General features: G+C 68.1%; 208 protein-coding genes, 8 tRNA genes, 3 rRNA genes, 1 pseudogene, 1 riboswitch and 1 other annotated feature (2 of these 222 running past the window's edge). Of the genes and pseudogenes, 98 read left to right on the forward strand and 122 right to left on the reverse strand.

Features of this window, described 5'->3' with window-relative positions:
- The 4 genes in view from J2853_RS36620 to J2853_RS36635 are tightly spaced (each overlapping or abutting the next) and all read left to right on the forward strand, a layout consistent with a single transcriptional unit that may run on beyond the window.
- Positions 1-1352: the 3' portion of a sensor histidine kinase gene (locus tag J2853_RS36620; RefSeq protein ID WP_307565450.1), read on the forward strand. 1027 nt of this gene lie to the left of the window's left edge; the window shows 1352 of its 2379 coding nt (coding positions 1028-2379); its start codon lies beyond the left edge, outside the window; the stop codon is at positions 1350-1352.
- Entirely contained in the window at positions 1333-1758 is a 426-nt protein-coding gene (locus tag J2853_RS36625) for a roadblock/LC7 domain-containing protein (RefSeq protein WP_307565452.1), read from the forward strand. Before J2853_RS36620 ends, J2853_RS36625 begins: the two co-directional genes overlap by 20 nt.
- Positions 1755-2105, forward strand: coding sequence for a DUF742 domain-containing protein (locus J2853_RS36630; RefSeq protein ID WP_307565454.1), 351 nt, complete (start codon positions 1755-1757; stop codon positions 2103-2105). Before J2853_RS36625 ends, J2853_RS36630 begins: the two co-directional genes overlap by 4 nt.
- Positions 2086-2688: a GTP-binding protein gene (locus J2853_RS36635; RefSeq protein ID WP_307565456.1), complete on the forward strand. Its 603-nt coding sequence runs from the start codon at positions 2086-2088 to the stop codon at positions 2686-2688. Before J2853_RS36630 ends, J2853_RS36635 begins: the two co-directional genes overlap by 20 nt.
- Here the strand turns inward: J2853_RS36635 and J2853_RS36640 are convergent.
- Entirely contained in the window at positions 2666-3370 is a 705-nt protein-coding gene (locus J2853_RS36640) for a TetR/AcrR family transcriptional regulator (RefSeq protein ID WP_307565458.1), read from the reverse strand. The genes J2853_RS36635 and J2853_RS36640 overlap by 23 nt on opposite strands.
- Positions 3371-3492: 122 nt before the next feature.
- Between J2853_RS36640 and J2853_RS36645 the strand changes: the two genes are divergently transcribed.
- From J2853_RS36645 to J2853_RS36655, 3 genes are all read left to right on the forward strand, one after another.
- Positions 3493-4542, forward strand: a complete 1050-nt coding sequence (locus tag J2853_RS36645; RefSeq protein WP_307565460.1) for a phosphotransferase family protein — start codon at positions 3493-3495, stop codon at positions 4540-4542.
- A 121-nt stretch (positions 4543-4663) separates the two neighbouring features.
- Positions 4664-5899 (forward strand): acyl-CoA dehydrogenase family protein, encoded by a 1236-nt coding sequence (locus tag J2853_RS36650; RefSeq protein WP_307565462.1) that lies wholly within the window; start codon positions 4664-4666, stop codon positions 5897-5899.
- The gene (locus J2853_RS36655) at positions 5896-6744 is read left to right on the forward strand and encodes an SDR family oxidoreductase (protein ID WP_307565464.1); all 849 of its coding nucleotides are present in this window, start codon (positions 5896-5898) and stop codon (positions 6742-6744) included. The genes J2853_RS36650 and J2853_RS36655 overlap by 4 nt, the downstream gene beginning before the upstream one ends.
- Positions 6745-6778: 34 nt before the next feature.
- Here J2853_RS36655 and J2853_RS36660 read toward each other — a convergent pair whose 3' ends face one another.
- Complete coding sequence (locus tag J2853_RS36660; protein WP_307565466.1) at positions 6779-7480, reverse strand: hypothetical protein; 702 nt, start codon at positions 7478-7480, stop codon at positions 6779-6781.
- Between the two features lie 396 nt (positions 7481-7876).
- Here J2853_RS36660 and J2853_RS36665 point away from each other — a divergent pair, with 396 nt between their 5' ends.
- Complete coding sequence (locus J2853_RS36665) at positions 7877-9001, forward strand: substrate-binding domain-containing protein (protein ID WP_307565468.1); 1125 nt, start codon at positions 7877-7879, stop codon at positions 8999-9001.
- Positions 9002-9112: 111 nt separating this feature from the next.
- Positions 9113-9799, forward strand: coding sequence for a nucleoside/nucleotide kinase family protein (locus J2853_RS36670; protein ID WP_307565469.1), 687 nt, complete (start codon positions 9113-9115; stop codon positions 9797-9799).
- 18 nt (positions 9800-9817) lie between these two features.
- On the opposite strand, the gene J2853_RS36675 is transcribed toward J2853_RS36670, so the two are convergent.
- On the reverse strand, positions 9818-10909 hold the full coding sequence (locus tag J2853_RS36675) for an alanine racemase (RefSeq protein ID WP_307565471.1): 1092 nt from the start codon (positions 10907-10909) through the stop codon (positions 9818-9820).
- Between the two features lie 282 nt (positions 10910-11191).
- Here J2853_RS36675 and J2853_RS36680 point away from each other — a divergent pair, with 282 nt between their 5' ends.
- The 5 genes from J2853_RS36680 (at position 11192) to J2853_RS36700 (ending at position 16787) form a co-directional block, all read left to right on the forward strand.
- Positions 11192-12103: a hypothetical protein gene (locus J2853_RS36680; protein ID WP_307565473.1), complete on the forward strand. Its 912-nt coding sequence runs from the start codon at positions 11192-11194 to the stop codon at positions 12101-12103.
- A gap of 591 nt (positions 12104-12694) precedes the next feature.
- Complete coding sequence (locus tag J2853_RS36685; protein WP_307565474.1) at positions 12695-13732, forward strand: ABC transporter substrate-binding protein; 1038 nt, start codon at positions 12695-12697, stop codon at positions 13730-13732.
- A 76-nt stretch (positions 13733-13808) separates the two neighbouring features.
- Entirely contained in the window at positions 13809-15509 is a 1701-nt protein-coding gene (locus J2853_RS36690; protein ID WP_307565475.1) for an ATP-binding cassette domain-containing protein, read from the forward strand.
- Positions 15502-16566 carry an ABC transporter permease gene (locus J2853_RS36695; RefSeq protein ID WP_307565477.1) on the forward strand — a complete coding sequence of 355 codons (1065 nt, stop codon included), beginning with the start codon at positions 15502-15504 and terminating at the stop codon, positions 16564-16566. Before J2853_RS36690 ends, J2853_RS36695 begins: the two co-directional genes overlap by 8 nt.
- On the forward strand, positions 16563-16787 hold the full coding sequence (locus tag J2853_RS36700) for a TetR-like C-terminal domain-containing protein (RefSeq protein ID WP_307565478.1): 225 nt from the start codon (positions 16563-16565) through the stop codon (positions 16785-16787). Before J2853_RS36695 ends, J2853_RS36700 begins: the two co-directional genes overlap by 4 nt.
- 117 nt (positions 16788-16904) lie before the next feature.
- On the opposite strand, the gene J2853_RS36705 is transcribed toward J2853_RS36700, so the two are convergent.
- Positions 16905-17831, reverse strand: a complete 927-nt coding sequence (locus J2853_RS36705; protein ID WP_307565479.1) for a nitroreductase/quinone reductase family protein — start codon at positions 17829-17831, stop codon at positions 16905-16907.
- Between the two features lie 482 nt (positions 17832-18313).
- Here J2853_RS36705 and J2853_RS36710 point away from each other — a divergent pair, with 482 nt between their 5' ends.
- The 5 genes from J2853_RS36710 to J2853_RS36730 all read left to right on the forward strand — a co-directional run bounded on the left by J2853_RS36710 (position 18314) and on the right by J2853_RS36730 (position 22354).
- Positions 18314-19228, forward strand: coding sequence for an ATP-binding cassette domain-containing protein (locus tag J2853_RS36710; protein ID WP_307565481.1), 915 nt, complete (start codon positions 18314-18316; stop codon positions 19226-19228).
- A 3-nt stretch (positions 19229-19231) separates the two neighbouring features.
- The gene (locus J2853_RS36715; RefSeq protein ID WP_307565484.1) at positions 19232-20041 is read left to right on the forward strand and encodes an ABC transporter permease; all 810 of its coding nucleotides are present in this window, start codon (positions 19232-19234) and stop codon (positions 20039-20041) included.
- A gap of 11 nt (positions 20042-20052) precedes the next feature.
- Positions 20053-21201: a sensor histidine kinase gene (locus tag J2853_RS36720; RefSeq protein ID WP_307565486.1), complete on the forward strand. Its 1149-nt coding sequence runs from the start codon at positions 20053-20055 to the stop codon at positions 21199-21201.
- The gene (locus J2853_RS36725) at positions 21192-21836 is read left to right on the forward strand and encodes a response regulator transcription factor (RefSeq protein ID WP_307565487.1); all 645 of its coding nucleotides are present in this window, start codon (positions 21192-21194) and stop codon (positions 21834-21836) included. Before J2853_RS36720 ends, J2853_RS36725 begins: the two co-directional genes overlap by 10 nt.
- A 149-nt stretch (positions 21837-21985) precedes the next feature.
- Positions 21986-22354: a spore-associated protein A gene (locus J2853_RS36730; RefSeq protein WP_307565489.1), complete on the forward strand. Its 369-nt coding sequence runs from the start codon at positions 21986-21988 to the stop codon at positions 22352-22354.
- A gap of 475 nt (positions 22355-22829) precedes the next feature.
- Here the strand turns inward: J2853_RS36730 and J2853_RS36735 are convergent, their stop codons facing one another.
- The gene (locus J2853_RS36735) at positions 22830-23282 is read right to left on the reverse strand and encodes an Lrp/AsnC family transcriptional regulator (RefSeq protein ID WP_307565491.1); all 453 of its coding nucleotides are present in this window, start codon (positions 23280-23282) and stop codon (positions 22830-22832) included.
- A gap of 111 nt (positions 23283-23393) precedes the next feature.
- On the opposite strand from J2853_RS36735, the gene J2853_RS36740 reads away from it, so the two are divergent.
- The gene (locus J2853_RS36740) at positions 23394-24011 is read left to right on the forward strand and encodes a LysE family translocator (RefSeq protein WP_307565493.1); all 618 of its coding nucleotides are present in this window, start codon (positions 23394-23396) and stop codon (positions 24009-24011) included.
- Positions 24012-24114: 103 nt separating this feature from the next.
- On the opposite strand, the gene J2853_RS36745 is transcribed toward J2853_RS36740, so the two are convergent.
- Genes J2853_RS36745 through J2853_RS36755 form a run of 3 tightly spaced genes read right to left on the reverse strand, consistent with a single transcriptional unit; the run spans position 24115 to position 29147 of the window.
- Positions 24115-27411, reverse strand: coding sequence for an ATP-binding protein (locus J2853_RS36745; RefSeq protein WP_307565495.1), 3297 nt, complete (start codon positions 27409-27411; stop codon positions 24115-24117).
- Complete coding sequence (locus J2853_RS36750) at positions 27408-28130, reverse strand: hypothetical protein (RefSeq protein ID WP_307565496.1); 723 nt, start codon at positions 28128-28130, stop codon at positions 27408-27410. The genes J2853_RS36745 and J2853_RS36750 overlap by 4 nt, the downstream gene beginning before the upstream one ends.
- A 3-nt stretch (positions 28131-28133) precedes the next feature.
- Positions 28134-29147: an endonuclease domain-containing protein gene (locus tag J2853_RS36755; RefSeq protein WP_307565497.1), complete on the reverse strand. Its 1014-nt coding sequence runs from the start codon at positions 29145-29147 to the stop codon at positions 28134-28136.
- Between the two features lie 387 nt (positions 29148-29534).
- On the opposite strand from J2853_RS36755, the gene J2853_RS36760 reads away from it, so the two are divergent.
- Positions 29535-30446 carry a helix-turn-helix domain-containing protein gene (locus tag J2853_RS36760; protein ID WP_307565499.1) on the forward strand — a complete coding sequence of 304 codons (912 nt, stop codon included), beginning with the start codon at positions 29535-29537 and terminating at the stop codon, positions 30444-30446.
- Between the two features lie 155 nt (positions 30447-30601).
- On the opposite strand, the gene J2853_RS36765 is transcribed toward J2853_RS36760, so the two are convergent.
- From J2853_RS36765 to J2853_RS36795, 7 genes are all read right to left on the reverse strand, one after another.
- Positions 30602-31033: a MarR family winged helix-turn-helix transcriptional regulator gene (locus J2853_RS36765; protein WP_307565501.1), complete on the reverse strand. Its 432-nt coding sequence runs from the start codon at positions 31031-31033 to the stop codon at positions 30602-30604.
- A complete protein-coding gene (locus J2853_RS36770; protein ID WP_307565503.1) occupies positions 31030-32751 on the reverse strand; it encodes an MFS transporter in 1722 nt (573 codons plus the stop codon). The genes J2853_RS36765 and J2853_RS36770 overlap by 4 nt, the downstream gene beginning before the upstream one ends.
- 254 nt (positions 32752-33005) lie before the next feature.
- Positions 33006-33524, reverse strand: a complete 519-nt coding sequence (locus tag J2853_RS36775; RefSeq protein WP_307565505.1) for a hypothetical protein — start codon at positions 33522-33524, stop codon at positions 33006-33008.
- Complete coding sequence (locus tag J2853_RS36780) at positions 33524-33763, reverse strand: helix-turn-helix transcriptional regulator (RefSeq protein WP_307565507.1); 240 nt, start codon at positions 33761-33763, stop codon at positions 33524-33526. The genes J2853_RS36775 and J2853_RS36780 overlap by 1 nt, the downstream gene beginning before the upstream one ends.
- A 12-nt stretch (positions 33764-33775) precedes the next feature.
- Complete coding sequence (locus J2853_RS36785; RefSeq protein ID WP_307565509.1) at positions 33776-34009, reverse strand: hypothetical protein; 234 nt, start codon at positions 34007-34009, stop codon at positions 33776-33778.
- A 405-nt stretch (positions 34010-34414) separates the two neighbouring features.
- Positions 34415-35242, reverse strand: coding sequence for a helix-turn-helix transcriptional regulator (locus J2853_RS36790; protein WP_307565511.1), 828 nt, complete (start codon positions 35240-35242; stop codon positions 34415-34417).
- Between the two features lie 81 nt (positions 35243-35323).
- Positions 35324-36268, reverse strand: coding sequence for an MBL fold metallo-hydrolase (locus J2853_RS36795; protein WP_307565513.1), 945 nt, complete (start codon positions 36266-36268; stop codon positions 35324-35326).
- Between the two features lie 233 nt (positions 36269-36501).
- Between J2853_RS36795 and J2853_RS36800 the strand changes: the two genes are divergently transcribed.
- Together J2853_RS36800 and J2853_RS36805 are read left to right on the forward strand one after the other, a co-directional pair.
- On the forward strand, positions 36502-36738 hold the full coding sequence (locus tag J2853_RS36800; RefSeq protein WP_307565514.1) for an I78 family peptidase inhibitor: 237 nt from the start codon (positions 36502-36504) through the stop codon (positions 36736-36738).
- Positions 36739-37397: 659 nt separating this feature from the next.
- On the forward strand, positions 37398-37637 hold the full coding sequence (locus J2853_RS36805; RefSeq protein ID WP_307565516.1) for a hypothetical protein: 240 nt from the start codon (positions 37398-37400) through the stop codon (positions 37635-37637).
- Between the two features lie 405 nt (positions 37638-38042).
- On the opposite strand, the gene J2853_RS36810 is transcribed toward J2853_RS36805, so the two are convergent.
- From J2853_RS36810 to J2853_RS36820, 3 genes are all read right to left on the reverse strand, one after another.
- A complete protein-coding gene (locus tag J2853_RS36810; protein WP_307565518.1) occupies positions 38043-38432 on the reverse strand; it encodes a hypothetical protein in 390 nt (129 codons plus the stop codon).
- A gap of 176 nt (positions 38433-38608) precedes the next feature.
- Complete coding sequence (locus tag J2853_RS36815; protein ID WP_307565520.1) at positions 38609-39175, reverse strand: DUF6461 domain-containing protein; 567 nt, start codon at positions 39173-39175, stop codon at positions 38609-38611.
- 50 nt (positions 39176-39225) lie between these two features.
- Positions 39226-39678: a hypothetical protein gene (locus tag J2853_RS36820; RefSeq protein WP_307565522.1), complete on the reverse strand. Its 453-nt coding sequence runs from the start codon at positions 39676-39678 to the stop codon at positions 39226-39228.
- A 450-nt stretch (positions 39679-40128) separates the two neighbouring features.
- Between J2853_RS36820 and J2853_RS36825 the strand changes: the two genes are divergently transcribed.
- A complete protein-coding gene (locus J2853_RS36825) occupies positions 40129-40335 on the forward strand; it encodes a hypothetical protein (protein WP_307565524.1) in 207 nt (68 codons plus the stop codon).
- 464 nt (positions 40336-40799) lie between these two features.
- On the opposite strand, the gene J2853_RS36830 is transcribed toward J2853_RS36825, so the two are convergent.
- A tRNA-Lys gene (locus J2853_RS36830) sits at positions 40800-40875 on the reverse strand.
- A gap of 155 nt (positions 40876-41030) precedes the next feature.
- Between J2853_RS36830 and J2853_RS36835 the strand changes: the two genes are divergently transcribed.
- A complete protein-coding gene (locus tag J2853_RS36835; RefSeq protein ID WP_307565526.1) occupies positions 41031-41630 on the forward strand; it encodes a 3'-5' exonuclease in 600 nt (199 codons plus the stop codon).
- Positions 41631-41643: 13 nt separating this feature from the next.
- Here the strand turns inward: J2853_RS36835 and J2853_RS36840 are convergent, their stop codons facing one another.
- Positions 41644-42801: an acyl-CoA dehydrogenase family protein gene (locus tag J2853_RS36840; RefSeq protein WP_307565527.1), complete on the reverse strand. Its 1158-nt coding sequence runs from the start codon at positions 42799-42801 to the stop codon at positions 41644-41646.
- A 118-nt stretch (positions 42802-42919) separates the two neighbouring features.
- Here J2853_RS36840 and J2853_RS36845 point away from each other — a divergent pair, with 118 nt between their 5' ends.
- On the forward strand, positions 42920-43360 hold the full coding sequence (locus tag J2853_RS36845; protein WP_307565529.1) for a PspC domain-containing protein: 441 nt from the start codon (positions 42920-42922) through the stop codon (positions 43358-43360).
- 1 nt (position 43361) lies between these two features.
- Here the strand turns inward: J2853_RS36845 and J2853_RS36850 are convergent, their stop codons facing one another.
- Together J2853_RS36850 and J2853_RS36855 are read right to left on the reverse strand one after the other, a co-directional pair.
- Positions 43362-44657, reverse strand: a complete 1296-nt coding sequence (locus J2853_RS36850; RefSeq protein ID WP_307565531.1) for an MFS transporter — start codon at positions 44655-44657, stop codon at positions 43362-43364.
- Between the two features lie 168 nt (positions 44658-44825).
- Positions 44826-45176 carry a metallopeptidase family protein gene (locus J2853_RS36855; protein WP_307568945.1) on the reverse strand — a complete coding sequence of 117 codons (351 nt, stop codon included), beginning with the start codon at positions 45174-45176 and terminating at the stop codon, positions 44826-44828.
- 34 nt (positions 45177-45210) lie between these two features.
- Between J2853_RS36855 and J2853_RS36860 the strand changes: the two genes are divergently transcribed.
- The 4 genes from J2853_RS36860 (at position 45211) to J2853_RS36875 (ending at position 47160) form a co-directional block, all read left to right on the forward strand.
- The gene (locus J2853_RS36860) at positions 45211-46710 is read left to right on the forward strand and encodes a metallophosphoesterase family protein (RefSeq protein WP_307565533.1); all 1500 of its coding nucleotides are present in this window, start codon (positions 45211-45213) and stop codon (positions 46708-46710) included.
- 92 nt (positions 46711-46802) lie between these two features.
- Positions 46803-46875, forward strand: a tRNA-Glu gene (locus J2853_RS36865).
- A gap of 109 nt (positions 46876-46984) precedes the next feature.
- Positions 46985-47059 (forward strand) — tRNA-Asp (locus J2853_RS36870).
- Positions 47060-47086: 27 nt separating this feature from the next.
- Positions 47087-47160: transfer RNA gene (locus tag J2853_RS36875), tRNA-Phe, on the forward strand.
- 594 nt (positions 47161-47754) lie between these two features.
- On the opposite strand, the gene J2853_RS36880 is transcribed toward J2853_RS36875, so the two are convergent.
- The 9 genes from J2853_RS36880 to J2853_RS36920 all read right to left on the reverse strand — a co-directional run bounded on the left by J2853_RS36880 (position 47755) and on the right by J2853_RS36920 (position 55014).
- On the reverse strand, positions 47755-49029 hold the full coding sequence (locus J2853_RS36880) for a tyrosine-type recombinase/integrase (protein ID WP_307565535.1): 1275 nt from the start codon (positions 49027-49029) through the stop codon (positions 47755-47757).
- A complete protein-coding gene (locus J2853_RS36885; RefSeq protein WP_030905170.1) occupies positions 49029-49208 on the reverse strand; it encodes an excisionase family DNA-binding protein in 180 nt (59 codons plus the stop codon). The genes J2853_RS36880 and J2853_RS36885 overlap by 1 nt, the downstream gene beginning before the upstream one ends.
- A complete protein-coding gene (locus J2853_RS36890) occupies positions 49201-50592 on the reverse strand; it encodes a replication initiator (protein ID WP_370879482.1) in 1392 nt (463 codons plus the stop codon). Before J2853_RS36890 ends, J2853_RS36885 begins: the two co-directional genes overlap by 8 nt.
- A gap of 96 nt (positions 50593-50688) precedes the next feature.
- The gene (locus J2853_RS36895; protein WP_307565537.1) at positions 50689-50820 is read right to left on the reverse strand and encodes a hypothetical protein; all 132 of its coding nucleotides are present in this window, start codon (positions 50818-50820) and stop codon (positions 50689-50691) included.
- A gap of 12 nt (positions 50821-50832) precedes the next feature.
- Complete coding sequence (locus J2853_RS36900; RefSeq protein ID WP_307565539.1) at positions 50833-51462, reverse strand: DUF2637 domain-containing protein; 630 nt, start codon at positions 51460-51462, stop codon at positions 50833-50835.
- A gap of 5 nt (positions 51463-51467) precedes the next feature.
- Positions 51468-52850, reverse strand: a complete 1383-nt coding sequence (locus J2853_RS36905; protein WP_307565541.1) for an FtsK/SpoIIIE domain-containing protein — start codon at positions 52848-52850, stop codon at positions 51468-51470.
- Positions 52843-53181 carry an SCO3933 family regulatory protein gene (locus J2853_RS36910; protein WP_307565543.1) on the reverse strand — a complete coding sequence of 113 codons (339 nt, stop codon included), beginning with the start codon at positions 53179-53181 and terminating at the stop codon, positions 52843-52845. Before J2853_RS36910 ends, J2853_RS36905 begins: the two co-directional genes overlap by 8 nt.
- A gap of 325 nt (positions 53182-53506) precedes the next feature.
- The gene (locus J2853_RS36915) at positions 53507-54709 is read right to left on the reverse strand and encodes a helix-turn-helix transcriptional regulator (protein WP_307565545.1); all 1203 of its coding nucleotides are present in this window, start codon (positions 54707-54709) and stop codon (positions 53507-53509) included.
- Positions 54706-55014 (reverse strand): putative quinol monooxygenase, encoded by a 309-nt coding sequence (locus J2853_RS36920; protein ID WP_307565546.1) that lies wholly within the window; start codon positions 55012-55014, stop codon positions 54706-54708. The genes J2853_RS36915 and J2853_RS36920 overlap by 4 nt, the downstream gene beginning before the upstream one ends.
- 156 nt (positions 55015-55170) lie before the next feature.
- Between J2853_RS36920 and J2853_RS36925 the strand changes: the two genes are divergently transcribed.
- The 5 genes from J2853_RS36925 to J2853_RS36945 all read left to right on the forward strand — a co-directional run bounded on the left by J2853_RS36925 (position 55171) and on the right by J2853_RS36945 (position 58253).
- Entirely contained in the window at positions 55171-55575 is a 405-nt protein-coding gene (locus J2853_RS36925) for an ATP-binding protein (protein WP_307565548.1), read from the forward strand.
- Complete coding sequence (locus J2853_RS36930) at positions 55572-55775, forward strand: hypothetical protein (protein ID WP_307565550.1); 204 nt, start codon at positions 55572-55574, stop codon at positions 55773-55775. Before J2853_RS36925 ends, J2853_RS36930 begins: the two co-directional genes overlap by 4 nt.
- 131 nt (positions 55776-55906) lie before the next feature.
- Complete coding sequence (locus J2853_RS36935; protein ID WP_307565553.1) at positions 55907-56044, forward strand: hypothetical protein; 138 nt, start codon at positions 55907-55909, stop codon at positions 56042-56044.
- Between the two features lie 321 nt (positions 56045-56365).
- On the forward strand, positions 56366-57784 hold the full coding sequence (locus J2853_RS36940) for an AAA family ATPase (protein ID WP_307565555.1): 1419 nt from the start codon (positions 56366-56368) through the stop codon (positions 57782-57784).
- Positions 57785-57908: 124 nt separating this feature from the next.
- Positions 57909-58253, forward strand: coding sequence for a hypothetical protein (locus tag J2853_RS36945; RefSeq protein WP_307565557.1), 345 nt, complete (start codon positions 57909-57911; stop codon positions 58251-58253).
- A 162-nt stretch (positions 58254-58415) separates the two neighbouring features.
- On the opposite strand, the gene J2853_RS36950 is transcribed toward J2853_RS36945, so the two are convergent.
- The 4 genes from J2853_RS36950 to J2853_RS36965 all read right to left on the reverse strand — a co-directional run bounded on the left by J2853_RS36950 (position 58416) and on the right by J2853_RS36965 (position 63028).
- A complete protein-coding gene (locus J2853_RS36950) occupies positions 58416-59621 on the reverse strand; it encodes a hypothetical protein (protein WP_307565559.1) in 1206 nt (401 codons plus the stop codon).
- A gap of 57 nt (positions 59622-59678) precedes the next feature.
- Entirely contained in the window at positions 59679-60449 is a 771-nt protein-coding gene (locus J2853_RS36955) for a transposase family protein (protein ID WP_307554833.1), read from the reverse strand.
- Positions 60450-60541: 92 nt separating this feature from the next.
- A complete protein-coding gene (locus tag J2853_RS36960) occupies positions 60542-61777 on the reverse strand; it encodes a hypothetical protein (protein WP_307565561.1) in 1236 nt (411 codons plus the stop codon).
- A gap of 28 nt (positions 61778-61805) precedes the next feature.
- Positions 61806-63028 (reverse strand): IS3 family transposase gene (locus tag J2853_RS36965; protein ID WP_442480521.1). Its coding sequence is split into 2 segments (ribosomal slippage): positions 61806-62716 and positions 62716-63028, totalling 1224 coding nucleotides; the frame shifts between segments, so codons are not numbered across the junction.
- Positions 62640-62753: a sequence feature (AL1L pseudoknot), on the reverse strand. Its footprint overlaps the gene before it by 114 nt.
- A gap of 587 nt (positions 63029-63615) precedes the next feature.
- Here J2853_RS36965 and J2853_RS36970 point away from each other — a divergent pair.
- Positions 63616-63672, forward strand: a tRNA-OTHER gene (locus J2853_RS36970).
- 108 nt (positions 63673-63780) lie between these two features.
- Here J2853_RS36970 and J2853_RS36975 read toward each other — a convergent pair.
- Positions 63781-64185, reverse strand: a complete 405-nt coding sequence (locus tag J2853_RS36975; RefSeq protein WP_307565563.1) for a type II toxin-antitoxin system VapC family toxin — start codon at positions 64183-64185, stop codon at positions 63781-63783.
- Complete coding sequence (locus J2853_RS36980; protein ID WP_307565564.1) at positions 64178-64459, reverse strand: type II toxin-antitoxin system Phd/YefM family antitoxin; 282 nt, start codon at positions 64457-64459, stop codon at positions 64178-64180. Before J2853_RS36980 ends, J2853_RS36975 begins: the two co-directional genes overlap by 8 nt.
- A gap of 159 nt (positions 64460-64618) precedes the next feature.
- Between J2853_RS36980 and J2853_RS36985 the strand changes: the two genes are divergently transcribed.
- A tRNA-Ser gene (locus J2853_RS36985) sits at positions 64619-64684 on the forward strand.
- A 355-nt stretch (positions 64685-65039) separates the two neighbouring features.
- Here J2853_RS36985 and J2853_RS36990 read toward each other — a convergent pair.
- A complete protein-coding gene (locus J2853_RS36990) occupies positions 65040-65450 on the reverse strand; it encodes a hypothetical protein (protein WP_307565567.1) in 411 nt (136 codons plus the stop codon).
- A gap of 97 nt (positions 65451-65547) precedes the next feature.
- On the opposite strand from J2853_RS36990, the gene J2853_RS36995 reads away from it, so the two are divergent.
- Together J2853_RS36995 and J2853_RS37000 are read left to right on the forward strand one after the other, a co-directional pair.
- Positions 65548-68235: an AAA family ATPase gene (locus J2853_RS36995; protein ID WP_307565569.1), complete on the forward strand. Its 2688-nt coding sequence runs from the start codon at positions 65548-65550 to the stop codon at positions 68233-68235.
- A gap of 358 nt (positions 68236-68593) precedes the next feature.
- Positions 68594-68651, forward strand: a tRNA-OTHER gene (locus J2853_RS37000).
- A 230-nt stretch (positions 68652-68881) separates the two neighbouring features.
- Here the strand turns inward: J2853_RS37000 and J2853_RS37005 are convergent.
- Positions 68882-69088, reverse strand: coding sequence for a hypothetical protein (locus tag J2853_RS37005; RefSeq protein ID WP_307565571.1), 207 nt, complete (start codon positions 69086-69088; stop codon positions 68882-68884).
- Positions 69089-69652: 564 nt separating this feature from the next.
- Between J2853_RS37005 and J2853_RS37010 the strand changes: the two genes are divergently transcribed.
- The 3 genes from J2853_RS37010 (at position 69653) to J2853_RS37020 (ending at position 70457) form a co-directional block, all read left to right on the forward strand.
- Entirely contained in the window at positions 69653-69913 is a 261-nt protein-coding gene (locus J2853_RS37010; RefSeq protein WP_089213941.1) for a type II toxin-antitoxin system Phd/YefM family antitoxin, read from the forward strand.
- Positions 69898-70305, forward strand: a complete 408-nt coding sequence (locus tag J2853_RS37015; protein ID WP_307565573.1) for a PIN domain-containing protein — start codon at positions 69898-69900, stop codon at positions 70303-70305. The genes J2853_RS37010 and J2853_RS37015 overlap by 16 nt, the downstream gene beginning before the upstream one ends.
- Before the next feature lie 86 nt (positions 70306-70391).
- Positions 70392-70457: transfer RNA gene (locus tag J2853_RS37020), tRNA-Phe, on the forward strand.
- Positions 70458-70712: 255 nt separating this feature from the next.
- On the opposite strand, the gene J2853_RS37025 is transcribed toward J2853_RS37020, so the two are convergent.
- Positions 70713-71549, reverse strand: coding sequence for an SDR family oxidoreductase (locus J2853_RS37025; RefSeq protein WP_307565575.1), 837 nt, complete (start codon positions 71547-71549; stop codon positions 70713-70715).
- Positions 71546-71833: an antibiotic biosynthesis monooxygenase gene (locus tag J2853_RS37030; protein ID WP_307565577.1), complete on the reverse strand. Its 288-nt coding sequence runs from the start codon at positions 71831-71833 to the stop codon at positions 71546-71548. The genes J2853_RS37025 and J2853_RS37030 overlap by 4 nt, the downstream gene beginning before the upstream one ends.
- 62 nt (positions 71834-71895) lie before the next feature.
- Between J2853_RS37030 and J2853_RS37035 the strand changes: the two genes are divergently transcribed.
- Positions 71896-72348 carry a MarR family winged helix-turn-helix transcriptional regulator gene (locus J2853_RS37035; RefSeq protein ID WP_307565579.1) on the forward strand — a complete coding sequence of 151 codons (453 nt, stop codon included), beginning with the start codon at positions 71896-71898 and terminating at the stop codon, positions 72346-72348.
- A 506-nt stretch (positions 72349-72854) separates the two neighbouring features.
- Positions 72855-73328: a hypothetical protein gene (locus J2853_RS37040; protein WP_307565580.1), complete on the forward strand. Its 474-nt coding sequence runs from the start codon at positions 72855-72857 to the stop codon at positions 73326-73328.
- 204 nt (positions 73329-73532) lie between these two features.
- Here the strand turns inward: J2853_RS37040 and J2853_RS37045 are convergent, their stop codons facing one another.
- The 5 genes from J2853_RS37045 to J2853_RS37065 form a co-directional block, all read right to left on the reverse strand.
- On the reverse strand, positions 73533-74399 hold the full coding sequence (locus J2853_RS37045; RefSeq protein WP_307565582.1) for a hypothetical protein: 867 nt from the start codon (positions 74397-74399) through the stop codon (positions 73533-73535).
- 391 nt (positions 74400-74790) lie between these two features.
- Positions 74791-75630, reverse strand: coding sequence for an MmyB family transcriptional regulator (locus tag J2853_RS37050; RefSeq protein ID WP_307565584.1), 840 nt, complete (start codon positions 75628-75630; stop codon positions 74791-74793).
- Between the two features lie 7 nt (positions 75631-75637).
- Positions 75638-76633, reverse strand: coding sequence for an aldo/keto reductase (locus J2853_RS37055; protein WP_307565586.1), 996 nt, complete (start codon positions 76631-76633; stop codon positions 75638-75640).
- A 179-nt stretch (positions 76634-76812) separates the two neighbouring features.
- On the reverse strand, positions 76813-77802 hold the full coding sequence (locus J2853_RS37060; protein ID WP_307565588.1) for an NADPH:quinone reductase: 990 nt from the start codon (positions 77800-77802) through the stop codon (positions 76813-76815).
- Entirely contained in the window at positions 77799-78269 is a 471-nt protein-coding gene (locus J2853_RS37065; protein WP_307565590.1) for a pyridoxamine 5'-phosphate oxidase family protein, read from the reverse strand. The genes J2853_RS37060 and J2853_RS37065 overlap by 4 nt, the downstream gene beginning before the upstream one ends.
- Before the next feature lie 511 nt (positions 78270-78780).
- On the opposite strand from J2853_RS37065, the gene J2853_RS37070 reads away from it, so the two are divergent.
- The 3 genes and pseudogenes from J2853_RS37070 to J2853_RS37080 all read left to right on the forward strand — a co-directional run bounded on the left by J2853_RS37070 (position 78781) and on the right by J2853_RS37080 (position 82182).
- Complete coding sequence (locus J2853_RS37070) at positions 78781-80865, forward strand: prolyl oligopeptidase family serine peptidase (protein WP_307565592.1); 2085 nt, start codon at positions 78781-78783, stop codon at positions 80863-80865.
- A 141-nt stretch (positions 80866-81006) separates the two neighbouring features.
- Positions 81007-81444 (forward strand): annotated as a pseudogene (locus J2853_RS37075) (histidine kinase dimerization/phosphoacceptor domain-containing protein); the annotation flags it as partial.
- Between the two features lie 117 nt (positions 81445-81561).
- Positions 81562-82182, forward strand: a complete 621-nt coding sequence (locus tag J2853_RS37080; protein WP_307568948.1) for a response regulator — start codon at positions 81562-81564, stop codon at positions 82180-82182.
- A gap of 138 nt (positions 82183-82320) precedes the next feature.
- Here the strand turns inward: J2853_RS37080 and J2853_RS37085 are convergent, their stop codons facing one another.
- Both J2853_RS37085 and J2853_RS37090 read right to left on the reverse strand, forming a co-directional pair.
- Entirely contained in the window at positions 82321-83757 is a 1437-nt protein-coding gene (locus tag J2853_RS37085) for a M28 family metallopeptidase (protein ID WP_307565594.1), read from the reverse strand.
- A gap of 146 nt (positions 83758-83903) precedes the next feature.
- A complete protein-coding gene (locus J2853_RS37090; protein WP_307565596.1) occupies positions 83904-84413 on the reverse strand; it encodes a zinc-binding dehydrogenase in 510 nt (169 codons plus the stop codon).
- Positions 84414-84664: 251 nt separating this feature from the next.
- Between J2853_RS37090 and J2853_RS37095 the strand changes: the two genes are divergently transcribed.
- A complete protein-coding gene (locus tag J2853_RS37095) occupies positions 84665-85138 on the forward strand; it encodes a hypothetical protein (RefSeq protein ID WP_307565598.1) in 474 nt (157 codons plus the stop codon).
- A gap of 83 nt (positions 85139-85221) precedes the next feature.
- Here the strand turns inward: J2853_RS37095 and J2853_RS37100 are convergent, their stop codons facing one another.
- From J2853_RS37100 to J2853_RS37120, 5 genes are all read right to left on the reverse strand, one after another.
- Positions 85222-86427: an RNA polymerase sigma factor gene (locus J2853_RS37100; RefSeq protein ID WP_307565599.1), complete on the reverse strand. Its 1206-nt coding sequence runs from the start codon at positions 86425-86427 to the stop codon at positions 85222-85224.
- Positions 86428-86459: 32 nt separating this feature from the next.
- Positions 86460-86801, reverse strand: a complete 342-nt coding sequence (locus tag J2853_RS37105; protein WP_307565601.1) for a YciI family protein — start codon at positions 86799-86801, stop codon at positions 86460-86462.
- Entirely contained in the window at positions 86798-87301 is a 504-nt protein-coding gene (locus J2853_RS37110) for an SRPBCC family protein (RefSeq protein ID WP_307565602.1), read from the reverse strand. The genes J2853_RS37105 and J2853_RS37110 overlap by 4 nt, the downstream gene beginning before the upstream one ends.
- A gap of 181 nt (positions 87302-87482) precedes the next feature.
- Entirely contained in the window at positions 87483-89657 is a 2175-nt protein-coding gene (locus J2853_RS37115; protein WP_307565603.1) for a transglycosylase domain-containing protein, read from the reverse strand.
- A complete protein-coding gene (locus J2853_RS37120) occupies positions 89657-89857 on the reverse strand; it encodes a hypothetical protein (RefSeq protein ID WP_307565605.1) in 201 nt (66 codons plus the stop codon). Before J2853_RS37120 ends, J2853_RS37115 begins: the two co-directional genes overlap by 1 nt.
- A gap of 111 nt (positions 89858-89968) precedes the next feature.
- Between J2853_RS37120 and J2853_RS37125 the strand changes: the two genes are divergently transcribed.
- Positions 89969-90877: a LysR family transcriptional regulator gene (locus J2853_RS37125; RefSeq protein ID WP_307565607.1), complete on the forward strand. Its 909-nt coding sequence runs from the start codon at positions 89969-89971 to the stop codon at positions 90875-90877.
- A complete protein-coding gene (locus J2853_RS37130) occupies positions 90862-91761 on the forward strand; it encodes a serine hydrolase (RefSeq protein ID WP_307565609.1) in 900 nt (299 codons plus the stop codon). Before J2853_RS37125 ends, J2853_RS37130 begins: the two co-directional genes overlap by 16 nt.
- Before the next feature lie 108 nt (positions 91762-91869).
- Here J2853_RS37130 and J2853_RS37135 read toward each other — a convergent pair whose 3' ends face one another.
- From J2853_RS37135 to J2853_RS37145, 3 genes are all read right to left on the reverse strand, one after another.
- Positions 91870-93249, reverse strand: coding sequence for a sensor histidine kinase (locus J2853_RS37135; RefSeq protein WP_307565611.1), 1380 nt, complete (start codon positions 93247-93249; stop codon positions 91870-91872).
- 470 nt (positions 93250-93719) lie between these two features.
- Complete coding sequence (locus J2853_RS37140) at positions 93720-95615, reverse strand: ricin-type beta-trefoil lectin domain protein (RefSeq protein ID WP_307565613.1); 1896 nt, start codon at positions 95613-95615, stop codon at positions 93720-93722.
- Positions 95616-95846: 231 nt separating this feature from the next.
- Positions 95847-96854, reverse strand: coding sequence for a LacI family DNA-binding transcriptional regulator (locus J2853_RS37145; RefSeq protein ID WP_307565614.1), 1008 nt, complete (start codon positions 96852-96854; stop codon positions 95847-95849).
- 319 nt (positions 96855-97173) lie between these two features.
- Here J2853_RS37145 and J2853_RS37150 point away from each other — a divergent pair, with 319 nt between their 5' ends.
- Positions 97174-97701, forward strand: a complete 528-nt coding sequence (locus J2853_RS37150) for an RNA polymerase sigma factor (protein WP_307565616.1) — start codon at positions 97174-97176, stop codon at positions 97699-97701.
- On the forward strand, positions 97698-98876 hold the full coding sequence (locus J2853_RS37155) for a CU044_5270 family protein (protein WP_307565618.1): 1179 nt from the start codon (positions 97698-97700) through the stop codon (positions 98874-98876). Before J2853_RS37150 ends, J2853_RS37155 begins: the two co-directional genes overlap by 4 nt.
- A gap of 87 nt (positions 98877-98963) precedes the next feature.
- Here the strand turns inward: J2853_RS37155 and J2853_RS37160 are convergent, their stop codons facing one another.
- Positions 98964-99413 (reverse strand): hypothetical protein, encoded by a 450-nt coding sequence (locus tag J2853_RS37160; protein ID WP_307565620.1) that lies wholly within the window; start codon positions 99411-99413, stop codon positions 98964-98966.
- Positions 99410-99889: a hypothetical protein gene (locus J2853_RS37165; RefSeq protein WP_307565622.1), complete on the reverse strand. Its 480-nt coding sequence runs from the start codon at positions 99887-99889 to the stop codon at positions 99410-99412. The genes J2853_RS37160 and J2853_RS37165 overlap by 4 nt, the downstream gene beginning before the upstream one ends.
- A 39-nt stretch (positions 99890-99928) precedes the next feature.
- Here J2853_RS37165 and J2853_RS37170 point away from each other — a divergent pair, with 39 nt between their 5' ends.
- The gene (locus J2853_RS37170) at positions 99929-100894 is read left to right on the forward strand and encodes a helix-turn-helix transcriptional regulator (protein WP_307565624.1); all 966 of its coding nucleotides are present in this window, start codon (positions 99929-99931) and stop codon (positions 100892-100894) included.
- A 359-nt stretch (positions 100895-101253) separates the two neighbouring features.
- Positions 101254-102099 carry a hypothetical protein gene (locus J2853_RS37175; protein ID WP_307565626.1) on the forward strand — a complete coding sequence of 282 codons (846 nt, stop codon included), beginning with the start codon at positions 101254-101256 and terminating at the stop codon, positions 102097-102099.
- Positions 102100-102248: 149 nt separating this feature from the next.
- Here J2853_RS37175 and J2853_RS37180 read toward each other — a convergent pair whose 3' ends face one another.
- From J2853_RS37180 to J2853_RS37215, 8 genes are all read right to left on the reverse strand, one after another.
- Positions 102249-102830 (reverse strand): OmpA family protein, encoded by a 582-nt coding sequence (locus J2853_RS37180; protein ID WP_307565627.1) that lies wholly within the window; start codon positions 102828-102830, stop codon positions 102249-102251.
- Positions 102814-103449, reverse strand: coding sequence for a hypothetical protein (locus J2853_RS37185; protein WP_307565630.1), 636 nt, complete (start codon positions 103447-103449; stop codon positions 102814-102816). Before J2853_RS37185 ends, J2853_RS37180 begins: the two co-directional genes overlap by 17 nt.
- 185 nt (positions 103450-103634) lie before the next feature.
- Entirely contained in the window at positions 103635-106445 is a 2811-nt protein-coding gene (locus tag J2853_RS37190) for an AfsR/SARP family transcriptional regulator (protein WP_307565632.1), read from the reverse strand.
- Positions 106446-106448: 3 nt separating this feature from the next.
- Positions 106449-108098: a serine/threonine-protein kinase gene (locus tag J2853_RS37195; protein WP_307565634.1), complete on the reverse strand. Its 1650-nt coding sequence runs from the start codon at positions 108096-108098 to the stop codon at positions 106449-106451.
- 224 nt (positions 108099-108322) lie between these two features.
- Complete coding sequence (locus J2853_RS37200; protein ID WP_307565635.1) at positions 108323-108802, reverse strand: MarR family winged helix-turn-helix transcriptional regulator; 480 nt, start codon at positions 108800-108802, stop codon at positions 108323-108325.
- Positions 108803-108972: 170 nt separating this feature from the next.
- Complete coding sequence (locus tag J2853_RS37205) at positions 108973-109833, reverse strand: YceI family protein (protein WP_307565636.1); 861 nt, start codon at positions 109831-109833, stop codon at positions 108973-108975.
- A 168-nt stretch (positions 109834-110001) separates the two neighbouring features.
- Positions 110002-112533, reverse strand: a complete 2532-nt coding sequence (locus tag J2853_RS37210; RefSeq protein WP_307565638.1) for an MFS transporter — start codon at positions 112531-112533, stop codon at positions 110002-110004.
- Between the two features lie 773 nt (positions 112534-113306).
- Positions 113307-114521: an amidohydrolase gene (locus tag J2853_RS37215; RefSeq protein WP_307565639.1), complete on the reverse strand. Its 1215-nt coding sequence runs from the start codon at positions 114519-114521 to the stop codon at positions 113307-113309.
- Positions 114522-114962: 441 nt separating this feature from the next.
- Between J2853_RS37215 and J2853_RS37220 the strand changes: the two genes are divergently transcribed.
- Complete coding sequence (locus J2853_RS37220; protein WP_307565641.1) at positions 114963-116282, forward strand: ThuA domain-containing protein; 1320 nt, start codon at positions 114963-114965, stop codon at positions 116280-116282.
- A 62-nt stretch (positions 116283-116344) separates the two neighbouring features.
- Here J2853_RS37220 and J2853_RS37225 read toward each other — a convergent pair whose 3' ends face one another.
- Entirely contained in the window at positions 116345-117493 is a 1149-nt protein-coding gene (locus J2853_RS37225) for a hypothetical protein (protein ID WP_307565643.1), read from the reverse strand.
- The gene (locus J2853_RS37230) at positions 117490-118005 is read right to left on the reverse strand and encodes a SigE family RNA polymerase sigma factor (protein ID WP_307565645.1); all 516 of its coding nucleotides are present in this window, start codon (positions 118003-118005) and stop codon (positions 117490-117492) included. Before J2853_RS37230 ends, J2853_RS37225 begins: the two co-directional genes overlap by 4 nt.
- A gap of 298 nt (positions 118006-118303) precedes the next feature.
- Between J2853_RS37230 and J2853_RS37235 the strand changes: the two genes are divergently transcribed.
- From J2853_RS37235 to J2853_RS37250, 4 genes are read left to right on the forward strand one after another with little or no spacing between them, the layout of a single operon-like run.
- On the forward strand, positions 118304-119206 hold the full coding sequence (locus J2853_RS37235; RefSeq protein ID WP_307565647.1) for an ABC transporter ATP-binding protein: 903 nt from the start codon (positions 118304-118306) through the stop codon (positions 119204-119206).
- 1 nt (position 119207) lies between these two features.
- Positions 119208-119948, forward strand: coding sequence for an ABC transporter permease (locus J2853_RS37240; protein ID WP_307565649.1), 741 nt, complete (start codon positions 119208-119210; stop codon positions 119946-119948).
- A gap of 32 nt (positions 119949-119980) precedes the next feature.
- The gene (locus J2853_RS37245) at positions 119981-121228 is read left to right on the forward strand and encodes a sensor histidine kinase (protein WP_307565651.1); all 1248 of its coding nucleotides are present in this window, start codon (positions 119981-119983) and stop codon (positions 121226-121228) included.
- Positions 121221-121853, forward strand: a complete 633-nt coding sequence (locus J2853_RS37250; RefSeq protein WP_307565652.1) for a response regulator — start codon at positions 121221-121223, stop codon at positions 121851-121853. Before J2853_RS37245 ends, J2853_RS37250 begins: the two co-directional genes overlap by 8 nt.
- 162 nt (positions 121854-122015) lie before the next feature.
- On the opposite strand, the gene J2853_RS37255 is transcribed toward J2853_RS37250, so the two are convergent.
- Together J2853_RS37255 and J2853_RS37260 are read right to left on the reverse strand one after the other, a co-directional pair.
- The gene (locus J2853_RS37255) at positions 122016-122927 is read right to left on the reverse strand and encodes a hypothetical protein (RefSeq protein WP_307565654.1); all 912 of its coding nucleotides are present in this window, start codon (positions 122925-122927) and stop codon (positions 122016-122018) included.
- Positions 122928-123080: 153 nt separating this feature from the next.
- Positions 123081-123914 carry an aldo/keto reductase gene (locus tag J2853_RS37260; protein ID WP_307565656.1) on the reverse strand — a complete coding sequence of 278 codons (834 nt, stop codon included), beginning with the start codon at positions 123912-123914 and terminating at the stop codon, positions 123081-123083.
- Positions 123915-124056: 142 nt separating this feature from the next.
- On the opposite strand from J2853_RS37260, the gene J2853_RS37265 reads away from it, so the two are divergent.
- Entirely contained in the window at positions 124057-125970 is a 1914-nt protein-coding gene (locus J2853_RS37265; protein ID WP_307565658.1) for a glycoside hydrolase family 15 protein, read from the forward strand.
- Positions 125971-126293: 323 nt separating this feature from the next.
- Here the strand turns inward: J2853_RS37265 and J2853_RS37270 are convergent, their stop codons facing one another.
- The 4 genes from J2853_RS37270 to J2853_RS37285 all read right to left on the reverse strand — a co-directional run bounded on the left by J2853_RS37270 (position 126294) and on the right by J2853_RS37285 (position 129020).
- Positions 126294-126533, reverse strand: a complete 240-nt coding sequence (locus J2853_RS37270; RefSeq protein ID WP_307565660.1) for a hypothetical protein — start codon at positions 126531-126533, stop codon at positions 126294-126296.
- A gap of 538 nt (positions 126534-127071) precedes the next feature.
- Complete coding sequence (locus J2853_RS37275) at positions 127072-127764, reverse strand: phosphatase PAP2 family protein (RefSeq protein ID WP_307565662.1); 693 nt, start codon at positions 127762-127764, stop codon at positions 127072-127074.
- A gap of 28 nt (positions 127765-127792) precedes the next feature.
- Entirely contained in the window at positions 127793-128569 is a 777-nt protein-coding gene (locus J2853_RS37280) for a phosphatase PAP2 family protein (protein ID WP_307565664.1), read from the reverse strand.
- 67 nt (positions 128570-128636) lie between these two features.
- Positions 128637-129020 (reverse strand): hypothetical protein, encoded by a 384-nt coding sequence (locus J2853_RS37285; RefSeq protein ID WP_307565666.1) that lies wholly within the window; start codon positions 129018-129020, stop codon positions 128637-128639.
- Between the two features lie 185 nt (positions 129021-129205).
- Here J2853_RS37285 and J2853_RS37290 point away from each other — a divergent pair, with 185 nt between their 5' ends.
- Genes J2853_RS37290 through J2853_RS37305 form a run of 4 tightly spaced genes read left to right on the forward strand, consistent with a single transcriptional unit; the run spans position 129206 to position 131849 of the window.
- A complete protein-coding gene (locus J2853_RS37290; RefSeq protein WP_307565668.1) occupies positions 129206-129676 on the forward strand; it encodes a GAF domain-containing protein in 471 nt (156 codons plus the stop codon).
- Positions 129677-129721: 45 nt separating this feature from the next.
- Positions 129722-130429: a GAF and ANTAR domain-containing protein gene (locus J2853_RS37295; RefSeq protein ID WP_307565670.1), complete on the forward strand. Its 708-nt coding sequence runs from the start codon at positions 129722-129724 to the stop codon at positions 130427-130429.
- Entirely contained in the window at positions 130426-130770 is a 345-nt protein-coding gene (locus J2853_RS37300) for an STAS domain-containing protein (protein WP_307565672.1), read from the forward strand. The genes J2853_RS37295 and J2853_RS37300 overlap by 4 nt, the downstream gene beginning before the upstream one ends.
- Before the next feature lie 11 nt (positions 130771-130781).
- Entirely contained in the window at positions 130782-131849 is a 1068-nt protein-coding gene (locus J2853_RS37305) for a quinone-dependent dihydroorotate dehydrogenase (protein WP_307565674.1), read from the forward strand.
- Positions 131850-131915: 66 nt separating this feature from the next.
- On the opposite strand, the gene J2853_RS37310 is transcribed toward J2853_RS37305, so the two are convergent.
- The 4 genes from J2853_RS37310 to J2853_RS37325 form a co-directional block, all read right to left on the reverse strand.
- Positions 131916-133553: a beta-N-acetylhexosaminidase gene (locus J2853_RS37310; RefSeq protein ID WP_307565676.1), complete on the reverse strand. Its 1638-nt coding sequence runs from the start codon at positions 133551-133553 to the stop codon at positions 131916-131918.
- Positions 133554-133587: 34 nt separating this feature from the next.
- Positions 133588-134469 (reverse strand): N-acetylmuramoyl-L-alanine amidase, encoded by an 882-nt coding sequence (locus J2853_RS37315; protein ID WP_307565677.1) that lies wholly within the window; start codon positions 134467-134469, stop codon positions 133588-133590.
- Between the two features lie 67 nt (positions 134470-134536).
- Positions 134537-134785, reverse strand: a complete 249-nt coding sequence (locus tag J2853_RS37320) for a hypothetical protein (RefSeq protein ID WP_089211145.1) — start codon at positions 134783-134785, stop codon at positions 134537-134539.
- A gap of 125 nt (positions 134786-134910) precedes the next feature.
- The gene (locus tag J2853_RS37325; protein ID WP_307565680.1) at positions 134911-135891 is read right to left on the reverse strand and encodes a LacI family DNA-binding transcriptional regulator; all 981 of its coding nucleotides are present in this window, start codon (positions 135889-135891) and stop codon (positions 134911-134913) included.
- 247 nt (positions 135892-136138) lie between these two features.
- On the opposite strand from J2853_RS37325, the gene J2853_RS37330 reads away from it, so the two are divergent.
- Positions 136139-136813: a TetR/AcrR family transcriptional regulator gene (locus tag J2853_RS37330; RefSeq protein WP_307565682.1), complete on the forward strand. Its 675-nt coding sequence runs from the start codon at positions 136139-136141 to the stop codon at positions 136811-136813.
- Positions 136814-137000: 187 nt separating this feature from the next.
- Here J2853_RS37330 and bldC read toward each other — a convergent pair whose 3' ends face one another.
- Positions 137001-137204, reverse strand: coding sequence for a developmental transcriptional regulator BldC (gene bldC, locus J2853_RS37335; RefSeq protein ID WP_013133571.1), 204 nt, complete (start codon positions 137202-137204; stop codon positions 137001-137003).
- A 319-nt stretch (positions 137205-137523) separates the two neighbouring features.
- Positions 137524-138381: a DUF8083 family protein gene (locus J2853_RS37340; RefSeq protein WP_307565683.1), complete on the reverse strand. Its 858-nt coding sequence runs from the start codon at positions 138379-138381 to the stop codon at positions 137524-137526.
- Between the two features lie 189 nt (positions 138382-138570).
- Between J2853_RS37340 and J2853_RS37345 the strand changes: the two genes are divergently transcribed.
- From J2853_RS37345 to J2853_RS37365, 5 genes are all read left to right on the forward strand, one after another.
- Entirely contained in the window at positions 138571-139674 is a 1104-nt protein-coding gene (locus J2853_RS37345; RefSeq protein WP_307565685.1) for a Leu/Phe/Val dehydrogenase, read from the forward strand.
- 150 nt (positions 139675-139824) lie between these two features.
- On the forward strand, positions 139825-140058 hold the full coding sequence (locus J2853_RS37350; protein ID WP_307565687.1) for a DUF3073 domain-containing protein: 234 nt from the start codon (positions 139825-139827) through the stop codon (positions 140056-140058).
- Positions 140059-140420: 362 nt separating this feature from the next.
- Positions 140421-140756, forward strand: coding sequence for a PadR family transcriptional regulator (locus tag J2853_RS37355; RefSeq protein ID WP_307565689.1), 336 nt, complete (start codon positions 140421-140423; stop codon positions 140754-140756).
- Positions 140753-141637 (forward strand): hypothetical protein, encoded by an 885-nt coding sequence (locus tag J2853_RS37360; protein ID WP_307565691.1) that lies wholly within the window; start codon positions 140753-140755, stop codon positions 141635-141637. The genes J2853_RS37355 and J2853_RS37360 overlap by 4 nt, the downstream gene beginning before the upstream one ends.
- Before the next feature lie 75 nt (positions 141638-141712).
- A complete protein-coding gene (locus tag J2853_RS37365; protein WP_307565693.1) occupies positions 141713-142573 on the forward strand; it encodes a hypothetical protein in 861 nt (286 codons plus the stop codon).
- Between the two features lie 208 nt (positions 142574-142781).
- Here J2853_RS37365 and purM read toward each other — a convergent pair whose 3' ends face one another.
- Both purM and purF read right to left on the reverse strand, forming a co-directional pair.
- Positions 142782-143807, reverse strand: coding sequence for a phosphoribosylformylglycinamidine cyclo-ligase (gene purM / locus J2853_RS37370; RefSeq protein ID WP_307565695.1), 1026 nt, complete (start codon positions 143805-143807; stop codon positions 142782-142784).
- Between the two features lie 127 nt (positions 143808-143934).
- A complete protein-coding gene (gene purF / locus J2853_RS37375) occupies positions 143935-145380 on the reverse strand; it encodes an amidophosphoribosyltransferase (RefSeq protein WP_307565696.1) in 1446 nt (481 codons plus the stop codon).
- Positions 145381-145540: 160 nt separating this feature from the next.
- On the opposite strand from purF, the gene J2853_RS37380 reads away from it, so the two are divergent.
- Positions 145541-147145: a DUF4190 domain-containing protein gene (locus tag J2853_RS37380; protein WP_307565698.1), complete on the forward strand. Its 1605-nt coding sequence runs from the start codon at positions 145541-145543 to the stop codon at positions 147143-147145.
- Positions 147146-147319: 174 nt separating this feature from the next.
- Here J2853_RS37380 and J2853_RS37385 read toward each other — a convergent pair whose 3' ends face one another.
- The gene (locus tag J2853_RS37385; protein WP_370879483.1) at positions 147320-147766 is read right to left on the reverse strand and encodes a sterol carrier family protein; all 447 of its coding nucleotides are present in this window, start codon (positions 147764-147766) and stop codon (positions 147320-147322) included.
- A gap of 138 nt (positions 147767-147904) precedes the next feature.
- On the opposite strand from J2853_RS37385, the gene J2853_RS37390 reads away from it, so the two are divergent.
- Positions 147905-149998 (forward strand): PhoX family protein, encoded by a 2094-nt coding sequence (locus J2853_RS37390; RefSeq protein ID WP_307565700.1) that lies wholly within the window; start codon positions 147905-147907, stop codon positions 149996-149998.
- Between the two features lie 78 nt (positions 149999-150076).
- On the opposite strand, the gene J2853_RS37395 is transcribed toward J2853_RS37390, so the two are convergent.
- Entirely contained in the window at positions 150077-151510 is a 1434-nt protein-coding gene (locus tag J2853_RS37395; protein ID WP_307565702.1) for a DHA2 family efflux MFS transporter permease subunit, read from the reverse strand.
- A gap of 82 nt (positions 151511-151592) precedes the next feature.
- On the opposite strand from J2853_RS37395, the gene J2853_RS37400 reads away from it, so the two are divergent.
- Positions 151593-152258, forward strand: coding sequence for a TetR family transcriptional regulator (locus tag J2853_RS37400; RefSeq protein WP_307568952.1), 666 nt, complete (start codon positions 151593-151595; stop codon positions 152256-152258).
- Positions 152259-152262: 4 nt separating this feature from the next.
- Here the strand turns inward: J2853_RS37400 and J2853_RS37405 are convergent, their stop codons facing one another.
- The 4 genes from J2853_RS37405 to J2853_RS37420 all read right to left on the reverse strand — a co-directional run bounded on the left by J2853_RS37405 (position 152263) and on the right by J2853_RS37420 (position 157301).
- Positions 152263-152772, reverse strand: coding sequence for a hypothetical protein (locus J2853_RS37405; RefSeq protein ID WP_307565704.1), 510 nt, complete (start codon positions 152770-152772; stop codon positions 152263-152265).
- Between the two features lie 128 nt (positions 152773-152900).
- The gene (locus J2853_RS37410; RefSeq protein ID WP_307565705.1) at positions 152901-154385 is read right to left on the reverse strand and encodes an MFS transporter; all 1485 of its coding nucleotides are present in this window, start codon (positions 154383-154385) and stop codon (positions 152901-152903) included.
- A 135-nt stretch (positions 154386-154520) separates the two neighbouring features.
- A complete protein-coding gene (locus J2853_RS37415) occupies positions 154521-155189 on the reverse strand; it encodes a Crp/Fnr family transcriptional regulator (RefSeq protein ID WP_307565707.1) in 669 nt (222 codons plus the stop codon).
- Positions 155190-155246: 57 nt separating this feature from the next.
- On the reverse strand, positions 155247-157301 hold the full coding sequence (locus tag J2853_RS37420) for an adenylate/guanylate cyclase domain-containing protein (protein ID WP_307565709.1): 2055 nt from the start codon (positions 157299-157301) through the stop codon (positions 155247-155249).
- Between the two features lie 175 nt (positions 157302-157476).
- Between J2853_RS37420 and lpdA the strand changes: the two genes are divergently transcribed.
- Together lpdA and J2853_RS37430 are read left to right on the forward strand one after the other, a co-directional pair.
- Complete coding sequence (gene lpdA / locus J2853_RS37425; protein ID WP_307565711.1) at positions 157477-158877, forward strand: dihydrolipoyl dehydrogenase; 1401 nt, start codon at positions 157477-157479, stop codon at positions 158875-158877.
- 558 nt (positions 158878-159435) lie between these two features.
- Complete coding sequence (locus J2853_RS37430) at positions 159436-160350, forward strand: collagen-like domain-containing protein (protein WP_307565713.1); 915 nt, start codon at positions 159436-159438, stop codon at positions 160348-160350.
- An 84-nt stretch (positions 160351-160434) separates the two neighbouring features.
- On the opposite strand, the gene J2853_RS37435 is transcribed toward J2853_RS37430, so the two are convergent.
- Complete coding sequence (locus J2853_RS37435; RefSeq protein ID WP_307565715.1) at positions 160435-161763, reverse strand: MFS transporter; 1329 nt, start codon at positions 161761-161763, stop codon at positions 160435-160437.
- Positions 161764-161812: 49 nt separating this feature from the next.
- Here J2853_RS37435 and J2853_RS37440 point away from each other — a divergent pair, with 49 nt between their 5' ends.
- Positions 161813-162436: a winged helix-turn-helix domain-containing protein gene (locus J2853_RS37440; RefSeq protein WP_307565717.1), complete on the forward strand. Its 624-nt coding sequence runs from the start codon at positions 161813-161815 to the stop codon at positions 162434-162436.
- Positions 162437-162542: 106 nt separating this feature from the next.
- Here J2853_RS37440 and purL read toward each other — a convergent pair whose 3' ends face one another.
- The 4 genes from purL to purS form a co-directional block, all read right to left on the reverse strand.
- The gene (gene purL, locus J2853_RS37445; protein WP_307565719.1) at positions 162543-164798 is read right to left on the reverse strand and encodes a phosphoribosylformylglycinamidine synthase subunit PurL; all 2256 of its coding nucleotides are present in this window, start codon (positions 164796-164798) and stop codon (positions 162543-162545) included.
- The gene (gene purQ / locus J2853_RS37450) at positions 164795-165478 is read right to left on the reverse strand and encodes a phosphoribosylformylglycinamidine synthase subunit PurQ (protein ID WP_307565722.1); all 684 of its coding nucleotides are present in this window, start codon (positions 165476-165478) and stop codon (positions 164795-164797) included. The genes purL and purQ overlap by 4 nt, the downstream gene beginning before the upstream one ends.
- Before the next feature lie 182 nt (positions 165479-165660).
- Positions 165661-166095 (reverse strand): ATP-binding protein, encoded by a 435-nt coding sequence (locus tag J2853_RS37455; protein WP_307568954.1) that lies wholly within the window; start codon positions 166093-166095, stop codon positions 165661-165663.
- 177 nt (positions 166096-166272) lie between these two features.
- Positions 166273-166518 (reverse strand): phosphoribosylformylglycinamidine synthase subunit PurS, encoded by a 246-nt coding sequence (gene purS, locus J2853_RS37460; protein ID WP_110704633.1) that lies wholly within the window; start codon positions 166516-166518, stop codon positions 166273-166275.
- A gap of 290 nt (positions 166519-166808) precedes the next feature.
- Between purS and pdhA the strand changes: the two genes are divergently transcribed.
- From pdhA to J2853_RS37485, 5 genes are all read left to right on the forward strand, one after another.
- Complete coding sequence (gene pdhA / locus J2853_RS37465) at positions 166809-167900, forward strand: pyruvate dehydrogenase (acetyl-transferring) E1 component subunit alpha (protein WP_307565725.1); 1092 nt, start codon at positions 166809-166811, stop codon at positions 167898-167900.
- Entirely contained in the window at positions 167897-168883 is a 987-nt protein-coding gene (locus J2853_RS37470) for an alpha-ketoacid dehydrogenase subunit beta (protein ID WP_307565727.1), read from the forward strand. Before pdhA ends, J2853_RS37470 begins: the two co-directional genes overlap by 4 nt.
- Before the next feature lie 13 nt (positions 168884-168896).
- A complete protein-coding gene (locus J2853_RS37475) occupies positions 168897-170354 on the forward strand; it encodes a dihydrolipoamide acetyltransferase family protein (RefSeq protein ID WP_307565728.1) in 1458 nt (485 codons plus the stop codon).
- An 850-nt stretch (positions 170355-171204) separates the two neighbouring features.
- Positions 171205-172950: an ABC transporter ATP-binding protein gene (locus J2853_RS37480; protein ID WP_307565729.1), complete on the forward strand. Its 1746-nt coding sequence runs from the start codon at positions 171205-171207 to the stop codon at positions 172948-172950.
- Between the two features lie 175 nt (positions 172951-173125).
- Positions 173126-173425, forward strand: coding sequence for a Dabb family protein (locus tag J2853_RS37485; RefSeq protein ID WP_307565730.1), 300 nt, complete (start codon positions 173126-173128; stop codon positions 173423-173425).
- Here the strand turns inward: J2853_RS37485 and J2853_RS37490 are convergent.
- The 7 genes from J2853_RS37490 to J2853_RS37520 all read right to left on the reverse strand — a co-directional run bounded on the left by J2853_RS37490 (position 173422) and on the right by J2853_RS37520 (position 180551).
- Complete coding sequence (locus tag J2853_RS37490; protein WP_307565732.1) at positions 173422-173703, reverse strand: hypothetical protein; 282 nt, start codon at positions 173701-173703, stop codon at positions 173422-173424. The genes J2853_RS37485 and J2853_RS37490 overlap by 4 nt on opposite strands.
- The gene (locus tag J2853_RS37495) at positions 173700-174968 is read right to left on the reverse strand and encodes an adenylosuccinate synthetase (protein WP_307565734.1); all 1269 of its coding nucleotides are present in this window, start codon (positions 174966-174968) and stop codon (positions 173700-173702) included. The genes J2853_RS37490 and J2853_RS37495 overlap by 4 nt, the downstream gene beginning before the upstream one ends.
- Before the next feature lie 49 nt (positions 174969-175017).
- Entirely contained in the window at positions 175018-175974 is a 957-nt protein-coding gene (locus J2853_RS37500) for a hypothetical protein (protein WP_307565735.1), read from the reverse strand.
- An 18-nt stretch (positions 175975-175992) separates the two neighbouring features.
- Positions 175993-176979, reverse strand: a complete 987-nt coding sequence (locus J2853_RS37505) for a lipopolysaccharide kinase InaA family protein (RefSeq protein WP_307565736.1) — start codon at positions 176977-176979, stop codon at positions 175993-175995.
- The gene (locus J2853_RS37510; RefSeq protein WP_307565738.1) at positions 176976-177710 is read right to left on the reverse strand and encodes an NUDIX hydrolase; all 735 of its coding nucleotides are present in this window, start codon (positions 177708-177710) and stop codon (positions 176976-176978) included. Before J2853_RS37510 ends, J2853_RS37505 begins: the two co-directional genes overlap by 4 nt.
- Positions 177711-177902: 192 nt before the next feature.
- Positions 177903-178319, reverse strand: a complete 417-nt coding sequence (locus tag J2853_RS37515; RefSeq protein WP_307565740.1) for a TIGR03668 family PPOX class F420-dependent oxidoreductase — start codon at positions 178317-178319, stop codon at positions 177903-177905.
- 327 nt (positions 178320-178646) lie between these two features.
- The gene (locus tag J2853_RS37520; RefSeq protein WP_307565742.1) at positions 178647-180551 is read right to left on the reverse strand and encodes an acyl-CoA dehydrogenase; all 1905 of its coding nucleotides are present in this window, start codon (positions 180549-180551) and stop codon (positions 178647-178649) included.
- A 277-nt stretch (positions 180552-180828) separates the two neighbouring features.
- On the opposite strand from J2853_RS37520, the gene J2853_RS37525 reads away from it, so the two are divergent.
- Entirely contained in the window at positions 180829-181614 is a 786-nt protein-coding gene (locus tag J2853_RS37525) for a class I SAM-dependent methyltransferase (RefSeq protein ID WP_307565743.1), read from the forward strand.
- Between the two features lie 23 nt (positions 181615-181637).
- Positions 181638-181701: riboswitch (guanidine-III (ykkC-III) riboswitch) on the forward strand.
- Positions 181702-181726: 25 nt separating this feature from the next.
- A complete protein-coding gene (locus J2853_RS37530; RefSeq protein WP_307565744.1) occupies positions 181727-182050 on the forward strand; it encodes a DMT family transporter in 324 nt (107 codons plus the stop codon).
- A gap of 124 nt (positions 182051-182174) precedes the next feature.
- Here the strand turns inward: J2853_RS37530 and J2853_RS37535 are convergent, their stop codons facing one another.
- On the reverse strand, positions 182175-182639 hold the full coding sequence (locus J2853_RS37535; protein WP_307565745.1) for a hypothetical protein: 465 nt from the start codon (positions 182637-182639) through the stop codon (positions 182175-182177).
- A 234-nt stretch (positions 182640-182873) separates the two neighbouring features.
- On the opposite strand from J2853_RS37535, the gene J2853_RS37540 reads away from it, so the two are divergent.
- A complete protein-coding gene (locus J2853_RS37540; RefSeq protein WP_307565746.1) occupies positions 182874-183167 on the forward strand; it encodes a GNAT family N-acetyltransferase in 294 nt (97 codons plus the stop codon).
- A 101-nt stretch (positions 183168-183268) separates the two neighbouring features.
- Here J2853_RS37540 and J2853_RS37545 read toward each other — a convergent pair whose 3' ends face one another.
- From J2853_RS37545 to J2853_RS37555, 3 genes are all read right to left on the reverse strand, one after another.
- On the reverse strand, positions 183269-185281 hold the full coding sequence (locus J2853_RS37545) for a molybdopterin-containing oxidoreductase family protein (protein WP_307565747.1): 2013 nt from the start codon (positions 185279-185281) through the stop codon (positions 183269-183271).
- Positions 185282-185388: 107 nt separating this feature from the next.
- Positions 185389-186987 (reverse strand): M28 family peptidase, encoded by a 1599-nt coding sequence (locus J2853_RS37550; RefSeq protein ID WP_307565748.1) that lies wholly within the window; start codon positions 186985-186987, stop codon positions 185389-185391.
- 613 nt (positions 186988-187600) lie between these two features.
- The gene (locus J2853_RS37555; RefSeq protein WP_307565749.1) at positions 187601-188038 is read right to left on the reverse strand and encodes an RpiB/LacA/LacB family sugar-phosphate isomerase; all 438 of its coding nucleotides are present in this window, start codon (positions 188036-188038) and stop codon (positions 187601-187603) included.
- Between the two features lie 96 nt (positions 188039-188134).
- Here J2853_RS37555 and J2853_RS37560 point away from each other — a divergent pair, with 96 nt between their 5' ends.
- Positions 188135-190570 (forward strand): lysylphosphatidylglycerol synthase transmembrane domain-containing protein, encoded by a 2436-nt coding sequence (locus J2853_RS37560; protein ID WP_307565752.1) that lies wholly within the window; start codon positions 188135-188137, stop codon positions 190568-190570.
- Positions 190571-190634: 64 nt separating this feature from the next.
- On the opposite strand, the gene mgrA is transcribed toward J2853_RS37560, so the two are convergent.
- Both mgrA and J2853_RS37570 read right to left on the reverse strand, forming a co-directional pair.
- A complete protein-coding gene (mgrA, locus tag J2853_RS37565) occupies positions 190635-191663 on the reverse strand; it encodes an L-glyceraldehyde 3-phosphate reductase (protein WP_307565754.1) in 1029 nt (342 codons plus the stop codon).
- Complete coding sequence (locus tag J2853_RS37570; protein ID WP_307565756.1) at positions 191660-193720, reverse strand: S9 family peptidase; 2061 nt, start codon at positions 193718-193720, stop codon at positions 191660-191662. Before J2853_RS37570 ends, mgrA begins: the two co-directional genes overlap by 4 nt.
- Positions 193721-194352: 632 nt before the next feature.
- Between J2853_RS37570 and J2853_RS37575 the strand changes: the two genes are divergently transcribed.
- From J2853_RS37575 to rrf, 3 genes are all read left to right on the forward strand, one after another.
- Positions 194353-195875: ribosomal RNA gene (locus J2853_RS37575) — 16S ribosomal RNA — on the forward strand.
- Positions 195876-196310: 435 nt separating this feature from the next.
- Positions 196311-199446 (forward strand): 23S ribosomal RNA (locus tag J2853_RS37580).
- Between the two features lie 205 nt (positions 199447-199651).
- Positions 199652-199768: ribosomal RNA gene (gene rrf / locus J2853_RS37585) — 5S ribosomal RNA — on the forward strand.
- Together the 16S, 23S and 5S rRNA genes form the textbook arrangement of a ribosomal RNA operon.
- A gap of 110 nt (positions 199769-199878) precedes the next feature.
- Here the strand turns inward: rrf and J2853_RS37590 are convergent.
- A complete protein-coding gene (locus J2853_RS37590; RefSeq protein ID WP_307565758.1) occupies positions 199879-200670 on the reverse strand; it encodes a PhzF family phenazine biosynthesis protein in 792 nt (263 codons plus the stop codon).
- A gap of 190 nt (positions 200671-200860) precedes the next feature.
- Here J2853_RS37590 and J2853_RS37595 point away from each other — a divergent pair, with 190 nt between their 5' ends.
- Complete coding sequence (locus J2853_RS37595) at positions 200861-201253, forward strand: cell division protein SepF (RefSeq protein ID WP_307565760.1); 393 nt, start codon at positions 200861-200863, stop codon at positions 201251-201253.
- 230 nt (positions 201254-201483) lie between these two features.
- On the opposite strand, the gene J2853_RS37600 is transcribed toward J2853_RS37595, so the two are convergent.
- The 4 genes from J2853_RS37600 to J2853_RS37615 form a co-directional block, all read right to left on the reverse strand.
- Positions 201484-202887, reverse strand: coding sequence for a hypothetical protein (locus J2853_RS37600; protein WP_307565762.1), 1404 nt, complete (start codon positions 202885-202887; stop codon positions 201484-201486).
- Positions 202888-203030: 143 nt separating this feature from the next.
- Positions 203031-204785, reverse strand: coding sequence for an arginine--tRNA ligase (gene argS, locus J2853_RS37605; protein ID WP_307565764.1), 1755 nt, complete (start codon positions 204783-204785; stop codon positions 203031-203033).
- 111 nt (positions 204786-204896) lie between these two features.
- Positions 204897-205931: a phosphate acyltransferase PlsX gene (gene plsX / locus J2853_RS37610; RefSeq protein WP_307565765.1), complete on the reverse strand. Its 1035-nt coding sequence runs from the start codon at positions 205929-205931 to the stop codon at positions 204897-204899.
- 72 nt (positions 205932-206003) lie between these two features.
- On the reverse strand, positions 206004-206741 hold the full coding sequence (locus J2853_RS37615) for a DUF1707 SHOCT-like domain-containing protein (protein WP_307565767.1): 738 nt from the start codon (positions 206739-206741) through the stop codon (positions 206004-206006).
- A 172-nt stretch (positions 206742-206913) separates the two neighbouring features.
- Here J2853_RS37615 and J2853_RS37620 point away from each other — a divergent pair, with 172 nt between their 5' ends.
- Entirely contained in the window at positions 206914-208233 is a 1320-nt protein-coding gene (locus J2853_RS37620) for a KamA family radical SAM protein (protein ID WP_307565768.1), read from the forward strand.
- Positions 208234-208242: 9 nt separating this feature from the next.
- Here J2853_RS37620 and J2853_RS37625 read toward each other — a convergent pair whose 3' ends face one another.
- Positions 208243-208461: a hypothetical protein gene (locus J2853_RS37625; RefSeq protein ID WP_307565770.1), complete on the reverse strand. Its 219-nt coding sequence runs from the start codon at positions 208459-208461 to the stop codon at positions 208243-208245.
- A 219-nt stretch (positions 208462-208680) separates the two neighbouring features.
- On the opposite strand from J2853_RS37625, the gene J2853_RS37630 reads away from it, so the two are divergent.
- Positions 208681-210093, forward strand: coding sequence for a hypothetical protein (locus J2853_RS37630; RefSeq protein ID WP_307565771.1), 1413 nt, complete (start codon positions 208681-208683; stop codon positions 210091-210093).
- A 103-nt stretch (positions 210094-210196) separates the two neighbouring features.
- On the opposite strand, the gene J2853_RS37635 is transcribed toward J2853_RS37630, so the two are convergent.
- The 4 genes from J2853_RS37635 to J2853_RS37650 all read right to left on the reverse strand — a co-directional run bounded on the left by J2853_RS37635 (position 210197) and on the right by J2853_RS37650 (position 212816).
- On the reverse strand, positions 210197-210376 hold the full coding sequence (locus J2853_RS37635) for a hypothetical protein (protein WP_307565773.1): 180 nt from the start codon (positions 210374-210376) through the stop codon (positions 210197-210199).
- 81 nt (positions 210377-210457) lie between these two features.
- Positions 210458-210979, reverse strand: coding sequence for a YbhB/YbcL family Raf kinase inhibitor-like protein (locus J2853_RS37640; protein ID WP_307565775.1), 522 nt, complete (start codon positions 210977-210979; stop codon positions 210458-210460).
- 54 nt (positions 210980-211033) lie between these two features.
- Positions 211034-211888 (reverse strand): ABC transporter ATP-binding protein, encoded by an 855-nt coding sequence (locus J2853_RS37645; RefSeq protein ID WP_307565776.1) that lies wholly within the window; start codon positions 211886-211888, stop codon positions 211034-211036.
- A complete protein-coding gene (locus tag J2853_RS37650) occupies positions 211881-212816 on the reverse strand; it encodes an ABC transporter permease (protein ID WP_307565778.1) in 936 nt (311 codons plus the stop codon). Before J2853_RS37650 ends, J2853_RS37645 begins: the two co-directional genes overlap by 8 nt.
- Positions 212817-213320: 504 nt before the next feature.
- Here J2853_RS37650 and J2853_RS37655 point away from each other — a divergent pair.
- The 5 genes from J2853_RS37655 to J2853_RS37675 all read left to right on the forward strand — a co-directional run bounded on the left by J2853_RS37655 (position 213321) and on the right by J2853_RS37675 (position 218987).
- Positions 213321-214955 carry a peptide ABC transporter substrate-binding protein gene (locus J2853_RS37655; protein WP_307565779.1) on the forward strand — a complete coding sequence of 545 codons (1635 nt, stop codon included), beginning with the start codon at positions 213321-213323 and terminating at the stop codon, positions 214953-214955.
- Between the two features lie 118 nt (positions 214956-215073).
- Complete coding sequence (locus tag J2853_RS37660) at positions 215074-216012, forward strand: ABC transporter permease (protein WP_307565780.1); 939 nt, start codon at positions 215074-215076, stop codon at positions 216010-216012.
- Entirely contained in the window at positions 216005-216943 is a 939-nt protein-coding gene (locus J2853_RS37665) for an ABC transporter permease (protein WP_307565782.1), read from the forward strand. The genes J2853_RS37660 and J2853_RS37665 overlap by 8 nt, the downstream gene beginning before the upstream one ends.
- A gap of 9 nt (positions 216944-216952) precedes the next feature.
- Positions 216953-217990, forward strand: a complete 1038-nt coding sequence (locus tag J2853_RS37670; protein ID WP_307565783.1) for an ABC transporter ATP-binding protein — start codon at positions 216953-216955, stop codon at positions 217988-217990.
- Entirely contained in the window at positions 217974-218987 is a 1014-nt protein-coding gene (locus J2853_RS37675; RefSeq protein WP_307565784.1) for an ABC transporter ATP-binding protein, read from the forward strand. The genes J2853_RS37670 and J2853_RS37675 overlap by 17 nt, the downstream gene beginning before the upstream one ends.
- Before the next feature lie 171 nt (positions 218988-219158).
- On the opposite strand, the gene J2853_RS37680 is transcribed toward J2853_RS37675, so the two are convergent.
- The 3 genes from J2853_RS37680 to J2853_RS37690 form a co-directional block, all read right to left on the reverse strand.
- On the reverse strand, positions 219159-219725 hold the full coding sequence (locus J2853_RS37680; RefSeq protein ID WP_307565786.1) for a hypothetical protein: 567 nt from the start codon (positions 219723-219725) through the stop codon (positions 219159-219161).
- A gap of 425 nt (positions 219726-220150) precedes the next feature.
- Positions 220151-221410: a type VII secretion-associated serine protease mycosin gene (gene mycP / locus J2853_RS37685; RefSeq protein WP_307565788.1), complete on the reverse strand. Its 1260-nt coding sequence runs from the start codon at positions 221408-221410 to the stop codon at positions 220151-220153.
- A gap of 101 nt (positions 221411-221511) precedes the next feature.
- Positions 221512-222318: an SAM hydrolase/SAM-dependent halogenase family protein gene (locus J2853_RS37690; protein ID WP_307565790.1), complete on the reverse strand. Its 807-nt coding sequence runs from the start codon at positions 222316-222318 to the stop codon at positions 221512-221514.
- A 117-nt stretch (positions 222319-222435) separates the two neighbouring features.
- On the opposite strand from J2853_RS37690, the gene J2853_RS37695 reads away from it, so the two are divergent.
- A complete protein-coding gene (locus J2853_RS37695) occupies positions 222436-222738 on the forward strand; it encodes a DUF3263 domain-containing protein (protein WP_307565792.1) in 303 nt (100 codons plus the stop codon).
- Between the two features lie 178 nt (positions 222739-222916).
- A complete protein-coding gene (otsB, locus tag J2853_RS37700) occupies positions 222917-223690 on the forward strand; it encodes a trehalose-phosphatase (protein ID WP_307565794.1) in 774 nt (257 codons plus the stop codon).
- Here otsB and J2853_RS37705 read toward each other — a convergent pair.
- From J2853_RS37705 to J2853_RS37715, 3 genes are all read right to left on the reverse strand, one after another.
- Positions 223687-224877, reverse strand: a complete 1191-nt coding sequence (locus J2853_RS37705) for an MFS transporter (RefSeq protein WP_307565796.1) — start codon at positions 224875-224877, stop codon at positions 223687-223689. The two genes, otsB and J2853_RS37705, sit on opposite strands and share 4 nt — an antisense overlap.
- A gap of 75 nt (positions 224878-224952) precedes the next feature.
- Complete coding sequence (locus J2853_RS37710; protein ID WP_307565798.1) at positions 224953-226377, reverse strand: alpha,alpha-trehalose-phosphate synthase (UDP-forming); 1425 nt, start codon at positions 226375-226377, stop codon at positions 224953-224955.
- Positions 226378-226415: 38 nt separating this feature from the next.
- A protein-coding gene (locus tag J2853_RS37715) for an IS982 family transposase (protein ID WP_307555729.1) crosses the window boundary here: on the reverse strand, positions 226416-226692 show its 3' end. It continues 617 nt past the right edge of the window; only the last 277 of its 894 coding nucleotides appear in the window; its start codon lies beyond the right edge, outside the window; its stop codon occupies positions 226416-226418.

Consider the following 226692-nt stretch of genomic DNA (forward strand, 5'->3'; position numbering starts at 1 on the left):
CCGTGGAACTGGCCGAGGAGCGGCTGCCGCGGCTGGTCGAGCGCCTCCGCAAGGGCGACGAGGTGGACCCCGTGGCCGAGGCCCCCGAGCTGGAGTCCTCGGAGACCGCGGAGGTGGACCGGGTCATGCACGCGCTCTCGGACGTACGGCGTACCGCCGTGGAGGCCGCGGTCGGCCAGGCCACGCTCCGCAAGGGCGTCGGCCAGGTCTTCCTCAACCTCGCCTGGCGTAACCAGGCCCTGCTCCATCGCCAGCTCACGCTGCTGGACGCGATGGAACGCCGGGCAGAGGAGCCGGAGACGCTGGAGGACCTGTTCAGGCTCGACCACCTGACCACCCGCATGCGGCGGCACGCGGAGAACCTGATCATCCTGTCCGACGCGGCCCCCAGCCGGCGCTGGCGGGACCCGGTGCCGATCTTCGACCTGGTGCGCAGTTCCGTGCTGGAGGTGGAGGACTACACCCGCGTCACGGTGCTCGCCATGCCGCACGCCCCGCTGCTCGTGGGCAGCGCGGCCACCGACGTGATCCACCTGATCGCCGAGCTGGTGGAGAACGCCACCGTCTTCTCCCCGCCGAACACCGTGGTGCACGTCCGCGGCATGCCGGCGGCCAACGGCTTCGCGGTGGAGGTCGAGGACCGGGGGCTGGGCCTGAGCCTCTCCGCCGTCGAGGAGATCAACGCCCGGCTCGCCGAGCCGCCGGAGTTCGACCTGGCCGACACCGACCGGCTGGGCCTGTTCGTCGTGGCCCGGCTCGCGGCCCGGCACGGGATCAAGGTCGTGCTGCGGCCCTCGCCCTACGACGGCGTCACGGCGATCGTGCTCCTGCCGTCCACCCTGCTCGCCGTACCCGAGTCCCCGCTCGTCGGCGCCCAGATCACCGGGGCCGACCCGTCTCTCCTGAGCGGCCAGGCGACCGGCGCGGCTCGCACCGGCCGGACCGTCCGGGCGCTGGGCGCGGCACCGGAGGCCCGGTCGCGACCGGCCCCCGCCCCACGGGCACAGCCCGTGACCCACGCGGGGGATCTCTCCCCGGGCCGGTTCCCGACCCAGCAGCAGAGTGAGTACGTCCCGCCGAAGGCGTCCTCCCAGGAGGCCCTCTCCGGCTCGGACCCCGACGACGACCTCGACGGGCTTCCGGTGCGGGTACGGCAGGCCAGCATCGTCCCCCAGTTACGCCGGCGATGTTCGCAGGAACAAGGCGACGTTTCCCCCCGATCCCCCGAAGAGATCTTTGACCGCATGTCGTCCATGCAACAGGGCTGGCAGCAGGGCCGTAGCCGTGCCGCGCAGGACCTGGACGCGTGGAATGGAAAGGAGGGCCACTCCGATGGCCGACCCCAGATCTGAACTGAGCTGGCTGCTGGACGATCTGACGCAACGGGTCCCCGGTGTACGGCACGCCATCGTGCTGTCCTCCGACGGCCTGGCCATGGGCGGTTCCCGCGAACTGACCAGGGAGGACGCCGAGCACCTGTCGGCCATCTCGGCGGGCAGCCACAGCCTCGCCCTGGGCGCGGGACGGCACTTCGGTCTCGGCGGCGTGCGGCAGACCATCATCGAGATGGAGGGCGGCTTCCTTTTTGTGACCGCGGCGGGGCAGGGCGCCCGGCTGGCCGTACTGGCCGCGGACGACGCCGAGCTGGGCATGGTCACCTACGAGATGGCGCTGATGGTCAAGCGCGTCGGAGAGCACCTGTCCGTGCAGCCGAGGGGGGCGGCCCCGGCACCGGCGTGGAATGGTCCGAGGCCGTGACGGGAGAGGATCCCGGGCCGCTGGTCAGGCTTTTCGGGCTGACCGGTGGCCGTGCGCGTCCGCTGGGCGAGTCCTTCGACCTGGTGGCCATCGTCACGACCGCGGCCGCCGCCTTCGATCCCGCGGGGCTGGTCCCGGAGCATCTCGCCGTGCTGTCGGCCTGCAGCAGGCCCACCCCGGTGGCGGACGTCGCGGCGTACCTGAAGCTACCGCTCAACGTCACCCGCGTGATTCTCGGTGACCTGCGGCGTGAGGGCCTCGTGACCATCGACCGGCCGCAGCCGGCGGCACAGACGATCGACGAACGCATCTACAGGGAAGTGCTGCATGGAATACGCGGGCTCTGAGCCCGGAGTGACCGCGGTCACTCCGGCGATGGCCATCAAGATCCTCGTCGCCGGTGGCTTTGGAGTCGGCAAGACGACCATGGTCGGTACGATCAGCGAGATCCGGCCGCTGCACACCGAGGAACTGCTGAGCGAACGAGGCGTCGGGGTGGACGACCTCTCGGGCGTGGAATCCAAGATCACCACGACCGTCGCACTGGACTTCGGCCGGATCACCATCCGCGAAGGACTGTGGCTCTACCTGTTCGGCACCCCCGGCCAGGACCGGTTCTGGTTCATGTGGGACGAGCTGGCCGTCGGCGCGCTCGGCGCCATCGTGGTCGCCGACACCCGCCGCCTGCAGGACTGCTTCCCCGCCGTGGACTACTTCGAGCAGCGCGGACTCCCGTTCGTGGTCGCGGTCAACTGCTTCGACGGGGCGCGGCGCCACGACCCGGTCAAGGTACGGAGGGCGCTGGGTCTGGAGGGGGTGGCGCCGATCGTGCTCTGCGACGTGCGGGAGCGCGAGTCGGTCAAGGAGGTGCTGACCATGCTGGTCACCTACGCGGTAGGGGGCGCGTTCAAGGACCCGCACCACGTCTGAGGGGAGCGCCGTCCGAGGGGGGGGAGCGGCTCCCGCGCTCCCCGAGGAGCCGGGCGGTCTCCTCGGACACCTCGGTGGCGAGAACCGCCGACACGACGTCGATCAGATGGCTGGTGAAGAGCCTGTCGTCCTTGCCGTCGGGCCCGGCGGCCCGGCGGGCCAGCTCGACGTAGGTCACCCGGATGGCCGTGAAACGCTGGTGAAGCCGGCGTACGGCCACCTCTTCGAGCATCGGGGCGACGAGCTCGCGCCACCTGTTGATGCTCTGGCCGGGGTCCGCCTGCCTGCTCTGGAGCGAGGGCGGGCCGACACGGTGAACGAGCTGCTCCATGATCCGCAGGTAGGCCCGGCCGCCGTCGGGGTCGGCCAGTTTCACGGCCATCGGCCGCACGAGCGCCGCCGCCAGGGTGCGGCGGGCTTCGCTCTCCGGAAGGTCGCCACGTGACTCGTACTCGTCGAGTAACTGGTGGCGGCGCATCTCGATCTCGGGATGGTGCTTGGCGAGCACCGCGCTCAGCAACCCCGCGCGATCCCCGAAGTGGTACTGCAGCGCCGTCGAGTTGCGCTGGCCGGCCGCGGTGTTGATCTCCCGCAGTGACACCCCGTCGATCCCGCGTTCGGCGAACAGCTGCTCGGCGGCGGCCACCAGTCGCCTGGACGTGGCTCCGGGGTTGGGGGGCATGCGCGCTCCTGGCTCACTGGTGGATGGACCGCTCAATAGGGTAATAATGCGTATGACTGAAATCATCAAGCAGTCGCATCAGAGGCGGCCGCCACATCGCACAGGATAGAAGGCTCGCACCTATGACGATCCCTGGACAGGACGGTGTCGATCGCGAGCTCGTCGACCTCGAACGACTGGCTCCGTGGATGGACGAGCAGGGCCTGCCGGCGGGTGACTTCGATCGGGTCGAGGTGCTGGCGGGCGGCACGCAGAACATCCTCGTGCGCATCGAACGCGGTGGCCGCGCCTACGTGCTGCGCCGGCCGCCGAGGCACCTGCGCAAGGCCAGCAACGAGGTGCTGCGCCGCGAGGCGCGCGTCCTCAGCGCGCTGGCCGGCTCGGACGTCCCCCATCCCGGGCTCATCGCCGCCTGCCCCGACGAGGACGTGCTCGGGGTCGTCTTCTACCTGATGGAGCCGGTCGACGGCTTCAACCCCTCCCAGGGGCTGCCGGGCACGTACGCGACGGACGAGGCCTGGCGGCGAGCGGTCGCCTTCGACGTCATCGACGGCATCGCCGCACTCGGCGCCGTCGACCACGAGGCGGCCGGACTCGGCGACTTCGGCCGGCCCGAGGGCTTCCTCGAACGCCAGGTCGGCCGGTGGATGCACGAGCTCGACACGTACGGCGAGCTCAAGGGCTACGGCGGGCCGCGGATCCCGGAACTCGACCGCGTCGCCGGATGGCTCGACGACAACCGGCCCCTCACGTGGACGCCGGGCGTCATGCACGGCGACTACCACCTGGCCAACGTGTTGTTCGACCACGACCGGCCGCGTCTCGCCGCCATCGTCGACTGGGAGATGTCCACCATCGGCGATCCGCTCGTCGATCTCGGATGGACGGTCGCCATGTGGCCCGGCGAGGGCGCCCCCATCGGTCCCGCCGCCGCGCTCAACGGCGTGCGGGGCTTCCCCTCACCCGCCGAGCTGATCGCGCGCTACGCCGAGCGATCCACCCGCGACCTGTCCGCGATCGATTGGTACACGGTCTTCGCCTGCTTCAAGTGCGGAATCATCCTGGAGGGCACCTATGCGCGGGCCTGCGCGGGCAAGGCGGACAAGGGCGTCGGGGAGGTTCTGCACGCGATCACCCTGGCCCTGTTCGCCAAGGCGGGCACCTACCTGTAGATCCCCGTGGTCCGTCGCCGGCACGCCGAGGCGGGCACCCACCCGTGGATCGATCGTCGTCAACGCGCCCAGGCGGGCATCCGCCCGTAGATCCCTGTAGACCGTCAGTAAGGGGAACCCCATGGCCATCGACTTCACCCTCGCCCCCGAGCACGAGGAGATCCGCCGACGCGTGCGGGCCTTCGTCCAGGAGACCATCATCCCGGCCGTCAAGGCCTTCGACGACGAGGAGAAGGCCACCTCGCGCGACGAGTACCTCCGTGTCATCTTCGAGCTGCGAGGCAAGGCGCAGGCCGAGGGGCTGTGGCTGCCGCACATGCCCAAGGAGTGGGGCGGCATGGGACTGGGCCACGTCGAGCTCGCCATGGTGCAGTCGGAGGCGGCCAAGACCAGGCTGGGGCCGTGGGTCCTCAACTGCTCGGCGCCCGACGAGGGCAACATGCACACGCTGCTGCACTGGGCGACGGACGAGCAGAAGGAGAAATACCTCAAGCCGCTGCTCAAGGGCACCAAGATGTCCTGCTTCGCGATGACCGAACCCGAGGTCGCCGGTTCGGACCCCACGCTCATCCGCACGCACGCCGTCAAGGACGGCGAGGAGTGGGTCATCAACGGCCACAAGTGGTTCATCTCCAACGCCCGCCGGTCGAGCTTCGCCATCCTCATCGCGAAGACCGAACTCGACGTGCCCGAGGGCTCGCGCGGCGGCAACACCGCGTTCCTCATCGACCTCCCGCAGGAAGGGTGGAACGACGTCCGCGAGGTCGAGACGATGCACGGCTCGACCGGGCACAGCGAGATCGTCATCACCGACCTGCGGGTGCACGAGAGCCAGATCCTCGGCGGGCGCGGCAACGGTCACAAGCTCGGCCAGTACCGGCTGGGCCCGGCCCGACTGGCGCACTGCATGCGCTGGATCTCGCAGGCCGAGACGGCGCTCGACATGATGGTCGACCGCGCCCTCAACCGCTACAGCCACGGGTCGCTGCTGGCCGACAAACAGGGCGTCCAGTGGCTCATCGCCGATTCGGCCATGGAGCTCTACCAGTGCAAGCTCATGGTCCTGCACGCCGCATCGAAGATCGACAAAGGCGAGGACTTCCGTACCGAGGTCTCGATGGCCAAGCACTTCGTGGCCAACAGCCTCAACCGGATCATCGACCGGGCGATCCAGGTGCACGGCGCGCTGGGATACTCGACCGACACCCCGCTGGCCAACATGTTCCAGCACGCCCGCTGGGCGCGTTTCGCGGACGGGGCGGATGAGATCCACCAGATGCGCATCGCCGAGCGTACGATCGCCGCTTACAGGAGCACGGGTTCGACCAACGCCGCCACCGGAGGGCTACCGCTGTGAGTACAGAGGAAACGGGTAACCGGTTCGCCGGAGACAGCGGCGGCCTGCTGGCGGGGAACACGCAGGCGAGGGACGCGACGGCGACGTTCAACACGGTCCGCAGCGACCGGCTTGAGGGCAAGGTCGCGCTCATCACCGGCGGCGGCAACGGCATCGGCGCGGCGGTGGCCCGGCGGCTGGCCGAGGGCGGGGCCAGGATCGTCCTCGCGGACATCGACGACGACGCGGGCCAGAGCCTCGCCGACGAGCTCGGCGCGACATACGTGCACTGCGACGTGACACGGCTGGAGGACAGCGAGGCCGCGGTGGCCACCGCGGTCGAGCGGTACGGACGGCTCGACCTCGCGTTCCTCAACGCCGGCATCGCCTCGGGCTGCGGGCTGCGCGAGGACTTCGACATCAAGCGCTACCGCCTGGCGATGGGCGTCAATCTCGACGGCGTCGTGTTCGGCATGCACGCGGCGATCCCCGCCCTGCGGGCGGGCGGCGGCGGCACGATCGTGGCGACGGCGAGCATGGCGGGGATCGTCGGCATCCCCGGCGATCCCATCTACGCCGCCAACAAGCACGCCGTCGTCGGGCTCGTCCGCTCGCTCGGCCAGGATCTCGAACCCTTCGGCGTCAAGGTGCAGGGCCTGTGCCCCTCGTTCGCCGACACGGCGATCCTGGGGGAGGGCAAGGCGCTGCTCGAACAGATCGGGTTCCCGATCCTCGACGTCTCGACCGTCGTCGACACGTTCGTCCGGTTGCTCGACAGCGAGGGCACGGGCGAGTGCTGGTTCGTGATCCCGGGACGTGAGAGCCAGCCCTTCGCCTTCCGCCGTGCGCCGGGGCCGCGTGCCTGAACGGCGCGCGGCCCGCCCGCGGAGCCGGTGAAGGTCACTTCAGAAGGCTGACCCCCCGGGAGATGACAACCACCGAGAGCACGAGCGCCGACACCGACTCCGCGGCCATGAGCATCTTCGCCCGAGCGGACAGCGGCATGGTGTCGGTGGGGCTGAACGCGGAGGAGTTCGTCACCGACACGTAGAGGTAGTCGACGAACCCGGGGGTCCAGCCCGACTTGGCCGACGAGCGGGCGGCCACCTCCTCGATGGCGTCGTGGTCCTCGTCCTGGGGAAAGCGGAAGTCGGCCATCGGCAGGCCCTGCTCCCGGGCCTGGGTGCGCTGTACGGGGCCGCCGCGGTCGAGCTCCCAGAAGGCCAGCCCGAAGATGATGATGTTGGTCAGCCACACCTGGCCGGCGGCGAGCAGCAGCTGCCGGCCTTCGCTGGCATGCCCGGAGACCAGCTCGATGATGACGAGGACCAGCGCCGCGCTGTTGGTCACCGCGATGATGAGAACGAGGGCGATGGACAGTCGCCTCAGTAACCGGTTCTCCTTGAGCATGCGCCGTGGATTGACCGCCACAAGGACCACGAGCAGCACCAGCTCCAGCACGGGCACGACGAACCGCGGCCCGACGATGAGCCGGCTGGGCAGTGCCGCGTACAACGCGATGGCGACCAGCACCGCACACGCGGCGGGGAGCCGGAGCTCGCCGGGGTGCCCCTGTTGCGCGGAGCGCGACCTCACGTTCACGGTGTCCCCCTCGTTCGCACATCACCGGGCGCCCGCACGGCATCGCCCGTGATCCCGAGCTCACCCGTGCGACCGCCCCGGTCGTGAGCCGTCTGCCCGACCCCGGGTCGTGAACCCGCCTGCCCGACCGTTCGTAACTGGCTGTCAGCGTACGTGCTTTCCCGCCGCCGCAGTCCGGAGCCCCCGCGTCCGCCCCGCCCGAAGGCGGAGATTCCCATCGCATCCGCCCCATGCTGGGAGAACGCCGCCGCGGCGTACCCGGCCGCCCGCGATGGGACCGCCCGCGGCTTCCGGCCACGGGTCAAGATTCTTTCGACGTAAGCAGCCGAAAGAAGGGTGGTCGGTCTCCGCCCGGGGGTCGTACGGTCGCCCCACCGACACCGAGAGGGGCACCTGATGCACGTGAACACCATGGGGCGTCGAGCGACGGCGGTCACCGCGGCGTTGGCCGCCGGGACGCTCGCGCTGGGCGGCTGCGGCTCCGACAAGCCCAGCGGGCCCGCCGGTTCAGGTGCCTCACATCCGGACGCCACGGCCGGTGTCGTTCCGAGCATCACCGCCGTGATCAGAGGACTGGAAGACCCGTTCCTCCAGACGATGAAGCAGGGCATCGGAGATCAGGCCCGCGCGGCCGGGGTGCCCGTCACGATCCGGGCGGACGGCTCCACCGGCGCCAAGGAGACCAAAGCGGCCAAGAGCGCCAAGGACGCCAAGGAGGCCGAGGACGTCAAGGACGCCGAGGGCAGGACGGACAGGTCCACCGCCCTCGCCGAGCAGCCCTCCTCCTGCTTCGTGATCAATCCGGCCTCCGGCACCAAGGTGATCCAGGACCTTGCCAAGATCTCCGCGATGGGCAAGACCATCGTCAACATCGACAGCCCGGTCGACCTCGTGCTGGCCGGGAGCGCCAACGTCAAGCTGGCCACCTACATCGGCACCGACAACGCCGAGGCGGGCAGGACGGCCGGCCGGCGGATGGCCGAGCTGCTGCCCTCCGGCGGCGACGTCGCGGTCATCAGCGGTGTCGCGGGGGACGTCACCAGCGACACCAGGATCGAGGGATTCCAGCAGGGGATCGGTGCCGGACTCAAGGTCGTCCAGACCGTCGGCGCGAACTGGGAGCGCCGGACGGCGCGCACCGCCGCGGCCGGAGTCATGCGGAAGCACCCGGACCTGGCGGGTTTCTTCGTCGTCAACGACGACATGGGACTGGGCGTGGCACAGGCCGTCGCCGACGCTCACAAGACGGGCCGGGTGAAGGTCATCAGCGTCGACGGCCTCGAGGACGCGCTCAAGGCGGTCAAGGCCGGCGCACTGGACGGAACCGTCGCCCAGTATCCGTACGTGATGGGCCTGATGGGCGTCGAGGCGTGCCAGGCCGACGCGAAGGGCAGGATGCTGCCGTTCGAGGTGCGGGCCCCGATCCGGCTGGTCACCAAGGAGAACGCCGGCAGGGCGCTGGCCTCACTGCCCAAGCCGTTCGACGCCTACGAGGACCCGTTCAAGAACCTGGCCAGGTGACCGTACGGGATCCTCGCCGCCCGGCCGTACGCACCTCCACCGCACCGGGGAGGCACGGCCGGCCGGGCGGCGTAGTGTGGGGTCCGTGCTGCGCAGAATCGTCCGGAAACCGTGATGACGACCCTCCAGGACCTGGCGGCGCGGGCCCGCTCCCTCGTACGAGACGGGCACCGGGCACTGCTCGGCATCGCGGGCGGTCCGGGGGCGGGGAAGACCACGCTCGCCGAAGACCTGGTCCGCCTGTTGCGGCAGACCCCTCCCGACGGCCTGCCGCGGCAGGAGTGGGTGGCGCATGTGCCGATGGACGGCTTCCACCTCGCCGACGTGGAGCTCGACCGGCTCGGACGGCGTGACCGCAAGGGCGCCCCGGACACCTTCGACGCCGCCGGCTACGCGGCGCTGCTCCGCCGCCTGCGCGAGGACGAGGACGATGTGATCTACGCGCCCGCGTTCGAACGCGACCTTGAGCAGCCGATCGCGGGGAGCGTCCCGGTCTCGCGGAACGCCCGGCTCATCGTCACCGAGGGAAACTACCTGCTGCTCGACCACGGCGACTGGGCCCGGGTACGGCCCTGGCTCGACGAGGTCTGGTACTGCGAGCTCGGTCCCGGCGAACGCGTGCGCCGCCTCGTCTCCCGCCACGAGCGGTTCGGCAAGGGCCACGACGAGGCCGTGGCCTGGGTGATGAGAATCGACCAGCCGAACGCGGACCTCATCGCCGAGACCCGCTCGCGCGCCGACCTCGTGATCCCCGAGTCGGTCCTCCTCTCGATCGGGAACCGGGAGACGGCCGGCTGACCCCGGGCCACGCCTTACTCAACGGTTCAGGTAGTGGAAGCTCGGCTTCGGGTGCATCAGGAAGTCATGGTGGGAGATGTTCCACGCGTAGGCGCCCGCCATGGTGAACTCCACCGTGTCACCGGGCTTCAGGCTGATGGGGACCCGGCGGGCCAGGACGTCCTTGGGTGTGCAGAGCTGGCCGACGATCGTGATCGGCTCGCCGGGCTCCGTCATGACGACCGGCTGGTCGTGGCCTTTGGTGGCGGGGGTGCGGAGGTGGTGGGTTCCGCCCGCCACGACCGCGAACAGCTCGCCGTGGACGCGCTTGACGTCGATGACGCGTGTCACGTACCGCCCGCAGTAGACGGTCAGCGAGCGTCCGGGTTCGACCCGGAGCGTCTCGCCGGGACGGCGCAGCCGCCTGAGGCCGTCACCGTAGGTCTTCCAGTCGAAGCGCGCCTCGGGATCGGCGTAGGAGACGGCCATGCCGCCCCCGAGGTTGATCTCGGTCACTCCCAGCGTCCGGGCGTAGTCCAGGACGGCCGCCGCCAGCTCCAGCATCCGGGGCGCGTCGAGCCCGCTGGCCAGATGGGCGTGGATCCCGCGCAGCCGTACGGCGTCCTGCTCCTCCAGCAGCGCGACGCATTCGGCGATCCCGGCGGGGTCCATCCCGAACGGCGTGGCGCCGCCGCCCATCGCCAGCGACGCCCCTTCGAGGGGGATGTCCAGGTTGACCCTGAGCAGCACGTCCGCGGAGCGGCCGGAGGCGAGCAGGCGGCGCAGCTCGCCGGTGCTTTCGACGTGCAGGCGGGTGACGTCACCGAACAGTTCGGCGTCCGTCTTGCCCGGGCCGCCCAGCGCGATCGGGGTGCGGGGGAAGTGCTCGCGCACGTGTGCGAGCTCCCCTCCGGAGGCGACCTCGAAACCGTCGACGTACGGGGAGAGGGTCCGCATCAGTTCCGGGTCGGGGTTGGCCTTCACCGCGTAGTACAGCTCGACGTCTCCCAGCGCGGCGCGGACGGCTCCCGCGTGGGCGTCGAGCCCGGCCAGGTCGTAGACGTAGGCGGGCAACCGCCCGGCGAGGGCCGCCTCCGAGGGCTGCGGCTGCGCCGCGACGGTGACTGTCAAGGTGTCTTCTCCAATGATGACGGTGCGGGATGTCAGGCGATCGGACGGTGAGCGGTCGTGACCTCGGCCCTTCGGCCATGTGCGGTCTGCCCGTGTGGAGAGCGTCCGATGCGTGTCGTCCGGGCCGGTCTTCCCCGACGATGCCGAGCGGCCGATACCTGTCACGGACCTCGTGCGGCTGACAGCACACGCCTCGGCCGTCGCGACCGTTGCCCGCTCACGTAGAGACACGTAGAGAATCGTGCGGGCAACCCTTCGAGCGGCCCAGGCGTATGAATGGTCATGACTTTGAATCCATGGAGCAATCTGATGGCGTTCGCGACCACGCCGACCCGGCGGCTGATCACTCTCGGCGTCGCCCTGGCCGTGGGCGCCACCGTCCTGGGCGCGCCGGCCGCCACCGCGGCCACTCCTTCGGAGGGTGCCTACTGGCACACCAGGGAGCTGACGACGTCCATCCACCCCTGGCGGTTCGGTACCGATTCGGCCCCCTACTCGCTGGTCCAGCAGGAGATCGTGGAAGGGTGGGACGTGCCCGACGGCAGGTCGTGGTTCGGATACCGGGAGCTGGGGTCGCTGCCGAAGAGCGCGGCGGACAAGAAGGCGTGGCAGCGCGACGGCTCCCCCTCCACGTGGGACGAATCGATCGACGGCAAGACCGTGAAACTGTCCACCAAGCCGTCCAAGGGCATCGTGACCCCTGGACGGAAGCAGCCGTTCCTGCTCATGGAGCAGCGGCTGACGTACGACGAGGTTCAGCGCCTGCCCGCCGACCCGAGCCGCCTGAAGGACTGGCTCACGAAGGCGGCCCAGGCCAGCCGGGAAGTCGACCTGGTCGGTTCGCTCACGTACACCCTGACTCAGCTCCTGTACGACCTTCCCGCTCCGAAGGAGGTCCGCGCCGCGGCCTATCAGGCCCTGCTGACGCTGCCGGGCGTGCGCGCCGACGGCAACGCGAAGGACAACCTGGGCAGATCCGGGGCCGCCGTGGTGATCGAAAGATCGAGCGGGACGGGGAAGGAGGCGCACTCGGTCAAGGAGCGACTGATCGTCGACACCGGCAGGATGGTGTTGCTGTCACACAACCAGACGGGCACGGTCGGCGGTAAGGCGTCCGCGCAGCTGTTCCACGACAAGACGCTGATCGAGGTCGGCTGGACCGACTCCCGGCCTGCCGTACCGGCTCTGCCCTGACGCGCGCCGCCGCCGGCGTCGACAGCCCGAGGACCGCTGTCGTCGTCGAGGGGTGGCAGCGCTCTACGAGGAGCCGTCGCACCTACAAGGGCTTTGTCCGGGGCCTGACCATGGCAACGGAGACCGTGGGTTCCCGCAGCGGCGCTCGCCCTCACCCGTTTCGAGCACACCCACCTGTCGGCGATTCGCTGAGATCACGTCAGTGACGACATCGGCCGCCATCCCCCATGGCCGGACCCGGTCGGTTGCGAAAGATCGCGATGTTCAGTCGATCCTTTCGCGGCCCTCCTCTCCGGCAGGGAGAGGGCGCCATCGCTCGGAGCGGGTGACACGGTTTCTGGAATCTCCCATGGGGGTGACGGCGTGAACGGTCATCGCAGGTAACGAGTTCTTTTCCTTTGCCGGTTTCCATTGCGAAACTTTCCGAGCTTTGCTGTAAATAAGCGACTTTTATCAGTCCTTGTTGAGTGAAGGTTTCCGTATGGGTCACCTCACCGCCGCAGGCGTTTGCCCGCGATCCGTGGTTTTCATCGCGGCAACCGCCTGAGACGCCTGTCGAGATCCTTGAAGAGGAATCTCCGGGAGGTCGTCATGGCTCGCTCACGTATCGCCTTCTCGCTCTCGCTCGTCGCGGCCATCGCGCTGGTGGCGCTGGTGCTCGGGGTGGTGGGAGGGCGCGCCACAGGTTCGGCCGGCCAGCCGGCGGGCGGAGGCTCGGGCGGGGTGGCGAGCGGCAAGAAGATCGATGTGATCATCAAGGCGAGCGACTCCTCGTTCTGGCAGACGATGATCGCGGGGGCGAAGCAGTCGGGCGGGGACTTCGGTCTCAAGGTGAGCACCTTCGGGCCCACGTCGGAGACCAACATCGACCAGCAGGTGCAGCTGGTCGAGAACTCCATCTCCCGGGGCGTCGACGGCATCGTCATCGCACCCAACTCCTCCAGCGCCCTCAACTCGGCGATCGACCGGGCGCGCAAGGCGGGGCTCAAGGTCATCACCGTGGACAGCCGCGTGACCACGCCCTCGGAGGGGTTCATCGGCACCGACAACGTCAAGGCCGGAACGCAGGCCGGCAAGCGCATGTGCGAGCTGCTCAAGGCGCAGAACAAGACGAGCGGCAGTGTCATGATCGAGTCTTCCGTGGCCGGTATCCAGTCGCTGGTCGACCGGGACGCCGGCTTCAAGCAGGGCCTCGCGAACAACTGCCCGCAGGTCAAGGTGACGCTGCAGCGCTACAACAACAACGACATCAACACCGCGGCGTCGCAGGTCAACGACGCGCTGACCGCCAACCCGGACCTGGCGGGGGTGTTCGCGGACAACAACACCTCGGGGGTCGGCGCGGCCCGGGCGATCCAGGACAACAAGGCGGCCGACACCGTTCCCGTCGTGGCGTTCGACTCCGACCCGCAGGAGAACGCGGCGCTCGCCGCGGGCACCATCGACGCGCTGGTGGTGCAGAACCCCTACTTCTTCGGTTACCAGGGTGTCCTGGCGGCCGGGATGGCCGCGTCCGGCCGTATCCCGCCGCGTGACATCGATCCCGGTGCGGTCGTGGCGGACAAGCAGAACCTCAACGCGCCCGACGTGAGGCAGTTGCTCAACCCGCCGACGATGAAGACGGAATGACGGCGAATGCGAGACGCGAGATTCGGCGAAGACGGAACGACGATGAATGCGGGATATGGGATGAGGTGAAGGTGAAATGACGAGCGAGCCCGTCGTCGAGTTGCGCGACGTCTCGAAGGCCTTCGGTCCTGTCCAGGCGCTCACCGACGTCTCGCTCAGCCTGATCCCGGGTCAGGTGCACTGCCTGGCCGGAGAGAACGGCGCGGGAAAGTCGACGTTGATCCGGGTGTTGACGGGCGCGCTGCGCCGTGACGACGGCACCTACGAGATCGACGGCGAGCCGGTCACCGCGCCGACCCCCGCCTCGGTGCGAGCGGCCGGTGTTCAGGCCGTCTACCAGGAGCTCAGTCTCCTTCCCCACCTGTCGGTCGCGGAGAACCTGTTCATGGGCCGCCTTCCGGCGCGAACCGGGATCATCACCAGGAGCCGGCTGCGCGACCGTACCAGGGAGGCCCTCGACGAGATCGGCCTGACGGACCTCAGTCCGGACGCGATCGTGGAACGGCTCCCGGCGGCCACACGCCAGCTCGTGGAGATCGCCAAGGTGCTCACCGCCGACTCCGTCAAGGCGATCGTGTTCGACGAGCCGACCACGGCGCTCACCGAGGCGGAGTCGGCGCGGCTCCTCGAACACATCCTGCGGCTGCGCGAGCGCGGGATAGCGATGCTGTACGTGACCCATCGGCTTGAGGAGATGTTCGAGATCGGCGACTGGGTGACCGTTCTGCGGGACGGAGGCCTGTCCGAGTCGGGGCCGATCAGTGACTACGACGAGGATCGCCTGATCACCGCCATGGTCGGACGCGAGATCAGCTCGCTCTATCCGGAGAGTCACCGGCATGCCGGAACGCCCGTGCTCCGGGTCCGGGGGCTGCGCCGGTCGGAGAACTCCCCGAGCATCGACTTCGACGTCGGAGCCGGAGAGATCCTCGGCATCGGAGGTCTGCTGGGGTCGGGGCGGAGCGAGTTGCTGCTGTCCGTCTTCGGCGCCGATCCGATCGCGGCCGGTGAGCTGGAGATCGAGGGCAGGCCGGTGAAACCACGCGGGCCGCGCGCGATGATGAACGCCGGAGTGGGGTTGCTCACCGAGGACCGCAAGGTGCTGGGGCTGCTGCCGGAGCTGTCGATCCGGGAGAACGTCACCATCGCCAGCCTGCGCAGAGGCTCCCGGCGTGGCCTCCTGCCCGGCCGCGAGCAGTCCGAGGAGGCGGATCGGCTGCTCGACAGCCTGCGGCTGCGGGCCGGCTCCTACGACCAGCCGGTGTCGACGCTGTCCGGCGGCAACCAGCAGAAAGTCCTGCTCGCCCGCTGGCTGCTGACCAAGCCGAAAATACTGATCTTCGACGAGCCGACGAAGGGCATCGACGTCGGGGCCAAGGGCGAGCTCTATACGGTCATCGGAGACCTGGCCGCGAAGGGGCTGGGGATCATCGTGGTCTCGTCGTACCTCCCGGAGCTGCTGGGCCTCTCCGATCGCATCCTTGTGCTGCGCGACGGGGAGGTCGCGGGCGAGCTTCCCGGAACCGCCTCGGAGGAAGATGTGCTCCGCCTGGCCAGCGGCGGCAGAGGTACGGAGATTCCAGCTCCTCGACGGGAGACGCCACTCGCCTCCGACGGGACGGAACCCGGGATTCCACCGGTCCCCGACGGAACGGAACCCGGGACGCCGCCCGCCTCCGACGGAACGGAACCCGGGACGCCGCCCGCCTTTGACGGGACGGAACCCGGGACGCCTCCGGCCCCGGACGACCCAGGAGAGGGGAACCGAGATGCCTAAGCTGATCTGGCGCGAACCGATCGCCACCACGACGATCACCAGTCGGCAGCCGGTCGGTGAAGGACCGCAGGCGCAGGCCGAGGCGAAGGCCAAGGCCCCGCGGCGGGTCATCACGCTGGGAGACATCGCGGGACGGGAGAGCGGCGGGCTCGTCGTGCTGCTCGTGGCGGTCGGCGCCCTCACGCTCGCCAGCGACGAGTTCCTCACCGGCAACAACCTGTCCAACCTCGCCCGGCAGGTCGCGATCTTCGGAATCATCGCGGTCGGTCAGCTCCTGGTCATCCTGACCGCCGGCATCGACCTGTCGGTCGGATCGGTGCTCGGCCTGTCCGGGGCGTCCACCGCGCAGTTCCTCGTCGCCGGCGTGCCCATCTGGCCGGCGCTCCTGCTCGGGGTGGGTATCGGCACCGCGCTCGGGATCGTCAACGGCCTGCTGGTGACCCAGGCCAAACTGCCGCCGTTCATCGCGACCCTGGGCATGCTCGGGATCGCCCGGGGAATCGTCCTGGTCAGCACGGACGCCCAGACCGTGCAGGGGCTGCCGGAGTCGTTCCAGACCATCGCCAACGGCACGATCCTCGGAATCCCCAACCTCCTCATCATCGCCGCCCTGGTCACGGCCGTGATGTGGTTCGTACTCACCCGGACGGTCTTCGGCCGCTACATCTACGCCGTCGGCTCGAACCCCGAGTCGGCCCGTCTGGCGGGTGTGCCCGTACGCCTGGTGATGATCTCGGTCTACGCGATCTCGGGCCTGCTGGCGGGTCTGGGCGGGGTGCTGCTCACGTCCAGGCTGGGTGCGGGCATTCCCACCGCGGGCACGGGCTTCGAGCTCAACGCGATCGCCGCCTGCGTGATCGGCGGCGCGAGCCTTTTCGGAGCGAAGGGCAGCGCGCTCGGTGCTGCCACCGGAGCGCTGATCATGGGTGTCCTCAACAACGGGGGGAACCTGCTCGCGATCAACGCCTTCTACCTGCAGATCGCCATCGGCGTGCTCATCCTCGTCGCGGTCGGATTCGACCAGCTGAACACCAGGCGCTCCGCCGCGGGCGGTTGACCGCCGCCCGGGACATCCACGCCGCCGCCGCCGACGACGCGGCCGGTCAGTCGCCCCGCGCCCGCCTGCGATCTCTGGCCGGAGCCGTCCTGGCGTGGTCTCGCATGCACGGCACGGTCAGTCTGGAGGTCATGGGTCGGTTCGCCGGCATGGGTCACGACCCCGGCACCCTGTTCGAGGCCGACATCGGCACCCTCGCCGACGCCTTCGGGCTCAAGTGACCGAAGACCGCGAAAAGGAACGGTGCCTCTCTGCCGCCGGCGGCGTGACACAGAGAGGCACCGTTCACCGGACGCCCCGACTTGCCGGCGATCCCGGGCCTGGAGCACCGCTCCGGATCAGGTGGCGGCGGGTTCGGGCACCGGTGGGGCCGGAGGGAACGGGACTTCGGCCAGGACGGGGATAAGGGATTCCTCCTCGTAGTCGAGGTGGGCCAGTAGTTCCTCCGACAGGCGGCCCAGTTCGGCGCGGAAACGCCCGGGGTCGGCGGTGGTGATGTCGGCCAGCAGGGCGAGAAGGTCGTCCTTGAGGCGCGCGACCGTCCGGTGTTCGTCGCGGAGCCGGTCGAGAGCGTCGCGCAGGTGGGGATGATAGTTCGCGAGGGCGGGGAAGATGTGCGCGTCCTCGCTGGTGTGGTGGAACGTCAGAAACTCGCAGAAGGCCAGGCAGTGCTGCCGGATCTGCATGCCGAGCCCCGGCGCCGGCGGTTCGCCGGGGCCCTGGTGGGCCGCCCGCGCGGCGAAGTGGGCGTCGGTCTCGGCGCGCACATGCCGCAACTGGGCACGCAGCCAGGTGTGAACCTGCAGGAGCTTGTCGGCGAGGTTGTTGATCTCGCCGGGGCCTTCTCCCGCCTCGGGCTCGGAACGCTCCAGCACCACGACCGGCAGGGTTCGGGTGGTCTGGGTCTGGTAGTCGGCGTATCCGGGCGCCGCGCGCACCACGTGCTCGAACAGCCTCTCGCGCCGCGTCCCCTCGGCGGGGACCGCGATCGCCTCGAACGACTCGGTGCCGATCTCCACTCGCACCAGGGGATGGGCGAGCAGGTTGTGGTACCAGGCGGGATGACGGGACGCGCCGCCGGCGGACCCGATGATCAGCAGTAGGTCGCCGTCGCGGACGTAGCCGAGGGGAGCGGTGTGCTCCCGTCCCGACTTCGCGCCGGTGGTGGTCAGCAGCAGGAGGTCGCCGCCCTGGAAGGGGCCGCCGACCTTTCCGCCGTTGGCTCGGAACTCCTCGATGATTGATTGGTTGAAGGACGTGGGCATACGGTTTCAGGTCTCCAGAAAAGTGTGTGGGTTCGCGGTCGAGAGTGAGATGAGCGGCGCGCACCGATCGCGCGCGAACCTCGCCGGGAGACGGATGTCGGGCACGCGGAAGCCGCGGACGGTCGCCGTGACACGGCGGACGTTCAAGGGCAGGGCGTACTGACGTCACATGGCGATGCCGGGCACCGCGGAAGGCGACGGACGACGCGCGAAGGTGATCAGGTCAGATGCAGGGTGCGGAGTGTGAACTCATGGCAGGCCCCTCAGTGAAGGTGCTCGCCCAACTGCCGACCGGCCCACTGCTCTTGGCCGGCGTCAAGCGACACGCGCACTATTACAACCACCCACCCGCGGCCTGTCAATCCACAAGATCATGTGTGTCCCGGATTACGGTTTCCCGCCATGGCATTCGGCGGTCCGCCCCCATGGCCCGCGACCTGGCGATTACCTAGCGTCGTCCTCGACGAGAAACGAGGACAACCATGATCAGTTTGCGAGGACTGAGCAAACGCCACGGTGACAGGTTCGCCGTCGACGACCTCTCCCTGGATCTCAGGCCGGGAACGGTCACGGGCTTCCTGGGCCCCAACGGGGCGGGGAAGTCGACCACGATGCGGATGATCCTCGGCCTGGACCGGCCCACGACGGGTACCGCGCTCGTCGACGGCCGTCCCTACGCCGCCTACCGGCACCCGTTGCGGAAGGTCGGCGCGCTGCTGGACGCCCGCGCGATCCATCCGGGCCGCAGCGCGCGGGCTCACCTGCTGGCCCTGGCCCGCAGCAACGGCATCACGCGGGGCCGGGTGGACGAGGTGCTGGAGAGTGTCGGGATGGAGACGGCCGCCGGGCGGCGGGCGGGCGCGCTGTCCCTGGGCATGAGCCAGCGACTCGGCATCGCCGCCGCGCTGCTGGGCGACCCCGAGGTGCTGATGTTCGACGAACCGGTCAACGGGCTCGACCCGGACGGCGTGCGCTGGGTCCGCGACCTGATGCGCTCCCTGGCCGACGAGGGCCGTACGATCTTCGTCTCCAGTCACCTGATGAGCGAGATGCAGCTCACCGCCGACCACCTGGTGGTGATCGGCCAGGGCCGCCTCATCGTCGACGCGCCGCTGGCGGAGGTGATCGCGGGCAGCTCGTTCAGCGCGGTCGTCGTCCGCAGCCCGCACGCCGGAGACCTGGCCGCCCTGCTCACCGCCGCCGGCCTGCGCGTGGAACGCACCGGGGAGAACGACCTCGTCGCCGGCGGCGGAACCATCGAGCGGGTCGGCGACCTGGCCTTCGACGCGGGCGTCCGGCTGCACGAGCTCAGCACGCGGGAGGCCTCGCTGGAGCAGGCGTACCAGGAACTGACCGCGGGCAGCGTGGAGTACGGCGCGCGAACGGCAGGGGTGTGACCGATGATCGATCTGACGACGACGGGCGGCCTGCGAGGCGCCGTCGCCTCGGAGTGGACCAAGCTGTGGTCGCTGCGCTCGACCTGGTGGTGCCTGGTGAGCGGGGCCGCGCTCCTGGGGCTCAGCGCGCTGACCCTGGCCGGCGGCACGGCGACCAACCTGCTCAACGACGGGGTGAAAGCGACGCTGCCGGCCGGTGAATCGGTGATCTCCGCCGCCGCCTTCGCGCAGTTCGCGTTCGTCACCGTGGCGATGCTGGCCATCACCGGCGAATACGCCTCCGGCGGCATCCGGACGACGCTGCAGGCCACACCGATCCGCGGCCACATGCTCGCGGCCAAGGCACTGGTGCTGGTCCCGGTGATGCTGGTGGCGGGGGTGCTGTCCGGCAGCGCGGCGGCGGTCGCCGTCTACCTGTTCCTGTCCGTTACCCCGTTCGGCGGTTACGGCGCCCTGCCGCCCGCCGAGACCGCGATCGACATGCTGAGCATCGGGGTCTTCCTCGTGCTGGTGTCGCTGATGACGCTCGGCGTGGGAGCCGCGATGCGCAGTGCGGCGGGTACGCTCACAACGGCGTTCATGCTGCTGATGGGACTGCCGCTGATGCTGGCCATGACCGGCTTCGGACCGCTGGTGAGCCTGTCGCTGCGGATGCCGATGTTCGCCGGGCTGGCGTTCATGGACAGCGCCGACAACCTGACCGGCGGGCCCATGCCGTACGGGCGGGTGGAGGGACTGCTGTGGTTGCTCGGCTGGACGACGGTGGCATTCGCCGCCGGTCACGCGGTCCTGCGACGCAGGGACGCCTCGTAGAATCCGCGTCTGTGTCTGGCAACCGGGTCGCTCGCGGGCTCGCCGGGATTCTCGCGGGCCTCCTGACGGGGATCGTCGAGCTCGTCTTCCTGCTCCTGGCCGGAGTCACCCCGGTGGCGCGGCCCGGGGTCGGGCGGGTCGCCGACCGGCTGGTCGCGCTGGAGCGCGCCCGGCTGGCGGCGTGGTTCGGCCACGACACCGGCGAGGCGGCCCCGGTGCGGAACCGCTACGGCTACCTCGCGCTGCGTGCGGTGGTCGGCGTGGTGGGCGGTTACGTCGCCGCCGCCGGCCTTTTCCTCGGGTTCCTGTTCCTGTTCGGCGGCACGTGGGCGCTGCTCACGAGGGAGTCCGACGCGGTGCGGCTGGTGCTGCCCGGCGTCCGGCTGGTGACCAGCGGCTGGGCGATCGGTCTCACCAGCGGGTTGCTGGTGGTGGCGCTGGCCGGACTGTGGTGTCTCGCGCTCGTCGCGGTCGAACGGCGCCTGGCCGACCACTTCCTCGGTCCGGGAAGGCAGGAGATGATGCGGCGGCGCATCGCCGAGCTGACCGCCACCCGCTCCGGCATCGTGCGCGCGGTCGACGACGAGCGGCGGCGGATCGAGCGCGACCTGCACGACGGCGTGCAGCAGCGAGGCGTGGCGCTGTCGATGCTGCTGGGACGTGCCGAGCACAGTGACGACCCCGCCAAGGCCGCCGCGCTGGTGAGCCAGGCATACACCGAGTCACGCCGGCTGCTCGACGAGCTGCGCAGCGTCGCCTGGCGGATCTACCCGACCGCGCTGGACGAACTCGGACTGCGGGCCGCGCTGGCCGGGGTGGCCGAGCGCGCGAGCGTGCCGGTCACCGTTCACTACGGCCTCGCCGAGAGCCCGGTGTCGGAGGTGGAGACCGCGCTCTACTTCGTCGCGCGTGAGGCGGTCACCAACGCCACCAAGCACGCGCGGGCGCGTGACATCCTGGTCGTCCTGACCCAGGACGACCGGACGGTGAGCATCGTGATCTCCGACGACGGACACGGCGGAGCCGACCCGGCGGGCAGTGGGCTGGCCGGGCTGGCGCGCCGGGTCCTGGCGCTCGACGGCCGCTTCGAGGTGGACAGCCCATCCGGCGGGCCGACCAGGATCACCGCGACACTCCCCAGGGCGGCGCCATGCGAGTGATCCTCGCCGATGACTCGGTCCTACTGCGCGAAGGACTGTCCCGCCTGCTTGAGGACGCCGGTCACCAGGTGGTGGCCGCGGTCGGCGACGCCTCCGCGCTGCTCGCCGCCGTGTCGCGGGACCAGCCTGACGTCGCGGTCGTGGACGTACGCATGCCGCCCACGCACACCGACGAGGGACTGCGGGCGGCGCTGGAGATCCGCGACCGCTGGCCCGGCGTCGGCGTGCTGGTGCTGTCGCAGTACGTCGAGAAACCGTACGCCGCCAAGCTGCTCGCAGGGGCCACCGAGAGCGTGGGTTACCTGCTCAAGGACCGGGTGACGGAGGTGGCGGAGTTCCTCGACTCGCTGGAGCGGATCCGCGAGGGCGGGACGGTCTTCGACCCGGAGGTGGTCCGCCAGCTGCTCGCCCGCACCACCCACGTGGACCCGCTGAGCAGGCTCACCGGACGCGAGGCGGAGGTGCTCAGGCATCTGGCGCAGGGTTTCGTCAACGCCGCCATCGCCGAACGCCTGCACGTGTCACTGAGCACGGTGGAGAAACACGTCAACGCCATCTTCGACAAGCTCGGACTCCTGAACACCCCCGGCTACAGCAGGAGGGTCCTGGCGATCCTCCGCTACCTCGACGAGTGATCGAGGGTTCCCGGGCCGACGGTATGTCCGATCCTGGGAGGAAGTTGCCAGTTTTGGCTTTCCGTAATTCATGCAATTGGCATCCGGTAGGGTCATCAAGGTCCAAAATGATCTAGGAGATGTGCATGAGGAATGTTTTGATCCGAAAGATGGCTAGTTTCGCCGGTGCCCTGACGCTCGGCGCGGGTCTCATGGTGGCCGCTGCGGCTCCGGCCTCGGCGGCCGGATGCTCCGGCAGCCGCCTGGGCAACTGGCCGATCACCGGCGGGTACATCGCGGTCTTCTACAACTCTTCCACCGGGATGAACTGCGCGATGACCTACACGAACAAGCCTGGCAAGAAGCAGTACATAAGGGTCGATATCTGGACGACGACCGCTAGCAAAAGGGACGCCGGCAACTACACGACCTACGCCGGTCCGGTGAGCGTCCCCGGCAAGGGCAAGTGCATCAACTTCCAAGGACAGGTCGGCGCGAACAGTCCCACCGAGGGCTTCGGTCCCGCCTACTGCAGCTGACCTTCCGGACGCACCCTCCATCCGTGACCCTGCCCGGTAGGCGTGATCGCCGCAAGCCGTGCCGGGTCGCCGCCCACGCTGGGTCCTGGAGGCGTCATCGAGAGTGGACACGTCCGCTCCGATGGTTTTTCTGACAACACCGCTGTTCGCTCGGCATCGTCGCCAACCTCAGCATGGCGATGTGTCGAGGGGCGTCGGTAAGGAAGCTGTGGACTGACCCGCTTGGGCGTTTTCGTATGTGCCTGCTGACAGCTTCCTTACCGACAACTCTTACGAGGAGTTTCTCGCTCACCACCGACTTCCTCGGTGGTGGGCGGGCCCTTGGGGTGATGGCTCTGGCGCATCGGGACCTGCACCTTCATGAACGGCATGCCCTCGACGGCCGCGTAGAAATGGCCCGAGCTCAGCTTTGAGATGTCTTCAACGGTGCTGCCTTTCGTCCGAGCAGGGCGGGACCATGTGCCTTGGTCTGACGTCAGGTGGGCAGGGGCCGGTCGTTCACGACGTGTTTCATGACGAGGGTGGAGTTCAGGCGTTGCACGCCGGGGAGTGCGGACAGGACGTCGTCTTCCAGCTCCTGGTAGGCGGTCAGGTCGGCGGTGACGACGCGCAGCAGGTAGTCGGGGTCGCCGAACAGCCGTTGCGCCTGCACCACCTCGGGTACTCGCGTGACCGCTGCCTCGAAGCTCAGCAGGGTATCGCGGTCCTCCTGGCGCATGGTGACAAAGAGGAGCGCCTGGAACGTCAGGCCGAGGGCGCTCGCGTCGACGACTGCCCGGTAGCCGCGGATCGTCCCGCCGCGCTCCAGCTCTCGCAGCCGGCGGTGGCACGGCGAGACACTCAGCCCCACCCGTGCGGCGAGCTCCGTGATCGTCAGACGGCTGTCTTCCTGGAGCACAGCAATAATCTTCCGATCAATCACATCCATGTAGAAGATCCTTCCATAGATGCGGTCTGAGCAGGGAAAAGTGGGAAACACCTTCGGGCACATCAAACGTATTCTTCCCATATTCACTGGCCAACCGGGAGGAATCCATTCATGGCCGTTGGCTCTGTGCTTGCTTTCTGGGCGGTCGCGTTCCTGCTCATCGTCGTCCCAGGCGCGGACTGGGTCTTCACCATCGGTGCCGGGCTGCGGGGTCGTTCGGTATACCCGGCGGTGAGCGGGCTGATCGTCGGCTACGCCGCGATCACCCTCATCGTCGTGGCCGGGGTCGGAGCGCTGGTCGCCGGATCTCCGGCAGTCCTGACCGGCCTCACCTTCGTCGGCGGCCTCTACCTGGTGTGGCACGGCGCGATGACCTTCGCCCACCCCGCCACACCCGACGCTCCGGCCGGCGGGCCGGCCGGCACCGACTGGAACACCTTCCTGCGGGGCATCGGCGTCAGCGGCCTCAATCCCAAAGGTCTGCTGATCTTCCTCGCCCTGCTCCCGCAGTTCACCGACCCGCACGGCGCCTGGCCCGTCGCCGGGCAGATCGGCGTCCTCGGCCTGGCCTTCATGGCCACCCGCGCCCTGTTCTACCTCTGCCTCGGTATTCTCACCCGCACCGTCCTGCACAGCCGACCCGCCGCGGCGCGCCTCGTCAGCCGCCTATCCGGAGCCGCCATGATCGGCATCGGCATCTGGCTGCTCACCGACCACCTTCTCGGCTGAGCGACGCTTCGGGCATCCCGTCTCCGCTGGAGCAGATCGAGCACGGAGCTCGGGATCTGCTCTGATCCATGGTGAAGCCCATGGATCAGACGTCGGTGTCGGCCTACAGGGAGTTCTTAGCCCTTTTGACGACTTCCTCTACGGTGAGCGGATCCTTGGGGTGGTGGCTCAGGCACATGGGGACCTGCACTTTCACGAACGGCATGCCCTCTACGGCCGTGTAGAACTGGCCCGACCTCAGCTTCGAGATGTCGGTGACGCGGCTGCCCTTGCCCCGAGCCATCTCCCTCGCCGCGTCGATCTGGGCCGGGCTGTTCAGCAGGCCGAAGAACTGGGTCGCGGCGTTTCCCGGAATCCGGTTGTGCAGTCCCTTAGGAGCCTGGGTCGCGAACACGAGGCCGAGCCCGTACTTACGCGCCTGGGACGCCAGTGCCAGCGTGCTCTTCGTGCACGCGGTCATGGCGCCCGACGGCGCGAACGTCTGCGCCTCGTCCATCACGAACAGCCCGCCCAGCGGCCGATCGCCCGCCGGGTGCTTCTTGATCCAGGCGAACAGCGCCATCTGGAGCTGGTTGACGAAGCTCTGCCGCTGATCGTCCGACTGCAACCCGGCGAGGTTGATCACTGAGACGCGTGCCGTCTTGTCCGGGGGCGGAGTCAGCAGGAGACCAGGGTCGACCGGTGCGCCGACACCGCCGAACATCGGGTCGTTGACCACGGCCGCGGCCAGGATCTGTCCCAGGTCGGCGGCGAGCCTCTCCGCGTTGGCGAGCCCGCTCACCCCCTCGGGCAGTGCCGACAGCATCTCGATGAGACCCGCGAGGCTGGTCGGACCGCCCCGGCGCGCGTAGTACTTGAGCGTCTCCCTCAGCACCGCCTGCCCCAGCTGGGCCTTGTGCGTGTTCGCCCCGAGCTTGGCCTTCGGCACGATGGACGCGACGGCGACCTCTATCGCCTCGTTGAACTCGTCGGCGTCGTCGAGGACGCTCGCGAAGTCGGGCAGGGGCTGGAAGCTGAGCGGGCGTCCCAGGGTGAGCCCCGGGGTCCAGACCACGACGTCGGTGTACGTCAGGTATTCGGCGGCCCGCGCCGCGTCGCCCGAGGCCCACTGCTCCGGCGCCTCCGGCCACGGGTCTCCCATCCGGGCGAGGTCGTTGTTGGGGTCGAGCACGATGGCGGAGACGCCCTGGAGCGCGCACCTCTCGATCAGGTTGCGGATGAGCACGGTCTTCCCCGACCCGGATCCGGCGAAGATCGCGGTGTGCTTCCTGAGCGCCTCCAGCTCGACGCCGACAGGCGCGTCACCGTTGACCGCCGTGCCGAGGGCGATGTACGGCACGCGGCGCGCGTCGGGTCTGGTGGCCGTCACGGTCGAAGGGGGCTTCACCGCGGGAGCGGCCTGGCCAGGACTTTCGTCGGGGGAGACGCGCGCCGGAAACACGACTCCGTCAAGACGCGCGCCGGGAGTGATGCGGCCGGACCTCTCGCGGGGAGTGGGCCGGTCGGGTTGCCCGCCGGAAGGGATGGGGCCGGGCTGCTCGGCGCGCGCGGGGTGGGCGGGTTGCTCGCCGGGAACGGTCCATACGTCGCCCAGTGCCTCGCCGAGCAGTTTGACGTCGCCGGTCGGTCTCCGTACGGCCAGCCACGCCCGCAGGTGCGGAGGATTCTCCCGGAGCAGATCCCGGAGCGCGGAAAGAATCTTGAGATCTTCGGGGTCGACGCCGAGGATCCTGCCGCCCGCATGCTCGAACGCCGCGACGGCCTCAAGGGTGCGAGGTCCTTTGGCCCAGTTCGCGTTCCGCAGTACGAACAACCGCCTCTTCGGGACATCGAGGTCCAGGCCGGCCGCCACCGAGGCCTTACGCAGGCGGTTCAGCGCGGAGATGGCGTTTTCCGAGGAGATCGCGCGAAAGCCCCAGTGCGCCTCGTCCTCGGTGCTCTCGTCCAGGCTGCGCCGCAGGCGCGCGTGCAGGGGAGGCTTCGAACTCGGCGGAGGATCCTGGTCGAACGCCTGCCCGGCCTCGCCCTGCTCGGTGATCCAGGCGGTGAGCCCCGCGGACAACAGCGGCGGCATCGCCGCGTCCTCGGTGGCGGGGGAGAGGGCCGCCACCACCTTCGCCGTGTTCCTCAGCTCCGCGAACCGGGCGTCAAGGGCGGAGAGATCCTCCTCGGACGCCACCGGCGGCGGAGTGGTGCCCCCCGGCTTCGCCGGGACCCGGCCACCGAGATGCTCCAGTTCCTTGATCTCACCGTTGAGCAGGCACGACTGGATGTGCTCGTCAATCTTGATCAGTAGCTGCCGTGGCGTGAAATCGGGGGCGAGGTCGAACGCGGACGGACTCACCGGCCACGTCGAGTAGGGCGGCTCGAAGCCGATCTCGCGGAACCGCGACTCGAACCGTTTCTCGATCAGGGCGCGACCGGTCTCGGCATCGGGGATCGTCTTGAGCTGGACGGCTTTCCGGAACCGGTCACGGACGGTGTCCGTCGCGAACCTCTCGATGAGAATCCAGGTCATCGGAAGGCAGGAGACGACCGTCAGCGTCCGGCGGGTGACCTCTCGCAGCGACATCAGGCCACCCGCGACCTGCTCGATCATGATCGTCTCGCGCGTGTCCGGAACAGCGTCACCGCCGGTGGACATCGAGGACTGCGCGACGAGCGTGTCGATCTGGTCGATCGCGATGATGGACGGTCCGGTGAGGGCAAGCAGGTGTGAGAGGTTCCTGACGATCTCCTGAGGTGTCTTCTGGACCTGTCGTATGCCCCACTGCGCACGCTCGCCCGGCTCCTCCTCCGGCGTGGAGGACAGGAAGGATTCTCCGATGTCCTGCGCTCTTAGATCATCGGACGCGAGCAGCACGAGGGCTCTGGCGGTGTCCTGGCTGTCCCGGCCGACCAGTTTGTTGAATCGGCGCAATGCGTCGATGAAGGTGTCGAGAGCCGTCTTTGACAGTACCGAGTTTCCGGTCACCGCACGCCGTACCATCCGCGGTACGTCGGCCAGCAACGAAAGGTGCTCCAGGAGGATCGAGAGTTGGCTCTTCCCGTCGACTCGCTCGCGAGACAGGCTGTCGAGCATGGACACCACGATGCTTTCCCAGAAGCCTTTGGCATCCAGGAGGCTCACCAGAAAGAAGTATCCGCTCTCTCTCTGGACTTTCTCGCGTACCCAGCCCAGCAGGTGCGTCTTCCCCGCGCCCCGCTGCCCCTGAACGATCACCCCGACCGGACTTACGTCGGGGCTTTCCCTGGCCTCGGCCAAGCCGCCGAGGAGAACGTGTGCGGTGTGCCGGTGCAGACCCTCCACGTGAAACTGCGGCGAACGCCACACGTCGTCGGGTACTTGGGTGTAGCTGAACTTGAGCGCGGCGAGTGCGCTCCGTTCGGGGCCCGTCATCGCACCTCGATCGAAAGAAAGTGCTTGGCCTGGTCGCCGATGGTCACCGCCGCGTCACGATCTTGCTGGGTGAGGGTCTTCTGATTCGACTCGGGAACGATGTTCACGCCCGGCATGCGGTTCATCAGTGTGAGCACGTCATCGACCTCTGCTCTCGTCGCATCACCCAGGAGCGGGCGGATCTTCGTGAGACTCACCCAGGTGCCGGGTTCACGGGCCAATTCGGTATAGGCGGCGCGGACGCGCGCCTCGATGTCCGGCGTCGACGTTGCGGCCGGCGCGGGAGAGGCCGCCACCGCGGCCGGCGTGGACACCTCGACCTCCGACTCTGCAGCCGGCACGGATGAGTCTCCGGCGTCCGAGTCGTTGCGCGGCTGGAAGATGTCGGCGAGCCTGTGGTCGGTCCGCTTCATGAATCCTTGAAGGCCGATCAGCAGGGCGCGGGCCATGGCTCCTGCCGAGCCTGGGAGCAATGGGACCGTTCCCGCGTGAAGTTCCTCGGCCATACGCGCCCATCCCAGGTCGGTCAGCACGTGCGCGTACGCGCGTCCGTCTTTCCAGCTGTCGACCAGCTTCAGCTCGTTCAGGTGCCGACGCGCCTTCCCGTCGAGCGTCAGGCCGTGGTGTTCCTTGAGTTCGGGGTTGGAAACCTCCTTGGCTTCCACCATCAACACCACAAGGGCGGAAATCTCAGGGATCGACAACTTTTTATCCGACATGATTTATCCTTTCGACATTTCAAGGCGGCGGTTCCGGAGGAACCGCTTTATCTGGTCGATCACTGCTGCCGCGTCAGTCATAACCTGGACATTGGTGAAGCGCAGAACGGCGTAACCGTCCAGTTGGAGCTGGACGTCCCGTTGCCGGTCCGCCGCGTATTTGAGGGGGGAGCCGTGGTCGGGCCCGTCGATCTCGACGACACACCGCTCCTCGCGCCACAGCAGGTCCAGCCGTACGGGGTTGGCGAGCGGGTGCGACCGGTAGGTCTGGTTCCACGCCCGGCCCGTCGCCCAGTCCCGCGAGGACAGCGCGGTCTCCAGGGCCTGTTCGGCACTGCTCGCCGGATGGGGGACCCCGGCGACGGCGGGGTAGGCGACGGTGCGCGCGGCCCTGGCGCCGGATGACCTCGGCGAGGTCGGCCCCGGAAGCTCACGGGCGAGGCTCACCACCGAGGGGGGAAGGCGGACCGTCACCGTCTCGACCCGGTCGACGGCGATCAGCGGGGCGCCTGTGAGCCAGATTCCGAGCTCGCCGCGGTGGGCGAGCCATTCGCATCCCGCGACGAGAACCTCCTCCGCGGCCGAGGAAAGACCCGCGGGCACGTGCACGATGATCGACGTGTGAGAACGATCGAAAGCGGCGGCGAGCACGCGGGCAAGGCCGACGGCGCGCACCTCGGGAGCGAACCTGGTGGATCGACGCGACCTCCTCGCGGGCGTCTGCCCGGCGCCGCGTGCGGGCGGTTCGATGTCGTGAGGCGTCTGTCCGGTGCCGTGCGCGGGCGGTTCGACGTCGTGCGAGAACGGGCCGGGGCGGTGAGGGGACGCCTCGGTATCGCGAAGGGACAGCTCGGCCAGATGGGCGAGGAAAGGGCCGAAGTGGCCGGTCACGGATGCCGTCCGCAGAGCGAGTGCGCGTACCGCGCTCCCTCCCGCGCCCCCGGGGCCGCCGATGTCCTCCGCGCCCGGCAGCCATGCCGGAAACAAACCGACGGCGGCCTTTTCGAGCTCGGACAATACCGAGGTCACCATTTCCGCCACTGATCGCGTGTCATCCGCGAAGTAGGTGACTATCGCGGGCGCGTCATCGGGGAGAGGATCCAGCGACAGCGCGATGGTATCCGCGTTCGTACCGTGAAGTCGCACGACGCGGCCTCTCGGTAGTTCTGCCCACGACCGCGCCACGTGGCTTCCTCTGGTTTCCTCATGTGTCAACTTTTCCGAGGCTATACGGCAGTGACAGAAGAATGCAGTGGTTTGCCAGAGAATACGAAATCCGTTCTACCGGCCGGTGGTGATCGCCTTCGTGGCGTTTTACGGACGTCAGCCGGCAGGCTCCGCCGTGGGCCCTCCGTTGAGCCTGCGGCTTGACTCTCCAGTGGCTCGAAGGTGCAGGTTTGTCCCGTGAGTGACAGCACGGAGCTTTACACGATCGGCCGGCTCGCCCGCCGTACCGGCCTGTCGGTGCACACGATCCGCTTCTGGTCCGACAGCGGCCTGGTGCCGCCCACGGAGCGTTCCGCCGGCGGGTACCGCCTGTACGACGCGACGGCCGTCGCCCGGTTCGACCTCGTCCGGACGCTGCGCGAGCTCGGCATCGGCCTGGAGACCGTCCAGGAGATCCTTGCGCGCCAGGTCACGGTGGCCGAGGTGGCACAGACGCACGCCCGGGCGCTGGACGCGGAGATCCGCACCCTGAAGCTACGCCGCGCCGTGCTCCGCACGATCGCCCAACGGGGCAGCACAACGGAGGAGACACTGATCATGCACAAATTAGCCCAGCTGTCGGCCCGGGAACGGCAGCAGATCATCGACGACTTCGTCGACGGCCTCTTCGCCGGGATCGACCTCGACGACGACGCCCTGGTCGTCGCCGGGTGGATGCGCGAGCTGCCCGCCGAACTGCCGGACGATCCGACGCCGGGCCAGGTCGACGCCTGGGTGGAGCTGGCCGAGCTGGTCGGCGACGGGAAGTTTCAACAGCGGCTGCGGCGGATCGTGCTCAGCGGCTCCTCCGGACCGCGGGTGGACGCCGGCTTCGACCTGCGGCGGCGGGTGCTGGAGCAGGCCGGACGGGCCCTGACCGGCAAGATCGCACCGGAGTCGGCCGAGGGCGGGCTCATCCTGAACGGCATCGTCGAGCCCCGCCTGTCGGCCGAAGAGCGCGCCGAGCTGCGCGAGCGGCTCCGGGTGCTCGCCGACGCCCAGGTGGAGCGCTACTGGCAGCTCCTGGCCACCCTCAACGGACGCGAGCCGTCCCCCTCGGTCATTCCCGCGTTCACCTGGGTGATCGCCGCCCTGCACGCCCACGGCTGACCGCGTCGTGTGCGCGCTCGCCCCGGCGGGCTGAGCCCCCGAACCGCCGCCTGCTCGCCTCGGCACCGGCAGGCGGCGGCTCCCCCGGGCGCGCCGGCCGGGCGGCGCGGGGACGTGCCCCAAGTGGGAGCCGTCCCCGCGCCGCGTCCCGCGTCTCAGTCCTCGACGACCATGGCCTCCAGGACGGGCAACGCGGCGGCGAGCGCCTCGCGCTGCTGCGGGCTGAGCCGGGCCAGCCGGGCGTCGAGCAGGGCCGTACGACGCGAGCGCACCTCGGCGAGCACGCGGATCCCGGCGGGCGACAGCGCCACCCGGCTGGAGCGCGCGTCCCTGGCGTCGATGGTGCGGACGAGCAGGCCCCGCTGGGTGAGCGCCGCGAGGACACGGCTCATGGTCGGTGGGGTGACGGCCTCACGCTGGGCCAGCTCGCCCAGACGCAGCGGGCCGTGACTCTCGATCGAGACCAGCGTGGACAGCTGCAACGGCGGCACGTCGTTGCTGGCGAGCCGGATGCGCCGGTGCAGCCGGCCGACGGTGAGACTCAGCCTGCCGGCGAGTTGCCTGTCATCGAACACGGGCGCGCTCATCGCTCCGCCATCTCCTCGTGGATGTACAGGTCACCGCGGAACAGCGAGACCACCGCCCCCGCGGCGGCCAGGACGGCGGCGAGGACGAAGACGACGATCAGGCCGTCGTGGAACGGCGCGGACAACAGGTTCGGGAAGAAGGCCTTGCTGGTCAGCGTCGTCACGGTCGCGGGGGGCAACTGGTGCAGCACACCGGCGGAGCCCAGCAGCGAGGAGAGGGGGTTGCTGCCGAGGAACGCGGCGAACATCAGGCCGACCGGCGGTACGGCGGCGACCGAGGCCACCGCGTGTGGCGGCACGCCCTGGGCGCTCAGGCCGCTGTCCAGGGCGCCGGGCAGCGAGTGGGACAGCCCGGCGACCAGGAGGGAGAAGAACACGCCGATGGACAGCACCATGCCGGAGTTCTGGAAGGTGGCCCGGATGCCGGAGGCCACCCCGCGCTGGTCGGAGGGCACCGAGTTCATCACCGCCGTGGTGTTCGGCGCGGAGAACAGCCCCGAGCCGATGCCGTTGAACAGCAGCAGGAAGGCGAAGATCGGGTAGCTGAACACGACCGGTATCTCCAGCATGCCGAGGAAGGTCACCGCCATGACGAACAGGCCGCCGGTGGCCAGGAGTTTCGCCCCGTACCGGTCGGACAGGTAGCCCGAGACCGGTCCGGCGAGGAGAAACCCGAGGGTGAGCGGAAGGAGGTAGATCCCCGCCCACAGAGGGGTGTCCTCGAAGTTGTAGCCGTGCAGGGGCAGCCATATGCCCTGCAGCCAGATGATGAGCATGAACTGCAGCCCGCCACGGGCTATCGCGTTGAGCAGCGCGGCCGCGTTTCCGGCCCAGAACGCCTGGATCCGGAAGAGCCCGAGGTGGAACATCGGGTGCCGCACCCGCGTCTCCAGGAAGCAGAACACGCCCAGCAGGACGGCGCCGCCGACCAGTCCCGCGATGACCATCGGATTGGACCAGCCCTCGACATGGCCGCCGTAGGGCTGGATGCCGTACGTGATCGCGGCCAGCATCGCGGTCAGCCCGACGGCGAAGGTCAGGTTGCCCCACCAGTCGATGCTCAGGTCGTGCCGGCGCGCCGCCGTCTCGCGCAGGTTCCGGTAGGCCCACCAGGTGCCCACCAGGCCGATCACCGCACTGAACCAGAAGATCGCCTCCCAGTGCCAGGCGGACAGCAGGCCACCCGCCATCAGCCCGATGAAGGTGCCGGCGAGCCCCGCGACCTGGTTGACGCCCAGCGCCATGCCTCGCTGGCGTGCCGGGAACGCGTCGGTGATGATCGCTGTGGAGTTCGCCATCAGCATGGCGCCGCCGACACCCTGCACCAGTCGCCAGCCGATCAGCCACAACGCGCCCGCCTGACCGCTGAACGGGGTCAGCGCGAGCGCCACCGAGGCGCCGGTGAACACGGCGAAGCCGGCACTGTAGATGCTCACCCTGCCGTACATGTCGCCCAGCCGGCCCAGGGTGACCACCAGCACAGCGGTGACCAGCATGTATCCCATGAGCATCCACAGCAGGTAGCTCACGTTCTCCGGGGCCAGCGGGTTGAGATGGATGCTGTCGAAGATGGCGGGCAGGGAGATGATCACGATGGAGGCGTTCACCGTGGCCATGAGCATGCCCAGCGTCGTGTTGGACAGCACCGACCACTTGTAGGGAAGGCGTCCGCCTGGCCGGGAAGGCGGTGTGGTGGGAACGGTGGTGGAAGTCTGCATGAGCCCCCCAGATCTCCAGATCTGGCTCGATAGTTAGTTGGCGTAAACTAAGTATATGCTCTGACCTGGTGTTATATCTCCATGGGGGCTCTGATTTCATGGAGGCCGTAGGGGTCTGAGCCCGTGAAAGCCGCAGGGGCCGTGAAAGCGGGAGTCCACCGGGACCGGTGTCGAGGGGGCGCCGCCTGCCCGTTCCGGGCACGTTCCGACGGCGCGGGGCGCGCCGGAACGTCTCCTTCACCGCCGCCGTGAGATCACTCGTCGTCCGGTGGCGCGTCCTCAAGACGCCAGCAGGCGATGAGGTGGGGCGTGATCTTGTGGGTCGTCCAGATCGCGACCATGAACATGAAGGCCGCGGTCGTGGGGACCCGCAGGATGTGGTCGCTGCCCGACAGAAGTCCCACCACTATGGTGGCCACCCCGAGCATCCAGGCGCTGCCGCGATGGGCGAGGGTGTAGATGTGCCGTCGTTCGGCCAGCTGGCGCTCGTCCAGATTCTTCTCGGCCAGGCCGACCACACCGTCGGACGCCGCGATGAGCACCGAGAACACCCCCGCGTAGGTCACCAGAGCGATGCCCGCGAGGCTCAGGGTGATCCACATCGCCGTGGTGCTGGGTGCCAGGAACCAGCACACGACCGCGCTGGCCCAGATCATCGCCAGCGCGGCGGCGCCCAGGGCGGCCGCGACCCGGCGGCCTTGGCGGGTGCCGTACCACCTGGGCCTCAAGGAGCGCCTGACATCCTCGACCTGCTTGCGGTTCAGCTCGTTCATCACTTCTCTACCTCGCTTCCAAGCCGGGGGAACGGCTTGAGGGAGAACACGACTTCCATCGGCACGTTGAAGTACTCGGCGATACGCAGGGCGAGAAAGAGGCCGGGGTTGTACTTGCCGCGTTCGAGGTACCCAACCGTCTGGTAGTGGAAGCCCAACGCGTCGGCCAGATCCTTGCGGGAGGCTCCCCGCTCCACCCTGAGCAGCAAAATGCGGTTGTACACCTCTTCGGAGGGCATGGCGGTGACCTCTCAGACCTCAGGAACCGTGCGGGGCCGGTTGCCGCTCGTCGAGCCGTGATTCAGCCGGTCGTGCGGCGGCGTGACTTCGCCCACGATCACGCCCGTGGCCGGGATGAGCGCGCTCCGCACGACGATCTGGCACATCAAGGTGGTCACCCGCTCCACGGGGGAGGCGAAGATCCCGCCCGAGACGGCGCGCGGCCGCGACGGCGGGTCGGTGCTGGGGGCCGGCGGAAACGTCATGAGACCGGTGCCGGCGACGAAATGATCATACTACTCATGCCGAGAAAGATAGTAGTTCTACTACATTTCATCAAGAGTCAGATATGAAAAGTCGCAGGGCTGCGCTGGGTGCCCCGTCGTGGAGAACCGCGCTCCTCGACAACGGGCGGGCGACCCTGCGGCGCGGGAGGGTGGTCGTCCCCACCCCCGGGGCTGGGCGTGGACGTCGAGTCGCGCGAAGGGCACGACTCGACAAGACGGGACCCGACCTCCGGACGAACCGGGGAGCCGGGGGAGATGTCAGAAGCCCACCGGGCGAAGGCGGTCAGAACCGCGACCACGAAGGGGTGAGGCGTGCGGGCTCCCGGTGAGCAGGCCGGTTCCACGGGCCGTCGCGCGTCATGACGGGCCAGGCAGGTGGGCCGGTCAGGTGTCCTGGTGGGCCGTGCTGCCCAGCAGGGTCAGCGCGGCATCGGAGGGACTGCCGGGCTCGGCCTGGAAGATGATGAGTTTCTGGCCGGGAGAGCTGTCGATGCTCAGCACCTCCATGGAGGTGAGCAGTCCACCGGCCCTGTGATGATGGAAGCGTACGGTCGTGCGGGTCCTGGCCTGCACGTCGTAGCGGTCCCACATCTGTCGGAACTCCTCGCTCTCGTCGGAGAGTTCCTCGATCAGTTCGAGCATGAACGGGTCGGTGCAGTCTCTTCCCGCCACGGCTCGCAGGTGGGCCACCTTGGAGCGGGTGTCCCATTCCCAGTCCGGGTAGAACTCGCGCGCCGCGGGATTGAGCAGGGCCAGCCGGAGCAGGTTGTCGTTGTGCTCCAGCCCCTCGTAGAGGACGGTGGCCAGCGGATTCTTGACCAGCACGTCCAACCGCTGGTTCACCACGTACGCCGGCGCGTGGTCCCAGCTCTGTATGAGCCGCACCACGTTCGGGTGGACCTCGTCGCTCCGGTCGCCCAGTCCGTGCCTGGAGGCCCGGGGGCGTGCGAGTTCGTACAGGTGTGCCGCGGCTTCGGGGCCGAGGTTCAGCGCCCGTACCAGGGCGGCGAGTACCTGATCGGACGGATGGCGTTCACGCCCCTGTTCCAGGCGGATGTAGTAGTCGTTGCTGACCCCGGCCAGCATCGCCACCTCCTCCCGGCGCAGTCCCGGCGTCCGGCGGGAGCCGGAGTCCAGCAGCCCTACCTGCTCCGGGAGGGTGGCTCCTCGACGAGCGCGCAAGAAGTCACCGAGGAGTTTGTCGCTGTCCATTTCACTACCGTATGTCGTTAATTAGCCAAAAAGGTGGCAATGTCACTCCCTGGTTTGATTCTCGTTCTTCTGCGATGATCCTCATCCGAGGTCTCCTGCCTCCGGGGCCAGGTTCGCCCAGGAGACGGCGAACGCGTCGGGCCCCGGGCCGGGCTGGACGGTGACCGCGCCGTGGCCGCCGAAATGGGCGGGGAAGACGGTGGCGCCGGTCCGGGCCGCCGCGGCCAGGACCCGGCGCCGGGAGGCGCGGGCCGTTTCGGCGTCGAGGTCGAAACAGCTCTTGTAGCCGGGATGCAGGATCTGCACGGGGCTGTGCATCAGGTCTCCGACGAACACGGCCCGGGCGTCACGCGACTCCAGCCAGACCACCGAGGATCCAGGGGTGTGACCGGGCGCCGATTCGAGACGCAGGGTGTCGTCGATGCGGTGCTCCCCCTCCCAGAGGACCAGCTGCCCGGCGCTTTCGATCGGCTCGATGCTGTCGGCGAAGACCAGCCGGAGGTTGTCGAGGCGTCGCCGTTCGTCGTCGGTGTGGGCCGGGAGCATCCGTGCGGTGCCGCCCGGACGGTAGTGGTCGTAGTCGGCGCGCGGAACGAGATAGGTGGCGTTGGGAAACGCCGGGACCCAGCCGCCCGCGTCGAGCCGGGTGTTCCAGCCGACATGGTCGTGGTGCAGGTGGGTGTTGATCACGATGTCAACCTGCTCCGGTCGTACACCGGCCGCACTGAGGCGATCGAGAAAACCGGTGCGCAGGTGAGCGAACTGCGGAACCTGCGGCCGGTCGCGGTCATCGCCGATGCCGGTGTCGACGAGGACGGTCCGGCCGGGGCCACGGATGACCCAGGTCTGGACGAAGATCTGGTAGGCGCCGGTTACGGGGTTCCAGAAGTCCGGGCTGAGCCAGGACCTGTTGGCGTCCCAGACCTCCGCCGGAGCGTCGGGCAGGATCTCGCTCACCGTACGGAGAGATCCCCGCCACTCGACGACGCGCCCGACTTCGAGGTCTCCAAAGGAGATCGTTTCCATCGCGGGCTCCTCAGACCTTTGCCTCGCCTCCTCGGGCGGGCCTTTGCCTTCCTTCGGGCCTCCTCGTCGTGCCCTTCGGTCACGGGTTGTCGTACCCCGTGCCCGGGTCGTCCATCGCGGGGAGTTCCCCCGTGCCTCCTCTCCGCTCACCCGAGCCGTTCTGTCGCGCCTTCCTCGCAGGGACGGTCGCGATTCGCCGCATACAGGTGGCCCACCAGGGAAATGATGCTGTCATGACCTTCTCGGAAGCCCCGCCCGAAACCGACGACGAGATCCGGCGGTACGTCGGGATGGAGGTGATGGCCGCCAGGGTGGAGGCCGAGAGAGCCGGCTGGACCGTGGTGCGCCTACTTGAGGAGGGCATGTTCCGCACGATGGAGTATCAGCCGAACCGGCTCAACCTCACCACCGACGGGGCGATAGACGGTTCCACCGGAACCGGCACCGTGATCGAGGCCGACAACGGCTGATGCGTGGCGGCGCCTTGGGCCAGGCAGGTTTTCTCGGCGGTACGGACGTCGCGGTCCGGCGGGTGCTCACCCTGTACGTCCTGCCGAGAGGCGGGGCGGCCGTTCGGGCCGCGGGCCCGTCCGCTGCCGGTGCGGAGAAGACGGCGGCCACCGCTCGGGCCGCCCGGTAACGCCTCACCCGCGTCGCGGAGCCCGCCGGCCGTCGTCACCGGGTCGACCACGGCCACGGATCTCACCGAAGCCGGATGACCCCCGTGCCCTCGGGTACGGCCGGCTCGGGGGCGTCAGAGGTGGACGGCAGGATCATGTCAACAATGACGCCGATTTCCTTGCCTGTCATTTCCGTCCTTGTGGCTCCGCGTTGAAATCTCCGGGGAAACGCCGTCCGGCCTTTCGTCGGCGGTACGAATCCGCGGCTCGAAGGCACATGGCGGCCAGCCGGGGTGCGATGCCGTGTTTTTCTGATGAATGCCGATAATTGCATTTATATAGTTATGCGCCAAAAATAATGCTTTGCCTCCAAGTGGGGGATTTCATCTGATGTCGCGATTAGTCTGGGTGATGTTCGGCGCCGCATCGGCGTATCCCGAGACTTGGAACCGACGCTCGTCACCCCCGATCAATCGGGGCTCGACCCTCATCTCAGGGAGTGATCTCTGATGCTCAAGCATTTGATCTTCGCCATCACTCTGGCGGTGTCCACACTCCTCGTCACCGGAGCCGTCACCGGCGCCGCGCAGGCCTCCACACCAGGCGTCTGCGCGTCGGCCCACCACGTCACCCAGGCGGCGCCCCCGGACAGCCAATGCGTGACCAGGGCTGACGGCTGCTACTACTGCTACAGCTACAGAACCGGAAGCTGGGAGCGGCAGCATTGCGGCGGCGCCTCCGGTGAGTAGCCACATCGGCGACCAACCTCGACGGACAACGGCGGCCCCGCGAGACGGTGTTTCGCGGGGCCGCCCCGCATTCCGGGATCGAACCGTACGACGTGACCGCACCCGACGAGGGGACGACTTCCCAGGGGTCCGGCTTCCCGAAATGCCGCCACTCACCTACCCCGATGAAGGGCCGGCCGCCGAAGCTGGGATTTTATATATCGGCTCTGTGGATATCACGAGGAAATTCGGTGTCCCGATCATTCTCCCGGTCGCAGACGGCCTTGATCCGGAGCCGATCTGCTGGACTTGAGCCGTGGCAGGCGAGACGATCAGGCTCCTCTTCGCCACCTGCCACTTCGCAGACTCGCGCCGTCGATCACCCCGGAGCCGAATCGAGGGCCGGGCCAAAAGCAGTGCCAATCGTCAGGCCAGTGCCAGGCATATTGCGAATGGCACGGGAATGAGCACGGCCGCGCCAAGCCATGCCGCTAGCCTTCGTCCACGCCGGAGCGGGAGGACCACGTCGATCACGACCACCAGTGCCAATGTGAATACGCCGGTCACCGCCAGGAGAAACATGATGGGACCCGCGTGGTCGAGGGTCGTGTAGTTGCAGTTGGTGAGACCAGGCTTGGTAAGGTCTTCCACGCTCTTGCAGTCCATCGGCATGTACTCGGTCAGCAGCCACCACACCAGATAGAGCGGCACGCTCGCGGGCACACCGAGTCCGAGGTTCGCCAAGACAGGCCCCCAGAGGCCACCTTTGGCTCGTTCCTTGCGCCGGGCATGTGCATCAGTCCCGTCCGCGGTCATCGCCACGCTCCTCTCGTGCTTCCGCTGGCCTTCGAGGAAGGTCGGTACCACCTACGAACCCCTGGCTCGCCCATGACGATCGTCCGGTGTAGCGACCTGGGCTCTTTCGATCCGCCGATCAAGGCCGGCCGAGACCATTCCGCGCATGTTCTGAATCTTCGTGAGGTGCGGTTTCCTCACCGATGAGGGTCGAGATGATCGGTCGATCCGATGAGAGCGGGACCGGCGTACCGAGCGCGGGACAGGTGGACACCGGTGGCTCGTTCGGCAAGGGCAAGAACGCTGGAGACGGGGTTGTCGACGAATTGCGGCTCCTCGTCGTTGACGGGCATGCCGAGGTCGCTGACGTCGGCCCGGAGCAGGTCAGGGTCACCGCCCTCCCGGAAACAATAGCTGTACAGGCCAAAGGTGGTGATCGGCTGACCGTCGACGTAGTAGGCGAAACCATCGTTGTTGAGGGTCGCGCATACCGCGGCCGCTGCCGTTCCTGCGGACAGCAGCCCAACCCTGTGGAAGACGATCCCCGCCCAGCCGTGTTCGATCAGGACGGTTCCACCGCGGGCGGCATAGGCCGCGACGCCGAATCCGGACTCGCACGGAGTGCCTGGGGTGACGTTGATCCGTCGCAGGGCCTCTTCGGGAGACACGCTCTGCACGAAGCCCGCGTAGAGCCAAGTGCTGTCATCACCGTCGGTGAACTCCCGGTAGAGCCATTCATAGGCCGCCGCCGTCGCACCGCTCATCCATGTTCCTTCCGCAAGGGCCGTATCGCGGTGATCATGACAGGAAGAAGTCACGGCGAAGGCGCTCGTTCGACGTGGGCTCGCCTTCGCCGAGAGATGATCAGTCCGACCACGCCGGCGGCGAAGAGGCAGATGCCCAGGTAGATGAGGGGATTGACGAACGCGGGCACCAGGTCGACTCGCCCGCTCTCACCCAGACATTCGGTGTTGTGCAACGGCCACATGCTCGACGGTGCCGGTGAGTAGCCGTAGCCCTCCAGTCCGCATCGGTCCTCGGGATCGGCGAAGTCGAAAAAACCGCCCGACCACAGCCCGGATCCGTATATCGCCATCGCAACGCACGCGCCCGTGACGCTGAGCTTTCCCCAAAGCGTCGTTGCCCGTGGCTTGCGGCCTCGCGCCACGCCGACGACAGTGTGCGCCACCAGCACGACGGCGACGCCCAACAGCACCGGCGAGAAGAGCATGAGAAAGAACAGGGCGAGGAAGAGCGCGTCAAGCATGATGCTCGAAACGATACCGATGTCAGGCCCGTTCCTTCCGCGACATAGGTCCGGGCACTGAGTACGGCGCCGCCCCGGAGCCTCGCCCTGTCTGTCTCCGGCTCAACGCCGGAGTGCACGATCCAACGGTGGCGGCACGAGGGGGACGTCCTCCTGCGGGCCGATCTCCAGTGTTCCCATCGTGCTGTCAGGGGGAACTGCGGTCGGCCACGCTGCCCGGTGGGCTGAGACCGAGGAGCAAACAGACCTGAGGTCGAAGTCCCCCGCGCGGCCAGATGGATAGCCGTACCTATCTAGGTTGTAATCCTAACTAGATGGCTTTACTCTTTAGATAGCGCCGCACGGACCGCTGCCTCTCGGCAGACAGGCATCTCGTGCGGGCCGGGGACAGGCTCTCCCGCAGCCAAGCCCTCGAACAACCGATATCCGCCACCCGCCAAGGAGAAGACCATGGCCGCCCCCACCTCCCGCTCCGCCGTCGCGCTCCTCCCCTCCCTGGTCGCCGCGGAGACCGTGGTGATCGCCAGCGACCTCGGCGACGCCGTCCGCTACGGCCTCGGTGGCCTGGTCCTCGTCGCACTGGTCGCGGTCATCTACCAGCTCGGCCGTACCCGTCGCGTCAAGGGCGCAGGCGGCGCCACTTCGCCGACCGTCTGACGCGTCCTCCTCGTCCTGGGCTCGGCAGCGGTAAAAGGGCGGTCCGGCCTGCGCGTCGATCCAGGTGCGGGGCGACCGGAGTTCACGCTCCAGGGGTGGCGGAACGGGCGGGGCACGGTGTGGACGTGCTCCTGCGGGTCTACGCGAAATGCGTCGACGGCCAAGACGAGGTGGCGAACAAGCGGATCTTGGAAGCGCTCACGCCGTGAGATCCCTGATAGGTGGACAGAAAGAACCCCGGGCAACCCTCGGGGTCCTTCGTCATGTCGGCTCCCACAGCGTCGGAATCGTTCCATGAGCTTCCGAAACACTGGGGCTGACCTGGGAAAACGGGAGTTGGCCCATTCCGCGTACGTTCCGGGAACACTGGCAGACGGCTGCGTTTGACTGCGTCCAGCTGTATGGGCCGAGAAAGATCGCCAGGAACAAAGGCCCAGGTCAGGGCCTTTGTTCCTGGCGAGAAGTGGTAGGGCGCCTGGGACTCGAACCCAGAACCTACGGATTAAAAGTCCGCAGCTCTAACCATTGAGCTAACGCCCCGCAGGTGACAGCGTACCGAGAATAGTGTCCACTAACGCCCGTCGCCAGGCTTGTCGGTGGTCATCTGTTTGCGGAACGGCAGGTAGGGGGTGCGAACGGCTCCTAGAGTGGCAGCCATGACGACATCGGGGCTTGAGTCGGCCCACAGTCCCAGCGTGTCCACGCGTCAAGGTTATGTCGTGGTCGACCTGGAGACCACCGGTTTCTCTCCGGCGAAGGGCGACCAGATCTGTGAGATCGCGCTGATCTCCATGAACCCCGACGGCACGGTCGCCGAGGAGTGGCATTCGCTGATCAACCCTCGCCGCAGCACGGGAGCCGTCCACGTCCACGGCATCACCAACGCCATGGTCGCCGGAGCGCCGGTGATCGAGGAGGTGCTGGACGAGATCTGGCGGCGGATCGCCGGCCGGGTCCTGGTGGCGCACAACGCCTCCTTCGATCTCCGCTTCCTCGGGGTTCTCCCCGGCAGCCACTGGGTGACCGAGACCCTGTGCACGCAGCGGCTCGCCCCTGACTTCCTGCCCGATGGGAAATGGACCCTCGCCGCCTGCTGCGAGCGTGCGGGGATCCCGTTCTCCAACGCCCATGCCGCGCTGGTCGACGCCCGGGCCGCGGCCGAGCTGCTCCGCTTCTACCTGGGAACGGGCGTCTCCTGGCAGGCGGAGCTGAGCAGGGCCGCGCACGCCTGCGACGACTGGCGCCCCTGCGGGCTGTCACAGCGCCCGGCCCGCGGGCGGCAGATCCGTCCGTAGGCGGGCGTGACCGTCAGCGATAGGCGGAGATGCCGGTCAGGGCCTCGCCGAGGACGAGAGTGTGGATCTCCTCGGTTCCCTCGTAGGTCAGGACGCTCTCCAGGTTGTTCATGTGCCGGATCACCGGATACTCCAGCGTGATGCCGTTGCCGCCCAGGATCGTGCGCGCCTGGCGGGCGATGTCCATGGCGGCGCGGACGTTGGCGAGCTTGCCGAAGCTGACCTGGCGGGGGGTGAGGGTGCCCGCGTCCTTCAGACGGCCCAGATGGAGCGCGGTGAGCTGGGACTGCCCCAGACCGACGTACATCCAGGCGAGCTTCTCCTGGGTCAACTGGAAGCCGCCGATGGGCCTGCCGAACTGGACGCGGGTCTTGGAGTATTCGAGGGCGGACTCCAGGCAGGCCCGCGCCGCGCCCACGACGCCCCACAGGATGCCGTAGCGGGCCTCGGACAGGCACGACAGCGGACCCTTCAGGCCACGGACCTCGGGCAGTACGGCTGACGCCGGAAGGCGGACGTCGTCGAAGTAGAGGGACGAGGTCACCGAGGCGCGGAGGGACATCTTCTTGTGGATCTCCGGCGCGGAGAAGCCCGGCGTGTCGGTGGGAACCACGAAACCGCGGATACCGTCGTCGGTCTGGGCCCAGACCACGGCGACGTCGGCGATGGAGCCGTTGGTGATCCACATCTTGGAGCCGTTGAGGATCCAGTCGCCCGAGGGGTCCTGCTTGGCCTGGGTGCGCATGTTGGCGGGATCGGAGCCGTGGTCGGGCTCGGTCAGGCCGAAGCAGCCGATCGCCTCGCCCGCGGCCATCCGGGGCAGCCACTCCTCCTTCTGCTCCGCGGAGCCGTACTTCCAGATCGGGAACATCGCGAGCGAGCCCTGCACGGACACGAACGATCGCAGGCCGGAGTCGCCCGCCTCCAGCTCCCGGCAGGCCACGCCGTACGAGACGGCGTCCAGGCCCGCGCAGCCGTACCCCTGCAGGTGCATGCCCAGCACGCCGAGCGAGCCGAGCACCGGGCCCAGTTCGCGGGCGGGGAAGACCCCCTCCTCGAACCAGTCGCCCACGTGCGGGAGCACCCGGTCCGAGACGAACTCCTTGACGGTGTCACGGATGAGGCGCTGCTCCTCGGAAAGAGCGTCGTCGATGCGCAGGAGGTCGTCCATGAGTGTTCCTTTCTTCGGCCACTGTCAGGGTATTGCCGAGGCTGGGGGAGGGAATGTCAGGGTCGTGCCAGGGGGAATCCCTATGTGATGGAGAGTTCTCGTCGGGCAGTCTGAAGACATGAACGAAAACGACTTCTCAGGCGTCAAGCAGCTCCGCAGGACCAGGGACGGACGGATCGTCGCAGGTGTGGCCTCCGGCCTCGGACGGTACATCGGAATCGACCCCAACATCATCCGCGCGGCCCTCGCCGTCGCCACCTTCTTCGGCGGTCTCGGAGTGGGGATCTACGCGATCGGCTGGTTGCTCCTGCCGGACGAGAACAAGGACAGATCGATCATCCAGGACCTGATCGACAAGAACAAGGACAACCCGGTCTGGCAGGACGCGAAGTCCAAGGCCGAGCAGGGCTGGGCCAAGGCCGAGGAGGGGTGGAACAAGGCCACCACCCAGAACCGGGCCCCGCAGCACCCGTCCTACCAGGACGCGGCTCCGCAGTATTCGGACCCCACCCCGTACCGCACGGCGCCGCACGGCGGCGACTCCAAGCCCCAGGTGTGACTCAGGAGTTCGCCTCCGCGCGAACCTTTTCGATGATCTCCCCGCGGGACTTCCTCCAGAGCATGGCCAGCGCGGCGGCTACCAGCAGTCCGGCCGCGCCGGCCAGTGCGACCACGAGTTCGGGGCCGAGGGGATTGGCCGCGGCCCCGCCGACAAGGATGCCGACGCCCTGAGCGGCCAGCAGGCCTGACTGCACCAGCCCGAAGGCCTGGCCCCGCTGTTCGGCGGGCACGCACTGCACGAACGCGGCATTGGCCGCGAGCTGATAGGCACCACCGACGCCGGATATGAACCACAGGATCAGAACGGCGATGAGCGGCGGCCGCATCGCGCACAGGATCAACGGCGCGCAGGTCAGCATCGCCATCCACCCCATCGCGCGCAGCCGCTTTGATGGGGGGACGTAACGACTGAACAGGAACGCGCCGACGACGGTCCCGGTCGGCATGGCGCCCATCAGCAGACCGGCGATGAGCGAGATCTCCTCCGGATCATCGGTCAGCCTGGCGGCGTAAGGGGTCGCGAGCCCCTCGGGAAGCACGTAGAAGCCGCACAACCAGGCGAAGAGCACCAGCGTCCGCAGCCGAGGGTCGCCGAAGACCAGCTTGGCGCCGGTGTATGTCATGGTCCACATCGAGGGACCGCCGGCGTCGCTCCGAAGGGGCGCCGGGCGCCGCCGCACACCGGAGACGAGGATGAGCGCGGAGGCCATGAACGTGGCCGCGTCGAGTGCCAGCGCGCGGTACGGGCCCATCCCCATGATCAAGGCGCCGCCGAGGGCGAAGCCCAGCATCTGCGCACCCTGGTTGGTCATGTTCTGAAGCGCCGAACCCGCGACGTAGCGGTCGCCTTCGAGCAGTTCGGGCAGGAGCGCCGCGCGGGCGGCCGAGAACGGCGCGCTGAGCAGCACCACGCAGAAGACCAGCACGCACAGCGTGAGGAACTGGGTGCCGGGAATCGCCATGAGCGCGACCATGACGGCGCGGAGCACATCGCAGATGATCATGATGCGTCGCCGGGGATAGCGGTCGGCGAGGCCCGCGAGCAGTGGCCCGCCGATGATCGGCGGCAGATAGGTCAGGGCGTAGACCGACGCCGTGGCCAGTGCCGAGTGCGTCCCTTCGAAGACGAGGACGGACAGCGCCACTCGTGAGAGTTGATCGCCGAGAAGTGAAAGCCCCTGGCCGATCCAGAGCGCGCGAAACTCCCTGATGGCGATGACCTCGCCGTAGGTCGCTTGGCGTTCCGCCGGACGGCGGTGCCGCCCGGGTAGCCGGCCGGATTTGATGGCCGCCATAGGACTCCGCTGAGCTCGCAGGCATATTGACTGAGGGTGTTCAGTGTGTAACCTACGGTGCCTGCTGGAAGGCCGACGCGCAACCGAAAGCGGTCAAGCGAATGCAAACTGTAGTCATAAGTGGAGATATTTCGGGCACTGCGGCGTTTGAGAGTTTTGCGAGCTTAGCTACCAGCCGAGTTGATGTAGACGGTCATCGTCGATGCCGAAATGGTGGGCTATCTCGTGGATTACCGTGATCTGCACTTCTCTCACGACGTCATCCTCGGTGTCGCAGATTGAGCAGATCGGGTTGCGGTAGATCTCGATTCGGTCGGGTAACACTCCTGCGTACCAGTCGCCACGCTCGGTGAGCGGAATGCCCGTGTAAAGGCCCAGTAGATCCGGCTCGGGTGGGTCGTCCACGACGACCATCACCACGTTGTCCATGACTTTTGTCAGCTCAGAGGGGATCGTGTCCAGTGCTTCGGCCACGAGCTCTTCGAACTTTTCTCTCGAGACCTCGATCACACCCGTCATTCTGCCCGGTGTTCCCGGGTAGAGGTGGAGGCGTATGAATCTCACAGGCTGGAATGAGGTCGCCCGTCGCTTCGCGAAGGGGCGGATCGTACGCGCGACGGCGGTCGTCGTCGTCGCCGTCGCCGGTGCCTGGATGGGCATCATGCTGGGCGGCGCCATACGGACCAACGTCGGCCCCGTGGAGCTTGGCATGACGGCGGAGCCCTCGTGGGCGGGGGAGACCGTCGTGGACGCTCACCCTTTCGGCACACTTCTGTTCGACACCCACAACGCCCCGGTCGACCTGCGCATCACCCTTGAGAACATCAATCCCGATCGGGCCAAGGCGATCCTGATGGACGCGAAGTTCTCCGACCGGCTTCCCGCGATGCTGGAGAAGGAGCTGGGAGACGGAGTCAGGACGCTGATCCTGCGCGCCGCTCTCTGCGGCCTGGCGGGAGGCCTGATCGCCACGCTGATCGTCTTTCGCCGGCCCAAGGAGGCCCTGGCGGGTCTGGTGGGCGCCGCCGTCCTGATCGCCGGTACGGGCGCGGCCGTCGTCCTGACGTTCCGCCCGGACTCGGTGGTGGAGCCGAAATACACCGGACTGCTGACCGGCGCGCCGTCTCTGGTCGGCGACGCCGAGTCGATCGTGACCAGATTCGAGTCCTACCGCCTCCAGCTCGCCAAACTGGTCAACAACGTCTCCCAGCTGTACGACACGGTCTCCGTCCTGCCGGTCTACGACGCCGACCCCACCTCGATCCGGGTGCTCCACGTCTCCGACATCCATCTCAGCCTCATCGCGTGGAATCTCATCCGCTCGATCACCACCCAGTTCAAGATCGACGTGATCGTGGACACCGGCGACCTGACCGACCACGGCACCGGCCCCGAGGACAAGTTCGTCGAGGAGATCGGCACCCTCGATGTGCCGTACGTCTTCGTCAGGGGCAACCACGACTCCAGGACGACCCAGAAGGCCGTGGCCACGCAGAAGGGCGCGATCGTCCTGGACGACTCGGTCAAGACCGTGGCGGGGCTGCGCATCTACGGGCTGGGCGACCCCCGGTTCACCCCTGACAAGTCCGTCGCCGTCGACTCCGACCTCGAGTCCCTGAGCGCCATGGGCCGTGCTCACGCCCTACGGCTGGCGCAGGGCCCCAAGCCGGTCGATCTGGTGGCGGTGCACGATCCGACGATCGCCAGGGCGTTCTCCGGCGCGGCTCCCATGGTCCTCACGGGCCACTCGCACGAACGATCCAGCGAACTGCTGCCCTCGGGAACCCGCCTGCTGGTCCAGGGATCCACCGGAGGCGCCGGCCTGCGAGCTCTGGAACACGACGAACCCACCCCTATCGCGGCCTCGGTTCTGTACTTCGACCGTAAGACGCATCGCCTGCGGGCCTGGGACGACATCACTCTGGGAGGACTCGGCGAGCAGTCAGTTCAGATCGAACGTCACGTTGAGGCCGACCCTGGCCGTACAATTTCTCCTGTGTCGACGATCGCCCCGTCTCCTGCGGGATCGATCAGCGCCACAACGACGCCTTAAGCCGGAAAGCCGCTTTGGCATCGGGGCAAAAGTCCCCTATGCTTCAGAGGTCTCCAGCGGAAGACGGCAACGGAACGGAATGAGAATTCCGAGCCCCCATCGTCTAGTGGCCTAGGACACCGCCCTTTCAAGGCGGCGACACGGGTTCGAATCCCGTTGGGGGCACCGGCCAAGCGAAAGCTTGTCAGGGAAACGGCAGGTCGAAGACCTCCGAAGAACTGGTAAGCTAAGCAAGGTCAAGAACGGCCAGGGGATAAGCTCCCGGGTCAAGCAAGGTCCTGTAGAGCAGTTTGGAGTGCTCGTCACCCTGTCAAGGTGAAGGTCGCGGGTTCAAGTCCCGTCAGGACCGCTTAGGTGGATGTTCATCCGCCATCGAGGTCAGGTAGCTCAGTCGGTACGAGCGTCCGCCTGAAAAGCGGAAGGTCGGCGGTTCGACCCCGCCCCTGACCACCTCGTCTAAGCAGCACAAACGCCCCGAGCGATCATCGTTCGGGGCTTTTTTGATCTCCAGTGACAGCAACGCTGACAGCAACGTCAGCTTGCAGCCCCGTCAGCTGAGCCGTCTCCGTTCAAGCGTCTCGCCAATTCAGCCAGCAGCTTGATGTTAGAGGTGGACAGAGAGCGGACGTGGGGATCGAGCTCTAGTGCGTGCGCAGACACGTTGAGGCCGTACCACTCCTCGATGACCATGAGGACAACATGCTCCTGGGATCGGCCAATAGCTTTGGCAACGTCCTCAAGTTCCTGGTGCCTGGGTGGGCGCACGTACTGTCCGTTGGCGACGGAACACCACCACGGCGCTGAGCGCACGTGATTCGACCTCTTAGACAACTCTTCGAACGTAACCCCACAAGCATTTAGAAAACGGACCCTGTCGCTAAATGGCTTAGGCATTATTTCCAGTCCTTAACAGTAGAGGAATTAACGATATATCGCGATAGGTCAACGATACGTCGAAACGAGTGGTGGCCGCAAGCCTGGGTGGCCCCAGGTAAGCAAAACGCCCCGGAACAGTAAGGTTCTGGGGCGTCGAGGCTTGCATGATCATTTAGCCAAGGCGTCTCCGAGCTTGCCGAGGGCGTTGCGCTTGTCGTCGAGGGAGACATGGGCATAAATCGTCATAGTGACTTCGATGTCGCTGTGGCCGACGATGTCTCGGACGACCTGGGGCGGGACGCCGAGGTTGAGCAGCAGGGTCACGCAGGTGTGTCGGAGGTCGTGAAAGCGCATGTCCCCGAGGCCGGCGGCCTTGCGGATCGCTCCCCAGCTTCGGCGAAGGTTGTCCGGCTCCATGGGCGTCCCGCGCCGGGACGGGAAGACGAGGCCGTGTTCCTCCCAGTCGTCCCAGCGGTCAGAGCGTTCGGCGAACTGCTGCTTGCGATGTGCTCGGAGCGCTTCGATACAGATGGATGGGAGCGGAACGGTTCGCTCGGAGTCGTTGGTCTTGGGGCGGACGAACTGGAGACGGCCCTCGACACGCTGAAGAGTCTGGATCACTTCGAGTTTCGCGCCGTCGAGGTCGATGTCCACCCAGCGGAGCCCGAGCAGCTCCCCGCGCCGCAGCCCGAGACAGAGCGCCAAGACATAGAGGGCCGACAACCGATGCTCGTGGGCGGCCTTAAGGACCAGGCGGGACTGAGGGACGGTCAAGCCGCGGTTGACCTTGTACTTGGGCACCGGGACCTTGACGAGCTTGGCCGCGTTGCGCGGGATGATCTCCTCTCGTACCGCGGACTCCAGGGCGTTGCGGAGTACGGCGTGCACGGACTGGACCATGCGAGTCGATAGCCGTGACTCGCAGCACTCGCTGTCCTTGAGCGCGCAGCAGACGGGAGTCTCCCGGGAGGCGTCCCAGCCGTGCTTGCAGCACTGGCACTCGCTACGGGTCCGGGTAATGAACAGCCGGACCTCCTGGGCGTTGAGTTTGCTCAGCCGCCGCTTTCCCAGGCCGGGGATCAGGTGCAGCCGGACGACGCCCTCGTAGCCTTGGTAGGTCTTGGGGCGCCGCTCCTCGCGGACGATGTACTTGAGCCAGTAGTTCAGGTAGTCGCCGACCGTCCAGTTCTCTGAGGAGACGGGAATGCCCTCGTCGGAGTTCTTGAGAAGCTCGGTCAGCTTCTTCCGCGCATCTTCCTGGGATCGGGCCGAGCCCTGCACGCGCTTGACGGCGCCGCCCGTGGTGGGCACGAAGGCGGCGTAGCCGTACCGGCCGTCCTTCCGGGGCCAGATGCTCCCCTCACCGTTGGAGCGCTTCCGCATGCGGCGCTTGCTCTGCCGCCTCGGCCCTTCCTCGGGCGTGCCGAGTGCTGTCCTGGTCATCACGCCGCCTCCATCAGGTTGTGGATGCACTCGGTCACCGCGTCGACCGGGATGAGACGGCGACGGCGGATCTTCAGGCTTCGGATCTCGTTCGAACGGATCAGGCAGTAGAGGGTCCACCGGCTCACCCGGAGGCGAGCGGCGGCCTCGTCGACGGTCAGGAGTTGCTCGTCATCCATGCGCGGCCTTCGGCGGGAATGCAGGGGGAAGCAGATCGGTGCCGCTTAAGGCAGCGGCGAGGAGCCGTTCACCGGCAGACAGGCCCTGTCCGGCGTAGTCCCAGCGGGAGGTGATGAGCACGGTGTCCTCCTCGAAGAGGGGGAGTCGGCCAGTGCTGACAGCCTCTCCGCGCATGTGGTCGGCCCGTTCGGCGCGGAGGTCGCCGAGGGTGGTGGAGTAGCGCCGTGACTTCGTGGAGAAGTGGCCGCGGAAGCCCAGCATGTGAGCCCATTGCACGAGCCGGAATTCGGTCAGCTCGTCGAGGACGCCCAGGCGCATGCACTCGGCGATGAGTCGTCGGGGGTGGTCGCGGATGGGCAGGGCGGTCAGGTCGTCGAGGAGGTTGATGCGCCGGTCCAGTGTGCCGACGCACTCGGCGGCCTTGGTCGCATACTTGGCGATGTAGGCGGCTACGGCCTGTTCGGAGAGGTCGCCGTTCATGGTGATCTGTCTGACATCGAGCTGAGCACCCCACCGAAAGACCCGCGTGGGCTCACCGGGAACCTTCGGCACGGTCACCGCGACCGCCGAGGCGGCATGCCGTACGGCGTCCGTCATCAGGTCGACCGTCGCCCAGGCCGGGGGACTCGTGACCGGTCCCTCCGAGCCGTCGAGGCGGATCACGGCGTGGAAGTGGACGACCCCGCGCCGCTGGTACTCGGCGACTTTGGCGAAGGAGATGACGGCCTGCTCGCGTAGCTCCCGCTGGGTCAGTCCGGCGTTCTTGGCGATGCGCCGGCGCAGGGCCTCGGTGAAGCGTCGCCACAGCTCCGGGGACATGGCGTTGAACAGCACCGAGCCCGCGTAGTCGTAACACTCCGGGCACAGCGGCTCACCGAGGCACGGTTCATCAGCCCTGTGCCGGGCGGTGCAGGACATGATTCGTCCGTGCGGGCACGTCTCGGCGTCGCGGCGGGCGTGACACGGCAGGACCTTGCCGTTCTTCTCCCGTCGTACGTGCACCGGCCCGAAGGACGGAGCGGTGAGCGTGACGAACAGGCACGGGTGTGCGCTCACCGAGGCCGGGACGCCCTTGCCTCCGATCAGGCCCGCGCGCACCAGCTGGTAGGTGTCGGCCCGGTAGGTCTCGGCACAGGAGGGGCAGCGGGTCGCGCGCCTGGTCTTGCAGGCCACCCGCAGTACGCCGTCCGGTTCCAGGTGGGTGCTGTAGCGGTGCAGGAGTGTGCCGGTCGCGCGGTCCCAGTGTTCGACCTTTCCGCGCAGGTGGATCGGCTGTCGGCAGCCGCCGGTCCGGCGGATCTGGGAGGCCCAGCGTTCGTAGTGGGGATCGCGGAGCCGGGAGATTATTCCGGCTACCGCGTGTGGATCGGTCAGGGTGGGCAAGATGGGTTCCGTCCTGTGCAGAGTGATCTGTGAGGGATGGCCCCCGGCGTGGCGCGGAACTTGGCGGTTGTGTGGCCACGCGGGGGGCGTTTACGGCTATGCGCCGTAGTTGTCGATCCCGACGCCATCGCAGTCGGGGCAGGTCTCGCCGTCACCGGTGACGCCGGTTCCGTTGCAGGTGCAGCAGCGGTAGCGGACCACCGGGAGCAGCTCGATCTCGGCGGGCATGGAGAACTCCCTTCACGCTGTGCGCAGGTGGCGCAGGAGGTCGGAGGCGAGTTGGCCGGACACGCCCAGGCGGGCGCGTAGCAGGTCGAGGGTGATGGGCTTGCCGTGCTTGGCGTGGTGCTCGTCGGCCACGCGGCGGGCGTAGTCGAGGAGAGCGGGAGACGGTTCGGCGCCGTCGCCCTGGTCGTCATCGGGGACGGGGAGGAGAACCGGGACCGCGGTGACCGACTCGGGTACGGCCGGGGAGGATTCGGGGCGGGGACCGGTCGCCCGGCGTTCCAGTATCGAGACGGCGATCAGGAACGCCGCGGCGGGAGTCCCGGCGGTCAGCCAGCCCCATACGGAGGGTTCGGCTTGATGGAGATTGGCGGCCAGGGACAGGACGATCCCGGCGACGAGGACGAAGGTCGGCCAGGTGAGCGGGCCGGTTCGCTTGCGGCCGGTCTCCTTGTCGCGCTGGCGCTCGCGGGCGGCCATGACGCAGGTCAGATCGACGCACACGGCCACCGCCCAGGCCATCCAGCCCGTCTGCCCGTGATCCACCGCTGTCTTGCGTACGTGGGAGAAAGAGCCGGCACCGGCGATGAGCGCCAGGACGATGACGGGACCGGAGTCCAGCAGCCAGGAGGCGAGGCGTCGCATGGTGGTCAGCCCTTCCGGAGTTCCGGGATGACGGGGTCGGGGGTGAGGAACTCGGCGAGGTCGGCATCGGTGACCTCGGCGCAGTGGGTACCGGCCGTGATCTCCGCCCAGGACGGAGTGAGACCGGCGTAGGTGTGAGTAGCGTCTTCGGCGGCCTGCTCGGAGACGTAGAAGGAGCGCGCCCGGTACCACTGGCCGTCCTGTCCGGCGACGATCGCGACGCCGGGAGTCTCGGAGGCGATGGCTCGAGCGGAGACCAGCGCCGCGGGATCGAGGTCGCCGAGAGTCATGGTCGCGGTTTCGGGATCGTTGACGCGGTGACAGATCCGCCCCGAGCACTGAGCACGCAGCGCAGTGACGCCGGGACCGAGATCGGAGCCGATGCGCTGGCCGCAGCAGAAGAGATAGATCCCGAACGCCCGCCCGAGCTGGGCGACCCGCAGCAGCGCCGTTGACGTCTTGGCGATCTCGTCTTTCTCGGACTTGTCGGCCATCAGATACAGCTCGGCCAGCTCGTCGACCAGGACCACGACGGGCACCGGCCGCCGATCGCTGGAGAGCTGCCAAATGTTGCGCGCTCCGGCCGTACGGCACGCGGCCATCCGGTCGGCCATCAGCGCGACGAGGTCATCCAGCAGCCCGACGCATTCGGCGCGGGAGGTGGCCAGCGCCGACAGGCGACGTTCGTAGGGGGTGAACTCAACCCCGCCCTTGAGGTCGAACCCGACGAGCGCGACCGGTTGCGGGGAGAGTCCGATGATCAGGGCGTTGGCCAGGTTCGACTTGCCGGATTGGGTGGCGCCCGCGTTGAGCCAGTGCGGGACCGTCCGGAAGTCGATGACCCAGGGGGAGCCGGTCTCCAACCGGCCGACGGTGACCTTGAGGAGTTCGGTCGAGACGGGGACCTGACTGATCCGGACCAGCGGATCTCGGATGGTCGCGGCGAGGGTGACGCGGCCTCGTTTCGTCGAGGAGACGCGTACGGCGTGCACGCGCCAGGAGTGCGCGAGCCGGTCGGCGACTTCGGCGTAGTCCTCGGGGATCTGCCCCTCCAGGAGGCGGATCGTGACGCGCCAGCCGTGACGGGTCGGCATGGGCAGCCACATCCACGGCTTGGTGTCGACCGCGACCCGCTGCAGGCGTCGCTTGACGCGGACGAGGCCGGTCGAGGAGATCAGGCCGGGCACGGTGGTGAACCAGAAGCGCTGCCGCTTCTTCGTGAGGCCGCAGCCCAGGGCGACCTTGCGCCAGGTGAAGCGGACCGTGATGGCGGTCAGCGGGTAGCCGAGGCACAGCCAGAAGGACCGGTAGTACCAGCGGCGCCAGGCCCAGAGCCCGGCCACCGAGGCGGCCAGGACTCCGAGCGCGAGGAGGAGACCGTCAGACACCGCGTGCCTCCGCGGTGGTTGCGGCCAGGAGTGCCGAGGCGCGGTAGGCGATGCCCCAGCGTCCCGACAGTTCCCACGCGTAGCCGACCAGGCCGACAGGCTTGACCTCGTTGCCGGGGAAGACCGAAGGCTCCCCGACGACGCCGATCTTGACCAGCTCGATCTTGCCGAAGGCGTCCTCAACGGAGAACAACACCTCGTAGACGGTCTGGCCGCTTGCCTTGTCGGTCTTCAACTCGCCGGTCTCCTTGTTCACGATGCGCGGGCACGGAGCCTTCACGCAGATGAACTGGAGCCGGGAGACGTCGACCGGGATGGGGATGTTGCGCATGCTGAAAACACCTCTCGTCTGCCTGCTGAGCAGGGCATGGGGACGAGGGAGATCGCACGCCGTCAGAACCGAACGCGATAGCATCGAAGCGCCAACTAGGGTGCTGACCGCATCCGGCCTGGGCGGGTCTCCCGCTCAGGCCACTTTCATGTGTGGCCTGTCTCCGCTCCCTGAGAGCGGTCTTTCGGTATTTGCCCTTGAAACGCAGAAGAGCGTTTGCGTTGGGCTGTCACCTCCTTTCCAGGAGAGCTTCAGCGTCAACACAAACGCTACCTCGCACCGCGAGTACCTGCTAGTACTTTTAGTATTAGTGCACGTACTTTTTCTACACTCCAACTCGGTCGGCGAGTTCCCGCAGCTCAGGCGAGGGCGGGTCCTGCATGGTCAGCAAATCGGACACAAGTTGGTAGGTGATTCGGTGGTTCCGTATCTGCTCCGGTGTGATGGCCTCGGCCTCCAGCAGTGCGGATACGGCCTCTTCGACCTGTCGACGTTGAGCGTGCGCGCGGGCAAGGTCTATCTGGAGCCGAGCGCGCCGCTCACTGGAAAGCGGCGAGGTGTCGACCGCCGTACCGACCCGGAGCGCATGACCGGCGTCTCCCAGCTCGACCGCCACCGCCACCTCGTGAAGCGCGACGTTGGCCGGACCGAACTCCGTGTTGTAGTCGTTGCGTCCTTCCTCCAGCCGCTCCGCGACCTCACGAGCCCGCGCCAGGTGCTGGTACGCGGTGTCCGCCTCGTTCAGCCGGGAAGCGGCCACGGCCCGCTGCAGAGTAAGTCCACCCCACAGCGACATCGCCTCGGGCTTGCCCTCGTCGACCATGAACCACAGAGCTTCGGCAGCTGTACGGGCCGTCTCCTCTGCCTGGTCGAAGTGGCGCGCGCCCAGGAAGACGAAGCCGAGCCGGAAGGCGCCGGCCGCCATCATCAGCGGGTTGCCCGCCCTTTCCGCGGCGACGATCGCGCGATCGGCGGCGATCCACGCGGCCTCGGGCTCACCGAGCTTGGCGAGCGCGGCCGAGCACGCCTGGTAGGTCACCGCGAGCAGTTCGAACAGCTCCGCCCGCCGCTCCTCGGGAGCCGATCGAGCGGCGGTCTCCAGTGCGGGTATCAGGCCCCGCAGCAGGTCGGCCAGCTCCACGTACCGGCTTTCGTGCGTCAGCTCCCATGCTCGATCGACCCGCGGCTGGATCTCCGACGTGGCCGGGACGGGTGCCGAATGCAGCATGGCCCGCAGGGAGTGAGCCCCCGACAGCACCAGGCGCAGACCGGCCGTTCCCGGGATCTCCTCGGCGGAGGCGGCGACCACCGGTGCCTCCGCAGCCAGCTCCGACAGCGGGATGTCGAGCGCTTCGGCGACCTTCTCCAGGACCGACATGCGATCGACCTTGCGCACCCCGCGCTCCACCTGCGAGATCCACGCCACCGACCGATCGACCAGCCGCGCCAGCTCCGGCTGTGACAGGCCGCGCCGCTTGCGTTCCTGGGCGATGCGCCGCCCCAGGGCTCTCTGATACTCGGTGCTCACCCCGCCGTTCCCTTACCGGTCTGGAGGGTCAGCCAGTCGACCTCGGTCGAGGCCAGCAGCTCTTCCCGGGCGGCGAGGAACCGCCGGGTGTGCTCCTGCTCCTCGTGGGTGTCGAAGGCCGCGCGGTCCCGGTAGAGCTCGTAGAAGATCCGCTGGAGCGGCTGGCCGTCGACCCGGTGCGATGCGTACACCAGCGTTCCCGGCTCACCGTCGCGGATCTTCTCGATGGTCTCGCCGACCAGCTGATCGAACGCCTCGGCGGATGCCTCGTCCTTACAGGTGAATCGGACCATCAGACCGAACATGGGTGTCCTCCTTCGTCGGAGCCTCTACGAGATCAGTACTTATTGTGCGGTGCAAGTACCCCAAGTGGCTTGCACTATAAATATCGTACTCGTACTTTAAGTATCAGTCACACCGTGAGTTGCCCCTGACCTGCTTGATCGCGAGGTGAGCCGACGATGATCCCACCCTCAGACAGCTGTGAAGGCGCTGGAAGATGGCACCGGACCTTTCCGGGGGAGAAGGAACAGGTGCGAGCGGCCCGCCGCTTCGTGAAGGCTCACCTCCCCGACCACCCGGAAGCCGAACTCATCGCCAGCGAACTGGCGACCAACGCCGTCGAGCACACGCGCACGGGGCAGCCGAGCGGACTCTTCACCGCGACCGTCAAGCGCCATCCCGACGGCACCGCCTACATAGAGATCGCCGACCAGGGCGGTCCCGCCGCGTTCGGCCTCCCCACCCCCAACCGCGAAGGCGGACGAGGGCTCTACCTCGTGACCGCCCTCACCAGCGCATGGGGAGTCAAGGGCGACGCCGCCGGCCGAACGGTCTGGGTCGAGCTACCCCCACCTGCTCCATGAGCAGCACGCCCCCAGCGTTACGCGCTCTCCGCGAGCGGTTCCCCGCCTGGGCGTTCCTCTACAACCCGTTCGCGTACCGGTGGTTCGCCCTTCAAGGCCGCACGATCACGCTCACCGCCGACACTGCCGCGGAACTCGCGACCCGCGTCGAGCGCTTCCAGTCACGCCGCCCTCTGACCAGACCTCAACCACGGCGATGACCCGTACCCCTCACGCGATCACACTGGCCTGCCCGATCGAGTGCCTCAAGCCTGTGCTGTCTGCCAGGGCTTACAACCCGCTCACGCAGGCATGCGGAACTTCATTCGACCGGCCCCATACGGTTGCAGACGTGATCACGCTGCTGCGCACACGCCAGCTCGACCAGATCTGGGGCTTGGGTCCACGGCGTATCGGCGAGATCGAGGTGGCCCTGGTGTTCGTCGGCTTGACTCGTGATCACGGCGGCCCGCTCAGCGACAACCTGTGAAACACCAGGTGAGGGCACCATGACGGTCGCTATGGGCTCAAGATCATCGGAGTTCGCCTACTCGGGATGAGAACTTTCTCTACGTCTTCAAGGCGCGTGCCGCCTACGGCGTCCCGCGCGCGTCGGGCGGTCGCTGGCCGCGCTGCGGCTCTTCGGCCGGTCGCGGCCCACGCCGCCCGCGCAGGATGGCCCCGACAGGAGCGACCCAAAACGGCACGCCACATGCTGCAGCATAAGACCTGGTGATGAGCTTGTCAGTCTAGGTAGTGTGGCAGCTCAGCAGCCCAAAATGCCACAGCCCAGCGGGACAAAAGGTGCAAATTGCAGATAATAATTAACAACATAGGCCCTATTCGGACCGCGACCATTGATATCGACCCTTTAATGGTCTTTGTTGGCCCGAATAATTCGGGGAAGTCTGTCGTGGCGACAGTCATGTACGCAGCACTTTCTCGCGTCCGCGTAGGGAGTATTGCACGCTTCTCAAATGCCTTTAGGGCTGCATTCAAAAACATTGAAGCAAATCTGGCAAACGAAGCCGAATCATTCCTTTATGAAGCATTTCTAGATAAACGTAAGCCGGAGCTTGACGCTTTTCCTGAATACTTGGTCGACATCTATCGGGAAAGCATTAATGCGGCGTTGCAGGATTATGCGATTACCCTTACTAAAGAACTGGAGCGTGCGACTGGAACACCTATTGGCGGCTTGAGGCGTGTACAGAAGCGCGTCACCAAGGCTTCTATCGACATTGTTAGTAGTCGCCCGGGGTGGAAAGTAAACGTAACCATCTCTGGAAAATCTCCCAAGGTTAGCTACGAGGCGCCATCTCTGGACGAAGTATGGTCGTTGATTAGCAATCAAGACTGGTCTCGCGTCCGTCGTCGCGGCGTACCGCGTAACGGTCGAAACCTATTGCGTGAACTAGGATTTGAGCTGAACCGCGCCTGCTTTCGCGAAGTTCCTCTGCATTCGAAATATTTGCCAGCGGCGCGCTCTGGCCTTATGCAATCCCATAAAGTCATTACAGGATCACTAGTGCGCGGATCCTCGCTGGCAGGCTTGCAGGAGATTCAAATCCCTACGCTCACTGGCGTTGTGACGGATTTCCTTGGAGAAGTCCTGGAGTTAGATCCATCTGTTCAGTCTTCCCAAGGATTTGAGGAGGGGGCAAAAGAGCTGGAAAGAGATGTCTTGCAGGGAGATATCCATCTAGTCGGGGATGCACTGGGGAATACTGAAGTTCTTTACGAAACACCTGCAGGTTTCTTTCCCGTTGGACGTACCTCTTCAATGGTCTCTGAGCTAGCACCGGTAGTTCTCTATCTTCGTCATGTCCTCCGGAAGGGCGATCTCCTGATATTTGAGGAGCCAGAGGCACATCTTCACCCTGCTACGCAAATCGTCTTGGCAAAAAATGTGGCGAAGCTTGTCAATCAAGGGCTGATTATCGCCTTGACGACTCATAGCGAATTCTTTCTCCAGCAGTTAAATAACGCCATTGTCGCATCTTCCATGGATGAACAACTAGCTATGGAGATGGGTATTGAGCCTGATGTGCGACTCAAAGCATCTAGGGTTAGTGCTTACCTATTCGAGCCTTCGACCACGGGGACAATTGTAACGCGGCCTCCAGTTGATCCGCTAGAAGGAATTCCTGAATCAAGTTTCGGTCTAATTGCTGAACAGCTGTACAACCAGAACGTGGATCTGGAAAGGCAGCTAGATGCCCCACTCTAGCTTAATTCCAGACCTCTCTAAAGCTCACGCTAGATGTTGTATTGTTACGCGCTGCAATGATGGAAATTGTAGTATTAAATTGCCGCGCTCTGCCGATACGTTGTCCTGTGTCTCTGGAACAAAGATGCAAGAAAATCATGATTTTGGCGATCGAAAGCTATGCGATTTCCTTCTTTGGCTAAATAAAGAAGATGCCTTCTTGGGATGCGCGATCGAATTGAAAGGGGGCAAATCGAACATCAGTCATGTCGCCGAGCAGCTTCAAAATGGTGCTCAAATAATGGATCGACTTACAGGCGATATCAACCTGTCTTTTCATCCCATTCTGGTTCATGCGGGAATTAAGACAATTGAGGTGCGTGAACTAGATAGAAAGAAGATAAGGTATCGCGGAAAGGATCATAGAATTGAGCTGATTCGATGCGGCATGGAATTGCTTTCGTGTAAGAGTTTAGCCTCATTTCGCTAATGGTGTGTTTAGGTGGCGATTATGTATAGGCTTTAACTGGCATTGCGCTGGGCGGATATGCTTGATCTTCGCTTTTTCCCCTTCTGTATACTGCCGGACTAGACGCCGCACAGCAGGCGGTTCTACCTTGTAGTTAAGGGTTCAGATCCATCCCTCGAACCTTCAAACTTCGGCGTCCATCCTGCCAAGACCCGCCACGAACTCGACCTGAGGTGAGCCGAGAGGACCCCACTCACTGAAACTGGCCACTGCATTCTCGACCAGGATGCGAGTGGCCTGTGTCCAGTCCTCAGCTGTGGTGGCAAACAACAATCGGTCGGCGCGCAGCCAAGCGGCCGCACGGCACTTCTTAAGGATCTCCCGCTTGCGCTCCTTACCAGTTAGCTCGCCGGGCGTCTTGCACTCCGCCACGGTCAGGACATCGTCGGTGTACACCACCAGGTCCACCTCAACTTGTGGTCGATTTCCCTGCAGGAACACGATCTCCTCCAGGTCGATGAACGCCCCACGCTGTTCCTTGCGCTGTTTCCGCAGGTACGCCGACAGTAGGGCAGATACCTCGCCGTGTTCGCTCAACACATGGCGGCCCACTGGGTGCAGGTCGTAGAACCACGTAGGTTCGTCTGCGGGAAGCTTCCACGCGTGCCGATCAAGGTCATTTAACGCGTCGCAGCGGGCACAACGCCAGCGCTGGCCGAGTTTGTCGACCGTCTGGAACTGCTTTTGCTCACAAGTCGTGCACCTGAGCACCATTCCCCGGCGCAGCACTCCAGCGCGGAGCGCGGCATCGGCATATTCACGGACGTCAGCCAATGCCAGATCAGCCGTTCGCGCGCAAATACCAGCGAATGTCAGCACACCTTCGGTCGATGAGAGCGAGACACCTTCCCCATCGGGGTACGCCACATTGCTTTTGGCACTGGTCGCCAGCATGGCGCGGAGAGCCGGCAGTAACGGACCACCGAAGAGGTCGACATATCGCCGACGCCCGCCGAGCATGCCTGCCAGTAGTGAGGTGCGCCGTCCGGCATCGCTGGGCAGCGCGGAGAGGTCGTGCTCGGCCGCTTTCGCTCGAACCCAGGCAGCGAGGCTGAGGTGCCGGAGTGCGACCCGTGCGAGGGTGTTCTCCGATCGGGTCCCTGCCAGGACGAAGTCATACCGTCGTGACCCATATGTCGCGCCATGGCGACTGCTGCGTGCCCATGTCGGCATGAACGGCAGTTGCTCGGCGAAGAGCTCCCGGCTGTCCAGTCCGCGTCGGCGCACGGCGTGGTTCGGTTGCCAATGAACGTCGACCTGCCATTCCAGATCCGCGTGCGCGGCTAGCTCGCTGTTGACGAGCACCGGTGCCGGCAACGGAGCGACCATGCGGCTCGTGCCGTCCTCCGCCACGGATATCGGCACAGTGATTTGACTGAGCCTTTTTCATCCTTGGGCGAGCCGGTGGTTCTGAAGAACAGCGATGGCCTTGCACAGGTGTCCCGCCTTGCTGGGGCTGCAGCGGAGCTTTCGCAGGATGCGCCAGCTCTTGAGCTGGGCGTTCGCGCGCTCGCCTGGACCGCGCAGGCGGGCGTGTGACCGATTGGCCCGCTTCTGCGATCCGGGCTTGTTCTTGCCCTTGTATGGAGTGAGGACCGGGCCTTCGGCTCCCTGGTAGGCCTTGTCTGCGAGCGTGATGATCCCGGCCCGTTCCAGCTGGCGCAGGATGCCCCAGATCCGGGCGGCGCTCAGATCATGGGTCTTGCCCGGCAGCGCCCCGGAGGTCCATAAGATCGTCCCGTCTGGTGAGGCGATGACCTGGACGTTCATCCCGTGTACCCGGTGCTTACCGGAGAAGTACGGCCGGTCGGCCTTGACCCGGTCGGTGCGGATGAGGGTGCCGTCCAGCACCAGGTAGTGCAGGCCGTCCTTGCTCGCTTTGCGCAGCGCTTGCCGGAGCTTCGGGGAGCGTGTCGACAGCAGTTTTACCGTCTCCTCCACGTAGCGCCATGCGGTCGTGGTCGACACTCCGAACCCGGCTCCGAGCTCGCTGAAGGTATCGCCCTTGCGTAGGTAGACCAGTGTGAGCAGGGCCTGCTGTCCGGGGTTCAGCCGCCGCCAGGTTGACCCGATCGCCTTGCGACGTCTGCGGATCAGGCCGGCTACGTAGTTCAGCGTTGAACGCGACAAATCGACGGCGGCGCGATAGAACAGCACCCGGAGCTCCTGGTTGTGACGGGCGTGGTTGTGGTGATCAACCCGTCTACCAGGAGCTTCTCTATGTCATCAGGCGAACGGCAGGCTCGCGATCAGGCTGTGACTTGCGGACCGCCATTAGAGGATGAAAAAGGTTCACTGTCCCACTGATCCTGCACGGCCAAGCCCACTGTCGCACCCTGTCGCCACGGCAGCTCCGGGCCCAGGATGACTAGGATGGCGGCATCTTCGTCCCTTGGGATTCTTGTTGGATACGCCGCCAAGAGGCGTTCACGCCATAGTTCAAGATCATTTTTTGATCGCGACATCGACGTGATCACGAGGCGATTGGCGCGTTGGACGAGGTTCCGCGCGATCCTTGTCACGCCGTACCCGATGGGCCACGGCATAGCGTCCTCGTCCATGCCTAGCATGGACGGCAGCCAGTAGGCGTTGCCGTAGGTCAGTTGCCAAAGGCGAGAGAGTGCGAAATCCTCCGCGCTGTCGCCCACCACCAAGAGCCCCGTGCGACGGAAATCGAGGCCGGTGACGATCTCGACCAAATGGGCCTTGGTGCGCTCATGTGCGGTCGGCGTTGTCCGTCTGTCCACCCCAAAAGCCGGGCCCGGATGCCACACCAGCTCATTGGGTGCCACGCCGTCCGGCTGGCCTAAGAGCCAGGACGTCAGCGTTTTTCGGACATCGTCATCAAGCTCGGGCTCCTCCGCGTCGCGCGACGGCGGAGCGGCAACCCCAGCATAGGAGGCCACCGCGGCACCGAGTACGCCACCCCAGTCTGTCGGGCAGGCGAGGACAGATGCCTGCCATGTACCCGGCATGTCGGGGACGCTTGCGAAATGACCATTCGACTCCTCGTGCAGTGACATCACGTGCTCATGCCATTCATCATCTGGGAACCGGGATCGATAGGATGAACATGCGGCGACGACCTGCTTCCGGGCCGCCTCATCCTCAAGGCTTGGCACCTCGTCAGCACCTACCACGGCGAGTAATTGCTCCCGATCGGCTCCTTCGAGAGGTTGGCCGTCCTCTCTGTCTACGGGGATAAAGCCGGGATGGAAGTGCTCGATATCCGCAACCGTTGGGTTGTACGTCACGACGAAGTCGGGGTCGTACGCCTCGCACGCCCGTAGAAGCATTGGGTTCACCTGCCCACCCTGGTGTGGGACAACCGCGAAGCCAGCACCGCCCCAGACCTTGTCCGCACGGTAGAGCGCGCGGCGCACCCAGTAGCTCCAATGCTTACCACCGTCGACCACGATGATGACTCGCGGCGGACGCGGGGTGATACTGACCGAGGTGTACGACAGGGTCTCGTTTGAAGTCACTTCTGGGCCGCCCCGGTGAAGTTGGAGGCTAGATCGCTTGGTTCTCGATCGCCAGGCCGCCGTCGGCGGTTGATCGGTGGAACGTCTCCTCGTACTCGGCCGGAGGAACGTTCCCGCAGTAAGAATGTAGCCTTTCAGAATTATACCAGGCAACCCATTCCATGGTGGAAATCGTCACATCCATGACGCCTTTCCAGCCGCCATGGAACTCGATTAGCTCCTTCTTGTAGAGACTGTTGAGCGACTCCGCAGCGGCATTGTCATACGAATCGCCTTTGCTGCCCACAGAACGAGCCGCACCGACCTGGTCGAGCCGTTCGGCGTAGCGGATAGAAGTATATTGAACGCCTCTATCGGAATGGTGAACAAGGTCATCGATGACGCCTCCACGCGCCCAGATCGCCATTTCCAGGGCGTCGAGTGCCAGATCGGTGCCCAGGTGGTCGGCGACCTGCCAGCCGACGATCCGACGGGAGTACAGGTCCTGGACGAACGCGGTGTACACCCAGCCGGAGGCGGTGGCGACATAGGTGATGTCCGCGACCCATCGCAGGTCCGGCCGGCCCGCGGTGAAGTTGCGTTCCAGCAGGTCACCGGGTCGATCGGCGCCGGGGACGGTGGTCCGGGGCCGTTTGCGCGACCAGGTCGCCCCGCACAGGCCCAGCTCGCGCATCAGCCGCTCGACCGTGCACCGGGCGACCGTGACGCCCTGGCGGTTGAGCTGGCCCCACACCTTCCGCGCCCCATATAGGCCACGTCCCGGGCCGTTCCACACTTTCAGGATCTCCTTTTTCACCTCTTCGTCCCGGACCGCACGAGCCGACGGATTCGACTCCCGTTTCTTCGCCGCCCAGTACGTGGACGGCGCGAACTCCAGCACGGCACAGATCGGCTCCACACCGAACCGTTCGCGATGGGTATCGATGAACTCGACTAGCGCGGCAGTCTGGGATCGAGTTCCCGGGCGAAATACGCCGAGGCGGCCTTCAGGATCTCGTTCGCCCGCCGCAACTCGCGATTCTCACGCTCGAGTTCGGTGATCCGCTGGGCGTCAGAAGTCGATGTCCCCGGGCGCTTCCCGCCATCGACCTCGGCCTGGCGCACCCAGGTCCGTAGCGCCTCGCGGTGCACCCCGAGCTGGTCTGCGACCCGGGCCAGCACGCCCGCCCCCTCACCGGCCGCACGCAGCTCGAAAACCATACGGACAGCGCGTTCCCGCAGCTCAGGGGCATACTTCCTCGGTGGTGCCATAACTCCTCACCCTTCCAGGTATCGGAGCCTCCAACTAACTCGGGGTGGCCCACTTCCGAACTAAACCACGGGTGCATTCAACCCATCAGCGCAGCAGCTTGATCTCGCGACGCAGCCGGGCCAACTCGTCCTTCTCGGCGTTGGTCAACCCGTCGGCGCGGCGACCGTCGTCCGGGTCGGCCTGGCGCACCCAGACACGGATCGACTGGGTAGAGGGGGAGAAACTCCTTGGCGAGCTTCTCCGGCGACCGTCCCGCGCGCACCAGCTCGACCATCTGCCGGCGAAACTCCGGCGGATAGTTGTTCGGCACAGTGAACTCCTTCTTCTGGGAACCAGGGTTCCTCAGGGATCAGGTGTCCACTAAACCGGGTCAACTCCAAGTTTTGCGGTGAGGCCGTGACGATCGCTGACTTCGGTAACCGCCATTGGGTGCTGGGGCGATCGACGCCAAGCCCCTCCTTCGTCGGAACTTGCCACCGGTGACCATGGCTGAGGTGACAGCAGCGCTGACAGCAACGTCCCCACACACGGACTCACTTCGACCACCGTCCACCACCCTCTGACCACGGTCTCCGCTACCCGGCCAGGGTGATTGGTCCGCCTGAAAAGCGGAAGGTCGGCGGTTCGACCCCGCCCCTGACCACCTCATCTGAACAGTGCAAACGCCCCGAAGCTTCATTGCTCCGGGGTGCTTTTCGTTGTGTTTGACGGCAGCGGGTGATTCCAGGTTTCTGGTGTGCCCTGCGGGCCATCACACGGGCACTACGGTCACGATGCTTTCGAGCCCCTTGAAGTCGGCGTCGTTGCGTGTGTAGAGCGGCAGGCCTCGGGTGGAGGCCACCGCTGCGATCATCAGATCCATCCTGCGAGGCCGGGGGTCACGCTCGGCGGCGATGGTGAGGGCCACCAGGGTTCCGTAGCGGGCGGCGGCGTCGCCGTCGAAGGGCAGGGGTTCGAAGTCGGCGACGGCTGCTCCCAGCTTTTCCATGCGTGCGGCTCTGATTCCGGCGTCCTTGGCCATGGCGACGCCCTGGTGGAGTTCTGCGAGAGTGATCGCGGTGATCTCGGGGATGGTCGGCAGCCGTGCCGGATCGATCAGATCCAGATCGATGTATGTACAGGTGTCGAGCACTCCCGATTTGTCATGGTCAGTCATGATTGCGCTCCCAGGGATCGTCGTGGCTGCCGATGCGGTCTTCCGTACCGAAGTACTCGTCGGCCTCCTGGCGCATGAGTTCGTGATTTACACGCGGTAGTCGGCGGTGGCGAGCGACCAGTTCTTCCGCGGTCAGGCGCCGCCGGCGGGTCAGAGGTCGCAGTTCGGCGACCTCGATGCCGTTGCGCGTGATGTGGTAGACCTCGCCCGTCTCCACCGCGTCCATGACGGCTGCGGAGTTGTTGCGAAACTCGCGCTGGGTAATCGTCTTCATACATTCAATGTAGCTCGTTGTGTCTCACAGTGCTACGTAAAGAAGAGCGATTTCTTCGTCGGCGGATCCGAGCTCGTCGACGGCAACTTTGACGGCAACGCCCACCACCGCGGCCGCACACGGGGCACCGTCGGCGTCCTTCTGCTTCCAGTTCCCAGTGGGTGGGCAAGGTGATTGCCACGCCTGAAAAGCGGAAGGTCGGCGGTTCGACCCCGCCCCTGACCACCTCAGCTGAGCAGCACAAACGCCCCGAGCCGATCACGGCCGGGGCGTTCTTCGTTGTACTTGACGGGAGAGACGCCCCAGAGGAACTGGGCTCCAGGGCATTGTTGATCGGTACGGTCTTCGTCAGAGCATGGCCGAGCTTGCCGAGGGCGCGGCGCTTGTCGTCGAGGGAAGCGTGAGCGTAGATCGTCACGGTGACCTCGATGTCGCTGTGTCCGAGGATCTCTGACGATGGACACCCTGATTCAGCGCATGGTGACGGCTCGGCCGCTCCTCGTGCGGTGGGCTGAGCGCGGCCGATGTGATTCGGTGCCCGCTCCTGCGCAGGGACGGGCACCGATGGATTGCAGCGAGTTCACGCGGTCTTACGAAGACCGGCGAACTGCAGGCCGGTGAAGCCGGCGACCGCTACCGCCTGTGCGATCACCAGCGCGGTGCCAAAGCCGGTCAGCGGGAACCAACCGGCGATGAGCAGCTCCGCGCTCGCGGCCACCCAAGCGATGTTGACAGCCATCACGACGCCTACGGCGACCTTGCTCACCGTAGGCCGCGAGGCGAGGAAGAACAGGGCGGCTGCCCAGGCGACCAGGAACGCACCGGCCGGGTAGAGGAAGGCGGCGGGGAGGCCGAACATCTCGCCGAAGAGCGCCGCGGCGACGACGTAGACGACTCCGTTGGCGCCCGAGCCCATCGCATCCAGCTTGAGGGCGAAGCGGAGCAGCTTGGCGTCGGCGGCGAGCTTGACGGTGCTGGCGACGGTGGCCATTTCGGAGTCCCTTCGTAGTACTGACGTGCCTGTGACCACGAAGCTACGCAGGGCTGAACCAACCCGAATCAGTCATCGTGACGGTAGGTTCCTGACCGTGTTGTACGGACGAGCCGGGGAACAAGCGGACATCGAACGGCTCCTCGCGGAGGCCAGGACCGGCCAGAGCGGGGCCCTGGTCATTCGAGGCCAGGCGGGGATCGGCAAGTCGGCGCTCCTGGACTATGCCGCCGGGCGAGCGGAGGGCATGCGAGTGCTGCGCGGCGTCGGTATCGAATCCGAGGCCGAGTTGCCCTTCGCCGCACTTCACCTGCTTTTGCGCACTGGGCTCGACCGGATCCACGCACTGCCCGACGCGCAGGCCACGGCGCTCAACGGCGCCCTGGGCTTGGGCGACATCGCTCCAGAAAACCGGCTCCTGGTCGGGCTGGCCGCACTGAGCCTTCTCTCCGAGCTCGCAGGGGACGGCGCGCTGCTCTGCCTCATTGACGACGCGCAGTGGTTCGATCAGGCGTCCGTCGACGCACTGGTGTTCGCCGCCCGCCGCCTCGAGGCTGAAGGCGTCGCTATGATCTTCGCTGCCCGCACGGGTTTCCCTGCCACTGGGCTGCCCGAGCTCCGGCTGGGCGGGCTGGACAGTGCAGCCGCCGCCGCCCTGCTCCCCGCCGACCTTCTACCGCAGGTGCGAGAGCGCCTCATCGAGGAGTCGGACGGCAACCCCTTGGCGCTCATCGAACTGCCCGCCGCGCTCTCCGCCGAACAGCGGGCGGGACGATTGTCACCGGTGGGTGCGATGCCCGTCGCCGATCGAGTCCAGGAGGCGTTCCAAACACAGATAGCAGCGCTTGCCGAGCCCGCGCGGATCGCGCTGCTGATCGCGGCGGCGGACGGCTCCGGTGAGCTTGAGACGGTGGTAGGTGCGGGTGCCTCCCTCCATGGCCTTGAGGCAGCCGAGCGGAGCCGGCTGATCGAGATCAGAGGGACGATCGTCGGTTTCCGCCATCCCCTGATCAGGGCGGCTGTCTATCAGAGTGCGCCGGTCACCCAGCGTCTTGCCGTACATCAAGCCCTTGCCGACGCCCTCACCGGCTCGGCTGCCACGGATGCGGCCGACCGGCGGGTGTGGCACCTGGCCGCCGCCGCGCTCGGTCCTGATGAGGACGTCGCACGGGAGCTGGAGGAAGCGGCGGAACGGGCACGTACCCGCAGCGGCCACGCCGCGATGGCGGCCGCTTACGAGCGGGCCGCCGAGCTCACCGCCGATCCGGTACGACGATCCGGACGGCTGGCCGCTGCCGCGCTGGCAGCGAGCGACGCCGGTCTGATGGGCCGTGCCGCTGCGCTCGCTGACAGCGCCACGCCCGAGGTGGACGACCCTGACGTGATGGCCGCACTGATCCAGGTGCGCGCCCATCGCGCGTTCGAGTTGGGCACACCGCTCGCGGCGGGCCGGATCATCATGGACGGCGCCTCTCGCGTGGTGGCCCACTCGCAGGAGTGGGCCACCTGGCTGCTGGTGGAGGCCATCCGCTGTGCCTGGTTCGCCGGTGATGCGCGGCTGGCCGAAGAGGCGGCCGCGAGCCTCTGCGCGCTCCCCGCGGTCGACTCGCCGCTGGTCAGCGGGGCGCTCGGACTGACCCGCCTGCTGAGCGGTGACATCGGCGGTGGGATCAAGCTCATGGGCGAGGCGGTCGACGTACATGCGCCCGCCGGGCTGGGGGTGCCTGGACTGACCTTCATCGCATCTCTGTGCTTCCCGCTGGGCCGTGCCATCCTCTACGAGGAGATCACCGGCCAGGCCGTGGCGGACTGCCGGAAGAGCGGGATGATCGGCTGGCTCACATTCGCGCTCCAGGATCATGGTCTCGCGCAGGGGTGGCTCTGCCGGTATGGCGAGGCCAGGGCGGTCCTGAACGCAGGGCTGCGGCTGGCGGCGGATCTGGGTTACGAGCACCGGATCAGCCACATCACATGCTCTCTTGCTTGGGTGCTCGCTCATCAAGGGGATGCGGAGGAGTGTCGCGCGAACGCTGAGGAAGGCGTCGCGAGAGCCGACACACAAGGATTGGTTCATGCGGCAGCCATCGGGCGGTGGGCACTCGGCCTGCTCGAACTCGGCCTGGGTCGCCCGGACGCCGCCCTCCAGCAGTTGGAGGCCATCCCGTCGACGGGCATTGCCGTCCTCTCTGCCGCCGACCAGGTCGAGGCAGCGATCCGCAGTGGCCGGCCGGAGCGGACGAAGGAGCCACTCGCCCGCTACCTGGCCTGGGCGCGGCACGTCCGTCAGCCGTCGTCGGACGCGATCGCCCTGCGCTGCCGCGCCCTCGTCGAGGAGGACGAGGCACACTTCGTGCATGCCGTACACCTCCATGAGGAAGACACTCAGCCGTATGAGCAGGCGAGGACGCAGCTCGCCTACGGCGAGTGGCTGCGACGGGCACGGCGGCGCGCAGATGCCCGCGCGCAGCTGCGCGGCGCACTGGAGATCTTCGATCGACTCGGTTCGGAGCTGTGGGCCGAGCGCGCCCGTGCAAAGCTGCGCGCGACCGGGGACGTGCCGGCGGCGCCGCGCAGGGCCGACGACCCGCTCAGCGTGCTCACCCCCCAGGAACGCCACGTCGTACGGCTGGCGGCCAATGGCGCCTCCAACCGCGACATCGCCGCCCAGCTTTTCCTCAGCCCGCGGACCGTGGGCTACCACCTCTACAAGGCGTTTCCCAAGCTGGGTATCACCTCCCGAGCCCAATTGGCAGCCATCGCCGGGTCTTCGTCGGTGCTCGACTGATGTCCGCTCAGAAGTTGAAACCGCGGCGCCTCGTACCGTTCGCGTGTGGTGGCGCGCTGTTCTCGCATGCGCATTCCGGGCCCGAGAGGCCGGCTCCGAGGCCTCCTCGATGAAGGCGGGTGTGATCCTCGATCACGATCATTACGTCTCCAGTGCGAGATGCCGCCACGACCGCGCACTCGGGTTCCACGGCACGGGTTGGGCGTCGTTCATCGCCGTGGCGCGCTCTTCGTTTCCCAGGCCTTCCTAGCGATCGCGACGGTGCCATTGACGGCAACGCTGACGGCGACGTCCACCACCAGAGGCACACGCGGGACACCTTCAAGCACCCTCTACTCCTGGGCCGTCGAGGGCCGGCAGGGCGATTGCCACGCCTGAAAAGCGGAAGGTCGGCGGTTCGATCCCGCCCCTGACCACCTCGTCTAAGCAGCAAAAACGCCCCGAGCCGATCACGGCCCGGGGCGTTTTGATCTCCAGTGACAGCAACGGTGCCGAGCGCGAGGTGGGATTGGCCCCGGGCTCTTGATGTCTCGGGTCTGAGATGTGCCGACTGCGTGGGTGGTTGCCGTCGTAGCGCTCATTCGAGGTGATGGTTTCGGGCGCCCGTTGAACGGGTTGCTCCACCGGGTAGGGAGCGGGCCGGTGGTCACCAATTGTCCCAGCCACGCCAGCCGTACCAGTTCCCGCCGAGGTGCCGGTAGCTGTCGTCCGAAGTCTCCTCGGGCTGACCTTTCGGTACCGCCCTGGCCGGTGCTCTGGCGGCCGGCATCGCCGCCGCCCCCGCCCAGGCCGCCACCGCCGGCACCGCGAGTGCGGCCAGCACCGCCTCGGTCGCCCAGGCCCAGTACACCAAGCACTGGTTCTCCGGCTCCTCCAGCTTCGGCTGGGGCGAATCGCGCGGCGACCGCTCCGACTACAAGGGCTACTGGTACTACTCCAATGGCCGCTACTGCTTCGACATCGAGGCCCGCGACCACGACCGCGACCGCCAGAACACCTACATCGACTTCAGCTGGCACGACAACAACGGCTGGCACAACCGCCGTTTCTCCACCGGCGGCCACAACGAGTGGAAGTTCAGCTACAGCCGCAACAGCGGGTTCGACGGCTTCCGCACCCGCATCGGCGAGGGCAACTCCCGCGACTTCGACTGGGGCAACTACTACCGCCACTCCTTCTAACCCCGATGGCGGTGCGCGGCGCGCCACGTCCCAAGAACGCCTCGGCAGAAGGATCGGCAATCCAGCTGATCCTTCTGCCGGCCGACACCGCTCGACCAGGCATGGCAGGGAAGCGGCGGGCCGTTCCTCTAACGGGGAGACACCACACGGTCCTTTCACCCCGTGCCGCCGGGGTGTCCGGCGACGGATAAGTGTGATCGAGTCATCACCTTCATGAAATCAGATAATCTGATTTCATGAAGGTGATGACTGCCACGGAGGCATCGCGGAGCTTCGCGGTCGTTCTGGACGAGGCTGAGCGAGGGGAGACGATCGTGGTTACTCGTGGGGGTAAGCGGATCGCGGTGATCGGTCCCGCGCCCACGGCACCGGGGCGTATGGTCAAAGCTTTCCTGGCCGGAGCCGCGGGGACGCTGGACGCCGATTTCGAGGCCGATGTCGCGGCGGCCCGGGAGGCGGTCGACGACGAGATGAGGAGCACGTGGCCCGACGCCTGATCCTGGACACCGGCGTGCTGATCGCCGCGGAGCGGGGCAGGGCCTCCGTGGACGCGGTGATCGGGGATGCCGATGATGTGGCGATCGCCGCGATCACTGTGGCTGAGCTGCTCGTTGGCGTGGAACTGGCGGATGTGGCACGTCGTCCCGGACGGCAGGCTTTCGTGGATGAGGTTCTGGCGTTGATTCCGGTTGAGGAGTACACCGTGGACGTCGCCAGGGTCCACGCTCGTCTTCTGGCGCAGGCGCGCCGGTTGGGGAAGACGTGGGGAGCGTACGATCTGATGATCGCCGCGACGGCCGCCGTCACCGCGAGAATCGTGGTCACGATGGATTCGTCCGCCGCATTCGATGACCTACCCGGGGTCCGGGCGCAGGTTGTTCCCCGCTGAACGCCGCCGGCAACGCTGACGGCAACGTCCACTGCCACAGCCACACGTCGGCCACCGCCGGCACCCCACCACTCCCAGCTCCCGGAGAATGAGCAGGGCGATTGCTCCGCCTGAAAAGCGGAAGGTCGGCGGTTCGATCCCGCCCCTGACCAGCTCGTCTAAGCAGCACAAACGCCCCGAGCCGATCACGGCCGGGGCGTTCTTCGTTGTGCTTGACGACAACGCCGACGACAGCGCCTTTCATCAGGGGAGCGAGGCATGGGCTGGCGGCTCTTACGGTCTCGGAAGGTGGGTGTGTCGGCTCAGGGCGCGGTACGCCAACTGATGGCCCTGGGGCTCATGGAGATACGTTTCACGGCGCGCCTCGTGCGCCGTCACCGGCGTTCGTCGGCCACCGTGGAGCGGCCTCATCCGCCGAGCCGATCGGCGTAGTCGCGGGCGAACCGGGCGAACGTCCTGCCCGGACGGCCCGTCACGGCGGTGTACGTGGGCGTGGTGTAGTCGCCCCAGCCCGCGTCGTAGGCCTTCAGGTACTCCTTGGTGACCGCCGCGTCCCACTCCTTCATCCCGGCCTTCAGCATCGCGGGGTAGGCGTCGTCCGGGCTCGCCGGCTGGTAGGTGATCGGCCTGCCGTACACCTCGGACAGCGTGTCCGTCATGTCCCGCAGTCTGATGCTCTCCGGTCCGGTGATCGTGTAGGTCTCCCCTTGATGGCGCCCGGGGTCACGGAGCACGACGGCGGCGAAGTCGGCGATGTCCCGCACGTCGATCATGCCGACCCGGCCCTCCCCGGGAGCACCGTAGAAGGTGTCGCCGTTGACCGAGCCGAGGGTGTTCTGCATGAAGTACGCCGGGCGGATGATGGTCCAGCCGAGGTCCGAGGCCGCGAGTTCGATGTCCGACAGGATGTGCAGCCGGCCGTTGCGGGTCGGTGCGTCGTGTCCCGCGCCGATGGCCGACATGCGGACGATGTGCCGCACGCCCGCCTTCCTGGCCGCCCAGAGTGCGTTGCTGCTGGCATGCGTGGAGTCCGGGCCCATGGCGTTCAGCAGCCACACCGTGTCCACGCCCTCGAACGCCTGGTCCAGCGTCTCCGGGTGGTGGAGGTCACCGACCGCCACCTCGACACCTGACGGCGCTTTGGCCCTGTCACGTACCAGTACCCGCAGGTCCGCCGTGCCCTCCAGCGAGCGCAGTACCTCGCCGGAGACGTTGCCGTTGGCACCGGTGATCAGGATGGTCATCGCAATGTCCCCTCTTCCGTGGAAACGAGTTCGTCGATCAGGGCGAAGAAGGCCCGGATTCCGGGCAGATTGCCGCCCTTGGTGCGGGAGGCCGCGAAGTCGGCCGGCGAGCGCCACTCCACGATGTCCAGCCATTCGCCGTCGGACAGCTGGATCAGCTTGGCGCCCAGGAAACCGTCCCGGTCGGTCTGGAAGTCCGCGATCATTCCGCCACGGGCGGCGATGAGGTCCGTCGCGTGCTCGGAAGAGACGCGGAACCTGGTGAGTTCTACTGTCGTCGTCACACCACGACAATATAGTAAGAATTAGTGACAATCAAAATTAGTGACTAAGAGAGAGGCGTGCGGTGCGTAGGAGCGAGTGCAAGCGGGAGATGCCCGACTTGGGGATCCTGTCCAGCCGGACGCTGTTCAGCCTGCAGAAGGAGTTGTTCTTCCGGCTGTCGGAGATGGGGGAGACACAGGTCCGGCCACGGCACGGGGCGGTGCTGGCCTACCTGGACGTGGAGGGCAGCCGGGCCTCCGACCTGGCCGCTCAGTCGGGCCAGCACAAGCAGGTGATCGGCACCCTGGTGGACGAGTTGGTGGCGATCGGGTACGTGGAGCGGCAGCCGGACCCCGCCGATCGCAGGGCCAAGCTCATCGTGCCCACCGAACTGGGCCGCGATCACCTGGTGAAGTCGGACGCCGTCCTCGCGGAGATGGAGGCCGAGCACGCGCGGGCGGTCGGCGAGGAGGCGTACGCGGAGTTCAAACGCGTCTTCAAGCTGGTCGCCGAGCGCCAGACCAGGACGAGGTGACCGTTGCCGACCCCCGGAGGGACATCACCGGGTGGCGGAAGGCCGTCCGCCCAGCCGGGTGTGCGCACCCTTTCGCGTCGCGACGACCCTCCCCGCCACCGAGGAGGTCGGCGTGCGCCCTACGCCGACAGTGATCACCGTCGCACGAAAGGCTGTGGTGATCTTCGGGGTGTGACCGGCCCTCTCCAGCGCACGGCATGTCTGGCAAGGCCGGCGTGCGGCCAGGACTGACCAGCCCGATCAATGAGCCGACGGCCTTGCGGGGATGACTGCCCGGGTCGTCGGAGGTTGTCCGGTTCTGCCACCGCGCCGTGTCGGGAGGGGAAAGTGGGGCTGTTTGTGTGTCGTAGTGCACGCTCGGCGCTGAGTGTGCGTTTGTACGCAGAACGGGATGTTGCGCCTGCCTAACGTGAGTGTTGTCCGGAACGAGCAGCACCAAAAAGCGCACCGGGCGCAGACTCCACACTCGCTCACCCCGAGCGTCCTCACCCGAAGGAAGTCCCCTCATGAGCAAGCTTCGCAGCGTCCTGGTCGGCACCGCCCTGGCCGGCGCGCTGGCCGCCGGTATCGCCGCGGCTCCCGCCCAGGCCGCCACCGCCGCCACCGCCTCCACGGCGAGCACCGCTTCGGTCTCTCAGACCCAGTACGGCAAGCACTGGTTCTCCGGCTCCTCCAGCTTCGGCCGGGGTGAGTCGCGCGGGGAGCGCTCGCAGTACCAGGGTTACTGGTACTACTCAGGCGGTCGCTACTACTTCGACATCGAGGCCCGTGATCACGACCGTGACCGGGAGAACACCTACGTCGACTTCTCCTACCACGACAACGGTGGCTGGCACACCCGTCGGTTCGCCACCGGCGGTCACGGCGAGTGGAAGTTCAACATCAGCGCCCGGGGCGGCTTCGACGGCTTCCGCACCCACATCGGCGAGGGCACCTCCCGCGACTTCGACTGGGGCACCTACTACCGCCACTCCTTCTGACCCCCAGGGTGACGGTGCGACGCGCTTCGCTTACGAGGGCGATCCGGCGCCACCGCGCCGGACACGGCCCGGAAACGACGGACCGTTCCTCCGGACCTGGCCACGTCGCACGGGATGATCTCCTCCGCATGCCGCATGCCGCATGCCGCATGCCGCATGCCGCATGCCGCGGTCTCCGGGGTACCGCGGAGTACGGCGCGCACGTCATGGCGAGGTCGGCGTGAAGGAAGAGACGACGAGCCAGGCGGCCGCGACCACGATCACGACCAGTACGGCGAGGTCCTTCGGCCGACCCGGGATCTTGTTCCGCAGTGAGCGGGCGACCCCGGTCACAAAGACCGGCTCCCGGCGTCTCCACGTGGTCGCCACGACGAGAACGGCCGCGAGGAGCAGGGGCCACCTGACCAGATCGACGGGATGTGTCTGGAAGTCGCTCTCGTATCGGCTGAACTGCATCACGGCATCGATCAGGGCGAAGACAACGAGGAGCGCCCCGGCTCCGGCGCCGGCCGAGCGCCCCCACCGCGCGGAGGCGCCCGTCGCCGCCGCTGCCAGTGCGACGATCACGACCGGCAGGCCGGCCACGTCGGCTCCGAAAACCCATGCCTCAAGGGTGTCCCAGGGCGACTCCAGAGTTCCGTAACGGAGGCCGGGGGCCGGGAAGTCATCGGTCACCGTCGGAAAGCGGCAGGTCGTCGCCGTCCACGCCGCGGCGGCGACGGCGAGCGCCCAGAGGATGCCCCCACCTTCCGTCCGTGACAGCGGTGACCGGGCCGTCAGGACCAGTGACACCGTGGCCACCGAGTAGCAGACGATCAACGGCCAGGGCAGCACGACGGCGAGCTCTCGCCCGGTGCACGGGTCGGTGCCGGGCAGGAGGATCGCCGTGAGCAGCGCCGGCGCGAGCACGGCGCCGATCGCCGAGACGGCCGTGAGCGTGGTCCGGCGTGGCGCACGCAGGACGAGGCCGGCCAGGACCACCGGCAACAGGAGCTGGGCCCAGAACGGCAGCTCCCATGACGGGCTCTCCACGAGATAGGGGTCGGACCCCGAGACGGCGCACAATCGCACGGAGCTCTCCACCCCGACCCCGAAAGCCGCCAGGATCACCGGTCCCGACGCGGCCAGAACCGCGCCGAAGCGGAGAACCGCCGTCGTTGAGGATCGTGTTTTCGGCTGCGGCACCTGAGCCATGGCACCCTTTCCGTCTCGCCCCCGAAAACAGATCAACTCAGACGAGGGTAGTGGACCACCGTCAGGCTCCCGGAAGAGCGACGACAGCGACCCTGACGGCAACGTCCCCGCGGACTCACTTCGGCTACCGGCCTCTGGCCGCGGTTTCCGCCGGCCGAGCGGGGTGACACGCGGGCATCCTTCCGCTCCGGGCTTTCAGCGGATGAGACCCACGGAGCGGCGCTGTGTCACGAGCTCGGATCGCGGCGGGAGGACCCGCCGAAGGCGGTCAGCCTTCGAACGTCTGCCGGCCGAGGACGTCCAGAAACTCGAAGTTCTCCGCGGTGGTCGAACCGGGCTGCGGCCGGAAGATCACCATGCGGTGCCCGGTGGTGGAGCTGAGCACGACATCGCACTGCACGTCCAGCTGCCCGGCATGGGGGTGGATCAGCGTCTTGCGCGTGGACCGCAGGGGGGTGACCTCCATGTCGTCCCAGTAGCGGCGGAACTCCTCGCTGGCCTCGGCCAGATCCGTGATGAGCCGGTCGCTGACGGTGTCCCGGCCACGGTGGGCCGCGGCGGCGCGCAGGTCCGCCGTGTAGCCGCGCCCGATCGCCTCGTGCTCGGCGGGAACGTTGAGGGCACGTGACGCCGGATCGGTGAACCAGAGCCAGGTCACGTTGCCCGCGCGGTCGTCGCCGTGTGCCCACGAGCCGATGAGCGCGTGGCTGAGCCGGTTCTGCGCGAGCATGGTGGTCAGGTCGTCGATGATGTGCGCGGGCACCGTGGTCAGCGCGTCCAGCAGGAACATCATCGCCGGGTCGACGTAGCCGCCGGTCGCGCCCGGCCGGGGCGGTGGGTAGCCCGCCAGGCGGTAGAGATGGTCGCGCTCGTCCACCGACAGCCGCAAGGCCCGCGCCAGGCTCGCCAGCAGCGCCTTGGAGGGTTTGGCGTTGCGGGACTGCTCCAGTCGCTCGTAGTAGTCCACCGACACGTCGGCCAGCAGCGCGACCTCGGAGCGGCGCAGGCCGGGCGTGCGCCGGCGGCCGCCGGGCACGAGCCCGACATCCGCCGGTCGCAGCGCCTCCCGGCGTGCTCGCAGGAAACCGCCCACGTCGTTGTGCTTCACGGTGACCTCACTCCTGGATCGCACTCATCGCGATCGGCGTGTAACGCTCGCCCGCCACCTCGCCGGCGGGAACCGCCTCGTCGAGCGCCGTGAGCGTCTCGGCGTCCAGCACGAGGTCCGCCGCGGAGGCGTTCTCCTCCAGGTAGACCCGGCGCTTGGTGCCGGGGATCGCGGTCACCCCCTGCGCCAGCACCCACGCCAGCGCCAACCGACCAGGCGTTACACCACGATTTTCGGCGATCGCCCGGACCTTGTCGACCAGGCGGAGGTTGTGCTCCAGGTTCTCACCCACGAAGCGGGGGGCCGTGCGGCGGAAGTCGTTCTCCGGCAGTCCTTCGACGGATCGCAGACCACCGGTGAGGAACCCGCGGCCCAGGGGCGCGTACGCCACGAAGCCGATGCCCAGCTCACGCACGGTGTCCAGCACCCCGTTGGATTCCGCGGTGCGCGTGAACAGCGAGTATTCCGTCTGGACCGCCGAGAGCGGGGCGGCGGAGTGGGCCGCGCGGATGCTCTCCGCCGACGCCTCGCTGATGCCCAGGTAGCGCAGCTTTCCCTCGGTGACCAGTTCCCCCAGGGCGCCGAAGGTCTCTTCCATCGGAACCGCCGGGTCAACCCGGTGGAGGTAGTACAGATCGATGTGATCCGTGCCCAGGCGACGGAGCGATCCCTCGACCGAACGGCGCAGGTAGTCGGGCCGGCCGTTCGGACCGCCGACGAGGTTCCCCGCCTCGTCAAGGGTGACGCCACCGCCCTTGGTGGCCACCACGACCTCGTCGCGGCGGGCCGACACCGCCCGGCCGAGCAGTTCCTCTCCGCTGAACGGGCCGTACATGTCCGCCGTGTCGAACATCGTCACACCCAGCTCGATCGCCCGGCGCACCGTGGCGACGGCCTCGGCGTCGTCCGGCGTGCCGTACATCGCGGTCATGCCCATCGTGCCGAGTCCCTCGACCGAGGTCACCAGACCCTGGCCGCCGACCGGGTGCGTGTTCATGCTCATGGTTCGATCGTCCGTTTCTCCTACCGGGCTCGCCCCGTCCGGCGGCCACAGCAGAAGCATGCGGCCGGGGTGGAGACTTTCCAGCGTCCTGCTCAGCCCCGTTCTCGCAGGACGACGCTACGGGCGCCGAGGCGGCTCCGGCCCCTTCGGGCGACGGGCGTCGTCGCGGTCGCCGGGGTTTACGGGAGGACGACGACGCGCCCGCGGGGGCGGTGAGGTTCGGCGCCTTCCTGGAGGCGGTGGGACCGGGCGGCCTCGGTGAGCGGCAGCCGTGTCCCGATCCGGGAGACCAGGGCGCCGCGGGCCAGGAGGTGATTGATCGCAGTGGCCGCCGCGGCGAGTTCGTCCACGGTGGCGTTGCTGATCACGAAGCCGCGGAGGCTGGCGTCGCGCGTGTAGAGCTGTCCGACCGGCAGCACGGGGGCGGCTCCGAGACCGGCCATGATGATCATCCGGCCGCCGCGGGCGAGCAGGGGGACGGTCCGCTCCAGGTGGTGCCGGCCGGTGTTGTCCCAGAACACGTCCACCCCGCCGGGAGCGAGCTCGGCGATCTCCGCGTACACGTCCGGGTCGTGGTGGTCGACGACCTCGTCGGCGCCGCACCGCCGGCACCAGTCGAAGTCGTCCGGGCGTGTGGCGGCGACGACCCGCGCCCCCGCGGCCACGGCGAGTTGAACGGTGGCCGTGCCGACCCCGCCGCCCGCGCCGGTCACGACGACCGTCTCCCCGATCCGCAGACCCGCCTCCCTGAAGAGGCCGATGTGCGCGGTGGCGGCGGTGTGCAGGGAGGCGACCGCGTTCTCCGGGTCGACGCCGCCGGGCAGGGGGTAGAGCCGGTCGGCGGGCACGGCGGCGTACTCGGAGAAGGACCCCTGGCGGCCGTCGTATCCCAGGCTGTCGCACCACACCGTGTCGCCGGGGGCGAACCCCGGCGCCGCCGTGACCACGGCCCCCACCAGGTCGCGGCCGATGACGAACGGGTACGGCAGGCGGGTCCGGTAGGCGCCGGAGCGGACGAAGGTGTCGACGTGGTTGACGGCGAGGGCCCGCACCTTCACCAGGACCGCAGGCGGGCCGGACTCGGGCACGGGGAACCGGCCGATCCGTATCTCGTCCGCCGGGCCGGGCCGCGTGATGTACGCCGCGGTCATGGTCTCCCGGTCGCTCATCGTTCCTCTTCCAGGTCGGCGAGGTAGGTGCGTGCCCACGCCCGCCTGAGATCCCCCTCGTCGGCGTCGCCGAAGGTGTAGGCCGGAGACAGGATCGGCAGGGCCCTCTCCACGTGCACCAGGATCGCGTGATGGGCGGGGTAGCCGGGACCGTTCAGGTCGAGCAGCCATGCGTGCAGCCATTCGTACACGGGGTCGCCGGGCTCGCGGAACTCCGCGGCGCCCTTGAACCGGTAGCCCCGCCTGCGGAGGACGTCAATCGAGTTGATCTCGATACGCGGATCGCGTCTGAGGTTGCCGACCGTGTTCGGGGACGCGATGTCCATGAAGGCGATGTGCTCGTCGTCGTATACCCGCATCGATCCCTTGGGCGAGAGATTGGGCGAGCCGTCGGGGCACACGGTGGCCACGAAGGACAGCCGCGCGGTCTCCACGATCAGGCGCATGTCGTCGTTGATCGTCTTCATCGTCTCTCCCTCGGTGGGAACCCCGTCGGCCCCGGGATTCGTCTCGAAAGGCTTCGCGTCGATTTTGCGCGAGATTGTTCTTCATATGGAATTCCATTGCGATTTCTTCTCTTGCGCGAACGTTTAGGCCGGAGAACGGCGATGTGGTCGGGCGGCTTTCCGGTTCGCGGATACCGGGAATCGGTGCTCGCCGCCGGGATCGGTGCTTGCGTTTATCGATCGCAGGCGAGGGGACATTTGTTGTCGTAATCGCTCATTCTGGGCGCACCGAAAGATCCGGGAGGCGTACATGAACGGATATCTACCGTATCGTGATTCCACTCCGGCTGCCCGTACTGGGGCCGTGCGCGGCTGGCAGGCGGACATTCTTCGCGGCGAGTCGTAACTGAGTGAGCCGAGGTGCTGCGGTTCGTTCTAAGCCGCAGTGCCTCGACCCGTGGCCGGTGGGGGCAATAAATCGGGGGCGTTTGTGGCGCAATTATTTTACCCTTTCGCCTGGCGCGGCGATGTGGTGGAAGATCTGTTCGGATTCCCGGTTTCCGACCCCTACCGGTGGTTGGAAGACAGCGATGACGCGCGCGTGCATGACTGGGCCGGGGCCCAGGATCGTCTCTTCCGCACGCATCGCGCCGGATGGCGTGAGAGGCAGGCGTGGGCGTCCCTGGTCGATCAGGTGTCGTCCTTCGGCGTGTCGGAGCCTCCGACGGTGCGTGGTTCGGTCATGTTCCTCGCCGAGCAGCTCCGTGAGGATGAGCAGCGGCGCCTGATCGTCGTCGACGTCGAAGGGAACAGGCGGGTGCTGGTCGATCCGGTGGAGATCGATCCGTCCGGCCGTACCGGGCTGTACGCCTGGTGGCCGTCGCGCGAGGGCGAGCGTGTGGCCGTCCAGCTGGAGGTCGCCGAGCAGCCCGGCAGCGACATCACGGTGCTGGACGTGCGTACCGGCGAGGCGGTGGACGGGCCGTTGCCGCGCGCCCGCAACACCTCGCTCGCCTGGCTGCCGGGAGGTGAGGCGTTCTACTACGTCAGCCGTGTTCCCGATGAGGAACCGGCCCCCGGTGACAAGCGTCTGCATCGGCGGGTGAGGTGGCATCGGATCGGTTCGCCCTGGCAGGCCGACGCGGTGGTGTTCGGCGGCGACGACGCCCCGGACCACTACTACGGCCTCACGGTCAGCGCCGACGGCCGTCAGCTGGCGATCACCGCGATGGTCGGGCCCGCCTCGCACAACGACGTGTACGTGGCCGAGCTCATCGATCCGGAGGCCCCGCACTTCGTCAAGATCGTGGACGGGCGCACCACGGGCGCCCGTGTCCTCCCCCGCTTCCTCCCGGACAACGATCTGCTGCTGGTCACCGACTACCAGGCTCCGTGCGGCCGCGTCTGCACGGCGCGGCGGTGCGACACCGACCCGGCCGCGTGGCGCACGCTGGTGGCCGAGGATCCCCGGGCGCCTCTGGACGAGTGTGTGGTCCTGGACGATCCGTCGCTTCCGCGGCCCCTCCTGCTGGTGGCACGCGACCGCCACGGCACCTCCACCCTGACCTCGCACGACCTGGCCGATGGCCGGCCGCTCGCCGAGCTGCCCCTCCCCGGCACGGGCGTCGTGTCGTCCCTGCGCACGAACATCCCGCACGGACGGCACGCGTGGTTCAGCTACTGCGACGCGACCACGCCTCCGACCATCTACCGCTACGACGCCGTCAGCGGGGAGACGGCACGGGAAACCGGCGCCACGACAGCCGGGCACACTCCGGAGATCCGCAGCCGCAGCGTTCGTTGCCGCGCCGGCGACGGCACCGAGATCACGCTGTTCCTGTTCACCCCGGCTGAGGAACATCAGGGCCCCCGCCCCACCCTCCTCTACGGCTACGGCAGCTTCGGCATGCCGATGCGCCCGTGGTTCTTCCCCATGGCGGCCGCATGGGTCGGCGCCGGCGGCACCTACGCGGTCGCCTGCGTACGCGGAGGCGGCGAAGACGGCCGGCACTGGCACGACGCCGGTCGTGGACCACACAAACAACGCGCGATCAGCGACTTCAACGACGCCGCGACCTGGCTCATCGACACCGGCCTGACCACCCGCGACCAACTGGCGATCTTCGGTCAGTCCGCCGGCGGGCTACTGGTCACCGCCGCCGCCACCCAGCGACCGGACCTGTACGCCGCGGTCATCGCCGAAGGCCCGCTGTGTGACATGGTGCGCTACGAACGCTTCGGCCTGGGATGCACGTGGACGGACGAATTCGGTACCGCCTCCCGGCCCGAACAACTCCAATGGCTGCTCGCCTACTCCCCGTACCACAACCTCACGCACGGAGCCTCCTATCCCGCGTTCCTTCTCACCGGCGCGGTGACCGATCTGCAGACCGGAGAGGCCCACGTCAACAAAATGTGCGCGGCCCTTCAACACGCCACCGGCGGTGACCGGCCGATCCTCATGCGCCGAGAGCCCGACACCGCCCACGCCGCCTCCCCCGCGAGCAAAAGCCGCGCCCTGACCGCGGATCTCCTGGCCTTCGCCGGAAAATACACCGGGCTGTCGCCGACAAAGACAACCCTGCCTTTTCGCGAGACCGTCACGGAATCACATTGAGAACGGCCCGGCCGGGCTGCGCGCGGCACGTACGAGAAATTCGCCGGGTCGCTCTGTCGCATCCTGCGGGTCCGGCCCGTCGCGGCGGCGGCCATCCTGGTCGCCCGGTTCGCGCATCTGCCCGGCGAGCCCAGCCCCGCCATGGCCCTGGGCCTGTCCGTGCTCGTCGGCTCCGCGATCAGAGCGCTCCCGGCCCTGCAAGCCGTCGCCGTCGCGGCCGGAGGGTTCGCGGTGGCCGCCGGCGGTCTGCTCTCCGCTCTCGCCGCCTCCTCCAACCCGGCCGTGGCCGTGCTGAACGGCCTGGGATGGCTCGCGGCCCTCGCGATCGGGCTGTGGCCGCGACTGCTCGCCGCCCGCCGCCGGGCCGTCGCCGACAGGATACGCCGCGACGAGCGCCTGATACTGGCCAGGGAACTGCACGACGTCGTCGCGCACCACATCACCAGCATCGTGCTCCAGGCTCAGGCCGCCCAACTCGTGGCCCGCAAACACCCCGAGAAGGTGGAAGGCTCCCTCATGGGCATCGAGACCACCGGCTCCGACGCGCTGGCCGCGACCCGCCGCGTCGTCGGCCTGCTGCGTGACGCCGATGACGCGGGCCCCGCCGCGCCCGGACCCGAACGGCTCAGCGAGCTGGTCGAACGCTTTGACGGCCACGGCCCCGCGGTGCGCCTGCGGTTGCCCGCCGACCAGGCGATGATCCGCACCAGCCTGCGGATCATCCTTGAGGACCAGCCCGACATCAGCGTGGTCGGCGAGGCCGCGGACGGCGTCGAGGCGATCGCGCTGGCCAGGAGGCTGCGCCCGGACGTGTGCCTGGTGGACATCCAGATGCCCCGGCTCGACGGCATCGAGGTCACCCGCGCCCTGGCCGGTCCCGGCGTCGTCAACCCGCTCCGGGTGATCGTGGTCACCACCTTCGACCTCGACGAGTACGTCTACGGAGCGCTGCGAGGCGGGGCGGTCGGCTTCGTCCTGAAAGACGCCGGCCCCGTCCTGCTCGTCGAGGCCGTCCGGGCCGCGATCCTTGGGGACGCCTTGATCTCGCCGTCGGTCACCCTGCGGCTGCTGCGCCGCCTCACGGCCGCCGGAGCACCGGCCACCCGCCGGCCCGCGCAGCCGTTGTCCGAACGCGAGACCGAGGTCGTCCGGGCCGTCGTCAGAGGCCGTACCAACCAGGAGATCGCCGATGAGTTGTTCATCTCGCTGAGCACGGTCAAGGGCCATGTTTCCGGCATCAAAGCCAAGCTGGGGGTGCGCAACCGGGTTGAGATCGCCGTCTGGGCCTGGGAGAACCGAATCGCGGGGATCGCATAGCGCCGGCGGGACGCCGCCCGGGTTCCTCGCGTCCCACGGTGCGACGTGAAGAGGGCGCCCTCCTCGCCGGCCTGGAAGAAGGGGCTTTTCCGGCTGAGGGGCAGGACGCTCACTGTGAAGCGCCCTGCCCCCACCGGGTCAGGAGGGCAAGGGGAAGCTCGCGGGGCTGCGATGCCCGGCTCTGTCGACGGCCCGCACGCCGAAGAAGACATTGTCCTTGGACAGGTCGATGCGCACTTCGGTGACGTCGCCGACCGGGATGACGTGGGTCCAGTCAGGGCTGGTGGTCTCACGCCAGACGACTTCGTAGCCGGCGAGGTCGGGTTCGGTGCCGCGAGTCCACACGAGGTCGGTGTCGTTGGTGAGCTGGTTGGTGCGGACCTTGACGTCCTTGGGAGTGCCGGGGGCCTGGGCGAGTGACCAGAGGGTCGCGGCGTTGACGCGGGCGACGCGGGCGATGTAGGCGAAGTCGCAGAATTCGGGGAGGTCGCCGAATTGTTTGCCGTTCTCGACGCGTACGTCCTGGTGCTGGTGGTCGAAGTTCTCGTTGGGCTCGGTGAAGCGAGCGGCGGGATAGCCCTGTTCGAGGAAACCGATGTGGTCACCGCCGCGGCGGTAACGGTCACGGCGGTAGATGATCCGGACGTTCATGCCGGTGGAGTCGTTGTCGGCGACGTTCGTGACGAAGCGGGCGAGCTGGCGGGCGGGCGAGTCGTTCTCGCCGCCGACCGAGCGGCGGGTGTTCGCCTGGGCGGGTGTCTCGGCGGTGGGCACGCCCTCGGCGAAGAGCCGTACGGTGCGGGGATCGCGGGTGCCGTCGTCGGCGGTGCTGCTGCCGACGATGTCGTTGGTGAACATCGCCTGCACGTCGGCGGCCGCGGCCTTGTACTGCCCGGCCATGTATCGCGCGCCGTACAGGTTCTGCTCCTCTCCCGCGACGGCGGCGAAGACGATGGTGGCCTTGGGCCGGCGGCCGGCCATGACCCGGGCGAGTTCCATGGCGACGGCCACGCCGGAGGCGTCGTCATTGGCGCCCGGCGCGTCCGCGGTGGCGTTCATGACGTCGGTGACCCGTGAGTCGTAGTGGCCCGACACCACGTATATCCGGTCAGGGGTGGCGGAGCCGCGCAGGGTGGCGACGACGTTGGTGATGAGGGTGGCGGTGGGGATCCCTGAGGCGGGCTGCTGGGTGTAGGACTGCAGCTCGACGGTCATGTTCCCGCCGGACGCCGCGGCGTACCGCTTCATCTCGGCGAAGATCCAGTCGCGGGCGGCGCCGATGCCGCGGTTCGGATCGTCCTGGGTGGAGAGGGTGTGCCTGGTGCCGAAGCTCACGAGCTTGCGGACGGTGGCCTCGATGCGTCGCTCGTCGATGGTTCGTAGCAGAGCGCGCAGGTCCGCGTCGGGATGCTGCTTGGTGGCGGGCCGGCCGGGACCGGTGGGGCGAGCCGAGTCCGCTGCCGCCGGAGGCCCGGAGAGGGTCACTCCCGCGGTCGCCGCCGCCGCGGCCGCGGAGATGGAGAGAAAGACACGACGGCTGGCATGACTGGGGGGTTGAGAATCTTTGTCATCCACATAGTGGGTTTATCCGGACTTGGAAACTTTGTCCATGACCAAATATGTCGCGCGTGAGCTTCTCCGGCCGGCCGTTCTCGTTCGAGGCCGTAGAGGTGGTGGTCGGCCGGCGGCGGCGGGCCGTGTTCTCGAGCGGGAGGGGTCGTTCAGAACGTGATGGTTACCTTGCCGCGGACATGGTGTGCGGAGAAGTCGATGAGCGCCTGACGGGAGTCGGCGAAGGCGTAGTTCCCGCCGATCTCCACCCGCAGCCGCCCGTCCGCGGCCTGGGCGGCGAGTTCGTCGAGCCGCCCCTGTGGCGCGACGGTTCCGGCGTAGGTGGCCGTGACCTCCCGGTCGAAAGCCGGCGGCCCTCCCATCGGGGAGATCAGCCGCCCACCGGGCCTGGCCGCGGCGGCCGACCCTTCGAGGCCGGGGCCGGCATTGGCCAGATCGATCACCACGTCCACGCCGCCCAGGACCCGCCGCAGCGTCTCTTCGGTGATGTCCGTGCTCGTGTAGTCGACGGTCTCGTCCGCGCCGAGGTCCTTGAGGAACTCCGCGTCGTCGGCACGCCCGGTGGCGACCACCCTCGCCCCCGCCTGCCTGGCGAGCTGGACCAGGAACGAGCCGATCCCTCCCGAGGCTCCCACCACGACCAGCGGCGAGATCGACACGCTGGGAAGGATCTACGATCGGCTGCTCGCCGGTCTGGACGCGCATGCCTCCACCTCGGATCCCCGCTGACCCGGCGGGGAAGGGTTGTTTGTGTGTCGTAGTGCACGCTCGGCTTTATGTGTGTACTCGTACGCAGAACGAAGGCTTTCGTCTTCCTAATGTGAGTGATGTCCGAAACGAGCGGCCAACAAAAAAGCTCACCGGGCGCAGGTTCTCCCCCGAACGCCCTCACTCCAAAGGAAGTCCCCTCATGCGTAAGCTCCGCAGCGTCCTGGTCGGTACCGCCCTGGCCGGCGCTCTGGCCGCCGGTATCGCCGCCGCCCCGGCCCAGGCCGCCACCGCCACCACCGCGAGCGCCGCGAGCACCGCCTTGGTGGTGCAGGCCCAGTACGCCAAGCACTGGTTCTCCGGCTCCTCCGGCTACGGCCGCGGCGAGTCACGCGGCGAGCGCTCCACCTACAAGGGCTCCTGGTACTACGCGAACGGCCGCTACTACTTCGACCTCGAGGCATGGGACCACGACCGCGACCGGCAGAACACCTACGTCGACTTCTCCTACCACGACAACCGCGGCTGGCACACCAAGCGGTTCGCCACCGGCGGCCACAGCCGGTGGACGTTCAGCTACAGCGCCCGCGGCGGCTTCGACGGCTTCCGCACCCACATCGGCGAGGGCACCTCCCGCGACTTCGACTGGGGCACCTACTACCGCCACTCCTTCTGAAACCCCATCAGGGCACCCCACCCCGATGACCCGAGGACGACCCGGCGAAGGCGATCCACCCGAGGCCTCCGCCGGCGACGCCGTCAGGTGAGCCGCAGCCGGTCGCGCAGGAAACGGCGCTCGGCGTCGGTGGGTGCGAGGTCGAGCGCCGCGCGGTAGCTGTCGGCCGCCTCCTGCGCGCGGCCGGTGCGTCGCAGCAGATCGGCGCGTGTGGCGTGCAACAGGTAGTAGCCGTTGAGCTGTCCGGTCTCGGCGATCGCGTCGACCAGTGGCAGCGCCGCCTCGGGACCGCTCGCCATGCCGATCGCCACGGCCCGGTTCAGATCCACGATCGGGCTCGGCGCGATGCGCGCGAGCTGCGTGTACAGCCCGACGATCTGCGGCCAGTCCGTCCGGGCCGCGACCGGCGCGGTGGCATGGCACGCCGCGATGGCCGCCTGAAGCTGGAACGGCCCGGCGCGGCGCCGGCGCAGTGCTCGTTCGCAGATCGCGGCGCCCTCCGTGATCTGCGCCTGATCCCACAGCGAGCGGTCCTGCTCGGCCAGGGTGACCACGTCGCCGGCCGCGTCCGTGCGCGCCGGCCGCCGGGCGTCGTGCAGCAGCATCAGCGCGAGCATGCCCTGCGCTTCGGGCTCGTCGGGCATCAGCGCCGTCACCACCCGCGCGAGACGGATGGCCTCCCGGCACAGCCGGGCCTTCCGCGGATCTCCGTATCCCTCGTTGAACAGCAGGTAGAGCACGTGGAGCACGGCGGGGAGGCGATCCGGCAGCAGGTGCGCGGGCGGCACCCGGAACGGAATGCCCGCGTGTGCGACCTTCTGTTTGGCCCGGAAGACGCGCTGGGCCATGGTGCGTTCCGGCACCAGGAACGCACGCGCGATCTCGGCGGTGCTCATGCCGGCCAGGCTCCGCAGGGTCAACGCCACCTGGGCGTCGAGATTCAGCGACGGATGGCAGCAGGTGAACATGAGCTCCAGGCGCTCGTCGGGGATCTCGCTGTCGTTCGGGTAGGGCGGCGGCTCCAGGTCCATCGCGGCCACCTTCCGCAGCTTCGCCGCCTCGGTCGACGCGCGACGGATCCGGTCTATCGCGCGGTTGCGTGCAGTGGTGGTCAGCCACGCGAGTGGCTGGTCCGGTACGCCTGATTCCGGCCACTTCTGGAGTGCCTGCGCGAACGCCTCCTGCGTGCACTCCTCGGCCAGGTCCCAGTCGCCGCCGGTGAACCGGATCATGGTGGCCACGATCCGGCTCCACCCGTCGGCGTAGATCCCGGCGATCCGGTCCTTCACCTGAGCCGTCCCAGCGTCGTCCGTCGTGGCCGCTAGTCCTCGTCGTCGGGCCAGAAGGGACGCAGCTCGATCATCCCGGCCCACGCCATCGGGTGCTTGGACGCGACGTCGATGGCCTCGTCGAGATCGGCGCAATCAAGGATGTCGAAGCCGGCGATCTGGTCCTTGGTCTCCGCGTACGGGCCGTCGGTCAGCAGCACCTCACGGTTGCGGACGCGGACCGTGGTCGCGTCGCTCGCCGGGCGGGTACGGTTGCCCATCAGCCGGATCCCCTTGCCGTCCATCTCCGTGACCCAGTCCTCCACATCCGGGGCCCCGTCGTCCTGGCCGGGCGTGTAGCTCGGGTCGGTGCACACCAGCATCAGATACTTCATCGGGTTGCTCCTATCACGGAATCGGCGGCGGCCATCGCGGTGATCGTGGTGGTCATGTTTCGGCACAGGGTGACCAGACGGCTGTCAAGCGCCTTCGGGTCGGCCTCGGCATCCGCGCGGGCGCCGCTGGCGCCGGGGCCGTGGGTGAACGAGTGGTGGACCAGGGTGCTCCCCGGCTCCCCGCCCTCGCGCAGCTCGTAGCGCCACGCCGAGCCGACCAGGCCGGCGCCGTCAAGGACGGTCCAGGCGAAGACACTCGGCCGCTCCGCTTCGGTGACCACGCAGGTCACCATACTTTCACGTCCGTTGGGAAACCGGTTCCGGCCGATGAACCGGGCACCCGGAGCCGGGCTTCGGGTGTCGTCGCACCAGTTCCCACCGATGGTCTCCGGGCTCCATTCGCCGATCCGGTCCACCGCGGTGACCAGCTCCCACATCCGCTCGCGTGGTATCGGGACGACCAGGGCAACCGCTACCTGTGCACCGGTGACCATGTCCATGAGCGTTCTCCTCTCGCGTTCGTCAGATGGATGACGAACGCGAGAGGCTCTCCACTACGGACTCATCTCAAGATTTTTTTGCGCGGCCGATCGGCGACAGCCGAGGCTCTCCTCAGACCCGTGAACGCCCGGATGACCGAGGCTCTCCCCGGGCCCGGGAACGCCCGGGGGCTGAGCCGTCTCACTCGTCCGATGCCGTCTCACTGTCCGATGCCGTCTCACTGTCCGGCGCCGGCTGCGGAGCGTCGTCTTCGCTTTCCGCGTCGTCGGGCACCGGCTGCCGCGGCCGGCAGCTCTGCCCGCAGCCGCCGAAGCGCGCCGAGTCGATCGGGGTGAAGGAGGTGGCCCGCACCCCCTTCAGTGCGGCGATCATGGTGTCCTTCCAGATCGGCCCGGGGATGGTGGCCCCGAACACGGCGCCGTAGTACTTGTCGCCGATGGTGACGCCGTTGAGCTTGTGCGCGATGGCGCCCCGGGGGTCGCCGATGCTCACCGCGCCGGCCAGATCGGGGGTGAACCCCGCGAACCACGCGCTCGCCTGGTCGTCGTTGGTTCCGGTCTTGCCGGCGGCGTCGCGGCCGATGCCACCCACCGCCTTCATCGTGCCGTTGGTGAACACCCCCGACAGGATGTGCGACGTGGCGTCCGCGACCTCGGGATCCAGCGCCTGGCGGCACTTCGGCCGGTAGCCGGTCGCCGTGCCGTTCTGGCCGACGACCTGGGTGATGGCCATGGGAGCGCAGTACTTCCCTCGTGCGCCGATGGCGGCGTAGGCGCTCGCGACCGTCACCGGGTCCATCTCGTTGATGCCGAGGGTGAAGGTCTCGTACTCCTCCAGCTTCCGGTTGTCGGCGCGCTTGATGCCCAGCGACCTGGCGGTCTGGACGGTGTCGCACAGGCCGACGCGGCGCTCCAGTTCCATGAAGAAGGTGTTGACCGACTCCCAGGTGCCGGTCTGCAGGGACTTGAAGCCGGGAGATCCCTCGTCGTTGGTGACGGTGTGCTCCGGTGCGCCCATGTTCTCGCCCTTGCAGTTCTTGAAGTCGGAGTAGTTCGAGGCACGGTAGCCGTTGCCGACGGTGAAGCCGTCGTCGATCCTCATGCCCTGTTTCAGGGCCGTGATCAGCGTGAAGGTCTTGAACGTCGAGCCCGCCTGGAAGCCGCCGATGCCGCCGTGGTCGGTGTCGGCCACGATGTTGTACGACATCTCATTCTTGCTCGCGGAGGTGCCGTACTCGCGGCTGGCCGCCATGGCCTTGATCATCCCGGTGCCCGGCTGGACCAGGGCCTCGGAGGCGACGGGGTTGTCGGAGGCGTGGACGTGCGCGGCGATGGCCTTCTCCGCCGCCGCCTGCATGCGGGGGTCCAGCGTCGTCTTGATCGTCAGGCCGCCGCGGTAGAGGAGCCGGGCGCGCTCCTCTTCGGTCTTGCCGAACACGGGATCGCGCAGGAACTCCTCGCGCACGTACACGCAGAAGTAGGGGTAGGGGCTGGCCGCGCAGTTGCCGGGCAGGGGAGTGCCCTTGTAGCCGAGCTTCTTGGACCTGGCCTCGGCGGCCTGCTGCGGGGTGATCGCGCCGAGATCCACCATCCGGTCGAGGACGACGTTTCGCCGTTCCAGCAGCCGTTGCCGGTTCTTCGCGCCGCCGTCCGGATCGGTCGCGGTGGGCAGCTGTACGGCTCCCGCCAGGGTGGCCGCCTGCCACAGGTTGAGCTGGGAGGCGTGCACGCCGAAGAACCGCCGGGCCGCGGCCTCGATGCCGTTGGCCCCGGCCCCGAAGTAGGCGATGTTGAGGTACTTCTCGAGAATCTGGTCCTTGGTGTACTTCTGCTCGACCCCCATCGCGTATCGCAGCTCGTTGAGCTTGCGCGCGTAGCTGGGCTCCAGGGCCTTTTCCTTCTCCTTCTGGGTGACGGCCGTGTTGAGCAGCACCTGCTTGACGTACTGCTGGGTGATGCTGGAACCGCCCTGGCTCACCCCTCCCGAGGAGAAGTTCTTGGCCAGGGCCCGCATCGTGCCTTCGAGGTCGATCGCGCCGTGCTCGTAGAACCGGTAGTCCTCGATCGAGACGATCGCCTTTCTCATCACCTCCGACACCTGGTCGAGCGGGACGATCTCGCGGTACACGTCCCAGAACTGCGCGATCGGGTGGCCCTTGGCGTCGAGGACGGTCGTCTTCTCGGCGAGCGGGGGCTCGGTGAGCTCTGCGGGTTTGAGGTCGAATTCGTCCGACGCGCCGACGATCGCCACCCCCGCGCCTCCGACGGCGGGCAGGGCGAGCCCGGCCGTCAGCACCCCCACCGCCACCGCGGCCCCGGCAAGGTACGCGATCTTCGACCAGCTGCCGCGTGCCATCAGAGCCTGCCGAGACCGAGACCGAGGCCGGGGGCGGAGGTGCGGGCCTCGTCCGGTGCCGCCCGCATCGCTGTCACCGGTGTCGTCGCCGTGGACGGAGCGGCGGACGCCTGGCCGGTCGTCGCGACCCCCGGAAGAGGGATGAGCGCGGGTGAGGCCGGAGCCGAGAGCGTGGGGCGTCGGATGAGCTGGATGGGCATGCGATGCCTTCCGGGCGTGGATTGGATGCGACGGGAAGTATCGCGCCGTCGCTTGATGCCGTCAAAGACGGAAATAGTCGCCTCCATGCTGAAATGGCATACGCTTGCGTCGTGGACGTCCTCGGAGCGTGGAGAGCGTTCCTCAACGTGAGCGAGCGGGGGAGCTTCACGGAGGGCGCGGCGGCCACGCGGGTGCCGCAGTCGGTCGCGAGCCGCCGGATCGCCGCCCTGGAGAGGCACCTCGGGGAGCGGTTGTTCGATCGGTCGTCGCGCGGGGCGATGCTCACCCAGTTCGGCCGTGACATGCTGCCCTCGGCGAAGCGTCTCGTGCGCCTGGCCGACGACATGGAGCACGAAGCGGAACGAGCCAAGCTCAATCCCCTTCGCCTCGCCGTTCCTGACATCTGCACGGTGCACGATCTGGCACGGCTCGACGCGGAGGCGCGCCGGAACGGCATCTACCTCGATCTTCATGCCGCCGCGCCGGCCGGACGGACGGAACTCGTCCGATCTCGCGAGGTCCGCGCCGCCCTCGCGGCGGTACCGCCGACCGACGCGGTCTGGTCCGTGGAGCTCGGGCTCGCCGGGGCCACGGACCTCCCCGCGGAAACCGTCTTCGTCGAGTTCCTCCGGGTCGGCCGAGCCGCGCAGTCGTCGAGGAGGAGCCGGATCTGGATCCAGCCCGAGGACGACGTCCCCCACATCCGCGACCGGATGTTCCGGATTCGAGACGCCGTCGGTCTCCAGCCCGCGCAGGTCACCGTCTCGGCCACGCTCACCGCCGCCACCGCGGAGGTCCTCGGCTCGGCGGACCTCCTCCTGTGCTCGCCCAAGCAGGCCGAGGAGTTGGGGCTGCACTGGCGCCCCGTCGGCGAGATCCACCTCGTCCGCGGCTTCGACGTCTCCGCCGCCGTCGGGGACGACGCGGAGCGCATCCGGACCCGGCTGTGGCAGGCGATCGCTCGCTGCCTGGGCGCGCGTGACCAGGAGGAAGGGACACCGTCATGGTCGAGAGCCTGATCCGTGAACTCCGGCGGACGCTCGACGACGCCGGGTTGAGCGGATCGTTCCTGGTCCGGGACCTGCATTCAGGCGACGAGGTCGGTATCGAGCCGGACCTGGAGTTCCCGATCGCCTCACTCGTCAAGGTCCCGCTCGCCGTCGCGACGCTGGAACGCATCCGGAAGGGTGAACTCGACGGCTCCACGCAGATCCTGGTGCGACCAGGCCGGATCACCACTCCGGGACCGACCGGGCTGAGCAGGTTCAGGCACCCCGCCCGGATCGCCGTCGACGACCTGCTCTACCTCAGCACCGCCGTGAGCGACGGCACGGCGTCGGACGCGCTGTTCGCCCTCACCTCGCCCGCCGAGGTCTCGGAGACGCTGCGCGGGCTGGGGCTCCACGGCATCGCGGTGCGCCACACCATGCAAGAGCTGGTCGAGACCCCGGCGGAACGTCTCGACCCGGACAACACCCATCTGGCCTACTTCCTCGCCATCGAAGCGGGGACGGCCGGGAGGGGACATCGCCTCCCGCAGCTCGACGTGACCCGCGCGAACGCGGGATCCGCGCGAGCGCTCATGAACCTCCTGCAGGCACTGTGGACCCCGTCCTCGATCGACCCGGGGGTCAGCGAGCGGGTGCGGACCCTCATGGCCGCCAACCTCCTGCGGCATCGGCTGGCGCCCGATTTCAGCTCCGACGCCTCGAAGTGGTCCTCCAAGACCGGGACTCTTCTCAACCTCCGCCACGAGATCGGCGTCGTCGAGCACGCCGACGGCCAGGTCTTCGGGGTCGCCGTCCTCACCGAGTCTCGGGTGCCGGCCATCAGCCAGCCCGGGGCCGAGGCGCTCATGGCGCAGGTCGCGCGTACGCTCCGCGATCGGCTACGACACGTGTGAACGCCCCGTGCCGTCTCGGAACTCACGGCACGGCGCCCGGACCCGCGGCGGCGAACGCAGGGATTCGCACCCCCGAGGTCGATCAGGAACGGAGTCGACCGGCGCCGTTCATGACCGCGCGGGCGGCCGATCGGCGTCCATCAGCGGCAGGCGAAGGACGAACCGGGCTCCTCGGGCCGAGTCCTCGATCCGCAGGCTTCCGCGGTGGACCTCGGCGGCCGTCCGGGAGATGGCAAGGCCGAGCCCGTTGCCCTTGGGGTCGCGGCGCCGTCCGTCGCTCAGGCGGACGAAGGGCTCGAAGACGCGTTCGCGGTCCTTCGGGGCGATGCCGTCACCGTCGTCGGTCACGGTCACCACCGCCTGGCCGTCCGAGCCCGCCGCGGTGACCTCGACGATCGTGGCGGCGTGTCGCTGCGCGTTGAACAGGAGGTTGCTCAGGATTCCGATCAACTGGATCCGGTTGCCGAGAACCTTCACCTCACCGTGGGTGCGGACGCGCACGGGAACGTCTCCGACCCGTGCGGAGGCTTCGTCCCTCACCAGCGCGCCGAGGTCGATCGGCTCGGGCGGGGCCGGGGTGACGGTTTGGACGCGGGCGAGCGACAGCAGGTCGTCGATGATCGCCCGAAGCCGTTCCGTGGTGGACAGCGACGTCCTGATGGTGTCTCGCGGATCCACGTCGTCCGGATACAGCAGCGCCTCCTCCAGCTGCGTCTGCAGGCCGGCGACCGGGTTTTTGAGCTCGTGGGAGGCGACCGAGGCGAAATGACGCTGGTACGTCGCCGACTCCTCCAGCCGGGCCAGGGTCTGGTTGGCGGTGTGGGCGAGCTGCGCGATCTCGTCACAACCGGGCGGCTGGGGCACCCGCAGACTCAGGTCGGTCACCGTGATCTCGGCCATCCTCGCGCGGATCGCCCTCACGGGGTCCAGCGCGCGGCCCACCGTCCACCAGGTCCCCCAGGTCGCCAGGGCGGCGATCAGCGCGACTCCGGCGGCGATGAAGAGCTCCAGGAGATGTTCGGCCAGAAGGGGCGGCTGGGCCGTTCCGGCGAGGACATAGTGGGGTTCGCCCTGCCAGAAGACGCGGGTCTCCAGGGGAGGGATCCGGAGGGCGGTGAGCACGACGCACCCGCTGCGGGGGGAACACTCGGTGCGGTGCTGGACCGGGTCGTAGAGAGGGGGCCGCAGGGTGCTCATGAACGGCCGGCTCGCCGCCTCCGGGCTGGCCGCCAGCACCCGGCCGTGGGAGTCGACGAGCTGGAGGAGGTCGATGCGGGCCTTGGGAGTCAGATGCGAGGTGCTGCCGGCCTGCCACCCGGTCACGTAGGTGGCGGCGCGCAGGGACTCCTGGAAGAGGCCATCCTCGATCTTGGTCCGGATCGCGAGGTCCAGGCCGACTCCGATCACCATGAGGACGATCAGGGACAGGATCCCGGCGACCAGAGTGAAGCGTGCCTGAATCGAGTGTGGACGCAGATGACGTAACAACGCCTGCCCTCCCAAGATGGTCCTTGCTTTCCGTCGCCCCGTCTCTTTGTCATATGTCCAGGTCAAAGGCATTAGAAAAAGATTATCCAGAGATTTGGCGAACGACAGACAAAGAGCTGATCGTCGGCATGAATATACGATTACATGCCCTTATTTATGCCAATGTTTGGAGTGCTCTTTACCCTGGGGAGGGCCCTGTTCCAGTAAAGGGTGACATCGGCGGGCCTCCTTCGCGCGTCGGCCGCCTCGGCGTTCCGCTCGTCCGGCGGGGAGGGGCCGTGGTGCGCGTCCGGCCTCAAGCGCCGTAGGAGACCAAGAGCGGGCGCCCCCGTAGGAGCCGCCCGCTCTTCCTCGTCCATCGCGACGCCCCTGTAGGAGCGCCCGCTCTTCCTCGTTCGTCGCGACGCCCCCGCCACCCGGTGCCCGTGTGCGGAGGGCCGGGACCTGGGCGGCGTACGGACTCGCTCAGGTCAGGACATCGTCCACTTCTGGTTCGCGCCGCCGGTGCAGTCCCACAGCTGGAGGCGGGTGCCGTCGGCGCCGGTGTTGCCCGTGACGTCCACGCACCTGTTGGTCGCGGGGTTCACCAGGTCCCTGGTCGCCGCGTTGTAGGTCCACTGCTGGTTGGCGCCGCCGAAACACGACCACAGCTGGAGCCGGCTGCCGTTGGCCGTGCCGTTGTCGACGACGTCCAGGCACTTGCCGAGCACGCGGAGCGTGCCGTCGCCGGGACGGGTCCACTGCTGGGCGGTGGTGCCGTTGCAGGTGTAGAGCTGAACGGCGGTGCCGTCGGCGTTGCTGCCGCCCGCGACGTCCATGCACTTGCCGGCCAGGCCGGTGACGGTGCCGCCCGTACCCCCGGGACCGCCGGGACCGCCGCTGCCGGGGGTCCCGGCCCAGGTGAAGGTGGCGGTGGTGCGGGCCGGCAGGGAGTAGACGAAGGACTGGTCGCCCCAGTTGACGCGGACGGACTGGGCCGAGGTGCCGCGGTTGTGCGCGATCAGGGCCTTGGAACCGTCGGGGTTGCGCCAGGCGACGTTCTGGATCGTGCCGTTGGCGGTGGAGTCGATCCGGTACGCCCCGGGCCTGACGAACTTCGTGAGGTGGCCGGTCGTGTAGTACTCGATGGTGTAGTCGACCTGGCCCGCGCGGGAGCCGCCCTCCTGGACGGTGATCAGGCCGGTGCAGGTGCCGCAGCCGCCGTTGTGCGGGCCCATGCCCTGGTTGAGCGCGAGGCTCCACTTGACGAGGCTGCCGCTCCAGTTGCGGGCGTAGTTGACGATGTCGGAGAGATCGTCGTTGTGCTGGTTGCCGACCCAGGTGCCGCCCGAGTGCTCGGTGCTGAACTGGCGTACGGCCGGATACTGGTTGTGGACCTGCGTGCCGATCGCGGGGTCGCCGCCGTAGCCGTGCCAGGCGATGCCGCCGAACAGCGGGTCGTTGCGCACGGCCGCGTCGTTCAGCACGCCGGCGCCCATGCCCGCGTAGTCGCCGTAGTTCCAGTCGTGGACGAGGACCTTGGTCGTGATGCCCGCGGCCCGGAAGGCCGGGTAGACGTGGTTCTTGGTGAACTCGGCCAGCCCGGACGAGTTCCAGCTCATGCCGGGGTAGTTCATCGCGGTCGGGTTGCCCGCCTGGCAGCAGTTGGGCTCGTTCTGCACCGAGATGTAGTTCACCGGGACGCCGGCGGCCTGGTAGCTCTGGATGTACTTGACCAGGTACTGGGCGTACATGGGGTAGTACTCGAACTTGAGCCAGCCCATCTGGTCCATCCGGCCGTTGTCCTTCATCCAGCCGGGGGCGCTCCACGGCACGCCCTTGACGCGCAGCTCCGGGTTGAGCGACCTGGCCTGCTGGGTGAGCAGGCGCACGTTGGTGTCGTACCCGTTGACTCCGAAGTCGTTGAGGTCGCAGCAGGTGTCGTCGAGGGAGACGTTGCCGGGCCGGGAGAGGTCGGAGGCGCCGATCGGGTTGCGCACGAACGACAGGCCGATGCCGTCGGTGGGGTGGAAGAGCTTGCGCATCACGGTGTCACGGGTGGCCGCGCTGATCGGACCGCCGCGCAGCAGGTAGGCGGTGGTGTCGGTGATCGAGGCTCCGCCGCCTTCGAACTGCTGGTAGGTGGTGCCCTCGTTGACGGTGATGGTGTGGTTCGCGCCGCCGCCGGCGGGACCGAAGGCGATGGGTGACTGCTGCTGAAGACCTCGCGTGACGGTCCGGCCGCCCGCGTCGGAGGTGGTGGTGAGCCAGATGTTCACGGGCTCACCCGCGGCGAGGGCGGGTGAGGCGCCGACGGGCCCCGCCACCAGCAGGGCGGTGACGCAGGCGACGGCCAGGGTCAGAGCCCGGCGAGGAGGTCGAAACACGGCAGGGGTCCTTTTCGGGGGGGACGATTGGGCCCGCGACGCCCCGGGCGGCTCGGATCGGATCGCGCGCGTCACCCTGGAAACCGTCGCTGTAACAAATGTAACAAGTAAGAAACTTACCTGTTGCAGCACAGGACAACACATAGTGAATTTGGTTGTCAAGGCCAGAGTTGACGCACTCTACGCGCGTCCCGAAGCGTGACCGCCGATGAAACAAATGAAACAAAGCGCTCAGCGGGGAGCGGGCCCGGTGGAGTCGCGAACGATCACGTCGGTCCCCAGGGAGACGTGCAGCGCCTCCAGCGTGTGCCGGCTGAGCAGTCGCATCAGCAGCGTGACCGCCATCCGGCCCATCTCCTGCAGAGGCTGGCGCACCGTGGTCAGCATCGGCAGGGTCGCCCGGCTGAGGTCGATGTCGTCGAAACCCGCGACCGACAGGTCGCCGGGGACGCTCAGGCCGCGCTCGGCCGCCGCCCACAGCGCGCCGACCGCCATCTTGTCGTTGAACGCGACCAGCGCCGTCGGCCGCTCCGGCAGATCGAGCAGTTCGCAGGCCGCGCGGTAGCCGTTCTCGGCGTTGGGCTCCAGCACGTTGCGGAGCAGCTCGGCCGACGGCAGGACCCCGACGTCGGCCAGCGACGCGGTGTATCCGGCCAGCCTGGCCTCGCTGGGCAGCCACTTCACGGGACCGCCGATGATGCCGACCCGGCGGTGACCGAGCTCGACCACGTGCGCCATCAGCTTGCGCGCGCCCGCGAAGTGCGCGGCCGACACCGCCACGATGTCCTTGGGCGGAGGCGTCCTGGGGTCGATCACCACGAAGGGGAACCGGCGGTCCCGGAGCCGTACGAGCTCCTCGCCCGGCTCCGGGGGGAGGATCAGGATCGCTCCCGCGATGTCGGAGCGGCCGGGCAGGCCGGAGAGCGCCGGGCGCCGGGCCGACTCGCCGGTGCTCAGGATCATCTGCCCGCCGTGCAGCTCGACGGTCTCACCGATCGAGGAGACGATGAGCCCGAAATAGTCGGTCAGCAGATAGGGGCAGCGCACGTAGACCGTGCCGCCGGCCATCGTCTCCTGCGCGGCGCGAGGCCGGGGCGCCTGGTCCCCGAGGCGGCCGACGACCTGTAACACCAGCTCCCGGGTGTGCGGGGCGACGTTGGACTGCCCGTTCAGGACCCGGGAGACGGTGGCGATCGACAGGCCCGTCTCCGCCGCGATGTCGCGCACGGTCGCGCGCATCCCGGGCCTAGCCAATCGTCGCCCCCTGGTAGCCGTGTCCCTGGTCGTCAGCATAACCACCGGCGGCGACGGGGAGCCCGGAGACGACGGGTCCGCGTTCGAACCGGTCCGCGCGGGCGTCCTTCAGGGGACGCGGCTCCCCGCCGAAGCCGGTGGTGACCGTACTCCGACGGTGGGCCGGCCGCAGTGACGTCCCAGCTCACGAGGGGTCCGGAATTGGTTGAGCTTTGCCCCGTTTTGAAGTTGTTTGTAACACTTGGGGGTCTCGGACCACTTCCTCGTGTCGGAACACAACACCCGGGACGAAGGGGGGCCGGCGGTGACGGATGATTCTCAGCGGTTCACCACCATGTATGACGAGTGCCGGCAGCGAGTATGGGCCTACGTGGTCAGCCAGGCGGGCCGGCAGGTGGCGGATGAGGTGGTGAGCGAGACATTCGCGATCGCCTGGCGGCGGTTCGACGATGTGCCGGAGCCCGCCCTGCCGTGGCTGCTCGGGGTCGCCCGCAACGTGCTGCGCGACAACATTCGCGCCGAGATCAGGCGCGAGTCGCTCGCCGGCGAGCTGCGTGCCTGGACCGAGGAGGATCACGCCGAGCGGGTGGCCGAGCGGCTGGCCGTTCTCAAGGCGATGACCTCCCTGACCCAGGACGAGCGCGAACTTCTGATCCTCGTGGCCTGGCAGGGACTCAGCCCGCGCGACGCGGCCCGCGTCGTCGGATGCTCTCCGGCGGCCTTCCGCGTGCGGCTGCACCGCGCCCGCAAGCGGCTGGTCCAGGCGATGAAGGCGGCACCGTCGGTCCGCTCCCGGTCCCGGGTGCGCAATCTCAGTGAGGAGTGGTCATGAACCCGATGGATCAGCTGCGGGCGGCGCGCCCGGCCCACCTCGACACCCCGGTGGACGAGAGCACCCGGGCCGCCGAGCTTTCCCACGCCATGGCGCAGGCCAGGCCGGCGCGGCGCCGGAAGATCTCCCGGCCGGTGTGGGGCCTGAGCCTGGCCGGCGCGGCGGCGGCCGTCACCGCCGCCGTCGCGGTGACCGTGACCGGTGGAACGGCGCCGACGCAGGGCACCGCGGCCGGCGGTACGACGCCGTCGCCGAGCGCCCCGTCCGCGACCCGGAGCGGGCAGCCGGTCGTCCGGCTCTCGGCCAAGCAGATTCTTCTCGTCGCGGCCGAGTCGTCGCTGAAGGCCCGGGAGGACGACAGCGGGGCGTACTGGTACGTCGAGGGGGTGAGCGGCAACGCCAGCCGGGTGGGCACCGCGGTGCGATACACGGTGCACAGCACGGGCAGCCATCGGCTCTGGGTGGCTCGCTCGCCCAAGGGTGAGAGCTGGTTCGTCGACCAGAACCTGGGGACCAAGCCCGCCCCGGGCGAGGAGGAGGCCTGGAAGAAGGACGGCTCGCCGGCGAAGTGGACGGTGGAGATGCCGGCCCCCAAGCAGAACGACAAGCAGGGGACCAAACGCCTGGTGATCGAGGCCAAGGCGGGCAAGCCGTTCGGTAACCCGATCAACCTGGGCGACAAGGTCTTCGACCTGGCCGGGCGGAACGTGTCGGTGGCCGAGCTCCAGGAACTGCCCACGACCGCGGCGGCGCTGAAGAGGCGTCTGCTGCAGGGTTACGCCGGTCACGGCACGGAGTCGAACGAGAAGCAGGACGCGAACACCTGGCTCTACCAGGTGACCTCCGGGCTGCTGAGCGAGATGCCGGTGAAGCCCGCCGTCCGGGCCGCGGCCTACCAGGTGCTCGCCGGGATGGACGGGGTGCGGTCGCTGGGCGAGGTCACCGACGCGCTGGGCCGTAAGGGCCAGGGCATCGCGCGGCCGGAGGCCTGGTCCGACGGCCGGTTCGAGCGGCAGCTCATCGTCGACCCGGAGACCGGGGTCCTGCTGACCGACCAGATCGTGGCCGTCCGGGCGACCGGGGCGTACGCCTGGGCGAAGCCCGGCACCGCCATCAACTGGACGTCGACCACCGAGGCCTCGTGGACCGACAAGGAGCCCGTCAAGCCGGAGTAGGCCCGGAGGAGGCCCGCCCCGCTGTTTCCCCCCGGCGGGGCGGACCCGGAGACGACCCCGTGTACCGGCCGCCCGTCCCGCGCCGGGTCAGCCGCGGGTGAGATCCATGATCCAGTTGTTCACCCAGGTCTCCCCGCCGTCCGTTGAGAACGCCTGTTCCCAGCGGGCGGACCCCTCGGTGATACCCGACCAGACGAAACGCACCCGGACCGCCTCGCCCGCATGGGTGTCGTCCCCGTAGAACTCACCACGGCCGTCGGTGAACCGGCCGACGACCGGCGGGAACAACCGGCCGGTGCGCTTGCTGGACCAGTACAGGGACCACTGCTCGCGCTCGTGGTCGTACAGCCGCAGGGTGAGCCCGGAGAAGCCCTTCGTCGGAAACTCGATCTCGTCGAAGTTCGCTCCGCCGTCGAAGTGCCGGGAGGCACGGCTGACGGCGGGAAACTCCTCCCACTCGCTCGTTTCGTCGAGGAAGTCCGTACGCCACCGGTTGGCGACGTTCCAGGTGCCGGTGAGGAAGTCGAAGTCGTTCACGAGCGGTCTCCCGTGGTGCCCTCGGGGAGCGAGTCGGCGAGGTAGGCGTCAAGGTCGGGGGAGCCGGGCGCGAGCATGTGCCGTACCCAGGCGTCGCGCTCGTGGAGGATGGGCGGCAGCTCCCAGACACAGCCGATCAGTGACCGGTCCAGCCGGACGAAGTTCGTCGGGTCGTCGTCCGGGCAGCCCAGCACCGGCTGGCCCGCCGCCGCCCCGCCGAAGCGCAGGACGTTGTCCCACACCCAGCTGTACGCGTTGAGGTAGGCCCCGTCGTCTCCGCCCCTGTGGAGGACGACGAAGGTGGCCGGCGGCGTGCCGTCCGGCTCGGGCAGGAGCTCGGGAAGGATCGCGTACGCGGCTTTCTCAACCTCGGGATCGATGCCGGCGGGGTCGGCGGTGACGTGGTAGCGCTTGATGTGTCGGCCGCTCATCTCGATCGGGGACGGCACCCGCAGCAGTTTCTCGGTGAAAGCCATGACTGGACCGTAGGGCCGCTCCACTGACATCTTGTGTCAGTGAAGTCCAGCCGGCTCCTGTCGATCCTGCTGCTGCTCCAGACCAGGGGCCGGATGACCGCCGCCCAGCTCGCAGGGGAGCTGGAGGTGTCGGTACGGACCGTCTACCGCGACATCGAGTCGCTGCACGGGGCGGGTGTGCCGCTCTACGGGGACGCCGGGCACTCGGGCGGTTACCGGTTGCTCGCCGGCTACCGCACCCGCCTCACCGGGCTGAACGCCGGCGAGGCGGAGGCGCTCTTCCTCTCCGGGATCCCGGGGCCCGCCGCCGAACTCGGGCTCGGCCCGGCCCTCGCGACCGCCCAGCTCAAGCTGCGCGCGGCGCTCCCGCCCGAACTGCGCACGCAGGCCGACCGGATGCGGTCCCGCTTCCACCTCGACGCGCCCGGCTGGTACGCGGAGGACGACGACATCCCGTATCTTCCGCGGGTCGCCGACGCGGTGTGGCACAGCCGGGTGCTCGACGTCCGCTACCGCCGCTGGAAGGAGCCGACCGACGTCGACCGGCGGCTGGAACCGTACGGCCTGGTGCTCAAGGCGGGTCGCTGGTACCTCGTCGCGGGGCCGGGGCCGCGTACGTACCGGGTCGACCAGATCCTGGAACTCGCCGTGCGGGACGAGGAGTTCCAGCCTCCCGAGGACTTCGACCTGGCCGGTTACTGGCAGCGCCATCAGGCGAACTTCCACGCCCACCTGTACCGGGGCGAGGCGGTCGTCCGCCTCTCGCCCCGGGCGGCGTCCCGTCTCACCGGAACGGTCGCCCGAGCCCTGACCGGCACCGGAACCGTCGAACCCGACGGCTGGATTCGCGCGGTGCTCCCCATCGAGTCGCTCGACCACGCCCACGGGGCGTTCCTCGCCATGGGCGCGGACGTCGAGGTCCTCGAACCACCGGAGCTGCGGGCGCGCCTCGCCGAGACCTCCCGCGCCCTGGCGGCCCGCTACGCCTCCGCCTGCCGGCCCTGAGGCACGGGTGCGAACCGTGACGACCACCGCGGGGCGGTCGTGTCGTCCGGGGCCGAGATGAGGGCGAGCGGTGAGCCCGCTTGGCGGAGATAAATCTTTTTGTCGTATTTAAATTCATGAAATACGGCGATGAGCTGCCAGAAGATCCGATGGCAGGATTCGACCGCCGATTTGGGTTGCATGGGTCTTCTGGAAGCGGGAAGTCTTCCCCGCGCCCCTCGACGGAGGATCACCGCCGGGCAGTGGTTCTCGGTCTCGACGGGGCAGGCGGAAACGCTTCTTCACTGTCCCCCGTTCGTTCCGGATCAAGCCCGATGGAGAACATGGTGACGCCAGCAAACTCTGATAAGCCAACCGAAGTGTTGTCGAGCGGACCACGCCGGCACGTCCCACGCTCACTTGCCCTCGCCGCCGCCACCGTCGTGCTGGTGGGCTCCGGCGGGGTGTCCTCTGCGTACGCGGCGTCGCCGGCGCCCACCCCGACGGGGCCGGAGACGCCGGTTCCCAGCGTGACGGTGACCGAGACGCCCACCGAGACGCCCACCGGGACTCCCGACCCGACCCTGACTCCCGACCCGACGCTCACCCCGACCCCGACTCCCACCGCCACCACGGCGCCCCGCGTCCCCCCGCTGGCGTTCCCCGGCACGATGCACGGCGAGTTCGTCCTGCCGGCGAGGGACGGCTGCGGCTTCACGGTGTTCGCCCAGACCGGTGAGGCGACCGTTCTGTCGCAGGACTCGATCACGGTGAGAAGCCAGGACGGCTTCGAGAAGGTCTACACGATCAACGACTCCACCCGGTCCGTCACGGGCCGGCGGGGCAACGAGGTCAGGCAGGGCGACTGGGTCTCGGTGACCGCCACGACCGTGGGCGAGACGGCGACGGTCGCCTATGTCTTCGACCTGTCGCGGCCCAACAAGAGCTTCTGGCGTGGCGACAGCTGGTGGTCCTCCAAGCAGTGGCGGTCGGGTAACAGGTGGCGCACTCCCACCCCCTGCCCCACACCGACCGTCCCGACGACGCCCCCGGAGACCCCTCCGCCCACGGACCTGCCGACGACGCCTCCGGACCTGCCGACGACTCCTCCGGAGACGCCGGTGCCCACGGAGACCCCCGTGCCCACGGAAACCCCCGTGCCCACGGTGACCCCGACTCCCACGGTGACCCCGACGACGCCCGTCGCGGGACCGACCCCGGAGTGACGGGCACCGTGCCCCTTCCGGTTCCGTCTCCCTGAGTCCATCCCTTCGAGCGCTTTCACGACGGCCGCGGCACGGCTTCTCCCGCCGCGGCCGTTCGCGTCGGGACGGCGAGCCCCACCGGAGACCGTCCCCACCGGACCGGGTGAAGGTCACCGCCTGGTGCTGAAGACGATCTCGACCCGCCGGTTCTTCGCCCGGTTCTCCTCGATCGGCCGCCCCTTGACGATGTTGGGCAGCTTGGGTCGTCGCTCGCCGTGGCCACGGGCCTGGAAGGTCACGTCCGGCAGCCCCTTCTGGAGGGCCTGCCGTACGGCCTGCGCCCGCTTGAGCGACAGCGCGTCGTTGTAGGCGCTGCCGCCCTGGTCGTCGGTGTGTCCCTCGACCCTGACCACTCCGCCCGCGGACTCGGCCCGGATCTTCGCGGTGACCCGCCGCAGTCGCTGCAGCGCCTGCGGCGTCAGCACGGCCTTGTCCAGCGCGAACAGCACGTCGCTGGTGAGTCCCACGACGACCTCGTCGCCCCTCTCGGACTCGCTCTCCGCGCCGTCCATGGACTCGGTCTCGGGGACGATGTCCTCAACGGGGAACACCAGGTCCTCGACGATGAAGGTCGAGCCGGCCGGCGGGGCGTCGGGCGGGACCGTGGGATCGGCCCAGGCGGCCGAGCCGGACCCGGCCGTCAGGGCTATCGCGAGCAGGACCGTCGCGATTCGCTCAGGAGATCGGGACATCGGTGAACACTCCCAGGTCGGGGAACTCGATGTTGACCTTCGTGACGTCGGCGGGCGGCGCGCCGTAGACCGCGTACAGCTCAAGCGAGCTGCCGCCCTTGATGGTCTCGTTGGACGGGCTGCACACGCACTCGGCGTCTTCGCCGGTGCCGTTGCGGGCGACGAGGTAGCGCTTGCCGTTGACCGGGTCGATGAGCTTGACACCCGAAACGGTGAAGTCCAGGGTCGCGCTGCTCAGGCGAGAGCCCACGTACCAGCTCTCGTTGCGCTCGTCGAGGTTGGCGATGGTCCAGGTCAGCGTGGCGATCTTGCCCTGCCGCCTGAGGCCGGTGATGTCGACGCGCAGGTTGCTTCCGCCGTGTGCGACCTTGCGGCTGGCGATCGCCCTGAGTTCCTCGGCGGGGGCGGTCTGCGGGTCCGCGGCCGGAGCCGTGGCCGTGGCCGGCGCGTCCTCCGCCGGAGCCGTGGCCGGCTCCTTCTCCGCCTGCTCCTCGGAGGCCGTGCGCTGCTGGGAGACGGCCTGCTTCTCCTCGCCGCCGCCGCCCAGCGGGCCTGGCAGCACCCCGCAGCCTGCCAGGACGGCCGTCGCCGCGACCATGACAAGGATCTTGATTCGCATGCTTGTCGTACCTCGTGTCCTCGGTTGGCGTTGAAGACGATCCCGGCGCGCCGGCACCCGGCGCCGTTCTCCTCGACAGGACCGCCGCGGCGTGATCCCTGCTCGCATCCCGTCGCACCCCTGTCTGTCGCGGACCGTGTCGAGCTCGACCGTAGGCGGGTCACCTTCAGGATCCGCATAGTGCGCTATACGCGCAGACCGCGGCGCCTTCGCGCCTCGCCGGCGAGGTCCTCGGCCCTGGCGAGGCCCTGCCTGTCACCGAGAACGCTGAACTCTCCCATAGCGCGCGTTACGGCATCAACCGCCTTGTCTATCTCGTCAAGGTCCAAAAAGGCCGCAGCCAGGGTCAGCAGCGCCTGCGCGGCACCCCTGCGGTCCGCATGCTCGCGGAACGTCCCGAGCGCCTGCTCCGCGGCCCCTCTGGCGGCGTCGGGCCGGCCCTCCGCCATGGCCACCCCGGCCAGGACCACCAGTCCCTCGGCCTCGGGCAGCCGATCTCCCAGCCGTCTGACCAGGCCGAGACCGTGTTCGGCTCGCCTGCGGGCCTCGGAAGGCCGCCGCTGGTCCAGGTGGAGCCCGGCGAGGTCGAGCGAGACGGCCGCCTCGCCGCGCGGATCGCCCAGCTCGCGGTAGGTCTCCAGGCTCCTGACCAGTAGGTCCTCGGCGCGCCGTACCCTGCCGAGGGCGCGCATCGCGTCAGCCCTGCCGCGCTGGTCGCCCGCCGCGGAGAACGCGGTCAGGCAGGCCACGAAACAGGCCTCCGCCTCCGGCGACCGTCCCTGGGCGAGGTGGACCAGGCCGAGGCGGTGCCGGATGCGGGCCACCTCGCTCGCCTCCGCCAGCGGAAGCGCCAGTCGAAGGGCTTCGGCCGCCTCCGTCAGGCGGCCCTCCACGCGGTGCAGATCGGCCAGGGACCGCAGCAGCAGCGCCTCGCCGTGGCGGTGGCCCGTGCGCCGCGCGGACCGCAGGCCGAGCTCCACGGTCTGGCGCCAGTCCTCGCGGTGCGCGCCGAGGTCGAGGAAAGGCGTCAGGTAGAAGGCCAGCCGCCAGGCCGCCTCGTCCAGGCCGCTCCGCTGGAAGTCGGCGACGGTCGCGACCAGGAACCCCCGCTCGGCGGCCAGCCAGCGGGCCGACTCCCTCAGCTGCGTGGTCTCCAGGGCGATGGCCTGCTCCGCCGTACGGGCCAAGGTCTGGCCCGAGCCCGGCTCGGAGGGCAGGAGCAGCGCCCTGGCCCGCCGGGTACGGTCGAGGATCTCGCGGGAGGCGGCGGCGAGGACCCGGGCGGGAGGCCCCTCCTCCGCGGTCAGGCGCTCGGCGGCGTAGAGCCTGGTCAGGTCGTGCCAGCCGTACCTCTCCTGACCGCTCGGGTCGAGCCCGTGCGCCTGCAGCAGGCCCGCCTCGGTCAGCGCCTCCAGCAGCGGATCGGCGGGTGCGCCCAGGACGGCGGAGGCCGCCCACGGGGCGAAGCCGGGTGTGGACAGCGCGCTGAGGCGGCGCAGCAGCAGACGTTCCCGATCCGAGAGCGCGCGGTAGCCGAGCGCCAGGCTGCTCCGCACGGTCAGATCTCCCGTGCTGAGCTCGTCGAGCCGGCCGCGCTCGTCCTCAAGGCGTCCCGCCAGGTGCTCCAGTGTCCAGCTCGGCCGCCGCGCCAGCCGGGACCCCGCGATCCTGAGCGCCAGCGGCAGCCCGCCGCACAGCACCGCGATCCGCATGGCCGCCCGCGGCTCGGCCCGCACGCGCCGCTCGCCCACCACCCTGGACAGCATCGCCACGGACTCGCCGGGATCGAACACGTCGAGCTCGAAGGCGCGCGCCGCCTCCAGACCCGCCAGCGGCGAGCGGCTGGTCACCAGGGTCATGCAACCGGGCCCGGTGGGCAGCAGCGAGCGGACCTGGGCCTCGTCCGCCGCGTCGTCCAGCACCACCAGCAGCCGTCGCCCGCTCACCATGCTGCGGTAGAGGCGGATCCGCTCGGCCAGGTCGGCGGGCACGGCTCCCTCCGGGCACCCGAGCGAGCGCAGCAGGTCCTCTAGCATCGCGCCCGGCGTCCTGGCTCTCAGCGAGGCGTAGAGCCGCCCGTCGGGAAAGTCGAGCGCGGTGGCCGCGTGGATCGCCACCGCGGACTTGCCCGACCCCGCCGGGCCGTGCAGCACCAGATGGACGGGCGCGGTCCCGGCCGGGGGCACGGACCGGCGGATCCAGTCCAGCACGCGCTCGCGCCCGGTGAAGTCGGCGACATCGGGCGGCGTCTCGTTCGGCACGGCCCGCGCGGGGGAGCCGCCCGCCAGCACACGCTCGTGCGCCTCCCGCAGCTCGGTGCCGGGTTCGAGCCCGAGCTCGTCGACCAGCAGCCGTCTCGCCTCCTGGTAGGCGCTCAGTGCCTCCGACCTGCGCCCCGCCTGGTCGAGCGCCAGCATGAGCTGCCCCCATGCCCGCTCCCGCAGGGGGTGCGCCGTCACGAGCGCGCGCATCTCACCCACGACCTCCGCGCCACGGCCGAGCGTCAGGTCCAGCGCGACGCATTCCTCGATCGCGGTCAGCCGCAGCTCCTCCAGCGGTACGGCATGCGCCCGCCGTAGCTCGCCCGAGTCGATGCCGTCCAGCGCGGGCCCCCGCCAGAGCGCCAGGGCGGCACGCAGGTCGTCGGCCGCTTCGGCGGTCCTGCCGGCGTCCCTGGTCCGCCTGCCCGCGGTCACCAGGCGCTCGAACCTGTGCGCGTCCACCAGGTCGGGATCGACGTCGAGGAGATAGCCGCCGGGTACGGTGCGGATCCCGTCCACCACCTTGCGCAGCGCGCTCACGTATACCCGCAGCACCGCATCGGCCGAGGTGGGCGGCCGGTCGCCCCACACCTCGGCGATGAGCCGGTCGACGGTCAGCGGCCGTCCCGGCCGCAGCAGCAGCGCGGTCAGCAACGCGCGGTGCTTGGCGGGGCCGGGCGTCAGGTCACGCTCGCCCTCAAGGACCCGCAACGGTCCCAGCACGCCGAACCGCACCGCTCAGTCCTCCGCCGCGCGGAGGTCGAACGAGCGGAACCTGACCTGGAGGGGATCGGCCGCGTCGGGCGCCGCGTAGACGCCGACGGCCCCTGGACCGTACGGGTCCCGCGTGTCGGCGGTCTCGCTCACCAGCGCGTCGTTGAGCCACATGCTCAGGGCGACCCGCTCGCCCCGCTGCCCGCACCGGGCGACGACGCGGTTGTCGGCCGCCCTCTTCACCTGCACGGGCCCGTACAGGACGGTGCTCCGCCCGCCGTGCCGCTTGGTGATCGAGGCCTTTCCCGAGCCGGTGAGCGAGAACTCGTAGCGGTCGCCGGCGCCCGCGTCGCCCCGGCACCACACGCCGAACTCACCCGATCCCCGCTCCAGCCGGAGCGTGGAGCTGATCACGATGCCCTGGGCGGGCTCGTCCGGGAAAGGAGCCGACTTCCACAGCCGCCAGCCGGGATTGGCGGTCAGCAGGTAGTCCTCACCGTCCTGCTCGGTCCTGCCGCCCTCGGACGCGCCGATGGCCCAGGACCGGGCGAAGTCCGCGTGGTAGGGCAGCTCCGGTGCGACGAGGCGGGCGTAGGCGGCCCATCCGCCCACCAGGATCACCACGAGCGCGGCGGCGCCCGCGATCCACGGCCACCGCCGCCGGGCCCTCGCGGGCCGCGCCCCGGCCACGGCCACGGCAGGCCATGCGGCCGTGGCCGGCCGCTCGGACGGGGCCGGCCACGCGGGTGCGGCCGGTGACTCGGGCGCGGCCGATTGTCCGGGCGAGGCCGGCGGCCCGGGCGCGTCCCGCTGTGTCCGGGGCACGGCCGGTGGCTCGGGCACACCGGTGACGTTCACGGCGGGCCGGACGACCTGGACGGTCGTCGTCGCCGGGGCCGGACGGCCGCCGACCAGTTCGTCCAGCAACCGCTGGGCGCTCGGCCGTCGCGCGGGATCCTTGGCCATGGCGGTCTCGACGACGGCGCGCATGCGCTCGTCGAGCCCGCCGAGGTTCGGTCCCTCGTTGACGATCCGGTAGAGCACCTCGGGCGGCGATCCGCCTCCGAACGGCAACCGTCCCGTGCCGGCGAACGCGATCACTCCACCCCACGCGTAGACGTCGGTCGCGGGCGTCACCGGCTCGCCGCGCACCTGCTCGGGCGCCATGAACGCGGGCGTGCCCAGGATCGACTGGCTGGCCAGGCTCTGGCTGTCGACGAGCTGTGCGATGCCGAAGTCGATCACACGCGGGCCGAGCGGCGACAGCAGCACGTTCGACGGCTTGAGGTCGCGGTGGATCACTCCGGCCCCGTGGATGGCGTGGAGCGCCGTGGCGATCCCGACCGCGAGCGCCTCCAGGTCGGCGCCGGTCAGCGGACCCTGCTCACGTACGGCCTGAGCCAGGTCGGGCCCCTTCACGTACTCCGTGACGAGATAGGCGACGTCATCCTCGATTCCGGCGTCGAGCACGGGAGCGGTGCAGAACCTGGCCACCCTGCGGGCCGCGGTGACCTCACGGTCGAAGCGCCGCCGGAAGGCCGGGTCGCGTGCCAGCTGCGGATGGATCACCTTCACTGCGGCCAGGCCGCCGGCCGGGGTGGTGGCGAGGTGGACGACGCCCATGCCGCCCCGGCCCAGCTCGCGCCTGAGCACATATCCGCCGATCACGTTCATTAAAGTCACCTTACGGTTGAACGTTCGATTCGGGGACAGATGCCTCGATCTCATCACCGCTCACCGCTCACTGCCCGCCGCTCACTGCCCGCCGCTCACCGGGCCGCCGGGTGTTCAAGGGGTTCGCCGGGAGGCCCTCCGAGGCCGGCGCGTTCGAGCCGCGGGCGGGGAGAGGCCCGGTCCGTCGTCCGTGCGGGAGGCCGACGAGACGGGGCGGGCGCCGTTCACGTCGATATCGACTCGGTGAGGTCGTTGAGGCGGGCCAGCATCTGGGCCAGCGACCGCACGTCCTTCTTCGGCCAGGTGGCGAGCAGGGCGTGGAAACGGTCCTGGCGCGCCGATCGCGCGCGGTCGAGCCGTTGCCGCCCCTCGTCGGTCAGGTTCAGGAGATGGGCGCGGCCGTCCAGGGGGTCGGGCTCCCGCTCGATCAGCCCCAGCTCCTCCAGCACCTTCAACTGACGGCTGACGGTCGCCTTGCCGACGCCGAAGTAGGCGGCCAGGTCGCTGGAACGCGCCGGTGCCACATCCCCGATGCGCACCAGGATTCCGTACGCGCCGGGCTCCAGCTCGGGGTGCACCGCGCGCCCCATCTGCGCGGACAGTGCACGAGAACGCCGGAAGAGGACGCCGAGCTGGTGCTCGACCGCGCAGTAGGCTTCGTGCTCGTCGGCAGGGGCCGCTGTCGGCTGTGTCTCGGTCAACATGCTCCTCTCCTTTCGGGTTCGGGTACCGGCGATCACCGGTCGGGTTCGGTTGTGGGTTCGGCCGGCGGCCGCCGGTCGGGTTCGGTCACCGGTGGCCGCCGGGCCACCCGGGCCGGGATCCGGCAGGGCCATGCGGCGGAGCCGGTCGATCCCCCACACAGGGGGAACGGTCAGGTCTGCGGCGGGAGTTCCCCCTGGACAGCCTGGATGTCCAGCTCGACCCTCAGGGTGGCGCCGATCAGTGAGATGCCCGCCTGCACCACCTGGTTGTAGTTCATCGCGAAATCCTCGCGGCGCAACTCGGTGACGGCACGGAACGCGGCACGCAGGCCACCCCAAGGGTCGGGGCTCGTGCCGAGATAGGTCAGGTCGAGATCGACCGACCGCGTGATGCCACTCATGGTCAGGACACCGTACAACGTCCACCGGTCCGGGCCCGCGGCCGACAGCCCGATGCTCCGGTAGGAGATCGTCGGATGCGACTCGACACCGAGGAAGTCCGACGAGCGCAGGTGGTCGTCGCGCGTGCCGTTGCCCGTGTCGATCGACGTCGCGTCGATCTCGGCCACGACGCCGGACGCCTCGGCGGTCGCGCCGACGTCGATCCGGCCGGAGAACGCGGAGAACCGTCCCTGCACGCTGGACAGCCCGAGGTGCTGCGCGACCGCGGACACCTTCGAGTGGGCGGGGTCGACGGTCCACACGCCGGGCGGCGGGAGCTCCACGCCGCCCTGCCGCGCGAGCACGAGAGTGCCCAGCTCGGCGGTGCCGGAGGCGGTCGCGATCGCCGTCGACGCGATGGGCGAGTACCCGGCCGCGGTGACGACGACGGTGTAGACGCCGGGAGCCAGCGGGGCGGTCAGCACCGCGCCCTCGGCGTCCGCCTCGGCCCGCAGGACCTGCCCGCCGTGCGTGTCGGTCACGGTGACGATCGCGTGCCGTACCGCCCAGCCGTCTTTCGTTCGCACCAGGGCATGCAGGCCGCGCCGCTCCGAGGGGGCGCTTTCGGGGGCCTGAGGGCTGGTGTACATGATGATCCTGCTTTCACTCGCTTACTGGGTGGCTGTGCACGGCGTACCGGACGCCTCGTAGCCGGGCACGGGTGCCGGGCCACCGGGTGTCCGGTTCGCGCTCCCGCCTGACGCCGGACCCCGCCGGGCCGATCCCTCTCGCGTGGGCGCGGCCCGGCGTATCCGACGTCATTCCGAATGACCGAGCCAGAGGTCTTGCCCGTCGTCACCCTGACCGGTCAGGCTGAGGGTGCTCGCCACGGGCGGGTACCCGGTGGCGATGACGGTGTACTGGCCGCCCGTGAGGTCGGCGAAGGCGTACTCCCCGTCCGTCCCGGTCGTCGCCGTGCCGACGACGTTGCCCGCCGCGTCGAGCAGCGTGACCCGGGCGTCGGCGAGCGGGCCGTCCCCGTTCTTGACCCGGATCGTGCCGCGGATCCGGGCGCCGGGCAGCAGTTCGACGTCCTGCGTGGTCTGGCCGGTTCCGACCTCGACCGGCACCGCCGCGGGACGGTGGGCGCCGGCGCTGACCGCGAGGGTGTAGGTGCCCGCGACGACCCCACTGAAGGCGAAGGCGCCGTTCACGCCGGTCACGCCGGTGGTGACCACCTCGCCGCGAACGTCCGTCACGATGACCATCGCCTGGGCGACCGGTGCGCCGTTCACGTCACGGACGGTGCCGGTGAGCTTGCCGGAGCCCGTGAGCATCAGGTCGAAATTCAGCGGCTTGTCGCCGACGACCAGGGTCGCGACCTGAGGGTCGTGCTCCCCGGCGGAGGCGATCAGGACGTAGGTGCCGCTGCCGGGAGTCCGCAGGCTGTACGCGCCGTCGGCCTGTGCGACCGCCCGGCCGATCTGGTGGCCTCCCACATCGATCAGGGTGAGGGTGGCGTGGCCCACCGGAGTTCCGTTGTCGTCGCGGATGAAGCCGCGGATCCCGCTGCCGCCGTTTCCGTTCTGCGGTTCCGCCGCGTACGCCATGCCCTGGGTCAGGTCCTGGGCCGTCATGCCGGGGGCCGCCAGACCTCGTGCCGCCAGGCCCGGGGTCTGCATGCCCTGGGGGGCCGGGGTCTGGGCGGCGGCGAAACCGTTGAAGCCGTTCTGATGGCCGGGGCCCGTGGGCACCGGCTCCCGCGGGTCGCGGCCGGCGTGGCCGGCGTGGCGGCCGGGGGTCGCACCGTTGGTCGCACCGTTGACGGAGGGCGCGCCGGCGTCAGCGGGGAGCGGCTCGCTGTTGGAGGTCCGCAGCGGGACCTCCCTGATGAAGAGCACGACGATCAGCGCGAGAAGCGCCAGGGGCGAGCCGTACAGGAACACGTCTCCGACACCGTGGCCGAACGCGTCCTGGACGACCCCGCGGATCGGAACGGGCAGCGCGGAGAGCTTCGGGATCGAGCCGTCGTTCGCGGTACCGCCCTGGATGCCCAGCGCGGCCATGCCGTCCGAGGTGTACTGGGCGACCCGGTTGGCCAGCAGGGCGCCGAGCGCCGCCACGCCGGCCGTGCCGCCGAGCGTGCGGAAGAACGTGACCACCGAGCTGGCGGTGCCCAGCTCCTGGACGCGCACCTGGTTCTGCACGGACAGGACGAGGTTCTGCATGGTCATGCCGACGCCTGAGCCGATGAGGAACATGTAGATCGCGATCTGCCAGTAGTCGGTGTCGGCGCGCAGCGTCGCACCGGTGAGGATGAACCCGGCGGTGAGGGCGACGTTGCCGATGATCAGGAAGATCTTCCAGCGGCCGGTACGGCTGATGATCTGCCCCACGATCGCCGACGACAGAGCCAGCCCGAGGATCATGGGCAGGGTCATGATCCCGGCCATCGTGGGCGTCTCGTTGCGGGCCAGCTGGAAGTACTGGCTGAGGAACGTCGTGACGCCGTACATCCCGACGCCGACGAGCAGGCTGGCCACCACGGCCAGGGTGATCGCCCTGTTGCGGAACAGGCGCAGCGGGACGATGGGTTCGGCGGCCCTCATCTCCACGAGGATGAAGAGCAGCGCCAGCACGATCGCGCCGCCGACCATCGCACCGGTCTGCCATGACAGCCAGTCGTACTTGGTTCCGGCGAAGGAGACCCAGATCAGGATCAGCGAGGTCGCGGCGGAGATCAGTACGGCGCCGCCCCAGTCGATCTTGACCTCGCGCTTGATCACCGGGATTCTGAGGGTCCGCTGCAGGACGATCAGCGCCAGGATGGCGAAGGGCACGCCGACGTAGAAGCACCAGCGCCAGCCGAGCCACGAGGTGTCCACGATGACGCCGCCGATCAGCGGCCCGGCGACGGTGGCGAGGGCGAAGACCGCGCCGAGGTAGCCGGAGTAGCGGCCCCGCTCACGCGGCGAGATCATCGCCGCCATGATGACCTGGACCAGGGCGGTGAGGCCGCCGGCGCCGAGGCCCTGGATGACCCGGGCCGCGATGAGCATGCCGGGGTTCTGGGAGAGACCGGCGATCGCCGAGCCGATCACGAAGATGATCAGGCCGAGCTGGACCAGGAGCTTCTTGCTCACCAGGTCGGCGAGCTTGCCCCAGATGGGGGTGGAGACGGTGGTCGCGAGCAGGGTCGAGGTGATGACCCACGTGTACGTGGTCTCACCCGCGTGCAGGTCGGTGATGATCGTGGGCAGCGCGTTCGACACGACGGTCGACGACAGGATCGCCACGAACAGGCCGAGAAGCAGTCCCGACAGCGCTTCCAGGATCTGCCGATGCGTCATCGGGGCGGCCGGATCAGATGCCGCTTCCCGCGCTTCGGCTGGTACTGCGGTTGTCATCAAAGTCCTTTCACTGTCTGAGCCGTGCGGGGGAGATGCGGGACGCGGGCACGGTGCGCGTCGAAGCTCATGGGGAGCCTGGTGAGAAGGGCCGGAAAACCGATGATCCGGCCGTCGAGGGTCTCGGCGAGGTGACGGCGGGCGTGGGGGAGTGACGCGCCTTTCACGTGTTCACCGTTCGGCGCGTCGTATATGCCGGGAAGGCTCGTCGCGGGGGCGGGGGGCGCCCGGCGGGGCCGCGTGTCTCCAGGCCCGTCGGCCCGTGGCCGATGGGCCGATGGGCCGATCGCGGCTCGACCGGCCGGTACGTGGCTCGCCGCACCCGTGCGGCGTCACGAGGACTCGGGGGCCGGCGAACGGCACATCCCGCGTGACCGTCCTGGTCGCCGCGCCCGTGGCGTTCGGCCGGGCGAGTCGTTCTCCCGTGGTCTTCTCCGATGACATGGCCGCCTCCATCTAGTTGCCTTAGGCAAGTATAATACTTGCCTAAGGCAACTTTATTTGGGATGTGTGGCGCTATGTCTGATCTTGAGCCGGGGCGGTCTGAGGCGCCGGTTGCCCGCAGGGGATGATTCGCGTGACGTTCGGGCGGGCGATCGGAGACGCCGGTCGACGCCGCACTCAACGATCTTCTGGGAACGTCCGTTCAAGGGCTCCGGGCCGGAGGCCCGAGGAGGGGAGCCGTCCTCGGGGCGGCTCCCCTCGCGTGATCTGGGTCAGACCTCGCGGTAGTAGGGGTCGACGACCTCGCCCTCGCCCTTGTCCGCCGAGAAGGTGTAGACCTCGCGGCCCTCGATGAACACCCGGAGCGCGCGGCTCATGATGTCGAGCGGGTCGCCCGACCAGATGACGACGTCGCCGTCCAGTCCCGGCTTCAGCGCTCCGACCCGGTCGTCCAGGCCCATGATCCTGGCAGGGTTCAGCGTGATCGAGCGCAGCGCGACCGTGGCGTCCAGACCCTCCTTGACCGCGAGCGTCGCCTGGTGCACGAGGAAGTGGATCGGCACGACCGGGTGGTCGGTGGTGATCGCCAGCTCGACGCCGGCGCGGGCCAGGATGCCGGGGTTGCGCAGCGACCGCTGGCGCAGCTCCACCTTCGACCTGCTGGTGAGCAGCGGGCCGATGATCACCGGAACGTTCCGCTCGGCGATGACGTCGGCGAGCAGGTGCCCCTCGGTGCCGTGGTTGATCACCAGGCGGTAGCCGAACTCGTCGGCCAGCCGCAGGGCGGTGGCGATGTCGTCGGCCCGGTGCGTGTGCTGGCACCAGGGAACCTCGCCGTCGAGCACCTGGACGAGGATCTCCAGCGTGTTGTCGCGGTCGAACGGCTTGCCCTCACTCTCGGCGTGCGCCCGCTTGGCCTTGTAGTCCTGCGCCTTGACGAACGCGTCGCGGATCACCGCGGCCACGCCCTGCCGGGTGGAGGGCAGCTTCTTCTGGTCGCCGTAGACCCGCTTGGGGTTCTCACCCAGCGCGCTCTTCACGCTCACCGGCTGACGGACCAGCATGTCGTCGACCGTACGGCCCCAGCACTTGACGGCGACCGTCTGCCCGCCGATGGGGTTGCCCGATCCGGGCTTGATGACGGCGGTGGTGACGCCGCCGGACAGGGCGTCCGCGAAGCCCACGTCCGCCGGGTTGATCGCGTCGAGGGCGCGCAGCCGGGCTCCGTTGGGGTCGGTCATCTCGTTGGTGTCCTGGCCGGCCCAGCCCTCGGCCTCCTCGTGGACACCGAGGTGGCCGTGCGCCTCGACGAAACCGGGCAGCACCCACGAGCCGCCCGCGTCGATCGTCGTGACGCCGGCGGGCACCGTGACCTCGGCGTCGGGGGCGACGGCCACGATCTTGCCGTCCTGGATCAGGACGGTGCCGCCGTTGATCGACTCGCCGTCGACAGGTACGACAAATCCATTGGTAATAGCAATGTTCATGGGTTGAAACTTATCGATACCCTCCCGTACCGGTACAAGGGGGCAGACACCCGAAAATGCGGTCTTCTGGATCGAAGAACGCGTCGGACCCCTGGCGCATGCGCTCGTAGTCCACGCGCGGCAGCCGGCGGCGCCGGGCGGCCAGTCCCTCCGCGGTCAGGTGCGCCCGCGGGACAGGGCCGTCGTTCGGCGGCCTCGATGCCGTTGCGCGTGATGTGGCAGACCTCCCCCGCCTCCACCGTGCCCATAACGGGCGACCTCTCCTCGATTTAGGTAAGAACCTTGACAATTAGATTTAACAGAACTTGAATTAAGCCCGACAAGAATTGCCCATGTGGCTTACCGAAATGCCGGCAGGCCTGGTTGTCGTCATGCCCGTGGGCAGGACGGATTCCGCTGTCATTCGGTGATGTCGTCCATCACGAGTAGAGGGCTACCTACATGATCAGGGACAATACGGCGGGCACGATGCGGACGTGGATGAGGCTGACCGCCATGTTCGCCGTCATGCTCGGCCTCACGGCCATCCCGATCCACGGCACCGCGCAGGCATCGGCCGCTCCGAGCTTCAAGGTGCTCGGTCTCTACAGCGGCACCTGGGACGCGGCCCACATCAACTTCGTGCAGGACGCCAACAAGTGGTTTCCCCAGGCCGCCGCGGAGAACAACTTCTCCTACACCTCGACCAATAACTGGAGCCAGCTGAATACGGCCAACCTCCAGCAGTATCAGGTGGTGCTGTTCCTGGACGACCTGCCCCAGACCGCCGCTCAGCGATCGGCGTTCGAGCAGTACGTGCGCAACGGCGGAGGGTGGATGGGATTCCACGTCTCCGCGTTCAACACCGACCCCCAGAGCTGGTCCTGGTACCACAACGAGTTCCTGGGCACCGGGGCGTTCAAGTCCAACACCTGGGGCCCCACCTCGGTCACCCTGCGCACGGAGGGTGGGACCCACCCCTCCACCGCGCGGCTTCCCGCCACCTTCACCTCCTCGATCAGCGAGTGGTACAGCTGGAACAACGATCTGAGGAACAACCCGAACATCAAGATCCTCGGGTCCGTCGACCCGTCGAGCTTCCCCGTCGGAACGGACCCCAACCAGTCCTGGCGTAGCGGCTACTACCCGATCATGTGGACCAACAAGAACTACAAGATGCTCTACGCGAACTTCGGCCACAACGACATGAACTACAGCAACAACACCGGACTGTCGTCCACCTTCTCCAGCGAGGTGCAGAACCGGTTTGTCATCGACGGCCTGAAGTGGCTGGGCGGTGTGACCGCCCCTCCCACCACTCCCCCCACCGATCCCTCGGACCCCATCTCGCCGACCGCCTGGTACACCCTCGTCAACAGCGGAAGCGGCAAGTGCGTGGACGTCCGCGCTGCGGCCGTGACCAGCGGCGCCGCGATCCAGCAGTACGCCTGCAACGGCACCCTCGCCCAGCGGTTCCAGGTCCAGCCGACCAGTGGCGGCTTCGCGCGGATCAACAACCGCAACAACGCCGCCCAGTCCATCGACGTGACCGACGTCTCCCTGGCCGACGGCGCTCCCCTCCAGCAGTGGACGTACGGCGGCGGCAACAACCAGCAGTGGCAGGCGGTCTCCGAAGGCGGCGGCGACTACCACTTCGTCAGCCGCCTCAGCGCCAAGTGCATCAGCGTGCCGAACGCCTCGACGGCCGACAGCGTCCAGCTGGTGCAGCGGACCTGCGACGGCACCTCCGCGCAGTCGTTCCGGCTCACCCGGCAGTCTTAGTCCCGAGCCTCCACAGGAAGGGGGACCATCGCCGGGGGCGGCGATGGTCCCTTCCGTTCGGCCTACCTGAGCATTTCCGGTAGGACGGCGAGGTCCTGAAACCCGATCTTCCTTAGCTCCCTGGCCTTGCCGGTGTGGACGTTCACCGCGTAGAGCTTCGGCGTGAGGCCTGGCTCGGATGATCCGGGTACGGTGCGCAGGGCCACCTCCGTGTCGCTCACCCAGGCGCCCAGGTCGCGGAGGCTCTGCTCCTCCGGGATGTCCTTGACCGGCACCGGCCTTCCGCCGCCGTCGACGGCGTCAAGCACGATGATCTTCCGAGAGAACGGGCCCGTGGTCCGCCCAGAGGCGGCGCCGAGCCTGACAAGGGTGCGCCCATCCGGGCCGAGGGCGCTGAACTGGTATACGGAATCCTTGATGGTGATCGGCTTGTTGCCCAGAACCCAGATTTGAGTGGTCTTGCCGCGCCGCTTCGTCAGCGTGACCGGACTGCCGCCGTCGCCGACGCTCAGGGGAAACCAGTCGGCGCCCAGCGTGGTCGTCCTGCCCGTCTCCATGTCGACCAGGACGCTGGACCACTTGGACCCGTTGTTCCAGCTCGTGTGGATCAGGTGCAGGCCGTCGGGGGACAGGCGCAGGACGTGATTGCCGTCGAGGTCGCCGTCGCCGATCTTGAACGGCGCCTTCCAGATCCGGCCGCTCGCGAGGTCGCGCACCTCGATGGCTCGCTGCTTCTCGCTGTAGTAGGCGATCCGCCGGCCGTCCTGCGTGATCGTCACGGGGCCGATCACGCGCTTGGAGTCCGCGAGCGCGAGGCCCATGGCCTCGGTGAGTTCGTAGGTCGCACCGGAGGAGGTGGACACCCACCACCGGCCGCCGACGCATGCCTTGGAAGTGTCGATCGAGAATCGGCACGGAGAGGAGTAGGCGCGGACCAGCGGGCCGACGCCCTTCTTCGGCAGCGCGGGAACGACCTCGGGGACAGCGGGAACGGCCTCGGGGACAGTCGTGAACACGACGGACCTTTCGGTGCGCGGGGCGCCGTTGACCAGGATGGTCGTGCCGCACGTCACCACGGCCACGGCGGTGGCGACCGCCAGTGCCATCGCGCCCGCGCGCCTGCGCCTCGCACCCCTGATGGCACGTTCGGCCAGATCGATCTGGGGGACCTCGTCGGCGATCCCGTGCAGTTCGTCACGGAGCAGGTTCATAGGTGCACCTCCGTCGGTACGTCGGCGAGCAGGTCGGCCAGGTCGGGAGCCAGGACACGCAGTCGCGAGAGCGCGTGATGGGTCTGGCTCTTGACCGTGCCCGGCGAGCAGCCCATGAGCTGGGCGGTCTCGTGCTGGGTACGGTCTTCGAAGAAGCGCAGGACGAGCACCGCGCGCTGGCGTGGGGTCAGCCTGCCGAGCGCCTGGCGCAGGGCCAGGCGGCGTACGGTCACCTCGTCATGCGAGCGGCCGTGTTCGGGCAGCGCGACGCTCGGTAACTCGACGTGTTTTCGCCTGCGCCACGAGAGGTACTGGTTGACCATTGCCTTGCGGGCGTATGCCTCGCTGTTGCCGTTTCTGGCGAGTTTGGGCCAGTGGGAGGCGACCCTGGTGAGGACCGTTTGCAGCAGATCCTCGGCAAGGTGGGTGTCTCCGGTGAGAAGGTACGCCGTCCGCATCAACGATTGCTGACGGGCGTGAACGAACTCCCGGAACCCCTCATAACGGTCCATGCAATAAACAACTCCGCTGAGGGGGCCGGCGTTGGAAGTGAATGCCGGAAAAGTTTGCGCGAACCCGCCGTGGCCTCGGGACGCCGATCGTGTCCGCTCATCGTCCCTCTTCGCCCGAGATTGACAGGAATTTTTCCTCCTTACTCCCACAGAAACCCGCTAAGTAGGTACAAAAGCGACATTTAGCGTTTAGTGCGACGGTCCGGGAGGTCGTAGGCGCGCATCAACCGATTGGATGAGTCGGTTTCGAGCGTGATGAACGATGTGCGGGGCCGCCGCCCGAGGAGATCCTCGGGGCATGGCAATCATCGAAGTCAACGGGCTGCGCAAGGCCTACGGAGGCAGGCCCGTCGTCGACGGGGTGTCCTTCGCCGTGGACGAAGGGGAGATCTTCGGGATCCTCGGCCCGAACGGCGCGGGCAAGACGACGACCGTCGAGTGCGTCGAGGGGCTGCGCGTGCCCGACGCCGGCACGGTCCGGGTGGCGGGTCTCGACCCGGTCGCCGACCACGAGCGGCTGACCCGGATTCTCGGCGCGCAACTGCAGGAGAGCGAACTGCAGGAGAAGCTCACCGTGCGCGAGGCGCTGGAGCTCTACAGCGCCTTCTACCCCAAGCCGGTCGACTGGCGGCCCCTCGCCGAGCGGCTCGGTCTCACCGACCGGCTCACCGCCCGCTTCGGCAAACTCTCCGGCGGCCAGAAGCAGCGTCTGTTCATCGCGCTGGCCCTCGTCGGCAATCCCAGGGTCGTCGTGCTCGACGAGCTCACCACGGGCCTGGACCCGCGCGCCCGCCGCGACACCTGGAAGCTGATCGAGGACGTACGGGCCTCGGGCGTGACCGTCCTGCTGGTCACCCACTTCATGGAGGAGGCGCAGCACCTGTGCGATCGCGTCGCCGTGGTCAACGCGGGCAGGATCGTCGCCCTGGACGCCCCGGCGGCCCTCATCAGCCGCGCCGCGCACTCGACCGTCATCTCGTTCACGCCCTCGCGGCCGCTCGACGACGGTGAGCTGGCCACGCTCCCCGCGGTCGCCTCCGTGGAGCGCAAGGACGGACGGCTGGTCATCAACGGAACGAACGAGACCGTCAACGCGGTGCTCTCACTGCTCGCGCGGCATGGGATCACCGCTCAGGAACTGCGCGTCGCCGACGCCACGTTGGACTCCGTTTTCCTCGACCTCACCGAACAGGAGGCCTGACATGTCCGCGTCCACCGCCGTGCTGAGGTCCGAGGCGCGGCTCTTCGCCCGCGAGCCCGCGGCGATCTTCTGGGTCGCCGCCTTCCCGACCGTCCTGCTGACGATCCTCGGCCTGATCCCGTCCTTCCGGGAGGCCGGCCCGGAGCTCGGCGGTCTCCGTACCGTCGACCTGTACGTCCCCGTCGTCGTGCTCCTGGCCGTGATCATGGCCGGGCTGCAGGTCCTGCCACCCGTTCTCACCGGCTACCGGGAGCGGGGCATCCTGCGCCGCATGTCGGCCACTCCGGTACGGCCCATGTCGCTGCTGACGGCGCAGATCGTGCTGAACGGCGCGGTCGCCCTGTGCTCGGCGGTCCTCGCGATGGCCGTGGGCCGCATCGCCTTCGGCGTGGCGCTTCCCGAACAGCTCCTCGGCTACGCGCTGGCGTTGATCCTCGCCACGCTCGGCGCGCTCGCGTTCGGAGCGACGATCACCGCGGTCTCACGCACCACGAAGGTCTCCAACGCCATCGGCATGGCGGTCTTCTTTCCGGCGATGTTCACCGCGGGTGTCTACGTGCCGGTCCAGGTCATGCCGGACCTCCTGCAGCGCATCGTCCAGTTCACCCCGTTCGGGGCCGCCTCGCAGGCGCTGAACCAGGCGGCGGCGGGCGACTGGCCCGATTGGTCCCATCTTGGTGTCACCGCACTGTGGACTGTGATTCTGGTCGCCGTCGCGGCACGCTGGTTCCGGTGGGAGTAGCGGGAGACATCGGGAAGAGGGAAGACCGGCACATGGCGAGTGACGAGAAGGTCGCGAACTGGGGAGACCGGTTCTTCCACTGGGGCCCGTACGCCCTGCTGGGCCTCGCCACGCTGATCTCGGCCATCTCCGGCGATCTGCTGATGACCCAGGACGAGAAGCACGCGGCCTGGATCCTCGTCCCGGCCGCACTCGCCCTGCAACTGTGGTGGAGCAGGATCGGTCCCGGCCTGCCCGAGTACGGCGCGGTGGGCCGGGTCTACTACATCGTGCGGCTCGTGCTCGGGTTCGTGCTCACCTGGCTGAACCCGTTCTTCGCGATCTACGCCGTGCTCGGCTACTTCGACGCCGACCGTCTGCTGTCGCGCCGGTATATGTACATCGGAATGTTCGCCACCGCCGTGACCATGGCGGGCTCGCAGTCCGGCGGGCTGCCGTTCGCCGACAGCACACAGGGGGCCGCCTTCGGCGTGCTCCTCGCGCTCAACATCTCGATCACCTTCGTCTTCGGCAACATCGGGGTCCAGGAGGCCGAGAACGCCAGGGCCAAGGCCGCCACCATCACGGAGCTGGAGCTGGCCAACGCCCGTCTCGAACAGGCGCTGACGGAGAACGCGGGGCTACAGGCCCAACTGCTCGTCCAGGCCCGCGAGGCGGGCGTCAACGACGAACGCAGGCGCCTGGCCGCCGAGATCCACGACACCCTCGCGCAGGGGCTGGCCGGCATCATCACCCAGCTCCAGGCCGCCACCGACAACACCGACCTCGCGGTCGCCCGCAACCACGTCGAGCGCGCCGCGGCCCTCGCCCGCCACGGCCTGGGGGAGGCCCGCCGCTCGGTCCAGGACCTCGGCCCCGGGGCGCTGGAGCACGACACGCTCCCCGACGCCCTGAAGAACCTCGTCGAGACGTGGTCGGTCTCGACGGGCGTGCGGGCCGAGTTCACCGTCACCGGCACCGTCGAGCCGCTGCACAACGAGATCGAGGCCACCGTGCTCCGCATCGCCCAGGAGACGCTCGCCAACGCGGACCGGCACGCCCGAGCCACACGGGTCGGCGTCACCCTCTCCTACATGGACGACGAGCTGAGCCTGGACGTCCGCGACGACGGCCGGGGCTTCGACCCGCACGCGCCGGGCGAGCGCGGGATCTCCCGGGGTTTCGGCCTCGGCGGCATGCGCGCCCGCGCCGAACGCGTCGCGGGGACCCTCGACATCGAATCCGGGCCGGGACGTGGCACGGCCGTCTCGGCTCGCGTACCGTTGGTGCGCCATGGCTGAGCGAGGCGTCACCCTGCTGATCGTCGACGACCATCCCGTCGTCCGCGACGGGCTGCGCGGCATGTTCGCCACGTCCCCCGACTTCGAGGTCCTGGGCGAGGCCGCGGACGGAGCCGAGGCGGTCGTGCTCGCCGAGCTCCTCGACCCCGACGTGGTCCTGATGGACCTGCGGATGCCGGGCGCGGGCGGGGTCGACGCGATCGCCGAGCTGACCCGCCGTGGCCTGCGCTGCAAGGTGCTCGTGCTCACCACGTACGACACCGACTCCGACACCCTCCCCGCGATCGAGGCGGGGGCCACCGGCTACCTGCTCAAGGACGCGCCGCGTGACGAGCTCTTCACGGCCGTGCGGGCGGCGGCCGAGGGCAGGACGGTGCTGTCGCCCGCCATCGCCTCACGCCTGGTCTCGCACGTGAGGACGCCGGGCAACGAACCGCTCAGCGCCCGGGAGCGTGAGGTGCTCGTGCTCGTCGCCAAGGGCACCTCGAACCGGGAGATCGCCACCGTACTGTTCATCAGCGAGGCGACCGTCAAAACCCACCTCACCCACCTCTACGGCAAGCTGGGCGTCAAGGACCGGGCCGCGGCCGTCGCGGTCGCCTACGACCGCGGCATCCTCGGCTGACCCTCACCGGCCGGCGGACCGCCGGCGCGCGCACTCGGCGGGGCGCTCCCGGAGTGGCGCGTCTCGGCGGGCCGTGACCACCGGGCGCGGGAGGTCGTCGATCAGGGTGAGGAGCGACCTCCGTCGTCCCGGCGTACGTCGGAACGGAATGCCCGGCGGGTTTCAGAACAGGATGTCCAGCAGGCCGCCCCTTCTGGGCTTCTCGGTGGGGGCCGGTTCGCTCGCGGAGGTCGGCTCCTGGGTCGGGGTGGGCTCTTCGGCCGGAGTGGAGCTCTCGGCCGGACGGGTCGGCGAGGGCGTGGGCCTGGCCTGGCGCTCCGGGGAGGTCTCCGTCTGGGGGTTCAGGTTCTGGGAGGTGTCCTCTTCCTGTGACTGCGAGGACCTGGGGCTCGGCCTCCTCGTGGGAACGCTGCTGCGGGTCGCCGTCGGACGGGCGTCCGGGGTGGCGGTCCGCCGGGCGTGGGGGACCGTCGTCGGCGTGACGGTCGTGGTCGGCTCGACGACCGGTTCCGGGTTCTCCCCGGGGTCGGTGATCGGCTGCTCCGAAGACGAGTCCGGCTGTTCCGCCGTCGTGCAGTGGGCGCCGGACGAGCATGAGGTGCCGGGAGCCGAGCCGGTGGAGGCGGACATCATCCATCCGCTCGCGACCCCGACGGTCACGATCACGCCGACGGCCGCCAGGAGCAGCTTGCTCCTGCGCCTGCCCTTGCGGCGCCGGTCGTCCTCGGGGTCGGGCTCCTCTCTCCACCCCGCCCCGAGGAAACCGCGCGCCTGGGTGGTCTCCCGGGAGGAGCGCCCGTCCACCGTGCCGAACTCCGCGGTGTCCCGGTACCCGTCGAGGTGAACGATCTTCCGGGACCCGTCGGGGCTGATGATCTCCCGGGACCCGTCAAGGTGGAGGATCACCCGGTCGCCGGGGTTCGTGAGGGGTTCCTGGGCGGGTTCCTGGCTCCATCCCTCCGACAGCATGTCGCCCTTGGGGCCGCCGGCCCCTCGCGGCGGCTCGGGCCCGAGCGGGCCCGTCTGCTCGCCGAGGCTCTCTTCGTATGGTTCCTGAATACCGTCGCGCCCCACGATGAACCTCTCTGACGTAAATCTGGTCGGGCATCTTACTAGCAGACTCGACAGTGATTTGTCCGAAAAGTTCACTCACTAATGAGGGTCGTACGGCTTTTCCGGCTCCAAAACGGGCGCGATCCGGCCGTCATCGGGTGGCGGGGGGATGGTTCACAGCATCTCCAGCGGTCGTGGTCCGGGCGGTGGCGGGAACATCGCGCCCAGCTCGCTGAGATCCTCCTCGGTGAGCCGGATGTCCAGGGCCGCCCGGTTCTGCCGTACGTGCTCCGGCGTCCCCGCCTTGGGGAGGGCGATGACATCGTCGTCGCGCAGCACCCAGGCGAGGGCCACCTGGACGGGGGTCGCCCGATGCCGGGCGGCCGCCGCGTCGAGCGTGGGGTGGCCGATCAGCCGGCCCTGCTCGATCGGCGAGTAGGCCATGACCGGAAAGCCGCGCTCGCGGCACCAGGGCAGCAGGTCGTACTCGATGCCGCGCCGGGCGAGGTTGTAGAGGACCTGGTCGGTCTGTACGGCGTTCCCGCAGGGGAGGGCCGCGAGCTCCTCCATGTCCGGGAGGTCGAAGTTGCTCACGCCCCAGCACCGGATGTCGCCCCGGGCCGTCAGCTTCTCGAAGGCCGCCAGCGTCTCCTCCAGCGGGGTGGGTCCTCGCCAGTGCAGCAGGTAGAGGTCGAGCCAGTCGGTCCCGAGGCGGCGCAGGCTGTTCTCGCAGGCGTTGATCGTGCCTTCGGTCGTGGCGTGGTGCGGCAGGACCTTGCTGACGAGGAAGACCTCGTCGCGGAGGCCGGCGATCGCCTCGCCGACGAGCCGCTCCGCGTCGCCGCCGCCGTACATCTCGGCGGTGTCGATCAACGTCATGCCGAGCTCCAGCCCCAGGCGCAGCGTCAGGATCTCCTCCTCCCGGAGCGAGGGATCCTCTGCCATGTGCCAGGTGCCCTGGCCGAGAGCCATGACTTCCTCCCCGAACGGAAGTTTGATCATGTGCATGACAGACCTCCTGAGGGTCGACTCCCTGCCAGGCTACGCCCTCCGTCGAGACCGATTTGTTATCTGGAGGGGCTCTCCGGGGGGCAGCCGATTCGATCAGCGCTGAGCGTGCCTGAATGGGACTGCGGGGTAGAAACGTCACATGACAGTCGATCCGTCGATGGGTGCCCTCTGCGGCTCCTCGCCCTTTCCTCCGATCGGGGACTACGGCTTCCTGTCCGACTGCGAAGCCAGCGCCCTGGTCGCGCCGAGCGGGAACGTCGAGTGGTTGTGCCTGCCCCGGATGGACTCGCCCAGCGTGTTCGCCGCGATCCTCGACCGGGACGCCGGAGGCTTCCGGGTCGGTCCCGCCGACACCAGGGTCCCGGCCGCGCGCCGCTACATACCGGGCACCATGGTGCTGGAGACGAGCTGGGGCACGCCGACCGGCTGGATCATCGTGCGCGACCTGCTGGTCATAGGCCCCTGGCACCACGAGGAGGAGCTCTCCAAGACCCACAGGAGGGCGCCGACCGACTACGACGCCTCCCACGTGCTGCTGCGCACGGTGCGCTGCGTCAGCGGGGAGGTGCAGGTCGCGCTGGACTGCGAGCCGATGTTCGACTACGGGCGCAAACCGGCCCGCTGGACCTACACGGAGCGGGGCTACCACCAGGGCCTCGCGGTGGCGGACGGGCAGGCGCTGGAGCTCATGCTCACCACCGACATGCGGCTGGGATTCGAAGGCGGGCGGGCGACGGCGCGCACCATGCTGCGAGAGGGGGACACCCGCTTCTGCGCGCTGTCCTGGACCACGCACGAGCCGCCCTACACCTTCAAGGACGCGTACGACCGGCTCGTGTGGACCGCCCACCACTGGCAGCACTGGCTTGCCAGAGGCAACTTCCCCGACCATCCCTGGCGCGGTTTCCTGGAACGCAGCGCCCTCACGCTCAAAGGGCTGACCTTCGCCCCGACGGGCGCGCTCGTCGCGGCGGCGACGACCTCACTGCCCGAGGTGCCGGGCGGAAGCCGCAACTGGGACTACCGCTACAGCTGGATCCGGGACTCGACCTTCACCCTCTGGGCCCTGTACACGCTCGGGTTCGACTGGGAGGCCGACGACTTCTTCTGGTTCATCGCCGACATCGCGGAGAGGGACGAGGAACTGCAGATCATGTACGGCGTCGACGGCGAGCGTGTCCTGGAGGAGCGCATCCTCGATCACCTCGACGGGTACGAGGGGGCCAAGCCCGTCCGGGTCGGCAACGACGCCTACCGCCACCGCCAGAACGACCTCTGGGGAGCGGTCCTCGACTCCTTCTACATCCACACACGATCCCGGGACCGTCTGGACGAGCGGATCTGGCCGGTGCTGAGGCGTCAGGTCGAGACGGCCCTCAAATACTGGCGGGAGCCCGACCGCGGGATATGGGAAGTGCGCGGCGAACCCCGGCACTTCACCTCGTCGAAGGTCATGTGCTGGGTGGCGGCCGACCGGGGCGCGCGACTCGCCAGGCTCCGCCAGGAACTGGATCTGGCCGCCCGATGGCAGGCGGCCGCCGACGAGATCCACGCCGACGTCTGCGCGAACGGCGTCAGCGAGCGCGGTGTCTTCAGGCAGCACTACGGCACCGACGCCCTCGACGCGTCGCTCCTGCTCATCCCGCTGGTGCGCTTCCTGCCGCCGACCGATCCCAGAATCCGCGCCACCGTCTTCGCCGTCGCCGACGAGCTGACCGTCGACGATCTGGTCCTGCGCTACAGGCCGAAGGACACCGACGACGGTGTGGCCGGAGAAGGGGAGGAGAGCACCTTCACGATCTGCTCGTTCTGGCTCGTCTCGGCGCTGACGGAACTGGGGGAGTACGCCCGCGCCCACAGGCTCTGCGAGAAGGTCCTCTCCTTCGCCAGCCCCCTCGGTCTCTACGCCGAGGAGATCGACCCTCTCAGCGGGCGCCACCTGGGAAACTTCCCCCAGGCTTTCACCCATCTCGCCCTCATCAACGCGGTCATCCACATCATCCGGGCCGAACGAGGTCTACTGATCACATCCGGGTGGCCGGAGAAGCCGTGACGGCGCGCGGGCGGACCGGCTCGCGCGAGGTGTTTCGCCGGCGCCCCTCATCCGGGGCCGCTCGCTAGGCTCCGGATTATGAACCATCGACTGATTGCCATAGTGGTGCTCATCGGCCTCATCGGAACGAGTGGTCTCGCTGTGGTCGTGGCGTGGGGAATGTCCGGCTGATCCGCCGGATCCACACCGGCGGACGGCCTATCCGCTGAGTCCACGCCGGCGGCGACATGACACGGGGTCGCCGGGCCGACGGCCGATGGGAGGCGGAGCTGTCGTGTGTGCCTCCGGCCGACGACAACCCCCGACCACCTACGGGGTTTCTCTCAGGCGCCCGTCAGCACGCTCTGGTTCACGGGCTGGCCCATGGGCTGCTGCTCGCCCTGCTGCGGCTGCCTGTGCGCGCTCTGCTCCACGGCCTGCGCCGCGGGCTGCTGCGCGGAGGGAGGACAGCTGCAGTATCCGTTGCTCAGGATCAGGCGCCCTCGCTGAGTGGTGTAGGTGCGAGAGTCGGTGGCGGGCAGAACGCCCGTGCAGGTATGGCACACAACAGACTGGTGATCCATGGGCCGGCTTCCTTCCTAGAGGGTAGCCGTCGAACGCTTCTGGGTCCGGCCGGCTGGCTGCTCTTCCCCCGAAAGAGAGAGGTGAATCTCCCGATCGAGACTTCTACCTTACTTCGTAGCATAGGGTGATCATTGGGCAACGCGAAGTGACAGATGTGAGGCTTGGTGATGCTGGTTCTTACCGTCTCATGCCGAGCGGGCCGACGATAGCCGTTGCCTCTCTCCCGCTCGTTCCGCGTCGTCGGGTCCTCCCGACGTCCTGGTCGGCGACCGGAACCCGTCCATCGTGCTCCAGTCGTACTCGTGCGCGGGGGTATTTCATTGTTTACGCGCCTTGGAATCTAGACCGCTCCAAGGGTACACATGATCGAAAACCGTGGTCCTCGCGCATGCGCGGATCCGGCCCACGACGGGGGACGAACGCCCCCGTGACGGGAGGAACGGTCGCCTCCGGTCACCGTTCGAAGGCAGCCGTGACGGGAGGAGCGGTCGCCTCCGGACGGTGATCGGAGGCGACCGCAGTGGAGGTCGCGGCGGTCTAGGTGGCGACCTTCTCCCTTTTCTCGCTCACCACGGGCCGGAACAGCAGCGCGTTGGCGGCCACGGCGATGCAGACCGCGCCGAGCAGGAGACCCCAGCTCACGTCGGTCAGGTGGTGCATGCCGCGATACATCCGGGAGTAGCCGATCCCCAGCGGGATCGCCAGGCCGACCACCCACCACAGCACGTTGAGGATCTTGTACCGGTGGGTGTGAACGGTCAGCACCAGGGCGACGCCGCAGTAGAAGGCGACCGCGGCGCTGGTGTGCCCGGAGGGGAAGCTGGAGGTGGGGGGCGCGGGGTCGAGGTGCTGGACCAGCGGGCGCTTCCGCTGGGCGAGGACGGTCGACAGCAGGAAGATGGCCGACTGGGAGAACACGGCCAGCACCAGGAAGATCGACTCGTTCCAGCGCTTGAACACCAGCCGGAAGGCGACGAGGAGCACCGCGGTGGCGATGATGATCGTCGGCATGTCCGACAGGGCGGTCAGCTTGTCCGTGACGTCGTTGAGGAACGACGTGCGACCGTTGACCAGCTGTTCGTTGACCCCCTCGTCGTTCGCGATGAGGGTGGTCGTCTGCAGGACCTTGGTGATGAGCAACCCGACGCCGATCGTCAGGGCCGTCATGATGGCCAGCGGCATCAGGATGAGGCGTGCGATGCCCTTGAAGTCGACCGACATTTTAGACATGGCGCGCGAGCTACCCTCAATATCGCGTTCAGAACGCCTCGGGTTCCACGCCTTCCTTGAGAGGCTCGACGGGCCTGCGGCCCTCGCCCCGGCGCCAGGCCTCGAACCCTATCGCGGCCCCCACGACGACCACGATGCCCAGGGCGATGCCCGCGATCACGTCGCTGACCCAGTGGACGCCGAGCGCCACCCGGCTGTAGGCGACGAACGCCATGATCGCCCCGCTGACGAGCCAGGCGACGATCCGGGCGGCCCAGCTTTTCAGGGAGGGCAGCAGGATGAGCATGAGGATGCACACGCCGAGCGCCGCGCCCATCGCGTGCCCGGACGGGAAGGAGGCGCCGGGCGCGGAGGCCACCGGGTCCGGCAGGTCGGGCCGGGCGCGGTCGACGGCCGCCTTGACCGCCAGATTGAGCAGGCCGCCGAAGGTGATGGTGGCGACCGCCCAGATCCCCAGGCGCGGCGCCCCCCGGTACCAGAGCCATATCCCGGTCAGCACCACCAGGACACGCCAGGTCCAGGGCCCGAACACCTCGGTTCCCACGCTCAGGAAGGACGTGTAGGCCGGATACGCCAGGGCGTGCGCGTGCAACTGGAGGGCGATGCTCTCGTCGAAGTCGGTCAACGGGGCGAACGAGGTCTTCACCAGGATGAGGAGGACGACGAACGGCACGGTGAAGAGCGCGACGGCCACCGCCGCCAGCGTCAGCCGTACCCCCAGCCGCCGGTCCGCGGCTTGATCACCCGCGGTCCGGCGACGTGAGGACCGATGGAAGGAGGAATGACCGTCGAGGAACCTGACCATCGTCTATGGCTACCCGATTACTCGCGGATATGCCGCCCTCCAACGGCGAACCTCCGGAGGCGACCCCTCAGGCGGCGCGGCGGGCGTCGCGCCGCGTGGTCCAGCGAAGGACGTCACAGTGGCGCTGCTGGGCCTCGGCGAGCGCGGCCTCGTCGGCGTAGGAGTCGAGCACGGCCCGCAGGTGGGGCATCTGCTCGGTGACGTCGGCCCACGCCTGGCCGGGGTCGCCCGCGCCGAGTTCGAGGAGCGCGTCCAGGTGCGCGGCGTAGGCCGTCCACCACTGGCGGCTCAGCTCTGCCAGGAATCCGCCGAGGCCGCCGAACTCCCGCTGGATCTCGTCCTCCCACCAGGGCGGCACGGTGACGTCGCCGGTCTCCGCAAGGTCCCGGAGCACGACATGCGCGACGGCGCGACGCCGGCGGACGATGGTGGGGCGTGACAAGCTGTTCATGCGCCCACTCTGTCGATCTTTGTTTGCCGAATGCTTAACGATGTATTGACGGCGATATGCGGCCTTAGCCGAACAGCCGACGCCGGCAGCAGGTTGGTCGAAGTCATCGCGCACACTAGTCTTTGAACCACAGTTCATTCCGCCTTGTGTCCGCGGAGCTGCCTCAGCATGGAGGAAGCCCGCTCATGACACAGGTTCTCGAATCATCCCGGCTCGTCGAGCGCACCCTTAACGCGCTGGCGGACGTTCTTGGTGCCGACGGTGCCGCACTCATGCTCGTGGACGACCGGAATCGCCTGCGCGCGGTCGCCGGTTCCGACGACGACGGCAGGCGCCTGGAACTCGTTCAGGAGCAGATCGGAGCCGGGCCGGCCATTGAGAGCCTGGTCCGGGGAACGGACATCGCGGTCAACGATCTCCACGCGGCCCGTCCCTTCGGTTTTCCCAGCCTGGCGCTCGGAGTCTCCGGCGTCCGCGCCGTGCTCTCGGTTCCGTTGCGAGTGGAAGAACAGCTGATCGGCACCCTGAATTTCTACGACCGCGTCAGCCATGAATGGCAGCCCGCGAAAATCCGGACAGGAGAAGGTCTCGGCCGGCTCATGGTGATGGTCCTGCAGAGCCTTGCCCATAATTCTCCTATTCCTGGGAAGTCGTAGTGCGCACGTCAAGTAACCAGGTCGACGCTGAAAGGCGCCTCACATATGACTCACATTGATCCGGAAGCGCTGGTCGCGAGCCTGAGAAGGCTTCGGACCTCCTCGTCCGCGACAGGAATAGTCCATCAGCTGGAGCGGGCTGTCGGTGTGGTGGACGCGCTGTTCGGATACTCCGGTGCGGGTCTGATGTTTGCGGAAGAGGGAAAGGATCTGCGCTACTTGGTCGCCACCGACGACCGGGGACGCAGCCTTGAAGGCGCCCAGCTTCATCTCGGGCAGGGGCCGTGCGTGTCCGCCTACGAGGAGAACACCGCGGTCACCTCGTCCGACGTTCGCGTGGATCCGCGCTGGCCGCAGCTCGCCGACCGGCTCCATCCCGAGGTGCGCGCGGTCGCCGGAGTGCCGGTGCGGCTCGGCGGTGATCCGGTGGGCACGCTGAACGTCTACCAGTCCACATTCTACGAGTGGGACGAGTCAGACGTTCAGGCCCTTTACGGCTACGCCGACGTGATCGAGCAGCTCCTCACGGCCGCGATGGCCGCCGAGGAGAAGAGCGCCCTGGCCGACCAGCTCCAGTACGCCCTCGACTACCGGGTGGTCATCGAGCGGGCCGTCGGCTACCTGATGGGCAAGCACGACCTCACCGCCACCCAGGCGTTCACCGGCCTGCGCAAACAGGCCAGGGACAGCCGTCGCCGGGTGGCGGACCTCGCGGCCGAGGTGCTGGGAGAAGGAGCGGGCGAACCGAGGTGATCCTGCTCACGTCGCCGGAGACCGCCGCGGACAGAACGGAGATCAGTGTTTACGGCGATCTCGACGTCATAACGGGCGTCGAGCTGCGACGTGTGCTCGGTGCCCTCACCGAGATGAGGGTGGAGCTCGACCTGGCCCACGTGACCTTCCTCGACTGCGCCGGCGTCAGGACCCTGATCTGGGCCCACGAGCACATGCGCGCCCGAGGCGGCTCGATGGTCATCGTCCGGCCGTCGGACCTGGTCCTGCGGCTGCTCCGGCTGCTGGAGTTCGATCGGTGCCTGGTCATCCATCGCTCCGGCGGTGCGATCGGCGCCGACCGCACCATGGCGGGGGACTAACCTGGTCGGTGATGTATCGACTCATGTTCAAGCTGGTCCTCAGCCGCCTCGACCCGGAGGGCGCGCACCATCTGACGGTCCGCGCGCTCCGCCTCCTGTCGGTGACACCCGGGGTCAAGCGGCTGGTCCACCGCCGCCTCGCACCGAGCGACCCCATCCTGCGCGTGCAGGCCTTCGGCGTGCACTTCCCCGGCCCGTTCGGGCTGGCGGCGGGCTTCGACAAGGACGCCGGCTTCGTGGCGGCCATGTCGGCGCTCGGTTTCGGCCACGTCGAGGTCGGTACGGTCACCGCGCACGCCCAGCCGGGCAACGCCAGGCCCAGGCTGTTCCGCCTGGTCGCGAATCGGGCGATCATCAACCGGATGGGCTTCAACAACGCGGGCGCGACCGCGGCGGCCCGGATGCTGAGCCGGCCCAGGGGGGTCCCGGCGATCGTCGGCGTCAACATCGGCAAGACCAAGGTCGTGCCCGAGTCCGAGGCCGTCGACGACTACGTGACCAGTGCCAAGGAGCTGGCTCCGCTCGCCGACTACCTGGTCGTCAACGTGAGCTCGCCGAACACCCCCGGTCTGCGCGATCTCCAGGCGGTGAGGCTGCTGGGACCGCTGCTCCGGGCGGTCAAGGAGGTCGCCGACGGCACCCCCAAACGCACCCCGCTGCTGGTCAAGATAGCTCCCGACCTGACGGACGAGGACGTGGACGCCGTCGCCGACCTGGCCCTCGAACTCGGGCTCGACGGCATCATCGCGACCAACACCACGATCAGCCGCGAGGGTGTGTCCAGCACCGAGACCGGCGGGCTGTCCGGCCGGCCGCTGAAGGCCCGCTCGATGGAGGTGCTGCGCAGGCTGCGCGCCCGGGTGGGCGACCGCCTGGTGCTCGTCTCCGTCGGTGGCGTCGAGAACGTGGACGACGTCTGGGAGCGCCTGCTCGCCGGGGCCACCCTGGTCCAGGGATACAGCGGATTGATCTACGAGGGCCCCCTGTGGGCCCATCGCATCAACCGCGCCCTGGCCCGCCGTCTCCGCCGCCACGGTGTCGCCGACCTCCGGGAGATCATCGGCCGCACCGCGCCCTGAGCCGTACCCCGAGAGGGTGACCCGGCGCGATGGGCGGCCTCTCCGGCACGAGTGCCGGAGAGGAGGTCAAACGCTGGGGCGGGTCGAGTCGGCGACGTGGGTCATCTCCTCCAGGTGCCTCATGACCTCGTCCACCCTGACCGCTCCCGGGCGGTGGCGGCGATGACCGGCTCCACCGAGCTGCCAGGGGTGCGGGCCGGCCGGCGGGCGATACTCGACCCCCAGCGCGTCCAGACGGCCCAGGTGCGTTTCGAGGCGGGCCTCGAACTCCGGCCCGGACGAGCCCGACCAGGCGACCTCGGCCAGCGCGCAGCCCCGCGGCCAGGCCCGGTAGTCCACGGTCCGGCCGTCGGGCAGGCGCTCGCTCCACAGCTGGAACTGCGCTCCGAGCACGTGCTCCCGCTGCGCGTCCGTCCACGAGTCCGGCGCCGGGTCGAAGGCCGCGACGTCCGCGACGGTGATCGCGTCGCCGATCGCCATCGGCTCCTCCTCGGTCGAGGACTCGGCGTAGTCGAAGTACAGCGGGAAGACCGGCGTCTGCACCACGTCGTGCCCCGCCTCGGCGGCGCGCCGGGCCACCCCGAGCCCGCGCCACGGCATCACGATCGTGTCGGCCCTGAGCATGCCGCTGACGAACGCCTCGTCCCACACGACCGCCCGGCTGCCCCGCTCGGCCAGCACGTCGGCCAGCCGGCGCAGGAACCAGGCGTGCAGGCCGCTCAGGCTCTCCAGCCCGAGCTCTTCGGCGAACGCGACGATCTCGGGGGAGGCGGCCCAGTGGTCGAGCACGCACTCGTCCCCGCCGATGTGGAAGTACGGCGTCTCGCCCAGCGCCTCCAGCATCTCGTCGATCACCGCGGTCAGGAAGTCGACCGTCCCCGGTAGCGGGGAGAGGATCGCGGGGGAGATGCCCCACCGCTCCAGAACCCGGAAGGGCTCGGGCTCCCGGCCGTCCGTGGCCCGCGCGTCGAGCGCGGGGTAGGCGGCGAGGATCGCCGAGGCGTGCCCCGGAACGTCGATCTCGGGCACGATCGTCACGGCCCGCGCACGGGCGTAGGCGCCGATCTCGGCGAGGTCGTCCAGCGTGTAGTACCCGCCGTGCGGCACCTCGTCGAAGGCCGGTTCCTCTCTGTAGTAGCTGGTGGTCGTGCGCGGCCGGTGCGAGGCCACCTCGTGCAGCCGGGGAGCGACCCGGCTCTCGACCCGCCACCCCTGGTCGTCCACCAGGTGCAGGTGGAGCCGGTTCAGCTTGTGCGCCGCCATGAGGTCGACCATCCGGAGCACCTCGCGCTTGGGCAGGAAGTGCCGGGCCACGTCCAGGTGGACCCCGCGCCAGGAGAACCTCGGCGCGTCCTCCACCCGGCAGTACGGAACCGTCCATCCCGCCCGGGCCACCGTACGGAACGCGCCGGGGGGAAGCAGTTGCCGCAGGGTCTGACCGGCGTAGAACGCCCCCGCCGGGTCCGCGGCCGTGATCCGCACGCCCCCGGCCGTCACCTCCAGGGTGTAGGCCTCCGCGCCCAGCGACGCGTCCGCCTCCACCGTGACGGCCCCGGACCCGGCGGGACGTAGATCGAGGACGGCGAGCGCGAGCCTCACCGCGTCCACCAGCTCGGCGGGACCGGAGACGGAGGCGCCGGGGGAGAGCTCGAAGGAGCCGTCGGCCGACTCGAAGACGACAGGACGCGGCAGGAGGTCGGTCATGCCTTAGATCATGTCAAATCCGCCTGGAGTCGCGCTATTTCAGATAGTTCTGCAGTCCGTTGGCCAGGGAGAGCGCGATCTTCTGCCGGAACGCGGGCCGCTGGAACTCGGCCGCCTCCTTCGCGTTCCGCATGTTGCCGCACTCGATGAAGATCTTGGGAACCGTGGAGAGGTTCAGGCCGCCGAGGTCGCTGCGGTAGTTCAGGGCCTTGCTGCCGATGTAGGTGGAGTACGGGATGCCGGTTCCGGACCTGAAGGCGTCGCGGACGTCGACGCCCAGCCGCTTGGACGCTCCGACCACCGGGTCGACCGGGCCCTTGATCTTCTTCGGCATGATCACGTGAAAGCCGTGATCGGCGGCGGGCGCTCCGTCGGCGTGGATCGAGATCGCCGCGTCGGCCTTGGCCTTGTTGCCGATCGCCGCCCGCTGGGTGATGCACGGGCCGACGCCCGTGTTGTCGGTCCGGGTCAGCTTCACCGTCGCGCCCCGGCTCTTGAGGATCTTGGCCAGGCGCTGGGAGACGTCCCAGGTGAAGGCCGCCTCGCTGTAGTCGTCGTTGGTGGAGGTTCCCGTGGTGTCGCAGGCCTTCCACTGGGTCAGCACGTTGACCTTCTTGTTGATCGCCGCGGTGTCGCGGTAGTTGCCCCCGTTGTGGCCCGGGTCGATGACCACGACCTTGCCGCTGAGAACCTTGGCCTGGACGTTCGTGCCGGCCGCGGGACTCGCCGCCGGAGGCGCGGAATCCGTCCCCGCCTCCTTCGCCGGTGAGGCGAAGTCCGCCGCGGTGTCCTTCGCGGGAGAGGCGAACCCGCCGTTCTGTACGGAGCCCGTGCTGGCGCCGTTGGCGGTCGCACCGCAGGCGGCGGCGCTCAGAGCGCACGCGACAAGGGCGGTCGCCAGTGCTTTGCTGGTCACGGCATTCTCCTTGAAGGGATCGTCAAGGACCCAACTTACGGGGCTTGGTGCCGTGACTAAGCCGTTATCACCAGACGTGTTCCCCGACTTCCTGTTTCTGTAGAAGTGAGGCGAGTTCCCTGGCGTCCTCGGCGTCCAGTCCGAGGACCACGCGCGGGCGTCCCCACGGGTGGTCGATCGAATGGGCCACGTAGCTCGCCACGGATTCGGCTCCGGCGTCCCCGCTCCGGCCCCGGGTGGACCGCCAGTGCGCCCATGCCCGCTCAAGCTCGGCAGCGGCGCGCTGGGCGCATGACACCAGTTCTGGATCACGCATTGTTACCCCCCTCGTCACAGCCCAGAGTCAACCCCAGTGCTTTGTCGCCACTTTGGTGCTTGACCCGACCTTGACGAGGGCTTGAAGTCTGCCTGGGCGCGGCTGTAACGCTCCAGGCAGACTTTTTACCCTTGAGCGGGCCCCGTGCTGTGCCGTACGACCAGTTGCGGGGAGACCTGGCGCAGGCGTGAGGCCTTACCGGGGTCGCCGATCCGATCGTTCAGCAGCGCCGCGGCCGACCGGCCCATGGCGCGGCGGGGTTGGTCGACGGTGGTCAGCGAGATCGGCTGGGTCCCGGCGCGATGGATGTTGTCGTACCCGATCACCGACAGGTCCTCGGGCACCCGCAGGCCCAGCTCGGCCGCCGCGGAGAGCACGCCCATCGCCACCAGGTCGTTGGCGGCGAAGATCGCGGTGGGACGGGGGGAACGGGTGAGCAGGCTGCGTGCGGCCAGCGCGCCGCCCTCCTCCGTGCAGTCGCCCTCCTCGACCATGATGTACGGCGCCAGCGAGTGCCTGCGCATCGCGACCAGGTAGCCCTCGCACCGGAACCGTCCGGAGGAGGAGTTGGCCCCCTCGATGTGGGCGATCCGGCGGTGGCCGAGTTCCACGAGGTGGTCGATGGCCAGGCGCGCGCCGAGCTGGTCGTCGTCCACGACGATGTCCACGCCGCCGAGGCTGATGTCACGCTCGCCCACCACGACCGTCGGCGTGTAGCCGGTGGCCTCGATGAGCGTCCCGCTGGTGGGTGCGATGCCGAGAAGGACGAGTCCGTCGACCCTGAGTTCCAGGAACGCCTCGACCGCCTCGTCCTCGAAGGAGGGATCCCATTGACTGTTGCCGATGAGCAACCGGAGTCCGTCGCCGTGCAGGCTCTCCTGCAGGCCGTCGAGGAACTCGGCGTAGAACGGGTTGTGCAGGTCGGCGACGAGCGCCCCGACCAGGTGGGTACGGCCTTCGACCAGGCTGCGCGCGACCGCGTTGGGCCGGTAGCCGAGGTCTCTCGCCGCTTGCAGTACGGCCTGCCTGCGATGTTCGCTGACGTGCGGCGAACCGCGCAGCACGAGCGAGACCAGTGATTTGGAGACACCGGCTCGCTCTGCCACGTTTCGTATCGTGGGCCGTGGGCGTGGTCCACAGCCGTCCGGCAGGACGGGTTCGGCGAACCCTCGGGCTCGGGTGGCGGTGACGGTGGTGTTGACCGGCGGTCCTGACATGGCTCTCCCCCGGGATGGTGGATGGGCACCTTGTCACTCAAAACGATCGAGTCTCAAATGGGGTACGGCTTGAGCGGAAGGTAACTGTGATCTTGACCCGCCGCCGCCGGCTGTCGCCTCCGATAGTCTTCGTCGCGTGGGTTCGACATCCGAAGCCGCCGAACAGGAGAAAAACGCGGCGAAAGGCATACGGCCGGCGCGGCGCAGACTCAGTGTCGACCGGCGCCGCGAGGAACTCATGGCGGCGGCCCTGGAGTTGTTCGGCAAACGTGATGCCGAAGGCGTGTCGATCGACGATGTGGCCGTGGCCGCCGGTGCGTCGCGCGCGCTGGTCTACCACTACTTCGGCGGCAAGCAGGAGCTCTATCTCGCCGCGCTGACGAGCGCGGCGGCCCAGTTGGAGGCGAGGCTCAGTCTCCACGGGGGCGGTCGCCCGCTGGAGGAGCTGGCCGACGGCCTCAAGCGCTACTTCGACTTCGTCGAGGAGCACGCGGCGGGGTTCGCCGCGCTGCTCAAGAGAGGGCCGGACAGCGGAGGCGAGATCGTCGACGCCGTCAGGCAGCGCCTGTTCCGCCTCGTCATGAGGCAGATGCGCCTGGAGGAGCCGGGGCCCGCGCTCCGCGTCACCCTGCGTTCGTGGACCGCCTCCGTGGAGTCGGCCGGCCTTGACTGGCTGGAACACGGCGACATCGGGCGGCCGGCGCTTGAGCGCATGCTGGTGGACCAGATGGTGGCGTTGCTCGAAGTGGCCGCGAAACACGACCCGCAGGCCAGGGAACTGCTGGAGAACCTGGTCCGCGAGGGGCCGTAGTCCTCGGTGAGGAGGCGTGAGCCTCCACACGTCTCCGATGGGGAAGGGGTCGGTGGGAAGTCCGTACGGAAACGCGTGCTGGGGCGGCGCCGGGCGGGCGACGCCGCTCCCCCCACAATCCGTATGACTACGCGCTCACAGAGTGAGCGCGCACTTGATTCCCCCTAAGTCAGTGACAGCCCCCGTTTTACTCAGAGCGTTGCTGCGGAATCCCCGCCAGCAGCGCGCGAACCTCAGTCTCCCGGTACCGGCGGTGTCCACCCAGAGTGCGGATGGACGTCAACTTGCCCGCTTTCGCCCACCGAGTAACGGTCTTGGGATCGACGCGGAACATGGTTGCGACCTCCGCCGGGGTGAGCAGCGGCTCTGCCTCGGGTGTACGAGCTGACATTTGTGCGGCCTCTCCTCCATGTGGACCGGCGACAGCGATCCTGCGACTTGACGCTTGTCACGGATGTCCCCCTATGGCCCCTTGCGTGCGGCTGTTCGGACCATATGCGGCATCACCCGATGTGACCATACAGCCACGTAGAGCGATTGGCGAGCCTTTGAGCGACTCATCTCTCTTGTGCACGTGTTGTTGTCACGCTCGGTGATTCTAGCGACACGTTTCGTGGTATCGCAGTGAAAACGGCAAACTACTCAGTTCGTAGGTGCATCCCCGGTCATCGACCGACCTACTTATGCAGGTGGCGAGGATGATTTGCGACTCAGTTTGCTGATTCGAGAAGTTGTATTGATCGCCAGCGGAGGATGACCCTCTGGTACATGGCGAACGCCAGTTCTTCCTCGCCGCTTTCCAGACCCGTCAGAGCCGCCGCGAGTTCGGCCACGGATTGGTCGGCCTGAAGCTTGTCGTCGTCCATGAGATTGACGATGCCGCCGTAGTCGAGTTCCACCAGCGAGTGCGGGTGGAACTCCTCCAGCCAGCGTGCCACGTCCTCGACCTCGGCGGTGACCGCGACCTCGCCGATCTGCCTGCGGATGATCTGCAGGGCGCGGGCGCTGCGGCGCCGGGCGTGGGCCATGGACGTGACGTAGATCAGGTTGCGGGTGGTGGTGGTGCCCTCGGACTTCGGGTCGCCGTCGAGGACCAGCCACCGCTCGTTCCCGTCGAAGGGGATGAACCACGAGGTCGGGATGTGCCACGTCGAGCCGCGGATGTTGGTGCGCAGGGCGGTCGAGTCGTTGTGGCGCTTGAACCTGTCGAAGTCGTCGGCGGTCCGCTCGGCGACGGAGATCGGCATGAATCGTTCCATCAGCCTGACCGGGGTCGCCCCGCGGAAGCGTGAGAAGGCCAGCCAGGACCTCAGCCTGCTCTGCCATGGGCAGACGTACAGAACCTCTTCCACGCGCCTGAGATAGGCGTTGGGGCTCTCCTGGGCGGGTGCGGGGGTCGGAGGTACCCCCAGGAGGCGGCGCACCGCCTCGCCGTGCTCGGCGTGGAGCGCGCTCGCGCGGCGCGGTCGGTCGGTCGCCTCGGCGTAGGCGGCCCACGAGACGCGCTCCGACGGGGTGAACGCGGCCAGCGGTTCGTAGACACGGAGGTACGCGGCATAGGGCAGCACGACCGCATCGTGTCATGAAGGGCCCGCCGCTGTCCGGTATCGATCCTGTGTCGACGCCGGCGGCCCCGCCGTCTCCCGGCCAGCGGGATAAGGCGCTCTCCCCGGTTGTCGTGCTTGAGCTTGTGGTTACGCTAAGAGTGATTTTCGCCGCGACGGGGCGGCGGAAACGGACGACCGGGAGTCACCACAGTGACCGACGTCTTCGGGCTGTCCCACAAGGACACCGGCCCGGTAAGCAGCCAGGCGAAGCACGAGCAGGTCGTGTTCTGCACCGACGAGCGCAGCGGCCTCCACGCGATAATCGCCATCTACAACACCGCCCTCGGCCCAAGCCTCGGCGGCACCAGGTTCTATCCCTACGAGAGCGAACAGGCCGCGCTGGCCGACGTGCTCAACCTCTCGCGGGCGATGGCCTACAAGAACGCGCTGGCCGGGCTCGACCTCGGTGGCGGCAAGGCCGTCATCATCGGCGATCCGGCGACGGACAAGAGCGAGGCGCTGCTACGCGCCTACGGCCGGTTCGTCCAGTCCCTGGGGGGCCGCTACTTCACCGCGTGTGACGTCGGCACCTACAGCGAGGACATGGACATCGTGGCCCGCGAGAGCTCCTACGTGACCGGCCGCACGCTGGCCAACGGCGGAGCCGGCGACTCCTCGGTCCTGACCGCCTACGGCGTGTTCCAGGGCATGCGCGCCGCCGCCGAGCACGTCTACGGCACGCCGACGCTCCGTGGCCGGCGCGTCGGCGTCGAGGGCGTGGGCAAGGTGGGTCACCGCCTGGTGGGGCGCCTCATCGAGGACGGCGCCGAGGTCGTGATCTGCGACGTGAGCGAGCAGGCCGTCGAGCAGGTCCGCCGGCTCCACCCGCAGGTGGAGGTCGTCGCCGGGCGGAAGGAGCTCACCGACGCCGACATCGACGTCTACGCGCCGTGCGCGCTCGGCGGGGCGCTGGACGACGACACGGTCGCCCGCCTGCGCGCCGCGATCGTCTGCGGCGGGGCCAACAACCAGCTCGCCCACCCCGGGGTCGAGAAGCAGCTCGCCGATCGCGGCATCCTCTACGCGCCCGACTACGTGGTCAACTCCGGCGGCGTCATCCAGGTCGCCGACGAGATCCAGGGGTTCAACATGGACCGGGCGAAGGCAAAGGCCACCCAGATCTACGACACGACTCTCAAGATCTTTTCTAGCGCGGCGAAGGATGGCGTCCCTCCGGCCGTCGCAGCCGATAGGCTAGCCGAGCGCAGAATGTCGGAAGTCGGGCGAATTAGGGGCATTTGGCTGGGCCACTAGCCCCTCACGCCCATACGGCGTACCGAGCCGGGCGTAAAACATGTACGGTTGTAGTCGAACGAGAGCTGACGCCTCAAGTCAGGTGGCGTCAGTGCGTGGTGCGTTAGCGACGAGGGGTCGGGCACGACCCCACACGAGGGGGTCGAGCCAATGGGGCGCGGCCGAGCAAAGGCCAAGCAGGTCAAGGTTGCTCGCCAGCTGAAGTACAACAGCGGTGGCACTGATCTTGAGCGTCTTCGCGACGAGCTAGGGGTCAGAGATGACTCCAACCACAATGACGACTCCAACGACGCCTACGATGAGCTGGCTGATCGGTACGCCGATTACGCCGATGACTTCGGCGCCGGAGATGACCGCGACGACGGGACATCCGGCCGCCGCTAGGCGAGCTTCACATTAAGTGTCAACAGAACACCCGGTGGCCGAGCAGCCGCCGGGTGTTCTGCTCACTGTGAGTCGGACAGGTGGCAGCGCTTCGGTAGTCCGAAGCGCTTTTTGGCGTATTCCAGGCCGTACCACGTCTTTTCTGGCGCGCCTTATTGCTTACGGGCGTACCAGATCTTTTCGGTCATGTATGGCGATCCTCGGTCGAACCGACTCGTATCAGATCATTCTCACGGGTGCGGTGGCACGTCTCATCGGGCGGCGGCGGCCGGTGTCCGCCCGCCGGCTTTCGAGGGTCGTCCCGATGTGACCCTGGTGCCGGGAGTTGGTCATACTCCGTAGAACGGAGTATGGTCTCCGTCATGCCAAGAGGATCATCAGAGGTCAGCGAGCCGATGTACTTCGTCCTGGCCACGCTTCTGGACGACGCGCTCCACGGGCACGCGATCATGAAAGGCGTCGCCGAACTCTCCCGGGGGCGCGTCAAGCCGTCCGTCGGCACTCTCTACGGGGTTCTCGACCGGCTGGCCGCCAACGGTGTGATCACCGTGGACCGGGAGGAGGTCGTGAACGGGCGCAGGCGGCGCTACTTCCGGATCACCGACTCGGGACGCGCGTTGGTCCGGGCGGAGGCCGAGCGCATGCACGAGGCCGCCTCGGTGGTCAGAGGCCGCCTCATCGGAGAGTCCTTCGTATGACGACGCTTGAGCGGCGCTACCGCCGGCTGCTTCTGGCCTACCCCCGCGGTTACCGGTCCGCCCACGGCGACGAGATCCTCGACCTCCTGCTCGACACCGCCGAACCCGGCAGCTCACTGCCGTCGCTCAAGGAGACGGCCGGGCTGTTCGCCGGCGGCCTGCGCGCCCGGGTGACCCAGGCGGCGCGGGGGCCCGCTTGGGTCGACGGGCTGCACCTGGGAGTCACGGCGCTGACCGTCGTCAACCTGGCGGTGCTCGTGCCCTACACGCGCTCCCTGCCGCTGTGGGTGGCTCTGTCGGCGCTCGCCGTGCTCGCCGTGCTGCGCGGTTGGCTGCGGCCGGCGCTCCCGCTCGTCCTGGTCACCGGGGTCAAGGCCGGAGCCCTGGCCACGGGCACGCCCCTGCTGGACCACACCCTCCTGCCGGTCTTCCCCGACTTCCTCGTCGACAGCGCCCTCTACTCCACCGGCGGCCTTCTCGGCGCGGTCGCCGGCCACGTGCTCGCCTTCGCCGGCCTGCTGGCCCTGGCCGCGTGCGGGCAGCCCGTCCGCACGCGGTCGTGGTGCTGGCTGTTGCCGATTCCACTGCTCGCGGCGGCGGATCCGGCCTGGCTGGGCTACACGGTCGGGGCTCCCCCGCCGCAGACCCGGATCATCGCGGAGTTCGTGCTGTTCGGCCTGGGCATCTGGGCCGGTCGCATGGCGGGTGACCTGCGCTGGGCGCTGGCCTCGACGATCTACCTGCTCGCGGTGTCGGTCTCGTTCGGCGAGAGCCTCGGTTACCTCTCCACGCAGGACGTGGCCTACTGGGGCCTGCTCGTTCTTCTGACCCTTTTCACGGCGGCCGTGCCGTACGGCCGGCGCAGGCACGCCCTGCGCTGACCTTTCCCCTCTTCAGGCGACGTCGACCGCGACGTGCGCTCTCCTCTGCCTGCCTTCCTTCTGGAGTGACGTCTCTTGTTCGCACGATCCGCCGTAGCCGTCTCGACCACCGCCCTCGCCCTGGCCGTACTCACCGGATGCGGTTCGGAATCCGCACCCGCGCCGGTCGCGGCGCCCACCCAGGACGATGTGACACAGCCCGCGTGGCGGATAGAGAGGATCAAGGCCGACTGCATGAAGCAGAAGGGTTTCACCTACGTCCCGTTCGTCGCACCGCCACAGAAGCAGAGCGAGTTGGAGCGGAAGGCGGTCGAAGGAGACTACAAGGCGATGAAGGAGTTTCGCACGAAGTACGGCTTCCAGATCTTCGCCGCCCACGTCTACCCCGACGACCCGGCGTCGGGCGCCCTCGTCCCGGAGGCGTTCGCCACCAACCCCAACGACCGCATTCTGGGATCGCTCAACAAGACCCAGTTCACCGCCTACCAGGATGCGGAGAACTCCTGCTTCGACAAGGGCACGCAGGAGGTGCTGCACAAGAAGGCGTCCAGCCGCTACGACCTCGCCACCCAGCTTTCCGAAATGACCGACCAGCTCACGTCCCGGGAAATCGCCGGTGACCCCAAGCTTGTGGAACTCGCGGCGCCCTTCGGCGACTGCCTCAAGGCGAAGGGGTACCCGGTGCCCTTCCTCACGCCGACCGCACTGGTGATCCGCGGGCAGGAGGCGTTCCGCGCGGAGGAACACAAGTTCGGCCGGGGTGAGAACGGCAGCAGGCCCGACCTCACCCCCGACCAGGCCCGGCCGTATCTGGCGAGGGAGATCAAGGCCGCGCTCGACGATCTGGAGTGCGGCAAGGACTTCTACGCGGCCTACACACCCAAGAAGCGGGAGCTCGACCTGCAAGTGCGGCGCGAGTTCGGCGGGGTCTTCTGATCACGAGACCCCATGCCGGCTACACGCCCAAGAAGTGGGAGCTCGACCTGCGGGTGCGGCGCGAGTTCGGCGGGGTCTTCCACCCATGCCGGTTCTGTGCTCCCAGCCCCGCGACTGGGCCGTGCCGTCAGAATCTCACGGTCGCCTCGGCGGTGAGGTGACTCCTGATCACTCTGACGACACGGTTCAGCGGATTTGACGACCCGGTCTAGCGGTAACGCGCCTCGCCGGTGCCGGGGACGATCTCGCCGAGCACCCAGGCCGGAAGGTTCCGCTCCCCGAGCAGGGCCAGGGCCGGCTCCACCGCGTCGGCGGGGACGATCGCGGCCATGCCCACCCCCAGGTTGAAGGTCCGGTCCATGTCGGCCTGGGCCACCTTGCCGTGCCCCGCGAGCACCTCGAAGACGGCGGGCGGGGTCCAGGACGAACGGTCCAGCCGCGCGTCCAGGGTCGCCGGGAGGGAGCGCGAGAGGTTGCCCTCCAGGCCGCCGCCGGTGATGTGGGCGTACGCGTGGACCTCGACGGCGCGGGCCAGCTCCAGGCAGTCCAGGGAGTAGATCCTGGTGGGTTCGAGCAGCTCCTCGCCGAGGGTCCGGCCCAGCTCGGGGAACTCGGCCTCCAGGGACAGCCCGGCGAGCTTGATGATGTGCCGGACCAGAGAGTAGCCGTTGGAGTGCACGCCGGAGGAGGCCAGGGCCAGGACCACGTCGCCCGCGCGGACCCGATCCTGTCCGAGCATCTTCTCGGCCTCCACCACGCCGGTGGCGGCGCCCGCGAGGTCGTATTCGTCCGGGCCCATGGCCCCGGGGTGCTCGGCCGTCTCGCCGCCGATGAGGGCGCAGCCCGCCATGCGGCAGCCCTCGGCGACGCCGCCCACGATGTCGGCGATCCGCTCGGGGACGACCTTGCCACAGGCGATGTAGTCGGTCATGAACAGCGGTTCGGCGCCGCAGACCACCAGGTCGTCCACGACCATGCCGACCAGGTCGATGCCGATCGTGTCGTGCTTGCCCAGCATCTGGGCCAGCATGACCTTGGTGCCGACGCCGTCGGTCGAGGTGGTGAGCAGCGGTCGTTTGTAGCTCAGCAGCGCCGAGGCGTCGAAGAGGCCGGCGAAGCCGCTGGCGTCGTCGACCACCTCGGGCCGGCGTGACCGCGCGACCTTCGACTTCATCAGCTCGACGGCGCGCTCGCCCGCGTCGATGTCCACGCCGGCAGCGGCGTAGCTGGTCATGCGAACTCCTTCGTCGGTCGTACGACCTCGGTGCCGTGCCCGTCGGTCCGCTCGCTCACGCGGTCTTCCCGCGTGGCGGCCAAAAGGCCGGATTCGTGAACGTCGCGGTGCCTGTGGCCCCGTCCGCTCAACGCTTGGCCTCCAGGACGTACTTTCCCACGTTGTCCTGATCGATGGGGATGGGGTACACGCCGTCGAAGCAGGCGCGGCAGAGCCGCTCGGCGGGGATCGTGGTGGCCTCGGTCAGGCCCTCCAGCGAGATGTATCCGAGCGAGTCGGCGCCGAGAGAGGCACGGATCTCCTCCACGGAGAGTGAACCGGCGATCAGTTCGGCCCTGGTGGCGAAGTCGATGCCGTAGAAGCACGGCCAGGAGACCGGGGGAGAGGAGATCCGGACGTGGACCTCCTTGGCGCCCGCCTCGCGCAGCATCTTGACGATCGCCCGCTGGGTGTTGCCGCGCACGATCGAGTCGTCCACGACGACCAGGCGCTTGCCCGCCACCACTTCCTTCAGCGGGTTGAGCTTGAGCCGGATGCCGAGCTGGCGGATCGTCTGGGACGGCTGGATGAAGGTCCGGCCGACGTAGGAGTTCTTGACCAGCCCCTGGCCGTACGGGATCCCGCTCTCCTCGGCGTAACCGACGGCGGCGGGGGTGCCCGACTCGGGCGTGGGGATGACCAGGTCCGCCTCGACCGGGTGCTCGCGGGCCAGCACGCGGCCGACCTCGACGCGGGTGGTCTGGACGCCGCGCCCGGCGATCGTCGTGTCGGGACGGGCCAGGTAGACGTACTCGAACAGGCATCCCTTGGGCTCGGCCAGTGCGAACCTGCGGGAGCGCACGCCGCGCTCGTCGATGGTGATCAACTCGCCGGGCTCGATCTCGCGGACGAACGTGGCACCCACGATGTCCAGCGCCGCGGTCTCGGAGGCGACCACCCAGCCGCGCTCCAGCCGGCCCAGGACCAGGGGGCGGACGCCCTGGGGGTCGCGAGCCGCGTAGAGGGTCTTCTCGTTCATGAAGACGAGCGAGTAGGCGCCCCTGACCTGCGGAAGAAGCTCGGCGGCGGCGTCGTCGATGGACTGGCTGCGGTCCTGGGCGAGCAGCGAGGTCAGCACCTCGGTGTCCGTGGTCGCCCTGATCGACCCGGGAGCCAGGCGCCGGGCCAGCTCCGGGGTGTTGATCAGATTGCCGTTGTGGGCGAGCGCGAGCCCGCCGTCCTCGGTCGAGCTCAGCGTGGGCTGGGCGTTCTCCCAGACGCTCGACCCGGTGGTCGAGTATCGGCAGTGGCCGATGGCCAGGTGACCGCGGAGGGTGCCGAGCACAGACTCGTCGAAGACCTGGGCCACCAGGCCCATGTCCTTGTAGACGAGGATACGACTGCCCTCGCTGACCGCTATGCCCGCGGATTCCTGCCCGCGATGCTGCAGCGCGTACAGCCCGTAGTAGGTGAGTTTGGAGACTTCCTCCCCAGGGGCCCAAACGCCGAAGACGCCACATGCGTCCTTCGGGGGTTGGTCGTGGGGATCAAGGTCATGGCTCAGATCGCCGTCGCCTTTCAGCACATGCTTCATTCTAGGTCGGACTCTTCCCTGCTCGCGCCCCGGGTCCGCTCTGGGGTATGGCGCGTCGTTACCGAATGGTCGTCAGCGTTTTGCCGTGTCGGGCTGTTTCGTCGGCGGTGGACAGGGGAGTGTGAGGTATCCGGCATGACTACGCGTCGGGAGAACAGACGTGACGACACCCATGGACCCGAGTCAGCCCGATCCCCGGCGGGCTCGGCGACCCGAGCACGAAGGGTCCGGCTCGGAGGCGCCGCCGGGCACCTCCGAAGAGTCCGAAGAGGAGGAGACGGGCGAGTCGGCGACTCCCGACCCCGCCCGGCCCGCCCCGCCCGGCCACGACGAACCACCCTCACGGGCCACGCCCTCCCCGGGCGAGCCGCCCGTGGAGCCGTCCGACGAGCCCCGCACCTGGTCGCAGGAGCCCTGGACCCCGGCCGGACCTTTGCCGGGGGAGCCTTCCGGGCAGCCCGGAGGATGGGAACCCGTCGAGCCTCTTGAGCCTCTCGACCCCAGCGCGGCCCCGAGGCGGCAGGGGTCTCCGGTGCCCGAGGATCCTTCGCTGCCGCGGCATCCGGACGTGCCCGCCGCGCCTGAGGTCCCCCTGCCGGACCAGGCCGACCCGGACGCCACCGGACAGTACGGACTGCGAGATTCCTCGCCGGCCGACCAGGCCGGCCAGTCCGCTCAGGCCGACCAGCCGCCCTATCCCGTGCCGGGCGCCACACCGGCGTATCCCGGCTGGGAGCGCGATCCGCAGACGCCCGCCGCGGAGGGATCGAACGGGCCGGAGGCGCCGCCGGCCGGTTCCCAGCCCTCGCGTTATGACCCGCCGACGGCCTCCGAGGACTTCTCGCGGGAGTCGTCGCGGTCCGGCGAGCCCGCCGGAGGCTTCCGGGCGGAGCCGCCGCCGACGCGGGACGGCCCGTACGGCACGTCCACGACGGGTTCACAGGGAACGCCTTCCGGGGAGGGCCCTTCCGGCGCCGCTTCCCACGGCGGCAGCCCCTACGGAGGGGGCGCTCACGCCGAGGGCGTTCACGGCGGCTACCCGGGAAGCGAGCCCTACGGCGGTGCTTCCCGCGGTGAGGGCGCGCGGCCCGGGGAACCTCGGGGGGAGGCATCCTACGGCGCCGCCTCCCAGGGTGAGGAGCCTCGGTGGGAGGCCCCTTACGGCACCGCCTCTCAGGGTGGGGAACCTCGGGGGGAGACGTCCTACGGCGCCGCCTCTCACGGTGAGGAGCCTCGGTGGGAGGCGCCCTACGGCGCCGCCTCCCAGGGTGAGGGCGCTCGGCCGGGAGGGCCGTACGGAGGTCCCTCCCAGCCGGCGCCCATGGGGGACCCGGCCTACCCCTCCTACCCGCCCCAGGGAGGCTCGCCGTATCAGATGCCGTCCTCGCCCGGGGGGCCCATGTATCCGGGCGGCATGCCGTACCCGGCGGGACCGGGTGGCCCGCCCATGCGAGGGCAGGGCGGAGGACTCGGCACGGCCTCGCTCGTGCTCGGAATCGTCAGCGTTCTGCTGCTCGTCGCCTGCGGCATCGGCCTTCTGACGGCGGTCGTCGGCCTGATCCTCGGCATCGTCGCGGTCGTCAAGCACTCCAACCGCGGCCGTGCCTGGGCGGGCATCATCCTGAGCGTCCTCACGATGATCATTGCCGCGGTGTTCGTGGGCTGGCTCTACAACAAGGTGGGCGACTGCGTGAACCTGCCCACGGAGCTCCAGCAACGCTGCATCGAGGACAGGTTCGGCGTCCAGATCACTACCCCGTCGTAACCGGTGAGGTGGGCGTCCGGGGCCTTCGGGTCCCGGGCGCCCCGCCCGGGGAGGCGATCACCCGTACCGGCGGGCGGTCGCCGCGCTGGCGGGCGGCCCCGGCGCGGGTGGAGACGGTTGAACGCCGGCGGACGGCCACGGCGGGGGCAGGCGGTCACCGCGATCGGCGGGCGCCTACCGCACCGGCAGGTGTTCCGACAGGTCGGCCCGTGACCCGCTCGCCGTGACCTTCCCGGCCGCCGTCGCCTCGGCCCAGGTCAGCCGTCCGGTGGCCAGCTCCAGCCAGGTGAGGGCGTCGGTCTCCACCACGTTCGGCGGGGTGCCCCGGGTGTGCCGGGGGCCCTCCACGCACTGCACCGCCGCGTAGGGCGGAACCCGTACCTCGACGGTCCGCCCGGGAGCCGCCGTCGCCAGCCGGTCCAGCAGATGCCGTACGGCGAAGCGTGCGATCTCCCGTTCCGGGCGCACCTGCCGTTCGTATGCCCGCAGCACCACGCTCACGCAGGCGTCCAGCAGGGCCGCGAGTCCTCCGGGCCCGTCGTAGGAGGGCTCGTCGAGAGCGATCAGCTGGGCGTCCAGGGCGGCGCGGACCTTGGCGGTGTCAGGCTTGTAAGGCGGCACGCCCTCCATCATGCCCGCCCGTCGGACCAGCGAATTCAGGCGAATGGTTCATTGTCCGGACAAGTGTCGTTCATCGTAGATTAGGCCGGTGCCCATAGGGTCCGGCGCGAAAGGATCACACACCCCCTGGAGGATCCTGTGGCCAACCCGTCACCGCGTCGACTGCTCCCTTTGCTCGGAAGTTCACACAAGGGCGGACGCAGCTCGCTCACCTGCCGGTTCCGCTGCGGTAACCAATGCGCCCACGAGGTGCCGAACACCAGCGACAACGCCTACTTCGGCGATGTGGTCGCCGACGTGATGTCCCGCCGTGGCGTGTTGCGCGCCGGAGCCCTGGGCGCGCTCGTGGCCGGGGTGGGGGCCACGACGGCCCTTCCGGCCGCGGCCGACCCCGATGCCGGGGCGAGGAACTCCGGATTCGGCGGTGGCCACGGTCACGGTCACGGCAAGGACGGCGACCTCCGGTTCGCCGCCGTTCCTCCGAACACCGACGACAGACTGACGGTTCCCTCGGGTTACGCGTCGGCGGTCGTGGTGCGCTGGGGTGACCCGGTCCTGCCCGGAGCCCCGGCGTTCGACTTCGAGCGCCAGACCGCCGCGGCCCAGGCCGCGCAGTTCGGCTACAACTGCGACTACGTGACGTTCTTCCCGATGGGTGAGCAGCGCGGCCTGCTCTGGGTGAACCACGAGTACACCGACGAGAATCTGATGTTCCGCGGCTACACCGACGGCAGCGCGGCGACCCCGGAGCAGATCAAGATCGCGATGGCCGCGCACGGCGGCTCGGTGGTCGAGGTCGAGCGGGCCGGCAGGTCCGGCCAGTGGAAGCTGATCACGCAGGGCCGGCGCCGCTACAACCGGCGCGTCACCGTGCACACCCCGATGAGGTTCACCGGCCCGGCGGCGGGCAGCGACCTGCTGAAGACCGCCGCCGACCCGGCGGGCGTCAAGCCGATCGGCATGCTGAACAACTGCGCCGGCGGTACCACCCCGTGGGGCACCGTGCTGAGCGGCGAGGAGAACTTCAACCAGTACTTCGTCAACGGCAACGGCGTGCCCGAGGCCCAGAAGCCCTTCCTGACCAGGTACGGCGTGAGCGCCACGACCGGGATCCCCAGCGGCAACCGCCGGTTCGACCGGGTCGAGGAGCGTTTCGACCTGGCCAAGCACCCCAACGAGATCAACCGGACCGGCTGGATCGTGGAGATCGACCCGTTCGATCCCGACTCCACCCCGATCAAGCGCACCGCGCTCGGCCGGTTGGCCCACGAGGGCGCCACCACCTCCCTGGCCGAGGACGGCCGGGTCGTGGCCTACATGGGCGACGACTCCCGGTTCGAGTACGTCTACAAGTTCGTCTCGAAGAATCGCTACATCCGCGGCTTCGACCGGCACAACCGGTCGCTGCTGGACGAGGGCACCCTGTACGTGGCCCGGTTCACGGGGGACAGCCCCGCGGCGGAGATCGACGGCAGCGGGAAGCTCCCCTCGGACAGGTCGTTCGACGGTTCCGGCACATGGATCCCCCTGGTCAGCGGCAACGTCTCGCACGTGCCGGGGATGACCGCCCAGGAAGTCCTCGTCTACACCCGTACGGCGGCCGACAAGGTCGGCGCGACCAAGATGGACCGGCCCGAGGACGTGGAGCGCAACCCCGTCACCGGCGGCGTCTACGTGGCGCTGACCAACAACACCAACCGGACCCCGGCCCAGGCGGACGAGGCCAACCCGCGCGCGGCCAACAAGCACGGCCACATCCTGGAGATCGTCGAGCGTCGCAACGACGCCGGCGCCACGACCTTCGCCTGGTCCCTGCCGCTGGTGTGCGGTGACCCGAGCGACCCCTCGACCTACTTCAGCGGATTCGACAAGGCCAAGGTCTCGCCGATCTCCTGCCCGGACAACGTCGCCTTCGACGCCGACGGCAACCTCTGGATCTCCACCGACGGCAACCAGCTCGGCGCCCACGACGGGCTGTTCGTCATGCCGGTCCGCGGCTCCGAGAAGGGGTACCTGCGCCAGTTCCTGAGCGTTCCGGTCGCCGCCGAGACCTGCGGCCCGCTGATCACCGACGATCAGCGCAGCGTCTTCGTGGCCGTCCAGCACCCGGGCGAGTCCACCGGCGCCACGCCCGAGGCCCCCACCAGCCACTGGCCCGACGGCGGCACCAGCCAGCCCCGCCCGTCCGTCGCGGTCGTCTGGCACAAGCAGGGCAAGAAGATCGGCTCCTGATCCCGCCGACGGCTCGCGCTTCCTGTCACAGGAGGCGCGAGCCGTCCCGCGGGTTCTCCCGCACCGGTACGGCGGGGCCTACGCCACCGTCACGGCGGGGCGCTCGGCGGTCGTCTCCGGGTCCGCCGGGCGCGGGGTTCGCAGGGCGAACAGGCTGACCGGCACGCCCACCAGCACGATGGCCGCCGCGATGACCAGTGTGGACTGGTAGGCCTCCAGGAAGGCCGTCAGCGGCTTGGCGCCGTCCGCGACGAGCGAGGTCTGCCGGGCGTTGAGAATCGCCCCGAGGATCGTGATCCCGAGCAGGCCGAAGATCTCGCGCGAGACGTTCAGCACGCCCGAGGCGACCCCGGTCCGGCCCGCGGGGAGCGTGCCCAGGATGGCCGTGGTGAGCGGCACCAGCAGCCCGCCGCCCAGTCCGTAGACCAGGAACCACGGCAGCAGGTCACCGAGCGACCCGCCCTCCCCGATGAACGAGATCCCGAACACCGCCACGGCCATCAGCAGCAGCCCGGCCGCCACGGTCGGCGCGGTTCCGGCGATCCGGCTGATCCTGGGAGCGAAGACGGCGGTCACGGCCATCACCAGCGCCATCGGCACGAAGGCGACTCCGGCCTCCAGAGGGGAGAAACCCAGCGCGTTCTGCAGGTACAGCGCGGTGAAGAAGTAGATTCCGAACACCCCGAAGGACCACAGCCCCATCGACAGGGTGCCCCCGCTGAACACCCGGGACCGGAACAGCGACAGGTCGATCATCGGCTCCCGGCTCCTGATCTCGGTCACCACGAACGCCAGCGCCGATGCCGCCGCGATCCCGAACGCGCCCAGAATCTCCGGCGAGGTCCATCCCGCCCCCGAGCCCTCGATCAGCCCGTAGGTCAGCGCGAACAGCGTCAGGCTCGATGTCACCAGGCCGGGAACGTCCAGGTTGCGCCGTACCCGATCCTGCGTGGGCACCCTGATCGCCCACAGCCCGAGCCCGAAGGTCACGATCCCGATCGGCACGTTGATCAGGTAGATCCAGCCCCAGTGCCAGCGCTCGCTGATCAATCCGCCGGTCAGCGGCCCGAGGGCGAGGGCGAGCGCGCCCACCGCGCTCCACAGGCCGACCGCCGTCGCGCGCTCCCTCGCGTCGGGGAAGGTCGAGGTGAGCAACGCGAGCGCGGTGGGTGTCAGGAACGCGGCCCCCACGCCCTGCACCGCCCGGGCGGCGATCAGCATGGTGCCGTCCGTGGCCATCCCGGCGGCGAACGACGCTACGGTGAACACGACAAGGCCGATCATGAAGACCCGCCGCCGCCCGAAGACGTCGGCCAGGCGCCCACCGGCCAGCATCAGCCCGGCGAAGACCAGGATGTAGCCGCTCACGATCCATTCGAGCCCCGAGATGCTCAGCCCGAGGTCTCGCTGGATGGTCGGCAGCGCCACGTTGACCACGTTGTTGTCGAGATAAGTCATGAAGGTGGCCAGCGCTACCGCGCCCAGCGCCCACCACCTGCGGTTGTCCGTCACTCCCACTCCTCTACGGCGTACTTGTACGACGTACATGTACATCGCATAGTGGAACCCGTACGACGTATAGTTGTCAAATGTGATGGGAAAACTGACGCGCGAGGTGGTCGTCGAGCAGGCGCTGGAGATCGGCGACGCCGAGGGGCTGCAGGCGGTGACCATCCGGCGGCTCGCCCAGGAGCTGGGGGTCACCCCGATGGCGCTGTACTGGCACTTCAAGAACAAGGAACTGCTGGCCATCGGCATGGCCGACCACCTGGTCGAAGGGTTCGTGATCGAGGAGGACTACGCCAGTCCCTGGCAGGATCAGCTTCGTGAGCTCGTCAGCGGTCTCGTCCGAGTGCTCCGGCGTCACCCCTGCGCGGCGGAGGTGCTGAGCGAGGTTGACCACATGGCGGTGCCCAGCTTCCTGCGGGTGTGGGACACCAGCCTCGGTCTGGCCAAGCACGCCGGCTTCTCCTACGAGGAGAGCTGCCTGATCTCCAAATACCTGCTCCAGGGAGCGATCGCCCTGGCCGCGGGTCCGATGAGCCACCACCGGCCCGGCCTGTCGGACCAGGAGAGGGCCGATCGCCTGCGCCTCAAGCGCGTCACCCTCCAGTCGCTGCCGCCGGACGTCTACCCGCACATCGTGGAGATGGCCGTCCCCCTCGCCGAGGGCGTCAGCGCCGAGCTGTACGACACCTTCGGCGTCGACCTCCTCGTGACGGGCATCGAGAGTCTGTCCGCCCGCCGTGGTGAGGGCTGAAAGGTCAGACCCTCCCCTGGAACCGGCGGCGCCGGAAGGACAGCCAGACCAGCGCGGTGCCGAACAGGACGGCCCCCAAACCCGTCAGGACCCGGATCGTCAGCTCCCGGCCGTCGACACCGGTGAACGGCAGGGCGGGGGCCTCGCCGGGGCCGGAGTCCACCGAGCAGGGGCCGCCGGGCCCGGAGTTCGACGAGCACGAACCGCCGGGACCGGAGTTCGACGATTCCGCCGAGTCCGAGCCACCGGACTGGACGTTCACGGAGTTCGAGTCGCCGGCCCCGGAATACCCGGGCGAAGTGGGCGTCGGGGTGGGCGTCGGGGTGGCGGGGAGCACTCGCACCGAAACGCTGGTGGACGACGAAGCGGACCTGCCCCGCTCTTGGGCGCGCTTGCCGTCGGAACTGTCGTCGGGCCCCGCCGAGACGGCCGCGAAGCCGGCGTCAGTGTGCGCCAGGGCGGCGGAGGCGGCCAGCACGGGTACGGCTGGCCAAAAGGCAAGAGTAATCAGCACTCGACGAGCACGCATTCCAGTTCCCCCCGCAAAGGGCGCCCGCTGTTCGTCGAGTGCCGATCAATGATTCTCCGCCTCGCCGCCAGTCATACCCGCTTCATGGGCGTTATCCCGGTGATTCCAATTTATTACTCACCATTACCCACCTTTCGGGCGGCATTTCTCGGGCGGGCCAGTATCGCGAACAAGGCACCGCAGAGAGCGACGGCGAACAGGACGGAGTAGGTCTTCTGGAAGCCTGTCATGAGCTGGTCCACGGCGACGGGCGACACACGAGACAACGTGCCCGCGTAGACCTGCCCGTGCAGTTCGGAGCTGACCGAACCGGTGAGGACGCTCAGGGTGAGGGCGACGCTGAGCACGGCCCCGACATTCATGATCATGAGGCGGAAGCCGTTCACCACGCCGAGGCTCCCGGCGGGCAGAGCGGTCATGACCTGCGTGGTGTTGCCCGTGAGGAAGGTGCCGCTGCCGCAGCCGCAGAGGAACAGGCCCGCCCCGATGATCCAGTACGGCGTGTCCGGATCGGTGTTCACCAGCAGCACGCCCAGCCCGGTCGCGCTCAGCAGGGAGCCTCCGACGGACAGCGCGTAGGGAGGGACCCGGCGCCCGAGGGCGCCCGTGATCGGGGAGGCGAGGGCCATGCCGATCGGGACCGGCAGCACGCCCAGAGCGGCGGTGACGGCGTCGACGCCCATGGCCGCCTGGAAGTAGAGGGCGACCAGCAGGATCAGCGCCGCGCGGGCCAGCGCGTTGCAGAAGGAGGCGAGGTTGGCGAAGGCCAGCATGCGTTCGCCGAACAGCCGCACGTCCAGCACGGGGTGGGGCGCCCGGCGCTCCACGACGACCAGGACCGGGATCAGGACCGCCGTGATGGAGGCGCCGACGATCACGACCGGGCTGGACAGGCCTCGCGATCCCGCCTCGGACAGCGCGATGAGGGCGGCGGAGAGGGCGGCGAACACGATGAGGTTGCCGAGCGCGTCCACCGGCCGGCGCGGCCCCCTGGGGACCCGGCGGAGGGTGAACGCGCCCCAGACGAGGGCGATCAGTCCGGCGGGCACGTTCACCCAGAAGATCCACTGCCAGCCCGCGGTCTCGGCGACGAGGCCGCCCAGGGTGGGACCCGCGAGCTGGGCGACCGAGAGCGTGCCGATGTAGACGCCCATGCCCTGGCTGAGACGGTCGGGCGGGAAGGCGTCAGTGATGATCACTGTCCCGTTCGCCAGGATCATCGCCGCTCCGACGGCCTGAACCGCCCGCATCGCGATCAGGAACCAGATGCCGGGGGACAGCCCGGCCAGCAGCGACCCCAGGGTGAACAGGACGAAGCCGGCCAGGTAGATCTCTCTGCGCCCGAGCAGGTCGGCCACCCGGCCGAAGAACACGAGCGTGGCGGTGTTGACGAGCAGGAACGCCAGCAGGACCCATCCCGCGGCGAACGCGTCCGCGTGGAAGTGCCTGACCACGGTGGGGAGTGCCACGTTGAGCGTGCTTCCGGAGATGCCGATCATCACCAGGCCGAGGCTGGTGACCGAGCAGACCCGCCACGCGTAGCGGAGTTTGGATATGTATTCGGGGGAACCGGGCAGGTCTTGGGGGATTGCGACCATGAGTCCCAGTCTGACGTACGCCGTACAGCGATCTTCGGGAAGATCGAATCAGGGGACGCGCACGTCCCCTGGGTCCACGGCACGCGCCTTCCCGCGGGCCGTTCCCATCACCCTGTCACGGCCGTCCGGCCGACGTCAGCGAGCTCGTTTGCGCAGGCCCTCCATGTCGTGGACGATCACGCGGCGGCGGCCGGTCTCGATCAGGCCGCGGTCCCGCAGCGAGCGCAGGGCCTTGCTGACCGCCTCGCGGGAGGCTCCGGTCCAGCCGGCCAGCTCGTCCTGGGAGAGCGGCAGCGCCACCCGGACCGCTCCGTTGGACATCTCCCCGTACCGCTCGGCGAGTTCCAGCAGCCGGGTCGCCACCCGGCCCGTGGTGTCGAACGCGCCGTACTCGATCCGCTTGCGGTCCGCGTCGCGCATCTTGCCGATCACCATCTGCATCAACATCACCGCGACCCTGCCGTGTTCGTGCAGGTAGCCGGAGAAGTCGCGGATCGTGACGCCCTCGACCGGCTCCAGCGCGGTGACCGTGGCCGATCTCGGCAGGCCGTCGATCGCCGCGAACTCACCGAGCAGCGCGCCGGGCCCGCGCACCGCGAGGACGACCTCGCTCCCTCCCTCGGTGTGCGAGGAGACCTTGACGCGGCCCGAGGTGAGGACGAGCACCCAGTCGGACTCCTCGCCCTCGGTGCATATCGTCGCTCCCCTGTCCCACTTCCGGGGCCGCCCGGCCGCGTACAGGGCAGTGGTTTCGGCTTCGGTGAGTCGAGTGACGAACTCGCCCGGTTCGGGTGTGGAACTCATGAGCACCTCCTGGCGGTGTCGGTTGTCTTCGTACGGCTCGCGGGTCGACAGGCGTTTCTACGGCAACGCGGACAGTACATAGGCGTTGACGGACTGTTCCTTGCCCTTGAGGCTGAGCCAGCCCAGCGAGTGGGTCGTGGCCCCCGGACCGATCTGGTCGAGGGTGCTCTGGCCGATGACGACGGTGCCGGGATCGGCGACGCCTTCCAGCCGGGCGGCCACGTTCACGCAGTCGCCCATCGCGTTGAACCCGCGCAGTTCGGGACTGCCGATGTTGCCGACCAGGGCGAGCCCGGTGTTGATCCCGATCCGGAACCGAGGATAGCCCGGCATCCCCCTGGCGATCTCCTCGGCCGCCTCCTGCATGGCCAGGGCCGCCTTCGCCGCGGACAGGGCGTGGTGGGGCTGCTCGGCCGGCGCGTTGAACAGCGCCAGCAGCGCGTCACCCACGAACTGCACGATCGTGCCGCCGTTGCCGAGCACGATGGGCACGGCCGCCGTGTGATACCGGTTCAGCATCTCGACGATCTCGCCGGGCGCCGCCTGCTCGGAGAAGCTCGTGAAGCCCTTGAGATCGGCGAAGAGCGCGGTCAGTTCGACCAGCTTGCCGCCGAGCGCCGCGGTCTGGGGGTCGGCCAGCAGGGAGTTCGCCACGTCCGGGGACATGTACTGCCGGAACAGGGTCGACAGCTCCTGGTAGAGCCGGGCGTTCTCCAGGGAGATGGACATCTGGCTGGCCAGTGTGGCGGCGAGCGCCTCGTCCTGCGGGGTCCTGCCCACCGGCACCTCCAGGGCGCCGGCGAGCACACCCTTGACGGTGAGCGGGTGGACGACCGTTCCCTCGCGCCGGAGCGGCCGGTTGTCCGGGAAGTCCTGCTTGGAGTATTCGTCGGAGCCGACGGTGAGCCGCCCGTCCGAGACCAGCTCGATGCGCACGTCCCCGTACGCCTGCCGTACCCGCTCAAGGCCCTGGGCCAGCATCTCGCCCTCGGGCAGGCCGACACGGGCCTGGTTGCCCGTGTCGACCAGCGCGGCGAGCCGTTCCGTCAGCTCACGCTCGTTGGCGAGCGCCTCGCCCGCCCGGTCGAGCACCGCGGCCTGCGCCTCGGTGAGCCCGAACTTGCCCGCCAGCCTGTTCGCGATCGGGACCTTGCTCTCCGCGCTGTTCCTGAGGTGGCCGACGAGCTCCTCCAGGGCCGCCTCGTAGTCGGCCCTGATCTTCTTGACCGTCGCCGACAGCGCCACCGAGTCGAACAGCCCCGCGCTCGATCCTTCTCGCCGGAACTGCATGTAGGCGCTGTAGGCGACGAAGACGAAGGCCAGGGTCAGCAGGATGTGCCAGAGCCACCACGACAGGTGCCAGCTGCGGTGGGTCATTCCGGCGACCATCGTCTCGGCGAGCAGCGCGTAGGCGGTGACCAGGCTGATCAGCATGGCCGCCGGGCGCTTGCGGTGGAGCTGGAACATCATGACGGCCGCCGCCACGTACAGCGCGACCCCGACCAGCTCGATCGCGCCGAGGCCGGCGCCCTGCGCGGGGGGCTTGCTGCTCAGAAAGGTCACACCCGGCACCAGCGAGGTGATTCCCCAGGCGATGAGGGCGAGGACGAGCCCGCCGCTCAGCCACCTCTGTGATCTCAGTACCGCCTGGGCCGCCCGCTCGCTCAGCGGCAGCGCCGAGGCGAAGGCGATCACCGAGGCGAAGAGCAGGCCGATCGGGTGGGCCAGGTCGAACCCGTAGTTCGGCCCTTCCAGAATGATCCTCGGCGTGGACAGGCCGTGCATCAGGAAGAATCCCGCGGTGCCCAGGAACACCAGCGAGACGAGGAACAGGCGGGCGTCGTTCCGCCGCGCCGACGCCTGGTTGATCATGGCGCCCAGGACCAGGTTGATCGCCGCCACCACGATGATCAGCCAGAAGTGGCCGAGGTTGTCCTGCCACATGACGTCCAGGGTCTCCGGATTGGCCAGCAGCAGCCAGAGCCCGATCATCGGCAACGCCAGGTGCAGCATCCAGACCACCGTGCGGACCGGCTGCGTCGCCGGTGGCAGATATGGTCCCTGTTTGGCACGATCCTCGACGGGCAGGCCCGTCAAATCGATGGTCGGCACGGTGGCCTCCGTGTCTTGGGGAACCCTTGGAAGGTTCCCGATCTGCCGGCCCACGCCCACGGGCGAGGTTCCCCCCGAACGATCTGATTATCCCGTATGTCGCTGGTCTGGGCATCGGGACCGATAGCCACCCCTTTGTGAACGGGGTGCTTTCGTGTTCACTAGTCTCCGATTCATGAGCATTCACTATGACGTCGTGATCCTCGGTGCGGGCTCCGGAGGATACGTGGCCGCGATCCGAACCGCCCAGCTGGGCCTCAGCGTCGCGGTCGTCGAGAAGCGTTACTGGGGTGGTGTCTGCCTCAACGTGGGATGCATTCCCTCCAAGGCACTGCTGCGCAACGCCGAACTCGCCCACATCTTCACGCACGAGGCCAAGACGTTCGGCATCCAGGTCGAGGGGAAGGTCACCTTCGACTACGGCGAGGCCTTCAGGCGCAGCCGTAAGGTCTCGGAGGGGCGCGTCAAGGGCGTGCACTACCTGATGAAGAAGAACGCCATCACCGAGTACGACGGTCACGGCACCTTCACCGACGCCAACACGATGGAGGTGGCCCGCACCGGCGGCGGCACGGAGACGCTCACGTTCGACCACTGCATCATCGCAGCGGGCGCGACCACGAGGCTGCTGCCGGGGACGACGGTGAGCGAGCGGGTGGTGACGTACGAGGAGCAGATCCTCAGCGAGAAGCTTCCCGAGAGCGTCGTCATCGCGGGTGCGGGCGCGATCGGGGTCGAGTTCGCCTACGTGATGCACAACTACGGCGTCAAGGTGACGATCGTGGAGTTCCTCGACCGCGTCGTCCCCCTGGAGGACGAGGCGGTCTCGGCGGAGCTCGCCCGGCGCTACAAGCGGCTCGGCATCGAGGTGCTGACCTCGACGCGCGTGGAGTCCATCGACGACTCCGGCGAGAAGGTGCGGGTGACCGTCTCGCGCGACGGAGGGCAGCAGGTCCTCGAAGCGGACAAGGTGCTGCAGGCGATCGGCTTCCAGCCTCGCGTCGAGGGGTACGGGCTCGACCGTACCGGGGTCGCCCTGACCGAGCGCGGCGCCATCGACATCGACAGCCGGGGCCGTACGAACGTGCCGCACATCTTCGCCGTCGGCGACGTGACGGCCAAGCTGATGCTCGCGCACGCCGCCGAGGCCATGGGGATCGTCGCGGCGGAGACCATCGCGGGCGCGGAGACGATGGAGCTCGACTACGTGATGATCCCGCGGGCGACGTACTGCCAGCCCCAGATCGCGAGCTTCGGTTTCACCGAGGCGCAGGCCCGCGAGCTGGGCTTCGACGTGAAGGTGGCCACGTTCCCGTTCACCGCCAACGCCAAGGCCCACGGCATGGGGGACGCCGCCGGATTCGTCAAGATCCTCAGCGACGGCGAGCACGGGGAGCTGATCGGGGCCCACCTGATCGGGCCCGAGGTCACCGAGCTGCTGCCCGAACTGACGCTGGCCCAGCGGTGGGACCTGACGGTCAACGAGGTGGCGCGGAACGTGCACGCTCACCCCACGCTTGGCGAAGCGGTCAAGGAGGCGATCCACGGGCTGGCGGGTCACATGATCAACATGTGAGCTCGGGCCGGTCGTCGTCCGCACGGTGCGGGCCGGTCGTTCTCCGGACCCCGGTGGCTCCTCCGGGCGTTCGGACGGACTCATCGGTTTTTCCGACTTTCGATGGGCCCGTCCTGGTCGATGACGGGGGTACGGCTCGTGCGAGCCGTACCCCCGCACCATGTCGTCCATCGGGACGGCATGCCGTCCCGGAACCCGGTGAAGGTTCGTGGTCACCGCACCGGTCGATTGAAGATGCCCGATATAACGGCATTAATGGCCAATTGCGAATTAGAAGGCATTTATCAGCCCGTATGCACCGGATAGATCGGTCGGCGGGCGGAGACCGGGAACCTCTTCGCTGACTCATGATTCGCCGTTTCGCGCCTGGTGGGCGAGATTTCCCTCGGCGGTCTGATCATTCCAGGTGCCGTCAGTCCGGACGGGCAGTCAAACTCTGAGTTTCCCTTCGAATCCAAAGCGTGACATTCCATGCGACAACCATTGGAACGATTGAAGCGTGTACTACCTGTATCTCCTCAATCACACCAGACTCTGGTGTCGCAGAAAGGAAGCCCAGTGGCTTTCAAGTTGCCGGGCGTGCGCCCGCTCGCCGTCGTGGCCGTCGGTGTGCTGGCCGGATCCCTGCTCACGATGGGCGGCAGCGCCGTCGCGTCGTCGTCGTCGGCAGGCGCCGAGATTCACGCGTGTGTGCACAAGAAGACGCGCTACGCACGGATCGTCAACGTCACGACCGTGTGCAAGCCGACCGAGATCCGGGTGAAGTGGGCCCAGAGCGCCGGCGGCAGTTCCCAGAGCTTCGCGACCGCCGGCCCGCAGGGCCCCCAGGGTCCCGCGGGCAGGACCGGTGCCACCGGACCCGCCGGACCTACCGGACCTACCGGCTCGCAGGGCAGGACGGGCTTCAGGGGCAAGAACGGCATCCAGGGTCCGGCCGGTCCCATCGGCCCGAAGGGTGTTGACGGTAAGGACGGCGTCCAGGGCCCCGTCGGCCCGAAGGGTGCGGACGGCGCCGACGGCAAGATCGGCCCCGAGGGTCCCGCCGGTCCGAAGGGTGCCAACGGCACCGACGGCAAGGACGGCAAGGACGGCGCTCCAGGCACCAAGGGCGCCAACGGCGAGCAGGGTCCTCGCGGACTGCAGGGCCCGAAGGGTGACACCGGCGCGCAGGGGCCGAAGGGCGAGCCCGGATCCGGCAAGGGCGGAACGCTGAGCGTGCGCACCGAGTCCGGTTCGCTCAGCAGCGGCGGCGGTACGGCGACCTGCGACTCCAACGAGGTCGCGACCGGCGGTGGCTTCTTCATCAGCGACGACGACTACGTCGCCTCGGCCTCCATGCCCAGCGGCAACGGCTGGAACGTGAAGATCAACAAGCTCCCCTCGGGCGACGACAACAACCGTAACGGCGTCAGCATCAGCGGTGGCGGCGGCTCCAAGGGCACCGTCTACGCGGTCTGCGCCAAGAAGAGCTGATCTCTCCCGGCCCACGCCACCCGCATGACCAGCCAGGCCCCTCCCGCTCGCCGGAAGGGGCCTGGATGCCTTCCACCGACCACATCATCTGAGCGGTGATTGATCTGTGGCGATCGGCCACGGGGCTTCCCGGAGATGCTTGCGGGACGCGGCGTATCCGCCCGCAATGGCGAGCATCGCGGCGAACACCAGCATCGTCGTAGAGACGCTCAGATATTGCAGCATGAGGCCGGCGCCGACCGCTCCGAGCGGTCCGCCCAGGCCGAAAAGCATGCTCGCGGCCGCGATGACCCTGCCCTGCCTGTCGTCCGGGACTCCGCGAAACACCAGCACGTCGATGAGGACGCCGAGGGCCGGCACGCCGAGCATCGCGAAGCCCAGCACCGCCATCACCCACCATGGCCCGAACGGCAGCACGAGTGCCGCGAACACCGGTACCTGCATGACCACAACACCGACCAGCAGTACACCAGGACGTAACCGACGGTGGAGCGGACCGACGAGAGCGGCGCCCGCCAAGCCGCCAAGCGCCAAGCCGGCCATCACCGTTCCGATGATCCACGAGGGGGTGTGCTGCCGTTGCAGGATGATCGTGGAGATCAGGACGAGCGGGGCGCCCGCGGTGTTGAGTGCGATGGCGGCCAGGGTGGCGGCGCGCAGCACGGGGTCGTCCCACAGCGCCTTGACCCCCGTCAGCATGCCGCCGGCCTCATTCTCCGGTGCCGGATCGGCCGTCGACGAGGTGATCCGCGCAGGGGTGCGGACGATGAGGACGCAGAACCAGGACACCGCGAAGCTCACGGAACAGAAGAGGAACGGCAGTATCTGCTTCAAGCCGTACAGCAGTCCGCCGAGAGGAGGGCCGGCGAGGCCTGCGGCACTGTTACGGACCTCCTCCTGGGTCAGGGCCGCGGTCAGCTGGCTGCTCGGCACTACGGCACGCACCACGAGCATGCGGGCCGGTCCCCCGAACGCCGAGCCGGCGCCCAGCACGGCGGCGGCCACCAGGAGGTGAACCATCGTCAGATGACCGGCCATCAGGGCCACCGCGACACTGCCGGCGGTGAGCGCGCGCCCCCCTTCGGCGAGGAGGAGAACGCGCCGGCAGTCCCAGCGATCGACCACCTCACCTGCGGGCAGCGCCAGCACCACCCCTGCCAGCAGCTGAACGAACGCGAACAGGCCGGCTTGGGCGGGTGATCCTGTCACCGCGAGGATCACGAGCGGGTAGGTGACCTCCGCAGCCTCGCCGCCCAGGAAACCGACCGTCGACCCGATCCACAACAACTGGAAGCGCCGGTTGCGCCGTAGCGGGGGAAGCGGCTCCCCTGCCACCGGGGCAGCCTCGGTACCTTCGGCGGACGACATCACGTTCAGCTCCTCATAAATGTTCTCGTAGGAGTAATCATTCACGCTGACGTTAATGGTGTCGCAGAGAAGAATCAATGGCAAGATGGTCGGCATGGTGCTTCCAACGGCAGCGGTCGGCGACCCTGCTCCGGTCCGCCTGGTCAACGACGTCGAGACGCTGCGGGTGCTGTCGGACCCGCTCCGGTTGGCCATCCTCCGGCTGTTGATGCGCGGTGCAAGCCACGCTCCGCCGATACTGTCCGTCAAGGAGATGGCCGCGGAGCTGGAGGAGCCGCCCACCAAGCTGTACCGGCACATCAAGCAGCTGGAGGCGTGCGGCCTCATCGTGGTTGCCGAAACCCGGCTGGTGTCGGGAATCGTCGAATATCGCTACCGAACAGGCCAGTTCGGTCTGCGCTGGGACAGCGCGCTGGTCGGCCAGGCCGCCGACCCGTCCGACCTGCTGGCCATCGACATGGCGAGCTGCGAGAGCTTCCTCCAGGACTATGCGGCAGCCGTGACCTCGGGCAAGGTCCGCATCGAGCAGCAGACGTCACCTGAAACGCCGTACCGCAACCCGGTCAGTGCGGTGGTCGAAGCTCGGCTGTCCCCCCAGCGGGCCACGCAGCTGCGCGACCGCCTCGCCGCCTTGGTCGATGAGTACTTCCACGGAAGCGACGACGAGGACGGCGTACCCGTCCACATGTCCCTCATCTTCTACAGCCCGGAGGAGTAGCCGCGAGGCGTCTGCGCCTGCTGCGCGGCAGACGCCGCGTTCGGCTTCTGATCGACGAAGGGGGTACGGCTCGTACGAGCCGTACCCCCTTCCGCGTGCGTGAGAATCAGCCGAAGATGCCCGGCAGGGTGGCCGTGTGGGTCTCCCGGAGCTCGGTGATCGGAACCTCCAGGACGTTCTCGATCGTCAGCGCGGTGCCGCCGGTGGTGCCCAGGCCGTAGCAGGGCACCTCGTGGGTGGCGCAGAGCTCCGCGAAGGCGTTGAACGACTCCGGCCTCACGGTCACCAGCGCGCGGGCCGACGACTCGCTGAACAGGTCCACGAACGCGTCGTCGCCCGTCAGGGAGACCGTGCAGCCGATGCTCTGGGCGAGGCAGGCCTCGGCCAGGGCGATCGCCAGACCGCCGTCGGACAGGTCGTGGGAGCCGGTCAGCAGACCCCGCGAAGCGGCCTCGGTCAGGACGAGCGACAGGTCGCGCTCGGACTCCAGCTTGGCCTGGGGAGGCAGACCGCCGAGGTGGCCGTGGGTCACGTGGGCCCACTCGGAGCCGCCGAACTCCTCGTCGGTGTCGCCGAGCAGGATGACCTTGTCACCGTCGCCGGTGAAGCCCGTCCGGACCCGCGTGGCCACGTCGTCGATCACGCCCAGCACGCCCACCACCGGGGTCGGGTGGATCGGGGTCGATCCGGTCTGGTTGTAGAACGACACGTTGCCGCCGGTCACCGGGACGCCGAGGATCTTGCAGGCGTCGGCCAGGCCGCGTACGGCCTCGGAGAACTGCCACATGACCTCGGGGTCCTCGGGGGAGCCGAAGTTGAGGCAGTTGGTCACGGCGAGCGGCGTGGAGCCGGTCACGGCCACGTTCCTGTACGCCTCGGAGAGCGCGAGCTGGGCCCCGGCGTAGGGGTCGAGGCGGGCGTAGCGGCCGTTGCCGTCGGTGGCCAGCGCGATGCCCCTGGTCGTCTCCTCGGCGCCCGGCATGACCTCGCTGATCCGCAGCACTCCGGCGTCGGCGGGCTGGGCCAGCACCGTGTTGCCCCGGACGTAACGGTCGTACTGGGAGGTCACCCACTCCTTGGACGCCAGGTTCGGCGAGCCGAGGAGCTGCAGCAGCGTCGCGCGCAGGTCCGCGGGGCGGTCGAGACGGCCGGGGTCGTCGCCGTTCAGCGCGACCTGGCCGGCCGGCTCGTGGAACGGGCGCTCGTAGACCGGGCCCTCGTCGACCGCGGTGCCCGGCGGGATGTCCACGATGGTCTCGCCGTGCCAGGTCATCACCAGGCGGCCCCCGTCGGTGACCTCCCCGATCACGGTCGAGGGGATGTCCCACTTCGCGCAGATCGCCATGAAGGCATCGATGTTGGCGGGGGTGACGATCGCCATCATGCGTTCCTGAGACTCGCTCATCAGGATCTCCTCGGGCCGCAGCGACGGATCGCGCAGCGGGACGAGGTCCAGCCTGACGTCCATGCCTCCGGTGCCCTTGGCCGCGAGCTCGGTCGTCGCGCAGGAGACGCCCGCGGCGCCGAGGTCCTGGATGCCGACGACGACGTCCGCCTGGTAGAGCTCCAGGCAGCACTCGATCAGGAGCTTCTCCATGAACGGGTCGCCCACCTGGACGCTGGGGCGCTTGGCCTGTGACTCGTCCTCGAAGGTGGCCGAGGCCAGCACGGACGCGCCGCCGATGCCGTCGGGGCCGGTCAGCGCGCCGAACAGGACGACCTTGTTGCCCGGCCCGGGGGCGACGGCCAGCTTGATCTGGTCCTTGCGGAGCAGGCCCACGCAGAGCGCGTTGACCAGGGGGTTGCCGATGTAGCAGGGGTCGAAGACGACCTCGCCGCCGATGTTGGGCAGGCCGAGGCAGTTGCCGTAGTGGCTGATGCCCTCGACCACACCGGGCAGCACCCGCCTGGTGTCGTGGGCGTCCGCCGCGCCGAAGCGCAGCGCGTCCATCACCGCGATCGGCCGTGCGCCCATCGACATGATGTCGCGGACGATGCCGCCGACGCCGGTCGCCGCGCCCTGGTGCGGCTCGACGTAGGAGGGGTGGTTGTGCGACTCGATCTTGAAGGTGGCGGCCCAGCCGTCGCCGACGTCCACGACGCCGGCGTTCTCACCCATGCCGACGAGCAGGGCCTCCGACTTCGGAGCCTTGGTGGCGAACTGGCGCAGGTGCACCTTGGAGGACTTGTAGGAGCAGTGCTCGCTCCACATGACGCTGTAGATGGCCAGTTCGGAGCCCGTGGGCCGGCGGCCGAGGATCTCGCGGACCCGCTCGTACTCGTCGGTCTTCATGCCCAGCGCGGCGTACGGCTGCTGCTCGTCGGGGGTGTCCTCGGCCCGCTTGACGGTGTCGAGACTCATGCGTTCACCAAGCTCTTCAGGATGGAGGAGAAGAATCCGCGGCCGTCGGTGCTCGGAGCGCCGGTGAGGTCCTCGACGGCGTGCTCGGGGTGCGGCATGAGCCCGACGATGTTTCCCGCCTCGTTGCGGATGCCCGCGATGTCGTTGAGGGAGCCGTTGGGGTTGCCGCCCGTGTAGCGGAAGACGACCTGGCCGCCCGCCTCAAGGGCGCTCAGGGTCGCCTCGTCGGCGACGTAGCGGCCCTCACCGTGCTTGATCGGCAGGACGATCTCCTGGCCCTCGGTGAAGTCCGAGGTCCAGGGGGTGGTGTCGCTCTCCACCCGGATGCCCTGGTCACGGCAGATGTAGTGCAGTCCGGCGTTGCGCATCAGCGCGCCGGGCAGCAGGTGGGCCTCGCAGAGGATCTGGAAGCCGTTGCAGGTGCCCAGAACCGGCAGGCCGGCCTTGGCGGCGGGAATCAGCTCTCCCATCAACGGTGCGAATCTGGAGATCGCCCCGCAGCGCAGGTAATCTCCGTAGGAGAACCCGCCTGGCAGGAAGACCGCGTCCACACCCTTGAGATCGGCGTCCGCGTGCCACAACGGGACGGCTTCGCCGCCCGCGTGACGTACGGCGCGGGCCGCGTCCTGATCGTCAAGAGTTCCGGGAAAAGTGACGACGCCCACGCGGGCAGCACTCATGGCAGCGTTCCCCTCCACAAACGAGCACCGCGCCGACGTCTCACACATCGGACGTTCGGTCTGCGGCGGTGCGTCCAGGCTATCCGCTCCCGGGGGAAGGTCACACGCGGACTCGTCCAGGCATACGGCTCACCGCGCCCGGGGTCGGCCCGGGACGCGGCGATTCGGACGGTTCAGACGGTTCAGACGGCGGTGAGCACGCGGTCGTCGAGGAACCGGGCGTCCTCGTCCCAGTCGAGATGCTTGCGCAGGTGCACGATGGTGCCCCTGCCGGGGGCGATGTCGAAGGAGATCTCGTCCACCACGGCCTGCATGATGAGGATGCCCCTGCCGTTCTCGACGTCCGTCGCCGGATAGTGCTCCGGCACCCGGATGATTCCCTGGCCCTTGTCGATGATGCGGACGTCGCAGCGGCCGTAGCCGATCGCGGTCTCCACCTCGTAGCGGTTGGCCGGTCCGCCGTGGCGTACGGCGTTGGCACATGCCTCGGTCACCGCGAGGAGGATGTCAGCGACGCAATCCTCGGTGACGCCGAGCGAACGCAGGGAATCACCCAGCGCTCTGCGAACCATCGGAATGCCGATGGCCTCCCTCGGTAGAGCCAGCGAGAACTCCATGTTCACCGGTTTCCCTCCCGGGCGAGATGTCACCCAGTGAAGGCTTCCCTACAGAATCGGGGCTAACCGCAAAATAACCTTAATGTTATTTAGGGGTGGTCAAGCCGTGGGATTCCGTGGCACCCGAAGCGCGATTTAACCGGATTCGAGGAAATCTGATGTGTGATATGTGACGGCCTACGCGTCGACGGTAACCGTGTAGTCCTCGATCACCGTGTTGGCGAGCAGGGTTTCCGCCATCTTTCGGACGTCCGCAAGTGCGGCCTCGTCGGCGGGGCCGTCGAGCTCCACCTCGAACCGCTTGCCCTGTCGTACCGCGGAGACACCGGAGAAGCCGAGCCGCGGCAGGGCCCGCGCGATGGCCTGCCCCTGCGCGTCAAGAATCTCGGGCTTCAGCATGACGTCGACGATGACGCGCGCCACGGTGTTCCTCCTGGTTGTAGCGGAGACGGTCCGGCGCCTCAAGAGTAACGGGCCCACCCGGCACTTCGGCGCGGGGGCCAGACTCCTATCGTGCGAGGGTGAAGAACGAGCACGCGGGGAACGGGGGATCTCATGGACGTCGAGATGGGTCTTGCGCATAGGTATGTGACCTCTGCCACGATGTCCACAGACGCGGACGAACCACCACCAAACGGGTCGAATGCGTCGCTGATCGGCCGGACAGAGGTGGCGAACCCATCCCGACGGCCCCGAGCACACAGGAGCGGCACGTGACAGCCGACGCCTCTCGTGGTGCGGAAGCACCCCCAGAGTTTGTTCAGTTGCTGACCCCCGAAGGAGAGCGGGTCGAGCATCCCGACTACGACATCGATCTGACGCCGGAGGAGATCCGCGGTCTTTACCGGGACCTCGTCCTGGTCCGCCGGATCGACCTGGAGGCCGTGGCCCTGCAACGCCAGGGTGAGCTGGGAATCTGGGCCTCCCTGCTCGGACAGGAGGCCGCGCAGATCGGCTCGGGCAGGGCGCTGACCGAAGCGGACATGGCCTTCCCGACCTACAGGGAGCACGGCGTGGCCTGGTGCCGGGGGGTGGACCCGGTGAACCTGCTCGGCCTGTTCCGCGGGGTCAACCACGGCGGCTGGGACCCCGCCGAGCACAACTTCCACCTGTACACGATCGTGATCGGCAGCCAGAACCTGCACGCGGTCGGTTACGCCATGGGCATCCAGCGCGACAGCGCCGAGGCCGCCACGATCGTCTACTTCGGTGACGGCGCCACCTCCCAGGGCGATGTGAACGAGTCGTTCATCTGGGCCTCGGTGTTCAACGCGCCGGTGGTGTTCTTCTGCCAGAACAACCAGTGGGCCATCTCCGAGCCGCTGGAGAAGCAGTCCCGCATCCCGCTGTACCGCAGGGCGAGCGGATTCGGATTCCCGGGTGTCCGGGTCGACGGCAACGACGTCTTCGCCTGCCTCGCCGTGACCCGCAAGGCTCTGGCCGACGCCAGGTCCGGACAGGGCCCGATGTTCATCGAGGCCTTCACCTACCGGATGGGCGCCCACACGACCTCCGACGACCCGACCCGCTACCGGGTGGCCGCCGAGCTGGAGGCGTGGAAGCTCAAGGACCCGATCGAGCGGGTCCGGTCCTACATGTTCAAGAACCAGATCGCCGACCAGGAGTTCTTCGACGCGATCGACGCCGAGGCCGACGAGCTGGGACGCGACGTGCGCAAACGCTGCCTGGCACTGCCGGACCCCGAACCGCTGGCCATCTTCGACCATGTCTACGCGGAGCCGCACAGGTTGATGGACGAAGAGCGCGCCCAGTTCGCCGCCTACCTGGAGGGGTTCGAGGGATGAGCACCCTGACGCTGGCCAAGGCACTCAACGAGGGCATGCGCAAGGCCATGGAGGACGACCCCAAGGTCCTCGTCATGGGCGAGGACGTGGGCAAGCTCGGCGGAGTCTTCCGGGTGACCGACGGGCTGCAGAAGGACTTCGGCGAGCAGCGGGTCATCGACACCCCGCTGGCGGAGTCGGGCATCATCGGGACGGCCATCGGTCTCGCGCTGCGCGGATATCGCCCGGTCTGCGAGATCCAGTTCGACGGATTCGTCTTCCCCGCGGCCGACCAGATCATCACGCAGCTGGCCAAGATGCCGCTGCGGTCGCTGGGCAAGCTCAAGCTGCCCGTCGTGGTCCGGATCCCCTGCGGCGGCGGCATCGGCGCCGTCGAGCACCACAGCGAGTCGCCCGAGGCCTATTTCACGCACACCGCGGGCCTGCGCGTCGTGGCCTGCTCCAACCCCTCCGACGCCTACGAGATGATCCAGCAGGCGATCCGGTGTGACGACCCCGTCATCTTCTTCGAGCCCAAGCGGCGCTACTGGGAGAAGGCGGAGGTGGACGTCTCCGCCTCGGCCGACTCCGCGTGGCTGCCCCTCGACCAGGGCAAGGTGGTGCGACCGGGTGCCGACGTCACCCTGCTCGCCTACGGCCCGATGGTGAAGACCTGCCTGGAGGCGGCGAAGGCGGCCGAGGACGACGGCCGGTCCCTGGAGGTCGTGGATCTGCGCTCACTCAACCCGCTGGACGTCGGGCTGGTCGTAGAGTCGGTACGGAAGACCGGACGATGCGTCGTGGTGCACGAGGCTCCGGTTTTCAACGGCTTCGGGGCCGAGCTCGCCGCCCGGATCACCGAGGAGTGCTTCTACAACCTGGAGGCGCCGGTGCTGCGCGTGGGCGGGCCGTCCACGCCGTATCCGCCCTCCAGGCTGGAGGACCACTACCTGCCCGACCTCGACCGGGTCCTGCACGCCGTCGACCGCGTGTTCGCGTTCTGAGAAGGGGGTGACGATGAAGGAGTTCAAACTCCCCGACGTGGGCGAGGGCCTGACCGAGGCCGAGATCGTCCGCTGGCATGTGAAACCCGGAGATCTGGTCAAGGTCAACCAGATCATCGTGGAGATCGAGACCGCCAAGGCCGTCGTCGAGCTGCCCTGCCCGTTCGAGGGCGTGGTGGCCGCGCTGATGGCCGACGAGGGCGAGACGGTGGACGTCGGCAGGCCGATCATCTCCGTGGACGACGGCACGGACACGGGCCCCGGCCCCGTCTCCGGATCTGTTTCCGGCACCGACTCCGAACGCGGAGCGGCCCTGAACGACGACATGGTGCCGGCGCTTCCCAAGGAGGAGCGTCAGCCGGTCCTGGTGGGATACGGCGTCAAGATGGGCACGGCCAAGCGCCGGCCCCGCAAGCAGTCCCCCACCGGTTCCGTCGAGCCGGCCGCCCGCCCCTCCGCCGAGCCGGTCACCCGTCCGGCCGCCGAGCCGGTCACCCGTCCGGCCGCCGAACCGGCCGCCGGGTCACAGCCCGGACTCCCTGCACGGGGCGGTGAGCCGGTCTCCGCCGCCGTGGAGACGGTCGCGTCCCCGGGCCGGGTCGCGGTCCTGGCCAAGCCTCCGGTACGAAAGCTGGCCAAGGACCTCGGGGTCGACCTGACCACGGTCATCGGGACCGGCCCGCAGGGCTCGATCACGCGGGAGGACGTCCACTCGGTCCACTCGGCGCCGAACACCGCCCCCGCCCCGGTGGCGGCGCGGGCCGTTCAGACGGGCGAGGAGCGGATTCCGGTCAAGGGGGTGCGAAAGGCGACCGCGCAGGCCATGGTGGCCTCCGCGTTCACCGCGCCGCACGTCACCGAGTTCCTTCAGGTGGACGTGACCGCGACCATGGAGGCCGTCCAGCGGCTCCGGCAACTGCCCGACTTCGCCGAGGTCAAGGTCTCGCCGCTGCTGCTGGTGGCGAAGGCGGTGCTCGTCGCCGCACGCCGGTATCCGATGATCAACGCGACCTGGGACGAGGCCGGCCAGGAGATCGTGGTCAAGCACTACGTGAACCTCGGCATCGCCGCCGCGACTCCTCGTGGCCTGCTGGTCCCCAACGTCAAGGACGCTCACGCCCTGTCCCTCCCGGACCTGGCCAGAGCCCTGGGCGCCCTCGCGGAAACCGCCAGGGCCGGCCGTACCCAGCCCGCGGACATGGCCGGAGGCACGATCACGATCACCAATGTGGGCGTGTTCGGGGTGGACGCCGGTACTCCGATCCTCAACCCCGGAGAGTCGGCCATTCTGGCTTTCGGTCAGGTCAGGGACATGCCGTGGGTGGTGGACGGGCAGATCGTGCCGCGCAAGGTCTGCACGCTCGCCCTTTCCTTCGATCACCGGATCGTGGACGGCGAACTCGGCTCGCTCTTCCTTCGCGACGTCGGCGCCATGCTTCAGGATCCGCTCCGCATGCTCGCCTGGAGCTGACACACGAGACGGCCCCGCTCACCGGAGCCGACGCGTGAGACCACGAGCCCGTCCCCGCGGCAGGGGGCGGGCTCGCGGCGTCTTCGCCTCCGAGCCCTCGCGGGCGTCTTCGCCCCGGAGTTTTCAGGGACGTTTCCGCGTCGGTGTTCCGGCCGTGCGCGAAGGCCGCCGGGCACCGGACGACCGGGTTCGCCGGGACCGTGCGGCCCAGGCCGGCCGAGGTTCCCGGCGGACCTCGATATGCCGTTCTCCGGCGTTGTTTTATTTACTGACCCGGTGCCGATTTCCGCGGCGGAAACCAAGAAGTCCCTCCAGGGCGCTTGGGTGCGATCGGCGTGCCGTATGCGGGGGAAGCTCTTCCATCAATTGTGAAAATACCCCCTTGGGTCTCCCCTGAATCTTTCTTTAAGCTTCAACTTCTTAGGTAAAATATTTGAAAGAATGCCGCGATGTAGTTTTGGGAGAGTTTACCTAGGTCAACATCGAGGGCTTATTGGAATGGGCGGTTAAAACATTCTCGATGCGCGCTGTATTAGCCTATTTGTCAGGGTATAAGTGCTATTGTCATGGTTGGCAAGGGCACAAAAGATCAGTTCGAGGGGGGAACGCAATGACTTTCACCAAGGTCTTCCCGACCCGTGACCCGTGGGGCTGGGGCTGGCGTCGCCGCGGCGGCTGTGGATGCCGTCGCCGCCGCTGGGGCGGATGGTGGTAACCAGTTCCAAATGAGAGCCGACGGGTCAAACCGTCGGCTCTCACTTCTTGAGAGGCCCGTCGTCTCTTGAGGGGCCCGTCGTCTTCGGCAGGTCGCGTCAACGAGGAAGAACCGAGCGAGGGGGAACTAAAACCAATGGTTCAGCCACCTCCGGTCGCGCCGGCGGTTTCCGTCCGGAAGACCTTCCGGCAGTTCTGGCCCTACACCGGCGGCGTTCGCAGATTTTTCGTGGTCGGTGTTCTCTTCGCGCTCGTGGCGGCCGTCTGCGAGGTCGCCTCGATTGCGTTGTTCGGATTCATTACCGACGAGGTGCTCAGCCGTCAGTCACTGGAAGCGTTCTGGGTTCCCGCACTCGCCTGGCTGGGGCTCGCGGTCGTCGCCGGGCTCGCCTCCTTCGTCGGCGCCTACGCCACCGCCGTGGGAGGGGAGCGCTTTCTGCTGGGGTTGCGGGACAACGTGTTCGCCCACCTCCAGACGCTCACCCCCGACTTCTTCGACAACCGCCGTCTGGGCGACCTGATGGCCCGGCTCACCGACGACATCGAGGCCATCGAGGAACTGGTCGGATCCGGCCTCGTCCGGCTCTTCATGACGGTCGCCAGCGTGGTCTTCTTCGCCGGGGCGGCCTTCTACATCCGATGGGACCTGGCGCTGGTGACGTTCGTGATGGTCCCGGCGTTCCTGCTGGTCTCCAAGTTCTTCGCGGCGAAGTTCAGGAGCGCCGCCGCGCGCGAGCGGCTCAGCAACGGCACGATGAACAGCGTCATCGAGGAGAGCCTGGCCAACCAGACCCTGGTCCAGGCCTACAACCGTCAGAAGGCCGAGGCCGAAAGGCTGCACGACGAGGGCGGCACCTGGTTGCAGGCCAACGTGGCCCAGGCCCGGCTGTCCGCACTGTACGGGCCGGTCGCCCAGGTCCTCCAGACCATCTGCCTGCTCGTCATCCTCGGAGTCGGCGCATGGGAGATCGTGGAGGGCCGTCTCACCATCGGCGGGCTGCTCGCCTTCGCCGCCTACGTCGCCTATCTCTACCCGGCGGTCCAGAACCTCGGGCAGATCGCGCTCACCGTCTCCGAGGCGGCGGCGGGCTCCGACCGCGTCGTGGAGATCCTGCGGATCCGGCCCACCGTCACCGACCGCGACGCGGCGGCTCAGCCGGAGACGCGAGGTCGCGGCCGGGTCGAGTTCGCCGACGTCGGCTTCACCTACCCCAACAGATCCAGGCCCACCCTGCGGAACCTGTCCTTCCGCGCCGATCCGGGCGAGCTCATCGTGTGCACCGGACCGAGCGGGGCGGGCAAGTCCACCCTCGCCAAACTCCTCCTCCGGTTCTACGACCCCGACACCGGGCACATCCTTCTCGACGGAGTGGACATCCGCGACATGTCACGCAAGACACTCCGCGAGAACATCACCATCCTCCAGCAGGAGAGCCTGCTCTTCTCCGGGACGGTGCGCGACAACATCGCCTACGGCCGCCCGGAGGCCGACATGGACGACATCGTCCAAGCCGCGATCATGGCCGACGTGCACGACTTCATCGGCACGCTGCCCCAGCAGTACGACACACCTCTCGGGCAACGCGGCCGGCTCGTCTCCGGCGGGCAGCGACAGCGAATCGCCTTCGCCCGGGCGATCCTGCGCGACTCTCCGGTGCTCGTCCTCGACGAGCCGATGACCGGACTCGACTCACCCACCGCGGCACGAATCATGGAACCCCTCAAACGGCTCATGTCCGGCCGTACGACCATCCTCATCACGCACGACCTTCGCCTCATCCCCGAAACGGCACGCACGATCGTGCTCGGCCCCGCCCAGGACCCCGAGCCGATAAGGATCGAGCCCGTCAAGCCCCACGGCACGCCCTCACACCGCGTCTGAGGGCGACCCGAATCGGGCGGGCCTCCGAGGGACGACCCGGGGGCCGCCCGAAGGAGACGATCCGGGGAAGACCGGCCGGAGGGGCGGTCCGGGCGGGACGATCTGAGGCGGTCCCGCCGTCGAGGCTTCCCGTGATTGGCCGTACTCTGGCCGGGCATCCGACGAAGGGAAGATCATGTTCAGGCATGTCGTGCTGTTCACCTGGACCGAAGAGGCCACCGACGAGCAGAAGGCCAGGGTCGTGGCCGAACTCGGCAAACTGCCCGGGGCGATCCCGGAAATCCGCGCCTACACCCTCGGCGCGGACGCGGGTGTGAACCCCGGCAACCACGAGTTCGCGGTCGTCGCGGACTTCGACGACGTCGAGGACTTCCTGGCCTATCGCGACCACCCCTTGCACCAGGCCGTGATCATCGAGTACATCAAGCCGATCCTGGCGTCCCGGGCGGCCGTGCAGTTCGCCTTCCAGGCCTAGACCTCAGGCGGGTTGTTCTCGCGGTGGATCAGGCGGTCGTCCGACACCTGTCCGCGCTTGGGCGCCATCACGATGCTCAACACGACCCCGACGGCACCGACGATCATGAAAATCAGGCCGATGACGTCGATGTGCACGTTCTCGCCGAGAACATCGGGTTCGATGGCGAACCGGAGGATGGCGCCGAGCGTGAGAAAGAAGATGCTGACCCCGACACCCACTGGATCCTCCGGTTGAGAATTGACGACCAGGTAAAGGGAGCGTGCGAGATTGGTCATACCCTCTCGTGCGTGATCACACCACCGGGATTCGGGCCGGTGCTCCGATTTCCAGGCCGGAGGCCGGGGCCCGCGCGGGTGAACAAGACCTTGTCCGCGGCGGCCGGTCCCGAGGAGCCCAGGCAGACCGGGATCCCCAGGGCCTCGGTCACGGCCGCGGGCCAGTCGTCGACGCCGTCGGCATAGCGGGGCCGGGCCGTCCGCAGCCGATCGGTCAGCCTGGCCTGCCGGTCGAGGTCGCCCGCCGTACCCACCGGAAGCTCGCCGAGGTCGTAGGAGACGCACATCCGCGACACCGGCGCGTCCAGGTGGGTGAGCGCGAGCGCGTCGGCCCCGCCGGCGACCGCGAGGGCGTAGCGGTGGGCCACCGCGTCGAAGTGACCCACGCGGAAAGGGCCCTGCCAGGGGCCGGTCCCGTTGTGGGCCTCGGTCACCTCGATCGCGGGGTCCTCGGTGACCAGCGGACCGGGCCCGTGCCGGGGGGTGTGGGTGCGCAGCACGCCGAGCCGTACGGCCCCCGCCCCGTCGAGCAGGGTCAGCGCGTTGGCGAAGGTCGTCGTGCTCCAGGTGGTGTAGGGGTGGAAGCCGTGCCACTCGTCGAGCAGCACGCCCTGCGCCCCCTCGAAGACCACCGGCCGCCTGCGCAGCAGCGCGGTCGTGAACGAGGAGTCCACGAGGATCACCCGTTCGGCGAACGCCCGGTAGGCCGCGACGCAGTCATCCACGGGCGGCCCCGTCACTTCCAGCGTCTCGCGGAGCGCGTGCAGCTTGCGGGCGAGCCGGGCGGGACTCTCGCAGTCACCGGCCGTCGGCGCGAGCTCGGGATGGGCCAGGGCGTAGGCCATGGTCTCGCCGACGCCCATCCCGCACGACCCGTGCCGGTCCGCGGCCCGCGCCAGCTCCCGGGCCCGCCCCGCCGCCACGTGGTACGGCGTGGCGAGCAACGCGTCCCTGTCCACGGTGAGCAGCCCGAACGGGTCCGGAACGCCCAGTTCGCACAGGTGGGCGGCCTCCGCGGTCAGCGCCAGCGGGTCCACGACCATGAACCGGGATAAATGAGTCGGAACGCCCCTGAGCGTTCCCGATCCGAACTGGGCGAACGTGTGATGCCGCCCGTCGGGCAGGACGACGTTGTGCGCCGCCTGCCCGCCCCCGTTGAACCTGACGACCGCCTGGACGGGCTCCCGGGCGCAGAGCCAGTCCACGACGGTTCCCTTGCCCGCGTCGCCGTACCCGAGGTCGACCACGATCACGTGCTCACGCATGACGCCTTCGCCTTCGCTGGAACCCGCGGCTTTCGGGCCGGGGAGGACGTCAAAGCCTGATCACGCCGCTCTTGCCGCCGAGGCCCAGGTCGTCGGCCACCACGAGGGTGCCCCGATCGAGCTTGGCGAGGGCCCTGCCCACCGCGGCCCCGGCGGACGAGCCGAGCTCGTCGAGATCGTCCAGCCCCTCCCGCAGGCCGATGGCATCCTCGCCGAGGCCGACGGTGAGCGCGATGATCTCGCAGACCGCGTCCAGGTCGTCCAGCTCCAGCACGTTCTGGCCGAGCAACGCGCGCCAGGCGGACAGCATCTGATCGTCGCCCGCGTAGCTCGCCCCGGCCGGGAGGATGTAGTAGACGTCGTACATCCTGGTCAGCTCGGCGATGATCTCCTTGGTCGGGATGTCCTGCCGGAGCCTGTCGCCGACGACCTTGCCGACCTCGCGGCGCTTGACCTTCGGGTACGGCATCTCGTCGCCGATGATGAAAAGGTAGCCCCGGCGCCCCCGCTTCTCGAAGCAGTCGATCGCGGTGTGCTTGGCCATGAAATACATGGCCAGCTCGTACGACTCGGTCCTCTGGCCGCCGCCCCCGCCCTCAAGCAGGATCTTCCCGAGGTGCTCGTCCATCCGGTTGTCGGATTCGAACTGGCCGACCTGCAGCGGGGCCCGGTCGCAGGTGGCGTCGCCGATCGCGCCGAAAAGGATCTGCGGGTCGGTGGCGTAGCCCTTGCGGAGCAACAGGCCGAGCAGGTCGGGCAGCTTGGTCTGGAGCGTGCGGGGCACTCCGCCCATGGAGCCGGTCACGTCGAAGAGGACGGCGACGGCCAGCGTGTTGGGGTGCTCGGCGGAGTCGCGGCTCTCGCGGATCGTCACGCCGAGCGGATCGAGATCGGGGTGAACGGTGCGGGCGCCGCCGTCGCTGTAGGCGAAGGCGCTGGTGCCCTTGGCCGCGCGGTAGCTCGCGGCGGCGGAGTAGACGTCGGTGGACCAGATTCCGCTTCCCATGAGGGATGTCTCCTGTGATCAGAGGTGAAGGGGCCGGTGCTTCCTGGGGCCGTACAGGTCGTCGAGCAGCTCGTCGAGCTCGCCGAGCAGCCGCCAGGCGTCGCCCGGCGGGCTCACCAGGCTTCCCCGGACGAAGTGGCGGACAGGGGTGGGGACGTGATCGCCCATGAGGGCGGCCACACAGCGGGTGGCGAGGTGGATGTCGGTGGCCTGGGTGGCGGGCTTCTTGGAGAGGACCTCGGCCGGATAGTCGTTGCGATGCCTGGCCACGAGGGCGGTGAGCGGGCTGCCTATGGGGACCGACTGGCCCCAGTCGACGAGCACCAGGCCGTGATCGACCGGGTGGACCAGCACGTGGTGCCCGAACACCGCGCCGTGCACGACCCCGGCCCTGTGGGCCAGCCCGATCGCCACGAGCAGCCGCCGCCAGATCCACGCCACGTCCTTCGGGTCGAGCACCGGCCGCCGGCGTGCGATCTCGGCGAGGCTCACGAACCCGTCCGGCACCCGGCTGATCACGTTCGCCTGCCGTTCGACCCCGTTCGAACGGTGCCGGAACGACTCCACCAGCCGGGGCACGTACGGCAGGAACAGCGGGTCGCCGTCCCGCTCGATCGTTTTGAGCGCGTCGGCCTCGCGTCGCATGAGGTCGTTGTCCGCGTGGCTGTGCGGAAGCTTGAGCAACGTGTCGTCGCCGCTGTCGTACAGCACGGCCGACGCGCCCCGCCGGAAGACGGCTCCGATCCGGTAGGTCCCCCGCCTGGTGGTGATCACCGTCTCGCCGCCCCGGGCGGTTCCCTTCTCGCCGTCCTGGCCCCGGACGTGTGCCGCCCACAGCTCGGCCAGCTTGGCGAAGGCCGCGGCGGCGTCCGGTCCCGGCGCGAGGTCGGGATGGAGCAGCCGGGCCAGCCGCCGGTATCTCCGGATCGGAGAGTCACCGCCGAACAGGTCGTCCGGCGTGCGTGCGGTGGCCACCAGGGTGATCGCCTCGGCGGTCGTGGTCATCTGACCTCCTCCTCTCGCGCGGGCCGTAGCAGTGCGGGGTGAAGAAGCCGGGCGTCACCGGCCCGGTAGAGCTTGGCGCGGGGCCCGCCCCTGGCGCCGCCGCTCTCGGTGGTCTCTCCGGTGCTCTCCACGAACCCGGGCACCGAGAGGATCTTGCGGTGGAAGTTGCCCGCGTGCAGCGGCACGCCCCAGACCGTCTCGTAGACGGCCCGCAGCTCGGAGATCGTGAACCTCTCGCCCGCGAACGCGGTGGCCAGCGGCGTGTACTCCAGCTTGTCGCGTGCGCGCTCCAGGCCGTTCCCGAGGATGCGCTCGTGGTCGAACGCGAGCTCCGGCAGCCGGTCGGCCCGATGCCAGGCGGCGTCCGCCGCGTCCGAGCCCGCCCGGGGATCGGGCAGGCCGGGTGCGAAGGCCAGGTAGGAGATCGACACGACCCGCATGCGCGGATCCCGTTCGGGGGCCCCGTAGCTGGCGAGCTGCTCGATGTGCACTCGCTCGGCGAGCCCCGTCTCCTCGGCCAGCTCCCGCGCCGCGGCCTCCGGCAGATCCTCCCCGGGCCGGATGAATCCGCCCGGCAACGCCCACCGCCCCGCGTAGGGCTGCTCGCCCCGCTGGACCAGCAGCACGTGCAGCTCACCTCCGCGAATGGTCAGCGCCACCACGTCGACCGTCACCGCGACCGCCGGATAGGCGCGCGGGTCGTAGCCGGCCAGGAACTCGGATTCATTCATCACATGTCCTTCTCATATTGAGACAATCTCAGTATGAGAATAACAGGAGGCAGATGTCAATGCCCCGATCCGGTCCGGCAGGGATCTTCAGGTGTGCGGGGCCGTCCGGACGGGGTGTCAAGGACCGGCTCGGGCGGGTGAGGCTGCTCCGGCGAGGATCGAGCGGTGTGTGAAGGGGCAGGTCAGGTGGGCCTACAGGCCCGTATAGGACCATCCCGTCCAGGATTCCACCGCGATGAGGATCACCGGCCCCTGGGGAGGCCGGGCGCGGTACTGCGCGTAGCGCTCGGCCAGGCGGGCGAGGGCTCGCCGCCGGGCCTCACCGTCTTCGACGATCCGGGCTCTCCCGTCGACGCGGACCCACCACAATTGTGACCAGTCGTCGTCGTAGTGATCCACCAGGAGGCACACCCGGTCATTGGCCGCGATGTTGCGCAGGCGACGGAGGTTCGGCGTGCGCTTCGGCTTGTGATCGATCGCGAAGGCGACCGTGTCGCCGTCCAGGTCGAAGGTGACGGGCACCAGATGGGGCGTGCCGAGTTCGTCGGCCGTGGCGAGCCGGGCGACCCGAGCCGCCCCGAACCTCGCACGCGCCTCGGCCTCGTCCATCAGCCCATTGAACCAAGAGGCTCCCGGGCGAGGTGCGCCCGATCGGTGGTTTGCCTCCTGCTTGTAATACGAACGTATTACGTCAGGGAATGGGTGGAGGCGGCACTCGCCGGACAGGACGCCGTGGTTCCCATCAGTGTGATCATGGCTGCGGTCACGGAGTACCAGCACCGGCGGGCGTCGTGACCGTTCCAGGATGAGTGCCGTCCGAAGGCGACGCGCACAGCCGTGCAGAGAAAGACCGGAAACGGGTGAGGGGCGGTTCTGCGAACAGAACCGCCCCTCACCCGTCAGCCTGCCGCGGGAGCGGGTGGCCGGGCGGGAAAATCAGAAGGCCTCTTCGGGCAGTTCCATCAGGTCCTGGTCGGTGGCGTCCAGCGTGCGGCGTTCGGCGGCGATGCGAGGCAGGACGGTCTGGGCGAAGAACGAGGCCGCGGCGACCTTGCCGGTGTAGAAGGCCTTGTCGCCCCGGCCGGTGCCCGAGTCCGGCACGCTCTGGCCCGTGCCCGAGTCCGGCACGCTCTGGCCCGTGCCCGAGTCCGGCACGACGGAGGCGGAGCCCAGGGCGGCCAGGGCCACCTCGGCCTGGCGCAGCAGCAGCCAGCCGATCACCACGTCGCCGAGGGCGAGCAGGAACCTGGTGGTGTTGAGGCCGACCTTGTAGACCTCCTTCGGGGCCTCCAGCGAGCTGATCGCCCAGCCCGCCATGGTGTCGGCCATGGCCTTGACCTCGTCGGCGGCCTCGGCGAGGAGCTTGCGCTCCTCCTTCAGGCGGCCGTTGCCCGCGTCGGAGGCGGCGAAGGACTTGACGTCGCCGTACAGCGAGCCGAGGGCGGCGCCCTGGTTGCGCAGGATCTTGCGGAAGAACAGGTCCAGGCCCTGGATCGCGGTGGTGCCCTCGTAGAGAGAGTCGATCTTGGCGTCTCTGATGTACTGCTCGATCGGGTATTCCTGGAGGTAACCCGAGCCGCCCAGGGTCTGCAGCGAGCGGGCCAGCAGCTCGTAGGAGCGCTCGGAGCCGACACCCTTGACCAGGGGGAGCAGCAGGTCGTTCATCGCCTCGGCGTGCTCGTCCCTGCGGCCCTCGTGCTCGGCGATCAGCACGTCGTCCTGGTAGGTGGCGGTGAGCAGGACCAGTGCCCGCATGCCCTCGACGTACGACTTCTGGAGCATCAGCTCACGACGGACGTCCGGGTGGTGGGTGATGGTCACCCGGGGGGCCGACTTGTCGGTCATCTGGGTGAGGTCGGCGCCCTGCACCCGCTCCTTGGCATAGGAGAGCGCGTTCAGATAGCCGGTGGAGAGCGTGGCGATCGCCTTGGTGCCCACCATCATCCGGGCGTGCTCGATGATCATGAACATCTGCTTGATGCCCTCGTGGACGTCGCCGATCAGCGTGCCCACGGCGGGGTGCTTGTCGCCGAAGGTGAGCTCGCAGGTCGTGGAGACCTTCAGGCCCATCTTCTTCTCGACGTTGGTGACGTAGACGCCGTTGCGGTCGCCGAGCTCGCCGGTCTCCAGGTCCACGTGGTACTTCGAGACCAGGAACATCGACAGGCCCTTGGTGCCGACGCCGTGCCCCTCGGGGCGGGCCAGCACCAGGTGGAAGATGTTGTCGCTCAGGTCGTGCTCGGCGCTGGTGATGAAGCGCTTGACGCCCTCGATGTGCCAGGTGCCGTCGTCCTGCCGTACGGCCTTCGCGCGACCCGCGCCCACGTCCGAGCCGGCGTCCGGCTCGGTGAGCACCATGGTGGCGCCCCACTGCTTCTCGATGGCCAGCTCGGCGTAACGCCTCTGGTCCTCGGTGCCGATCGTGTGCATCACGTGGGCGAAGGCCGGTCCGCTGGAGTACATCCAGATGGCCGGGTTCGAGCCGAGGATCATCTCCGCGAGAGCCCAGTTCACGCTGCTGGGCAGGCCGGGGCCGCCCATCTCGACGGGGAGGCCGATGTTGGTCCAGCCGGCGTCGCGGTAGGCGGCGAAGGACTTCTTGAAGCCCTCCGGCATCGTCACCGAGCTCGTGGCGGGGTCGAACACCGGCGGCTTGCGGTCGCCCTCCTCGAAGGAGTCGGCGAGCACGCCCGTGGACAGGCGGTCGACCTCTTCGAGGAGGCTCCGCACCACGTCCTCGTCCAGGTCGGGATAGCGGCCGGTGCCCAGGATCTCCCGGCGTCCAAGCAACTCGAAGAGATTGAACTCCAGGTCACGGACGTTGCTCTTGTAGTGGCCCATGGGGTCTGCTCCTTGAAACCGGGGGAACCGGGACTCTTTCCGTACTCACCAGTAACCTTACCCGCAATGCTACCCGCCAGTAACCCGTAGAAAACTGTTCAAGTGGGATGTTCGCCACACAATCCGAGGGGGCCCGACTGCCTGGACAGGAGTCACGGAGTGGCTACTCGGGGTGGCCGTGACCTGCGGTGAAGAGGGAAGGTCGTACCGGCGATCCCGGGTTCTCCGACGGCCTGTTCGCGGCCTCCGCCGGGGGGCGTCGCACTAGGCTCGCCACATGGACGAACAGTGGCGGGCCGACCTCGCGGGATGGGGGATTCCCGAGGAGATCGCGGCGACGGCTCCGGCCGACCCGTGGGGCCATTCGCCGGCGCGCTTCGCCGAACGGACCGATCGCGCCCTCGCCGACCCCGAGGGTCCGACCCTGGCGCGGGTCGCCGAGGCGCTTCCGCCGGGCGGAAGCGTGCTGGACGTGGGCGCGGGCACCGGGGCGGCCTCGCTGCCGCTGGCCACGAGCATGGGAGAGCTGATCGCGGTGGACCCCTCCGCCGCGATGCTGGCCGAGCTGACGTCCCGGGCCGACGAACTGGGCGTCCCCACCCGGATCATCACCGGCCGCTGGCCCGACGTCGCGGCCGAGACTCCGGCGGCGGACGTCGCGGTCTCCGCGCATGTCGTCTACAACGTGCCCGACCTATCCGATTTCCTCGCCGAACTGTCCGCCCACGCCCGCCGCCGGGTCGTCCTGGAGCTCACCGAGCGGCATCCGATGAGCTGGCTCACCCCCCTCTGGCAGCACTTTCACGGCATCACCCGCCCCACGCGTCCCACGGTCCACGATGTGATCGCCGCGGCGGAGGCGCTCGGACATGAGGTCCGCCACGAGCGACGCCTGGCGCCGCTGACCCGCTTCGCCCATCTGGAGGAGCTGGCCGAGAGCGCCTGCCGGAGGCTCTGCCTCGGCCAGGACCGGGCCGAGGAGGTGATCGCGGCGGTGATCGAGCTGGATCTGTGGCCGCTGCCCCGCGACCAGTGGTTCACGCTCTGGTGGGAATCAATGTGAGACGCGCTTCGTTCTGACAACAGAGCACCCATCAGGGATGGCTCCCGGACGAGACGCGCCGTACCCGGTCTGAAAAGACGACGCTCCTTATAGGTCCCTAGAAGGAGTCGTCATGGCCTGGGTCATCATCGTCATCGCCGGTCTGTTCGAGGTCGCGATGGCGTACTCGCTCAAGATGAGCAACGGGTTCTCCGTGCTGCTGCCGAGCGCCGGATTCCTGGTCTTCGCCTTCCTGAGCTTCGCCCTGCTCGCGATGGGCCTCGGAAGCCTGGAGATCGGTACGGCCTACGCCGTCTGGACCGGCATCGGCGCCGTCGGCACCGCCACGCTCGGAATGCTCGTCCTGGGCGACGACGTGTCGTTCCTCAAGATCGCCTCGATCCTGCTCATCGTCGCGGGCATCGTCGGGCTCAACCTCGCCGGCGGCGGGCACTGACGCGAAGCGCCGGGGTAGAGGGTTCGGACGGCCGGTGGGGCGCGGGGCCCCTACCGGAAGGATGCTCTGGGAAGCGTGCTGCGGGCGGTGAGCATCGGCGCGTCCGCGTGTGCCCCGGCGCCGTTCAGCGGCCGGGAGGCAGGGAGGACCGGCCTCGTCCCCTGAAGGCCAGAGCCGTGACCGCCGTGATCAGGTAGACCACGACCCCGCCCTGGAGCGCGTCCAGCGCCGCGCCGAACACGCCCTCGCCGTCGAGGATGAGCTGTACCGGATACATGAGTGCCGCGGCGCCGAGCGCGGGGTAGAGGGAGAACCTCCAGGGGCGGCGCCCGGCCCAGAGCCGGGCCTGCCGGGTCACCCGGTCCCCGGCGTCGGGCTTGCTGACCGAACCGATGGCTGCGATGAGCGCGAACAGGCCGATGCCGACCGTCATCGCCCAGGTCAGATCGGCGCTTCCCGTGAGCGCGCCCAAGCCGAAACTGGTGACCGCGACCGCGCCGCCGGTCACCGCGGCCGCCTTCCAGGGAGCTCCGCGCAGGGCCGCTCCGGCGAGGGACATCTCGTCATGTCGAGTCAGTTCGTCTTTCATGCCACCAGGTTGCCCTCTCCGGCCCCCCGCGCACATCGGGGAGCAACCCTGGTTGTTCCCAGGGTTGCCGCATCGGGGACCGGCACGGAACCGGCGACCCGCGGTCGTGACGACCTCGCCGAATCGGCAAGCGGTTCGGAGCCCCGGTCGCCGCGCTCGCGTCTCGGGATCCTCTTCGGTCGTGGCCGGTCCGCCGGGTCAAGGGCCCGTTTCCCGCTGGATAGGTTGGTCGGCATGTCAGTGGATTTCCGTATCGCCCGTGCCGAAGACGTCCCGCTCATCGTGGCCATGCTCGCCGACGACGCCATCGCCGCCGCCCGCCAGGGGGCCTTCGGCGACGAGCACCGGGCCGCCTTCGAGATCATCGACGCCGACCCCAACAACGAGCTGATCGTCGCGGAGCTGGACGGCGAGGTCGTGGGCACCATGCAGCTCACCTACATCCCCGGTATCTCCCGCCGCGGCGCGCTCCGGATGCAGATCGAGGCGGCTTCACCGCGTCCCACGAGGGATACAAGCTCGCGCTGAGCTGATCGTCACGCCCGGCTGCCGCGGGCGGGAGAACACGCCGGTCGGCTCCTGACCGGTGGATCAGGAGCCGGAGGCGCTCAGCACCGTCAGGTCCCTCATCAAGAAGGACAAGGACTGATCTCGACCAGGTTGTCGTGGTAGACGGCGCCCCGGCCCATGTCGGCGTCGCGTTCGTCCACGACCGCGTTCGCCGTCGAGCCTCCCGGGCTCAGCTTGCGCCAGTGTCCCTTGGTGGAGGCCACCACGCCGGGCTGCACCTTCTCGCTGACCTCCACCACGGCCTCGAACCCGCCGTTGTCGTTGAACACCCGGGCCCGCTGCCCGTCGCTCAGATCCCGTCGCGAGGCGTCCTCGGGATTGATCAGGACCCGGGGCCCCTTCGAGCGCCGCAGCAGCTCGGGGTTGTTGCCGAAGGTGGTGTTGAGGAACATGTGAGAGGCCGGGGTGATCAGCGCCAGCGGATAGGCCCCGCGCTCGGCCGAGGCCGTGTGCGAGGGGACGTAGGCGGGGTCCGAACCGAACTCCATCCTCCCCGAGGGCGTCGGGAAGCCGTCGGTGAAGGGCACGAACGGCTGCGGAACGTTGAGCCGGACCCACCCCTCCTTGCGCAGCCGGTCCACCGTGATGCCCGTCAGCGACGGGTGGCCGGAGGAGAGGAGCTGCTCGGCCAGCTCCAGGTCGGAGTCGTACAGGGACGGTTCGGTGAGACCCATGTGCCGGGCCAGGCGGCGGAACGTCTCCGCGGTGGACAGGCACTCGCCCGGCGGTTCGACGGCGGGCTCGTTCCACATCAGATACATGTGCCCGTAGCCCGCGTGCAGGTCGGTGTGCTCGATCTGCATGGTCGCGGGCAGCACGATGTCGGCGTAGTCCACGGTGTCGGTCGGGAACTGCTCCATCACGACCGTGAACAGGTCCTCGCGCAGCAGCTTCTCGCGGATGCGGTTCTGGTCGGAGGTGGAGCCCATCGGGTTGGCCGCGTACACCCACAGGCATTTCACCGACTCGTCCAGCCCCTCGGCCAGCCGGGTCATGGGAAGCGTGCGGACCGGTTCGGCCAGCAGGTCGTCGCGGGTGTCGATGTTCAGGTGGATGTGCCCGCTGGTGGAGTAGGCGATCCCGCCGCCGGGGTGGCGCCAGTCGCCGGTCACCCCGGGGATGGCGGCGATCGTGCGCATCGCGGTTCCGCCGCCCGCGTGCCGCTGGATGCCCATCGTGGTCCGGATGCCGGTGGGCCGGGTGTGCGCCAGCCGTACGCCCAGGGCTCGGATGTCCGCCTCGGGCAGCCCGGTGATCTCCGCCACGCGCTCCGGGGGATACCGCAGGATCTCCGCCCGGAGGTTCTCCCAGCCGTTCGTGTGGTTGTCCAGGTAGTCCCGGTCCTCCATCCCCTCGGAGAGGACGACGTTCATCAGCCCGAGCGCGAGGGCGGCGTCGGTGCCGGGCCGGATCGGCAGGTGCTCGTCGGCCTGCTCGGCGGTCCGGGTGCGGATCGGGTCGATCGCCACCACGTGCGCCCCGTCCGCGCGGGCGTCCTGGATGAACTTCCAGAGATGGTGGCCGCTGGTCAGCGTGTTCGTGCCCCAGAGCAGGATCAGCTTCGACAGGGCGAACGTCTCCGGGTCCATGCCGCCGGAAGTGCCGTAGGTCCGCGACAGTCCGGTGTTGCCCGCCGCCGCGCAGATGTTCAGGTGGTGCCTGGACGCCCCGAGAACGTTCCAGAACCGCCGGCCGGCCACGCCCTCGGATCCCTGGATGTAGCCGAGCGTCCCGGTGCCCATGTACGGCCAGATGGCCTCGCCGCCGTGCTCGTCGACGATCCCGCGCAGCCGTACGGAGATCTCCTCCAGGGCCTCGTCCCAGCTGATCCGCTCGAACCGGCCGGATCCCTTGGGCCCGATCCGCCGCATCGGATGGAGGATGCGGTCGGGCGCCTGCGTGTGTTCGAGGTAGCGGTTGACCTTCACGCAGAGCGCGCCCCGGGTGTAGGGGTGGTCGGGGTTGCCGCGCATCTTGACGGCCTTGCCGTCCTGAACGGTCACTACCCAGGAACAGGTGTCCGGGCAGTCCAGCGGACACGCCCCCAGTACTCGCAAATCGCCCAATGACATGCCCTCGACTGTAGCCGCGTGGGAAAAGGCGAAGGGAGAGGGTACGGCCTTCGTTCCCTCTCCCTCCCACACGGGCGCCCGACGGCGCCCGTCACGCCTCGCGGGCGCTACCGGGGAACGTCGGTGTGGTCGTTGTCGGGCCCGTGCTTGACCGCTGCGCCTCCCCGTTTGGAGACGACGGGGGCGGAGGTGACGGTGGTGTTTCCGCCGGGCAGGTGGGCGCTCCGGCCGTAGGCGAGCGCCGCCGCCGTGATCGCGGAGGCGTTCGCCTCCAGGGCTCTGTCGTTGAGGTTGGCGATGGTGTCGCACGCCTTGTGGTAGCACTCGTCGTAGGCGACGCCGGCCCGGCCGCCGAACGCGGCCGCCTCCGAGGGGGTCTTGATCCCCTCGGCGCCGGTGAACAGGCCCCCCGAGGGGATGCCCACGCCGATGAACGGGCCGTAGTCGGAGCGGCCGGTGAAGTCGGTGCCGAGGTACGGCAGGTCGGACCTCGCGAAGTGGTCCTCGAAGAACTTCTCGATCTTGTCCGAGCCCGGGGGGCCGGCCGAGGCGCCGACCGCGTCGGAGTTGTCGCCGTCGTAGATCCCGAGGAAGTGGTTCGGTGAGGCGATCATGTCGAAGTTCAGATACATCTTGATCTTGTCCTGCTCCGTGGGGGTGAGGGCGCCCACGTAGTGCTTGGAGCCGAGCAGGCCGAGTTCCTCCGCTCCCCAGAAGGCGAAGCGGAGCCTGTTCGTGGTCTGGGTGCCGCTCGTGGTCAGCGCCGTCTCCAGGACGCCCGCGGTGCCGGAGCCGTTGTCGTTGATGCCGGGACCGTCCACGACGCTGTCCAGGTGGGCGCCGATCATGACGACCTTGTTCGGGTCGCCCCACCGGCTCTCGGCCAGGACGTTGCGTGTCTTACGGTGCGGATCGCCCTCGGTGTTCGTGGTGAGCGTCACGGTCGTCCCGGCGGCGGACAGTTCCTCGCCGACGCCGAAGGTGGTGCCGACGACCGGGATGCGCGTGGTGGGAGCGCCGAGCGTGCCGCTCAGCAGGCCCACGCGGTCGTCGGGAATCCGGTCCGGCTGGCCCTCGTTGAAGAAGATCACGCCGGAGGCGCCGGCCGCCTGTGCGAGTTCGGCCTTGATCTGGAAGGAACAGGCGCCGCGCTGGATCAGGGCGATGTTCCCTCTGGTGAACCCCGCGAAGTCGCTCTCCTCGCAGCCGGAGGTGGAGCTCGACCTGGGGGTCGGCGGCAGGACCAGGTCCACCCCCTCCACGGGAGCCGTGACGTTCCCCGAGCCGGAGTAGGTCATGGTCCTGAAATCGACCTTGCGCGTGTAGGTCTTGGCCTCGGGCGACACCCGGTTGAACACGGGTTCCGTGATGTCGCGGAAGTACGGGAACTCGAAGTTCTGCTCGGTGACCTGGTACCCGGCGGAACGAAGCTTCTCGGCGACGTAGGCGGCGGAGGCGTCGTAGCCGGGGGTGCCCGAGGCGCGGGTGCCGCCGTTGGCGTCGGCGATCTTCTGGAGCTGCTCCATGTGCCGTTTGGTCGCCGTCGTGCCGGCCGGCGGGGGGGACGCGGTGAGGTCGGATGTTCTGGGCGCCGGGACGGACGTTCCGCGATCCGCTTCCGCACCGGAGGGGAAGGGAAGGGCGACGGGCAGGACCACGGCCGCAACCGCGGTGATCGCGGCCAGCAGCTCTCTACGGGCGCGCATACGGAACTCCTCTGGCGAGAATGGAGCGGAGGATCTCCCGCTCTCACGATGAGACGCGACGCGGCGAGAACGGTCGCGGTCGTTGGACGAAACCCTGTGGGCGGCGTAGGCGGTGACGAACGGGCGACAGCGCATGATGATCAGCTTTTCAGGCCGTCACCTTCTCGATCCAGCATCGCCGCAGCTCGGAGGGTCAATTCTCGATCTCGGACCAGTACGCTGTGTACGCCTGATCGCCCTGGCCGAGGCCGGTACCCGCGGCGAATCAGGCGTCCGGGATCTCCTCCTGCGGAGGCTCCGAGGGCACGACCGGGCGCCGTTCCCGCGCCTCCCTTTTTGTACGCGGCCGTTACCCGGGGGCGCCGGTGCGCTCCGGGTCAGGGCCGAGATCGCCGCCACCGCCGTCGGGCCTGACGGGCGGGAGACTTCCCATGCTCAGCGTTAGACGCGCCACGACGGGAACGGCCGCTGCTCACCGTGAGACGCGCCGCGGCGGGAACGACCGTGATCGTTGAACGAAACCCTGCGGGCGACGGCGAACGGACGGCGGCGCATAATGATCAGTTTTTCGGGCAGTTACCTCCTTGATCCAGTATCACCGCAGTTCGGAGGGTCAATTCTCGATCTCGGACAGGTACGCTATGTTCGCCTGATCGTTCTCATCGAGACTGGCACTCGCGGCGAACCAGGCGTCCAGGATCTCTTCCAATAGGGGCGCCGAGATCAACCGGAGGCTGATCGCCAGCACGTTGGCGTCGTTCCATTGCCGGGCACCCGCGGCGGTGGCCGCGTCCGGGCACAGCGCCGCCCGGATTCCCGCGATCTTGTTCGCCGCGATCGATGCCCCGGTCCCGGTCCAGCAGCACACGATCGCCTGGTCGGCGGCACCGGAGACGACGTCTTCGGCGGCACGGGAACAGCACCACGCCCAGTCGGCCCGTTCATCGGTCAGGGCACCGTGCGCTATCACCGTGTGACCTCTTTTTTCGATTTCAAAGATCAAGTTGGAAGCCACGCCGTCGAGGCTGTCGGAGGCGACCGAGATACGCATAATTCAATTGTGAACGTGAGAGAAGAAGATCAGTGACGCACTTGTAATGAAGGCCGGTGACGCACTTGCAATGCGGACCGGGCAGAATCGCTGGCGGTGACGGAAATCAAGCAATGGGATGAGGCGACGCCCATCGACGGCACGCGGCGGTCGACGGGCGATGATTCCGCCGTGCTCGTCGTCGAACCGTTGCTCCCGCAGCGAATCCGCCGCCCCTCCGACCTGTTGCGGTTCCTGGCCACGGTGCTGGTGCTGGTGGCCGTGGTGCTGCTCGCGCTCGTCGCGAAGAAGACCCTCAACGGCCTCGAAGGCGACGTCACGGACGGCACGAACCGGGCGCCGTTCCTCCTCAGCGGCCTGGTCGGCGTGCTGAGCGGGGCGGCCATGCTGGGCGTCCCCGCCGCCTTCGCGATCGAGAGGGTGCTCCACCGCGACGGCCTCCGGGTGGCCGAGGGGCTTTTCGCGGCCATCGCCGGGATGGTGCTCTCCTTCGCCCTCGGCGAGTGGATCCTCCACGCGGGCCCGGAGGATCTGCGGCTCCTGCTGACCGGCGGCCGGGGCGAGGTCGAACCGATCAACACCCTGCTCACCCCGGTCATCGCCTACGTCACCGCGGTACGAATATCCCGCCGTCCCACCTGGCGGGCGGCGCTGTGGAGCGCCGTCGCCCTCAACGCGATCGCCCTGTTCGCCGCGACGGCCGCCACCATCCTCGGCATCGTCGTCTCCATCCTGCTCGGCCTGGCCATCGGCTACGCGATCCTGTACGGCGTCGGCAGCCCCAACACCCGGCCTCCGGGCAGCGCGATCGTCGCGGCGATCCGCAAACTGGGCTTCACCCCGGTCAAGGCCCGCAGGCTGGACGACGATCACCAGAGCAGCCGCCGGTACGCCGTCGGCCTCAAGGACGGCAGCCGTCTCGACGTCACCGTGCTCGACCGCGACCGCCAGGTCGCCGGACTGCTCTACCGGCTCTGGCGGCGCATCCGGCTCAACACCGAGACCCGCCGCAGGGCCATCCGCTCGCTCCGCGCCGAGCTGGAGCGCGAAGCCCTCATGGCCTACGCCGCGCAGGCCGCCGGGGCCAGCACTCCCCGGCTCGTCGGCACCAGCGAGATCGGCACCGAGGCCGCGCTGCTCGCGTACGAGCACACCGCCACCCGCGCGCTCGAGGAGATCCCCGACGACGAGATCGACGACAACCTGCTCGCCCAGATCTGGGAGCAGGTCCTGCTCCTGCAGGTCCAGAGGCTCGCCCACCGGCGGCTGACCGGCGACAGCATCCACGTCGACAACGAGGGCCGGGTCGTCCTCATGGACGCCCGCAGCGGAGAGATCGCCGCCGGCGACCTGCTGCTCCGCCTCGACATCGCCCAGCTGCTCACCTATCTCAGCCTGCGCGTCGGCGCCGAGCGCGCGGTCGCCGCGGCCGCGCGCGTGGCCGGCCCGGGTGCGCTGGCGGGCGCGCTCCCGCTGCTCCAGCGGATCGCGCTCACCCGCGAGACCAGGGCCGCGCTGAACAAGAACAAGGAACTGCTCACCGCGATCCGCGAACGGATCGTCGAGCTCGAACCCAAGGCCGAGGTCGACGGCGAAGAGGCGGTCCGCCTGGAGCGCTTCCGCCCCCGGACCCTGATCACCATCATCGGCACCGCCTTCGCCGCGTACTTCCTGGTCTACTACCTGACCCAGATCAACCTGAACATGATCACGTCGGCCAAGTGGGGCTGGACCGGCGTGGCGCTGGTCGCCGCGATGATGAGCTACGTCGCCGCCGCGCTGATGCTGATGGGCTTCGTGCCGGAGAAACTCCCGCTCGGCCGGACCGTGCTCGTCCAGTTCGCCGGATCGTTCGTGAAGCTGGTCGCGCCCCCCGCGGTGAGCGGTGTCGCCATCAACACCCGTTACCTGCAAAAACGCGGCATCTCGCCGGGGCAGGCGGTGGCCAGCGTGGGCGCCTCCCAGCTCATCGGGCTGGCCTTCCACATCGCGCTACTCCTGCTGTTCGCCTACCTCACCGGCTCCAGCGCCGCCACGTCCTTCACCCCGTCGCGCACGATAGTGATCACGCTGCTCGTCGCCGCCGTGCTGATCCTGGTCGTCGTGGGCGTCCCCCGGCTGCGCCGCATGATCATAAAGCGTGCCCGCCCGCTTTTCTCCGGCGTCATCCCGCGTCTGCTGGACGTGCTCCAGTCGCCCCGAAAGATCATCGAAGGGTTCACCGGGACCCTGCTGCTGACGATCTTCTTTGTGGTCTGCCTCGACGCCTGCGTCCGCGCCTTCGGCGGATCCATCGACTTCGCCGCCGTCGCCATCGTCTTCCTCGCGGGCAACGCCATCGGCTCGGCCGCGCCCACCCCCGGCGGACTCGGCGCGGTCGAGGGGGCGCTCTCGGTCGGCCTGACCCTGTCGGGCCTTCCCGGAGAGGTCGCCACCTCGGCCGTGCTGCTGTTCCGGCTGCTCACCTTCTGGCTGCCGGTGCTCCCCGGCTGGGCCTCGTTCACCTACCTGCAGCGACACGATGCCCTGTGACGAGCCCCCTCACGGGGCCCTTCGCCGAACGGCCCGTAAAGAGGCCGGGGAGCGGGGCGGCGGGTTACGCCTGGCTGGACGGGGCCCAGAGGTTGATGCCCGCCTCGACCGCGTCCTTGTCGATCGCCTCCAGCTCGTAGGCGGCGAACGACAGGTTCTCCACCGCCGCGAGGCTGTTCTCCAGCTGCCCGACGCTGCTCGCGCCGATCAGCACCGAGGTGACGCGCTTGTCGCGCAGCGCCCACGCCAGCGCCATCTGCGCGAGCGACTGATCACGCTTCGCCGCGATCCCGTTGAGGGTGCGGACGTGCCGCATCGTCTCGTCGGTGAGCATCTCGGGCGTGAGGAAGCGGCCCAGCGAGGCTCGTGACCCCTCGGGGACGCCCTCGAGGTAGCGATCGGTCAGCATTCCCTGCGCCAGGGGGGAGAACGCGATACAGCCCACGCCCTCCTCCTCCAGGACGTCGAGCAGCCCGCCCTCGATCCACCGGTTGAGCATCGAGTACGAGGGCTGGTGGATCAGCAGGGGCGTGCCCATCTCCCTCAGGATCCGGGCGGCCTCGACCGTGTGTTCCGGGGAGTAGGACGAGATGCCCGCGTAGAGCGCCTTGCCCGACCGGACCGCGTGGTCCAGCGCGCCCATCGTCTCCTCCAGCGGAGTGTCCGGGTCGTACCGGTGGCTGTAGAAGATGTCGACGTAGTCGATCCCCATCCGCTCCAGCGACTGGTCCAGGCTCGACAGCAGGTACTTCCGCGACCCCCACTCTCCGTACGGGCCGGGCCACATGTCGTATCCGGCCTTCGTGGAGATGACCAGCTCGTCACGGTAGGGCGCGAAGTCCTCGCGGAAGTGCCGCCCGAAGTTGGTCTCCGCGGAGCCGGCCGGAGGGCCGTAGTTGTTGGCCAGGTCGAAGTGGGTCACTCCCAGGTCGAAGGCTCTCCTGAGGATGTCCCGCTGGACTTCGAAGGGCTTGTCGTCGCCGAAGTTGTGCCAGAGCCCCAGGGAGACCGCGGGCAGCTTGAGCCCGCTCCTGCCCACCCTGTTGTACGGCTGCCGCTCGTCATAGCGGTCGTCGGCTGCGAGATATGTCATTGGGCCACCTTGGCTGTGTCGAGAATCCAGGAGAGGGTGAAGGCCTCCTCGCGCCAGGAGTCGTACCTGCCGCTTCGGCCGCCGTGTCCGGCGTCCATCTCCGTCTTGAGAAGGAACGGCCCGCCGTTCGCGACGTCGCGGAGCTTCGCGATCCACTTGGCGGGTTCGTGGTAGAAGACGCGGGTGTCGTTGAGGCTGGTGATGGCCAGGATCGGCGGGTAGACCCGGTCGTCTACATTCTCGTATGGCGTGTATGACTTCATATATTCATACACGTCCGCATTGTGCAGGGGATCGCCCCACTCATCCCATTCGATCACAGTCAGCGGGAGCGACGGATCGAGGATCGTGTTCAGCGCGTCCACGAACGGAACCTGGGCCACCACGCCCGCGAAGACCTCCGGGGCGAGGTTGGCGACCGCTCCCATGAGCAGCCCGCCGGCCGAACCGCCCCTGGCGATGATCGCGCTCGACCAGCTCTCGTCCTTGAGGTGCCGGGCGACGGCGACGAAGTCGGTGAAGGTGTTCTTCTTCTTCTGGAACTTGCCGTCCTCGTACCAGCGGCGGCCCATCTCGCCGCCTCCCCTGATGTGCGCGATGGCGAAGACGAAACCCCGATCGAGCAGGCTGAGCCTCGCGATGGAGAACGACGGGTCGATCGACATCTCATAGCTGCCGTAGCCGTACAGCACGGTGGGAGCGGGCCGGTCCGTGCCCTTCCTGACCACGATCGAGATCGGGATGCGGGTCCCGTCCGAGGCGGTCGCCCACTCGCGGAACTGCTCGTAGTCGGCCGGGTCGTAGCCGCCGAGCACGACCTTCTGCTTGAGCAGGACCAGCTCGCGCGCCTGAAGGTCGTAGTCGAAGACCGAGGGCGGGGTGACCATGCTGGTGTAGCCCAGCCGGAGCCGCCCGGTGCCGAACTCCGGGTTGCCCGCGGGCGCGACATCGTAGATCGGCTCGGGGAAGGAGATCTCGTACGGCTCGGCGTCCCTGGGCAGGATGCGGATGCCGGTGAGGCCGTCCCGGCGGAAGTGGACCACGGTGTGATCCTGGAAGGCGTCGATGTCGAGCAGGCGGGTGTCCGTGCGGTGCTCGATCAGGGGCGTCCAGTTGCCGGGATCGTCGAGCGGCGCGGTGGCCAGCTCGAAGTTCTCCGCGTTCTGGTTGTGCAGGATCAGGAAGTGGTCGCCCGCGTGGTCGATGCCGTACTCGACGCCGGTCTCACGGGGCCGCACGACGCGGAACTCACCCGTGGGATCGTCCGCCTCAAGGATGCGGACCTCACTGGTGATCTTGCTCCCGGCGGAGAGCACCAGGTAGTGCTCACTGCGGCTGAGACCGACGCCGACCCAGAACCGCTCGTCGGTCTCCTCGTGGACGAGCAGGTCGTCTTCGGCCGAGGTGCCGACCGTGTGCCGGTGGACCTGGTTGGGCCGCCAGGCGTCGTCGACCGTCGTGTAGAAGAACGCGGTGCCGTCGGCGGACCAGGCTCCGCCGTAGAAGATCCCGGGGATCTCGTCGGGGAGGTCCTCACCGGTGGTGAGATCCTTCACCTTCAAGGTGAAGCGCTCGTCGCCGGTGAAGTTGACGGAGTAGGCGAGCAGGGCGCCGTCGGGGCTGACCGCGCTGGTGCCGATGGAGAAGAAATCGTTGTCTCCGGCGAGCTCGTTGCCGTCGAGCAGGATCTCCTCACCGGGAAGGGCCTCGCCGGCCTTCACCTCGGGAGGCGTCTCTCCCTGGGCCGCCACCCGGCACTGGATGCCGTACTGCTTGCCCTCCTCGGTCCGGGAGTAGTACCACCAGCCGCGTTTGCGGGTGGGAACCGACAGGTCGGTCTCCAGGGTGCGATCTTTGATCTCCTGGAAGAGCTTCTCCTGCAGGGGCTTGAGATGCGCGGTCGCCTGTTGCGTATAGGCGTTCTCCGCCTCTAGGTAGGCAACGGTCTCCGGATCGTCCTTGACCGTCAGCCACGCGTAGTCATCGACCACGGTGTCCCCGTGGTGCACGCGATCGCTGGGAACCTTCTTCGCCGTAGGCGGCGTCTGGCTGCTCACCCAGTCGAGTCTATGTTTCCCGCCGAGCCCGGTTCCTGGTCCCTCCGCCTCCTCTCCGTCTCCTCGCGTTCCCCCCGTGGCCTCGCGAGCTTCGCCGTTACGTCCCGAGCGGTCTTGGGGGACTGCTAATCTTTCGAAGTCGGCAAGGTCCGGCGCAAACCACTCAGATCACTCCGGTGACTTCCGTATGGCTGCGTCATGTTTGCCGATGACCCTTTCAAATCAGCGGTTCCAAAGATCGGTTCGCAGAGCCGCTCAAGGGCTGGTAAGTTTGAGGGGTTGCCCTGGAAACGGGGTCGCCGGAATTCCATGAAGACCAGCAAGATCGAGTCAATCGCTTCAAACAAGCGAGTTTGACACGAAAAAGCGGGTCTGAAAGAATAAAGGCACAACGAAAGAACACAATAAAACAAAACGAACGCCCCGGATGGTCGGGCCCTGCGGGTTCTGATTCACTCCGGTGTACGCGTCCGTTTCTTGAGAACTCAACAGTGTGTTAAAAGCCAGTGCATGATGCACAACCCCGTTCATCCCACCTTTTGCGGGTGGGGGACGGATTCCTTTGGTTGATACACGCGCCCCTCTTGTGTGAGGGGCGGGTGCTTTCAGCTGGGGTGAACTTTTTCAGACATTGTTTGGAGAGTTTGATCCTGGCTCAGGACGAACGCTGGCGGCGTGCTTAACACATGCAAGTCGAGCGGAAAGGCCCTTCGGGGTACTCGAGCGGCGAACGGGTGAGTAACACGTGAGTAACCTGCCCCTGACTCTGGGATAAGCCCGGGAAACTGGGTCTAATACCGGATACGACACCTCCTCGCATGGGGTGGGTGTGGAAAGTTTTTCGGTCAGGGATGGACTCGCGGCCTATCAGCTTGTTGGTGGGGTAACGGCCTACCAAGGCGACGACGGGTAGCCGGCCTGAGAGGGCGACCGGCCACACTGGGACTGAGACACGGCCCAGACTCCTACGGGAGGCAGCAGTGGGGAATATTGCGCAATGGGCGAAAGCCTGACGCAGCGACGCCGCGTGGGGGATGACGGCCTTCGGGTTGTAAACCTCTTTCAGCAGGGACGAAGTTGACGTGTACCTGCAGAAGAAGCGCCGGCTAACTACGTGCCAGCAGCCGCGGTAATACGTAGGGCGCAAGCGTTGTCCGGAATTATTGGGCGTAAAGAGCTCGTAGGTGGCTTGTCACGTCGGGTGTGAAAGCTTGGGGCTTAACTCCAGGTCTGCATTCGATACGGGCTGGCTAGAGGTAGGTAGGGGAGAACGGAATTCCTGGTGTAGCGGTGAAATGCGCAGATATCAGGAGGAACACCGGTGGCGAAGGCGGTTCTCTGGGCCTTACCTGACGCTGAGGAGCGAAAGCGTGGGGAGCGAACAGGATTAGATACCCTGGTAGTCCACGCTGTAAACGTTGGGCGCTAGGTGTGGGGACCTTCCACGGTTTCCGCGCCGTAGCTAACGCATTAAGCGCCCCGCCTGGGGAGTACGGCCGCAAGGCTAAAACTCAAAGGAATTGACGGGGGCCCGCACAAGCGGCGGAGCATGTTGCTTAATTCGACGCAACGCGAAGAACCTTACCAAGGCTTGACATTGCCCGGAAACACTCAGAGATGGGTGCCTCTTCGGATCGGGTGACAGGTGGTGCATGGCTGTCGTCAGCTCGTGTCGTGAGATGTTGGGTTAAGTCCCGCAACGAGCGCAACCCTTGTTCAATGTTGCCAGCAACACCCTTTGGGGTGGTTGGGGACTCATTGGAGACTGCCGGGGTCAACTCGGAGGAAGGTGGGGATGACGTCAAGTCATCATGCCCCTTATGTCTTGGGCTGCAAACATGCTACAATGGCCGGTACAGAGGGCTGCGATACCGCAAGGTGGAGCGAATCCCTAAAAGCCGGTCTCAGTTCGGATTGGGGTCTGCAACTCGACCCCATGAAGTCGGAGTCGCTAGTAATCGCAGATCAGCAACGCTGCGGTGAATACGTTCCCGGGCCTTGTACACACCGCCCGTCACGTCACGAAAGTCGGCAACACCCGAAGCCCGTGGCCCAACCAGCTTGCTGGGGGGAGCGGTCGAAGGTGGGGCTGGCGATTGGGACGAAGTCGTAACAAGGTAGCCGTACCGGAAGGTGCGGCTGGATCACCTCCTTTCTAAGGAGCACCGACCGTGCAGCGCAAGCTGCGGGGTCTACGTCACGGTCAGGGGCGAATGTTTCCTGCGTGACACGCTCATTAGTGGAGCACTGGCTACTCGGTTCGGCGGGATCGCTGACCGGCAAGTACCGCCCACGCTCTTCGGAGCATGGGAGTGGGAACGACGGTTTCAGGGGTTCGGCCGGGGTGAACACACTGTTGGGTCCTGAGGAAACGGGCCGCTTTCGGGTCACCGCCGTCGGGTGGTGGCCTGGGTAAGTGGCTGCTCGCCCCTGTTGTGGGGTTGGGCGCCGTTGGTTCCTCGTTTGCGGGACTGTTCTCCTGCCACATCGGCTCATCACCTCTTCGCGGGGGTGTGGGTGTCTGGTGGTGGGGTGGATACGGTCGCTGTTTGTTGTTTGAGATTTGCATAGTGGACGCGAGCATCTTTGTGGCCAAGTTTTTTAGGGCACACGGTGGATGCCTTGGCATCAGGAGCCGATGAAGGACGTGGGAGGCTGCGTTAAGCCCCGGGGAGTCGCCAACCAGACGTTGATCCGGGGATGTCCGAATGGGGAAACCTAGCACCAGTCATGTGGTGTTGCCTCCGCCTGAATGTATAGGGCGGTTGGTGGTAACGCGGGGAAGTGAAACATCTCAGTACCCGTAGGAAGAGAAAACAAATAGTGATTCCGTGAGTAGTGGTGAGCGAAAGCGGAACAGGCTAAACCGTTCGCGTGTGATAGCCGGCAGGCGTTGCGCGGGCGGGGTTGTGGGACCCTCTAGCAGGAACTGCCGTTTCTGCAAACAGTAAAAAATCCTTTCGATAGTCGAAGCCTCTGGGAAGGGGCGCCACAGACCGTGAGAGTCGGGTAGGCGAAATCGGTTGGACTGTTTGAGGGGATCCCAAGTAGCACGGGGCCCGAGAAATCCTGTGTGAATCTGCCAGGACCACCTGGTAAGCCTAAATACTCCCTGATGACCGATAGTGAACAAGTACCGTGAGGGAAAGGTGAAAAGCGCCCCGGTGAGGGGTCGTGAAATAGTACCTGAAACCGTGTGCCTACAAGCCGTAGGAGCGTAAACACTTTTCGGAGTGTTTGTGATGTGACTGCGTGCCTTTTGAAGAATGAGCCTGCGAGTTATGGTGTGTGGCGAGGTTAACCCGTGTGGGGGAGCCGTAGCGAAAGCGAGTCTGAATAGGGCGTTTGAGTCGCATGCTGTAGACCCGAAGCGGAGTGATCTAGGCATGGGCAGGTTGAAGCGCGGGTAAGACCGCGTGGAGGACCGAACCCACCAGGGTTGAAAACCTGGGGGATGACCTGTGTTTAGGGGTGAAAGGCCAATCAAACTCCGTGATAGCTGGTTCTCCCCGAAATGCATTTAGGTGCAGCGTTGCGTGTTTCTTGCCGGAGGTAGAGCACTGGATGGCTAATGGGCCCGACAAGGTTACTGACGTCAGCCAAACTCCGAATGCCGGTAAGTGAGAGCGCAGCAGTGAGACTGCGGGGGATAAGCTCCGTAGTCGAGAGGGAAACAGCCCAGACCACCGACTAAGGCCCCTAAGCGTGTGCTAAGTGGGAAAGGATGTGGAGTCGCAGTGACAACCAGGAGGTTGGCTTAGAAGCAGCCACCCTTGAAAGAGTGCGTAATAGCTCACTGGTCAAGTGATTCCGCGCCGACAATGTAGCGGGGCTCAAGTACACCGCCGAAGTCGTGGCATTCACACGTATGCTGAGCCTTTGTGGTTTAGGTGTGTGGATGGGTAGGGGAGCGTCGTGCGGCCGGCGAAGCGGCAGAGTGATCTAGTCGTGGAGGCCGTGCGAGTGAGAATGCAGGCATGAGTAGCGAATCAGAAGTGAGAAACTTCTGCGCCGGATGACCAAGGGTTCCTGGGCCAGGCTAATCCGCCCAGGGTAAGTCGGGACCTAAGGCGAGGCCGACAGGCGTAGTCGATGGACAACGGGTTGATATTCCCGTACCCGCTACGATGCGCCAATACTGAATCCAGTGATACTAAGGGTCCTTAAGTCCCTCGTTTGCATCCTTCGGGGTGTGTAGGGGTGAGGCTGAACGCCTGGCCTGAACTGGTAGTAGGTAAGCGATGGGGTGACGCAGGAAGGTAGCCCAGCCCAGGCGATGGTAGTCCTGGGGTAAGCATGTAGGGAGAGAGGTAGGCAAATCCGCCTCTCATGTAATCCTGAGATGTGATGCCGAGCCGATTGTGGCGAAGTGGGTGATCCTATGCTGCCGAGAAAAGCCTCTAGTGAGTGTCGTGGCGGCCCGTACCCCAAACCGACTCAGGTGGTCAGGTAGAGAATACCAAGGCGATCGGGTGAACTGTGGTTAAGGAACTCGGCAAATTGCCCCCGTAACTTCGGGAGAAGGGGGGCCTCCGCTGGTGATCAGACTTGCTTTGTGAGCTGGTGGGGGTCGCAGAGGCCAGGGGGAAGCGACTGTTTACTAAAAACACAGGTCCGTGCGAAGTCGTAAGACGATGTATACGGACTGACGCCTGCCCGGTGCTGGAACGTTAAGGGGACCGGTTAGCGCACTTCGGTGTGCGAGGCTGAGAACTTAAGCGCCAGTAAACGGCGGTGGTAACTATAACCATCCTAAGGTAGCGAAATTCCTTGTCGGGTAAGTTCCGACCTGCACGAATGGCGTAACGACTTCCCCGCTGTCTCAACCGCAGACCCGGCGAAATTGCACTACGAGTAAAGATGCTCGTTACGCGCAGCAGGACGGAAAGACCCCGGGACCTTCACTACAGCTTGACATTGGCGTTTGGAACGTCTTGTGTAGGATAGGTGGGAGACTTTGAAGCTATCACGCTAGTGGTGGTGGAGTCATTGGTGAAATACCACTCTGGTCGTTTTGAACGTCTAACTTCGGTCCGTGATCCGGATCAGGGACAGTGTCTGGTGGGTAGTTTAACTGGGGCGGTTGCCTCCTAAAGAGTAACGGAGGCGCCCAAAGGTTCCCTCAGCCTGGTTGGTAATCAGGTGTCGAGTGTAAGTGCACAAGGGAGCTTGACTGTGAGACCGACGGGTCGAGCAGGAGCGAAAGCTGGGACTAGTGATCCGGCGGTGGCATGTGGAAGCGCCGTCGCTCAACGGCTAAAAGGTACCCCGGGGATAACAGGCTGATCTTCCCCAAGAGTCCATATCGACGGGATGGTTTGGCACCTCGATGTCGGCTCGTCGCATCCTGGGGCTGGAGTAGGTCCCAAGGGTTGGGCTGTTCGCCCATTAAAGCGGTACGCGAGCTGGGTTTAGAACGTCGCGAGACAGTTCGGTCCCTATCCGCTGCGCGCGCAGGAGACTTGAAAGGAGCTGTCCCTAGTACGAGAGGACCGGGACGGACGAACCTCTGGTGTGCCAGTTGTTCCGCCAGGAGCATGGCTGGTTGGCTACGTTCGGAAGGGATAACCGCTGAAAGCATCTAAGCGGGAAGCTCGCCTTGAGATGAGGTCTCCCACCACGTGAGTGGGTAAGGCCCCCGGGAGACGACCGGGTTGATAGGCCGGAGGTGGAAGCATGGTAACGTGTGGAGCTGACCGGTACTAATAGGCCGAGGACTTGACCACAAAGCAATCGTGCTCTGAAGGTCAACCGATGGTGGTTGTCGCTGCGCTCTGTATCCTTCGCCGGGTCCGGAGCAGCGCGTGACCGCTGGGGTTGGTTGGTAGGAGGGCAGTGTTGCCCGCGTCCACTATGTGATTCTGAAACAGCAAACACCGCCCCCCACGGCAGAGTTGGTGGGGGTGTGTGGTGTTGATAGTTTCATAGTGTTACGGCGGTTATGGCGAAGGGGAAACACCCGGTTACATTCCGAACCCGGAAGTTAAGCTCTTCAGCGCCGATGGTACTGCACCGGGGACGGTGTGGGAGAGTAGGTCGCCGCCGGACAATCTTTGATAAGGAGGGTCACCCCATGCGGGGTGGCCCTTCTTTCATTTCCAGCCCCTTTCCATCGAGGGGCTTCTTACCGCGTGGTGAAAGCCTCTCGTATGGCCGGCTCAGGCGTGTAGTTCCCCTGAGAGTACGGTCACCGCGCGTCCGCTCAACGCGACCCGTTCGCCTCTCATGGTTGTCCGGACGACACCGCCTCGCTCGGAGAGCTGGGCACCGACCAGGGCATCGGAACCCAGTTTCCCTGACCAGTAAGGCGCCAGGGCACAGTGGGCGGAACCGGTCACCGGGTCTTCGGGGACACCGACCCGGGGCGCGAAGAAACGGGACACGTAATCGGCGTCGGATGACGGGGAGGCCGGAGCCGTCACGATGATTCCCCGTGCGTCCACGGCCTCCAGGGCGCGGAAGTTGGGAGAGACGGCACGTACGGCCTCCTCGGACTCGACTTCCACGAGGTAATCCCAAACATTTTTTCCGGTCCACAGAGGTTTAACGCCCAGCGCCTCCATCAGGCCGGGTGGCGGACTCACTTCTTTGAGTACTTTTACCGGGAAATCCATGGTGATTAAACCGGATTTATCCCTGGTCGTAGAGAGGATTCCGCTCTTCGTTGAGAATTCGAGGGTTTCCGGGGCTGTTTCTGTGGAATACAGCACATGCGCTGTGGCCAAGGTCGCATGCCCGCACAGGGCTACCTCGACCGACGGCGTGAACCATCGGAGCGAATACGGCTCGCCGTCCTCCCCTCCGAGCAGGAAGGCCGTCTCGGAGTGTCGCATCTCCGCTGCCAGGGACTGCATCCAGGCGTCGGGGGCCGGATTATCGAGTACGCAGACCCCGGCGGGGTTACCCTTGAAAAATTGGTCGGTAAACGAATCGACCGTATAGATACGCATGACGTGATGTTAGCGGTCTCGACAATAATCAGTCGAAACCAGGGTAGATGATCAGGTAAACCTGTGCGGTAGCCGTACAAAGTGGAAATAAGTACTGGGCGTGTCGCATGGCGAACTTCTGGTCGTCGGTTACCGTCCAAGGTGTAGGGACAAGCCGACTGCGGCGTGGTCCTGAGGAAAGGACGAGCCGATGGGGGCAGTGCGCAAGGTGGCGAGCTACCTTGGCCTGGGCGGGACAGAGCACTATGACGAGTCCTACGACTACGAGGATGAGGTCGAGGGCGAAGACGAGGACTGGCAGCCTGCCTCCGAGCGCGCGGCCAAGCGCTGGCGCGCGATCGCCGAGCCTTCGCGGATCGTGATGCTGACCCCGCGAAAGTACAATGACGCCCCGATCATCGGCCGGCACTTCCGTGAGGGTCAGACCGTCATCATGGACGTCAACGGCATGAGCACCGCCGAGGCCACAAGGATGGTCGACTTCGCCGCCGGGCTTGCCTACGGCTGCGAGGGCCGTATCGAGCGTATCGCTGAGAAGGTCTTCCTACTGGCTCCGGCCGAAGTGGAGATCACCACCGGCTGATCCGGAAAACGGCCGGAACGTGTCCCCCCTCACGTGCCGGCGTTCTCCTGGATCGGTGTGGTTTTCATCAGAGGGCGCTGCCCGGCTCGGTGCTGCTTCTGGCGTGGACGGCTGCACCGGTTCGGCGCGGCCGTCATCCGCGGCTGGTTCGGTTCGGGGTGACTTCTGTCATAGGCACTCTCTGCCCAGCCTGTCACCTGTTGTTGTCCTTTGGGCCCGGTCGCTTCCGGTCAGCCGGCGCGAGGGCCTCTGCGGAGCAGGCGGGTCAGCTCGGCCAGGTCAGAGGCCGCGGTCTGGGCGCGATCCTCGGCCTCGCGGGCGTACTCATGCAGTGCCCATACCGCGCCCTGTGCCATCTCCCGGAGTTCGGAGAGCTGGGCGACGACGTATTCGGCATCCGCCTGCTCGCGCTTGCGCCTGTGCCACAGCCGGTAGCCTCCCGCCGCGGCCAGGAGCGGTCCGAGCGCCGCGAGCGGCAGTATCGCCGGGATGGCGAGTGCGATCACCAGGGCCACCACACCGAGGGCGAGCAGCGCGTAGGCGAGCCAGGGGCGGCCGCGGACCGGAGTGCCGTCGACGATGATGCGATTCTCGGCGGTGGCCAGCGACTCGGCGTCCGGGCCTTCGGGACGGAGTGTCACGCGGTGCCCGAGGATGGGCATGACAACCGACTCCGGAGGATTGACCTGGGTGGCCTGTACGAGGCTTTTGGCTGCCGTGCGGACGATCGGCGCGGCCACGTGAAGAGCGATGGCGGTCAGGTCGAGGTGGGAGCTGGGCTGCAGGTCGCTGAGGAGGTGGCCTTCGAGGGAACTCATCGGTCCTTCGGGGCCATTGGAGCCGATCAAGTGGCGAAGCACGGTCAGTGGTTCGCCGTCGTTCCAGGGGATGGCCGATCCGTTCAGGGACGGTTCGGCCGAGGAGGCCGAGGAGGCCGAGGAGAAGGAGGGCTCGGCCAAGGGGGCGACGAGTTTTCCTCCGGTGCCTCCCCGGTTTCCCCCGGGGCTCTCCCGAGCCGAAGTGATCTCGGCACAGCGGTCACGCAGCCGGGTCAGCTGGGCGGAGGCCTGAACGGGTTCGGCAAGCTCGGGGATTTCGGCGAGCTCGGGGAAGTCGGCCAGGGACGGCGGCGCCACCGCCGACGGATCGTCCGGGATCAGGGCGCGCAGCCACCGCTCGGGTTCGGAGACGGGGGACGAGGACACCGCGTCGAGCTTGCGGAGCACGAAGATCTTGCCTGCGGGGCCGTACGCGCCCCTGGCGGCGGCGAGCCAGAGGGCGCGCTGGCCATGGGTCACCGGGCGGTCCAGGGAGAGCTCGCCGAAGGCGATGCCCAGCCAGGAGGCGTGGATCTGGTCACCCTGCCCGGCGACGGCGAGGGCGAGGCAGAGGAAGAGCGCGGTTCGCTGCTCGTCGCGCTGTGCGGCGCGGGCGAGGGGTTCGAGTGCCTCCTCGCCGTCCATGAGCAGTGTGAGAGCCTCGACGGCCGGCGCCAGCCAGTGTCCGGGCACATCGATGAGTTTTGCCGACATCCTGGCTGAGGTGGCACCGGCGGCCAGATTCGTCAGGAGCGCCTCGGCATAGCGGTGCAACTCCGTCCCCGCGTGGGGATACGCGGTCAGGTCTGTGCTCAAGGCAGAGAACTCTCCGAAGTTGTGACCGATGACCGCGCCAGCGTAGTGCGCCTCGGACATGCCCGCGGGGAGGCACGCCGAAAGCAACTTTGCCAGATGATCGCCTCAACCTGGCGAATCAAGACGATCATCTGGCGGATGGATCACATTCGCTCGGGCACCGGGACGCCGAGGAGGTCCAGGCCGGTCGTCAGCACGTTCAGGGTGAGCGCGCACAGGGCGAGCCGCGAGGCCCGCGTGGCCGGGTCGACGTCGTCCTTCAGGACCGGGCAGTTCTCGAAGAACGTGGTGAAGGCGCTCGCGGTGTCAAAGAGGTAGGCGGCGAGCTTATGGGGCATCGAGCCTTCCGCCATCTCCTCGACGGCCGAGCCGAACCCGAGAAGCTGCAGGGCCAGGGCGCGCTCGGCGGGGTGGCCGAGAACGATCGGACCGGTCGACTCGGACGGGTCGACCCCGCCTCTGCGGAAGATGGAGCGGATCCGGGCCTGGGCGTACTGCAGGTAGGGGCCGGTGTTCCCGGTCAGGGCGAGCATGCGGTCGAAGTCGAAGACGTACTCGCTGTCGTGGCTGACCGACAGGTCGGCGTACTTGACCGCGCCCATGCCGACGGCGTGCGCGATCTCCGTGCGCTCCGCCTCGCCGTACTCCCTGTCTTGGATCGCCGCGGCGGCCCTGGTCTCGGCCTCGTCGAGGAGCTCCAGGAGTTTGACGGACTCGCCGCTCCGGGTCTTGAACATCTTGCCGTCGCTGCCCAGCACGCTGCCGATCTGGACGTGCTCCGCCCTGACGTGGTCGGGCAGCCAACCGGCCATCCTGGCGGAGTCGAACAGCATCGACATGTGCATGGCCTGCGTCACCCCGATCACGTAGAGGATCCGGTCGGCCTTGAGGTCTTGGACCCGGTAGCGGATCGTCGCCATGTCCGTGGTGGCGTAGCCGTACCCGCCGTCACTCTTGCGGATCATGAACGGCAGGGGCTGGCCCTCGCGGCCGGTGTAGCCGGGCGGGAAGACGCAGAGCGCGCCCTCGCTGACGACGGCGATCCCGCGTTCCTGAAGATCGTCGCAGACCTGGGCGAGCATGGAGTTGTACATGCTCTCGCCGGCGATGTCGTCGTTGGTCAGCGTCACGCCGAGCTGGACGTAGACCTTGTTGAAGTAGCGGACCGTGGCGTCCATGAAGATGTGCCACAGACGCATGGTCTCCGGCTCTTCGCTCTGGAGGGTCACGACCCGCGTGCGGGCGCGCTTGTTGAACTCCGGATCGCTGTCGAACTTCGCCCGGGCGGCCTGGTAGTAGGCGTTGCCCTCGCCGGCCTCAAGCTGGGTGACGGCGGTCTCCTCGCCGATGTCCAGCAGGTGCTCGATGAGCATGCCGAACGGCGTGCCCCAGTCGCCCAGGTGGTTCTGCCGGACGACCTTGTTGCCCAGGTGCTCGTGGACCCGGGCGAGCGCGTCGCCGACGATGGTCGTGCGCAGGTGGCCGACGTGCATCTCCTTGGCCGCGTTGGGCGCGGAGTAGTCGATCACGACGGTCTGCGGCGAGGCGGACAGGGCGACGCCGTGGCGCGGGTCGGTCAGGATCTCGGACGCCTGGGCCGCGATCCAGTCGTCGGAGAGAGTGAGGTTGAGGAAGCCGGGGCCGCTGACCTCGACGGTGCCGGGGAAGGGCTCGCTCGGAGCGTTCTCGGCACCGCCGGTGAGGTGGGCGGCGATCTCCTGGGCGACCTCCCGCGGGGCTCGTCGCAGTCGCTTGCTCAGGCTCATCGCCACGTTCGCCTGGTAGTCGGCGAACTGGGAGGGACGGATCAGCGGATCTGCGTCGGCGTACTCCGTACCGAAGGCGGTGGCCAGCGCTTGCTGGACGCGCTCGGTGAGTACGAGCTGCGGGTCGGTCATGACCATAAGGGTATCGGGTACCCGATCGTGGCCCGGTTGTATTTCACGGGGCCGTACGATCTTGAAAACCGGTCGTCGGTGCGGCCGGGGCGGCGACGCCGAATGTGGCCGTCACCAGAGGCGATGCGACCGGTGAGAGGTGGCGAGGCGTTCGCCGATGCGGTTCACCACACCCTCGTGGGCCAGCCTGGCCGCGAGCACGCAGGCGGCGCTGACGCCCTTGGCGTGTGAGGCTCCGTGTGCGATGACCACGGTGCCGTTCAGCCCGAGCAGTACGGCGCCGCCGTGAACCTCGGGGTCCAGGCGCCGGTAGAGCTCCTTGATGCGTTTCTTCTGCAGCAGCCCGCCGATCCTGGCCGTGCGGCTCTCCTGGATCGTCTCGCGGAGCTCGCTGAAGGCGTAGCGGACGCTGCCCTCCATGGTCTTGAGCGCGACGTTGCCGGTGAAGCCGTCGGCGACGATGACGTCCACGGTCCCGGTGAGAAGATCGTGTCCCTCGATGTTGCCGGCGAAGACGAGCCCCGGGGCGCCCGACAGCAGCTCGTGGGCTCGTTTGACGAGCTTGTTGCCCTTCTCGGGCTCGCTGCCGATGGTCAGCAGGCCGATCTTGGGAGCCTCGATCCCCAGGGCGGTCTCCGCGTAGGCCGCGCCGAGGTGGGCGAACTGCACCAGCATCTCGGGCTTGACCTCGGCGTTCGCCCCCGCGTCCAGCAGGATTGTGGGGTTCGGGCGGGTCGGCAGGGCCACGGCGATGGCAGGTCTGAGCACCCCCGGCTGGCCGCGGAGCCGGAGTTTGCCGGTGGCCACGATTCCGGCGGTGGATCCGGCGGAGACCACGGCACAGGCGTCGCCCCGCCGTACGAGGTGGCAGGCGACGGCGATGCTGGAACGCGGACGGCGCAGGCTGGCGAGGGCGCCCTCGTTCATGGCCAGTGCCTCTTCGGCCCGGACGATCGGGATCTCGGCGGTCGCGTCGTGCCGGTGGAGCGCGTCGGCGAGAGGGCGGGGAGCACCGACGAGGACGATGGGAATCCCATGTTCTCTCACTGCTTGCACGGCTCCCGCGACGATCTCGTCCGGGGCGTGGTCACCGCCCATCGCGTCCAAGGCGATCGGTATGACGCCGGGAGCGTCGGTATCAGGCAAGCGGTCACCTCGCGCGGGATGGTTTGTCCGCATCGTAGGCGGGGTGAAGGACCGGTTGGGTATTCAGGTCGATCAGGGCTTGTCGGGGAGATTCCAGTCGGTTCTCTCCCTCGCGACGATGATCTTCCCGAAAGTGGCCCGGCCGACGACCTTGATCACCGGCCCACCTTCGCCGCCGATGCCGCCTGAGATGTGCCTCTTGGCGAACAGCCCGCTGACCTCGTCGATGACGTGGGCGTTCTCGGGAACCCTGACGATCAGTTTGCCGCAGAAGGAGGTGAGCTCAAGCGTGATCTCCCTACCGGGAAGCACCGCGTCGGACAGGTCGACGATCAGAGCGCCGAAGGTGGCGCTCAGCGCCGTGTGCCGTCCGGCGACCCAGCGCCCGCCCCGAACGACCTTGCTGAAGGCGGCGGTGACCTCCTGGCGGCCGGCGATGGCCGTGGACGCGGGGGCGGCGACGTCGAGCAGGTCGAGAGTGATCGGGACGAGCTCGTCCACGGTCACGGAGTTGTAGGTCGCCTCCAGGCGGTCGGCGTGCTCGACGGTGGTCAGCCGGCCGGTGGCGAGCGCTTCGCTCAACACGGCGGCCACTCGGTCACGGTCGGCGTCGGAGGCGCGCAGGGCGGGAGCGAGGCCGGTGCCGAAGGCGTGCGGGGCGGGAGCGAGGCCGGTATCGGAGGCACGCGGGGCGGGAGCGAGATCGGTGTCGGAGACACGCGAGGCGAGAGTGAGGCCGGTGCCGGAGGCGCGCGGGGCGGGAGGGAGGCCGTCCTCCGACGTGTGAGGAACGGGGTCGTGGGTCGTCATGAGGTCGAGTCTACGACGATTCGAGATATATCGCGATAAGTGTTTGCAGACGAACTTGCTTCGTAATGGAACCGTCAGTAGGGGTAATTACGTCCGGGTATTAAACGACTTCGACGCATGACTGTATGGATGGGTTTACGTCAAGAGCTACAAAAACGAAGGGCAAGGTTGAGTGATCTTGAACGAAGGCTCTACGCGTGGGTTCCGGGCCTACACCGCGAAACATCTCGACGACCTGCTGAGGCGAGGCGGCGTGGGGGACGAGGAGCGGCTCCGGATCAGAGCGGTGGCGACGGTTCTGCCCTTCCGCACCAACGCCTACGTGGTGGATCAGCTCATCGACTGGTCGGCCATCCCCGAGGACCCCATCTATCGTCTGGTCTTCCCGCAGGCGGACATGTTGCCCGAGGCCGATGTCACCAGATTGGCGGGCCTTCTGAACGCCGGTGCGCGGAACGCCGAGATCCAGGCGGCGGCGAACGAGGTCAGGAGGCGGCTCAACCCGCATCCGGCGGGCCAGCTGGAACTCAACGTTCCTCACATCGGCACGGAGCCGCTGCCCGGGATGCAGCACAAATATCCCGAGACGGTGCTCTTCTTCCCCAAGCAGGGGCAGACCTGTCATGCCTACTGCACCTACTGCTTTCGATGGGCGCAGTTCATCGGGGAGCCCGACCTGAAGTTCGCCTCCGACGATGTCGGGAGCCTTGTCGGCTATCTGAAGGACCACCCCGAGGTGACCAGCGTGCTGTTCACCGGCGGCGATCCGATGATCATGAGTGAGGCGGTGCTCCGCCGCTATCTGGAACCTCTCCTCGAAGTGGAACAGCTCGAGTCCATCCGCATCGGCACCAAGTCACTGGCCTACTGGCCGCAGCGGTTCGTCTCGGACCCGGACAGCGCCGACACGCTGAAGCTGTTCGCCTCCGTCGCGGACGCGGGCAAGACCTTGGCCTTCATGGCGCACTTCTCCCACCCCAGGGAGATGGAGTCTCCGATCGTGGAGGCCGCCGTGGCCGGAATCCTCTCCACCGGCGCGGTGATCAGGACTCAGGCGCCGCTGATCAGGTCGATCAACGACGACCCCGAGACCTGGTCGTCCATGTGGCGCAGGCAGCTCACCATGGGCATGGTGCCCTACTACATGTTCGTCGAGCGGGACACCGGGCCGCAGGACTACTTCGCGGTGCCCCTCGCGCGGGCATACGAGATCTTCAGGGACGCCTACGCGAGCGTCTCGGGGCTGTGCCGTACGGTGCGGGGCCCCTCCATGTCCGCCACCCCCGGCAAGGTCTGCGTGGACGGCGTCGCGGAGATCGCCGGGCAGAAGGTCTTCGTGCTCCACCTCATCCAGGCGCGCGATCCCGAGTTGGTCGGGCGCCCCTTTTTCGCGCGGTACGACCCGCAGGCCGTGTGGCTCACGGATCTGCAGCCGGCATTCGCGGACCGCTTCCCCTTCGAGCCCGCGACGGTTCAGCGGCTGTCCGCCTGATCCGACCGGTCAAGCGGGCGTCCTGCAAATGGAAAATCTGACACCGCCGTCCATGGCTTCTTTTTCCTTCTTCTTTTCCAGCTCGTTGTTCTCCGGGTCCCGAAGGCGCGCTTCAGTCTTCTGCGGTATTTGCGGCATAAGGATTGACGGGCCGTAATCCTTCGCGATGTTATTTCCAGATTTACCGGCTGCGCCGGGTGGGCCTCCGCGCCCGCCCGGCGCAGCCATGCTGGGGCTCCAGACCCTGCCCACGCGGGTAATCTGATCTTTGCTGACTGACTTTGGGCTCGCTCGCGCTGGTGATACAAATGCCGAAGCAGCTTCCGGCCGGTGTGTTTCGTGTAGCTCTCCCAACCGCACCCGCTGGTAATCCGGGGACTCAGGTCCGCTTTTTTCTGACCATTCACAAGAAATCAAGCGAGCCGATTACAAGCTGGAAAGGCAATCATGAAGCGAGTCATCAAGACGGCTATGGCCGTGGCAGTGTTCGGTCTCGCGGCGGGAGTCTGCGCACCCGCTCAGGCGCAGACCGCCGGAACCTCCGACCTCATCAACGGCCTCGGCGGCCCGGGCTCGACGGACGGCGTCCTGCAGCTCGGTTCCTTCGGCCTCGACGTGCTCAACGGCCAGAACGCGCCGTACACGCCGTACTACGGGTTCAGGCACGGCCAGGGCGTCAGCGGCGGCCAGCACCTGCCCTGGGTGCCCCCGTACGCCATGGGGAGGCTCACCTGCATCTCCGGGGACGACCCCGTTTACGGCGCCACGCTGAACGGTGCCAACACGATGGCCGGGATCGCCGCCGCCCCTGGCGGCGTCACAAACGGCCCTGGTGGCCCGGTCATCCCGACCCCGCAGCTTGTCGGGACCGCGCAGCCCTCCGTCGAGCAGGCCGGTGTGCTCGCCGGCGTGGCGCAGCAGGCCGCTCCGCCTGTGGACGCCTCCGCTCCGCAGATGGCCGCTCCGGCCATGCAGCAGGGAACCCCGCAGGCCGGCGCTCCCGTCGCCCAGATCCCGCAGGCCGCCGTTCTGGCCCCTCGGACCCCGCAGGCTGACCCGGCTCCGGTCGTCGAGACCGAGACCGAGGCCGCGCCGATCGCCGACGCCGCGCCGATGATCGAGGCCGACCCGGCACCGATCGAGGCCGACCCGGCACCGATCGAGGCCGACCCGGCACCGATCGAGGCCGACCCGGCACCGGTCGAGGCCGACGCCGCGCCGGCGCCGGTCGCCGACGCCGCACCGGTCGTCGAGGTCGTGGTGCCCGTCGTCGAGGCTGTCGAGCCGATGGTCGAGGCTGACGCCGCGCCCGTCGCCGACGCCGCGCCGATGGTCGACGCCGACGCTCAGCCGATGATCCAGGCTGACCCCGCGCCGGTCGCCGAGACCGACGCCGCGCCCGTCGCCGACCCGGCACCGATCGCCGACCCGGCACCGATCGAGGCCGACCCGGCACCGGTCGAGGCCGACGCCGCGCCGGCGCCGGTCGCCGACGCCGCACCCGTCGTCGAGGTCGTGGTGCCCGTCGTCGAGGCTGTCGAGCCGATGGTCGAGGCTGACGCCGCGCCCGTCGCCGACGCCGCGCCGATGGTCGACGCCGACGCTCAGCCGATGATCCAGGCTGACCCCGCGCCGGTCGCCGAGACCGACGCCGCGCCCGTCACGGACGCCGCGCCGATCGCCGACGCCGCGCCCGTCACGGACACCGCACCGGTCGTCGAGGTCGTGGTGCCGGTCGGCTCCGCCCCCAGCGATGAGCTCGCGGTGGCCAGTGACAGCGTCGAAGAGGAGACGGTCGCGAGCATCACCCCTGCGGCCGACGTGACCGCAGAGGGCACCGAGGCCGTCGCCGCCGGTTAGTCTCACAGCGGCGGATGGGCCGAACGGTCACCGCGGCGAGTGGGTTGAATGATCAGAGCAACAGAGAAACCGGCCGGTGCGCACCGGCCGGTTTCTCTGTTGCTCAGTGGCTTGCTCCCCGCACGGAGGTGCGGCGGGCGATCTGAGCCTGCAGCCTGGCCATCTGCCAATGCAACTCGATGAGCTGCTCAGTGAGCTGGAGTCGGGGGATCTCGGATGGGTCTTCTATGGCCAGGTAGTCGATCGCGGTCGACAGCTCTCGCATCGCGCGCCCCCACTCCATGACGGCTTCCTAGGATCGAAACAACGTTCGAATCATAGCGGAACGCCGATCCCGGTGTCAGTCCATTGCCTCCTGAGCCACTCAGGTTTCGTACACAGGTGCGATATACCCGCGGGCCAGGGTGTGGGCGGTGATGTTGAAGCCGATGACGGCGGGCGGCGTGTCCCTGTCGACGCCCAGTTTCTCCACGTCGAGGGCGTGCACCGCGAAGATGTAGCGGTGCGGGAACCCGGGCGGAGGGGCGGCGCCGCCGTACGCGTTGATGCTGTAGTCGTTGCGGCCGTGAACGCCCGGGCCGCCGTCGTCGACGCCCGCCCCGGACGGCAGTTCGGTCACGTCGGCGGGGATGTCGAACAGCAGCCAGTGCCAGAATCCGCTGCCGGTCGGGGCGTCGGGGTCGAAGCACGTCACCGCGTAGCTGAGGGTGCCCTCGGGGGCGCCGGACCAGCGCAGGTGCGGGGAGACGTTCTGCCCGTCCGAACCCCAGTCGTCGAACACGTGGTCCTTGGCCAGGACCTCACCGTCGCGGACGTCGTCACTTTCGACGGTCAGCGCCGGGACCTGGGGCAGGAAGTCATATGGAATCGGTGGCCGTGAGGACACGATTCACCTCCGATGAGAAGCGTCTTGTCGGTCGCTCCTCATCTTGCCCTGCCGTCAGACGGCGTTGTACGCCTCCAGGACCGTCTTCGGGTCACCATCCATCTTGATCTTTCCCTTGTGCAGCCAGAGGACCCGGTTGCAGGTCTCCTCGATCACGTCGAGGTTGTGCGCGACCAGGAAGACGGTGCCGGCCTCGTCGCGCATCTTCTTGATGCGGTCTTGGCTCTTGCGTTTGAAGTCGCGGTCGCCGGTGGCCAGGGCCTCGTCGATGAGCAGCACGTCGTGGGCCTTGGCCGAGGCGATGGCGAAGCGGAGCCTGGCGCCCATGCCGGAGGAGTATGTCGACATGGGGAACTGCACGAACTCGCCGATCCCGGAGAAGTCGACGATCTCGTCGTACTTCTCCTTCACCTGCGCGGGGTTCATGCCCATCGCGTAGCAGCCGAGCACGATGTTGCGCTCACCGGTGAGCTCGCGCATCAGCGCGGCGTTGACGCCGAGCAGGGAGGGCTGGCCGTCGGTGTAGACCGCGCCCGAGTGCGGGGGCAGGAGGCCGGCGATGGCGCGCAGCAGGGTGGACTTGCCGGAGCCGTTACGGCCGACGATGCCGATGGCGTCGCCGTGGCGGGCCACGAAGGAGACGCCGCGGACGGCGTGGATCTCCTTCATCTGAGGCCGGCCCTGGCGCTTGAGAAGGCGCATGAGGGCGGTGGCGGCGTTGCCCTTCTCCGCGTCGGTCGTCGCGCCGTACACCTTGTAGATGATGTGCAGGTCGTCCACGATGACCGTCGGAGTGCCCGCGCGGTCGTCGCCGGAGGGCTCCGGAGCGGGGTGCACCCTGACGTCCGTGCTGGGGACGCCGGAATCCTCGGCCTTCACGCGGGACAGCTCCTCGGTCAACTCAGCCACGTCCGTACTTCTCCTCGGCTCGCCAGAAGTACCAGAAGCCACCGGCCAATGCGAACACGGCCCAGAATACGCAGACCATCCAGATGTACGGTCGCGTGTCGTGCGTCCTCATCAACAGGTCCCGCATGAGCTCGATGTAGGCGGCGGCGGGGTTGAGGTACATGATGTCGGCGATCCACTGGCGCGCTCCGTCGGCGTCGACGAGCCTGTCCTGAATCGAATAGAACACGCCCGAGGCGTAGAGCCAGGTGCGCATGATGAAGGGCAACAGCTGGTTCAGGTCGCGGGCGGTGGCGCCGATGCGGGCCAGGACCAGGCTGGCGCCGATGTTGAACATCGTCTGCAGTATCAGGGCGACCGGGATCAGCAGCCAGAGCCAGGTGACCGCCTCGCCGGTGATCAGCACCAGTGCGAACAGCACGCCCATCGAGATCAGGAGCTGCTGGAACTCCTGGATCGTGTAGGCGAGCGGAAGCGCCGCGCGGGGGAAGTGCAGGGCGCGGATCAGCGACAGGTTGCTGGAGATCGCCTTGGCCCCGCTGCTCACCGAGCGCTGGGTGTAGGTGTAGACGAACATCCCGGTGATGAGGAAGGCCGGATAGTTTTTTATGCCCTTGTCCGCGCCGAGGATCAGACCGAACATCAGCCAGTAGATCCCCGCGTTGAACAGGGGAGTCAGGACCTGCCAGAGCTGGCCCATGGCTGAGTTGCTGTACTTCGAGACGTTACGCGAGGTGGCGTACGTCATGACGAAGTGCCGTCGTTCCCACAGTTGACGCAGGTAGACGGGCAGACTGGGGCGTGCGATGGCACGCCGAAGTCCGTAACGCTCGGCGAGCTTGGCCAGCGGCTCTTGCCCCTGCACAGGGGTGCCGTTTTTCGGGCCGCCCGCCTGGGCGTCCGCGACCGCGGATTCCGGCTGGCTCATGGCAAGGACTCTATTGGATGCGAGTGGATGAAGTGCCTACGGCGGGGTCCCGCCGCACACATTGGACGGGATCTCCAAGAAAGAGGTTCCGGGGCAATTGTGCGGTTCGCCTGCGAGCCATGGGCTCTCCTGCGACGCGGTCAACGGTAACCCAGGTAGGGGCCCTCTGTGGGCAATGGATGCGAGCACTCTTCGCACGGGGGTATTTTGACGTGACCGTTCACGTCCTTCGCGTCCCTCTATGCCCGTTTTATGCATACTTGAGAGCATGGTGCTGTCGTCTTGACAGATGTACGGTACCGACCTGGCTCATGCGTGACCGAATTGTTACATCACAGAGACAAATCGATGTGGAGCGGTACGGGATAGTCGCGTCCGACCGGTGTGGCGTCAGTGCGGAGGCCGGGATCGCGGAGAGCCGGAGGACCACAACGTCCTCACCCGCGTCGCCCGGGCCCCGGAAGTTCATGTCGACGCCCACCTGCAATGGGAGGAAATACCGTAATGCGTTTTACTAAGGGCGCCCGGATCGCCGCCGGCACCGCGCTGCTCGCCCTGGGACTGGCCGCGTGCGGCAGTGGTGCCTCCACGGGTGGGGGGACGGCCTCGGCCGATCTGCCCGTGCGCATGGAACTCGGCGAGCCCCAGAAACTCTTCTATCCCGGTGACACCTCCGAGTCCGAGGGCGCCGAGGTCCTGGCCGCGGTCTTCGCTCCGCTGGTGGATTACGACGAGAACAAGCAGGTCGTCAACGAGGCCGCCGAGTCGATCGAGACCACCGACAACAAGGTCTGGACGATCAAGCTCAAGCCGGGCTACACCTGGCAGGACGACGGCTCCGCCGTGACCGCGCAGAACTACGTCGACGCGTGGAACTACGCCGCCAACCAGGACAACGCCCAGAGCTCCAACGGCTTCTTCAACCGCATCGAGGGCTGGGCCGACCTCAACCCCGGCGAGGGCCAGACCGTCTCCACCAAGGAGATGAAGGGCCTGAAGGTCGTCGACGACAACACCTTCCAGGTCACCCTCACCCAGCCGTTCTCGCAGTTCAAGACGATGCTGGGCTACACGGCGTTCTATCCGCTGCCCTCCTCGGCCTTCGGCGACGACGGCAAGATCACCGAAACGTACGCCAAGCAGCCGATCGGGCAGGGGCTCTTCAAGTTCGACAAGCCCTACAACAAGGGCACCGATCAGACGATCGACCTGACCCTGTACGGCAAGTTCCCGGGGAAGAAGCCGAACTTCGACAAGCTCCAGTTCAAGATGTACACGAGCCCGGAGACCGCGTTCAACGACCTGGCCGCGGGCAACGTCGACGTCGACGACTCGCTGCCCCCGTCGGCGATCTCCCGGGCCAAGTCGGAGTTCGGTGAGCGCTACATCGACCAGGCCGACGCGACCATCGCCTACATCGGCTTCCCCCTGCAGTACAACAAGACCTACGCGAACATCAAGGTCCGCGAGGCCATCTCCCTGGCCATCGACCGGAAGACGATCGCCGAGACGGTCTTCTCCGGCACCCGCGCCCCGGCCGACGACTTCATCAACCCGCTGCTCGACGGCTACCGCCAGGGCGCCTGCGCGGTCTGCACCTACGACCCCGCCAGGGCCAAGACGGAGTACACCGAGGCCAATGGTCCGAAGACGCTGGAGCTGGGCTACAACGCCGACGGTCCGCACAAGGAGTGGATCGAGGCCGTCGCCAACAACCTCCGCGCCAACCTCGGCGTCCAGGTCTCGGTGAAGCCGTTCGAGAAGTTCGCCTCGATCCTCGACGAACTGGACCAGAAGACCTACGGCGGCATGTTCCGCATGGGCTGGGCGATCGACTACCCGTCCGCGGAGAACTACCTGACCCCGGTCTTCTCCACCGTCGCGATCAAGACCGGCTCCAACTACGCCGGCTGGTCCAACAAGGAGTTCGACGACCTCCTCGCCAAGGGCGACAGCGCCCCGACGCAGGCGGAGGGCCTGAAGTTCTACCAGCAGGCCGACGACATCCTCATCAAGGAGCTGCCGTACATCCCGGTGTACTACTACCGGATCAACGCCGCGTTCTCCCAGAACGTCAAGGGCGTCAAGATCAACCTGCTCAACCAGGTCGAGTGGTCCGAAGTCGAGAAGACCGTCTGACGGATGGCAGCGGGCCGGGCGCACCGCCCGGCCCCACTGGCCGCCCGAGGCGCTCTCACGGCGCCACACCGATCGGTTCCGGGGAGGGGTGCCCGGGCGGCATGTACGGGAGGCTTGAATGGGCCGTTACATCATCAGGCGTCTGATCCAGGCGATACCTGTCCTGCTGGGCGCCACCCTGCTCATCTACGCCATCGTCTTCGCGCTGCCCGGTGACCCCATCGCGGCGCTGGCGGGCGACAAACGGCTGGACCCCAACATCGTCAAGGTCCTGCGCGAGCAGTACCACCTGAACGACCCGTTCCTGGTGCAGTACTGGCACTACCTCACGGGCCTGTTCAGGGGTGACTTCGGCGCGACCTTCGCGGGTGTGCCGGTCACGGACATCATGGCCGGCAAGTTCCAGGTGACCATCAACCTGGCGGGGACCGCCCTGGTGATGGAGGCGGTCATCGGGGTCGGCCTCGGCCTCTACGCGGCGCTGCGCCACGGCAAGGCCCAGGACTCGCTGATCCTCGCCGCCACGCTGGTGCTGATCTCCGTCCCCACACTGGTCACCGGCTTCATGCTCCAGCTGCTCCTGGGAGTGAAGCTCAAGCAGGCGGGAATCGACCTCTTCCCCGTCGCGGGCGTGGCGGAAGGCCTGCGCAGCTATCTGCTGCCCGGCTTCGTGCTCGCGGGGGCGTCGATCGCCTACCTCACCCGGCTCACCCGGACCAGCCTCGTGGAGACTCTGCGCGCCGACTACATCCGCACCGCGGTGGCCAAGGGCCTGCCCCGGAGGCGGGTCGTCGGGCGGCACGCGCTGCGCAACGCGCTGATCCCACTGATCACCTTCCTCGGCGCCGACCTCGGCACGTTGATGGGCGGTGCGGTGATCACTGAGGCGATCTTCAACCTGCCGGGTATCGGCCAGCAGTTGTTCACCTCGGTCTACCTGCGAGAACAACCCGTGGTCGTCGGAATCGTGACCGTGCTGGTGCTGATCTACATCCTGGCCAACCTGGTCGTTGACCTGCTCTACGCCGTGCTCGATCCAAGGATCCGCTATGAGTGACACCCTTGCCCCGGACGTCAGGCGGGGCGCCAAACACGGTAAGCGGGGCGGGAAGAACCCGGCGCCCAAACCCGACAGGGTCGCGAGCCTGTGGACCGACGCCTGGTACGACCTGCGCCGCCGTCCGCTCTTCATCGGCTCGGCCGCTCTTATCGCTGTCTTCCTCGTCATGTCGGTGTTCCCTCGGCTCTTCACCTCGGTGGACCCGTTCGACGCCGCGACCTGCCAGCTGGCCCAGGCCCGGCAGGGCCTGAGCGGCGCCCACTGGTTCGGCACCGACAACCTCGGCTGTGACGTCTACGCCCGCACCATCTACGGCGCCCGCAACTCGATCGTGGTCGGCGTGAGCACCACCGTTCTCACCGCGCTCGTGGGCGGCCTGCTCGGCCTCCTCGCCGGGTTCAAGGGCGGCGCGCTGGACACCTTGTTCTCCCGGATCACCGAGATCTTCTTCGCGATCCCCTCGATTCTCGGCGCCCTGCTCATCCTGGCGGTCTTCCGTACGGGCAACGTGTGGACCGTCATGCTCGCGCTGGCCGTGCTGACCTGGCCGATGACGTTCCGCATCATGCGGGCCTCGGTGATCACCGTCAAGGGCCAGGACTACGTGGTCGCGGCCAGGGCGCTCGGCGCCTCCTCGTCCCGGATCATGTTCCGGCACCTATTGCCGAACGCGATCGCCCCTGTGATCGTGGTTGCCATGATCAATCTGGGCAGCTTCATCGCCGCCGAGGCGGGCCTGTCGTTCCTCGGCGTAGGACTGCGCTCACCCGACATCTCGTGGGGTCTTATGATCGCCGATGCCCGGGAGCGCTTCCTGGAGGCTCCGGGGCCGTTGCTCTTCCCGGCGCTCTTCCTGAGCCTGACCGTGCTGGCCTTCATCATGCTGGGCGACGCGGTGCGCGACGCCCTCGACCCGAAGCTGCGGTAAGGGGGACCAGTGAAGAAGACGTCAACGCCGGCGTTGCCGGACAGGGGAGTCCTGGGCAGCGAGCCGTTGCTCGCCGTCGACGACCTGCATGTGGAGTTCGCCACCAGGCAGGGAGCCGTCAAGGCGGTCAACGGGGTCAGCTACGCCCTGAACCCCGGAGAGACGCTCGCCGTGCTCGGAGAGTCGGGCTCGGGAAAGTCGGTGACCGCCCAGGCGATCATGGGCATTCTCGACATGCCTCCGGCCCGCATCCCCCGGGGTGAGATCCGGTTCAAGGGCACCGACCTGCTCAAGCTGTCGGAGGACGCCCGCTCCCAGGTCCGCGGCCAGCGGATCGCGATGATCTTCCAGGACGCGCTCTCCGCGCTGAACCCGGTGTTCACCGTGGGTTCCCAGATCGGTGAGATGTTCCGGGTTCACCGGGGCACCTCCAGGGGCGACGCCCAGAAGAAGGCGATCGAGCTGATGGACCGGGTCCGCATCCCCGGGGCCAAGCAGCGGGTGAACGACTACCCGCACCAGTTCTCCGGCGGCATGCGCCAGCGCATCATGATCGCGATGTCGATCGCGCTCGATCCCGAGGTGCTGATCGCGGACGAGCCGACCACCGCGCTCGACGTGACGGTGCAAGCTCAGATCATGGAGCTCCTCGCCGAGCTGCGGCGCGAGAGCAACATGGGCCTGATCCTGATCACCCACGACCTCGGCGTGGTGGCCGACGTGGCCGACAAGATCGCGGTCATGTACGGCGGGCGGATCGTGGAGAACGCCCTCGTGCACGACATCTACCGGGCTCCCGCCCACCCCTACGCCAAGGGCCTGCTCGACTCGATCCCCAGGGTCGACCAGAAGGGCCAGGAGCTGTACGCGATCAAGGGAATGCCGCCGAACCTGCTCGACATGCCCTCGGGGTGTTCCTTCCACCCCCGGTGCCCGTACCGTCAGGACAACTGCGTCACCGAGGCGCCGCCGCTCTACGAGATCGGTCCGACACGCAACAGCGCCTGTCACTACTGGAGGGAGGTCCTCGATGGCAGCCACGGGTGAGCCGATTCTTGAGGTTCGCGACCTGGTCAAGCACTTCCCCCTGACCCAGGGCATCCTGCTGAGGAAGCAGATCGGTGCGATCAAGGCGGTGGACGGGGTCTCCTTCGACCTGCGCCGCGGCGAGACGCTCGGCATCGTGGGCGAGTCCGGCTGCGGCAAGTCCACGCTGGCCAAGCTCCTGATGGCGCTGGAGCGGCCGACCTCGGGCTCCGTGAAGATCAACGGCATGGAGATCGCCAACGCCAGGGGCGGCGACCTCAAGCGGGTCCGCCGCAACATCCAGATGGTCATGCAGGATCCGTACACCTCGCTGAACCCCCGGATGACCGTGGGCGACATCGTCGGCGAGCCGTACGAGATCCACGAGGAGGTCGCGCCCAAGGGCGACCGCCGCCGTAAGGTGCAGGAGTTGCTGGAGGTCGTGGGTCTCAACCCCGACCACATCAACCGCTACCCGCATCAGTTCTCCGGCGGACAGCGGCAGCGCATCGGCATCGCCCGCGGGCTGGCGCTCCAGCCGGAGATCATCGTCTGTGACGAGCCGGTGTCCGCGCTCGACGTGTCGATCCAGGCCCAGGTCATCAACCTGCTGGAGCGGCTGCAGAACGAACTCGGCCTCGCCTACATCTTCATCGCCCACGACCTGTCGGTGGTCCGCCACATCTCCGACCGGGTCGGCGTGATGTATCTGGGGAAGGTGGTCGAGCTCGGCAAGGACACGGAGATCTACGACCGTCCCGCGCACCCCTACACCCAGGCGCTGCTGTCGGCGGTGCCGGTGCCCGACCCCGAGGGTCGTGAGGGCCGCGAGCGGATCATTCTCCAGGGCGACCCGCCGTCCCCGGCCAACCCGCCGTCGGGATGCCGGTTCCGGACCCGTTGCTGGAAGGCGCAGGACATCTGCGCGGAGGAGGAGCCGCTGCTGCAGATCCGGCCCGGCACCGCGCACGCGAGCGCCTGCCACTTCGCGGAGACCCACGACGTGGTGCACGCATAGGAGCCGGAAAGCACCGGCGTGCCGGAAACGTGAGAGGACCGGGACGGGTAAGAGGTCCGAAAACGTGAGAAGGCCGGAAAACGCACGAGGGCAACGCCTCCACACGTGAGATGTGGAGGCGTTGCCCTCACCGGTTACCGCTACCTGTTACCGGTTGGACGGGCGTCGTCCTCAGCGGTTTGCGGAGCTGAGGATGCCGAGGCCAACGTTGTTGAGAGCGTTGACGCCGATGAGGCCGCTGTTGGACGCGACACCGTGGCCGAACCCGCTGCCGGCGCTGACGTTGCTGTTGTTGATGATGCCGCGGCCGCCGAAGCCGCCGTGGCCGTGGCCGAAGCCGCCGTGGCCGAAGCCACCGCCGAAGCCGCCGCCGTAGAAGCCGCCGCCGAAGCCGCCGCCGTAGATGCCACCGCCGTAGATGCCGCCGCCGAAGCCGGCGCCGTAGATGCCGCCACCGTAGATGCCGCCACCGCAGGGGCCGGCCACCACGGCCGGCGGCAGGCAGCCGCCGCCGTAGATGCCGCCGCCGTAGACGCCGCCACCGCCGGAGACCACGGTCGTGGGAATGATGGTGTTGCCGTACGTGACGGTGCTCGTCGGAACGAAGGCCGGAGCCCCCTGGACGATGCCGCCACCACAGCAGTTGGAGGACTTGGAGGTGGATGCGGATGCGGCCGCAGCAGGTGCGAGAACGGCGATGCCGACGCATGCCGAAGTGATGAGAAGACGACGAATCATTTTTGTGTTCCCCCCGAAAGGAAACCGCGGCAGTCTCTGGAGCGAAAACTCTCCGGCTGCACGCGGCTACTCAACGTAACAGGAGCGAGACTATCCATCGACACTTCTTCAATCAGTGCGAGGATGGTCATGAAGCGGCAATGATCGAAGGGCTAGAGCCTGGCGAACCTTGGCCAATCGTCAGCCCGATGCCGTGTCCGATTCATCTGGCGACCCTCTGTCGTGTCCCGTAATGATCAGGCCGGCTCGCTGACCTGGGCCATGGTCCGGGACAGTACGGGCTTGGCCCGGGGCGGAACGACTTTGCCAAGGAGGGGAACCGCCGTCCACGGTGAATGGCCGTCGATCACGTTTATCGCCACGGGCGAATCCGACACAAGTGCTTGATCGGAAATGTCCTCTGTTTAGGGTGATCGACGCAGAACCTATTGATAAGTAGGAAATTTTCGCGCGCGACGGCGAAGTCTGACCAGCGAGCGTCCGGCCATGGCGAGGACGAGCAGGATCAGTATGGAGCAGACGATCCTGCGCGAGACATCGGTGCCACGGACCGGCGTATCCCGGGAAAGGACGGGGGAGGCCGGCGACGCCGAAGACACCGAAGACACCGCGGGCGGAACCGCGGCACGCAACGGCCGCCGCTGGGCCCTGGCGGCCTGTTCCAGCGCACGGGCGGCGTTGACCACACCGTGGCCGTAGTCGGGATCGTGCCCGCCCTCGGGGGCGTGGGTGGTGCCACGTTCGACGGCCCTGCGGACCTGAGCGGGAGTCAGCCGGGGGAACTCCGATCTGATCAGTGCCACGACTCCGGCGACGATGGCCGCGGCCGAGCTGGTGCCGTCTCCGATCACGTAGGAACCGTCGACGGCGGCACTGACGATCTGAACTCCCGGTGCGACCAGCGACAGGTATTCCTGGCGATTGGAGAACGAGGCCACCCTCATCCCCCTGTCCACCGCGCCCACCGCGATCACGCCCGGATAGGCGGCGGGGAAGTTCCTGCGGTTCGGACCTTCGCCGTCGTTGCCCGCCGAGGCCACCAGCACCGAGCCCCGGTCGAGTGCGTAGCGCACGGCCTTCTCCTCGGTCGCCGCTCCCTCCCACGACCCGCTGCCGCCGCCCAGCGACATGCTGATCACTTCGGCGCCGTGGTCGGCCGCGTAGCGAATGCCCTTGGCCAGTGCGTCCTCGTTCCAGGTGCGGCCCCGGCGGCGCTGGGGGTCGTCGTTGTCCAGCGTGACCCTGACGGACAGGATCGTCGCGGCGGGAGCGATCCCGCTCACGCCCCAGGCGTGGTTCTTGCCGTGTCCGCGCCCGGCGATGATGCTCGCCATGGCCGTGCCGTGGCGTCCCCACCGGGGCGCCTCCCCCCGCGTGCCCGTCAGGTCGGTGCCGCCGGTCACCGCCCCGGCCAGATCGGGGTGGCCGGCGTCGACCCCGGTGTCCAGCACGGCGACCACCACGTTCTCTCCCCGGGTCCGCTGCCAGGCCTCCGCCACCCCCAGCGGAACCAGGGGCCACTGCTTGGACCGTACGGTGGCGCCGATGTCGTCGGCCTGGACGGGTGCGGCCACGACCATGATGGCCAGCGGGGCTACGAGAGCCTGAACAGCCAGGACGGTTCGAACCGTTCTGGACGCATGCGTGTAGAGCACGATGACCTCGTCGGAGGGGGATCGGGACACGTCACGGGGATTGTGACACGCGCCTTACCCCCCAAACCGACGCTTCAGTAAACAGGCCTATACGTAGGGTGATTTCCCTTAGGTCACTTTAATTACACATGTCATGGCACAAGAGATAGTCGTACGTGGGCTCCCGGCGGGAGGCCGAGCCGCTGGGAGGCGTCGCCGGCGTTGACCGCCAGGGCGACCAGCCCGGCCGAGTCGATGAAGGTGACCAGCTCTCCCGGGGGCACCGCGGCGAACGTCTCCTTGAACGGCACGGCCACCCGCCGCCTGCCCAGCCAGACCACCAGCGTGTCTCCCGGGCGCACGCCCAGCGTGGCCAGATCGCCCGCGTTGATCGACAGCTGGGCGTTGCCGTGGTGGTCCACCGACAGCACCTCGCCCTCGGCCGTGCCCTCCTGCACCAGCGAGGTCGGCGCGGGCAGCGAGACCAGCCGGTTCAGCGGGATCTCCGGCCCGAGCTCGGCGAGGTCGCGCCCGATGGCCAGGTGCGCCGCCACGGGCGCGAAGAGATCGCGTCCGTGGAAGGTGGGCGAGACCGGTTTCAGGAAGAAGGCCTCGTTGGTCAGCTCGTGGGCGACCCTCGCGCCGCCGCTGGCGTGGATCGCCCACGACAGCAGGCCGTTGTCCGGGCCCAGGAAGACGTGGTCGCCCGCCTCGACCGCCACGGCTCTGCGCGAGCCGCCGCCCCCGGGGTCCACCACGGCGATGTGCACGCCCGGCGGAAGGTAGGCGATCGTCTGGGCCAGGATCGCGGCGCCGCGCCGTACGTCCCCGGAGGGGACCAGGTGGCACACGTCGATGATCCGCGACTCCGGAGAGATTCCGACGATGACGCCGTGGCACGCGGCGACGTAGCCGTCTTCGAGGCCGTAATCAGTGAGAAGGCTGATGACAGAGGTCACACTTGGTGACTGTACGTCGCTGGATCCGTCATGAACAGGAGGAAATTTCGGACTATCCTGACTTCGGGCCGCGTGCTCGCGGTGTGGTCACCGTGGGTCCGACCGAGGAGGAAAGCAATGGACACCGCACCGATCCCCGGTGACAGTGCTGCCCCTGAACCGATCCCGCGCGCTCTCACGGACAGGGAGCGGGAACTGCTCGCCTTCGAACGCCAGTGGTGGCGCTACGCGGGCGCGAAGGAGCAGGCGATCCGTGAGGCCTTCGACGTCTCCGCCACCCGTTACTACCAGCTGCTCGGCGAGCTCATCGACTTACCCCAGGCGCTCGCCCACGATCCGATGCTGGTCAAGCGCCTGCGCCGGCTCCGTGAGACGCGCCGGCGCGACCGCGCCGCCCGGCGGCTGGGCCTGAATCCCTGATCTCCGGCCGCGGTCGGCCCGGTGGTCCGGGCTTGCGTCCGTGATCTCTAGATATGTCCGTTGATCGGGCTTATGTCCTTGATCTCTGGGTACGGCTGGTCCGGCAGGCGGTTCATCTGCGAGGAGCGAGCCCGGTGAGCGAATCAGGACGGCGGAGCCGACGAGAGGTCGAGCGATCGTGACCCCGGACACGACCGAGGGACTGAGAGCGATCGTCGCCGATCCCGCGGGGGCGGTGATCGGACTCGACTTCGACGGCACCCTGTCACCGATCGTGCCCGACCCCGCGGCGGCCAGGATCCATCCGGACGGTCCCGGGGTGCTGGCCAGGCTCGGTGACCTGGTCGGCGCCGTGGTGATCGTGACGGGGCGTCCGGCCGCCGTCGCCGTCGAGTACGGTTCCCTGGCGGAGGTGCCGGGGCTGGTCGTGCTCGGCCACTACGGCCTCGAACGCTGGGAGGCGGGCAGGCTCTCCGCGCCGCCCGTCCATCCGGGTCTGGCCAGGGTCCGGGACGCGCTCGTCCCACTGGTCGCGGGGTTCGACGGCGCCAGGATCGAGGACAAGGAGCGGGCGGTGGCCGTGCACACGCGGCAGAGCGCCGACCCGCAGCTCGCCCTCGACGCTCTGCGCGAGCCGGTCGCCACGCTGGCGGCCGAGGCGGGGCTGGCGGTCGAGCCGGGCAAGTTCGTGCTGGAGCTGCGTCCGCCGGGGATGGACAAGGGAGTGGCGCTGAGCGCCTTCCTGAGGGAGCGACAGGCGCGGTCGGTGCTGTTCGCGGGTGACGATCTGGGAGACCTGGCGGCGTTCGCGGCCGTGCGTGCTTCCGGGCTGCCGGGGGTGACGGTGTTCAGCGGGTCGTCCGAGATCGTGGTGGAGGCCGACATCGTCGTGAACGGCCCCGACGGGGTGATGGGACTTCTCCGCTCGATCGCTGATTCGATCGGGGCCTAGCCCCCAGCGGGAGCATGGGCCCCGGCATGCCGCCCGGAGCCGGCCAGGATCCCGCCGACGGCCAGCCCGATCAGGGCGGGAACCATGAGGAACGCCTGGTGGGTGCCGAACGCGTCGCCCAGCGCGCCCAGCAGGAACGGTCCCACGCCCACCGCGACGCTGGAGAAGACGGAGGCCGTGGCCGTGGCCTGATCCGCTCGCCCGTCCGAGGCGGCCAGCACCCGGGAGAGCGCCAGCGGGAAGTGCAGCGAGGCCCCGAGTCCGGAGACGGCCAGGCCGGCGTAGGAGAGCACGGGCTCCTCGCTCAGCCAGAAGACCGCCCACCCGGCCGCGGTGAGCGCGAGCGCGCAGACGAACAGGGTCGTGGGCGCCATCCACAGGGCCAGCCGCGCACCGGCGAACCGCCCGGCCGCGAGGCCGGCGGTGAACGCGGTCAGCCCGATCGCCGCCATCGCCGCCGACAGCCCGGTCCGGTCGGCGACCAGTTTCGCCGCCCACAGGTTGAAGCAGAACTCCAGGGCGACACAGCAGAACAGCACCGCCGCCGCGACGTAGAACCGCCGGCTGAACCGCGCCTTGGCCGCCGGGCCGGTGGGGACGCCGGTGCTCTCGCGCTCGGGGATCCAGACGCGGCCCATGGCCAGCGCGAGCAGCGCGGTCAGGATCGGGGTCATCAGCAGCGCGGCCCGCCAGCCGAGCGCGCTCTGCGCGGCGAAGCTGATGACGAACGACGCCCCGATGCCGACGGTCACCCCGACGGCGTTCGCCTCGCTGATCGCCGCCGCGCCGGCCGGGCCGTGGTGGTCGTCGAGCGCGGCCATGCCCGCGTAGAGGGTGATCGAGCCCATCCCGCTGGCGATGCCGTATCCGAGAAGGGTGACCGGCAGCGCGTCGCCGAGCATCACCAGCATCACTCCGACGTTCACCCCGGCGAGTCCCGTCCAGGTGACGGCCCGGCGGCCGATCCTCCGGGTCAGCCAGGGGAGGGCGAGTCCGGTGAGGATGCCGCCGACGGCCATCGAGGTGCCGTGCAATCCGGCGACCGTCTGCGACACGCCCTGGTCGATGCGGAGCAGCGGGAGAGCGGCGCTGAGGCCGTACAGGTAGGTGGCGAAGATGCCGAGCTGGAGGTAGATCAGCCAGGTCGCGCGATCACGAGTCAGCCTGACGAGCGCGATGGCGGCCACTGGTTCCCCCGAGTATGAAAATGAAATACCGGCAAAAGCTATCTCATGGCATGCGAAAGCGCCTGTCTGGGTGGATTACTTGAGAGCGGCGAGCTGGTCCGCGAACCAGAGGTGCGGAGGGAGCGCGGTGGCCGCGGCGGCCAGGAGGGTGCCCCGCCTGACGCGTTCGCCCTCGGACATGAGCAGGCCCTCGAAGAGGGCGGAGGCCGTGGCCGAGACGTCGTAGGGGTTGACCGTCAGCGCGTGCTCGCCCAGCTCGGCGGCGGCTCCCGCCTCCCGGGACAGGATCAGCGCGCTGCGAGGCGACAGGATGGGCCCCTCCTTGGCCACCAGGTTCATGCCGTCGCGGATCGGGTTGACCAGCAGCACGTCGGCCAGCCGGTAGGCGGCCAGCGAGCGCGGGTAGTCGTCGTTCACGTTGAGGATCAGCGGGTCCCAGTCCTCGGTGCCGTATTCGTCCTCGATCTCCTTGGCACTGCGCTGCACCGCCGCGGTGTATTCGCGGTATTCGGGCAGGTCGTGCCGGGACGGGTAGGCGAAGGCGAGGTGGACGACCCGGCCGTGCCACTCCGGGTGGGTCGCGAGGAACTCCCGGTAGGCGGCCAGGCCCCTGACGATGTTCTTGGACAGCTCCGTCCTGTCGATCCGCACGATCAGCATGCGGTCGCCGACCTGGTCGCGGAGGGCGGCCATGTGCGATTCGACGTCGGGTTCCGACGCCCGTGTCCAGAGCGCCTCGCCGTCCACGCCCAGGCTGTGCACGCCGATGCGGGTGGTCCTGCCGGCATGGGTGACCGTACGGCTCCGGCGGTCCACCTGGGCGCCGAGCACCGTCTCGCAGCAGTCGATGAAGGCCCCGGCCCAGCGCGCGGTCAGGAAGCCCGCGTGGTCCGCGCCCAGGATGCCCTCCAGCAGCTCGGTCCCGACGTCGTCGGGGAGCAGGGTGAAGTACTCCGGCGGCGCCCAGGGAGTGTGCGAGAAGTGGGCCACCCGCAGGTCGGGACGCTCGCCCCTGAGCATGGCCGGGACCAGGCTCAGGTGGTAGTCCTGCACCATCACCCTCGCCCCGTGCGCGGCCTCCTCGGCCAGGGCCATCGCGAACGCCTCGTTGTAGGTCCGGTACGACTCCCACTCCCGGCGGAACCTGGCGTCGAAGTGCGGCATGTTGGGGGTGTCGTAGAGAAGATGGTGGACGAACCAGAGGGTCGAGTTGGCGACCGCGTTGTAGGCCCGGTGAAAGGTCGCCGGCGGGATGTCGAGCATCCGCAGCGCTCCGGTGTCGTAACCGGCCTGGTCCAGCCGGCCGCCGGGCGCCAGCCGTACGGCACCGCGGTCGCCGTCGGAGAGCGCGGCGCAGACCCAGAGGACGTTGAGATCTTTGGCGACCTCCGACAGGCCGGAGACGAGGCCGCCGCCGCCCCTGCGCATGGACAGCGAGCCGTCCTCGGCGAGGGTAAAAGAGACGGGGCCGCGGTTCGAAGCGACCAGGATCGCGTTCATTCAGGTCCTCTTCACCTAGACGAGTAAGTCCGATGTGATCAGTGGTCGTAGGCGATCAGCGAGCGGGTGACCGGGGCTCCGGTCTTGTTGTTGTGCCAGATTGCCGCGGCCATCGCCAGGATGCGCTGGGCGACGCGGACGGCGACGCCCTCGAAGGTCCGTCCGCCGTGTTGTTCCAGGTCGAGTTGGCCTTTGAGAGTGTCGTTGACCGACTCGATGAGCTGGCGGACCTTCTTGAGCATTGGCTCGCCGTGCCGCTGTTTCTCCCGCTTGCGGGAGGGACGCAGCAGGTCGATGCCGTGGGCGGCGAGTTCC

The organism is Streptosporangium lutulentum (assembly GCF_030811455.1).
Taxonomy (GTDB): domain Bacteria; phylum Actinomycetota; class Actinomycetes; order Streptosporangiales; family Streptosporangiaceae; genus Streptosporangium; species Streptosporangium lutulentum.

Coding starts and splice junctions, on each gene's coding strand:
- J2853_RS36625 (WP_307565452.1), top strand. CDS start 1,333: ATGGCCGACCCCAGATCTGAACTGAGCTGGCTGCTGGACGATCTGACG.
- J2853_RS36635 (WP_307565456.1), top strand. CDS start 2,086: ATGGAATACGCGGGCTCTGAGCCCGGAGTGACCGCGGTCACTCCGGCG.
- J2853_RS36640 (WP_307565458.1), bottom strand. CDS start 3,370: ATGCCCCCCAACCCCGGAGCCACGTCCAGGCGACTGGTGGCCGCCGCC.
- J2853_RS36645 (WP_307565460.1), top strand. CDS start 3,493: ATGACGATCCCTGGACAGGACGGTGTCGATCGCGAGCTCGTCGACCTC.
- J2853_RS36650 (WP_307565462.1), top strand. CDS start 4,664: ATGGCCATCGACTTCACCCTCGCCCCCGAGCACGAGGAGATCCGCCGA.
- J2853_RS36665 (WP_307565468.1), top strand. CDS start 7,877: ATGCACGTGAACACCATGGGGCGTCGAGCGACGGCGGTCACCGCGGCG.
- J2853_RS36680 (WP_307565473.1), top strand. CDS start 11,192: ATGACTTTGAATCCATGGAGCAATCTGATGGCGTTCGCGACCACGCCG.
- J2853_RS36685 (WP_307565474.1), top strand. CDS start 12,695: ATGGCTCGCTCACGTATCGCCTTCTCGCTCTCGCTCGTCGCGGCCATC.
- J2853_RS36690 (WP_307565475.1), top strand. CDS start 13,809: ATGACGAGCGAGCCCGTCGTCGAGTTGCGCGACGTCTCGAAGGCCTTC.
- J2853_RS36695 (WP_307565477.1), top strand. CDS start 15,502: ATGCCTAAGCTGATCTGGCGCGAACCGATCGCCACCACGACGATCACC.
- J2853_RS36705 (WP_307565479.1), bottom strand. CDS start 17,831: ATGCCCACGTCCTTCAACCAATCAATCATCGAGGAGTTCCGAGCCAAC.
- J2853_RS36710 (WP_307565481.1), top strand. CDS start 18,314: ATGATCAGTTTGCGAGGACTGAGCAAACGCCACGGTGACAGGTTCGCC.
- J2853_RS36715 (WP_307565484.1), top strand. CDS start 19,232: ATGATCGATCTGACGACGACGGGCGGCCTGCGAGGCGCCGTCGCCTCG.
- J2853_RS36725 (WP_307565487.1), top strand. CDS start 21,192: ATGCGAGTGATCCTCGCCGATGACTCGGTCCTACTGCGCGAAGGACTG.
- J2853_RS36730 (WP_307565489.1), top strand. CDS start 21,986: ATGGCTAGTTTCGCCGGTGCCCTGACGCTCGGCGCGGGTCTCATGGTG.
- J2853_RS36735 (WP_307565491.1), bottom strand. CDS start 23,282: ATGGATGTGATTGATCGGAAGATTATTGCTGTGCTCCAGGAAGACAGC.
- J2853_RS36740 (WP_307565493.1), top strand. CDS start 23,394: ATGGCCGTTGGCTCTGTGCTTGCTTTCTGGGCGGTCGCGTTCCTGCTC.
- J2853_RS36745 (WP_307565495.1), bottom strand. CDS start 27,411: ATGACGGGCCCCGAACGGAGCGCACTCGCCGCGCTCAAGTTCAGCTAC.
- J2853_RS36750 (WP_307565496.1), bottom strand. CDS start 28,130: ATGTCGGATAAAAAGTTGTCGATCCCTGAGATTTCCGCCCTTGTGGTG.
- J2853_RS36765 (WP_307565501.1), bottom strand. CDS start 31,033: ATGAGCGCGCCCGTGTTCGATGACAGGCAACTCGCCGGCAGGCTGAGT.
- J2853_RS36770 (WP_307565503.1), bottom strand. CDS start 32,751: ATGCAGACTTCCACCACCGTTCCCACCACACCGCCTTCCCGGCCAGGC.
- J2853_RS36775 (WP_307565505.1), bottom strand. CDS start 33,524: ATGAACGAGCTGAACCGCAAGCAGGTCGAGGATGTCAGGCGCTCCTTG.
- J2853_RS36780 (WP_307565507.1), bottom strand. CDS start 33,763: ATGCCCTCCGAAGAGGTGTACAACCGCATTTTGCTGCTCAGGGTGGAG.
- J2853_RS36785 (WP_307565509.1), bottom strand. CDS start 34,009: ATGACGTTTCCGCCGGCCCCCAGCACCGACCCGCCGTCGCGGCCGCGC.
- J2853_RS36790 (WP_307565511.1), bottom strand. CDS start 35,242: ATGGACAGCGACAAACTCCTCGGTGACTTCTTGCGCGCTCGTCGAGGA.
- J2853_RS36795 (WP_307565513.1), bottom strand. CDS start 36,268: ATGGAAACGATCTCCTTTGGAGACCTCGAAGTCGGGCGCGTCGTCGAG.
- J2853_RS36800 (WP_307565514.1), top strand. CDS start 36,502: ATGACCTTCTCGGAAGCCCCGCCCGAAACCGACGACGAGATCCGGCGG.
- J2853_RS36805 (WP_307565516.1), top strand. CDS start 37,398: ATGCTCAAGCATTTGATCTTCGCCATCACTCTGGCGGTGTCCACACTC.
- J2853_RS36810 (WP_307565518.1), bottom strand. CDS start 38,432: ATGACCGCGGACGGGACTGATGCACATGCCCGGCGCAAGGAACGAGCC.
- J2853_RS36815 (WP_307565520.1), bottom strand. CDS start 39,175: ATGAGCGGTGCGACGGCGGCGGCCTATGAATGGCTCTACCGGGAGTTC.
- J2853_RS36820 (WP_307565522.1), bottom strand. CDS start 39,678: ATGCTTGACGCGCTCTTCCTCGCCCTGTTCTTTCTCATGCTCTTCTCG.
- J2853_RS36825 (WP_307565524.1), top strand. CDS start 40,129: ATGGCCGCCCCCACCTCCCGCTCCGCCGTCGCGCTCCTCCCCTCCCTG.
- J2853_RS36840 (WP_307565527.1), bottom strand. CDS start 42,801: ATGGACGACCTCCTGCGCATCGACGACGCTCTTTCCGAGGAGCAGCGC.
- J2853_RS36845 (WP_307565529.1), top strand. CDS start 42,920: ATGAACGAAAACGACTTCTCAGGCGTCAAGCAGCTCCGCAGGACCAGG.
- J2853_RS36850 (WP_307565531.1), bottom strand. CDS start 44,657: ATGGCGGCCATCAAATCCGGCCGGCTACCCGGGCGGCACCGCCGTCCG.
- J2853_RS36855 (WP_307568945.1), bottom strand. CDS start 45,176: ATGACGGGTGTGATCGAGGTCTCGAGAGAAAAGTTCGAAGAGCTCGTG.
- J2853_RS36860 (WP_307565533.1), top strand. CDS start 45,211: ATGAATCTCACAGGCTGGAATGAGGTCGCCCGTCGCTTCGCGAAGGGG.
- J2853_RS36880 (WP_307565535.1), bottom strand. CDS start 49,029: ATGACCAGGACAGCACTCGGCACGCCCGAGGAAGGGCCGAGGCGGCAG.
- J2853_RS36885 (WP_030905170.1), bottom strand. CDS start 49,208: ATGGATGACGAGCAACTCCTGACCGTCGACGAGGCCGCCGCTCGCCTC.
- J2853_RS36895 (WP_307565537.1), bottom strand. CDS start 50,820: ATGCCCGCCGAGATCGAGCTGCTCCCGGTGGTCCGCTACCGCTGCTGC.
- J2853_RS36900 (WP_307565539.1), bottom strand. CDS start 51,462: ATGCGACGCCTCGCCTCCTGGCTGCTGGACTCCGGTCCCGTCATCGTC.
- J2853_RS36910 (WP_307565543.1), bottom strand. CDS start 53,181: ATGCGCAACATCCCCATCCCGGTCGACGTCTCCCGGCTCCAGTTCATC.
- J2853_RS36920 (WP_307565546.1), bottom strand. CDS start 55,014: ATGTTCGGTCTGATGGTCCGATTCACCTGTAAGGACGAGGCATCCGCC.
- J2853_RS36925 (WP_307565548.1), top strand. CDS start 55,171: ATGATCCCACCCTCAGACAGCTGTGAAGGCGCTGGAAGATGGCACCGG.
- J2853_RS36930 (WP_307565550.1), top strand. CDS start 55,572: ATGAGCAGCACGCCCCCAGCGTTACGCGCTCTCCGCGAGCGGTTCCCC.
- J2853_RS36945 (WP_307565557.1), top strand. CDS start 57,909: ATGCAAGAAAATCATGATTTTGGCGATCGAAAGCTATGCGATTTCCTT.
- J2853_RS36950 (WP_307565559.1), bottom strand. CDS start 59,621: ATGGTCGCTCCGTTGCCGGCACCGGTGCTCGTCAACAGCGAGCTAGCC.
- J2853_RS36975 (WP_307565563.1), bottom strand. CDS start 64,185: ATGACTGACCATGACAAATCGGGAGTGCTCGACACCTGTACATACATC.
- J2853_RS36980 (WP_307565564.1), bottom strand. CDS start 64,459: ATGAAGACGATTACCCAGCGCGAGTTTCGCAACAACTCCGCAGCCGTC.
- J2853_RS36990 (WP_307565567.1), bottom strand. CDS start 65,450: ATGGCCACCGTCGCCAGCACCGTCAAGCTCGCCGCCGACGCCAAGCTG.
- J2853_RS37010 (WP_089213941.1), top strand. CDS start 69,653: ATGAAGGTGATGACTGCCACGGAGGCATCGCGGAGCTTCGCGGTCGTT.
- J2853_RS37025 (WP_307565575.1), bottom strand. CDS start 71,549: ATGACCATCCTGATCACCGGTGCCAACGGCAACGTCTCCGGCGAGGTA.
- J2853_RS37040 (WP_307565580.1), top strand. CDS start 72,855: ATGAGCAAGCTTCGCAGCGTCCTGGTCGGCACCGCCCTGGCCGGCGCG.
- J2853_RS37055 (WP_307565586.1), bottom strand. CDS start 76,633: ATGAGCATGAACACGCACCCGGTCGGCGGCCAGGGTCTGGTGACCTCG.
- J2853_RS37060 (WP_307565588.1), bottom strand. CDS start 77,802: ATGAGCGACCGGGAGACCATGACCGCGGCGTACATCACGCGGCCCGGC.
- J2853_RS37065 (WP_307565590.1), bottom strand. CDS start 78,269: ATGAAGACGATCAACGACGACATGCGCCTGATCGTGGAGACCGCGCGG.
- J2853_RS37080 (WP_307568948.1), top strand. CDS start 81,562: ATGATCCGCACCAGCCTGCGGATCATCCTTGAGGACCAGCCCGACATC.
- J2853_RS37095 (WP_307565598.1), top strand. CDS start 84,665: ATGCGTAAGCTCCGCAGCGTCCTGGTCGGTACCGCCCTGGCCGGCGCT.
- J2853_RS37105 (WP_307565601.1), bottom strand. CDS start 86,801: ATGAAGTATCTGATGCTGGTGTGCACCGACCCGAGCTACACGCCCGGC.
- J2853_RS37110 (WP_307565602.1), bottom strand. CDS start 87,301: ATGGACATGGTCACCGGTGCACAGGTAGCGGTTGCCCTGGTCGTCCCG.
- J2853_RS37115 (WP_307565603.1), bottom strand. CDS start 89,657: ATGGCACGCGGCAGCTGGTCGAAGATCGCGTACCTTGCCGGGGCCGCG.
- J2853_RS37120 (WP_307565605.1), bottom strand. CDS start 89,857: ATGCCCATCCAGCTCATCCGACGCCCCACGCTCTCGGCTCCGGCCTCA.
- J2853_RS37130 (WP_307565609.1), top strand. CDS start 90,862: ATGGTCGAGAGCCTGATCCGTGAACTCCGGCGGACGCTCGACGACGCC.
- J2853_RS37145 (WP_307565614.1), bottom strand. CDS start 96,854: ATGCGCGCGACCGTGCGCGACATCGCGGCGGAGACGGGCCTGTCGATC.
- J2853_RS37155 (WP_307565618.1), top strand. CDS start 97,698: ATGAACCCGATGGATCAGCTGCGGGCGGCGCGCCCGGCCCACCTCGAC.
- J2853_RS37165 (WP_307565622.1), bottom strand. CDS start 99,889: ATGGCTTTCACCGAGAAACTGCTGCGGGTGCCGTCCCCGATCGAGATG.
- J2853_RS37180 (WP_307565627.1), bottom strand. CDS start 102,830: ATGTCCCGATCTCCTGAGCGAATCGCGACGGTCCTGCTCGCGATAGCC.
- J2853_RS37185 (WP_307565630.1), bottom strand. CDS start 103,449: ATGCGAATCAAGATCCTTGTCATGGTCGCGGCGACGGCCGTCCTGGCA.
- J2853_RS37195 (WP_307565634.1), bottom strand. CDS start 108,098: ATGAACGTGATCGGCGGATATGTGCTCAGGCGCGAGCTGGGCCGGGGC.
- J2853_RS37200 (WP_307565635.1), bottom strand. CDS start 108,802: ATGTTGACCGAGACACAGCCGACAGCGGCCCCTGCCGACGAGCACGAA.
- J2853_RS37205 (WP_307565636.1), bottom strand. CDS start 109,833: ATGTACACCAGCCCTCAGGCCCCCGAAAGCGCCCCCTCGGAGCGGCGC.
- J2853_RS37210 (WP_307565638.1), bottom strand. CDS start 112,533: ATGACGCATCGGCAGATCCTGGAAGCGCTGTCGGGACTGCTTCTCGGC.
- J2853_RS37215 (WP_307565639.1), bottom strand. CDS start 114,521: ATGAACATTGCTATTACCAATGGATTTGTCGTACCTGTCGACGGCGAG.
- J2853_RS37220 (WP_307565641.1), top strand. CDS start 114,963: ATGATCAGGGACAATACGGCGGGCACGATGCGGACGTGGATGAGGCTG.
- J2853_RS37225 (WP_307565643.1), bottom strand. CDS start 117,493: ATGAACCTGCTCCGTGACGAACTGCACGGGATCGCCGACGAGGTCCCC.
- J2853_RS37230 (WP_307565645.1), bottom strand. CDS start 118,005: ATGGACCGTTATGAGGGGTTCCGGGAGTTCGTTCACGCCCGTCAGCAA.
- J2853_RS37235 (WP_307565647.1), top strand. CDS start 118,304: ATGGCAATCATCGAAGTCAACGGGCTGCGCAAGGCCTACGGAGGCAGG.
- J2853_RS37240 (WP_307565649.1), top strand. CDS start 119,208: ATGTCCGCGTCCACCGCCGTGCTGAGGTCCGAGGCGCGGCTCTTCGCC.
- J2853_RS37245 (WP_307565651.1), top strand. CDS start 119,981: ATGGCGAGTGACGAGAAGGTCGCGAACTGGGGAGACCGGTTCTTCCAC.
- J2853_RS37250 (WP_307565652.1), top strand. CDS start 121,221: ATGGCTGAGCGAGGCGTCACCCTGCTGATCGTCGACGACCATCCCGTC.
- J2853_RS37260 (WP_307565656.1), bottom strand. CDS start 123,914: ATGCACATGATCAAACTTCCGTTCGGGGAGGAAGTCATGGCTCTCGGC.
- J2853_RS37265 (WP_307565658.1), top strand. CDS start 124,057: ATGACAGTCGATCCGTCGATGGGTGCCCTCTGCGGCTCCTCGCCCTTT.
- J2853_RS37270 (WP_307565660.1), bottom strand. CDS start 126,533: ATGGATCACCAGTCTGTTGTGTGCCATACCTGCACGGGCGTTCTGCCC.
- J2853_RS37275 (WP_307565662.1), bottom strand. CDS start 127,764: ATGTCTAAAATGTCGGTCGACTTCAAGGGCATCGCACGCCTCATCCTG.
- J2853_RS37280 (WP_307565664.1), bottom strand. CDS start 128,569: ATGGTCAGGTTCCTCGACGGTCATTCCTCCTTCCATCGGTCCTCACGT.
- J2853_RS37285 (WP_307565666.1), bottom strand. CDS start 129,020: ATGAACAGCTTGTCACGCCCCACCATCGTCCGCCGGCGTCGCGCCGTC.
- J2853_RS37290 (WP_307565668.1), top strand. CDS start 129,206: ATGACACAGGTTCTCGAATCATCCCGGCTCGTCGAGCGCACCCTTAAC.
- J2853_RS37295 (WP_307565670.1), top strand. CDS start 129,722: ATGACTCACATTGATCCGGAAGCGCTGGTCGCGAGCCTGAGAAGGCTT.
- J2853_RS37305 (WP_307565674.1), top strand. CDS start 130,782: ATGTATCGACTCATGTTCAAGCTGGTCCTCAGCCGCCTCGACCCGGAG.
- J2853_RS37310 (WP_307565676.1), bottom strand. CDS start 133,553: ATGACCGACCTCCTGCCGCGTCCTGTCGTCTTCGAGTCGGCCGACGGC.
- J2853_RS37320 (WP_089211145.1), bottom strand. CDS start 134,785: ATGCGTGATCCAGAACTGGTGTCATGCGCCCAGCGCGCCGCTGCCGAG.
- bldC (WP_013133571.1), bottom strand. CDS start 137,204: ATGTCAGCTCGTACACCCGAGGCAGAGCCGCTGCTCACCCCGGCGGAG.
- J2853_RS37350 (WP_307565687.1), top strand. CDS start 139,825: ATGGGGCGCGGCCGAGCAAAGGCCAAGCAGGTCAAGGTTGCTCGCCAG.
- J2853_RS37355 (WP_307565689.1), top strand. CDS start 140,421: ATGCCAAGAGGATCATCAGAGGTCAGCGAGCCGATGTACTTCGTCCTG.
- J2853_RS37360 (WP_307565691.1), top strand. CDS start 140,753: ATGACGACGCTTGAGCGGCGCTACCGCCGGCTGCTTCTGGCCTACCCC.
- purM (WP_307565695.1), bottom strand. CDS start 143,807: ATGACCAGCTACGCCGCTGCCGGCGTGGACATCGACGCGGGCGAGCGC.
- purF (WP_307565696.1), bottom strand. CDS start 145,380: ATGAAGCATGTGCTGAAAGGCGACGGCGATCTGAGCCATGACCTTGAT.
- J2853_RS37400 (WP_307568952.1), top strand. CDS start 151,593: ATGGGAAAACTGACGCGCGAGGTGGTCGTCGAGCAGGCGCTGGAGATC.
- J2853_RS37410 (WP_307565705.1), bottom strand. CDS start 154,385: ATGGTCGCAATCCCCCAAGACCTGCCCGGTTCCCCCGAATACATATCC.
- J2853_RS37415 (WP_307565707.1), bottom strand. CDS start 155,189: ATGAGTTCCACACCCGAACCGGGCGAGTTCGTCACTCGACTCACCGAA.
- lpdA (WP_307565711.1), top strand. CDS start 157,477: ATGAGCATTCACTATGACGTCGTGATCCTCGGTGCGGGCTCCGGAGGA.
- J2853_RS37440 (WP_307565717.1), top strand. CDS start 161,813: ATGGTGCTTCCAACGGCAGCGGTCGGCGACCCTGCTCCGGTCCGCCTG.
- purL (WP_307565719.1), bottom strand. CDS start 164,798: ATGAGTCTCGACACCGTCAAGCGGGCCGAGGACACCCCCGACGAGCAG.
- purQ (WP_307565722.1), bottom strand. CDS start 165,478: ATGAGTGCTGCCCGCGTGGGCGTCGTCACTTTTCCCGGAACTCTTGAC.
- J2853_RS37455 (WP_307568954.1), bottom strand. CDS start 166,095: ATGGAGTTCTCGCTGGCTCTACCGAGGGAGGCCATCGGCATTCCGATG.
- J2853_RS37470 (WP_307565727.1), top strand. CDS start 167,897: ATGAGCACCCTGACGCTGGCCAAGGCACTCAACGAGGGCATGCGCAAG.
- J2853_RS37475 (WP_307565728.1), top strand. CDS start 168,897: ATGAAGGAGTTCAAACTCCCCGACGTGGGCGAGGGCCTGACCGAGGCC.
- J2853_RS37480 (WP_307565729.1), top strand. CDS start 171,205: ATGGTTCAGCCACCTCCGGTCGCGCCGGCGGTTTCCGTCCGGAAGACC.
- J2853_RS37485 (WP_307565730.1), top strand. CDS start 173,126: ATGTTCAGGCATGTCGTGCTGTTCACCTGGACCGAAGAGGCCACCGAC.
- J2853_RS37490 (WP_307565732.1), bottom strand. CDS start 173,703: ATGACCAATCTCGCACGCTCCCTTTACCTGGTCGTCAATTCTCAACCG.
- J2853_RS37495 (WP_307565734.1), bottom strand. CDS start 174,968: ATGCGTGAGCACGTGATCGTGGTCGACCTCGGGTACGGCGACGCGGGC.
- J2853_RS37500 (WP_307565735.1), bottom strand. CDS start 175,974: ATGGGAAGCGGAATCTGGTCCACCGACGTCTACTCCGCCGCCGCGAGC.
- J2853_RS37505 (WP_307565736.1), bottom strand. CDS start 176,979: ATGACCACGACCGCCGAGGCGATCACCCTGGTGGCCACCGCACGCACG.
- J2853_RS37510 (WP_307565738.1), bottom strand. CDS start 177,710: ATGAATGAATCCGAGTTCCTGGCCGGCTACGACCCGCGCGCCTATCCG.
- J2853_RS37515 (WP_307565740.1), bottom strand. CDS start 178,319: ATGGACGAGGCCGAGGCGCGTGCGAGGTTCGGGGCGGCTCGGGTCGCC.
- J2853_RS37520 (WP_307565742.1), bottom strand. CDS start 180,551: ATGGGCCACTACAAGAGCAACGTCCGTGACCTGGAGTTCAATCTCTTC.
- J2853_RS37525 (WP_307565743.1), top strand. CDS start 180,829: ATGGACGAACAGTGGCGGGCCGACCTCGCGGGATGGGGGATTCCCGAG.
- J2853_RS37530 (WP_307565744.1), top strand. CDS start 181,727: ATGGCCTGGGTCATCATCGTCATCGCCGGTCTGTTCGAGGTCGCGATG.
- J2853_RS37535 (WP_307565745.1), bottom strand. CDS start 182,639: ATGAAAGACGAACTGACTCGACATGACGAGATGTCCCTCGCCGGAGCG.
- J2853_RS37540 (WP_307565746.1), top strand. CDS start 182,874: ATGTCAGTGGATTTCCGTATCGCCCGTGCCGAAGACGTCCCGCTCATC.
- J2853_RS37545 (WP_307565747.1), bottom strand. CDS start 185,281: ATGTCATTGGGCGATTTGCGAGTACTGGGGGCGTGTCCGCTGGACTGC.
- J2853_RS37550 (WP_307565748.1), bottom strand. CDS start 186,987: ATGCGCGCCCGTAGAGAGCTGCTGGCCGCGATCACCGCGGTTGCGGCC.
- J2853_RS37555 (WP_307565749.1), bottom strand. CDS start 188,038: ATGCGTATCTCGGTCGCCTCCGACAGCCTCGACGGCGTGGCTTCCAAC.
- mgrA (WP_307565754.1), bottom strand. CDS start 191,663: ATGACATATCTCGCAGCCGACGACCGCTATGACGAGCGGCAGCCGTAC.
- J2853_RS37590 (WP_307565758.1), bottom strand. CDS start 200,670: ATGCGTATCTATACGGTCGATTCGTTTACCGACCAATTTTTCAAGGGT.
- J2853_RS37595 (WP_307565760.1), top strand. CDS start 200,861: ATGGGGGCAGTGCGCAAGGTGGCGAGCTACCTTGGCCTGGGCGGGACA.
- argS (WP_307565764.1), bottom strand. CDS start 204,785: ATGACCGACCCGCAGCTCGTACTCACCGAGCGCGTCCAGCAAGCGCTG.
- J2853_RS37615 (WP_307565767.1), bottom strand. CDS start 206,741: ATGACGACCCACGACCCCGTTCCTCACACGTCGGAGGACGGCCTCCCT.
- J2853_RS37625 (WP_307565770.1), bottom strand. CDS start 208,461: ATGGCTGCGCCGGGCGGGCGCGGAGGCCCACCCGGCGCAGCCGGTAAA.
- J2853_RS37630 (WP_307565771.1), top strand. CDS start 208,681: ATGAAGCGAGTCATCAAGACGGCTATGGCCGTGGCAGTGTTCGGTCTC.
- J2853_RS37635 (WP_307565773.1), bottom strand. CDS start 210,376: ATGGAGTGGGGGCGCGCGATGCGAGAGCTGTCGACCGCGATCGACTAC.
- J2853_RS37650 (WP_307565778.1), bottom strand. CDS start 212,816: ATGAGCCAGCCGGAATCCGCGGTCGCGGACGCCCAGGCGGGCGGCCCG.
- J2853_RS37655 (WP_307565779.1), top strand. CDS start 213,321: ATGCGTTTTACTAAGGGCGCCCGGATCGCCGCCGGCACCGCGCTGCTC.
- J2853_RS37660 (WP_307565780.1), top strand. CDS start 215,074: ATGGGCCGTTACATCATCAGGCGTCTGATCCAGGCGATACCTGTCCTG.
- J2853_RS37665 (WP_307565782.1), top strand. CDS start 216,005: ATGAGTGACACCCTTGCCCCGGACGTCAGGCGGGGCGCCAAACACGGT.
- J2853_RS37675 (WP_307565784.1), top strand. CDS start 217,974: ATGGCAGCCACGGGTGAGCCGATTCTTGAGGTTCGCGACCTGGTCAAG.
- J2853_RS37680 (WP_307565786.1), bottom strand. CDS start 219,725: ATGATTCGTCGTCTTCTCATCACTTCGGCATGCGTCGGCATCGCCGTT.
- J2853_RS37695 (WP_307565792.1), top strand. CDS start 222,436: ATGGACACCGCACCGATCCCCGGTGACAGTGCTGCCCCTGAACCGATC.
- J2853_RS37710 (WP_307565798.1), bottom strand. CDS start 226,377: ATGAACGCGATCCTGGTCGCTTCGAACCGCGGCCCCGTCTCTTTTACC.